Annotated in this window: 169 protein-coding genes, 1 tRNA gene and 2 pseudogenes; 76 read left to right on the forward strand and 96 right to left on the reverse strand. The window is 62.2% G+C overall.

Annotated elements, in window-relative coordinates:
• Positions 1-1,314 (reverse strand): ATP-dependent helicase (locus ACKAMS_RS17935; RefSeq protein ID WP_408989325.1); only part of this gene is annotated, 1,314 nt, incomplete at its 3' end.
• Positions 1,315-1,630: 316 nt separating this feature from the next.
• Here ACKAMS_RS17935 and ACKAMS_RS17940 point away from each other — a divergent pair.
• Positions 1,631-1,957 carry a chorismate mutase gene (locus ACKAMS_RS17940; protein WP_019744757.1) on the forward strand — a complete coding sequence of 109 codons (327 nt, stop codon included), beginning with the start codon at positions 1,631-1,633 and terminating at the stop codon, positions 1,955-1,957.
• 74 nt (positions 1,958-2,031) lie between these two features.
• Here the strand turns inward: ACKAMS_RS17940 and ACKAMS_RS17945 are convergent, their stop codons facing one another.
• Positions 2,032-3,486 carry an NAD-dependent succinate-semialdehyde dehydrogenase gene (locus ACKAMS_RS17945; RefSeq protein WP_408989326.1) on the reverse strand — a complete coding sequence of 485 codons (1,455 nt, stop codon included), beginning with the start codon at positions 3,484-3,486 and terminating at the stop codon, positions 2,032-2,034.
• Positions 3,487-3,578: 92 nt separating this feature from the next.
• Between ACKAMS_RS17945 and pgi the strand changes: the two genes are divergently transcribed.
• On the forward strand, positions 3,579-5,234 hold the full coding sequence (gene pgi, locus ACKAMS_RS17950; protein ID WP_408989327.1) for a glucose-6-phosphate isomerase: 1,656 nt from the start codon (positions 3,579-3,581) through the stop codon (positions 5,232-5,234).
• 1 nt (position 5,235) lies between these two features.
• Here the strand turns inward: pgi and ACKAMS_RS17955 are convergent, their stop codons facing one another.
• Entirely contained in the window at positions 5,236-6,048 is an 813-nt protein-coding gene (locus tag ACKAMS_RS17955) for an FAD:protein FMN transferase (protein WP_020970361.1), read from the reverse strand.
• A gap of 892 nt (positions 6,049-6,940) precedes the next feature.
• Here ACKAMS_RS17955 and ACKAMS_RS17960 point away from each other — a divergent pair.
• Positions 6,941-7,384 carry a helix-turn-helix domain-containing protein gene (locus ACKAMS_RS17960; protein ID WP_019744761.1) on the forward strand — a complete coding sequence of 148 codons (444 nt, stop codon included), beginning with the start codon at positions 6,941-6,943 and terminating at the stop codon, positions 7,382-7,384.
• A gap of 13 nt (positions 7,385-7,397) precedes the next feature.
• Here ACKAMS_RS17960 and ACKAMS_RS17965 read toward each other — a convergent pair whose 3' ends face one another.
• Genes ACKAMS_RS17965 through ACKAMS_RS17975 form a run of 3 tightly spaced genes read right to left on the reverse strand, consistent with a single transcriptional unit; the run spans position 7,398 to position 9,505 of the window.
• The gene (locus tag ACKAMS_RS17965; protein ID WP_019744762.1) at positions 7,398-8,216 is read right to left on the reverse strand and encodes an ABC transporter permease; all 819 of its coding nucleotides are present in this window, start codon (positions 8,214-8,216) and stop codon (positions 7,398-7,400) included.
• The gene (locus ACKAMS_RS17970; RefSeq protein WP_020908654.1) at positions 8,176-9,027 is read right to left on the reverse strand and encodes an ABC transporter ATP-binding protein; all 852 of its coding nucleotides are present in this window, start codon (positions 9,025-9,027) and stop codon (positions 8,176-8,178) included. The genes ACKAMS_RS17965 and ACKAMS_RS17970 overlap by 41 nt, the downstream gene beginning before the upstream one ends.
• Position 9,028: 1 nt before the next feature.
• Positions 9,029-9,505, reverse strand: a complete 477-nt coding sequence (locus tag ACKAMS_RS17975; RefSeq protein ID WP_408989328.1) for a MarR family winged helix-turn-helix transcriptional regulator — start codon at positions 9,503-9,505, stop codon at positions 9,029-9,031.
• 124 nt (positions 9,506-9,629) lie between these two features.
• Here ACKAMS_RS17975 and ACKAMS_RS17980 point away from each other — a divergent pair, with 124 nt between their 5' ends.
• On the forward strand, positions 9,630-10,133 hold the full coding sequence (locus tag ACKAMS_RS17980; protein ID WP_019744765.1) for a hypothetical protein: 504 nt from the start codon (positions 9,630-9,632) through the stop codon (positions 10,131-10,133).
• A 3-nt stretch (positions 10,134-10,136) separates the two neighbouring features.
• Here the strand turns inward: ACKAMS_RS17980 and ACKAMS_RS17985 are convergent, their stop codons facing one another.
• Positions 10,137-11,459: an NAD(P)/FAD-dependent oxidoreductase gene (locus ACKAMS_RS17985; protein WP_047888491.1), complete on the reverse strand. Its 1,323-nt coding sequence runs from the start codon at positions 11,457-11,459 to the stop codon at positions 10,137-10,139.
• On the reverse strand, positions 11,459-12,211 hold the full coding sequence (locus tag ACKAMS_RS17990) for an SDR family oxidoreductase (RefSeq protein WP_007727631.1): 753 nt from the start codon (positions 12,209-12,211) through the stop codon (positions 11,459-11,461). The genes ACKAMS_RS17985 and ACKAMS_RS17990 overlap by 1 nt, the downstream gene beginning before the upstream one ends.
• A gap of 82 nt (positions 12,212-12,293) precedes the next feature.
• Here ACKAMS_RS17990 and ACKAMS_RS17995 point away from each other — a divergent pair, with 82 nt between their 5' ends.
• Genes ACKAMS_RS17995 through ACKAMS_RS18005 form a run of 3 tightly spaced genes read left to right on the forward strand, consistent with a single transcriptional unit; the run spans position 12,294 to position 16,731 of the window.
• Positions 12,294-13,703, forward strand: a complete 1,410-nt coding sequence (locus tag ACKAMS_RS17995) for a dihydrolipoyl dehydrogenase family protein (RefSeq protein ID WP_408989329.1) — start codon at positions 12,294-12,296, stop codon at positions 13,701-13,703.
• Positions 13,704-13,732: 29 nt separating this feature from the next.
• The gene (locus ACKAMS_RS18000; RefSeq protein WP_021332290.1) at positions 13,733-15,262 is read left to right on the forward strand and encodes a carboxylesterase/lipase family protein; all 1,530 of its coding nucleotides are present in this window, start codon (positions 13,733-13,735) and stop codon (positions 15,260-15,262) included.
• Positions 15,259-16,731 (forward strand): carboxylesterase/lipase family protein, encoded by a 1,473-nt coding sequence (locus tag ACKAMS_RS18005; RefSeq protein ID WP_408989330.1) that lies wholly within the window; start codon positions 15,259-15,261, stop codon positions 16,729-16,731. The genes ACKAMS_RS18000 and ACKAMS_RS18005 overlap by 4 nt, the downstream gene beginning before the upstream one ends.
• Before the next feature lie 7 nt (positions 16,732-16,738).
• Here ACKAMS_RS18005 and ACKAMS_RS18010 read toward each other — a convergent pair whose 3' ends face one another.
• Positions 16,739-17,164 (reverse strand): hypothetical protein, encoded by a 426-nt coding sequence (locus ACKAMS_RS18010; RefSeq protein ID WP_003946354.1) that lies wholly within the window; start codon positions 17,162-17,164, stop codon positions 16,739-16,741.
• Entirely contained in the window at positions 17,161-17,751 is a 591-nt protein-coding gene (locus ACKAMS_RS18015) for a helix-turn-helix domain-containing protein (protein ID WP_020908662.1), read from the reverse strand. The genes ACKAMS_RS18010 and ACKAMS_RS18015 overlap by 4 nt, the downstream gene beginning before the upstream one ends.
• A gap of 164 nt (positions 17,752-17,915) precedes the next feature.
• On the opposite strand from ACKAMS_RS18015, the gene ACKAMS_RS18020 reads away from it, so the two are divergent.
• The 6 genes from ACKAMS_RS18020 to ACKAMS_RS18045 all read left to right on the forward strand — a co-directional run bounded on the left by ACKAMS_RS18020 (position 17,916) and on the right by ACKAMS_RS18045 (position 23,919).
• Positions 17,916-18,701 carry an aldolase gene (locus tag ACKAMS_RS18020; protein ID WP_408989331.1) on the forward strand — a complete coding sequence of 262 codons (786 nt, stop codon included), beginning with the start codon at positions 17,916-17,918 and terminating at the stop codon, positions 18,699-18,701.
• Positions 18,702-18,734: 33 nt separating this feature from the next.
• Entirely contained in the window at positions 18,735-19,637 is a 903-nt protein-coding gene (locus ACKAMS_RS18025; RefSeq protein ID WP_019744773.1) for a dihydrodipicolinate synthase family protein, read from the forward strand.
• 59 nt (positions 19,638-19,696) lie between these two features.
• Positions 19,697-20,557 carry an SDR family oxidoreductase gene (locus ACKAMS_RS18030; RefSeq protein WP_408989332.1) on the forward strand — a complete coding sequence of 287 codons (861 nt, stop codon included), beginning with the start codon at positions 19,697-19,699 and terminating at the stop codon, positions 20,555-20,557.
• Positions 20,557-22,350, forward strand: a complete 1,794-nt coding sequence (locus tag ACKAMS_RS18035) for a DEAD/DEAH box helicase family protein (RefSeq protein ID WP_408989333.1) — start codon at positions 20,557-20,559, stop codon at positions 22,348-22,350. The genes ACKAMS_RS18030 and ACKAMS_RS18035 overlap by 1 nt, the downstream gene beginning before the upstream one ends.
• Positions 22,351-22,605: 255 nt before the next feature.
• Positions 22,606-23,082, forward strand: a complete 477-nt coding sequence (locus ACKAMS_RS18040; RefSeq protein ID WP_019744776.1) for a nitroreductase/quinone reductase family protein — start codon at positions 22,606-22,608, stop codon at positions 23,080-23,082.
• Between the two features lie 57 nt (positions 23,083-23,139).
• Complete coding sequence (locus ACKAMS_RS18045; protein ID WP_020970370.1) at positions 23,140-23,919, forward strand: DUF427 domain-containing protein; 780 nt, start codon at positions 23,140-23,142, stop codon at positions 23,917-23,919.
• A 48-nt stretch (positions 23,920-23,967) separates the two neighbouring features.
• On the opposite strand, the gene ACKAMS_RS18050 is transcribed toward ACKAMS_RS18045, so the two are convergent.
• On the reverse strand, positions 23,968-25,200 hold the full coding sequence (locus tag ACKAMS_RS18050; protein ID WP_408989334.1) for an MFS transporter: 1,233 nt from the start codon (positions 25,198-25,200) through the stop codon (positions 23,968-23,970).
• A gap of 72 nt (positions 25,201-25,272) precedes the next feature.
• Between ACKAMS_RS18050 and ACKAMS_RS18055 the strand changes: the two genes are divergently transcribed.
• Positions 25,273-26,148: a LysR family transcriptional regulator gene (locus ACKAMS_RS18055; RefSeq protein WP_408989335.1), complete on the forward strand. Its 876-nt coding sequence runs from the start codon at positions 25,273-25,275 to the stop codon at positions 26,146-26,148.
• On the opposite strand, the gene ACKAMS_RS18060 is transcribed toward ACKAMS_RS18055, so the two are convergent.
• From ACKAMS_RS18060 to cobF, 4 genes are all read right to left on the reverse strand, one after another.
• On the reverse strand, positions 26,141-27,007 hold the full coding sequence (locus ACKAMS_RS18060) for an Fpg/Nei family DNA glycosylase (protein WP_408989336.1): 867 nt from the start codon (positions 27,005-27,007) through the stop codon (positions 26,141-26,143). The genes ACKAMS_RS18055 and ACKAMS_RS18060 overlap by 8 nt on opposite strands.
• Before the next feature lie 40 nt (positions 27,008-27,047).
• Positions 27,048-28,223, reverse strand: coding sequence for a diguanylate cyclase domain-containing protein (locus ACKAMS_RS18065; RefSeq protein ID WP_408989337.1), 1,176 nt, complete (start codon positions 28,221-28,223; stop codon positions 27,048-27,050).
• 43 nt (positions 28,224-28,266) lie between these two features.
• Complete coding sequence (locus tag ACKAMS_RS18070; RefSeq protein ID WP_256063349.1) at positions 28,267-29,433, reverse strand: GGDEF domain-containing protein; 1,167 nt, start codon at positions 29,431-29,433, stop codon at positions 28,267-28,269.
• Between the two features lie 75 nt (positions 29,434-29,508).
• Positions 29,509-30,249 (reverse strand): precorrin-6A synthase (deacetylating), encoded by a 741-nt coding sequence (cobF, locus tag ACKAMS_RS18075; RefSeq protein WP_021332282.1) that lies wholly within the window; start codon positions 30,247-30,249, stop codon positions 29,509-29,511.
• Between the two features lie 86 nt (positions 30,250-30,335).
• Here cobF and ACKAMS_RS18080 point away from each other — a divergent pair, with 86 nt between their 5' ends.
• The 5 genes from ACKAMS_RS18080 (at position 30,336) to ACKAMS_RS18100 (ending at position 34,481) form a co-directional block, all read left to right on the forward strand.
• Positions 30,336-31,136 carry a thymidylate synthase gene (locus ACKAMS_RS18080; RefSeq protein WP_003946427.1) on the forward strand — a complete coding sequence of 267 codons (801 nt, stop codon included), beginning with the start codon at positions 30,336-30,338 and terminating at the stop codon, positions 31,134-31,136.
• Positions 31,137-31,138: 2 nt separating this feature from the next.
• Positions 31,139-31,630, forward strand: coding sequence for a dihydrofolate reductase (locus ACKAMS_RS18085; protein ID WP_019744784.1), 492 nt, complete (start codon positions 31,139-31,141; stop codon positions 31,628-31,630).
• An 84-nt stretch (positions 31,631-31,714) separates the two neighbouring features.
• Positions 31,715-32,047, forward strand: a complete 333-nt coding sequence (locus ACKAMS_RS18090) for a cupin domain-containing protein (RefSeq protein ID WP_003946336.1) — start codon at positions 31,715-31,717, stop codon at positions 32,045-32,047.
• Between the two features lie 19 nt (positions 32,048-32,066).
• A complete protein-coding gene (locus ACKAMS_RS18095) occupies positions 32,067-32,762 on the forward strand; it encodes a hypothetical protein (protein ID WP_070795877.1) in 696 nt (231 codons plus the stop codon).
• A 27-nt stretch (positions 32,763-32,789) separates the two neighbouring features.
• Complete coding sequence (locus ACKAMS_RS18100) at positions 32,790-34,481, forward strand: GAF domain-containing protein (protein ID WP_060938204.1); 1,692 nt, start codon at positions 32,790-32,792, stop codon at positions 34,479-34,481.
• 2 nt (positions 34,482-34,483) lie between these two features.
• Here the strand turns inward: ACKAMS_RS18100 and ACKAMS_RS18105 are convergent, their stop codons facing one another.
• From ACKAMS_RS18105 to cycA, 7 genes are all read right to left on the reverse strand, one after another.
• Entirely contained in the window at positions 34,484-35,122 is a 639-nt protein-coding gene (locus tag ACKAMS_RS18105; RefSeq protein ID WP_019744786.1) for a response regulator transcription factor, read from the reverse strand.
• Between the two features lie 76 nt (positions 35,123-35,198).
• Positions 35,199-36,092 carry a universal stress protein gene (locus ACKAMS_RS18110; RefSeq protein ID WP_070795876.1) on the reverse strand — a complete coding sequence of 298 codons (894 nt, stop codon included), beginning with the start codon at positions 36,090-36,092 and terminating at the stop codon, positions 35,199-35,201.
• Between the two features lie 358 nt (positions 36,093-36,450).
• A complete protein-coding gene (locus ACKAMS_RS18115; protein WP_007727670.1) occupies positions 36,451-37,491 on the reverse strand; it encodes an LLM class F420-dependent oxidoreductase in 1,041 nt (346 codons plus the stop codon).
• 175 nt (positions 37,492-37,666) lie between these two features.
• Complete coding sequence (locus tag ACKAMS_RS18120; protein ID WP_019744789.1) at positions 37,667-38,560, reverse strand: universal stress protein; 894 nt, start codon at positions 38,558-38,560, stop codon at positions 37,667-37,669.
• A 141-nt stretch (positions 38,561-38,701) separates the two neighbouring features.
• The gene (locus ACKAMS_RS18125; protein ID WP_080909156.1) at positions 38,702-40,207 is read right to left on the reverse strand and encodes a glutamate-cysteine ligase family protein; all 1,506 of its coding nucleotides are present in this window, start codon (positions 40,205-40,207) and stop codon (positions 38,702-38,704) included.
• Positions 40,208-40,333: 126 nt separating this feature from the next.
• A complete protein-coding gene (locus tag ACKAMS_RS18130) occupies positions 40,334-41,104 on the reverse strand; it encodes a M23 family metallopeptidase (protein WP_408989338.1) in 771 nt (256 codons plus the stop codon).
• 122 nt (positions 41,105-41,226) lie between these two features.
• Positions 41,227-42,690 carry a D-serine/D-alanine/glycine transporter gene (gene cycA / locus ACKAMS_RS18135; RefSeq protein ID WP_019744791.1) on the reverse strand — a complete coding sequence of 488 codons (1,464 nt, stop codon included), beginning with the start codon at positions 42,688-42,690 and terminating at the stop codon, positions 41,227-41,229.
• 142 nt (positions 42,691-42,832) lie between these two features.
• Here cycA and ACKAMS_RS18140 point away from each other — a divergent pair, with 142 nt between their 5' ends.
• Positions 42,833-43,549, forward strand: a complete 717-nt coding sequence (locus ACKAMS_RS18140; protein ID WP_020908678.1) for an HAD family hydrolase — start codon at positions 42,833-42,835, stop codon at positions 43,547-43,549.
• Between the two features lie 7 nt (positions 43,550-43,556).
• Here ACKAMS_RS18140 and ACKAMS_RS18145 read toward each other — a convergent pair whose 3' ends face one another.
• From ACKAMS_RS18145 to eltD, 8 genes are all read right to left on the reverse strand, one after another.
• The gene (locus ACKAMS_RS18145) at positions 43,557-44,036 is read right to left on the reverse strand and encodes a ribose-5-phosphate isomerase (RefSeq protein ID WP_021345197.1); all 480 of its coding nucleotides are present in this window, start codon (positions 44,034-44,036) and stop codon (positions 43,557-43,559) included.
• Complete coding sequence (locus ACKAMS_RS18150; RefSeq protein WP_021345198.1) at positions 44,029-45,777, reverse strand: dihydroxyacetone kinase family protein; 1,749 nt, start codon at positions 45,775-45,777, stop codon at positions 44,029-44,031. Before ACKAMS_RS18150 ends, ACKAMS_RS18145 begins: the two co-directional genes overlap by 8 nt.
• A gap of 12 nt (positions 45,778-45,789) precedes the next feature.
• Positions 45,790-46,938, reverse strand: a complete 1,149-nt coding sequence (locus tag ACKAMS_RS18155; protein WP_021345199.1) for an ABC transporter ATP-binding protein — start codon at positions 46,936-46,938, stop codon at positions 45,790-45,792.
• Positions 46,935-48,110 carry an ABC transporter ATP-binding protein gene (locus ACKAMS_RS18160; protein WP_256063337.1) on the reverse strand — a complete coding sequence of 392 codons (1,176 nt, stop codon included), beginning with the start codon at positions 48,108-48,110 and terminating at the stop codon, positions 46,935-46,937. Before ACKAMS_RS18160 ends, ACKAMS_RS18155 begins: the two co-directional genes overlap by 4 nt.
• Positions 48,110-48,976, reverse strand: coding sequence for a carbohydrate ABC transporter permease (locus ACKAMS_RS18165; protein ID WP_021345201.1), 867 nt, complete (start codon positions 48,974-48,976; stop codon positions 48,110-48,112). Before ACKAMS_RS18165 ends, ACKAMS_RS18160 begins: the two co-directional genes overlap by 1 nt.
• Before the next feature lie 4 nt (positions 48,977-48,980).
• Entirely contained in the window at positions 48,981-49,853 is an 873-nt protein-coding gene (locus ACKAMS_RS18170) for a carbohydrate ABC transporter permease (RefSeq protein WP_021345202.1), read from the reverse strand.
• A gap of 130 nt (positions 49,854-49,983) precedes the next feature.
• The gene (locus ACKAMS_RS18175) at positions 49,984-51,363 is read right to left on the reverse strand and encodes an ABC transporter substrate-binding protein (protein ID WP_021345203.1); all 1,380 of its coding nucleotides are present in this window, start codon (positions 51,361-51,363) and stop codon (positions 49,984-49,986) included.
• 129 nt (positions 51,364-51,492) lie between these two features.
• A complete protein-coding gene (gene eltD / locus ACKAMS_RS18180; protein ID WP_037249529.1) occupies positions 51,493-52,566 on the reverse strand; it encodes an erythritol/L-threitol dehyrogenase in 1,074 nt (357 codons plus the stop codon).
• Positions 52,567-52,743: 177 nt separating this feature from the next.
• On the opposite strand from eltD, the gene ACKAMS_RS18185 reads away from it, so the two are divergent.
• A complete protein-coding gene (locus tag ACKAMS_RS18185) occupies positions 52,744-53,766 on the forward strand; it encodes a sugar-binding transcriptional regulator (protein WP_408989339.1) in 1,023 nt (340 codons plus the stop codon).
• Positions 53,767-53,783: 17 nt separating this feature from the next.
• A complete protein-coding gene (locus ACKAMS_RS18190; protein ID WP_408989340.1) occupies positions 53,784-54,554 on the forward strand; it encodes an SDR family NAD(P)-dependent oxidoreductase in 771 nt (256 codons plus the stop codon).
• Positions 54,555-54,576: 22 nt separating this feature from the next.
• Here the strand turns inward: ACKAMS_RS18190 and ACKAMS_RS18195 are convergent, their stop codons facing one another.
• The 4 genes from ACKAMS_RS18195 to ACKAMS_RS18210 form a co-directional block, all read right to left on the reverse strand.
• Positions 54,577-56,055, reverse strand: a complete 1,479-nt coding sequence (locus ACKAMS_RS18195) for an FGGY-family carbohydrate kinase (protein WP_031333752.1) — start codon at positions 56,053-56,055, stop codon at positions 54,577-54,579.
• 40 nt (positions 56,056-56,095) lie between these two features.
• Positions 56,096-57,493: a xylulokinase gene (xylB, locus tag ACKAMS_RS18200; RefSeq protein WP_070385532.1), complete on the reverse strand. Its 1,398-nt coding sequence runs from the start codon at positions 57,491-57,493 to the stop codon at positions 56,096-56,098.
• A gap of 24 nt (positions 57,494-57,517) precedes the next feature.
• Positions 57,518-57,835 carry a WhiB family transcriptional regulator gene (locus tag ACKAMS_RS18205; RefSeq protein WP_003946343.1) on the reverse strand — a complete coding sequence of 106 codons (318 nt, stop codon included), beginning with the start codon at positions 57,833-57,835 and terminating at the stop codon, positions 57,518-57,520.
• 69 nt (positions 57,836-57,904) lie between these two features.
• Positions 57,905-58,135 carry a DUF3263 domain-containing protein gene (locus ACKAMS_RS18210; RefSeq protein WP_020970382.1) on the reverse strand — a complete coding sequence of 77 codons (231 nt, stop codon included), beginning with the start codon at positions 58,133-58,135 and terminating at the stop codon, positions 57,905-57,907.
• A 194-nt stretch (positions 58,136-58,329) separates the two neighbouring features.
• Here ACKAMS_RS18210 and ACKAMS_RS18215 point away from each other — a divergent pair, with 194 nt between their 5' ends.
• Positions 58,330-59,517: an ROK family transcriptional regulator gene (locus ACKAMS_RS18215; RefSeq protein ID WP_021332277.1), complete on the forward strand. Its 1,188-nt coding sequence runs from the start codon at positions 58,330-58,332 to the stop codon at positions 59,515-59,517.
• A 266-nt stretch (positions 59,518-59,783) separates the two neighbouring features.
• Complete coding sequence (locus ACKAMS_RS18220) at positions 59,784-61,085, forward strand: MFS transporter (protein WP_400819462.1); 1,302 nt, start codon at positions 59,784-59,786, stop codon at positions 61,083-61,085.
• Positions 61,086-61,131: 46 nt separating this feature from the next.
• Here ACKAMS_RS18220 and ACKAMS_RS18225 read toward each other — a convergent pair whose 3' ends face one another.
• The 9 genes from ACKAMS_RS18225 to ACKAMS_RS18265 form a co-directional block, all read right to left on the reverse strand.
• Entirely contained in the window at positions 61,132-61,932 is an 801-nt protein-coding gene (locus ACKAMS_RS18225; protein ID WP_408989341.1) for a crotonase/enoyl-CoA hydratase family protein, read from the reverse strand.
• Positions 61,933-61,997: 65 nt separating this feature from the next.
• Positions 61,998-63,017, reverse strand: a complete 1,020-nt coding sequence (locus ACKAMS_RS18230) for an LLM class F420-dependent oxidoreductase (RefSeq protein WP_408989342.1) — start codon at positions 63,015-63,017, stop codon at positions 61,998-62,000.
• Positions 62,998-63,399, reverse strand: coding sequence for a nuclear transport factor 2 family protein (locus ACKAMS_RS18235; RefSeq protein ID WP_019744799.1), 402 nt, complete (start codon positions 63,397-63,399; stop codon positions 62,998-63,000). Before ACKAMS_RS18235 ends, ACKAMS_RS18230 begins: the two co-directional genes overlap by 20 nt.
• Positions 63,396-65,117, reverse strand: a complete 1,722-nt coding sequence (locus ACKAMS_RS18240) for a class I adenylate-forming enzyme family protein (RefSeq protein WP_024487191.1) — start codon at positions 65,115-65,117, stop codon at positions 63,396-63,398. Before ACKAMS_RS18240 ends, ACKAMS_RS18235 begins: the two co-directional genes overlap by 4 nt.
• Before the next feature lie 13 nt (positions 65,118-65,130).
• A complete protein-coding gene (locus ACKAMS_RS18245; RefSeq protein ID WP_020970386.1) occupies positions 65,131-66,414 on the reverse strand; it encodes an ABC transporter substrate-binding protein in 1,284 nt (427 codons plus the stop codon).
• 58 nt (positions 66,415-66,472) lie between these two features.
• Complete coding sequence (locus ACKAMS_RS18250; protein ID WP_020970387.1) at positions 66,473-67,561, reverse strand: branched-chain amino acid ABC transporter permease; 1,089 nt, start codon at positions 67,559-67,561, stop codon at positions 66,473-66,475.
• Complete coding sequence (locus tag ACKAMS_RS18255) at positions 67,558-68,454, reverse strand: branched-chain amino acid ABC transporter permease (RefSeq protein WP_019744803.1); 897 nt, start codon at positions 68,452-68,454, stop codon at positions 67,558-67,560. The genes ACKAMS_RS18250 and ACKAMS_RS18255 overlap by 4 nt, the downstream gene beginning before the upstream one ends.
• 3 nt (positions 68,455-68,457) lie before the next feature.
• Entirely contained in the window at positions 68,458-69,171 is a 714-nt protein-coding gene (locus tag ACKAMS_RS18260) for an ABC transporter ATP-binding protein (RefSeq protein ID WP_020970388.1), read from the reverse strand.
• Positions 69,168-69,971, reverse strand: a complete 804-nt coding sequence (locus tag ACKAMS_RS18265; protein WP_020970389.1) for an ABC transporter ATP-binding protein — start codon at positions 69,969-69,971, stop codon at positions 69,168-69,170. The genes ACKAMS_RS18260 and ACKAMS_RS18265 overlap by 4 nt, the downstream gene beginning before the upstream one ends.
• 114 nt (positions 69,972-70,085) lie before the next feature.
• Here ACKAMS_RS18265 and ACKAMS_RS18270 point away from each other — a divergent pair, with 114 nt between their 5' ends.
• The 4 genes from ACKAMS_RS18270 to ACKAMS_RS18285 are packed head-to-tail and all read left to right on the forward strand — an operon-like array spanning position 70,086 to position 74,117.
• Complete coding sequence (locus ACKAMS_RS18270) at positions 70,086-70,673, forward strand: nuclear transport factor 2 family protein (protein ID WP_019744806.1); 588 nt, start codon at positions 70,086-70,088, stop codon at positions 70,671-70,673.
• Complete coding sequence (locus tag ACKAMS_RS18275; protein ID WP_020970390.1) at positions 70,670-71,440, forward strand: SDR family oxidoreductase; 771 nt, start codon at positions 70,670-70,672, stop codon at positions 71,438-71,440. Before ACKAMS_RS18270 ends, ACKAMS_RS18275 begins: the two co-directional genes overlap by 4 nt.
• Positions 71,437-72,492: a hypothetical protein gene (locus ACKAMS_RS18280; protein ID WP_020970391.1), complete on the forward strand. Its 1,056-nt coding sequence runs from the start codon at positions 71,437-71,439 to the stop codon at positions 72,490-72,492. Before ACKAMS_RS18275 ends, ACKAMS_RS18280 begins: the two co-directional genes overlap by 4 nt.
• Positions 72,489-74,117: a long-chain-fatty-acid--CoA ligase gene (locus ACKAMS_RS18285; RefSeq protein WP_020970392.1), complete on the forward strand. Its 1,629-nt coding sequence runs from the start codon at positions 72,489-72,491 to the stop codon at positions 74,115-74,117. The genes ACKAMS_RS18280 and ACKAMS_RS18285 overlap by 4 nt, the downstream gene beginning before the upstream one ends.
• 74 nt (positions 74,118-74,191) lie before the next feature.
• On the opposite strand, the gene ACKAMS_RS18290 is transcribed toward ACKAMS_RS18285, so the two are convergent.
• The 3 genes from ACKAMS_RS18290 to ACKAMS_RS18300 are packed head-to-tail and all read right to left on the reverse strand — an operon-like array spanning position 74,192 to position 77,713.
• Positions 74,192-74,923, reverse strand: a complete 732-nt coding sequence (locus ACKAMS_RS18290; RefSeq protein ID WP_020970393.1) for a hypothetical protein — start codon at positions 74,921-74,923, stop codon at positions 74,192-74,194.
• Positions 74,920-76,437 (reverse strand): carotenoid oxygenase family protein, encoded by a 1,518-nt coding sequence (locus ACKAMS_RS18295; protein WP_019744811.1) that lies wholly within the window; start codon positions 76,435-76,437, stop codon positions 74,920-74,922. The genes ACKAMS_RS18290 and ACKAMS_RS18295 overlap by 4 nt, the downstream gene beginning before the upstream one ends.
• A gap of 43 nt (positions 76,438-76,480) precedes the next feature.
• Entirely contained in the window at positions 76,481-77,713 is a 1,233-nt protein-coding gene (locus ACKAMS_RS18300) for an acetyl-CoA acetyltransferase (RefSeq protein WP_020970394.1), read from the reverse strand.
• A gap of 123 nt (positions 77,714-77,836) precedes the next feature.
• Here ACKAMS_RS18300 and ACKAMS_RS18305 point away from each other — a divergent pair, with 123 nt between their 5' ends.
• The 5 genes from ACKAMS_RS18305 to ACKAMS_RS18325 all read left to right on the forward strand — a co-directional run bounded on the left by ACKAMS_RS18305 (position 77,837) and on the right by ACKAMS_RS18325 (position 82,750).
• Positions 77,837-79,048, forward strand: coding sequence for an acetyl-CoA C-acyltransferase (locus ACKAMS_RS18305; RefSeq protein WP_019744813.1), 1,212 nt, complete (start codon positions 77,837-77,839; stop codon positions 79,046-79,048).
• Positions 79,045-79,968 (forward strand): SDR family NAD(P)-dependent oxidoreductase, encoded by a 924-nt coding sequence (locus ACKAMS_RS18310; RefSeq protein ID WP_408989343.1) that lies wholly within the window; start codon positions 79,045-79,047, stop codon positions 79,966-79,968. Before ACKAMS_RS18305 ends, ACKAMS_RS18310 begins: the two co-directional genes overlap by 4 nt.
• Positions 79,965-80,789, forward strand: coding sequence for a DUF1295 domain-containing protein (locus ACKAMS_RS18315; protein WP_408989344.1), 825 nt, complete (start codon positions 79,965-79,967; stop codon positions 80,787-80,789). The genes ACKAMS_RS18310 and ACKAMS_RS18315 overlap by 4 nt, the downstream gene beginning before the upstream one ends.
• Entirely contained in the window at positions 80,786-81,652 is an 867-nt protein-coding gene (locus tag ACKAMS_RS18320; RefSeq protein ID WP_020908689.1) for an acyl-CoA thioesterase II, read from the forward strand. Before ACKAMS_RS18315 ends, ACKAMS_RS18320 begins: the two co-directional genes overlap by 4 nt.
• Positions 81,653-81,733: 81 nt before the next feature.
• Complete coding sequence (locus ACKAMS_RS18325; protein WP_080945706.1) at positions 81,734-82,750, forward strand: helix-turn-helix domain-containing protein; 1,017 nt, start codon at positions 81,734-81,736, stop codon at positions 82,748-82,750.
• Positions 82,751-82,759: 9 nt separating this feature from the next.
• Here the strand turns inward: ACKAMS_RS18325 and ACKAMS_RS18330 are convergent.
• Positions 82,760-84,138 (reverse strand): annotated as a pseudogene (locus ACKAMS_RS18330) (LLM class flavin-dependent oxidoreductase).
• A gap of 242 nt (positions 84,139-84,380) precedes the next feature.
• Between ACKAMS_RS18330 and ACKAMS_RS18335 the strand changes: the two are divergent.
• From ACKAMS_RS18335 to ACKAMS_RS18345, 3 genes are all read left to right on the forward strand, one after another.
• Positions 84,381-84,456: transfer RNA gene (locus ACKAMS_RS18335), tRNA-Arg, on the forward strand.
• 67 nt (positions 84,457-84,523) lie between these two features.
• Complete coding sequence (locus tag ACKAMS_RS18340; protein ID WP_197941839.1) at positions 84,524-85,405, forward strand: glycosyltransferase family 2 protein; 882 nt, start codon at positions 84,524-84,526, stop codon at positions 85,403-85,405.
• Between the two features lie 79 nt (positions 85,406-85,484).
• A complete protein-coding gene (locus ACKAMS_RS18345) occupies positions 85,485-86,447 on the forward strand; it encodes a formylglycine-generating enzyme family protein (RefSeq protein WP_069146427.1) in 963 nt (320 codons plus the stop codon).
• Position 86,448: 1 nt separating this feature from the next.
• Here the strand turns inward: ACKAMS_RS18345 and ACKAMS_RS18350 are convergent, their stop codons facing one another.
• Both ACKAMS_RS18350 and ACKAMS_RS18355 read right to left on the reverse strand, forming a co-directional pair.
• Positions 86,449-87,366: a TauD/TfdA family dioxygenase gene (locus ACKAMS_RS18350; protein ID WP_029255969.1), complete on the reverse strand. Its 918-nt coding sequence runs from the start codon at positions 87,364-87,366 to the stop codon at positions 86,449-86,451.
• Positions 87,367-87,401: 35 nt separating this feature from the next.
• The gene (locus ACKAMS_RS18355; protein ID WP_046379021.1) at positions 87,402-88,070 is read right to left on the reverse strand and encodes a TetR family transcriptional regulator; all 669 of its coding nucleotides are present in this window, start codon (positions 88,068-88,070) and stop codon (positions 87,402-87,404) included.
• A 205-nt stretch (positions 88,071-88,275) separates the two neighbouring features.
• Between ACKAMS_RS18355 and ACKAMS_RS18360 the strand changes: the two genes are divergently transcribed.
• Positions 88,276-90,612, forward strand: coding sequence for an arylsulfatase (locus tag ACKAMS_RS18360; protein ID WP_408989345.1), 2,337 nt, complete (start codon positions 88,276-88,278; stop codon positions 90,610-90,612).
• Positions 90,613-90,685: 73 nt separating this feature from the next.
• On the opposite strand, the gene ACKAMS_RS18365 is transcribed toward ACKAMS_RS18360, so the two are convergent.
• From ACKAMS_RS18365 to ACKAMS_RS18380, 4 genes are all read right to left on the reverse strand, one after another.
• A complete protein-coding gene (locus tag ACKAMS_RS18365; RefSeq protein WP_232253319.1) occupies positions 90,686-92,188 on the reverse strand; it encodes a DUF4153 domain-containing protein in 1,503 nt (500 codons plus the stop codon).
• A 108-nt stretch (positions 92,189-92,296) separates the two neighbouring features.
• Positions 92,297-93,292 (reverse strand): HAMP domain-containing sensor histidine kinase, encoded by a 996-nt coding sequence (locus ACKAMS_RS18370; RefSeq protein WP_020908707.1) that lies wholly within the window; start codon positions 93,290-93,292, stop codon positions 92,297-92,299.
• Positions 93,289-93,975: a response regulator transcription factor gene (locus ACKAMS_RS18375; protein WP_020908708.1), complete on the reverse strand. Its 687-nt coding sequence runs from the start codon at positions 93,973-93,975 to the stop codon at positions 93,289-93,291. The genes ACKAMS_RS18370 and ACKAMS_RS18375 overlap by 4 nt, the downstream gene beginning before the upstream one ends.
• Positions 93,976-94,040: 65 nt before the next feature.
• Positions 94,041-94,574 (reverse strand): NlpC/P60 family protein, encoded by a 534-nt coding sequence (locus tag ACKAMS_RS18380; RefSeq protein WP_029255974.1) that lies wholly within the window; start codon positions 94,572-94,574, stop codon positions 94,041-94,043.
• A 250-nt stretch (positions 94,575-94,824) separates the two neighbouring features.
• Here ACKAMS_RS18380 and ACKAMS_RS18385 point away from each other — a divergent pair, with 250 nt between their 5' ends.
• Complete coding sequence (locus tag ACKAMS_RS18385) at positions 94,825-95,949, forward strand: serine hydrolase domain-containing protein (RefSeq protein WP_408989346.1); 1,125 nt, start codon at positions 94,825-94,827, stop codon at positions 95,947-95,949.
• Between the two features lie 5 nt (positions 95,950-95,954).
• Here ACKAMS_RS18385 and ACKAMS_RS18390 read toward each other — a convergent pair whose 3' ends face one another.
• Positions 95,955-97,178 (reverse strand): erythromycin esterase family protein, encoded by a 1,224-nt coding sequence (locus tag ACKAMS_RS18390; protein ID WP_408989347.1) that lies wholly within the window; start codon positions 97,176-97,178, stop codon positions 95,955-95,957.
• A 107-nt stretch (positions 97,179-97,285) separates the two neighbouring features.
• On the opposite strand from ACKAMS_RS18390, the gene ACKAMS_RS18395 reads away from it, so the two are divergent.
• Positions 97,286-97,981 carry a TioE family transcriptional regulator gene (locus tag ACKAMS_RS18395; protein ID WP_021332253.1) on the forward strand — a complete coding sequence of 232 codons (696 nt, stop codon included), beginning with the start codon at positions 97,286-97,288 and terminating at the stop codon, positions 97,979-97,981.
• A gap of 21 nt (positions 97,982-98,002) precedes the next feature.
• Here the strand turns inward: ACKAMS_RS18395 and ACKAMS_RS18400 are convergent, their stop codons facing one another.
• Complete coding sequence (locus tag ACKAMS_RS18400) at positions 98,003-100,279, reverse strand: ATP-dependent DNA ligase (RefSeq protein ID WP_408989348.1); 2,277 nt, start codon at positions 100,277-100,279, stop codon at positions 98,003-98,005.
• Between the two features lie 131 nt (positions 100,280-100,410).
• Here ACKAMS_RS18400 and ACKAMS_RS18405 point away from each other — a divergent pair, with 131 nt between their 5' ends.
• On the forward strand, positions 100,411-100,683 hold the full coding sequence (locus ACKAMS_RS18405) for a WhiB family transcriptional regulator (protein WP_019744832.1): 273 nt from the start codon (positions 100,411-100,413) through the stop codon (positions 100,681-100,683).
• A gap of 65 nt (positions 100,684-100,748) precedes the next feature.
• Positions 100,749-101,654 (forward strand): transporter substrate-binding domain-containing protein, encoded by a 906-nt coding sequence (locus tag ACKAMS_RS18410; protein ID WP_408989349.1) that lies wholly within the window; start codon positions 100,749-100,751, stop codon positions 101,652-101,654.
• Between the two features lies 1 nt (position 101,655).
• On the opposite strand, the gene ACKAMS_RS18415 is transcribed toward ACKAMS_RS18410, so the two are convergent.
• The 12 genes from ACKAMS_RS18415 to ACKAMS_RS18470 all read right to left on the reverse strand — a co-directional run bounded on the left by ACKAMS_RS18415 (position 101,656) and on the right by ACKAMS_RS18470 (position 113,866).
• Positions 101,656-103,311, reverse strand: coding sequence for a substrate-binding domain-containing protein (locus ACKAMS_RS18415; RefSeq protein WP_408989350.1), 1,656 nt, complete (start codon positions 103,309-103,311; stop codon positions 101,656-101,658).
• 120 nt (positions 103,312-103,431) lie between these two features.
• A complete protein-coding gene (locus ACKAMS_RS18420) occupies positions 103,432-103,863 on the reverse strand; it encodes an SRPBCC family protein (RefSeq protein WP_003939735.1) in 432 nt (143 codons plus the stop codon).
• A 73-nt stretch (positions 103,864-103,936) separates the two neighbouring features.
• Complete coding sequence (locus tag ACKAMS_RS18425; protein ID WP_003939876.1) at positions 103,937-105,574, reverse strand: cation acetate symporter; 1,638 nt, start codon at positions 105,572-105,574, stop codon at positions 103,937-103,939.
• The gene (locus ACKAMS_RS18430) at positions 105,571-105,933 is read right to left on the reverse strand and encodes a DUF485 domain-containing protein (RefSeq protein ID WP_003939976.1); all 363 of its coding nucleotides are present in this window, start codon (positions 105,931-105,933) and stop codon (positions 105,571-105,573) included. The genes ACKAMS_RS18425 and ACKAMS_RS18430 overlap by 4 nt, the downstream gene beginning before the upstream one ends.
• 162 nt (positions 105,934-106,095) lie before the next feature.
• Positions 106,096-107,847, reverse strand: coding sequence for a cation acetate symporter (locus ACKAMS_RS18435; RefSeq protein ID WP_408989351.1), 1,752 nt, complete (start codon positions 107,845-107,847; stop codon positions 106,096-106,098).
• 10 nt (positions 107,848-107,857) lie between these two features.
• Complete coding sequence (locus ACKAMS_RS18440; RefSeq protein ID WP_003939880.1) at positions 107,858-108,229, reverse strand: membrane protein; 372 nt, start codon at positions 108,227-108,229, stop codon at positions 107,858-107,860.
• Complete coding sequence (locus ACKAMS_RS18445; protein WP_042952657.1) at positions 108,226-109,017, reverse strand: LytTR family DNA-binding domain-containing protein; 792 nt, start codon at positions 109,015-109,017, stop codon at positions 108,226-108,228. The genes ACKAMS_RS18440 and ACKAMS_RS18445 overlap by 4 nt, the downstream gene beginning before the upstream one ends.
• Positions 109,018-109,068: 51 nt before the next feature.
• The gene (locus tag ACKAMS_RS18450) at positions 109,069-110,286 is read right to left on the reverse strand and encodes a sensor histidine kinase (RefSeq protein WP_019744838.1); all 1,218 of its coding nucleotides are present in this window, start codon (positions 110,284-110,286) and stop codon (positions 109,069-109,071) included.
• Complete coding sequence (locus tag ACKAMS_RS18455) at positions 110,283-110,669, reverse strand: MmcQ/YjbR family DNA-binding protein (protein ID WP_020970430.1); 387 nt, start codon at positions 110,667-110,669, stop codon at positions 110,283-110,285. Before ACKAMS_RS18455 ends, ACKAMS_RS18450 begins: the two co-directional genes overlap by 4 nt.
• A 4-nt stretch (positions 110,670-110,673) precedes the next feature.
• Positions 110,674-111,891 carry a lipase family protein gene (locus tag ACKAMS_RS18460; RefSeq protein WP_050654687.1) on the reverse strand — a complete coding sequence of 406 codons (1,218 nt, stop codon included), beginning with the start codon at positions 111,889-111,891 and terminating at the stop codon, positions 110,674-110,676.
• A 15-nt stretch (positions 111,892-111,906) separates the two neighbouring features.
• Entirely contained in the window at positions 111,907-113,553 is a 1,647-nt protein-coding gene (locus tag ACKAMS_RS18465) for a Na+/H+ antiporter (protein ID WP_042451113.1), read from the reverse strand.
• Positions 113,554-113,674: 121 nt separating this feature from the next.
• The gene (locus tag ACKAMS_RS18470; protein ID WP_003940164.1) at positions 113,675-113,866 is read right to left on the reverse strand and encodes an antitoxin; all 192 of its coding nucleotides are present in this window, start codon (positions 113,864-113,866) and stop codon (positions 113,675-113,677) included.
• A gap of 180 nt (positions 113,867-114,046) precedes the next feature.
• On the opposite strand from ACKAMS_RS18470, the gene ACKAMS_RS18475 reads away from it, so the two are divergent.
• On the forward strand, positions 114,047-115,189 hold the full coding sequence (locus ACKAMS_RS18475; RefSeq protein ID WP_075834106.1) for a diguanylate cyclase: 1,143 nt from the start codon (positions 114,047-114,049) through the stop codon (positions 115,187-115,189).
• Between the two features lie 6 nt (positions 115,190-115,195).
• Here ACKAMS_RS18475 and ACKAMS_RS18480 read toward each other — a convergent pair whose 3' ends face one another.
• The 6 genes and pseudogenes from ACKAMS_RS18480 to ACKAMS_RS18505 all read right to left on the reverse strand — a co-directional run bounded on the left by ACKAMS_RS18480 (position 115,196) and on the right by ACKAMS_RS18505 (position 124,122).
• Positions 115,196-117,700, reverse strand: a complete 2,505-nt coding sequence (locus tag ACKAMS_RS18480) for an HAD-IC family P-type ATPase (RefSeq protein WP_408989352.1) — start codon at positions 117,698-117,700, stop codon at positions 115,196-115,198.
• A gap of 123 nt (positions 117,701-117,823) precedes the next feature.
• Positions 117,824-118,042, reverse strand: a pseudogene (locus tag ACKAMS_RS18485) (GNAT family N-acetyltransferase); the annotation flags it as partial.
• A 166-nt stretch (positions 118,043-118,208) separates the two neighbouring features.
• Complete coding sequence (locus ACKAMS_RS18490) at positions 118,209-121,064, reverse strand: hypothetical protein (RefSeq protein ID WP_408989353.1); 2,856 nt, start codon at positions 121,062-121,064, stop codon at positions 118,209-118,211.
• Positions 121,064-121,726 (reverse strand): hypothetical protein, encoded by a 663-nt coding sequence (locus ACKAMS_RS18495; RefSeq protein ID WP_125461333.1) that lies wholly within the window; start codon positions 121,724-121,726, stop codon positions 121,064-121,066. The genes ACKAMS_RS18490 and ACKAMS_RS18495 overlap by 1 nt, the downstream gene beginning before the upstream one ends.
• Before the next feature lie 486 nt (positions 121,727-122,212).
• Entirely contained in the window at positions 122,213-123,328 is a 1,116-nt protein-coding gene (locus ACKAMS_RS18500) for an MBL fold metallo-hydrolase (protein ID WP_019744844.1), read from the reverse strand.
• 62 nt (positions 123,329-123,390) lie between these two features.
• Entirely contained in the window at positions 123,391-124,122 is a 732-nt protein-coding gene (locus ACKAMS_RS18505; RefSeq protein ID WP_019744845.1) for an enoyl-CoA hydratase, read from the reverse strand.
• Between the two features lie 112 nt (positions 124,123-124,234).
• Between ACKAMS_RS18505 and ACKAMS_RS18510 the strand changes: the two genes are divergently transcribed.
• The gene (locus tag ACKAMS_RS18510) at positions 124,235-125,338 is read left to right on the forward strand and encodes an NAD(P)-binding domain-containing protein (protein ID WP_046379033.1); all 1,104 of its coding nucleotides are present in this window, start codon (positions 124,235-124,237) and stop codon (positions 125,336-125,338) included.
• A complete protein-coding gene (locus ACKAMS_RS18515) occupies positions 125,335-126,777 on the forward strand; it encodes a phospholipase D-like domain-containing protein (protein WP_060938182.1) in 1,443 nt (480 codons plus the stop codon). Before ACKAMS_RS18510 ends, ACKAMS_RS18515 begins: the two co-directional genes overlap by 4 nt.
• Positions 126,778-126,781: 4 nt before the next feature.
• Here the strand turns inward: ACKAMS_RS18515 and ACKAMS_RS18520 are convergent, their stop codons facing one another.
• A complete protein-coding gene (locus ACKAMS_RS18520; protein ID WP_232816879.1) occupies positions 126,782-127,318 on the reverse strand; it encodes a hypothetical protein in 537 nt (178 codons plus the stop codon).
• 350 nt (positions 127,319-127,668) lie between these two features.
• Between ACKAMS_RS18520 and ACKAMS_RS18525 the strand changes: the two genes are divergently transcribed.
• The 6 genes from ACKAMS_RS18525 to ACKAMS_RS18550 are packed head-to-tail and all read left to right on the forward strand — an operon-like array spanning position 127,669 to position 133,307.
• Complete coding sequence (locus tag ACKAMS_RS18525) at positions 127,669-130,515, forward strand: ATP-binding protein (RefSeq protein ID WP_408989354.1); 2,847 nt, start codon at positions 127,669-127,671, stop codon at positions 130,513-130,515.
• Positions 130,512-130,928, forward strand: coding sequence for a roadblock/LC7 domain-containing protein (locus ACKAMS_RS18530; protein ID WP_003940329.1), 417 nt, complete (start codon positions 130,512-130,514; stop codon positions 130,926-130,928). The genes ACKAMS_RS18525 and ACKAMS_RS18530 overlap by 4 nt, the downstream gene beginning before the upstream one ends.
• Positions 130,929-130,933: 5 nt before the next feature.
• Positions 130,934-131,308 (forward strand): DUF742 domain-containing protein, encoded by a 375-nt coding sequence (locus ACKAMS_RS18535; RefSeq protein WP_019744850.1) that lies wholly within the window; start codon positions 130,934-130,936, stop codon positions 131,306-131,308.
• Positions 131,289-131,876 (forward strand): ATP/GTP-binding protein, encoded by a 588-nt coding sequence (locus ACKAMS_RS18540; protein ID WP_003940118.1) that lies wholly within the window; start codon positions 131,289-131,291, stop codon positions 131,874-131,876. Before ACKAMS_RS18535 ends, ACKAMS_RS18540 begins: the two co-directional genes overlap by 20 nt.
• A gap of 40 nt (positions 131,877-131,916) precedes the next feature.
• The gene (locus tag ACKAMS_RS18545) at positions 131,917-132,711 is read left to right on the forward strand and encodes an MHYT domain-containing protein (protein ID WP_019744851.1); all 795 of its coding nucleotides are present in this window, start codon (positions 131,917-131,919) and stop codon (positions 132,709-132,711) included.
• A 53-nt stretch (positions 132,712-132,764) separates the two neighbouring features.
• Entirely contained in the window at positions 132,765-133,307 is a 543-nt protein-coding gene (locus ACKAMS_RS18550) for an AAA family ATPase (protein WP_047890019.1), read from the forward strand.
• 7 nt (positions 133,308-133,314) lie between these two features.
• Here ACKAMS_RS18550 and ACKAMS_RS18555 read toward each other — a convergent pair whose 3' ends face one another.
• Complete coding sequence (locus ACKAMS_RS18555) at positions 133,315-133,773, reverse strand: GNAT family N-acetyltransferase (RefSeq protein WP_047890018.1); 459 nt, start codon at positions 133,771-133,773, stop codon at positions 133,315-133,317.
• A gap of 56 nt (positions 133,774-133,829) precedes the next feature.
• On the reverse strand, positions 133,830-134,456 hold the full coding sequence (locus ACKAMS_RS18560; RefSeq protein WP_019744854.1) for a helix-turn-helix domain-containing protein: 627 nt from the start codon (positions 134,454-134,456) through the stop codon (positions 133,830-133,832).
• Between the two features lie 33 nt (positions 134,457-134,489).
• On the opposite strand from ACKAMS_RS18560, the gene ACKAMS_RS18565 reads away from it, so the two are divergent.
• Positions 134,490-135,518, forward strand: coding sequence for an NAD(P)/FAD-dependent oxidoreductase (locus tag ACKAMS_RS18565; RefSeq protein ID WP_069146491.1), 1,029 nt, complete (start codon positions 134,490-134,492; stop codon positions 135,516-135,518).
• A gap of 9 nt (positions 135,519-135,527) precedes the next feature.
• Here the strand turns inward: ACKAMS_RS18565 and ACKAMS_RS18570 are convergent, their stop codons facing one another.
• From ACKAMS_RS18570 to ctaD, 3 genes are read right to left on the reverse strand one after another with little or no spacing between them, the layout of a single operon-like run.
• Positions 135,528-135,947: a DUF5313 family protein gene (locus ACKAMS_RS18570; protein ID WP_044479364.1), complete on the reverse strand. Its 420-nt coding sequence runs from the start codon at positions 135,945-135,947 to the stop codon at positions 135,528-135,530.
• A 52-nt stretch (positions 135,948-135,999) separates the two neighbouring features.
• Entirely contained in the window at positions 136,000-136,473 is a 474-nt protein-coding gene (locus ACKAMS_RS18575) for a MarR family winged helix-turn-helix transcriptional regulator (RefSeq protein WP_019744857.1), read from the reverse strand.
• 45 nt (positions 136,474-136,518) lie between these two features.
• The gene (ctaD, locus tag ACKAMS_RS18580; RefSeq protein ID WP_408989355.1) at positions 136,519-138,273 is read right to left on the reverse strand and encodes a cytochrome c oxidase subunit I; all 1,755 of its coding nucleotides are present in this window, start codon (positions 138,271-138,273) and stop codon (positions 136,519-136,521) included.
• Between the two features lie 203 nt (positions 138,274-138,476).
• Here ctaD and ACKAMS_RS18585 point away from each other — a divergent pair, with 203 nt between their 5' ends.
• Entirely contained in the window at positions 138,477-139,628 is a 1,152-nt protein-coding gene (locus ACKAMS_RS18585) for an NADH:flavin oxidoreductase (protein WP_020908734.1), read from the forward strand.
• Positions 139,629-139,692: 64 nt separating this feature from the next.
• On the opposite strand, the gene ACKAMS_RS18590 is transcribed toward ACKAMS_RS18585, so the two are convergent.
• Positions 139,693-140,541, reverse strand: coding sequence for an aldo/keto reductase (locus ACKAMS_RS18590; protein ID WP_024487265.1), 849 nt, complete (start codon positions 140,539-140,541; stop codon positions 139,693-139,695).
• A 130-nt stretch (positions 140,542-140,671) separates the two neighbouring features.
• Between ACKAMS_RS18590 and ACKAMS_RS18595 the strand changes: the two genes are divergently transcribed.
• The 3 genes from ACKAMS_RS18595 (at position 140,672) to ACKAMS_RS18605 (ending at position 143,972) form a co-directional block, all read left to right on the forward strand.
• Positions 140,672-141,268, forward strand: coding sequence for a class I SAM-dependent methyltransferase (locus tag ACKAMS_RS18595; RefSeq protein ID WP_046379040.1), 597 nt, complete (start codon positions 140,672-140,674; stop codon positions 141,266-141,268).
• 89 nt (positions 141,269-141,357) lie between these two features.
• Positions 141,358-142,989: an ABC-F family ATP-binding cassette domain-containing protein gene (locus tag ACKAMS_RS18600; RefSeq protein ID WP_197941820.1), complete on the forward strand. Its 1,632-nt coding sequence runs from the start codon at positions 141,358-141,360 to the stop codon at positions 142,987-142,989.
• Between the two features lie 143 nt (positions 142,990-143,132).
• Positions 143,133-143,972, forward strand: coding sequence for an aldo/keto reductase (locus tag ACKAMS_RS18605; protein ID WP_020908738.1), 840 nt, complete (start codon positions 143,133-143,135; stop codon positions 143,970-143,972).
• 12 nt (positions 143,973-143,984) lie between these two features.
• Here ACKAMS_RS18605 and ACKAMS_RS18610 read toward each other — a convergent pair whose 3' ends face one another.
• The 3 genes from ACKAMS_RS18610 to ACKAMS_RS18620 all read right to left on the reverse strand — a co-directional run bounded on the left by ACKAMS_RS18610 (position 143,985) and on the right by ACKAMS_RS18620 (position 145,468).
• Positions 143,985-144,560: a TetR/AcrR family transcriptional regulator gene (locus ACKAMS_RS18610; protein ID WP_007733408.1), complete on the reverse strand. Its 576-nt coding sequence runs from the start codon at positions 144,558-144,560 to the stop codon at positions 143,985-143,987.
• Entirely contained in the window at positions 144,561-144,974 is a 414-nt protein-coding gene (locus tag ACKAMS_RS18615) for a VOC family protein (RefSeq protein ID WP_080909125.1), read from the reverse strand.
• A gap of 74 nt (positions 144,975-145,048) precedes the next feature.
• Positions 145,049-145,468, reverse strand: a complete 420-nt coding sequence (locus tag ACKAMS_RS18620) for a hypothetical protein (RefSeq protein WP_029255992.1) — start codon at positions 145,466-145,468, stop codon at positions 145,049-145,051.
• Positions 145,469-145,574: 106 nt separating this feature from the next.
• On the opposite strand from ACKAMS_RS18620, the gene ACKAMS_RS18625 reads away from it, so the two are divergent.
• The 6 genes from ACKAMS_RS18625 (at position 145,575) to ACKAMS_RS18650 (ending at position 151,184) form a co-directional block, all read left to right on the forward strand.
• Positions 145,575-145,898 carry a helix-turn-helix transcriptional regulator gene (locus ACKAMS_RS18625; protein ID WP_003940147.1) on the forward strand — a complete coding sequence of 108 codons (324 nt, stop codon included), beginning with the start codon at positions 145,575-145,577 and terminating at the stop codon, positions 145,896-145,898.
• A complete protein-coding gene (locus ACKAMS_RS18630; RefSeq protein ID WP_020970450.1) occupies positions 145,891-146,436 on the forward strand; it encodes a hypothetical protein in 546 nt (181 codons plus the stop codon). The genes ACKAMS_RS18625 and ACKAMS_RS18630 overlap by 8 nt, the downstream gene beginning before the upstream one ends.
• A 43-nt stretch (positions 146,437-146,479) precedes the next feature.
• Positions 146,480-147,376: an ABC transporter ATP-binding protein gene (locus tag ACKAMS_RS18635; protein ID WP_019744869.1), complete on the forward strand. Its 897-nt coding sequence runs from the start codon at positions 146,480-146,482 to the stop codon at positions 147,374-147,376.
• Positions 147,373-148,566, forward strand: a complete 1,194-nt coding sequence (locus ACKAMS_RS18640; protein ID WP_019744870.1) for an ABC transporter permease — start codon at positions 147,373-147,375, stop codon at positions 148,564-148,566. Before ACKAMS_RS18635 ends, ACKAMS_RS18640 begins: the two co-directional genes overlap by 4 nt.
• A gap of 93 nt (positions 148,567-148,659) precedes the next feature.
• Positions 148,660-150,147, forward strand: coding sequence for a carboxyl transferase domain-containing protein (locus ACKAMS_RS18645; RefSeq protein WP_408989356.1), 1,488 nt, complete (start codon positions 148,660-148,662; stop codon positions 150,145-150,147).
• Positions 150,144-151,184 carry a hypothetical protein gene (locus tag ACKAMS_RS18650; protein ID WP_408989357.1) on the forward strand — a complete coding sequence of 347 codons (1,041 nt, stop codon included), beginning with the start codon at positions 150,144-150,146 and terminating at the stop codon, positions 151,182-151,184. Before ACKAMS_RS18645 ends, ACKAMS_RS18650 begins: the two co-directional genes overlap by 4 nt.
• A 4-nt stretch (positions 151,185-151,188) precedes the next feature.
• On the opposite strand, the gene ACKAMS_RS18655 is transcribed toward ACKAMS_RS18650, so the two are convergent.
• The gene (locus tag ACKAMS_RS18655) at positions 151,189-152,460 is read right to left on the reverse strand and encodes an MFS transporter (RefSeq protein WP_408989358.1); all 1,272 of its coding nucleotides are present in this window, start codon (positions 152,458-152,460) and stop codon (positions 151,189-151,191) included.
• A gap of 177 nt (positions 152,461-152,637) precedes the next feature.
• Between ACKAMS_RS18655 and ACKAMS_RS18660 the strand changes: the two genes are divergently transcribed.
• The 3 genes from ACKAMS_RS18660 to ACKAMS_RS18670 all read left to right on the forward strand — a co-directional run bounded on the left by ACKAMS_RS18660 (position 152,638) and on the right by ACKAMS_RS18670 (position 156,304).
• On the forward strand, positions 152,638-154,554 hold the full coding sequence (locus ACKAMS_RS18660; protein ID WP_019744874.1) for a propionyl-CoA synthetase: 1,917 nt from the start codon (positions 152,638-152,640) through the stop codon (positions 154,552-154,554).
• A gap of 93 nt (positions 154,555-154,647) precedes the next feature.
• Positions 154,648-155,493 (forward strand): mycofactocin-coupled SDR family oxidoreductase, encoded by an 846-nt coding sequence (locus ACKAMS_RS18665; RefSeq protein ID WP_408989359.1) that lies wholly within the window; start codon positions 154,648-154,650, stop codon positions 155,491-155,493.
• A gap of 301 nt (positions 155,494-155,794) precedes the next feature.
• On the forward strand, positions 155,795-156,304 hold the full coding sequence (locus tag ACKAMS_RS18670; RefSeq protein WP_223304422.1) for a hypothetical protein: 510 nt from the start codon (positions 155,795-155,797) through the stop codon (positions 156,302-156,304).
• A gap of 7 nt (positions 156,305-156,311) precedes the next feature.
• Here the strand turns inward: ACKAMS_RS18670 and ACKAMS_RS18675 are convergent, their stop codons facing one another.
• Entirely contained in the window at positions 156,312-156,698 is a 387-nt protein-coding gene (locus ACKAMS_RS18675) for a DUF1304 domain-containing protein (RefSeq protein WP_029255997.1), read from the reverse strand.
• A gap of 87 nt (positions 156,699-156,785) precedes the next feature.
• On the opposite strand from ACKAMS_RS18675, the gene ACKAMS_RS18680 reads away from it, so the two are divergent.
• Together ACKAMS_RS18680 and ACKAMS_RS18685 are read left to right on the forward strand one after the other, a co-directional pair.
• Positions 156,786-157,367 carry a TetR/AcrR family transcriptional regulator gene (locus ACKAMS_RS18680; protein ID WP_408989360.1) on the forward strand — a complete coding sequence of 194 codons (582 nt, stop codon included), beginning with the start codon at positions 156,786-156,788 and terminating at the stop codon, positions 157,365-157,367.
• Between the two features lie 58 nt (positions 157,368-157,425).
• Positions 157,426-158,046: a GNAT family N-acetyltransferase gene (locus ACKAMS_RS18685; protein WP_408989361.1), complete on the forward strand. Its 621-nt coding sequence runs from the start codon at positions 157,426-157,428 to the stop codon at positions 158,044-158,046.
• On the opposite strand, the gene ACKAMS_RS18690 is transcribed toward ACKAMS_RS18685, so the two are convergent.
• Positions 158,004-158,594 carry a TetR/AcrR family transcriptional regulator gene (locus ACKAMS_RS18690; protein WP_020970457.1) on the reverse strand — a complete coding sequence of 197 codons (591 nt, stop codon included), beginning with the start codon at positions 158,592-158,594 and terminating at the stop codon, positions 158,004-158,006. The two genes, ACKAMS_RS18685 and ACKAMS_RS18690, sit on opposite strands and share 43 nt — an antisense overlap.
• A 112-nt stretch (positions 158,595-158,706) precedes the next feature.
• On the opposite strand from ACKAMS_RS18690, the gene ACKAMS_RS18695 reads away from it, so the two are divergent.
• The 3 genes from ACKAMS_RS18695 to ACKAMS_RS18705 all read left to right on the forward strand — a co-directional run bounded on the left by ACKAMS_RS18695 (position 158,707) and on the right by ACKAMS_RS18705 (position 161,051).
• Positions 158,707-159,945, forward strand: a complete 1,239-nt coding sequence (locus ACKAMS_RS18695) for an MFS transporter (RefSeq protein WP_046379047.1) — start codon at positions 158,707-158,709, stop codon at positions 159,943-159,945.
• Positions 159,946-160,079: 134 nt separating this feature from the next.
• Positions 160,080-160,526 (forward strand): hypothetical protein, encoded by a 447-nt coding sequence (locus ACKAMS_RS18700; protein WP_069146443.1) that lies wholly within the window; start codon positions 160,080-160,082, stop codon positions 160,524-160,526.
• A 156-nt stretch (positions 160,527-160,682) separates the two neighbouring features.
• On the forward strand, positions 160,683-161,051 hold the full coding sequence (locus tag ACKAMS_RS18705; RefSeq protein WP_020970460.1) for a VOC family protein: 369 nt from the start codon (positions 160,683-160,685) through the stop codon (positions 161,049-161,051).
• A 4-nt stretch (positions 161,052-161,055) separates the two neighbouring features.
• On the opposite strand, the gene ACKAMS_RS18710 is transcribed toward ACKAMS_RS18705, so the two are convergent.
• Both ACKAMS_RS18710 and ACKAMS_RS18715 read right to left on the reverse strand, forming a co-directional pair.
• On the reverse strand, positions 161,056-162,402 hold the full coding sequence (locus ACKAMS_RS18710; protein ID WP_031333757.1) for a deoxyribodipyrimidine photo-lyase: 1,347 nt from the start codon (positions 162,400-162,402) through the stop codon (positions 161,056-161,058).
• Positions 162,403-162,412: 10 nt separating this feature from the next.
• On the reverse strand, positions 162,413-163,000 hold the full coding sequence (locus ACKAMS_RS18715; protein WP_021345249.1) for a TetR/AcrR family transcriptional regulator: 588 nt from the start codon (positions 162,998-163,000) through the stop codon (positions 162,413-162,415).
• Between the two features lie 76 nt (positions 163,001-163,076).
• Between ACKAMS_RS18715 and ACKAMS_RS18720 the strand changes: the two genes are divergently transcribed.
• Positions 163,077-163,454, forward strand: coding sequence for a DUF952 domain-containing protein (locus ACKAMS_RS18720; protein WP_408989362.1), 378 nt, complete (start codon positions 163,077-163,079; stop codon positions 163,452-163,454).
• Here ACKAMS_RS18720 and ACKAMS_RS18725 read toward each other — a convergent pair.
• A complete protein-coding gene (locus ACKAMS_RS18725; protein WP_408989363.1) occupies positions 163,451-164,446 on the reverse strand; it encodes an ABC transporter permease in 996 nt (331 codons plus the stop codon). The two genes, ACKAMS_RS18720 and ACKAMS_RS18725, sit on opposite strands and share 4 nt — an antisense overlap.
• A gap of 89 nt (positions 164,447-164,535) precedes the next feature.
• On the opposite strand from ACKAMS_RS18725, the gene ACKAMS_RS18730 reads away from it, so the two are divergent.
• From ACKAMS_RS18730 to ACKAMS_RS18740, 3 genes are read left to right on the forward strand one after another with little or no spacing between them, the layout of a single operon-like run.
• Positions 164,536-165,111: a TetR/AcrR family transcriptional regulator gene (locus tag ACKAMS_RS18730; protein ID WP_029256004.1), complete on the forward strand. Its 576-nt coding sequence runs from the start codon at positions 164,536-164,538 to the stop codon at positions 165,109-165,111.
• A gap of 40 nt (positions 165,112-165,151) precedes the next feature.
• Positions 165,152-165,856 carry a response regulator transcription factor gene (locus ACKAMS_RS18735; protein WP_003939853.1) on the forward strand — a complete coding sequence of 235 codons (705 nt, stop codon included), beginning with the start codon at positions 165,152-165,154 and terminating at the stop codon, positions 165,854-165,856.
• Positions 165,853-167,196 (forward strand): sensor histidine kinase KdpD, encoded by a 1,344-nt coding sequence (locus ACKAMS_RS18740; protein WP_020908761.1) that lies wholly within the window; start codon positions 165,853-165,855, stop codon positions 167,194-167,196. Before ACKAMS_RS18735 ends, ACKAMS_RS18740 begins: the two co-directional genes overlap by 4 nt.
• A gap of 5 nt (positions 167,197-167,201) precedes the next feature.
• Here ACKAMS_RS18740 and ACKAMS_RS18745 read toward each other — a convergent pair whose 3' ends face one another.
• On the reverse strand, positions 167,202-169,478 hold the full coding sequence (locus ACKAMS_RS18745) for a SulP family inorganic anion transporter (RefSeq protein ID WP_408989364.1): 2,277 nt from the start codon (positions 169,476-169,478) through the stop codon (positions 167,202-167,204).
• Between the two features lie 318 nt (positions 169,479-169,796).
• Between ACKAMS_RS18745 and mgrA the strand changes: the two genes are divergently transcribed.
• Entirely contained in the window at positions 169,797-170,828 is a 1,032-nt protein-coding gene (gene mgrA / locus ACKAMS_RS18750) for an L-glyceraldehyde 3-phosphate reductase (protein WP_070796082.1), read from the forward strand.
• Between the two features lie 13 nt (positions 170,829-170,841).
• On the opposite strand, the gene ppk2 is transcribed toward mgrA, so the two are convergent.
• The gene (gene ppk2 / locus ACKAMS_RS18755; protein ID WP_020970466.1) at positions 170,842-171,807 is read right to left on the reverse strand and encodes a polyphosphate kinase 2; all 966 of its coding nucleotides are present in this window, start codon (positions 171,805-171,807) and stop codon (positions 170,842-170,844) included.
• Positions 171,808-172,018: 211 nt separating this feature from the next.
• Here ppk2 and ACKAMS_RS18760 point away from each other — a divergent pair, with 211 nt between their 5' ends.
• On the forward strand, positions 172,019-174,436 hold the full coding sequence (locus ACKAMS_RS18760) for a lysylphosphatidylglycerol synthase transmembrane domain-containing protein (protein WP_019744892.1): 2,418 nt from the start codon (positions 172,019-172,021) through the stop codon (positions 174,434-174,436).
• 9 nt (positions 174,437-174,445) lie between these two features.
• Here the strand turns inward: ACKAMS_RS18760 and ACKAMS_RS18765 are convergent, their stop codons facing one another.
• Together ACKAMS_RS18765 and ACKAMS_RS18770 are read right to left on the reverse strand one after the other, a co-directional pair.
• Positions 174,446-174,736, reverse strand: coding sequence for a hypothetical protein (locus ACKAMS_RS18765; protein WP_031333759.1), 291 nt, complete (start codon positions 174,734-174,736; stop codon positions 174,446-174,448).
• A 21-nt stretch (positions 174,737-174,757) separates the two neighbouring features.
• Positions 174,758-174,985, reverse strand: a complete 228-nt coding sequence (locus tag ACKAMS_RS18770; protein ID WP_408989365.1) for a flavin reductase — start codon at positions 174,983-174,985, stop codon at positions 174,758-174,760.
• A gap of 192 nt (positions 174,986-175,177) precedes the next feature.
• Between ACKAMS_RS18770 and ACKAMS_RS18775 the strand changes: the two genes are divergently transcribed.
• The gene (locus ACKAMS_RS18775; protein WP_080909115.1) at positions 175,178-176,389 is read left to right on the forward strand and encodes a low temperature requirement protein A; all 1,212 of its coding nucleotides are present in this window, start codon (positions 175,178-175,180) and stop codon (positions 176,387-176,389) included.
• Between the two features lie 10 nt (positions 176,390-176,399).
• Here ACKAMS_RS18775 and ACKAMS_RS18780 read toward each other — a convergent pair whose 3' ends face one another.
• The 3 genes from ACKAMS_RS18780 to ACKAMS_RS18790 all read right to left on the reverse strand — a co-directional run bounded on the left by ACKAMS_RS18780 (position 176,400) and on the right by ACKAMS_RS18790 (position 180,665).
• Complete coding sequence (locus tag ACKAMS_RS18780) at positions 176,400-177,638, reverse strand: GAF domain-containing protein (RefSeq protein ID WP_408989366.1); 1,239 nt, start codon at positions 177,636-177,638, stop codon at positions 176,400-176,402.
• A gap of 105 nt (positions 177,639-177,743) precedes the next feature.
• Positions 177,744-179,141 carry a dihydrolipoyl dehydrogenase gene (gene lpdA / locus ACKAMS_RS18785; protein WP_408989367.1) on the reverse strand — a complete coding sequence of 466 codons (1,398 nt, stop codon included), beginning with the start codon at positions 179,139-179,141 and terminating at the stop codon, positions 177,744-177,746.
• A 6-nt stretch (positions 179,142-179,147) separates the two neighbouring features.
• A complete protein-coding gene (locus ACKAMS_RS18790; protein WP_172932972.1) occupies positions 179,148-180,665 on the reverse strand; it encodes a 2-oxo acid dehydrogenase subunit E2 in 1,518 nt (505 codons plus the stop codon).
• Positions 180,666-180,747 lie beyond the last annotated feature (82 nt).

Here is a 180,747-nt window from a genome sequence, read left to right on the forward strand (position 1 = left end):
GAGGACGCGCAGATACGCGACGATGTCCCGAACTTCCTTGCGCTCGTAGAAGCGAACGCCGCCGACCACCTTGTACGGCACTCCGAGTCGAATGAAGATCTCCTCGAGCGCGCGTGAGGAGTTGTTGGTCCGGTAGAACACCGCGATGTCGGCGAACTTGGTCTCGCCCTGGTCCACCAGCCGATCGATCTCCGAGGCGACAAAAGATGCTTCGTCGTGCTCGTTGTCTGCAACGTAGCCGACGATCAGTTCACCTTCACCCGAATCAGTCCACAGACGCTTTTCACGTCGGCCGGTGTTCTTGGAGATCACGGAGTTGGCCGCAGACAGAATGTTCTGCGTCGAACGGTAGTTCTGTTCGAGAAGGATGGTCCGAGCGTCCGGGTAGTCGCGTTCGAACTCTTCGATGTTGCGGATAGTGGCTCCGCGGAATGCGTAGATCGACTGATCGGCGTCACCGACGACGCACAATTCGGCCGGGGCAACGGCATGGTCGGACTCTCCGGCACCGCCGACCAGTTCACGCACCAGCATGTACTGCGCGTGGTTGGTGTCCTGGTACTCGTCGACGAGCACGTGACGGAAGCGGCGGCGGTAGTACTCGGCGATCTGGGGAAACGCCTGGAGAAGCGCAACGGTCTCACCGATGAGATCGTCGAAGTCGAGTGCGTTCGCCGCACGCAACCGCTGTTGGTAATGGCCGTAGACCTTGGCGATCAGTCGCGGCAGTTCGGCCGGATCCTGATCGGCTGCGACAACCGCCTCTTCCGGTCCGACGAGTTCGTTCTTCAGGTTGGAGATGTGAGTGGCGAGAAGCCGCGCGGAGAATCGTTTGGTGTCGAGCTCGAGGTCCTTCGAGATCATCGTCAGCAGTCGACGCGAATCGTCGGAATCGTAGATCGAGAAATTCGAGTTCAAACCGGGCAGGAGCGCCGCCTGTGCTCGCAGGATGCGCACGCAACTGGAGTGGAACGTCGATACCCACATGGCGTTGGCACGCGGTCCGACAAGGGCTGCCACACGCTCGCGCATCTCGGCCGCAGCCTTGTTGGTGAACGTGATGGCCAGGATCTGACCGGGGGTGACACCCCGTTCGGCCAGCAGATAGGCGATGCGACGCGTCAGTACTGCCGTCTTGCCCGAGCCGGCGCCCGCGACGATCAGCAACGGCGAACCGGCATGGACCACGGCCTCGCGCTGTTGCGGGTTGAGACCCTCGAGGAGGGCGTCCGAACCCGCGCCATGTCCCCGCGCGCCGCCCCCGTCGTGCTGGGAATGTCCGTCGTGCTCACCGAGTGCTGGGTACGTGTTCATCGCCTGTCCACGCTACCGGCGTCCACCGACACGGTCGTCAGTGCGTCCACCTGCTGGTAGAGGCACTTGGATTACCTGTGTCGAGCATGGCAAACTGGACGCTATGTTCAGCATTTCCGTTCGCGACAACACGGCCGACCCCGTCGGCCCGCTGTGGCGTTACTTTACGTGCCCCGGACCTCGGTGCACGTGATCTGAACAGCTCACCCGCCCCTGGTCCGAATCGGATCCGGGGCATTTTCGTCAGTGTGCCTGGATCGGTAACGACCCGAGCCGAGACCACGATCCACGCAGTAGGAAGAGGAGACGAATAGCAATGAGCACCCAGGCTGCAGCCCCCAATGGAAATACTGTAAATACTGTAAACACTGCTCCGACAGACGTCGAGATCCCCCAGAGTGAGGCGGAGATCGACGAACTACGGAAAGAAATCGACCGTCTCGACGCCGAGATCCTCGCGGCCATCAAACGCCGCTCCGAGGTCTCCCAGATCATCGGCCGTACCCGGATGGCATCGGGTGGTCCGCGTCTGGTGCACAGCCGAGAGATGAAGGTCCTCGAACGGTTCAACGAGCTGGGCCAGGAAGGCCACACCCTCGCGATGCTGCTCCTGCGCCTGGGCCGCGGACGCCTGGGCCACTAGCGCACACCCAGATCACTTGCGAACGGCTACATCGGATGCCTCTGGCAGTCCCGATGTAGCCGTTCGTGTGTGTATCAGTTCTCGAGCGCGATGTACTTCGTGTTCAGGTATTCCTCGATCCCCTCGGTCCCGCCCTCGCGGCCGAATCCGGATTCCTTCACACCACCGAACGGCGCTGCCGCGTCCGAGATCACTCCGCGGTTGACGCCGATCATTCCTGATTCCAGTGCGTCGGAGACCCGAAGCGCACGGTCGAGATCCCTCGTGAAGATGTACGCAGCCAATCCGAACTCGGTGTCGTTGGCGGCCGCGATTCCCTCGGCTTCGGTGTCGAAGCCGGTGATTGCGGCGACGGGTCCGAACACCTCTTCCTTCAGTATCCGCGCGCTCGCCGGAACATCGGCCAACACGGTGGCCGGATAGAAGTACCCCTCACCACCTGGCGCTTCGCCGCCCAGTCGAACCTTCGCCCCGGCATCCACCGCATCTGCAACCAACTCTGCGACCGTGTCGAGCTGGTTCTGGTTGATCAGCGGGCCGAGCTTCGTCTCCGGGTCGGTACCCGGTCCCATCGTGAACGCCGCCATCTTCTCGGTCAGCTTGGTCGTGAACTCCTCACGCACGGCGTTGGCGACATGGAACCGGTTGGCGGCGGTGCAGGCTTCGCCTCCGTTGCGAAGCTTGGCCAGTACCGCACCCTCGACTGCCTTGTCGACGACCGCGTCGTCGAACACGACGAAGGGCGCGTTGCCACCCAATTCCATCGACGTGCGGAGCAATCGCTTCGCGGACTTCTCCACCAGCATCTTGCCGACGCCGGTGGACCCGGTGAAGGTGAGCTTGCGCAGTCGAGGGTCGTCGATGAGAGGGCCGGTCACTTCACCGGATTTCGATGTCGGCAACACCGAGAGGACTCCGTCGGGCAGCCCTGCTTCGGCCATGAGCTGAGCGAGCAGCAGCATCGTCAACGGGGTCTCCGAGGCGGGCTTGACGATGATCGTGCAGCCGGCGGCCAACGCCGGTCCGATCTTGCGGGTGCCCATCGCCAACGGAAAATTCCAGGGAGTGATGGCCAGACACGGTCCGACCGGCGCCTTCGTGACGAGGATCCGGCCGTTGCCCGCCGGCGCCGGCGTGTAGCGCCCGCCGATGCGAACGGCCTCCTCGCTGAACCACCGGAAGAACTCGGCGCCGTACTTGACCTCGGCACGGCTCTCGGCGAGTGCCTTGCCCATTTCGAGGGTCATCAGCAGCGCCACGTCCTCGGCGCGCTCGGTGATCTTCTCGAAGACGGCTCGCAGAATTTCACCACGCTCGCGCGCAGGTGTGCTCGCCCACTTCGACGAGACGGCCACGGCTTCGTCGAGAGCGCGCAGCGCATCCGCGGGGCTCGCATCGGCGACGTCGGTCAACGATTTTCCGGTCGCCGGATCCGCCACCGGGAAGGTCGCGTTGTTCTCCGCGGGCACGAACCGGCCGCCGACGAACAACTGGGTGGGAACTGATCGAATGAATTCGAATGTGTCCATGGGTTCCATGATGCTCGTCGGAGCCGCGTCCGTCTGCCCGCCAGCGAGACTCACGCGGAAGTTTCCAGCTTGTGCCACTAAAGTCGATGATCGTGAGCACTGACATCACCGGAACCTCAGCCTGGCAGAAACTGCGCGCTCATTACGCCGACATCGAAGGCGTTCACCTGCGAGAACTCTTCCAGGACGATCCAGCCCGCGGACGAGAGCTGACGATCGACGCCGGTGATCTTCACATCGACTACAGCAAGCATCGCGTCGGCCGCGAGACTCTCGCGCTACTCGTCGAGCTGGCCCGCGAGGCCGGCGTCGAGGCACGACGCGACGCGATGTTCGCGGGCGATCACATCAACAGCTCGGAAGACCGAGCCGTGCTGCACACAGCACTGCGTCTGCCGAAGGATTCTGCTCTGACCGTCGACGGTCAGGACGTCGTCGCGGACGTTCACGAAGTTCTGGACGCGATGGGCGCTTTCGCGGATCGGGTGCGCAGTGGCGAGTGGACCGGCGCCACCGGCAAGCGCATCCGCACCATCGTCAACATCGGCATCGGCGGTTCCGACCTCGGGCCCGTGATGGTCTATCGCGCGCTACGGCACTACGCGGACGCCGGGATCAGCGTTCGGTTCGTCTCCAACATCGACCCGGTCGACCTGGTCGGGCAGCTCGACGACCTCGATCCGGAGACGACGCTCTTCATCGTCGCGTCCAAGACGTTTTCCACCCTCGAGACGCTCACCAACGCGACGGCGGCAAAGCGTTGGCTGTTCGCCGGTCTGGGCAGCGAAGACGTCTCGGCCGTAGCCAAGCATTTCGTCGCAGTCTCCACCCATGGTGATCGCGTGGCGGAGTTCGGCATCGACACCGCGAACATGTTCGGATTCTGGGATTGGGTCGGCGGGCGCTACTCCGTCGACTCGGCGATCGGACTGTCGGTCATGTGCGCCGTCGGACCCGTTCGTTTTGCCGAATTCCTCGACGGTTTCCACCAGATCGACACGCACTTCCGAAACCAACCGCTCGAGCAGAACGCGCCGGTTCTCCTCGGGCTCATCGGGCTCTGGTACTCCAACTTCTTCGGCGCTCAGTCCCGCGCAGTGCTGCCCTACTCGAACGACCTGTTGCGCTTTCCCGCGTACCTGCAGCAGCTGACCATGGAGTCCAACGGCAAGTCGGTTCGCGCCGACGGCTCACCGGTGACCACGTCCACCGGTGAAATCTTCTGGGGCGAGCCGGGAACCAACGGCCAACACGCGTTCTATCAGCTCCTGCATCAGGGCACGTGGCTCGTGCCCGCCGATTTCATCGGCTTCGCGGAATCCACCGACGATCTGCCGACGGCGGACGGCACCGGATCCATGCACGATCTGCTCATGAGTAACTTCTTCGCTCAGACAAAGGTTCTCGCGTTCGGCAAGACTGCCGAAGAGATCGCTTCAGAGGGCACTGCACCGGAGTTGGTGCCGCACAAGGTGATGCCAGGCAACCGGCCTTCGAGCACCATCCTGGCCAAGGAATTGACGCCCTCGGTCGTCGGTCAGTTGATCGCACTCTACGAGCACCAGGTATTTGTCGAAGGTGCTGTGTGGGGTGTCAATCCGTTCGATCAATGGGGCGTCGAACTCGGCAAGACGCAGGCACTGGAACTGGGACCTGCACTCTCCTCCGAAGAGGCACCCGGCGACCTCGGCGACACGTCCACCGATGCACTCGTGCACTGGTACCGCAAGGAGCGCGGACGGGCCTGATTCACGCGGCAGCAGGGCCGAACCAACTCTCCGTCGCGTACACACGTCCGGATCGGTCGACGAGCCGAGCGCGAAGCTCTTGCTGTTCAACCCATTTGATGGCGCTGATACCCCGGATCAACGCTGCTTCGCTCGCTGCGTACGCCCACACCGCGTCGTCCGCTATCACCGAGACTTGCGCCCATTCCGTGGAGGGACGCTCCTGGTTCGGCTCCCAGGAGGGCAGCTCTACCGCCCGCGCCGTCGCCATCGCGGTTCCGTTGATCAGTTCGACTTCTTCGCTGCCCGGCACCGGAATCTGCCAGCCACCGGCCGGTGCATGGCCGGCCGTGGCGATCACGTCGCCGATCCGTACGGCAACACCACATTGCAGTTCGGCAGCCACGATCTGCGCGGCGCGATCGACGGTGTCTGCCTTGGCAACTCCGGTGATGTCGAACGACGCACCCCAGGGCGCGTACACCACGTCGCCGTCGAGCTGTACGTCCTCGAACGTCGGGGTCGGGTGGACCGGAGGGATGGACTCGTCCTCGGAGTAGTTGTCGGCAAGCGGATTGACTGCGCCGCCGGTCATACGAGCCGCCCACAGCGCCGACCGCAAGAGAGCAGACATACGCCGAGTCACTTTGACCGGAGTTCCCTGAGCGAGGTTGACGGCGTGAATCTCGGCGTCGCCCCGGCGAAGGTCGCACACCGCCTCGGTCTCGTCGATGGCAGCTGCGATCAACGCGTGCGCAGTGGGCAGCGCAGCGCCTTCGGTGACATCCACCTCCACGGCGGAATCCCACATCGCCCACTTCTCGACACTGACCATGTCAGTCCTGCCCTTCGAACACACCGCGTTGTAACCAGTATGCGCCGGTCAGCAAGCCCCGTGCCATAAGCCGCTTCCGAGGCCGAGGCACGCTTCCTGCAGGAGGAGCAGCGCACGGCAGGGGCTGATGGTAGATCTGTGCGACAGAATTGCCGCCCTCCCTGTGCAAGCCGCGTAGTCCTTCGAAGGGTCCTGACACGCACCCGATGTCGACGGACGTCGACTACTACCGGCGCAGCGGGCTATTCCGATCCGAAAGACGCAGAGGCGACGCTCGACATGTCGTGCCGGGACGCTGCGCCTCGAGCTCGGTCTGCCGCAAAACACGTCCGGGCGACGCTGATATCACCGCAGGAGATAGCGGCGACTGACGAGAAGCACTGTGTTCCAACGTCGATGACATACCAATCGGCCGCTTTCGACGCGCGCCACTTTCGACAGGTCGACACACCTGCCCGCTCACTCTCGACTGCCGAGAAAAATACGCGCCCATCACTACGCGCGAGCGTCGAGCAGAGCACCGAGAAAGAGTTCCGAACACGCGGCGCGCCAACCGCCGGAGAGAGTGACGTCCGGCGCCCGGCGGCAGCGCTCGCACGTTACAGACAGGGTCACAATGCATCGACGCAGCTACATAGGACCGGCCGAAAGAACCTGCAGCGCAACGGCGCAACCACCGACATTTTGCTTATACGCCACCCGCACGCCCGTTGGCAAAACGAACGGTCAGTACGCGGTGTAAATCACATACTTTACAAAGTCTTTGGAATCTCTCCGCGCCAAATATCCGCAGGTGAAAGGACTTTCGACCAGAGTCCAGAATAACCGTGTCGTCTACTATGTGAAAACTGCGAAGTAGCTGTGACGCTGGGTCACGCTCGAGGGAGGAATTGTGACCGATTCATTCAAGGACCGCTTGAACGCCTTGTACCCGGCCACAGCACCGAGACTCACCAACGCACAAGTTGTGGAAGCCCTTTCACAACGCGGATGCAAGATTTCGACACCGTACCTCTCTCAGCTCCGGAGCGGTGTGCGCACAAATCCGTCAGAGCAAGTCGTTTTGGCATTGGCCGATTACTTCGGCGTAGCGGCAGAGTACTTCTTCGGCCCGACGCCTCGCCAAGATCCCGAACTGATTCCCGAAGAAGACCGTTCGGTTGTCGAAGAGTTCCACGACAGCGAATTGCGTTCTCTGGCTATGAAAGCGGTCGATCTCTCCCCTGAATCGCAGGACTTACTCTCGTCGATTGCGGAGAAACTTCGCTCGTCCGAAGGACTCCCGGCCGTACCTCCGGATTGCAGCACGTACGCCCCACCGTTCACTCGTGACTGATCCAGTGCGAAGATCAGCGAGTCAAGCGGCCCAATAGTGCCGAGGCTGTGACGATTCCGAGCAGCGCTGCCCCGATCAGCACGCCGAAGTCGACGACATAGTTGGTCGGCATTCCGATGAGTAGACCGCGTAGTGCTGACACCTCGTAGCTCAGCGGGTTGATGCGGCTGAGCCACTGAACCCACGTCGGCATGAGTTCGACCGGGTACAGCGCGTTGGACGCAAAGAACAATGGCATGGTGATTGCCTGCCCGATGCCCATCAATCGATCTCGTTTGAGCACGATTCCCGCGATCGCGACCGACAAGCAGGCAAAGAACGCGGAACCCAGGACAACGACCAATACGACCCCGAGCAGTTTGAGCGGGTTCCACGTCATACTCACCCCCAACAGCGCCGCCACAATGACGACCACCATTGCCTGGGCGACTGCGCGGATCCCGGCGGCGAATGCCTTGCCTGTCACCAATGCAGCGCGCGGCGTCGGCGTGACCATCAATTTGGTGAGGACTCCCGCGTCACGCTCCCAGATGATCTGGATTCCGTAGAAGATCGCAACAAAAAGAGCGGACTGCGCAATGATGCCCGGCGCGAGAAAGTCAAGATACGGTACGTCACCAGTCGGGATCGCTCGGATATGACTGAACGTCTGGCCGAAGATCACCAACCAGAGGATCGGCTGGATTGCGCGCGTGACCAATTCAGATCGGTCGTGCCGCAACTTCTGAACTTCCACGAGGCAGAATGTGTAAATTCTCGAGAGCAATCGAGCGAAACCGTTGGTAGTGGGATCAGCCCAAGCGGCGCGCTGTGCGACGGGCACTGCGGACATCGCGGAGACCTCCTGACTTGTCGCCGGTGAGATCGTCGCCGGTGTAGTGACGGAACACGTCTTCGAGAGTGGCCTCCGGCCCCAGTTCGGCGGCCAACTCGCTCGGCTCGCCCACCGCCCGAAGTTCACCGTGATGCATCAACGCAACACGATCACACAGCTCCTCGGCTTCTTCCATGTAGTGCGTCGTCAGCAGCACAGTCATGCCGTACTGCTTCTGCATCTCCGCCACTCGCTGCCAGACGGATTCGCGGGCAATGGGATCCAGCCCCACCGTCGGTTCGTCGAGTACCAGCAGCGACGGTCGGTTCACCAGCGCCTGCGCAAGTTCGAGCCGTCGCACCATACCGCCGGAGAAACTCGACGCCAGGCGATCGCCTGAATCGAGCAGGTCCACCATCTCGAGCGCCTGGTCGACGCGCTCGCGTCGTTCGGACCGCGGAACGTCGTACAGTCGCGCGAACCAGGTCACGTTCTCGCGCGCGGTCAATGCGCTTTCGATCGAGAGCTGTTGTGGCACGTATCCGAGGTAGCGCCGAATGGTCATCGCCTCGGTACGAACTGAGCGACCGAGAATCCGAATGTCACCGTCTTGCAGAGGAAGTAACGTGTTGAGCAACCTGATCGTCGTAGTCTTTCCTGCGCCGTTGGGACCGAGCAGGCCGAAACACTCCCCCGCATTGATGACCAGACTCAGGTTGTCCACCGCGCGGTGGTCGCCGAACTTGTATGTAACCGAGTCGATCTCGACCGCGTGTGCGCCGGGGTCGGGTGAACCTGCCGCTCGGCTCTTCCACCACTGTGTCAGCATCTCACTGCCCCTCACCTTCTGATCCGGCTGCTGCCAGAGCGCTCGCCAATCGCGACAGGGCTGGTAGCGCAGCCTCGATCCTCGCCCTGTCTTCTCCGGTCAGACTCGACAATGCCTGACCGACAATCACACTCCGGCGATCACGCCACACTTCGACGCGGGCGCGCGCCTCGTCCGAGAGGACCAATCGCGCGACGCGTCGATCAGCCTCGTCGGCAACCCGTTCGATCACTCCATCGTCGACGAGCTGCCGAACCAGGGTGGACACCGTGTTTGCCGCGACACCCAATCGCCCGGCAGCCTCAGCCACCGACAGACCCGGGTTGCGCCGTAGCAGCCTGACGAGTTCGATTTGGGCGCCGGCGAGCGGTCGTTCCGCAAACGGTCGCCCCGATGCCTTCCTCGTACCCCGGCGCAATTGCCCGAGCGTCTCCAGGACATCATCCGAAAGCCTGTGATCTGCTCCGATTTCATCCACACCTCACAATAGCTCTGTAACAGAGCTATTGTCGAGGAATCCGGACGCCGGGCGTTTTCAGCTCGTCCGCAACGGGTATCCCCGATTGCTTGTCCCGAGCACTCCCGCCCAGAACGGAGACGTCATGCGCAGACAGTGGTTGTTCGCGACGGTTGCGAGTAGCGCCCTGATCCTCACCGGTTGCTCGCCCGACGCCCTCGATTCCGGGGACAGCGCAGACAACGTCACTGCCATTGCGACGTCGCTGTCGCCACCCGCCGCCGCTGATGCACCCCTGCTGAAGACCGCCGACTCCCCACTCGGGACGATCGCCGTCGACGGCGAAGGCATGACCGTCTACGTCTACAACCCGGACGAGGAGAACTCACAAGCCGGGTCGTGCGACGAAGCGTGCCTGCGTTACTGGCCGGCGGTCACCTCGGTCACGGATTCGCCGATCGTCGAAGGAATCGACGCCGTCATCGACACTGTCGACGGGCCTGAAGGATCTTTCCAGATCACCGTCAACGGCAAGCCCGTCTATCGGTACCTCGACGACAAGGTTCCCGGAGACATGCTCGGACAGAGCGTCGGCAGCCTGTGGTGGATGATCGACGCCGCCGGAAACCCCGTGTTCAAGACTGAGTAACCCTCAGTTGTACGGCTGCCGCGCGGTTTCGGGGTCGCCGTACGTGATTGCCCGTTCCCGACGCGTTTTCGACGCCAGGGTTGCGCCCCAGTTCAGCACCGTGCTGGCGCGATTGCGGAACCCCGCGAGGAACGCGATGTGGATGATTCCCCATGACACCCATCCGATGAACCCGGACAACTGGACCGGCCCTGCCTGAAGCAACGCGTGGCGTCGCGAAATGTAGGCCGCGGTTCCAAGATCGCGGTACTTGAACGGTTTTCGGCTGGGCACGCCGTTTTCCACCGTTGCAGCGATCCGGGCACCGACGTGCCGACCACCCTGCATCGCGACCTCGGCCACCCCGGCAAGTTTGTCCCGCGACATGAGGTCGCCCACCACGTAGACGTTCGGGTGGCCGGGAACGGTCAGATCGGCTTCCACCTCGATGCGGCCACCGCCGACCTGCTTCACACCCAGCGCCGTGGCCAGTGCCTCGGCGAACGGCACTGCTTCGACGCCCGCGGTCCATAGAATCGTGCGAGTCTCGTACTGCCGCTTCTCTTTTGTCTTCTTGTCCGTCGTCTCGATGCTGGTCTCGCACACGTCGGTGACGTGCACGCCGAGGTGAGTCTCGACGCCGATCCCGTCGAGAGTACGTTTGGCGGCGGCCGAGAGCTTGCGACTGAACGAAGGGAGCACCCGATCGTCGCCGTGGAAGAGCAGTACCCTTGCCTCGTCCGGGTCGATGGACCTGAACTCGTTTGTGAGCGCGTGCATTGCCAATTCGCGGATCTGTCCGGCTAATTCGACGCCGGTGGGTCCGCCGCCCGCCACGGCGAATGTCAGCCACGGTCGACGTTCTTCCGCTGTCGGGAGCGATTCGGCCATCTCGAACGCAGCAATGAGACTGCGTCTGATCGCCAAAGCGTCGTCGAGGGTTTTCATGCCGGGCGCCCATTTGATGAACTCGTCCTGACCGTGGTACGACTGGCGCATTCCAGCCGCCACGATCAGGTAGTCGTACGGCAATTCGAAGGTCGACCCGTCGAAGCGACTGGCAGTCAGTATCCCGGCGTCGGCGTCCACCGACTTGGCCTCGCCCAGAACGACGTTCGTGTTCTTGTTGTCCTCGAGCAGATGTCGCAGCGGACTTGCGATCTGCCCTTCGGAGAGCAGACCCGTGGCGCACTGGTAGAGCAGGGGCTGGAAGACGTGGCTGGTCCCTCGGTCGATCAGAACCACCTCGACGTCGGCCTTCTTGAGTCGTCTCGCTGCGTACAGTCCACCGAAGCCGCCACCGACGATCACTACTCGGGGCTTACCGTTCGAGATGTGGATGCTCATCAGACAAACCTCGCTGTCACGGAGTTGGGCAGGAATCGTAGGGCCGCATCTATCCCTTGCCACTTGAGGCCGGGTAGCGCCGCTCGGGTGGTTTCCTTCTCGATGGCGTCGACCATGGCACTGACGCCTTCGTCCAAACTGGCCATGAGCGCTGCGTCGTCGCCGGCGCCGGCGGACATGTCGGTCTTGATGAAGCCCGGCAGCAGGGTGGTGACGCGAATAGGTGTGCGCGCCAACTCGATACTGAGCGCCTCACCCAGAGCCGCTACCCCGGCCTTGCTTGCCGAATAGGCCGCTTTTGGCCCGGGTAGCCCCCGATCCGCGCTGATCGAGGACACGAGAACCAGGTGTCCGGAGTCCTGCGCGCGGAAGATCTCGAGCGCGGCTTCACACTGCGACAGCGCGCCGACAAAATTCGTCTGCGCTGTTGCAAGATTCGCGTGCGCTTTTCCGGTTCCGATCTTGGCGCCCTTGCCGAGCCCGGCGTTCACGATCACCCGGTCCAGGCCACCCAACTCGTCGCGCAGCTCACCGAAAACCCGGACGACGGAATCGTGTTCGGTCACATCGAGTTCGCGCACTGCGACGCTGATCGACGGGTACTGCGCCACCAGCTCCCCACGCAGCGTGTCGAGACGATCCGTCCGCCGAGCACACAACGCGAGGTCGCGACCGGCCGCGGCGAATCTCCTGGCCATCTCCTCACCCAGACCCGAACTGGCACCGGTGATCAAAATCTTCTGCCGCGTCATGGGTGCAACTGTAACCATCTTCGAGTTCTCGTACCCGGCGGTAACCGAGCGAACTCGGACCGATCCGACATACCGTGGAGCCATGACCGACGAATTCGATGTCATCGTGATCGGCGGTGGGCCCGCCGGCGAGAACGCCGCCGCGTACGCCATCGCCGGAAGTAATCGCACCGCCGCAATCGTGGAACACGAACTGGTCGGCGGTGAATGCTCGTATTGGGCCTGTATGCCCAGCAAGGCGCTACTGCGCCCGGGGCAGGTCCTCGAGGCGGCCGACGCTTTGCCCGGGATCCCGGCCGGACCGCTGGACGTCGAGGCCGTCCTGAAACGCCGCGACTCGTTCACCCACAACCACGACGATTCGTCCCAGGTCGACTGGGCCACCTCCGCGGGAATCACCGTGATCAAAGGCCACGGGGTGATCGACAGCGAGCGCGCTGTGACCGTCGACGGGACCCGTAAGCTCCGCGCCCGCCAAGCCGTTGTACTCGCCACGGGCACAACTGCCACTGTCCCGAAGACGCCGGGGTTGCGTGAAGCACTCCCGTGGACGTCGCGCGATGCGACCAATCTCCACGAGGTTCCGTCGCGGGTGGCGGTCATCGGCGGCGGAGTCGTCGCAACGGAGTGCGCAACGTGGTTGTCGTCGTTCGGCGCTCACGTGACACTGCTCGTGAGAGGCGATGCTCTGTTGAAATCGGCAGAACCGTTTGCCGGAACGATGGTTGCCGAAGCACTCGGCGCCCGCGGCGTCGACGTTCGACTGAGCACCGCCGTCAACTCGGTGTCGCGACCCGACGCCAAGGACACCGGTGAGGGCCACATCCACGGTGGACCCGTCAGCATCGAGACCTCTTCCGGTGTGATCGAGGTCGACGAGGTCATCGTCGCGGCGGGCCGCGGGCCGACATCTGCCGATCTCGGCTTGTCCGTCATCGGCCTCGAGGACGGCAAGTACGTCACCACTGACGATCACCTCTGTGCCCAAGGTGAGTGGCTCTACGCCGTCGGCGACATCAACGGTCGCTCTCCCCTCACCCACATGGGCAAGTATCAGGCGAGAGTCTGCGGAGACGTCATCGCCGCGCGGGCCGAGAGCCGCGGACTCAGGGGACCTCGGTACACGGCGTCGGCGGACAACGGACAGGTCCCCCAGGTGGTGTTCACCTCACCCGAAATCGCCTGGGTGGGACGCACCGAGAAGAAAGCTCGCGACGACGGCTACGACGTCGAAGTCGTGGAGATCGAACTGGCCGTCGCAGGATCCTCGCTGTTGCGCGACGACTACTCCGGGCGCGCGAAGTTGGTCATCGACAAGGCCACCGAGGTGATCCTCGGCGCTACTTTTGCCGGGCCCGAAGTATCCGAACTGGTGCACGCGGCGACAATCGCGGTCGTCGGCGCCGTCCCACTCGAAACTCTCTGGCATGCGGTGCCCTCGTATCCGACGGTCAGTGAGGTCTGGCTTCGATTGCTGGAGGCTCGCCGCTGACGCGATCCCGAAGTACGTATAGTCGCGACATGGCGTCCGACATACTTGTGACCACGGCCGACGGCACCCTACGCGGCCGCCGGGTGGGAAAACTTCGTGCCTGGCGCGGAATTCCCTACGCCCGGCCGCCGGTCGGAACACTGCGTCTGACGCGGCCACAGCCGGTCACACCATGGACCGGAGAACGAGACGCGACCAGGTTCGGCGACGCCTCGGTCCAGCACAAGAAGGGGCTGCTGCTTTCGCCCGGGAAGTACCAGCCGAGCAGCGAGGACTGTCTGACACTCAACGTGCTCGCTCCAGCGAACGCCGGTAACACCCCGCTTCCGGTCATGGTCTTCATCCACGGTGGGGCAAACACCATCGGGACCTCGGCTACCGGCTTGTACTCCGGTGTGTCCCTCGTCGAACGCGGCGACATCGTCTACGTCTCGATCAACTACCGCCTCGGTGCTCTGGGGTACCTCGATTTCACACCCTTCTCCACGGCCGAGCGGGCATTCGATTCCAACCTCGGACTGCGCGATCAGGTCGCGGCCCTGCAATGGGTGCAGCGCAATATCGCGGCCTTCGGTGGGGATCCTGAAAAAGTCACGATCTTCGGTGAATCCGCCGGAGCCACTGCCGTCACCACCTTGATGGCTACTCCGGCTGCCAAGGGACTGTTCGCTGGTGCGATCGCCGAGAGTTCGGCTCCGGATCTAGTCTCGAGCACGCAGCGATCGCACGCCTGGGGTGCGCGTTTCGTCGAGATCCTCAATTCCGGTCTACCGCCCGCGAAGGCTTTGACCTCGGCGACTGCCGTCGAATTGGGCCGAGCAGGCAGCAGACTCGGCGCCGAGGTACTGGCGAACACGCCTGGACTACATCCCTTCGGTCCAGTCGTCGACGGCGACTTCCTGCCGCGCTCCCCCTTGGACGCATTCAATGAAGGATCGGCACACCAGGTTCCGATGATCATCGGCACCAACAGACGGGAGGGAACGCTGTTCCCGAAGGTGCTCGACGCACTCCCGACCAACCCGTCGCGCATCGACACCATGTTCGCTCTCACCGATCCCGAGGCCGGAAAGCGCATCCTCGCAACCTATCCCGGCTATCCCGACGAGCAGTCCGCGATCGATGTCGGTGGAGACGTCACGTTCTGGCACCCTTCAGTGGAGTTGATGCAGGCTCACGCACAATCGGCGCCGACGTACGCCTACCGATTCGACTTCGCGCCGACGATGATGCGTTGGCTCGGCCTCGACGCCACTCACGGTTTCGAGATGTTCGCGGTCTTCGGTATCGGCGACACCCTTGTCGGGCGCGGCCTCACCCTTCCCGGCGGTCGGCGCGGACTGCGCGCAGTCACCGAATCTGTTCAGGGACACTGGCTTCACTTCGCCAAGCACGGCTCGCCGCGCGGGTCGTGGCCGCGTTACGACGCGCAGGAGCGTAGGACCATGATCTTCGACGAGATCGTCCGCGTCGAGAACGATCCCAGACGTGAACAACGCTTGGCCTGGTCGGGATACAGCGGTTACCGTAGCCACGGCACCGACATCTCCCTACCGTGACGAGCCCCCTCGAGATCACTCTCGATTCCGGGGTCGTACGCGGGCGCCTCGATCGAGGACTGCGCACCTGGCGAGCAATCCCCTACGCAGCGGCCCCGACCGGCCGCTGGAGATTTCGCGCACCACAGCCGGTCGAGGCTTGGAATGGTGTCCGCCCGGCGGAAGCATTCGGCTCTCCGTCTCCGCAGCGCAAGAGCAACTTCGACGAGAACTCACTCTTCGTCAATGTCGTGGCCCCGCAGGTACCGTCGGATTCGTTGCGACCGGTCATGGTCTTCATTCACGGCGGCGCGTACAACGGCGGGAATCCGTCGACGCCCATGTACCGCGGAACGAGCCTGGTCGAACGTGGCGACATCGTCTACGTCTCGATCCAATATCGTCTCGGCGCGTTGGGCTACCTCGATTTCAGTGAGTATTCCACTGCTGAACAATCATTCGACACGAACCTCGGATTGCGCGATCAGATCGCCGCGCTGACGTGGGTCCAGCGCAACATCGCCTCCTTCGGTGGCGACCCGAACGCCGTCACCGTCTTCGGTGAATCGTCCGGCGCCAACGCTGTCACCACTCTGATGGCAACGCCCGCGGCCCGAGGGTTGTTCGCTCGGGCCATTGCTCAAAGTCCGCCGGCTGCTTCGGCATACGGAAAGGATCGAGCGCAGCGATGGGCGCGCGAGTTCCTCGAGATCGCAGACGCACCGGAAACCGATCCTGCCTCGTGGCTGCGCTCCGCTTCGGTGAAGGAACTGGTCGACGCCGGCGAAGAACTTGCGCGACGCGGCGCGGACGAAGAACCCGGAACACGGGCATTCGCCCCTGTAGTGGGTGACGACATTCTTCCCGAACACCCGCTCGACGTGTTCGCCGCCGGACGGGCCCACCCCGTTCCGCTGCTCGTCGGTTCGAATCTCCATGAGGGGCGGATCTTTCCGCGCGTTCTCGACATCTTGCCTACCAACCCGGTTCGGATCGAGAAGATGTTCTCCCACACCACCCCTGAAGTGAAAGCACGTGCGCTCGCGGCGTATCCCACGTATCCGCATCGTTTCGCTGCCGCCGATCTCGGCGGCGACATCACCTTCTGGGAACCGGCAATACTGTGCGCACAGGGCCATTGCCAGGTAGCTCCTACCTACAGTTACCGCTACGATTTTGCGCCTCGCCTGCTCAGACTCATCGGCATGGGCGCTACCCATGCCACCGAATTGCTTGCGGTCTTCGGCCGTTCGGATGCACTCACCGCGGCCTTGACCGCGGTCGGTGGACGTCGCGGACTGGCCGCGGTGACCTCCACCGTGCAGCGCCACTGGATCCATTTCGCCCGACACGGAGTGCCGGACCAGGATTGGCCCGCCTACTCCGTCCCGGAGCGGCAAACGATGATCTTCGACGAGACGTCCAGAGTGGAGAACGACCCGATTGGTGAGCGTCGACGCGCCTGGATCGGCTACGAGCACCGACGCTGAAGCCCGGTCAGAAGAACTGGCCTTTCACGAAACCTGCGAGCAGGACCGCGAATCCGCCCACCTCACCGAGAATCAGCAGGAACATTCCGAGGTGCAGGGGCGGACCGGCGGACTCGAACTGATTGTCGGTGTCCTTCATCGCACCGTGAGCGATGTAGCTGAAAATCGCTGCGAGAAAGAAGAACACGACCACTGCGGCACTGGTCAGGTTGATCCACGTCGGCCACGCACTGAGTTCGACGAACACCGCGATCAGCAGCGTCGCAAACGAGTACATCAGGGCTGCGCGGTGGGCGATGTCGACATACGGATGGGCGAGGTGATTATCCGAGGTGGCCATCTGTCGGTACTTCCAGATTCCCAGGCACAGGGAGAGAAGGAAGATCAGACCGGCCGCGAGCAGCGTCAGTGTCGTGTCGATCCCCAGGGTCATCTGCTCACCCCGCAGTGCGCTTCCAGTGAGTCACCGCTGGGTGATCCAGTCGAAGGATTGTCGTAGACGACAACCAGCACCACCGCACGATCTGCCGACACCGATCGCATCCGGTGTGGCGTATTCGCGTCGAAATACAGGCTGTCGCCGGCGTCGAGGTGCATCGTCTGTCCGGGGATTTCGAATTCTACGGATCCGGAGTGCACGAACACGAACTCCTCTCCCGTGTGGTCCATGAACTTGGGACCCATCACCGACGCCGGATGAACCACGAACGGCTGCATGGCCTTTCCGACCATGGAGGGCGCGATCGGATCGTAGACGGAAGACTGCACGGAGGAAGCCGGGTCGATCACGCGGTCCTTGGCGCGCACGATCGTCATGGCATTGCCCTCCATACTGTCCGAGAACAGTTGTCCCACATCGGCATCGAGCACCCGTGCAATTTTGAGCGCCACCGCGATCGACGGGGTACTGATACCCCGCTCGACCTTCGAGAGATAGCTCTTCGTCAGACCGGTCTGCTCGGCCAGGCCCTCGAGCGTCAGACCGGCGCGACGCCGATGTGTTCGCAAAAACGCTGCCATTCGATTCCCCTCACAAGACTTTGTGTCATCACCCTACCAACACATTGACCTGCGACGATCAGCGACGCTCGTACTGAGGGTTGCACATTTCCGTCCTATATGACACTTTGTGTCCTATAGGTGACTGAATGTCATTGATTCCGGGCCCCAGAAAGGCACACCCCATGACCGACACGATGCATGCGAGCAAGCAAGAACTCATGGCCACCGCCGAGACGAAAATGCTCACCGAAGTAACCACAGGCAGTTGGACACTTCGACAGAAGATCGCACTGACCTGCCGCGCACTGTCGGACGCCGGCCACGATTCCGGTCTCGCCGGCCAGATCTCCGCCCGCGGTGAGCAGCCTGGCACGTTTGTCACCCAGCGACTCGGCCTCGGGTTCGACGAGATCACCGAGGACAACCTCCTGCTCGTCAACGAGGACCTCGAAGTCCTCGACGGGGAGGGCATGCCGAACCCCGCCAACAGGTTCCACAGTTGGATCTACCGCGCCCGACCCGACGTCAACTGCATCGTCCACACACACCCACTGCACGCGACGGCGTTGTCGATGCTCGAGATTCCCCTCGTCGTCTCCCAAATGGACATCGCGCCCCTCTACGACGACTGCGCATTTCTCGCCGACTGGCCCGGAGTTCCCGTGGGAAACGAAGAGGGCGAGATCATTTCGGCTGCGCTCGGCGACAAGCGGGCAATTCTGCTCGCCCACCACGGCCAACTCGTCGTCGGCAACACGGTCGAAGAAGCATGCTCCCTCGGGCATCTGATCGAGCGGGCCGCGCGGCTGCAGTTGCTGGCAATGGCTGCCGGCGACATCAAGCCGCTACCGCCTCGCCTGGCGAAGGAGGCTCACGATTGGACACTGACCCCTCGGCGCAGCGAGGCGAACTTCGCGTACTACGCCCGTCGGGCTCACCGCAATCATCCCGACGCACTGACCAACTGAATTTCGTTTCCCACCAACAGAACAGAGAACCCCATGAGCAGCACAATCAAGGGAATCGTCGCCTACCCCATCACCCCGTTCGACCGGGACACCGGAGCATTCGATCCCAAGCCGCTACACACGCTCCTCGACAGCATGATCAGCAGTGGTGTCGACGCGATAGCCCCACTCGGCAGCACCGGCGAGAGCGCCTATCTCGACGACGCCGAATGGGAGTCGGTCGCCCGGGAAACTGTCGACTACGTCGACCGACGAGTCCCCACCGTCGTCGGAGTGTCGGATCTGACGACGGCGGGAGCACTCCGCCGAGCATCGATCGCGGCAGACGCCGGTGCCGACGCAATGATGATCCTCCCCACGTCGTACTGGCATCTGGGTGAGCAGGAGATTCGTGAACACGTCAGTGCGGTCGCCGATTCCGTCGACATTCCCACGATGATCTACAACAATCCCGCGACCACAGGGATCGACATGTCGCCGGAGTTTCTCGTCGACCTCGTCTCCACCGTCGACGGCATCACGATGATCAAGGAATCCACCGGCGACATCACCCGCATGAACCGCATCAACGAACTGAGTGGTGGCACGATTCCCTTCTTCAACGGCAGCAATCCTCTTGCACTGCAATCTTTCTCTGCAGGCGCAAGCGGATGGTGCACGGCAGCACCGTGTCTGGCCCCCGAACAGGTGGTGCACTTCTGGCGTCTACTCGAATCCGGTGATCGGTCGGGTGCCGCCGCTGTGTTCGAACAGATCGAGCCACTACTGAAGGTCCTCGTCAGTCGCGGACTGCCGTCGACGGTCAAAGCCGGGTTGGAATTTCTCGGCGTCGACGCCGGCCTTCCCCGCCGGCCCCTGCTGCCCCTCGACGACAACACCAGGACAGCTTTGTCCGACGCTCTGTCGGTGGCTCGCGGTGTAATCGTCGCGTCGTGACCTGACGTGGGAGTGGGGTCCGGCAAGATGGGATGCACACCGACCGAAGGAGGGGCACCATGTCCGTAGATTCACGGTCTGCGAGGATCGCCGTCACCGGCGCTACCGGCCATATCGGCGGACTGGTGGCCCAGTCGTTGGCCGACGCCGGTGTCCCACAGCGGCTGATCGCGCGTTCGGTCAACCGATTGCCGCAGCTCCCCGGTGCCGATTCGGCCGAGACTACGTACGGGGATCAGGAGAGCGCTCTCGCGGCTCTGGCCGGAATCGACACCCTCTTCATGGTCTCGGCGGCCGAAAGCGCAGATCGTCTGGATCATCACCGCACCTTCATCGACGCCGCAGCGGAGGCCGGGGTCAGGCACATCGTCTACACGTCTTTCCTCGGTGCCGCTCCGGACGCGACGTTCACGCTCGCTCGCGATCACTGGGTCACCGAGGAACATATCCGCGCTTCCGGACTCGCATTCACCTTCCTGCGCGACAGCTTCTACCTCGATTTCCTACCCGCTCTCGCCGGTGAAGACGGTGTGATCCGCGGCCCCGCAGGTGACGGTCTTGTCGGCGCGGTAGCGCGGTCCGACATTGCTGCCGTCGCTGTGTCGGTTCTGCAGGATCTGGATTCTCATGTCGGACAGACGTACAACCTGACCGGACGCGAGGCACTGACGCTCTCCGAGGCCGCGAGCATCATCACCGAGGTCACCGGCAAGCGGACCACGTACGTCGAGGAAACGCTCGAGGAAGCCTACGAGTCGCGGGCGTCGTACAACGCACCCGATTGGGAGCTCGATGCTTGGGTGTCGACGTACACCGCAATCGCGCAGGGTGAATTGGCGATGATCACGAGCACCGTGGAGGACCTTGTCGGCCGGCCTGCGCTCACGCTGCGTGAATTCCTCACAGCAGAAACCGCCTGATGCCACCACGCAAAGCAACCACGGCACGCAAGGCTGCCGCAAAGAAAGCTGCACCGAGGAAGGCTGCTCCCAAGAAGAGTGCAACCAAAAAGACCGCCGCAAAGAAGACTGTCGCAAAGAAACGATCACGCGCTGTGATGCCCGACGTTCCGACAGCCGCTCCGGGCGAACGAGTCTGGCTTCTCGACGTACCCTTTCGGACGCCGGCGCCTGGTGCGCAGTTCGTCAAGAAATGGAAGAGCTACGCGTGGGTCGGCACGGAGTTGCCTGTAGAACTCGCTCCGTTCAAGGCACTCCCCTTCTCGTATCAGCAGTGGGTCGAGGACGACATCAATGACAGCACCGGCGAACGCCCGGTTGCTGCACCCAAAATTCCTCGGCCCGAGCAGGTTTCGGGGGCTGCGGCCGTCGTCGACGCTGCTCGGGCCGGCAAACGCGGATTTCTGTTGGCAGACAATGCCGGCCTGGGTAAGACGCTGATCGCAGTGATGTCGGCCAAGACGATTGCCGAGGAACGCGGCGAAACCAACATCCTCGTCCTCGTCGATCGACCCGCACAGATCACCATTCCGCATTGGCGCTATTCCATCGCATCGGTGGGCGACGGCGGATTCCGCTGGCTGATCATGTCGCCTGACCAATTGAAGAAGCTGATCGCGCGAAACGGCCGTCCCAAGTACACCTTCGGTGTGGTGATCGCGGACGAGGCCCAGCTGTACAGCAACGACACACAGCGCACAGCTGCCTTCGAGAAGGTTGCGCGCTTTTCCAATTCACACGAGCAAGCGCCGTTCGTCCTGTCCGTGACAGCAACACCGGGACATACGCCGGCAGATCAGCGTTACCTGGCGCCGCTTTTTGCGCAGCTGCATTCAGAACCTTCGGAGTACTGGTCCGACCTGGGTGCCAGGCTTGTCGAGTCCGGCCTTCCGCTGGACAAGTCCTACGGGAAGTGGACGTGGAGCGCAGAGGCGAAGGAATCAGCGACCCTGCAATCCCAGGCGCTCGAGACCGTGCGTGGATGGATGTCGAACAGCAAACCGCCCTTGATGATTCATCGACCGACTCCGTGGGGACCCGTTCCGCTCGACGGTATGCCGATCGACCTCACGCATGCCCAGCGCGCCGAGTACGAGACCGAGTGGGCCGAGTACGCCTACGAAATGGGATTGGCCCGCAAGAGCCGCAACATCGCGCGGGGCCGTGCGCTTGTTCTGCGCTATCGACAGAAGGCGGGCATGATCCGCGCCGAATCGACGGCCCAGTGGGCGCAGTCGCAGGTCAACGCAGGCAAACAGGTGTTGGTGGCCGTCGAATTCGTCTCCACGGCAGGCGATCCACTGGTCGAGATGATCGAAGACGCCGGGATCTCGGTGGCAAAACTGTTCGGCGCGGTGCCGGACAAGGAGGGTCAACGTCTGCGGTTTCAACGCGGGGATGCACCGGTCATCGTCTTCAATGTCACGACCTCGATCTCGCTCCACGCCAACGAAGCACTCCCCGACGGCACTCACGCGTCCTCGTTGCCACGGACGGGAATCTTTCATCAACCGCGATACTCAGGGATCGCGGCAGAACAGACATTCGGTCGGTCACACCGCGACTACCAGACGTGTCCATGGGTCATACCCTTCGGCGTGGGCACCAAGGAAGAGGACGTCGCCACGGTTATGTTGCGCAATCTCAATTCGGTTACAGGTCTGAAAGGTGGTGATCGATCCGGTCTGCGGTCGCTGTCCGAACTGCTCGGCGTCGAGTGGCTAGAGCCCGATGTCTTGACCACGGAGGCTTGACCTCGGAGTCTTGACCTCGGCGGCTTGACCACGGGGGCTTGACCACGGGGGCTTGACCTTCCAATGGCCGTCCAACGCGCGCACACGAACGGTTTCGGAGGTATGCCCCAATTCCACTCCACCAAAACCGAATTCGGCTGACCGCTTCATTCCTTTCGGGACCTTGGGACTCAGGTATCTGTGACCTGACGTGGCAGACTCTTGCGAGTCGAGGTGCACCAGCCTCGAAACAGTGCCGAGAAACCGAGGGGTCCTATGCGCAATATCTACCGGTCATTGATGCGCAATGTCGGCCATACACAATGGTTCTCGGATCTCGGCAAGGATCTGGTTCCGCTCGATCGAGCAGTGCAGAGAGTGTCGGGCGGCAAGCTCTCACTCGTCGGCGAGAACACCGTGACACAGCTACTGCTCACCACCACTGGCCGCAAGACCGGCCGTTCTCGCACCACACCACTCCTGTACGCACCCGACGGCGATGCGTTTGTCGTCGTCGGATCCAACTGGGGGCAGGATACGCATCCAGCGTGGACACTCAATTTGATGGCAAATCCCACCGCAATCGTGACAGTGAAGGGCGTCGAAATACCGGTCGGTGCGAGTCTGGCGGAGGGCGCCACGCGTAAGAAGTTGTGGAAGCTCGCGACCACCACGTGGCCACCGTACGAAACCTACGCCGATCGAGCATTCGGGCGCCAGATCCGCGTATTTCGACTCCAACCTGTCAAATAGCTGCTGCCGGGCGCAGGATGGGAAGGACCACCCTGCCGATCTCAGGAGCATTCGCGAATGTCCACAGCACTGACTCACGCAGAAGACACACAGATCACAGCTTCCAACGGGCGGATCGCACTGGAGCCGAACCCCCGCCGCATTCGAGCATTCTTCGCTGGTCACGCCGTCGCGGACACCACTCGTTCGGTGTACCTTTTCGAACGCGGCCGCCTGCCGATGTACTACATCCCTCGCGCGGACGTTCGCACCGAATTCCTCGTCCCGACGTCGACGACCACCCATTGCCCATGGAAAGGTGACGCCACCTATTGGACGATCGAGATCGGGGATCGCCGGGCCGAGGACGCCGTCTGGTCCTACCCTGAACAGTTCGACGGTTCCCTGGACCTGAGTGAGTACGTCGCGTTCTACTGGGATCGCATGGACGCCTGGTACGAGGAGGATCAACAGGTCTTTGTCCACGCCCGCGATCCATACGTACGTATCGACGCGCTCCCCTCGTCCCGACACGTCCAGGTTTTTGTCGGCGACGTACTGGTCGCCGAGACGACACGACCCAGACTGCTGTTCGAAACCGGACTGCCCACGCGGTACTACATTCCGAGAATCGACGTTCGCAGCGAGTACTTTGTGCCGACCCCGACCACCACGGCCTGCCCGTACAAGGGCACTGCGTCGTATCTGTCCTTCACCGGCACAACCGAACTCGCACCGATCGAGGATCTGGCGTGGTTCTATCCGTTCACTACCGCCGAAGCGTCCGGGATCGACAACCACGTGTCGTTCTATCCCGAACGCGTCGGCAAGATCCTGGTGGACGGTACCGAAATCTGACAGGCGCCGAAATCTGACAGGTGCGGGGATCCGAGAAGGTGCGGGTGCCTATCCCACCGAGACAAGGGATTCCGGGATTCGCAGTTCAGTCTTTTCCAGCCGGCGATCGTGCATCCACACCAACGCCGTTGCAACCGAGAAGACCAACCCGGCGATGCATACTCCGTTCCAGCCGTACGACTTCCACACCATCGACCCCACAGCCGAGCCCACGGCGGCACCCACGAAGTAGGTGGTCATGTACACCGAGTTCACACGCGAACGCGCTTCGGGGACAAGGGCGTAGATCACGTTCTGGTTGCTGACGTGCACTCCCTGCAGCGCGAGGTCGGCAAGAACGATGGCAACAAGAAACCACACTATATGCGTGGCACCGGAGGCAAAGGGAAGCCACGACACCAACAGAATCGCGATAGCTCCGCCCGTCGCCACCTGACCCAGCCCCCGATCGGCCAGTCTGCCCGCCACGGTCGCCATCAACGCTCCCGCCACGCCGAGTAGTCCGACCAGGCCGATTTGAGTATCGCTGTAGCCGAATTCGCCGGAGAGAAGAAAGGCCATTGTCGTGAAGACTGTGCTGACGGCAGCAAAAGCCAGCCCGCCCATGGCCGATCGAGTTCTCAGGCGCGGCAAGGTCGCAGCCAACTTCCCTACCGACGCGAGCGTCGCCCCGTAGCTTGCCTTCGGTCGATCGGCGGAATCGGAAGGCAGAGATCGCCACAGTGCCACGGCCATCACCACCATCAGACCCGCCGCAACCTTGTAGACCGTCGACCAACCTCCCAGTCCGGAGAGGACGCCGGCAACACTGCGCGCCAACAGGATTCCGATCAGCAGTCCGCTCATGATCGTCCCGACCACCCGGCCGGACCTCTCAGGTTCGGCCAGTGAGGCGGCAAACGGAATCAGCACCTGGGCAGCAACCGAAAAGACCCCTGCCACTGCGATTCCCACGGCAAGCGTGGCAAAGTTGGGCGCAAATCCGCTGACCGCTTGACCGGTAGCCGCCAGCAGCATGAGCCCTACCGTCAGCTTGCGTCGGTCGACCATGTCGCCTACCGGAACCAGAAGTATCAATCCGAGTGCATACGCGACCTGCGCGATGGTCACCGTCGCGGCCGCTGCAGAGGCCGAGACGTTCAAGTGGTCCGAGATGGAATCGAGGAGTGGCTGATTGAAGTAGTTACCGCCCGCGCACAGACCCGTCGCTGCAGCCATCAGCAGCACTATCGGTAGTCCGAGCCTCGGACGCGCGTCGCTTGAAATCATGTCGTCAAGCATGACCGGCAACACCGACGCGCGTCCAATAGATAGATATGCATGATCTATCTCCAGAAGCGATAGATTGGTGCAATGGAACTACGTCACATCCGCTACGCCCTGGCAGTCGCGGAAGACAGACACTTCAGCCGTGCTGCCGCGCGGTTGCACGTTTCACAGTCCGCGTTGAGTGCCCAGATCAGAGACCTCGAAAAGGAACTGGGAGTCGAATTGTTCAACCGCAACAGTCGAAACGTCGGCTTGACTGCTGCCGGGGAGGTTTTTGTCGCCCGCTCCCGTGAGGTGCTCGGCGCTGTGTCGAGACTGGTCAGTGATGTCTCGGCACGGAGCAACGAGCAAGTGCGGCTGACGGTCGGCACCATCACCTCGGCGGGGCGCGTCGACGTCGGCCGTGCGCTGGCAGATCTGACACGCCGCCACCCTGCAATCAACATCACCGCGCGACCGTACGGCAGTGAAGTAGTTATCGAAGGAGTCCGGTCCGGCGCCATCGACGTCGGCATCGTCGGATTGGCCGCAGGCCGCTTACCCAAGAGGTTTGCCGCCGCACCGTTGTGGAGTGAACCCACCGCAGCGTTTGTTGCTCCCGACCATCCCTTTGCCCAGGCCTCGTCGATCAGACTCGAAGACCTACGGGATCACACTCTCGTGGACTTCGCCTCCGGCAGCGAGGCCCGTGTCCAAACCGACCAAGCCTTCGCCGAATCACAGGTCCCACGCGGAAAAACGCTCGAAGCCAACTCGGTGGACCTGATCTGTTCACTGACCGCCAACGGCCTGGGTGTCGGTTTGCTCCCCCAGTCCATGAGCGCCCTACATCCCGAACTGGTCTGTATTCCGATCACCGATGCGCCGCATCGGATCGTCCACGCAATTACCGAACCCACCCATTCGTCGGCGCTGGCCCGCGAATTCGTCGAACTACTCGCGGCGCAGTTCGCTACTTGAGCAGTTTCGACATTCGCCTGTCCGCCAACGGCTTACCGCCTGTCTGGCACGTCGCACAGTATTGAAAAGAACGCTCCGCGAACGACACCTCGCGTACGACGTCACCGCACACCGGGCAGGGAAGTCCGGTGCGAGCATGTACTCGCATTCCCGAGCGTTTCTCACCTTTGAGTCGCGCCGCGTCCTGACCTTCCGAACGTTCGATCGCGTCGGCCAGCGTGGATCGCATCACGGCATACAGCGTTGAAATCTGCTCCGGCGTCAGCCTCGACGAGGTCGCGAAGGGCGATAGTTTCGCGGTGTGGAGGATCTCGTCCGAGTAGGCGTTCCCGATGCCGGCGATCAGCGACTGATCGACTATCGAGTTCTTGATCCGCGCCGACGTCCCGCCCAGAATCTCTGCGAACTCAGCTTCTGCCACAGCCATCGCGTCCGGCCCCAACCGGGCGATGCCCGGAACCTCCTGCGGATCGTTCACCACCCACACGGCGAGGCGTTTCTTGGTGCCGGCTTCGGTGAGATCGAATGCCGGCGTCAACCCTTCAGGTGTGAAGAAATGAACGCGCAGCGCCAACGGCCCCTTCCCCGGCTTCGGCGGTGTTGGCGACGGATTATCGAGCCACCGCATCCAACCGGCACGGGAGAGGTGCGTGACCAACCACAACCCGTCGCAATCCAGAGCCAGATGTTTCCCGAAGCGGGCGGCGCCCGTGACGTCACGCCCTTGCAAAGCCGTGATCGGCGGATCGAAGGTCTTGAGCACACTCAATGCAGCGATATCGACGCGTCCCACTACTGCGCCGACCGCGTGCTGACGAAGGAACCCTGCCAGCGCTTCCACCTCGGGTAGTTCAGGCATGGCATCAGACTAACTCCGACCACGGACACTCACCGTGTGCTCAGTCCGTTTCGGTCAGCAGAACCACCGAGTGTCCACCGCGCGCCTTCGCTGCGTACATCGCGCGATCTGCACGTCGCAGCAAAGTGGGATAGGCGATGAGTGCATCGTCCGGCGATTCGAAAGGACCTGCGACCTTCGCGATTCCGACGCTCAGGGCCACCTCGGAATGGTCGGGCGCAGTGACCGTTGATCGCTGAAGTTCTTGTTCGAGTCGATCGACCGAGCGTTGATCGCCCGAATCGACGATGATGAACTCGTCACCGCCGATCCGTGCGATCAAGGCCGCCGGGCCGGCGCATTCGACCAGTCTCGATCCGACCTTCTCGATCACAGCGTCCCCGACTGTGTGCCCGTACTCGTCGTTGATGGTCTTGAATCGATCGATGTCGACAGCGGCGACAACGACAAGCGCCGAATTGGCGTACGACCGCTCCAGTAACAGTCGCACCTCGTCGGCCAGTCCCCTCCTGTTGAGAAGTCCTGTCAGTGGGTCCAACTGCGAATTCAACGCATCGGTGCCGAGAATGGAGAAGATGAACTGACAGGCAAAGGGGATCACGTAGATCGCGGCGCCGACGAGAACTGTCAAAGCGACCAGAACCGGAACATCCGAATAGTTCTCGACAACGGAAATGCGCGTCACAATGCCGATGACTACGACGAATACCCACAGCATGTGCAGGCTCTGTATTCGAGCATTGTGGAAGAACGCGATGTATCCACCGATCACCGAGAACATCACGGCATGGGCCAGTGCCGCAAGTGGATTGGAATACAACAGCATTGCGGCCGCTATTCCCACTTCCGAATAGAGCACAAAGGCGTATGACCAGGAACGGGAGAGGTTGCGCCTCGTCGAGAGGGCGACGGCCATCATCACGGTTATGACGATGATGACTGCGTTCGCGGTGCGCGCGTGCGGAGTGTTCGGTCCCTGTGGACTGAAGCGAGTCAAGAACATGATCACCGTGACCAGCACCAACGAGCAGACGACAAGAAACCGCGAGGCGACGGTCAACCCTTTGTCCGCGAGATAGCGATTGAAGGTGTCGAATTGGTCCGGACGCCGATACCAATCGACAAGTTGAGAAGAGATCAGCCGGAATGCGGGACCGGAGAGCGGTCGTTGAGACGCGACGGCGTCCGAACGCTCCACACTCTCGGCAGATTCCATAAGGTCAGGGTAATCCAGTCAACTCCCCGCAATCAGACAATTCTCACTCTTTGCCATCCCACATCACAACCCGATCGCCGCCGGCGGCCTTCGCGCGGTACATCGAGGCGTCTGCTACTCGAAACAGTTCCGTCAACTCCTCGTCGGAAATGATCGAAGACCATTCGGCAGAGGTGATCGCGACTCCGACGCTGGTCGTCACCGCTGGATCACGATCGTCGATTCGCAGGTGCCTTCGCAGATTGTCCTCGAATGCGGGCGCTGCACCGACGTCGATCGTGTCCACCAAGACGAACTCGTCCCCACCGAATCTGGCGAAGAGCGCCTTCTCGCCGCCGCACCACCGCAGTCGATCAGCAATCTGACGAAGTACGAGATCGCCTTCCTCGTGCCCCCGCGAGTCGTTGACGCTCTTGAACGAATCGACATCGACGATCGCGACGACATACGACGACTTGCTCGACGCATGCCCCGTTGCCCCCATTTCGACAACAGCTCGCTGCAGCCCGCGCCGATTCAGAAGGCCGGTCAACGGATCCACATCCGAACTGTCCGCGTCGGAGCCGAGAAGTGAGAGGACGAACTGGCAGGCGAACGGGATGACCACGATCCCGGTGGCGATGATCAGACACAGTGCGGTGGCCAACGCAGGATCCGCGTAGACCGCGACCTTTCGTCCGACCACTGCCAGAACCACGATGGACAGGGCGATGTGAATCGCCTGGAGTCTCGCGTTGTGAAAATACGCGATGTAACCACCGATCAGTATCAAGAGCACGCACTGGATCAACCCGATGAAGGGGTCGCTGTTCAAGAACACACCGACGAATACGCCGACCTCGCAGTAGGCGACAAAAAAGTACGACCACCGACGCGTGATTTCGGGCAGAAGGCAGAAGAGCACGATCACCGCGACCGTGACTCCGATGATGACGGCGTTGACGACGCTGGTGACGTGGTTGTGCACGCCCGCGTCGCTGAAGCGCAGCAGAGTCATCGCAACGATGACCGTCGTCAGGGAACCGATGACCAGCAATCGGACGGCTAGCTCCAGGCCCTTCGTGGCGAGGTATCGATTGAAACTGTCGAACTGATCAGGACGCCGATACCACTGAACGAGAAGGTCGAAAGCCGACTTCACAGCTGATTTTTCACGGCCACGCGGAGCGGGCAGAATCGACTGCAGTCGGTCCTGCCCGAACGATGTCATGCGCAGATCATAGGTGCGCAGACCGTCGTTCGGGATCAAGAGCGCAGGATCGAGGCCGCAAATCCGCGGTCGGTGTCAGCGCCGAACGAGGTACGTGTCCATGATCCAACCGTGCTTCTCGCGCAGCTCCGCCCGGCGCGCGACGATCCGATCTTCGACGTCGCGCAGGTTGCCGGAAATCAACTCCTCGTCCGCGGTTCCGAGGTATGCCCCCCACCAGATTTCGGCATGGTCTTCGGCCACCTGAGTGAAGGTGCAATGCGCGTCGAGCATGACGACGGCGTTGTCCACGCCGTCGGGCAATCCCTCGGCCAGTTTGCGGCCGGTCGTGATGTGGATGGGTTCGCCGATTCGGTTGAGGACGATTCGGTGCTGTGCAGCCAACGACTGCACGCTGGTGATTCCCGGGATGACGGAGTAGTCGAACGTCACTCTCCCGCGAGCGAGCACGCGCTCGACGATCCGCAGAGTGCTGTCGTAGAGGGAGGGATCACCCCAGACGAGAATCGCTCCGACGCCAGGTTCGGCCGCGAATTCCGCTTCGAATTTCGCGGCCCGACGCTCGTGCCAGTCCTCGACAACCCCCTCGTAATCGGTCGGGGTTCGGTCCCGCGGCGGGTCCGTGATCTCGACCACCTTGTAGTCGAGGTGAACGTGCTCGTCGAGGATGCCGGTTCGCAAGTCGACCAGAGCCTGCTTCTCGTCACCCTTTCCGATGATGAAGAACGTATCGGCCCTGTTCATGGCCTTGATCGCCTGAACCGTCACCTGGTCGGGATCACCCGCACCGATACCGATCACCAAGAGTTCGCGCATGTGCCGAGGCTATATTGCCGTGCGCCTTTATTAACCGCGGGAGGTTAATAAAGGCGCACAGCGAGGCAGGCCCTAGACTGATTCCCGTGACTGTCTCCACTGCTTACGAAGACCTCCTCCGGCTCGTCATGGAGACGGGTACCGCCAAATCCGATCGAACCGGAACCGGCACCCGCAGCATCTTCGGTCACCAGATGCGTTTCGATCTTGCCGACGGCTTTCCGCTCGTCACCACCAAGAAGGTCCACCTCAAGTCGATCGTCAACGAGCTCCTGTGGTTCCTGCGCGGCGACTCCAATGTGGCGTGGCTGCACGAGCACGGCGTCTCCATCTGGGACGAGTGGGCCGACGAGAACGGCGAACTCGGCCCCGTCTACGGCGTCCAGTGGCGTAGCTGGCCCACCCCTTCGGGCGAGCACATCGACCAGATCACGCAGACCGTCGAGACCCTGCGCTCCAACCCCGATTCGCGGCGAATCATCGTCTCGGCGTGGAACGTCGCCGACATTCCGCAGATGGCTCTGGCTCCATGCCACGCGTTCTTCCAGTTCTACGTCGCCGACGGCAAGCTCTCCTGCCAGCTGTACCAGCGCAGCGCCGACATGTTCCTCGGCGTTCCGTTCAACATCGCCAGCTACGCGCTGCTCACCCACATGATGGCCCAGCAGGCCGGACTCGACGTCGGCGAGTTCGTCTGGACCGGCGGTGACTGCCACATCTACGACAACCACGTCGACCAGGTCACCGAGCAGCTCGGTCGCGAGCCCCTTCCGTTGCCGACCTTGAAGCTGAACAAACGCGACTCCATTTTCGACTACACCTTCGAGGACGTCGAGATCGTCGATTATCAGCACCACCCGGCGATCAAAGCGCCGGTAGCGGTCTGACGATGACCGATCGCACAGTCACCCTCATCTGGGCGCAGGCCCACGACGGCGTCATCGGCGTCGACAACACGATCCCGTGGCGCGTGTCCGAGGACATGGCTTACTTCAAACGCGTCACCATGGGACATCCGGTGATCATGGGACGGCGCACCTGGGACTCCATTCCGCTGAAGTTCCGGCCGTTCAGCGGGCGTCGGAACATCGTCGTCACGCGCGATCCGCAATGGCAAGCCGAAGGCGCCGAGGTAGTCCACAGGCTGGACGACGCCTTGGCGTTGCCGGACGGTGACGTATTTGTCGTCGGCGGCGGGCAAATTTATTCGGCTGCACTGCCATTCGCGACGCATCTCCTGGTGACCGAGGTCGACCTCGACATCGCCGGTGATGCCTTTGCTCCCGAGATCGGCCCCGAATGGAACCTGAAGTCCGACGAGCCCTGGCAGACCTCGGAGAAGAGCGGGCTGCGCTTCCGCTGGCTGGAATACACGCGCTGACCGACTTCCGCCGATAACGAGGCACCTCGCGAGTGAGTCGGTCATACTCCAAGAACGACATTCACCGCTTCCGAGAGGTCTTCGATGGACAAGAAGTCACTGACCGCTCTCGCTCGCCAACAGTTGAAACTGGCGGGCTCGGCGACCAGCGGTCGCAGTTCACAAACCGTCTACGGCGGCCACCAGCGCAGCCTGCGACAGACGGTGATCGCACTGAGCGCCGGCAAGAGTCTCGCCGAACACGACAGTCCGGGCGAAGCCACACTGTTGGTCCTGAGCGGGAAGCTGAATCTTGTGTGTGGGAGCGACCAGTGGAAAGGATCCACCGGTGATTTCCTCACCGTGCCGGCCGACCGCCACAGCGTCGAAGCGCTCGAAGACGTTGCATTTCTGCTCACCGTCGCGATGAAGGGTTGAAGTCGGTACCGTCTTCCGGGTGAGCGAAACCGTGATCGAAGTGTCCATCGTCGCAGCCCCGTCCGTTCTGTGGCCCGCCCTGCGCGACCCGTCGCTGATTCGTCGTTGGTTCGGCTGGGAGTACGACGGTCTCGACGACGAAATCACCCAGATCTACTCCACCGCTGAGGCCGATCCCGAAGCACTGACGCTGAAACTCGGAAACGGTGACCGCTTCTCACTTCTCGAACAAGACGGCAAGACGGTCGTCCGCATCGATCGGCCGGCCAAATCTGCCGACGACGACTGGTACGACGACATCACCGAGGGATGGACGACGTTCCTCCAGTTGCTCAGATTCGCAGTGGAGCACCACGGACTCGCTGAGCGAAGAACCATCTATCTCGACGGCCTGCTGCTCCCTGGCGAGAATGCGGCAACCGTCCTCGGGCTCACCGAAATCGGTTTGGAAGCGGGAAGTCGGTACGCGGCGACAATCGCTCCCGGCGACTATTTCGAAGGCGTCGTCGACTACGTCACCGATCACCAATTCGGGTTGACAGTCGAAGATCTCGGCCCTGGTCTACTCTCTGTCGCGACCCAGTCGGTAACTCCGCAGCGGCCAGACGGAGGCATGTCCATCCTGCTGACCACCTACGACCTGAGCGATGACGAGTTCGACGAAATCAAGCATCACTGGTCGTCGTGGTGGGAAGGTCGCCGTCAGGAGGGCTGACGTCCTGCAAGGCGATATGCTTCGACCATGGTCGAAGCATCGGGTCACAGTCCGGCACGCACGTTCGGCGAGTTGCTCGACCGCCTGGGCGATTCCAATGCAGACATACCGACACTCCACCGTCTGCTCGAGGCAGTCCTGGTGGTCGGTTCAGGTCTGGATCTCGACCTGACTCTCCAACGGATCATCACCTCTGCGACAACGGTTCTGGATTGCCGCTACGGCGCCCTGGGGGTTGCGGCGCCGGGGGGCGGGCTCTCGGAATTCGTGTACGAGGGAATCTCCGGGTCCCAACGCGCGACCATGGGACATTTCCCCGAAGGTCATGGCGTTCTGGGTGTTCTGATGAATCACCCGCAAACTTTGCGTGTGGCGCATCTCGGCGACCATCCCGAATCGGTGGGATTCCCCGCGAATCATCCACCGATGGAGAGTTTCCTCGGGGCGCCGATCATGATGCGAGGAAAGGTGTTCGGAAGCATCTACCTGACTGAGAAGCGAGGAAAAGCCGAGTTCACCCAAGAAGACGAGGTCATCCTCGAGGCCCTCGCCATCGCAGCCGGCATCGCTGTGGAAAACGCCCGGCTGTTCGAGCAGTCACGAACTCGTGAAAGATGGCTCACCGCAACATCTGCCATTCGCTCGCGGTTGCTGGCCGGTGACTCGCTCGAGGACGGCCTGCAACTTCTTGCCAGTCGCGTTCGGGACCTGACCGGCGTCGACGACGTGATCGTGGTGATCTGCGAGAACGGATACGCACAGGTTCACGCTGCGGCCAGCGCCCGAACAACATCACGTGGAGTCAGAATTCCAGCGACGACCTATCCGTTCGACGTGGTGCGGAGCACTCGAAAGCTACAGGTACTCACCGCTTTAGGTGCACTCACCGAACTGGTGCCGTCGGCCGGAAGTGCGGTCGTGGCACCGATGTGCGTCGCCTCGGGTGTAGTCGGCGCGGTCATAGTGGCGTCGAACTCGACCAACACGCACTGGGATCACGACGAACTGACCCGGATCGAGTCGATGGCCGAACTCGGCTCCGTTGCAATCGAGTTCGACGAGAAACAAAAGGCGCAACGCCTGTTGTCGGTTCTCGCGGACCGCGACCGCATCGCACGAGACCTGCACGACAACGTCATCCAGCGACTGTTCGCGAGCGGAATGAGCCTGCAGAGCACGCTTCCGGACGAGACCCTCCCGGAGTCGGCGCGCGCGATTGTCAAACGATCCCTCGAACAGCTCGACAAGACAGTCCGCGAGATTCGGACAACCATCTTCGATCTGCAGACTCCCACAGCCACCGATTCGTCGAGCCTGCGCCGACGCCTCCTCGATGTCATCGGCGACGCCACCGCACAGTCCGCCGTGACCCCCAGCGTCCAATTCTCCGGCGCCATCGACACTCTGGTGAATCCCGGGATCCACCAGCACGCCGAAGCTGTGCTGCGTGAGGGGCTGAGCAACGTCCTTCGGCATGCACACGCACACCACATCACCATCGCAGTCACCGCGGACGTCGAATTTGCGATCACGATCGAGGACGACGGCGTCGGACTCCCCTCCGACTTCCACAAGAGTGGACTTCACAATCTCGAGCGCCGTGCCGAACATTGCGGCGGTACGTGCACGATCGTCAACCACGATCCGAGCGGTGCACGCCTGCTCTGGCGAGTACCGCTCGGGCGCACCAACTCGAATCGACCGAAGTCCGGTCGGTAGACCTATCGACTGCCGCTGCGGATTTCGGTGGCCAGCACCGCAGCCTGAGTACGACGCTGCATGCCCAGCTTCGAGAGCAGACGCGTCACGTAGTTCTTGACGGTCTTCTCCGCGAGGAACAATCGCGCGCCGATCTCCCGGTTGGTGAGTCCCTCTCCGATGAGGTCGAAGACTGCTCGCTCCTGATCGGAAAGTTCGGCCAACGGATCAGCGGTGCGGTCGCTACGGATCCGCTGCATCAGCGCCTCCGTCGCCCGACTGTCGAGCAGTGAACCGCCGCGCCCGACTGTGCGGACCGCAGCAACCAGATCGGTTCCGAGAATCTGTTTGAGGACAAATCCCGAAGCGCCCGCCATGATCGCGTCGAGTAGTGCCTCGTCGTCCGCGTACGACGTGAGCATCAGGCAGCGCAGGTTGGGCAGCATCGAGCGCAGTTCGCGGCACAGTTCGACGCCGTTGCCGTCCGGCAGCCGTACGTCCAGAACCGCGACGTCGGCATTGCTCTGCGGTACCGCAGCCAATGCTTCTCCCACGGATGCGGCCTCACCCACCACCACGAAGTCTTCGACCCCGCCGAGTAGGTCGAACAATCCGCGTCTGACGATCTCGTGATCGTCGACCAGGAATATCCGCGTTGTCATCGAACCCCTCCAAAAGACATCTCACGTCGAACGGTACCGGAGACGGTGGACTCAAAAGTCATTGAATGCATTCTCTTCACTTGTTGACGTGCCGGACGATGAGAACCGGGCAATCCGCAGTATGGAGCAGTGCCCGACTGGTCGATCCGAGGAGCATTCCCGCGAATCCGCCGCGCCCACGGCTGCCGACGACGATCAATTGCGCCGTCTCCGCGTATTCGCTCAGCACTCGGACCGGACGGTCACGCGCGACGACTCTCTCGACGATGACGTCTGGGTAACGCTCGGTGAAACCAGCCAATTGCTCGGCAAGGACAACTTCCTCACCTGTCTGGATGCTGCTCCACAGTGGATCGTCGGGGGTGGCGCCCAGGGAGGGCTGCACGCTCACATCGCTCCACACGTTGACGGCGATCAACGTTGCACCCCGAGCGGATGCCTGTTCGAAAGCATGCTCGACTGCCTCGATGCTGCTTTCGGATCCATCGACACCGACGACGACAGGACCTTCGGTCGGCGGTCGACCATCAAGCGTCCGGCCCCGGACTACCGCCACCGGAGATTCGCCGTGCGAGACGACCGATACCGTCGCGGAACCGACGACCAATCCGGTGAATTCACCATGCCCGCGGGGCCCGAGCGCAATGACGTACGCGCCCTTGGACAATTCGATCAGGCGATCGGAGACGCTGCCGTCGAGTAGTTCGGTGACGATCTCGAGGTCGTCGTCGATGCTTTGCCGCGCGAGGATCTGCGCGCTGTCCAGACGAGCGGTGGCAGTGCGGCGAAGTTCGTCCTTGAAGCTCTCGGCGAGGTACGGCTCGGAGTAGTAGAAAGCGGGGATGTGCACCACCGTCGCGATATGCAGCGGACGACCGAGCGCCACCGCCGTTCGAGCGGCCCAGACGACAGCCGACGACGCCGATTCCGAGCCGTCCACTGCCACGACTACGGGTTTGGTTGCACTCATGTTCGTCCCTCCACGCTCGACCAGAGAATCTCTTCGCCCTCACACTATTGCCCAATGACGGCAAAAAGGATTCATCAGCCGACGCGAGTCCCGAATCGGACATTCCGAGTTCGGGTGGACTGCGGCAACGGCCCCGCCAACATCCCTTTCGGGCGTCAACGAGGCCACCGGTGCCGGATTCGCACGCAAATCCTGGCTACTCGATCCACGTTAGGCGAAGAACCCGACCGGTCAGAAGTGAAAAAAGTCCCATATGAAAGCGCCAAAAATCGGGTTTCGTGCGCAAGAGATCCCGAATCACCCGCTCTGCTGTGCGCCTTTATTAACCGCCGGCGGTAAATAAAGGCGCACGGCAGGGTCAGTCACAAATCTTGCGGAACTTCTCGATCAGCTGAACACGGCCGTTGCGATCGGCCGCCAACGGCGTGACGTTGAGCGTCGTGACGCCAGCTTCGGCGAAGGCTGCGACGCGTTCCTTGACGTAGCTCTCGGGACCGATCAACGACACGGCGCGAACCAGCTCGTCCGGGACCGCTGCTGCGGCCTCGTCCTTCTTGCCCGCGAGGTAGAGATCCTGAATCTTCTCGGCGGCCTCTTCGTAGCCGTATCGCACCGCGAGGTCGTTGTAGAAGTTCTTGCCCTTGGCGCCCATGCCGCCGATGTAGAGCGCAAGGCTCGGGCGTACCCAGTCGAGCATGTGGTCGACGTCGTCACCGATGGCCAGGGCCGGCGACGCGTACACCTGAAGCTCGCCGAGGCTCGGATCGCGCTTGGCCTTGCCCTTCGCAATCGGCTCGCCCCATACGCTTGCTGCCTTTTCCGGATGGAAGAAGATGGGTTCCCAGCCTTCGGCGATCTCAGCCGTCAGTTCGACGTTCTTGGGTCCGAGCGAAGCGATCAGGATCGGGATGCGCTCACGCACAGGATGATTGATCAGCTTGAGCGGCTTGCCCAGTCCGGTGCCCTTCTCGGCGGGGAGCGGAACCTGGTAGTACTTGCCCTGGTATTCGACCTTCTCGCGGCGCCACACCTGACGGCAGATCTCGACGACCTCACGCGTGCGTCCCAACGGAGCGTCGTACTTGACGCCGTGGAATCCCTCGATCACCTGCGGTCCGGAAGCACCCAGGCCCATAACGAAGCGACCGTTGGAGACGAAGTCCAGGCCCGCTGCCGTCATGGCGGTCAACGAGGGCGTACGGGTGTAGATCTGGAAGATTCCCGAAGCGAGTTCGATGGTCGACGTCTTGGCCGCCAGGTAACCGAGCTGGCTGACCGCGTCGAAGGAATACGCTTCCGGAACGAAGGCGATGTCCAGGCCCGCCTTCTCCAGGTCACCGACCTCTTCGACGGTTTCGGCGAACCCGCCGCTGTAGTTCAAACCCATACCGATACGCACGTTGTAACCCCAATCCAGACGATTGCCGCCGTGTGCGACGCGCACACAGCCTTGGTACTCCCATCGAACACCTAACTCACATCGAACACTACGGAACATGAGTCCGCATTCATGTGACTACCCCGTTCGTATTCGATGACCGAAACGAACGGGGTAGCGGGAGAACTTGGAGAGGTCAGGATTCTTCGGGGCGAACCACCATGACGGGGCACTTGGCCGAAGCGATCAGAGTATTGCTGGTCGAGCCGAGGAGCATGCCACGGAATCCACCACGGCCACGGCTGCCGACTACAACAAGCTGCGCTTTTGCCGACCAGTCGAGCAGCCGTCCTCGTGGGTTGTCGAGGTATACCTCGCGCCGGACCTTCACGTCCGGGTACTGCTCGGACCAACCGGCCAAGCTCTCGCTGAGTACTGCGTGCTCTTCCTCTTCAAGAGACTGCGGGGCAAGCGCAGCTGCCCTCGGGTCTTCGAATGCCGCGCTGCCGAGGTCACTCCACACGTGCAGCGCCACCAACTCGGCGCCGCGGAACGCTGCTTCCTCGAATGCCGCGCCCACTGCTTGCGCGCTGAGCGCACTGCCGTCGACGCCGACCACGACGGGTCCCTCCGAAGGCACTGCGCCGTCGCGGTCCCGCACGACGATGACCGGGCACTTGCCGTGACTGGCAACACCGACCGCTGTATTACCGAGAACTGCCGTCGCCGCCTTGCCCGAAGCGGACGCTCCGACAACGACCCGCCTGGCCTGCGCCGAACTCTCGATCAACCACTGAGTTGCGCTGCCGATGGCGATTTCGGTGTGAACTTCGAGTTTCGGATCGATCTCATGGGCGAATTGTTCCGCCTCTGCCAAGATCGCTTTTCCCGCCTCTTCGACCCATTCGTACACCCCACCCGCGTCGACGTACGGTCCGCCGAAACCGTAAGGCGCGAAGTCGAGAGCGTGGATGATGTCGAGTCGCAATTCGCGCTGGGCGGCGATTTTCGCGGCCTCGCGGAGCGCAGTGGACGCAGTGTCCGAACCCTCGACTCCGACAACAACACTGTTATGTTCGCGTGAACTCATGTGCCCACCTTCCTGAAGAAGTAACCGAGCCACTTTCACTCTAACCATCCCACTTGTCCGGCTTTTTTGGGGTCGCCCCCTCTTCATTTCGGGGACTTAGGTCCCCGAAACTGTTGACGGATAGGAGAATTAGCAGAGCAATCAGGACCAGGTGTGAACGGGATCTCCCGCCCGCATGTTCTCGACGTAACCGCGGAGCATTCCGGTGAGCGCAGTCGAGCGGTCCGCGCCCGAGGCCTCCGCGCGCGCCACGTGCTCTCGTTGCCAGGCGGCACCGGTCTGCCGATTCAGGCACCGCCCCTCGATAACGCCGAGATACCGATCGCGGGCCGCGGCGGACAATCCGAAGTCCGCCAAACCCTCGTCCGCCAACGGCAGCAGCCTTCGCAGGACCAACTCGTCGGCACCGACCCAACCGATCTCCGGCCAGTACAAAGTTGCGTCGAGTCCGTACTTGGCGCCGATGTGCAGGTTCTCTTCTGCCGCATGGAACGACATGTGCGACCACAGTGGCCGCTCCGCGTTCACCAGCGCCCGAACTGTGCCGTAATAGAAGGCCGCATTGGCCATGATGTCGACGACAGTCGGTCCGGCCGGCAGCACTCGATTCTCGATGCGCAAGTGCGGCTTGCCATCCGAGCAGTCGTACACCGGACGATTCCAGCGATAGACCGTGCCGTTGTGCATCTGAAGCTCGCTCAACTCCGGAACTCCGCCCGCCGCGAGCACTTCCAGTGGATCGGTGTCCGACACGTCAGGCAGCAGGGCCGGGAAGTACCGCGAGTTCTCTTCGAACAAGTCGAGCACCGAGTGGATCCACCGCTCACCGAACCACACCCGCGGCCGCACACCTTGGTTCTTCAGCTCGAAAGTTCTTGTGTCCGTGGCCTGCTCGAAGATCGGGATGCGCGATTCGTGCCAGAGCGCCTTGCCTGCCAGGAAAGGAGAATTGGCCGCCAACGCCACCTGTACGCCGGCCAGACACTGCGCGGCATTCCAATGCGCGGCAAACTCTTCCGGCGCAACGCGGAGATGCAACTGCATGGACGTACATGCCGCCTCCGGGACTACCGAATTGGTATCGGCCCGAAGAATTTCCACGTCGCTGCCAGGTAGCGCGACACCTTCGACGTCGAGTTCGATGTCCTCGCCTCGAGCGGTGAAAATTTGCTCGTTGAGCAATTCATAGCGCGGGTTCGCGGTGATCCACTCTCGATCGAGATGCTCGAGTTGCAGAGTCGGCAGCATCCCGATCATCACCATCTCGGCGTCGTGCGCATGGATTCGCGCGTCTGCGACGTCGAGGGAGGCGCGCAGTTTCTTTTCCAATTCGAAAGTTGCATCACCGGTGAGTGGGCCGGGTTCAACGTTCATCTCGACGTTGAACTGTCCGAGCTCGGTTTGGAAAACCGCAGCGTCGTCGATGGATTCGAGCACTTCACGGTTGGACATCGCAGGAGCCATGTCCCCGTTCACCAGGTTGAATTCGATCTCCATGCCCAGCAGCGGCGCCGGCTTGTCGACGGCGTCTCGGAAGTCACCACCGTCGAGCATCTGCTTCATGGCGTCGACGCAAGACCGCACTTTCTTGCGAAAGAGCCTACGGTCCGCCCGCGTGAATTCTCGCGCCGTGACTTCTGCACCCATCGCGCATTCCCCCTTCGACGATCAACGTCACTGAAGGCTATCCGGCCGGTGTCACCGACAAACGAGAACTGCGGTGGCACCAGGAAGAATTTCCCGACGCCACCGCAGTTCTCCGAAAGTTTCTCTTTACGAGTTGTCTACCCAGGTGACAGCCACGCCGCGAGCCTGCAGCCACGCTGCGGGATCGACCTTTGCGCCGTTCTCGGCAACCTCGAAGTGCAGGTGCGGGCCGGTGGACTGTCCACGGTTACCCACTGTGGCGATCTGCTGGCCAGCATTGACGCGCTGGCCGACGTTGACCTGGTAGTCGTTGACATGGCCGTACGTGGTGACCGTGCCGTCGTCGTGCTGCACGCGAACCCAGAGGCCGAAACCTGACGCCGGGCCGGCGTCGATGACCTGGCCGTCTGCTGCAGCCAGAATCGGCGTACCGATCGGAGCCGCGATGTCGAGGCCGCCGTGGTGTGCTCCCCAGCGCGAACCGAAGGTGGAGGTCAGCGTTCCGGACACCGGCTGCACGGTGCGAGCGGAGGTGCCGGGGTTGATCCCCGCGAGGAACTGCTGTGCCTGCGTGTTGAGATCGGCAGTAAAATCGGGAAGCTCGGGAATGTCGAGAGCGGGAAGTGCCGCCAATTCAGCCGGAACGACAACGCCCTCGGGGAGCAGACCCTGCGGGATTTCGATGCCGGCGATGGTCTGAGTTGCCGGCGCCGCAGCAGCGGTTCCTGCACCCATCTGGCCTGCACCGACGAGGAGTGCACCGGTAGCCGCAGCTACGACACCCGCCTTGACACCGGCACCAGGGCCAGCCGACGGGGTGCGGTGGCGGCCGCTTGCTGCCTCGGGATCGATCTCGAAGACAACATCGTCATTGCCCGTGCGGTGGTGGTTTCCCACAGTGTGTACTCCGTCAGTCGTCGGCGTGCAGCGTCCTTCTGATGAAGCCCGCTCCTCTGTCTGCCGAAGAATGTAACAGTTTGATCAAGGCGGCCGCCACCGTTACCCGATCTTGACCAAAACTATTTCTCGCCGTTCTGTCGGCTGGCGTCCAGTTCTGACTTGAATGCGTCGTATCGTGCCCGGTGAGCGGGTCGGCGACGAATGATCGCCCACGCGATACCCAGAACCACGAACCAGATCGGTGTGACGACAAGTGCCTGCAGGGTGTCGTCCTTGGTTGTCAGCGCCCAGAGGATGAAGACGAAGAACGCGAGCACGACCCAGCACATCACGATGCCGCCGGGCATCTTGAACTTCGACGCCTCGTGCAGGTGCGGACGACGCTTCCGGTACACCATGTAACTCGCCAGGATGATCGTCCACACGAACATGAACAGCAGCGCCGAGATGGTCGTGACGACGGTGAAGGCCTCGATCACGGAATCGCCCGAGAACAGCAGGATCAGCGACGCCAGCAAGAAGATGCAGGAGAACATCAGGGCGTTCGCGGGGACCTTGCGCGAGTTCAGCTTGCCGAGTGCCCGCGGTGCGTCGCCCTCCTGTGCAAGGCCGAACACCATGCGCGAGGTGGAGTAGATACCCGAGTTGGCCGAAGACGCAGCGGAGGTCAGCACGACGAAGTTGATGACAGATGCAGCGATGCCGAGGCCGGCGAGTGTGAACATGGCGACGAACGGACTCTTGTCTGCGCTGATTTCGCGCCACGGAGTCACCGCGATGATCACGGTCAGTGCAACGACGTAGAACAGCAGGACACGAATGGGGATGGAGTTGATGGCCTTCGGCAGGTTCTTCTCCGGGTCCTTCGCCTCGGCGGCGGTGGTGCCGACCAGTTCGATGCCCACGAAGGCGAACACGGCGATCTGGAAGCCGGCCACGAAGCCCATGAATCCGGTCGGGAACATGCCGCCGTCGTTCCAGAGGTTGTCGATACCCGAGGTGGCACCGTTCGGCGCCGTGAACCCGGAGACGACCATGACGATGCCGACGATGATCAGGCTGACGATGGCGACGATCTTGATCAGCGCGAACCAGAACTCGGTTTCACCGAAGGCGCGAACGGTCGGGAGATTGAGGAGCAGCAGCGCCGCGATCGTCAGCAAAGCAGGTATCCATGCCGCGAGACCTGGCCACCAGTATTTGAAGTATCCGGAAATCGCGATGACGTCCGCGATGCCGGTGACAATCCAGCAGAACCAGTAGGTCCAGCCGGTGAAGAATCCCGCCCAAGGGCCCAGCAGATCCGCGGCGAAGTCGGAGAACGACTTGTACGCCATGTTCGAGAGCAGCAACTCCCCCATCGCCCGCATGACGAAGAAGAGCATGAAGCCGATGATCATGTACACGAAGATCACGGAAGGCCCGGCAAGCGAGATCGTCTTGCCCGATCCCATGAACAGTCCGGTGCCGATGGCACCACCAATGGCGATCAGCTGGATATGCCGGTTGGACAGCTGACGTGAGAGGTGGGGGTCTTCGCCGGACGGCTTCGTCAGGTCTGGTGTATTCGCGTGGTCGGACACGGAGGATCCCCCTCGTCATACGGTTCATCCGGGGCATCGAAATCGTGCCCGTCGGGGGAACCTCGGAAAATGTGCTCTCTCAAAGTACGCGTGCACTGGCTCACATCAAGCATCGGAAAGCGGACGCCGATAACCTGTCGAGGTGAACACTGACAGCACGGCCCATCAAGACGGACATATCGCCGCGACGCTGTTCGATTTCTCCGGAACCCTCTTCCGTTTGGAGGAGAGCGACGATTGGACCGAGCACCTCGTCGATCATCAAGGCGATCCGCTCGACGTGCACGCTCAAGCCGAGTTGATGCGTCGGATGACCGCGCCGGTGGGCAGAACCGTCGAGATGGACGAAGCCGGGATCTACGCGTGGGAGAACCGCGACCGGGATCCGAAGTTGCATCGTCAGGCTTACCTCGACGTGTTGAGTAAGTCCGGGGTGCCCGATCCCGTTCGAGCCGAGGCTTTCTACGCGCTGCTGGTCGATCCGGACCAGTGGTCGCCGTACCCGGATACCGGTGAGGTCCTGAAGTCATTGTCGGAGAAGGGCGTACGCACTGCCGTCTTGAGCAACATCGCCTTCGACATCCGTCCGGCGTTCGTCGACCGCGGCTGGGACGTCTGGGTCGACGAGTTCGTCCTGTCGTTCGAGGTTGGTGCAGTCAAACCGGAACCCGCGATCTTCGAATACGCCCTGGCACAGCTGGATGTGGATGCGGCGCAGACCCTGATGATCGGTGACAGCGACGTCGCCGACGGCGCGGCCCGAGACGTCGGTTGCCAGTTCGCACTCGTCGATCCCCTGCCGACGACCGAACGCCCGCACGCGCTACTCGACGCAGTGCGGAAGTTCGGGCTTCTGTAGGGAGCGCTCAGCAGTCGCCCGACTTACCGACTGTCTCGTATTCGCCGATGGCAGCAACCTTCTCGGCAGAGGCGCTCTGAGCGTCGAAGTGGTAGCCCAACCACTCCTTCGCCAGCCGTCTGGCGAGTTCGAGGCCGACCACTCGCTGCCCGAAACACAAGACCTGTGCGTCGTTGCTGAGCACTGATCTCTCCACCGAGAAACTGTCGTGGGCAGTCACCGCCCGGATCCCCGGGACCTTGTTGGCGCTGATAGCGACGCCCAATCCTGTTCCACACACGAGGAGCGCCCGGTCGGCTTTGCCGTCGGCCACCAACCTCGCGGCAGTAACAGCAACGTGCGGATACGCAGTGTGCTCGTCGTTCCCGACGCCGACATCGGTCACGACCTCCACGCGGTCGTCGGCTTCGAGGTCGGCCTTGAGTGCCTGCTTGTACTCCAAGCCGGCATCGTCGCAACCGACGACGATACGAAGTCGCTCAGCCATGATCGTGCTCCTTGCGTTCAGAGTTCGTGTTCAAGAAATCAGCGACGGTACGGACACACATCGCCATGGATATCGCGCCGGCGTCCGGGGTCCCGACGCTCCGTTCTGCCAGCGGTCGTGCCCGACCCACCAGCGGGCGCAATTGCGCCGTGGCGTCGGCTGCGGTCTGGGCAACGTCGGCGGCTTCGTCCCACGCTTGCGCCGTGAGGACCCCGTTTCCGACTGCGGCACTCAAGGTTTCCACGAACGGCCACAGAGCATCGAGCATCGTTTTGTCGCCTAGTTTTGCTCCACCGAGCGCCACTATCGCGTCGTAGCCCGCCCGTACACCGTCAGCCAGATCATGGGCGCCTGGTTGTCCCTTGTCACCCAACCGGGTCCCCATCGCCGTAAGCGCGGCACCCCACAGCACGCCGGACGTCCCGCCCGCCTTTGCTGCCCAGGCTTCACCCGCTGCAGTCAAAACTCCTTGTGGACCGGCACCCTGCGCGGCTGCGGCCTGCGCTGCCAGCGTCGCGTATTCGGTTCCGCGAACCATCCCGCGCCCGTGGTCTCCATCACCTGCCACCGCATCGATGCGACCCAGTTCTTCTTCGTTGACCGCCATCACCCGAGCGAGAGCATCGATCACCGTAGCCACAGTTTCTCCGCACAGCCGTCCCCGGTCGTCGCCCGCAGCGCTCACACCGGACGTCTCTTGCACGGAAGTGGTAGTACGACGCTCCCCCGATCGTGTTGCCACACCGAATGTTCCGCGCCGAAATGCCGGAGTGTCCGCGGCTGCGGTCCAGAACGATTCGAGTTCCTCGTCCAGCCACATGAGCGTCAGTGAACAACCGGCCATGTCGAGGCTGGTCACCAACTCTCCGACCTCCGGCGAGACAACCGTGTATCCGGCCTCCCGCAACAGCTTCGCCGCGGTAGCCCAGACCACGAACAATTCCTCGTACTTGGTACGCCCGAGTCCGTTGAGGATCACTGCGACGCGGGTCCCGGAGCCGTCCGGCCGTTCGGCAAGCACACCGTCGACCAATAGCTTCGCCAGTTCTGCGGCACTTGGCATCTCGTGCGTGGACACACCCGGTTCTCCGTGAATGCCCAGCCCCAGATCCATCATTCCGGTTTCCACGGCGAACAGTGGGTGATCTGCGCCCGGCATGGTACATCCGTCGAAAGCAACACCGAGTGTTCGCGTGTTGTCGTTTGCCGCGCGTCCTACTCGCTGTACCTCGTCGAGGTCGTATCCTGCTTCCGCAGCCGCCGATGCGATCTTGAACACCGTGAAATCACCGGCGATTCCGCGCCGCTTCGTGATGTCCTCCGCGGATGCACTGGCAATATCGTCGGTGACCGGTAGATACCGAGCGTCGATTCCCTCGTGCGCCAAAGCTTGCACTGCGAGCGAGAAGTTCATCACGTCACCCGCGTAATTTCCGGTCGTCAGAAGCACGCCGGCACCGCTGTCTACAGCGCGAGCGACGGAGGTCGCCTCCGCTGCGGAGGGAGACGTGAAGATATTTCCCACTACTGCGCCGTCGGCGAACCCCGGCCCGACAACACCACAGAACGCGGGATAGTGGCCGGAACCGCCACCTACGACGACCGCAACCTTGCCCGGTCGAGTCTCCTGGGCACGTACAACACCGCCTGGCACACCGACAACATAGTCGGAGTTGGCGTCGAGGAAACCCTCGAGCATGTCTTCCGTAAATGTCGCGGGGTCGTTGAATAGCCGAGTCATGACAAAATACCTCTAACGCAGTCGATTTCCGGTTTCGGGGTCGAATAGATAGACACGTTCAGGAAGAGCAGTCGCCGCGCACTCGTCGCCTGCCGCAAACCTCTCGTGGGCCGGTGTCTGAACCATCAGCGTTGATCCCGAGCCCGTCGACTCGGTTCCCGCTGCATTCACCTGCACCAAACCGAACTCCATCAGGTGCTCGAAATGCTTCACGTGCACCGTGATCTGCCGATGCCCGGCAGGCCCCGACACCATAGTCATGTCTTGGGGGCGAACTCCGACCCGAACCGACTGCCCCTCAACGACATTGCGTGTCGAGACCGGTAAGGTACCAGCCGAGCCTATGGCAACAACCGCAGATCCGTTCTCGAGGCGCACAATTCCGTCGAACATGTTGATCTGCGGTTCGCCCACGAACTCCGCCACGAAGATGTTAGCTGGATCGTCGAACACCTCGTCAGGAGTGCCGTACTGCTGGATGATGCCACCGTCCATCACCGCAAGCCGGTCGGCCAAGCTCAGCGCTTCGACCTGGTCGTGAGTGACCACGATTGTGGTGTAGCCGAATTCGCGTTGCAGCATCTTCAGTTCACGCCGAACCCGTTGCCGCGCCGACGCGTCGAGGTGCGAGAGCGGTTCGTCGAGGAGCAGCACCGGCGGGTTGCGCACAAGCGCCCGAGCGAGTGCAACCCGCTGCTTCTGTCCGCTCGACAATCCGGCCGGCCGCAAGTCGAGTAGGTCCTCCATCTCCAGACGACGCGCAATGGTGGACACCAGTTCGTCTGCGCCCGCTACTTTTCGGGCTTTCAATCCGTACGAGAGGTTGTCGCGCACCGAGAGCGGCGGATACAAAGCGTAGCTCTCGAATCCAACCCCGACGCCTCGTTTCCCGGGTGCCAGCTGACTGATCTTCCGGTCACCGATCAAGATCTCCCCGCTCGAGACGGTCTCCAGTCCGGCAATCATCCGAAGGGTTGTCGTCTTGCCGCATCCCGAAGGACCCAGTAGCGCAACCAATTCACCGGGTTCGATGTGCAGGTCGATTCCCTTGACCGCATGGAATGTTGCCCGCCCACGCGAAGAGTAGGTCTTCTCCAGGTTGTCCAAGGTCAGTGATTGCGCAACCTTCGCGCCGCTACGACTATCGGCGGTAGTGGTCATCGCCCATCCTCCTGTGCTGCGTAGGTCGTTGCACTTTCGCCGGTCCTACCGGCGCCGACGATCGCGCTGCCGAGTCGTCGACTGTCTGTTCCTTCTGGTGCGCCCTCGAACAGGTGAATGTTCTGGCGAGCGACTTCCACAACGATCTCGGCACCTTCGACCGCGAGCGAACCACCCGACGACAGACCGATCATCGTGACCCCGCCGCCGAGATCTATCGAGAGTTCGACATTGCGGCCAAGCCGCTCTACCAGTTGAATCCGGCCGCGTACGGCCACCGCGGCGGAGTTTCCCGAGTAATCTGCGCGAATCTCGATGTCACACGGTCGGATACCGATGCGAGCGCCGACCGACGACGAAATCGAGATGTCGGCCGGAATCGCGACCTCCAGCTCGGTGCCCAGAACCCGGAGCACCGCGCCGTCGACTGCTGCGTCGAACACGTTGATCTCGGGTTGACCGAGCGAGCGTGCCACGAACGTGTCAGCGGGCGCATGCCAGATGTTGGCCGGGGTGTCGATCTGGACCAGCCGCCCTTCCCTCAGGATTGCGATTCGATCACCCAGCGCGAGCGCTTCCTGATAGTCGTGCGTCACGTACACCGTTGTGGTATTGGACATCTGGCCGAGCTGACGCAATTCTGCACGCATCGCAGCACGTAGTTTGGCGTCGAGGTGTGAGAGCGGCTCGTCGAGGAGGTACACGTCAGCCGGCCGCACCAGCACACGACCGAGTGCGACACGCTGCCGTTGTCCGTTGGACAACTCTCGCGGGAACCGCTCGAGCAAGTGGTTGATTCCCAGCGTTTTCGTGACCGCGTCGATACGGCGCTTCTGCTCGTCCTCCGAGTATTTTCCGGTTCGACCGGATTTGAGTGGTGACGCCAGATTCTCCGACACCGTCTTCTGCGGGTAGAGGGCGTAACTCTCGAAGGCCATGGCGACGTTACGGTGGTATGGCTCGACGAGAGTCATGTCCACTCCACCGATGTCGACGGTACCGTCGTCGACTTCGACGAGTCCGGCTATCGACTTGAGCGTCGTGGTCTTGCCTGCGCCGGAAGGTCCCAGAATGACCAGGAATTCACCGTCTGCCACGTCGAGGTCGATACCGTCGATGCCCACGGTCTTTCCGTAGTGCTTCGTCAATGCTTTGACAGTAAGTGCGACCATCAGGATTTCACCGCCCCAAACGACAGTCCGCGGACAAGGTATCGCTGAATCGTCAACGCCAGAATCAGCGGTGGTAGAGCAGCGATCACCGCCGCCGCAGCTGTCAGGTTGTAGTAGGCCTGTCCGCCGCCACCGAGGAACTTGGTCACCGCGACGGTGACGGTTCCTGCGTTACTGTCGGCCAGGATGAGAGGGAATACGTAGTTGTTCCACGCGAAGATGAACGAAAGCAAAGCTGCCGCAGCGATTCCGGGACGAACAAGTGGCAGTGCCACCATCACGAACGCGCGCTTACGGGTGTATCCGTCCAACAATGCTGCTTGCTCGAGGTCTTCGGGAAGGTCTTCGAAGTACGAGCGCAGGATCCAGACCACCAGAGGCATCGTCACCAGTTGAAGAACCCACACCATCCCGAGTTTGGTGTCGAACAACCCGATCTGGTTGTAGATGACGAACAGCGGGACGATCACCATCAGCTCCGGCGCAAAGCGGAAGGAAAGCATGTTGAACATCAAATCGTTGGATCCCTTGTACTTCCAACGCCCGGCAGCATACGCCGCCGGAATTCCGATAGCCAACGAAACAAGAACAGCGCCACCACAATTGATCAAGCTGGTCAGCAGGGCCGACTTGAAGTCGACACTCGTCAGATCCGTGCCCTTCTGACTCAGCACGGTTCCGAAGTTCTCGAACGTGGGACTGAACTTGAAGTATGTGGTGGTCTGCTCGGCCGGAGTCTTCAGCGCCAGCAGAAACATCCACAGGATGGGAAAGAGCGAGAAGACGAACCACACGACCAACACGATGTCCGCGGCTACGGCACCGACGGTGAATCTCTTCTGGCCTGGCATCAATTCACTGGCCATGACTTTACGACTCCGCTCCGGCAGCACGACGCTGCGCCTTGCCCAACACGCTCACCAGATAGCGCGCGGTGACGAACACGATGATCCACAGCAAGAACATGTAGGTGCTGCCGCGGGAATAGTCGAGATTGATGATCGAATCCTCGAATGCACCGATCTGGAGCGTTCGGGTGGACAGTCCTGGTCCACCCGCAGTCAGGACGTACACCGCGTCGAACACTTTGAGGTTGTCCATGAATCGGAAGATCACGGCGACCAGAATGTAGGGCCACAACATAGGCAGCATGAGCCTGCGGAACATGTAGAACCAACTGGCACCGTCCACCTCGGATGCTTCGAACGGCTCCTTCGGCAGCGAACGCATTCCGGCGAGAACAAGAATCGCCACGAAGGGAGTGAAGATCCACAGGTCCACCAGAATGACCGACCACAGTGCATTCTGACTGCTCAACCAGTCGAATGTGTTACCCAGTCCAAGAACGTGATTCAAAATTCCGAACTGCGGATTGAACATCAGTTTCCAGATCACACCGGCGATGACAGGTGCAATCATCAATGGAAGGATCAGCACCTTCTCGAAGATCTTCCCGATCAAGCTCGAACGGTTGAGCAGCAACGCGATGCCGACGCCGATCACGGTTTCGACCGCTGTGGCAACAATCGCGAAGACTCCAGTCACGCGCACGCTGGTCCAGAAGCTCGAGTCGCCCAGGACACTCGCGAAGTTCTTGAACCACACGAACTGTGGATCAGGATTCACCGCTGCGTAATTCAGGAACGAGTAGTACGCGCCGATCACGAACGGGTAGAGAATTCCGACAACGATCACCACAGCCGGAATCGAGAGGATGTAGGGTCGCAACTTGCGTCGCCACATCGGCACTTCGGGAGGTTCGACGTTGCGGGGCGATGCGTCTGCCGGTTTCGCGGAGGGTGCCTCCGACGGCGGACGGGTGGATTGGGTAGTCACTATTCCTTACTCCCTTGCTCCGGTGATCCGCCGCGGATCAGAGGTTTACCTTGGATGTGTTGGTCTTGGCGAGCGAGGAGAGCGTCGACTGCGCATCCTTGCCGCCGTAGATGTCCTGCAGCGCCACGGCCCAGTCCTCCGTGGTGTCGAAGAACTTCTTCTGAGGCGTGAACTGGATTTTGGAACTGCCGATCACCGTCTCGAATGTTTCGAGGTAGCCCGGCATACCATCGCCGACTTCCTGTTTGAAAGTCTCGTCGAACACGGACTTGCGTACAGGGTTCGCGAAGATACCCGATTTGACGGCGTCGTTGAGTGTTCCCTTGCTGGTGGCCCACTGCAGGAAAAGCCAGGCCGCATGCTTTTTCTCGGAACGCGCATTCATCGCCAGCGACCACGTCCACAAGTTGGTCGCATAGCTGCCGTCCGGCCCGGCCGGCCCCGGGTACCAAGCGAGGTTCCCGGCTTCCCGACTCGCTCCGGGCTTGTTCTTCGGGTACGTCGCACTGTCTGCGTCGTACACCATCATTGCCTTGCCGTCACCGAGATCACCTGTTGCCTGCGGATAGTCGTACGTTGTCCACGAAGTCGGTCCGGCAGCGTGCATCATGTCGATCCACTTCTGCGTGAAGGCCACCGCCTTGTCCGAATCCATGGTGGCGACCAGTTCGCCATCGCGGAGTTCGTAGTCCTTGGCACCCTCGCGGCTGAACTGCGTCATGAATCCGGGGTGAATCGTCGCCCAGGACTTCGACCCTCGCGTGGCGATTCCGTAGACGTTCTCACTTCGATCCGTGAGATCCGTTGCAAGTTCGATCAATCCGTCGAATGTGTCAGGGAGTGTAATTCCCTTGTCGTCGAAGACCCTCTTGTTGTAAGTGACGACATTGTTCTCGAAGCCCAACGGTAACGCCCACTGTCCCCCTGTTCCGAGAGGGGATCCCAGTTCGAAATCCCAACGGGTAGAAGTTCGCAGCCCCTCGTAAATATCTTCGAAGTCGTATTCGTCGCTCGTGGCGGACGTGTTCTCGAGCCACGGTTTCAGGTCCTCCAGCCAAGCCGGTGGACCGTACTGCCAGATGAAGTACGCACCGAGCATGAACACGTCGTGCTTACCGGTTCCGCCTGCGAGTTCGGTGTTGAGTTTGGTGAAGTAGTCCGCCTCCGGCACCAGATCCGCCTTGACCGTGATTCCGGTCAGCTCGGTGAAATCAGCAAGGAGTGGCTGCAACGCCTGCTGATACGGGTGCGGAGTCTGCAGGATGTTGATGCTCGTGCCTTCCAGCGCCCGCCAATTGAATCCGCCGGTCACCTCGGACGCGCCGTTAGTCGGCTTCTCACCACCGCCGACACCACAGGCGGAAAGTATGGGCACACTTGCAGCAGCCATTCCCGCGATACCGAACGCCCGCAGCATCTCTCGACGAGAGAGCTGCGGGCCACCGCTGAATGGGACGCGGGGTGTGAAACGACTCATGTGGATTCTCCGCTGAATGGATGAGTGGGATCTCGAACGACCTGCGGCACAGGTCGGTTGTGCGAACTGTCAGGGAATGAGTGAGACCTTCACGGACTCGGCACCACTGGCGACCAGATCGAGCCCCTTCTGGAAATCTTCCAGCGGAAGCTGATGCGTGCAGATCTTGTCCATCGGGAGCAGGCCGGACTCGATCATCCGGATTGCGGCAGGCCAGCAGTCGGGCCCCAGGTGCGCCCCGAGGACATCAAGTTCCTTGTCGTCGCTGATGATGCTCCAGTCGACGCTGACGTCGTCTTTGAACACCCCGTATTCGACGTAGGTGCCGAGCTTACGCAAGATGTTGAGGCCCTGGGGAACTGCGGACGGATGGCCTGTCCCTTCGAGATAGACATCGGCCCCGTACCCGTCGGTGAGATCCTTGACGATCTGCACGGCGTCCTCGTCGGCGATGTTGATGACGATGTCGGCTCCGCACAGTTTGGCGAGCTCGAGCTTTTCCGGTGCCATGTCGAGAGCGATCACGTGCGCGGGGCTTTTTGCTCGCGCCCCGGCGACCATCCCCAGCCCGATCGGCCCGCAGCCCGCAACCACAACAACGTCGTCGAAGGTAATGCCTGCTCGTTCGACTGCATGCAGTGAGCACGACAGCGGCTCGGCAAAGGCGGCATGCGCTGCCGGCAGATCCTTGGATACCTTGTGCACCAGAGCTTCCACTGGGTAGACCATGAATTCGGCCATCGCGCCGGGGGTGACGCGCTTGAATCCGTACAGGTTGTGCGGCTGGCACATGTGATATTGCCCGCGCTTGCAGTAGCGACACTCCCAACACGGAACGATCTGTTCGGAGACCACACGGTCACCCACCTGGATCCCCCAGCGCTTCGATCCTGCCGCATCGATCGAGACAACCTCACCGACAAATTCGTGCCCCGGAATGACCTCGGTCTCGGCCCAAGCCGGACGGTTTTCGTCGCCCCAGAATTTTGCTGCACCGTGGTAGCACTTCAAGTCGCTCGCACAGATTCCGACTGCTTCGACCCGAACCAGCGCTTCACCGGGGCCCGGTACAGGCTTCGGCACTTCTTCGAGTCGATAGTCGCGCGGACCGTGGCAGATGACCGCCTTCATCGTCTCGGACATCTTTGTCTCCTCTTGGGATCAGGTCTGGATGGGGCGCAATGCGCTGGTCCAGTAGCTGCACATGAACACAATTTCATGTGTCGGCGGTCACAGTATCGGATCCTTTTACATATGTCCAGCACAATTGTTCATCTGAACTAGGTGCGTGAGCATCTGTTCATGAGGTACCTTTCTGTCATGCCGATCAGCAGCTCAGACGCGATGCCACTACCCGCATCCACGCCTGCCGGCTCGGCATCTACCAGCACAAACAGCACATTCACGCGCGCGTTGCTCTACACCGCGGCCAAGCTCTACTACGACGAAGAAGCTACTCAGGCCGAAGTCGCAAAAGCCCTCGGCACCAGCCGTGCCACTGTCAGTCGCATGCTTTCCGAGGCGCGACGGCAGGGCATAGTCCGCATCCAGGTCGTACCGCCGCAAGAAGAAGCACACGGAAGCCTGGCCGAGCGGTTGCGCGTCAAACTCGGACTGCACCGCGTGTACCTGTCTGGACCTCTGCCCACTCCGGCGCAGCAGAAGGGCACGGTCGACGTCATGGGCTCGGTACTTGCCCCGGCGACAGCCGAGGCCCTCGCCGGGGCCGGCCTCATGCCAGGTGACGTACTGCTCGTGTCCTCCGGGCGCACGGTATACGAAGTCGCACAATATGATCTGACACCCATCCCAGGGGTCCTCGTCGCTCCCACTGTTGGTGGCAACGACCAACCGGAAGAGTGGTACCAGACCAACGAGATCACCCGCTTGATCTCGAACAAGATCGGCGGACGTCCGAATTATCTTTTTGCGCCGGCGCTTCCAGGACCCGATCTGTATCCGACCCTCACCAAGGATCCGGCCATACAGCGAGTTCTCGGCCTGTGGCCACAGGCTCGGGCTATCCTCATGGGCATCGGCGCTCCACCTCTACTGCGCGCCGACATTCCGCAGTTCGTCCCGATAACGTCGTCATCGCTTCGAGAAGCCGTGGGCGACATCTGCTCTCGATTCTACGATCGCGACGGCCACACCGTCGACTTCCCCGGTAGCGAACGCCTTATTGCGCTCGAACTGTCTGCACTGCAAGATATCCCGGTGGGCATCGCCGTGGCCGTCGGCGCCGAGAAAGTCGCTCCTATCATTGCCGGTGCGCGCAGCCGGTACTTCAATCAACTTGTCACCGACCCAACCACCGCACAACAGATACTTGCGGTCGAGTAACTTCGAAAGGCTTTGCCATGCCTACTGCGTCAGCTCGCCCGCTCGCCGGAAAACGCGCTCTTGTCACCGGAGCGTCGAAAGGCATCGGCGCGCAAATCGCACACGCCTTTGCCCAGGCCGGCGCGGACGTAATCGTCTCCGGTCGTAGCCGCTCCGAACTGACAACGCTGGCCGACCGACTCCGCGACAGTTTTGCCGTCCGCGCCGAGATTCTCGTTGCAGATCTCGCATTACCCGACGCACCGACACAGGTCGCACAGGAGTCTCTCGCGGTATTCGGTGGCCTGGATGTGCTGGTCAACAACGCTGGAATCTCGTATCCCGAATTTGTCACCGACATCACCGAACCCAACTTCGACGCGGTTCTGAACGTCAACCTCCGTGCGCCGGCCTTGCTAGCCGCGAAGATCGGCTCAGCCATGGCCGACGCGGGCGGCGGAGCCATCGTGACGGTTGCTTCGGCAGCAGCCTTGCGCGCGTTGCCCGAGCACTATTCGTACTGCATCGCAAAGGCCGGGTTGGTGATGGCCACCAAAGTGCTTGCCTTGGAATTAGGTAGCCGCGGCGTCCGGGCCAACTCGGTCTGCCCGACGGTTGTACTCACCGAGATGGGCCAGACGGTATGGGGTGAACACGACAAGGCTGCACCGATGTTGAACCGTATCCCGACTGGGCGCTTTGCCATGCCGGACGAGGTATCCGAAGCCGTCGTCTGGCTGGCGTCGGATGCCGCCGCCATGGTGAACGGAACCGACCTTCCCATCGATGGCGGCTACCTCGTAAGCTGAGCGGCCGAAGCCATCGGACCGTTCAGCCGAACTCGGCGAGGGCGTGGATCTGTTCTTTCGTCGACGGGTACAGCGTCAACCACGTTTGATACAAATCCTCGTACATCGCCTTGTTGGCTGCGTTCGGCACTACTTCGTGCGACAGAGTCGTCCAATCGGTATCCGGCGCAACAAGTCCGGTCCCGATCGCAGCCAACAGCGCATCGCCGTAGCTGGCGCCGATGGTCTGAGCCGGAACCAACTGCGTGTGTCCGGTGATGTCGCTGATCGCCTGTGTCCAGACCCGACTCTTGACCCCGCCTCCCACAGCGATCGTGCGGCGAACAGGTTCATCTGTGTCACCGAACATTTCGAGTATCTGACGGATTCCGAAGGCGATACCTTCATAGGCGGCCCGAAACAGATGCCCCCGGCCGTGGCGCAACGACAGTCCTGCGACGACGCCTCTGGCTTTGGGGTCGAACACGGGGGTACGTTCGCCGGCGAAGTACGGCAGGATCAGCAGCCCTTCGGCGCCGGCCGGCACGGCCTCGGCCTCGGCGAGCAACTGTTCGAATGGTGCATCACCGGTGAGCTTTTGAAGCCATCCGGTCAGGCTTCCGGCAGTGGAAGTGCCGGCCGCGAGTGCCAGAGTATTCTCCTGAACCCCTGCGGTTGTCCACAGTGCCGGATTGCTGTGAAACTTGTCGAGCACCTGTACCAGGAACATCGTCGACCCGTACATGAGCATGAGATCCCCGGGATGGCGGGCCCCCACACTGAACCCCTCGGAAAAGGCGTCGACAGTACCCGCGACAACGGGCGTCCCGGCAGGTAGTCCGGTCTGCTCGGCCGCATCAGCATGTACCAGTCCGACAACATCACTCGGCCATACCAAACGAGGCGATTCCAGATGCCCCAGAATGCGATCCAGCCAATCGGATTTCCAGCTGAAGTCTCGGACCGAATAAAGCGGATCACACTGACTGGCCGTGTGATGATCCTGAACGTACTCACCGGTCAGCTTTGCGGCGATGTACGAATTCGAGCCGTACCACCGCGTCGCCGCGGCAAAAGTTTCCGGTTCATGGATGCGTACCCACTCGATCTTCGGTCCGACGGCCTGACTCGACAGGAGTTTGCCACCACAATCGAGTATTGCCTCCTCGCTGAACAATTCGGTCAGCGAGGCCACTTCTGCCGAGGCTCGACTGTCGATTCCGTAGAGGATAGCCGGACGAACAGGACGAAGTTCACTGTCGCACAACACCAGTGCCGGACCGACGCCACTGACACATACGCCGGCCACCTTGGCAATCGTGGGAACCTGTGCCACAAGACGTTTCGAGATCTCACAGACCTCGGACCACCACATCTTCTCGGCGTCCACCTCGGCCCACCCAGGGCGGGGCATCGAGATCTGGTGATCGATCTGCTCGGTCGCCAGGACCACACCGTCAGGGGTCACCAGAACCCCTTTGCTGCTACCCGTCCCCATGTCTATACCTACCAACAAGTCCACGGAGTCACCCTAACCGAGCGAGCGGTGTCAGGCTCTGTGGTTACACACCTTCGGTGAGTTCGCGCAACGACGCGTAGCGCTCGCGCACGTGGGGAGCTGGTTCGGCGTCGAATCGTCGCTCTTCCGGTTTCGGCCACACCGGCGGCTGCGTGTCCCCGGACAGTGCCCATGCTGCTTGCCTGCATGCCCCTTCGGCGACGTACTCACCCGGAGCAGGGATTACGACCGGCACTCCGAGAATTGCCGGCGCAATCTCACAGAGAGCGCGAGACTTCGCTCCGCCTCCGACGAGGAGAACTCGCTTCACCTCGACGCCCTGACGAACCAGATCGTCGACGCCGTCAGCCAAGCCGCACAGGAGCCCTTCGACTGCGGCGCGCGCGAAATGCGCCGGCGTCGAGTTCTGCAGCCGGAAGCCGTGCATTGCTCCCGTGGCGTCGGGGCGGTTGGGCGTCCGCTCGCCCTCGAAGTACGGAATCATGACCAGTCCGTCGTTTCCGAGGGGCGCGGTCAACGCCAACCGGGACAGTTCGGCGTGATCGACACCGAGAATGGACGCCGTCGCATCAAGAATGCGCGCGCCGTTGAGAGTGCACACGAGCGGCAGGTGCAGACCGGTTGCGTCCGCGAATCCTGCCACGTTTCCACTGGGATCGTGCGTGGGGGTGGCCGATACAGCCGACACGACGCCGGATGTTCCGATCGAGATGATCACGTCACCGGGGACTGCTCCCAAACCCAGTGCGGCTGCGGCATTGTCACCCGTACCCGGTCCGATGATTCCCCCGGGGTCAGTGCTTCCGATCTTGTCGTTCGGCGATGCAACTCGGGGAACATGGGGGGTGCGATCGCGAAATGCCAACGCCAGCAAGTCGGTACGGTATTCGCGCGTCGAGGCAGCGTAATAGCCGGTTCCACTTGCGTCGCCCGCGTCTGTGGCGAGCTCCTCGATTGAACCGGACCCGCCCAATTTCCAGGACAGCCAGTCATGCGGAAGACACACCGCGGCAGTGCGATCGGCGTTGCCTGGCTCGTGATCTGCGAGCCATCGAAGCTTGCTTGCCGTGACCGCGGCGACCGGAACTACGCCAACCGCGTCGGCCCACGCCTTCGATCCGCCGAGTTCTTCGACCAGATCCATCGCAGCCTTCGCCGAACGAGTGTCGTTCCACAGCAGCGCCGGCCTGACGACCTCGCCGCCGCTGTCCAGACACACCATGCCGTGCTGTTGAGCTCCGACGGATACCGCTGCGACGTCGCCGAGCCCACCCGCCGCGGCGATTGCATTGTCCATCGCCTCGAGCCAGCATGTCGGATCTATCTCGGTACCGACGGGATGGGCCGCCCGCCCTTCTCGTACCAGTTCTCCCGAATCGGCATCACGGACAATGACTTTGCACGACTGGGTAGACGAATCGATACCGGCTACGAGGGTCACACTGGCGTCCTTTCCGAAGGACCGTCAGCTCGCGTTGGCGACCGCGGGCATCCGGTTGCTGCGCTTACGCAGCGATCGCACATATTCTGCGCGCTCGGTCTCCGTCATTCCACCCCAGATGCCGTAAGGCTCGTGGACGGAGAGTGCGTGTTCGCGGCACTGCTGGAGTACAGGGCACGTCGCGCAGACCTTCTTGGCGTTGCGTTCACGGTTCTCGCGAGCGTGTCCACGCTCGCCGTCCGGGTGGAAGTAGACCGCGGAATCGTGCCCACGGCACGCTCCCTGCAGCTGCCAGTCCCACACTTCGGCGGTCGGGTACGGCATCGGAAGGTGCTTGTGCATGATGGCGACCTCAATTCCTTACTCGGGTGAAACGGATTCGGGTGACTCGGGGCTGACGCCGGGTCGGACTTATCGACGCCTGGCCGATTGGCCGAGTCGATGTGCACAGACCGTTGCGAGTTCGCCGGTGACCGGCGGAGTCAGCGCTACGACGCCGTCGTCGAGAATTGCCTGCAGCCTGCGGAAATACTCGTCCGGGGCGAGGCCGAAGGTTACAAAGATCTCTTCGTCAGGTCCACCGTCGAACTGCTGCCACTTACGTGCGAACTCGACGATCTCTTGTGTATCGGTGCGGCTCATCAGGTTCTCCCCTGTTTGTGCGCCCTGCTTCACAGAAACTGCGACTCGTCTCCTCGGACGCCCGTGGCAGTGAGTCAAGACACAGACTATGCCTACTTCTGCTTTTTCACAAGACCTACTTACGTCTTTTTGTGGACAAAGTATGCCAACTTTCGCACGCTGAAGTTACCGACGAGGAATGCTTGAATAGGACAATGACCCGACCGTCCACGACTCCGGCTACCGCGGGAGAGGTATTCACGCTGATACGCAGCGGTTCCGCGACCACGCGCAGCGAGATCGGGAAGCTCACCGGCCTGTCCAGGACGGCGGTATCGGCCAGGGTTGCAGCACTTCAATCGCTTGGTTTGATCGCCGATGACGACGAGGGCCCGTCGACGGGCGGCCGGCCGCCGTCCACTCTCACCTTCGCGAACTCGTCCGGCGTGGTTCTCGTCGTGGCAATCGGTCGATCGCGGGCACAACTTGCCGTCACCGACCTGGCGGGCACGATCCTCGCCGCAGAAGACATCGACAAGTCGGTCGGGGTCGGCCCCGACGAACTGATGCCCGAAATTGCCGAGCATCTTTCGTCACTACTGGCCCAGGTCCAACGCGCGTCTACCGAGGTCATCGGAATCGGACTGAGCATTCCCGGAACGGTCGACGTCGCCGCGGGAGCGAGCCTCGACTCTCCGATGATGGCGGGATGGGACGGCGTCGCTCTTGCCCCCTATCTGGCATCGGTGACCACGGCGCCACTGTTCGCCGACAACGATGCCAACGTGATGGCCCTGGCCGAATTGAGCGAACGACGCGAGAGCGCGCCCAACCTCCTGATGATCAAGGCGTCAACCGGCCTCGGCGCAGGAATCGTCATGGGCGGAATCCTCCAACGCGGTTCACTCGGAGCGTCCGGCGAGATCGGGCATACCAAAACCGCTGCAGCGCGGGGCATGAAGTGTCGCTGCGGCGATGTCGGCTGCGTCGAAACCGTCGCCAGCGGTTGGGCTCTCGTGCACGCCCTCCGAGATCAGGGCCGAAGCGTCGGGCACGTGCGTGACGTTGTCCGCCTCGCCCTGGACGGCGACAGCGAAGCCCGCCGGCTCATCAGAAGCAGCGGCCGACTGATCGGCGACGTCATTTCCGGCGCGGTAAACCTCCTCAATCCCGAGGTCCTGATCATCGGCGGCGACATGGCCGAGGCAGACGAGCTCTTCCTCGCCGGACTCCGGGAGTCCGTCTACGGCAACGCAACGGCGCTTGCCACCCGAAAGCTTCAGATCGCTTCGGTCAGCCACGGCGCACAATCCGGGATCCTCGGTTGTGCGGTTCTCGTCCTCGACCATCTGCTCAGCGCCAGGGAAATCGATCTGCGGATCGCCGCGTCGCTCCACACCTGAGCAACTGATTTCTCGCATGCTCTGAACCAGATAATCAGACCTTTCCGGCACCCCTTGTGTTGACGCTCACACTTCTGCATAATTCATTACCTACCGATCATTCGGTTGCCAATATCGACAATGAGATCGCGCAGGAACGCTCCGAGTCAGCCACAAGCATGCACCGAGCACACCGGCAACGTCGCAGATCGAACAGCGTTTCTCCCCTGTTCCGACTTCGCAGTTCACCGCGCCGGTGAACCACGTGACTGGCAGAAAGTAGCTCGATGACCACAACCAGAACTGGCACCAAGCCCGCCGCGAAGGAGTACGACCGCGCCGCGATGGCGTCGATGGTCGGCACCACCGTCGAGTGGTACGACTTCTTCATCTACGCCCAAGCCGCAGCCCTGATCTTTGCCGACCTGTTCTTCAAGCCGATGGGCTCGGCAGGCCAGATCGTCTCCTACGTCACGGTCGGCATCAGCTTTGTCTTCCGTCCTCTCGGCGCCATCGTGGCCGGCTATCTCGGCGACAGACTCGGCCGTAAACGTGTCCTGGTCGCGACGTTGGCGATGATGGGGGCCGCGACGGTTCTCATCGGCGTGCTGCCGACGTATGCCTCGATCGGCATCTGGGCGCCGATCCTGTTGATCCTTCTCCGAATCGTGCAGGGATTCTCGACGGGTGGCGAATGGGGTGGGGCTGCTCTTCTTGCCGTCGAACACGCACCCACCAAGCGTCGAGGGTTCTTCGGAGCGTTCGTCCAGATGGGCGTACCGCTCGGAATGTTGCTCGCCACCGGCGTTTTGGCACTGTGCACGTTCACCCTCACGGACGAACAGTTCACCACCTGGGGATGGCGAGTGCCGTTCCTGCTCAGCGTCGTGTTGATCGGCGTCGGCTTCTACATTCGAAGCAAGGTCAGCGAGTCACCCGTGTTCGCCGAACTCAAGGAACGCCGCACCGAGAGCAACACGCCTATCCGAACTCTGTTCAAGAAACACCCGAAGCAGGTCGTACTCGCGGCCTTCTCCTTCATCGGCACAAACGGCAACGGCTACATGGTGATCGGCGGATTCATCGTCGCGTACGCAACCAAGACCTACGGCCTGGGTAAGACCGAACTACTGATTGCCACGCTCGCAAGTGCAGTCACGTGGGGCGTTTTCACCATGATCGGCGCTTACTGGTCGGATCGGCGCGGCCGAACCACGGTGATGAACGTCGGCAACCTCGCAATGATCCTCTTCGCGGTGCCGTTCTTCCTCCTCATCGACACCGGCAATCTCGGCTGGATCTACGTGGCGATGATCCTGTTCTCGGTCGGACTCGGACTGTCGTACGGACCTCAACCGGCATTGTTCGCCGAACTGTTCCCAGCTTCGATCCGCTACAGCGGCGCGTCGATCTCCTACGCCGTCGGCACCATTTTCGGCGGCGCCTTTGCTCCCACCGTCGCCCAATGGCTCCTCGGCAAGACCGGTGGCACTCTTGCCATCTCGATCTATCTCGCCCTGTTGGCCGCAGTGTCGTTTGTCGCGACGATGCTCATCAAGGACCGATCTGGCCGCGACCTGATGGTGTGATCGACCTCGATGTGGACGCCCCGCGGCGTCGCGACGCCGGAGTTTGTCAGCCGAACTTTCGAATGGCGAACTCCGGCAACTTCTTCGCGGCATTGGCGGTGCGTACGATCTTGTGGTTCTTGCCTCTCATCAGCGCCAATTGGATCCGCGATTCGATCCAGAACGCACCGCGTGGCGATCGGTTCCAGGTCTTGTGCAGCAACGTCTTCGTCGCTGCGACGGCGTCCGGCGAGCGAGTCATGATCTGCGACAACAGTTCCTGTGCCGGTTTGATCGGATTGTCACTGACTCCGCTCACGAACCCCCACTCGAGAGCCTGATTTCCATCGAACAGTTCAGCAGTCATGGCGAGGCGTTTCACGACGTCCATTGCCGCGAGTTCGCGCATCGTGACCGTTCCGGTCATGTCGGGGATCAATCCCCACTTCGCCTCCATCACCGAGAACGTGCAATCAGGGGTGGTGAATCGAAAGTCTGCGGCGAGCGCCAATTGCAGTCCCCCGCCGAAGCAGTGGCCGTGAACGACCGCGATGACCGGCACGGGCAATTCGCGCCACACCCAGCACGCGCGTTGAAAGAGGTTGGTCTTCTGCCCGGGGAATTTCGCAAACGCCTTGGCCATCCGTCTCGGCTGCTTGCCGGCAGAAGCGAAGTCCAATCCGGCCGAGAATGCGTCGCCCGCGCCTTGCAGAACCACCCCCCGGATCGAACGATCGGTTCTGATCGTTCGGGCCGCGTCCACCAGCGCGTCGAGCATGTCCAGATCGAGACCGTTGAGTTTCTCCGGCCGGTTCAACGTCACGTACGCCACCGACTGCACTACCTCGACACGAACACGATCACTCACGGCAACCCCTCCGATTCGACATATCCCCGACGAACTTACCTGAGAGTAAGTTCGTCGGGGATTCGTCATACCATCTCGGCAAGAAGTTCCATCGTCACTTGCCCGGCCGGATCCGAATCAGTGGATGAAGGCACAGCCACGACGGTCTCCACACCGACCGCTCGATACGCCTCGAGTTGCTCGCGCGCATCGGCCGCGGTTCCCACGATTCCCACCGTCGCGACCATCGCGTCCGAGACCTGACTCAAGATCTCTCGAGGCGCGGCCCCGGCTCGCGCTGCCTCGATCACGGATGCAAACCCTGCTCGCACGAACATGTCCGAGTACCCGGGGGCAGCGAGATACGGCACAAGCCCACGTCTGAGCTGATCGATCGACATCTGAGTTGGGCCTTCGGTTGCCACGGCCGCCGGCGCCCAAACCGACACCTGGGGCATCGGCGTTTCCATTTCAGCCGCGATTTCCTTGCACCGTGCGATCAGGCGCCCCGCTTGCTCCGGGCTGACCAGATTGAGCACCAGTTCGTCGCCCAACTCCACCGCGGCGCGAAGGGCCTTGTCTCCGAAAGCTGCAACGATCAGCCGCCCACCCGGCGGCTGAAGTCGCAGTCGATATCCGCTGGTCCGCATCACCGTTCCGGCGACTTCGCCCCGCTCGCCGTCCATCAGCGCTCGCACAGCGCAGGCTGACTCCGCGAGTGCACGTGCGGCCCCCGATCTGCTTCGCCCATGCCATTTTTCGACCACGACAGTGCTGGACGTGCCCAACGCTATCGACACGTGACGCCCGGTCAGGTCGGCAACCGACGCCGCCCCGATCGCGATCATCGCCGGATCACGAACCGTCACCGCGAGCGGACCGACCACCAACTCGGAGTGCTCGAAGCCGGCGCCGACTGACGTCGCCAGAGCAAAGGCGTCGTACGTCGCCATCTCCCCCACCCACACTCGGCCGAACCCCAGTTTGTCGGCGAGGCGTGCAGTAGTGGTCACCTCCCGCGGCGGACGGTCCTGCCACAAGCCCAGGGAGATATCGATCGTCGGCAGTCGGCTATTCGAAATCCCGCTATTCGAAATCGGAGACAAGACCCATTCCCTTCAAGAGTGTCGGACGGTCGTAGTATTCGAGCCACTCTGTGACCAGCCCGTCTGCCATGCTGAGGATTCCGACAACAGGAACGACGCCGTGGGTCCCGTCGAAGTGGAAATCGTCCACTCGCTGTACAAAAACCCTGCCGTCGATCACGCCGAGCGACTCGATCTTCAGGGTGATCCGTTCACACTTGCTTGCCAGCAATGCAATTCGGCCCGCTACAGCCTCCTTGCCGACAAGAGGTTCCTGCATCACGCTGTGGAGCACACCGTCTTCGGCGAACAGGTCGACGACGCGTGCCCAGTCCATGACGTCCCACGCCTGGAACATCTCACGCGCCAACGCAAGCTTGTCACTGTCGTTCATCACACTCATGCCACACTCTTCTGTCGAAGCTCACGCTTGAGGATCTTTCCGGTCGAATTGCGCGGCAGTTCTTTCCGAATCTCCAGCCGCTCGGGAAGTTTGTACGACGCGATGCGCTTGTCTTTCAGGAACGCAACCAGAGCATCGAGTTCGAGTTCCGTCTCGGGTCGAAGTGTCACCACTGCTGCGACGCGCTCACCGAGCACTTCGTCGGGGTCGCCGATGACGGCCACGTCCGCGACGGCCGGATGCTCGGCGATCAACCCCTCCAATTCGGCCGGAGCGATGTTCATTCCACCGCGGATCACCAGGTCCTTGCCGCGATCCAGGTAGCGGAGGAATTGTCCGTGATCACCGGCAATCTCGAAGATATCTCCGGTGCACAGGAATCCGCGCTCGTCGAACGGTGACGGTCGATCGCCGAGATAGCCGGCAAAGACCGTCGGTCCGCTGATTCGCAACTCACCCGGGTGCCCGACTTCGGTGATGTCCTCGCCGGTGACCACGTCGACCAGGCGAACGTCCATCCAGTCCGAGATCCTGGTGCTCCAGCGAAAGTTCTCGACACCGAAACGAGGGAAGTACCGTGCGCGGTCGTCCGGATCCGGCATGTCCGCAGGCGAGGAGAGCAGACTGATGCCTTCGTTGGATCCGAAGAAGTTGATGACTCCGATTCCATATCGCTCCTGCCATCCCCGCACCATCGGAGGTTGCAGTGGCACAGAACCCGAACCGATCCGCGTCAAGCTCGACAGATCGACCGCCGCGAGCATCGACTCGTCGGCAAGCAGCATCCACAACAGAGCAGGCGGCGCTACCGTGTATGTCACTCGCTCGGCCTCGATCTGCCCGAGGAACACTCGAAGGTCGAACGGGTGGTGCTGTACCAGTACACATCCCGTGCGGAGCCAGGGCAGGAACATTCCGTTGATTCCGGCCATGTTGACCATCGGGAACGGGTTAAGCAGGACGTCGTCGACGACGATGTCGGGAGCATCGATCGTGGCCCAGCAGATGGCCAGCCACTCGTAGTGCGAACGTGGGACCCCCTTCGGCTCGCTTTCGGTTCCGGAGGTCCAACAGATCGTCATCGCGTCGTTGGGGTCGTTCGGATCTTCGGTGTTTCGTCTGTCCAGAGCACTTCGCTGCGATTCGGTGGCTGCCCGAGGACTCAGCCCCACGACGCCGGTAGGAAGCTCAGCCGGAAGCTCTGATTCGGGAGCGTAGACGAATACCGATCTCAGAGAGGCAATTCGGGATCTGATTGCAGCGATCTCCGTAACCGGGAATCTGTCCCCGAAGCTGGGCACGGTGACAAATGCTGCAAACGCCGCCTGGTTGGCCATTCCTTCCACTTCACGTTCGCGGTACTGCATGGGCAAGGGTGAGACCACGATCCCCAGCGACCACGCTGCAAGGTAGACCTCGACCAGTTCGACGGTGTTAGGCATCTGAACGCCCAGAACGTCTCCCCGGCCCAAGCCTGCCTCGGTGAAGCGCGCAGCGAGCGAGATGACTTCGCTCTCCAGTTGGTTCCAACTGAGGCGTCTTGGATCTCCGCCGGACAACTCGCTGCGGTTCGCCGGATCAACTACGGCAAGCTCGTCCCCTCGGGCCCGCACCTGCGCCCGGAACACGTGATCGATCGTCTCGTCGGACCACCACCCTTTCGAGGTGTATTCGTCCACCTTGACGCGAGGATGCAATCCCCTGTGTGTCTTGTTCATTCGCGCACTCGATTCAGTTCTCGTAACGGCCGGAAATGTCGATCACGTCGCCCTGCTTCTCGAACGCCTGAGTAGCGGCATTCCACTCGAACGGCTGAAAGGCCAGGATTCCCAACGCATGGTCCGCGGTCATCGTGAACTTGATTCCGTCGATGAACATCGGCGGGTGGTAGTCCTGCGTTCGCGCGGCACTCATGATGGTGGCACGTGAGAGTCCGTCGGATGACTGAGAGGCCCGAGTGAAGTTGTCCACCAACAGGTCACCGATGGCCCAGCCGTTCACGGTGTAGCTGTTGGTCGGGGAATCTGCACCGTGAGCCGCTGCACCGGCGAGATAGTCGCGCACCGCCGCGTCGTCCTTGTAGAGAGCGTTGTTGGGATCTTTGAGCCACACCATCACCTGCTGCCCGTCGGCAGCATCACCGGCGGGTGCATACAGGGTCGCACCGTCGACGCAGTTCGACGGCTGAATCACGGTGTCGGGCTTCCATCCGACACGTCCGATCGCCTGAGTGATCGCGAGGCAGTCGGTAGTGACACCGGCGACCACCAAAACCTCGGCGCCGCTGGCCTTGAGAGTCGAAGCCGCCGTCTTGGGGTCGGTCAGCGCCTCCTCCGCCGCGATCTCGAAGTTGGTTCCTTCGATCGCGGACTTGAAGCCGTTGGCGATTCCCTGTCCGGACTCGGTCTGGTTCGTGGCCAGTGCGACCTTGGCGCCGTTCGGATACTTCTTCTTCAAGCTCTCGACCACTACCTCCATCTCGACGCCCGGATCCGGTAGATACTCCGTGGTCCACGGGAAGTCTTCGATGACCCGGAACTCGGGCATGCCTGCCTGCGCGAAGAGCAACGGCACGCAGGCAGTGGTCTGATCGTCCGCGATGGCGTTCAACTGCCCGGCCCCGAAGGTGCCCAGAACGTCGACCTTGTCCTTCTGAATGAACTCTCCGACGTTGGCTTTGGCGCGCTCCGGGGAGAATGCATCGTCCTTGACCACGACGTCGAGCTTGACGCCGCCGACGCCGCCGGCCGAGTTCTCCACCTCGAACCGTGCTCGCATTCCTTCGATCACGTTGCCGACGGCATCGGCGAGCGGGCCTGACGTCGGCCCACTCCATCCCACCGTGAGTTTGTCGGTGATCGGCGCTGCGGCACCGCTGGGATCACTGCAGTCGTCGACCGATACTGCGCCGGCCGATGTCGACGTGTTGCTCTCTGCGTCGGAGCTACCTCCGCAGGCCGAAAGGAGTAGTGCCGCAGCGGCGATGACTGCGGGAATCGTGGTCTGCCTTTTCATATCGTCCAGTTCCTTGCTGTGAGTTGAGGGAAACGAGAGTGGGCGAGGGAGACGGCGCTCAGGTGCGAGGTTCACCCTCGCGATACTTGGGATGATCTGCGGGAACCACGAGGACGAACCGTCGGAGCACGCTGTTGATCCGTCCGACGATTCCGTCCGGCATCAAGAACACGATCGCGATCAGCACCGCGCCGAACACCACTCCCGACACGGGGCCGTCGGTGACGCTTCCGGTGTAGTACGGCAAGAACACCACTGCCGTTGCCCCAACGATCGGGCCGAATTGGGTTGCGATTCCGCCCAACACCAGTCCGGTGATGAACTCGATCGACTTCATCAGCGAGAAGGATTCGGGTGAGAGCGCGCCGATGTACATCGTGAACAGTGAACCTGCCAGGCCCGTGATCGCGCCGGAAAGCCCGAAAGCGAGAATCTTGACCCGCGCGACGTTGATGCCATTTGCGCTCGCCGCGATCTCGTTGTCACGCACCGCGACCATGGCCAGACCGAATCGACTCTTGACGAGATTGCGAATCAGGAGCATGACGATCGCCAGAGTCACCACCGACACCCAAAAGATCCAGAGGTAGGTGTCGGCTCGGGTCAGACCCGTCCATTTCGGCGGAACGAGCAGATTTGCGCGAACCACCATTCCGGCGGCACCACCGGTCAGATCCCCGGTCTTGCGGATCACCTCGGGAAATGCAACAGCGACGGCGAGTGTCACGAGAGCCAGATACAGCCCCTTGATCCGCAACGAGGGAAGACCGACGAGAAGCCCTAGTACAAAACACAATACGACCGCCATCGGGATCGTGGTCAACGGCGAGTATCCGCGATCGACGATCAGAACGCCGGTCGTGTACGCGCCCAGGCCGAAGAAGGCAGAATGGCCGATCGACAGAAGTCCGGTGTATCCGCTGACGATATTGAGTCCCGCAATGGCAATCGCGATGATGAAGACGCTCGTGAACTGGCCCACGCGAAACGGCGCGCTCTGTGACGCGAGAAGCAACGCACACACGGCAGCCACCAGCAGAACCAACTGGAGTATCCGGTACGACGTCGATCCGGCGACCACTACCCGCGGTCGCCTGACTGCCTTTTCGGCGACGGCGGGTTCATTTCTCTCGGCAAGCGTCGTCATACCCGCTCCAGTTTCTTGGTACCGAACAGTCCATTGGGTCTGACGAAAAGGATCACCACGATGATCAACAGGGCGGATGTCTGCTGCAGCGAACCGCCGATGACCGAAATGTAGCCGCTGAGCATCGATTCCAGGACACCGATCGTCAACCCGCCGACCACGGCGCCGACGAGACTGTCCAGACCGCCGAACAGCGCTGCGGCGGATGCTGCGATGAAGATCGGGAACATGGTCGTGAGACCGAGTTGTTGCGGCGAGAGCGGAGTGACCAGGACACCGGCCAGGGCACCGATGGCAGCTGCTACTCCCCAACCGATTGCGAGTATCCGGCTGGTCGGAACTCCGGCGAGAGTGGCAGATTCGGCATTGTCCGCGACGGCACGCATGTGCAGACCGACTCTCGTCTTGCGAAAGAGCAAGGACATCAACACAAGTAGGACAACGAGCGCCACCAGTACGCCCAGTGCGTCGCCGTACACGCGCGCACCGCCCACCGAGATGTAGTCGGTGGGACCGTTGGGGAACGGGCTCGGCATTATCTTGGTATCGCTCCCCCACAGCATTCCGGCCAACGAGTTGAGCCCGGTGAACAATCCCAGTGCCACGATCAGCACTGCCATGTCGCTTCGACGCTGAACCGGCCGAATGAGCAGACGCTCCATCAATGCTCCGAGTAGGAACCCCAAAGCCAGGGCCGCTCCGATCGCCGACCAGATCGGCCAGGACATCGTCGTCAGCCACCAGGCGACAAAGGTTGTGAACAGGGCCAACTCGCCCTGAGCGAAGTTGATCGTGCCGGTGGCGCGAAACACCACCACTAGTGCCAGCGCGAGAATTGCGTAGATCGACCCGTTGGTCAATCCGGAAATGAGTCGTTCGAGAAAGAGTGTCACCGTTTACTCCTGGTACCCGAGGTAAGCGCTGCGCACGACGTCGTCGGAACGAAATTCCTCGGGCGTTCCGGCAGCGACGATGGTGCCTACGTCGAGCAGGAAGACCTTCGACGCGAGTTTCATCGCGAGATCGGCGTTCTGTTCCACGATCAGCAGTGCAGTTCCGTCGCTGCGGTTGATCGCACCGAGCGTGTCGAACAATTCGGCAATGACGATGGGCGCCAGCCCCAGGCTCGGTTCGTCGCACAAAAGAAGGGTGGGACGGCTCATCAATGCCCGTGCGACCGCGAGCATCTGCTGTTCACCGCCTGACAGCGAACCGGCCAACTGTGTGGACCTCCTCGCGAGCACGGGGAATGTCTCACACCACCGCTCGATGTCGGCTTCGATCTCCGCCTTGTCCTTACGAAGGGCAGCGCCGACGAGCAGGTTGTCACGCACCGACAGTTGACCGAGAGTTCCGCGGCCCTGTGGGACAAGGCTGACGCCGGCGGCCACGGCGCGTTCAGGTTTGGATCCCAACGGCGAACCGTTGAAGGTGATCGTTCCCTGATGCGGGATCAATCCGGCAAGCGCGCGCATCATGGTGGTCTTGCCTGCACCGTTCGCGCCGAGAACGACAGCGACCCCGCCGGGTTCCACGTCGAGCGAAATCCCGTGCAGTACATTGCCTCGCCCGTAACCGGCATGCAGATCGTCGACGCTCAGCAGGGTCATGCCGCACGCCCCAGATATGCGTTGATCACGGCGTCGTCCTGCTGGATCTCCGCCGGGGTTCCCTGGGCAATTTTGTGGCCGAAGTTCAGGGCGACAACGTGATCGGAGATCCCGAGCACCAATCCCATGTGGTGTTCGACCAGAAGCGCGCCGAAGCCGAAGTCGTCGCGGAGCGAGACGATCAGTTCTCCCAGTTCTTTGACTTCACTGTGCGTGAGCCCGCCGGCAGGTTCGTCCAGCAGAAGCAGCGAGGGCTCGGACATCAATGCCCGTGCCAGTTCGACACGCTTGAGAGTTCCGAACGGTAGACCGGACGCGGGTGCATTCGCGACGTCGACGAGTTCGAGACGTTCGAGCAGGTACCAGGCCTTCTCTCGAAGTTCTCGGACTCGGGCACGCGCCGGAGGCAGGCCGAGAAGCCCACTCGCGAGCCCGAAGCGACCTCGCGACGATCCACCGACCATGGTGTTGTCGAAGACACTCATGCCGCCGAACAGCGCGAGATTCTGAAAAGTTCGAGCGATTCCTGCAGATGCCAACGCATAGGGACGCAATCCCAACAGGTCGGTTCCTTGCCAGGTGATGACACCGCGACTCGGTTCGTAAATCCTTGTGATGCAGTTGAACAGCGTGGTCTTACCAGCGCCGTTCGGCCCGATGAGTCCGCAGATCTGTCCCGCGCGGACGTCGAAGCCGACGGCGTCGAGAGCCGTGACTCCGCCGAATTCGATCGACACATCGGAAAGCGTGAGTACGACCGGTGCATTCCCAGGTTGTGCGGGTGGTGTGTTTCCAAGCATTGGTTTCACCTCCTCGTGACACTTCAATTAACAGTGTGATAGAGATTACTACAGTAAACAGAGGCACTCCGTCAACGTGCGGCCCCCGATCCGGAGCCGAGAAGGGACATCATCGTGAGGTCCAACAACATTCACGCAGTCGACAGCGGCGGGGGCCCAGACGTCAGGGACTACAGCCCGGTCGACGCTCTCGTCGCCAAGCAGGAAATCTACGAGGTTCTGGCTCGTTTCCTCCGAGCCGCAGACCGCGGCGACGTCGAGGACGCCAGGCGGTGTTATCTGCCCGGCGCAACCGAAGACCACGGGGGTGTCTTCACCGGCACCGCCGACGACTACATCGACCACATCGCCGGGGCCATCACCCACCCACGATCGCTGACCACCCACGCAATGACCAACGTCTTGGTCGAACTCGACGGGGATACAGCACACGTCGAGTCCTACGTGCTTGCCTTCGCACGAATCAAGACCTCGGACGGCATAGCCGACACACTCACCGCGGCGCGCCTGATCGACCGCTTCGGTTTCGAGGACGGCAGGTGGGGAATCCGCCACCGCGCACTGCGGTGGGACTGGAACCACGACATGGCCACAGCCGAAGGCTGGATCTTCGGGATGCTCGCGCCTGAAACGTCATTGAAGAAGAGCAAGAAATTCCCCGACGACCTCATCTACACCCGACAGACACAGGAGAACTCATGACAACCTTTCGCGGAACTCCGGTCGAGGGTGCGACCGTCCTCGTCACCGGCGCCAATCGAGGCCTCGGGTTGGCCTTCGTCCAACAGGCGAAGTTGATGGGCGCAGCCAAAATCTATGCGGGGGTGAGAAATCCCGACGAGGTGCCGGCCGAACTCCGAGCCACCGGTGCGCACATCGTCGAACTCGACGTCACCGATCCAGGACTCGTCGACACTGCCGCCGGGGCGTGCGGTGACACCACGGTCGTCGTCAACAACGCCGGGCTGTTCACCGGGAATCGGCTGATCGAGGCCGACGACCGAGAGGCCGCTCGAGCCGAGATGGAGGTCAACTACTTCGGACCGCTGACGATGATCCGAGCCTTCGCGCCGGTCCTCGCCGCCCGCGGCGGAGGATCGATAGTCAACGTCTTGTCAGTCGCCGCAATCGCACCAACCGCCTTCATGGGCGGCTATTCACCGGCCAAGGCGGCTGCTCTGTCGCTCGGTGGCATCGCCCGTGCCGAACTCGAACCGCACGGCATCACCGTCACCTCGTTGATCGTCGGCAGTGTCGACACCCGCATGGCTTCACACGTGCAGGGCCACAAGGAAAATCCCCTCGACATCGCCGCGACCGGACTCGCCGCCATGCAACGCGGCGAGTGGACGTGCGACACCGATTTCATGGCAATCGACGCCCGTGCGCGTCTGGCTCGAGACCCGATTCGGTACGAACGCGGACTGGGCAAGCTCCTCTTCGCCGGCGAACTGACCACTCGATCATGAGCGATCCGATTCGTGTTGCCCAGTGGGCGACCGGCGCCATCGGCAAGACCGCGCTCCGCGGAATCATCGATCGTCCCGACCTCGAGTTGGTCGGCCTGTACGTCTACAGCGATGCCAAGGCCGGGCGCGATGCCGGCGACATAGCCAGACGCGCGCCGACGGGCGTGATCGCCACACGCGACGTGGACGAGATCATCCGCTCGCGCCCCCAGGTTCTCATCCACAGTCCGCGTTTGCAGATTCCGTACGAACGCCACGACGACGATTTGTGCCGTCTGCTGCGCGCCGGGATCAACGTGATCACGACGGCCGGGCAGCACTTCCCCCGCGCACACGGCACCGAGCGCGAGCGCATGTTCGCCCAAGCATGTAAGGAAGGCGATTCGACGCTCTTCGGCGTCGGAGTGAGCCCGGGCGTCATCGGTGAGCGATTGGCGTTGGCTCTGACGGGAACATCGATCGAACTGGACCGCATCACGATCGACGAGGTGCTCGACGCTCGCGGCATGCCTGACCCCGACTTCGCATTCACCGTCATGGGAATGGGCTCGCCCCCGGAGGAACTGGACGGAACCGGGCCGTTGCCCTCGCTGTACGCGTCGCTGTATCTGGAGACCATCGCGTTCATGTGCGAACGTCTGGGGATCACCTACGACGAGGTCGTATCCGATCACAGGGTCGTTGCGGCGCGAACGGATCTCGACGTGGCCGCCGGACGCATCGCCGCCGGAACCGTCGGAACCACCGAATGGCGCTGGCACGCAATGGTCGATAGAAAGCAGTTCCTCACTCTGGCCATCATCTGGACCATGGAACCCGATCGTGAGGAATACGCGGGGCGCGATCAGTGGGAAGTCCACCTGTACGGCAAACCCGAGATCGTGATGACCGTCAATCTCGTCGAACCACAAGATCCGAACAGCCGGACAACCGCCGGTCAGTTCATCACTGCGGGCCCGGCACTACGCGCCGTCGAGCATGTACTCGCTGCTCCCACAGGCATTTTCGAACCCCCTGTCTTTGCCCCCTTCAGATTGGAGCATTCAGCATGACCACTCAGCCGACGGCCGTAGGTTCGACTGCCACCCGTGAACCCGCCACCCGCGAACCTTCTGTGAACGCGCTCCTACCCGATGGTCGCCCCGTGCAGAATCTCGAAGACTTGCTGCGCAGCCGGGCGATTGCCAGTCCGGAGAGCACCGCCGTCATCTCCGATGACGGCCGTACCAGTTTCCGCGAGCTGGACATCGAAGCAAATCGTGTCGCGAATGCACTTCTACGCGATGGTGTTCGAACAGGTGACCGGGTGGCGTACATCGGCGCCAATGCACCGTCTTTCCTCTCCGTCCTGTACGGATCTTCGAAGATGGGCTCGATTCTGACGGCCGTCAACAATCGGCTGGCACCGGGCGAGGTCGACTACATCCTGAGCAACAGCGAGCCGACCGTCGTCGTACTCGGAGCAGGCGATGAGGGCCTCTCCGACGTCGCCGCGGCGGTCGGTAGCGTCCGGACCGTCGTCACGGTGGACGGTTCCGCAAACTCGGTCTCGTGGAACGACTGGCTCTCCGGTGCAGGGGACGACGACCCAGGAGTGTCACGCCTTCCCGACGATACCGCGCTGATCTTCTACTCGTCGGGAACCACCGGCCACCCCAAGGGAATCGAACTCACCGGCGCGAACCTCGGCCGCGCCCTCGCGACCATGTATCACCTGCTCGATCTCGACACCGATTCCGTGGCCATGTGCCCGGTCCCGTTCTTCCATGTGGCGGGGCTGGGTCTCGCTCTCGTCACGACGCTCGGCGGTGGCGCTCTACTTCTCAAGACCATCGCCGGTCCGCTGGAGCTGGTGGCGCTGATGCAGGAGTACCGGGTGACTCATGCGGTCGCTGTTCCCGCGGTGATCAGCGTCCTCACCTCCCTTCCTGCTGTACGCGAGGCGGATTGGAGTGCCCTGCAGTTCCTGGTCTACGGAGCGGCGCCCATGCCGCTACCCCTGTTACAGGACGCCACCAAGGTTTTCGGATGCAGTTTCCTGCAGGCCTACGGACTCACCGAGTCGACTGGCGGCGTCACCATGCTGACCCCCGAAGATCATCGGGCGACCGACGAGTCGACCGCGCATCGGTTGAAGTCCGTCGGGCAACCGATGTTCGGCGTACCCATCCGCATCGTCGATCCCGTGACGCTCGAAGACGTCCCGGTCGGTACTCGCGGCGAGGTGGTCATCGGCGGCGCTCACGTCATGAGGCGCTACTGGCGCAACGAGGCAGCCACTGCGGCCACCATGTTGGACGGCGACTGGCTCCGAACAGGAGACGGCGGATCGTTCGACGAGGACGGGTATCTCTACCTCCACGACCGCCTCAAGGACATGATCGTCTCCGGCGGTGAGAACGTCTATCCCGCCGAGGTGGAGAGCGTTCTCTCCGGCCACCCCGGCATCCGGGAGGTCGCGGTAGTCGGCGTTCACTCCGATCGGTGGGGTGAGACTCCCATTGCGGTGGTCGTTCGTTCCGGCGATTCGGCTGTCACCGAAGCGGAGATCATCGAGTGGTCACGCGAGCGACTGGCGCACTTCAAGTGCCCCAGTGCAGTTCAGTTCATCGAGGAACTGCCACGCAACGCGAGTGGGAAGCTTCTCAAGACTCGTCTGCGACAGGACTTCGCTTGAGTCCATGACAAGAATTCGGGGCCGGTCGCGTTGAGCGATCGGCCCCGATTTCTGTCGTTCGATGTGAAGCTCGCTCAGCCTGGGTGAATCCGGAATTCGACGCCGCCGACGATCAGGCCGGGCTCGACGGTGTTCGCTCCGATCGACGCCGCCAGATCGACCGCACTGAGCATCGACCGCTCGCCCGGAACGAACGACACGGCGCGCGACCCCAGCGCAATCGAGAGTGATCGCGCCGAATCCAGTTTCTTGCCGAACACTTCGGCCCACAGCGCCGCCGTCTTGGCCGGATCGGGAGAGGACACGTCGACGCCGAGAATGTCGTCGACCCGTGGATCGAGGGAAACCTCCTTCTCCGTCTGGTCCCAGAACCACTCGTCGGCGTCGGGAATCTCGTCGAGTTCTACGAGCAGTCCGAGATCACCGGGATGAAGTTGGACGATCCGGTGACCGTAGGCCTCCAGATCGGCCACCGTCCGAACATCGGCCGCAGCTGCACGTTCCAGATAGGGCTCGATGTTCGAAACCTGGATCGAGAGTGCATAGCCGCCCTCCCCTCCGCCCTTGCGGATCCATCTCGCCAGCGAGACCGTCTCGTCGAGCGGTGCGACGATCTCGAGAAATGCCTGCGGCCCGACGGCCAAGGTCTCGTCGGCCAAACCGATGTCTTCGAGCAGTGGATCTGCGAATCCTGGTGCCAGATTCAACGCTTCACGTAATTGTTGACCGGTCTTGTCCAGGTCTCGTGCACCGATCACCACCTGCCGCAGGATCTCCCACGTGCCCGCGTCGTGCGTGTCCGTCACAGTCCGACCGCTTCGGCTGCGGTGTCGGCACTCTGCCAGCGTCGGAGCTCGGCACCCGGCGCCCACGTCGAGTGGGTGCCACTCGAAATCCGTTCGGGAAGGCGAAGTTTGCACAATGGTCCGTCTCCGACGCGGGCAGCGTCGAAGATCAGGCAGAAGGACGCGTCCTCGTTCATGTCGGTGGTCAACGTGATGAGATAGCCGTCGTCTTCGGCGGTACCACCCACGCGTGGTGCCATCGAGGTCTCGCTTCCATACACGCCGTCACCGAAGGAGAATCGTTCCTCGTTCCCCGTCAGCAGGTCGTGTTTGACCAAGCCGTCGAACAGGAACCACGACGGCTTACCAGAAGCCGCATAGGCGTATCGGTACTTCTCACCCGCGAAATTGCCGTTCATCATGCCGAATTCGGTGATCGAGTCACTGAGTTGCTCTTCACGCGTGGCTCCGGTGACCAGGTTCAAACGCCAGCGGTGAAGCCGGGTCTGCATGCGATCGAGAGCGAGGAAACGGAAGGCGCGCTCCCACTGATTGCCCATACCGTTGTCCGACGGCTCCGGATCACCCTGGTAGAAACCGTCCAGAACAATCTCGTCCCCCTCTTCGTAGGCGTTCACGAAGTGCAGGACGTAGGTCGGATCGGCCTCGAACCACTTGATGTCAGCGGTGTTTCCGCGGCGTGGGATGACTCCGAGACGGAGCGGGATATCGGGATGGAAATTCGCGACGTGCGCGCCCTTCTCCAGTAGAACCGGATCCCAGAACAAGGGGCAGTCGTTGAGGATCGCGTAGTTCTCCGTGAAGGCCATGTCGTGTGGCAACCGCGGACCGGGAAGCGGGACGTCGACGTAGTGGACCAACTCGTTGGCCGAGTCCACGACGCCGTAGTGCATGTACGGCGCTTCCTTGCTGTAGTTGAAGAACAGCATTTCTCCGGTCTTGTCGTCCACCTTCGGATGCGCGGACACACCCCATTCGAAGGGGAACTTGCCGTTCCAGCTTTCCTTTCCGAGTGTCTCCGCCGACATCGGATCGAGACGATACAGATCTCCGCACTGGTAGAAGCTGGTGAGAGCAGTCCCCCGGTGAACGACGACGTCGGTGCTGGACGCGTCCTTCATCCGGGTGCGCGCACCCTTGCCGCCCTCGGGGCGACTGAGTTTGGGAGACTCGGCGAGTCCGGCCCACAAGGCTCCGCCGGCATCCTGCTCGGCCGCCAACCCGTCAGTCCGTACGAATCGATTGCGGTAGAACGACTCTCCGTCACGAAAGCCCACGATGTGAATCATTCCGTCGCCGTCGAAGGGATGATAAGCCTTCATCGAGGGATGGAGCGGATTCTCGGTGTTGCGCAGGTAGACACCGTCGAGGTCTTTCGGAACCTCACCGAATACGACTTCGAGGTTGTCCGCTTTGAACTCGGTGGTCTGGGGTTGCCACGGGCCGGTGCGATACGGGTGATCGTCATCGGCGGGAAGGGTGGACAACAACTTGCCTACGATTTCGACGTCCATGGAATTCTCTTTTCGACTGATGGGGAAAGGCTGGGCTGCACTTTCAGGAAACTGCGTCGACGACAAAACTGACGGTGGTGGCCGTACTTCCACCGAAGTTGAGCGTCGCAAAGCGGCTCGCACCCTCGACTTGGAAACCGCCGGCCTTTCCCGTCACCTGATGGGCCGCATCGAGAAGCATTCGAACACCACTGGCACCCACCGGATGACCACCGCCGATCAGACCGCCGCTGGGGTTGATCGGTAGCTTGCCGCCCATGGCGATGTCACCACTCTCGATGGCTTTCCACGACTCGCCGGGCGCGGTCAGACCGATGTGGTCGATCGCGAGATACTCACTCGCCGTGAAACAATCATGTGTTTCGATCCCGTCTATCCCGGCCAGGTCGACTCCGGCCCGGGAGAAGGCACCCATCACCGCATCCCGAACGTGTGGCATCACGTAGGGATTATCGGCGTCGCGGGCCAGCTTCTGCTCGAGACCTAAACCAACAGTCCGGTGACCCCAGCCCGCGATCTGGGCCAGCGGAGTCGCCGCAGCACCCGGGTGCTCACGGAGGTACTTGTCCGTCACCAGCACAACCCCGGCGCCACCGTCGGTCACCTGGCTGCAATCGAATCGTCGAACACCACCTTCCACAACAGGATTGGTGGCGTCGTCGCCGCCTGCATTCCCGAGCAGATCGGGTACCGCCCAACCGCGTGTCTGTGCATTGGGGTTGTTCTTCGCGTTCGCGAAATTGATCTGCGAGATCGCGCGAAGGTGAGATTCGTCGATCCCGTAGCGCCGCCCGTACTCCTTCGAAACACGATCGAACATGTACGGCCACATGAATTTTGCTTCCTGACCTTCGTGTCCGACCCAGGCTGCAGCGCCCAGATGTCCGGCCGCGTCATCACCCGGAACCGTCTTCTCCAGTTCGATACCCATCACCAGAGCCGCGTCGTAGTTGCCGGCGCGCAGGTCTGCCATCGCCGCAAGTACAGCGATACTGCCCGATGCGCACGCCGCCTCGTGCCGGGACGAGGGCACACCCCATAGATCTGGATGCACGGTGGCGGGCATCGCACCCAGCTGACCTTGGCCGGCAAACAATTGACCGAAGGCATTACCGACGTGGATCACCTCGATGTCGGTGGCAGGAACCTTCGCCGCGGCCAGGGTGTGGTTCGCCACCTCTTCGGCAAGGTTCGCGAAATCGAGTCCCTCGCGGGTGAAGTTCCGTGCGAAGTCGGATTGATACCCGCCGAGAATCCAAATGTTCGAAACAGTCATGACCTCTCCCCTTGCCGATCCGGCATCGGTGACGTCACCGAGATGCCCGTGCATCGGCGGTTGTAATTTCATCGCAACCGTACTACAACTAGCAGAGTAACTCTACTAATTGAAGGGTTGAAAATGACTGATGCTTTTGTCCTCGACTACGTGCGCACACCGCGCGGCCGAGCATCGACGCGAGGTGCCCTCCACGAACACAGCCCAGTCGATCTTGTCGTCCACCTGGCCAAGGCTTTGCAGGGTCGAACGAACCTCGCCGCAGAGCAGATCGACGACGTCGTTCTCGGTTGCGCATCGCAGGTGGACGAGCAGGGCGCGAACATCGCGAGAACTGCCGCACTCCTTGCCGGTTGGGGCGATTCCGTTCCCGGCGCGACCCTCAATCGTTTCTGCGCATCGGGCGTCGACGCAGTCGGCCAGAGCGCAGCCCGCATTCGCAGCGACGACGTGTCCCTCGTCGTGGCCGGTGGCGTCGAAAGCGTCTCCCGCACTCCGATGTTCAGTGATCGCGGACCGCTGTGGACCGACCCGGCAACCATCGCGCAGATCGGCTCCATCCATATGGGTGTTGCCGCCGACTTGAATGCCACGATCGAGGGGTACTCCCGCGACGAGTTGGATGCGTACGGCGTCGAAACCCAGCACAAGGCTGCCGAGGCCTGGCGCAACGGCGCATTCGAGCGGTCCGTTGTGCCAGTTCCCGGCAGAAATGGTGAAGCCGGAATCGCGCACGACGAACTGGTCAGGGCAGAGACGACGGCAGAGGGACTCGCAGCGCTGCCTCCGGCCTTCGAAGGGCTCGGCGCCGCCGGTCAGGATGCACTCGCGCTCGCCGCCTACCCTGAGGTCGGCAAGATCGAACACCTGCACACCGTCGGATCCTCTCCCGCCATGGCCGACGGCGCAGCACTACTACTCCTCGGATCCGAGAAAGCCGCGGCCAGAGCCGGCCTGACCCCTCGCGCACGGATCATCGGATCCGCCTCGACTTCGGTGAATCCGGTTCTCATGCTCACTGCGGGCCAGAGCGCCGTGGAGGCAGTCATCGCTCGAGCCGGGCTTCGTCCACAGGACATCGACGTGTTCGAGTTCGCAGAGGCCTTCTCCGCGCTCTGCCTACGGTTCCGCCGCGATCTTGACGCCGGGCCGGACCGCATGAACCCCAACGGAGGCACGATGGCGATGGGCCATGCATTCGGCGCCACCGGAGCAATTCTCGTCGGCGCGTGCGTCGACGAACTGGTACGGAGCGACGGACGCTACGGTGTGGCCGCGGTCAGCGGCGCCGCCGGTGTCGGAGTCGCGGTGCTCGTCGAACGGATCGCCTCGTGACCGCCAGTTCACTCTCGGGCCGCGTTGCCGTCGTCACGGGAGGGGGTAAGGGCCTCGGCCGTGCCGTCGCACTGCATCTCGCGAGCCGAGGGGTCACGGTGATCGTCAACAACCGAAATCGCACACTCGACGCGAGCGGCCGGGGCCCTGCAGATCAGGTCGTCGACGAAATCCTCGAAGCCGGTGGCCACGCCGTCGCCAACCACGACGACGTCACCGACCCCGAGGTCGGCCGAAAGTTGGTGGACGAGGCTCTCACTCGGTTCGGACGACTCGACTTCTGCATCACCAGTGCCGCGGTCAGCGGTCCACAGATGCTCCATCGCACCACCGCCGAGAACCTCAGCACCGTCATCACGACAAACGTCGTCGGGACCGCGCTGGTTGCCGCCGAAGCCTCCCGAGTCATGCGCGAAGCCGGATTCGGCCGCATCGTGATGATTGCCTCGACCGCAGGACTGCACGGCGAACCCACCGTGTCCGCCTACGCCGCCAGTAAGGGTGCCGTCATCGCCCTGGGCCGCACCGCGGCCGGCGAAGGCGCGAGTCGCAATGTGTTCACCAATGTCGTACTGCCCTATGCCACTACGCAGATGACCGAGTCCGGAATGGACCCACGATTCATCGACATCATGGGTGCCGACCTGGTAGCCCCGGTGGTCACTGCCCTCGTCGATCCCGAGTCCACGACCAACGGGCAGGTGATCGTCACGGCAGGTAACGGAGTGCGTTCGGCCGACGCCGTCGAGGGCTCGACCGAATTCTTGCCCACCACCACAGAACTCGATGCCAAAGCGCTCGACGCACTGCTCGTGACCAGCCGGCTCGGCACTCCTCACACCTATCCGAGCGCACAGGAAGCCTTCGCGGACTTCGCTTCCGAACTGCTCGACCACCACAATCAGAAAGCGCGCGCATGACCGACATCCCATTGGGCGACCTTGCACTGAACTTCGGCGTGAGCGCACTCGCCGTACTCGTCTTCATCGCAGTCGTGATGGCCGTAGCCATCCGGATGAACAATCACTCGATCATCGACATCTGTTGGGGGCCTGGCTTCGCCGTCGTCGCCGTCGTCTCGTACCTGACGTCCATCGGATCGGACGGCAACGATCTGCGTCGCCTCGTGGTGCTGGCACTGACCGTGGTGTGGGGAATGCGACTCGGCCTCTACATCGGTTTCCGAAACCGTGGGCACGGGCAGGACAAGCGCTACACTGCCCTGCTCAAACATCAACAGGGACCGCTGGTTCCGTTCCTGATTCGCAAAATCTACGGCCTCCAGGGCGTTCTCATTCTCGTGGTGTCGCTGCCGGTCCAGTTCGCGATGTACGAGTTTGGCGCCCTCGGAGTCCTCGGCGCGATCGGCATCGCAGTCTGGACCGTCGGCTTCGTCTTCGAATCGGTTGGTGACTACCAACTTTCCCGCTTCAAGGCAGATCCGGCCAATTCAGGAATGGTGATGGATCGTGGACTCTGGGCCTGGACCCGGCATCCCAACTACTTCGGTGACGCATGTGTCTGGGTCGGACTGTTCATCCTCGCACTTGGTGATCCATTGGCGCTGATCACGATCGTCTCGCCGATCGTCATGATCAAACTGCTGGTGAGCTACAGCGGTAAGGCCTTGCTCGAACGAGGCATGCGCAAGAGCAAAGGCCAGGCCTACGAAGACTACGTCGCCCGGACCAGTGGCTTCTTTCCCCGTCCGCCCCGTCCGGCACGAAACCACGCGTCGTGAGCGCCCCCACGAGTGGTCTCGCCGACGTCTTCGATCTGGAATCGACCGGCCCGGACCGGTGGCAGGGGTCGAACGACGGTGTTCGTCTACCTCAATTGTTCGGCGGCCAACTGGTAGCCCAGTCGATTCTCGCAGCCGGGCACACGGTTACCGACGGCAAAGCGATCAGTTCCGTCCACACGCACTTCCTTCGCCCGGGGTCGACGAATCGCGCAACCGAGTTCTCGGTAGATCGCCTTCGGGATGGAAAACGCCTGTCCACCAGAGGCGTCGACGTCCACCAGGACGGACGACTCGTCTGCCGTTCGACGGTCTCTGCTTCCTCGATCGACGAGGGCATCACTCACAGTCGCGCCGTACCCGCCGCACTCCCGCCCGCTGAGTGCGTGACGTTGCAGGAGTTGGCCGAGGCAGACGGCGGGTTGGGCGAGGTGTGGGAGGAGTTCTCCGCCATCGAGATTCGTGTGTCCCCCCTCGATTCGCAGTCCCCCACGACGCATTCGGCGGCGCCTCCACGCAACATCTGGATGCGTTCGGCTCAGCGACTGAGCGACGATCCGCTGATTCACGTCGCTGCTCTCGCCTATGCCAGTGATCTGATGCTGATGGCAACCGCGCTGACTCCGCACGGCTACGACATCGGGCAGGAGCACTCGCTCGATACGGATTGGACGGGCGTGTCCCTCGATCACACGATGTGGTTTCAGCGTCCCGTGCGAGCGGACGAGTGGCTCCTCTTCGAGCATTCGACACCCACTGCTCATGCCGGCAGAGCAGTCGTGAATGCCGCGGTCTTCGATCAGTCCGGACTCCAGATCTGCCAGATCACCCAGGAAGCGTTACTCATTGCCCGTATCGAGTGATTCCCGACTCTTTCTGCAGACCACTCGGTACGGTCTCGCGGTGCCGCAGGGTTCGCGGCCTATGATTTCGGGGTGGTACGAGTGAATGCAACCGGATCTTCGGCGTCGGCCGGATCTCCGACACCCACGCCGTCGGTGGGCGTCACCGAGTTGCCTGCGGGCGGACCCAACGCACTGGCGGTCACGCTCGGGCTACTGGGAGACGAGTGGAACCTCTGGATTCTGCGGTTCGCCCTTTTGGGGTCGCGTCGATACAACGACTGGCTGGCTCTCGGGGGAATCTCCAACTCGGTGCTGTCCTCACGGTTGGCAGTCCTGACGGCCGGCGGAATGCTCGAGCGCCGGGAGTACCAGCAGAACCCGCCGAGGCACGAATACTCGGTCACTCGCAAAGGCCAGTCGATCTGGCCGGTCCTCATCACCATGTGGTCGTGGGAGAAGCAGTGGGCACCGAATGAAACCGCGCCACTACCGCCACTACGGCACAGCACCTGCGGAAACGACTTCACTCCGATCCTGCGTTGCAAGGAGTGCGGCGAGGACGTCGACGTGCGATCCCTGGACTCCCAAATGGGGCCGAGTGGGGACTTCTCACGCAGTGTGCCCGAAGCAACGTCGAGGCGCCGCTCCACCAAGTCCGAACGCCGACCGGAAATCCTGGCTCACACGATGGAACTCGTCGGCAATCGCTGGTCGGCAGCGATCATCGGGGCAGCTTTCCGAGGTGCCCGTCGTTACGGAGAGTTCGCCGAGATCACCGGTGCGCCGCCGGCAATCGTCGCCGATCGGTTGAAGCACCTCACCGAGATCGGTGTGATGGAAACGCGGCCGCTTCCGGATCGCCCACAGTGGTCGGAGTATCGACTCACCGACAAGGGAACCGCGTACTTCCCCGTCGTGATGTGCATGATCTCGTGGGGTCAGCGCTGGTTCAGATCCGCGGACGGTCCGGACATCGTTCTCCATCACAAGGCGTGTGGAAAGCGGTTCGAAGCAAGGCTGGGTTGTAGTGCGTGTGGTGAGGAACTGAGGTCTTCGGACATCGAGGCGATCGACCTCACCACCTCGGTGCACGTGCCGGGGCCCGGCTGGTCCTGAGATCCCCACTCAGCCGGCAGTGCGGATCCGGTCGAAGCTCCGGCCTCGGTGTTCGAGCGGCAGTCTGTCCCCTCGCCCGAACAATTTGTTGCGCAGCGTCCCCGCTTCGTAGTCGCTCTGGTAGGCGCCCCTCCTCGTCAGCTCCGGAATCACATGCTCACAATGTCTTCGAAGGTTCCAGGAGTCACCGCGTACGCGAGATTGAAGCCGTCGACGTCGGTCTCGGCGACCCACTCCTGCAACTCGTCGGCGACCTCCTCGCCGGAACCGACGACGATCGGGCCCAGCCCGCCGATACCCGCCCACTCCGCGATGTCTCCCACCGTCCACTCGCCGCCCTTCTCGTCCGCCTGACGAAACGATGCGACCGCGGATTGAATGGCGTTGCTCTCGACGTTCCCGATCGGCTCGTCCGCTCGGTATCCGGAGAGATCAATTCCCATCCACCCCGAGGTGAAAACGAGTGCGCCTTCACTACTCGCGTAGCTGCGGTAGTCCTCGAGCTTCGCCTGGGCCAACTCGGGGGTTCGGTCGGTGATGATCGTCAACAGTGTGTAGATGCGGGCCGAGTACGGATCGCGCCCGACCTTCGTCAGTTCGTTTCGGATTCGGGCAACGGTGTCTTTGAGAATCGCCTTTGTCGGTGCACCCACAAAGATCGCCTCGGCATTCTCGGCGGCGAACCGAACCCCGCGTGGCGACGCGCCGGCCTGGAAGATGACCGGCGTCCGCTGCGGAGAAGGTTCGGAGATGTGGATGCCCGGAACCGTGAAGTGCTTGCCTTCGTGCTCGATCGGATGAACCTTGGAGGGGTCCGTGTAGACCCCGGTGGTTCTGTCACGCACCACCGCGTCGTCTTCCCACGACGTTTCCCACAACTTGTAGAGGACTTCGAGGTACTCGTCCGCGTGGTCGTAGCGATCGTCGTGCTGGAGTTGGTCGTCCTCGCCCATGTTCCGTGCGGCCGACGGGAGGTATCCGGTGACCACGTTCCACCCGATTCGCCCGTTCGTCAGGTGGTCGAGGGTGCTCAAGCGCCGAGCGAACGGGTACGGATGCTCGAAAGCTGTACCTGCGGTGATACCGAAGCCCAAGTGCTCGGTCACGGCAGCCATCGCCGACGCCAGCAGTAGCGGGTCCGAGACCGGTACCTGCGCGCCCTGCCGCAGCGCTGCGTCGTGATTGCCGCCGTACACGTCGTATGTTCCCAACACATCGGCCAGGAACAGCCCGTCGAATCGTCCACGTTCGAGGAGCTTCGCCAATTCCGTCCAGTACCTCAGATCCGTGTACCTGGACGACTGGTCCTCCGGGTGACGCCACAGACCTGGCGATTGGTGGGCGACGCAGTTCATGGCAAAGGCGTTGAAGCGGATTCTGCGGGTCATTCCCGCACCATGCCGTGCCTGCACCGCAGTGACCACCATTGCGATCAGTGCGATCGGTTCGGCTCCTGCTTGCACCCGGCGATACCGTCGACTTCGCGACCTCGTCGGCGGGCCGCTACACTGACTAGCGCAGCTGTGACGCCCGAGGCTTCGTGCCGACAGGTCGATCGGATGCAACAGCAGTATCGGGAAGCGAAAACCCCGGCAGCACAGGGTTTTCAGCACTTGTCGGTACGCTCCCCGCCCTCGTAGCTCAGGGGATAGAGCATTCCTCTCCTAAAGGAAGGGTCGCAGGTTCGAATCCTGCCGAGGGCACCACACCGGTTTTCGGCCTTACGGCGCGCTCCGATTGCAAGAATTCGGACAGTCCACTAGGTTTCGGAAAGTGTCGCCCCAACTCGTTTCAGTAGTTATCCCGACCTACAACGCAATCGACACTCTCGATGCGCAGTTGCAAGCATTGGCTGCGCAAGATTATCCGAACCCGTTCGAGGTCATCGTCAGCGACAACGGTTCGACGGACCACCTCGAGGAATTTGTGGCATCACATCCATTGACAGATCATCTCGATCTCAAATGGGTATCCGCGGCGAGTGTGCAGGGCGCATCGCATGCAAGAAATGTGGGCGTCGACAACGCGCGTGGCGATTTCATCGCCTTCTGTGACGCTGACGACACGGTCCATCGCGATTGGCTGACGGGTCTGACCGAAATAGCTGCTCGATACGATCTCGTGGGTACCGCTGTCGAGACGGACTCGCTCAACGATGAAAAGACCCGAGAAGCAGCTGGGATCGCATCCGCGTCCAGCCAAGGCCAGTCGATGTTTCTACCCTACGTCAGCGGCGCCAGCATGGGGTGCAGCAAGTCTGCCTACTTGTCCGTCGGTGGGATGGACGAATCACTCTCCGCCAGTGAGGACCTCGAATTCTCCTGGAGGATGCAACAGGCGGGCCTGAGCCTCGGCTACGTCCAGAAGCCCCTCGTGTCGTATCGACTTCGGTCCGGCGTCAAGAGCGCATTCCGTCAAGCATTCAAACTCGGCGCCGGCTCCGCACGCGTGTGCTCGATGTATCGCGCCGCGGGTTGCCCCCGGATACGGATCAGGGACAGCCTTGGACCGCTTCTGGTTCTGTCTGTCGCGAATCCCGTCTTCCTCAAGCCGCTGTCACGGAATTCTGGCCAGTATTGGGCTCGCCAGGTCGGTGCACATCTAGGACTGATCTACGGAGGGCTGCGGCACGGGGCCTTTCGGCGCTCCGTGTAAATGTCCTTCGTGTAATTGTTGAGGGCACTCGGTGGGACTCTCCCCTCATCGGCGTGACCAACGTGCCATTCTTGAATTCATGACGACGCCCCACTCCACGGCAACTCCCCCGAAGAACATGTCTTTGATCCCGGGTGGGACGTACTGGATGGGCTCCGAAGACTTCTATCCGGAAGAACGCCCAGTTCACCAGGTCACCGTCGACGGATTCTGGATGGACACGACGGCGGTGACAGTCGCCGAGTTCCGACGCTTCGTGAAGGCAACCGGCCACGTCACCACTGCTGAAATCGCCCCGGATGCCGCCGACTATCCCGACGCCGATCCAGCCCTCCTCGTCCCGGGATCGTTGGTCTTCAATTCGCCACCCGGCCCGGTTTCACTCGACGACTACACCCGGTGGTGGTCGTTCACTCCCGGCGCCGATTGGCGCCATCCCGAGGGCTCCGACAGCAACATCGGGGGACGTGAACGGCACCCCGTCACCCACGTGTCGTACTTCGACGCCCAGGCCTACGCCGCGTGGGCCGGCAAGGAACTCCCGACCGAGGCCGAGTGGGAGTTTGCCGCCCGCGGCGGACTCGATCGCCAGGCCTACGTGTGGGGCGATCACGACTCTCCGGGCGGGCGGCCCGGTGGCAACGTGTGGCAGGGCCAGTTCCCCTGGGAGAACCTCCTCGAGGACGGGTACGAGCGCACCGCTCCGGTCGGAAAGTTCCGGCCAAACGGCTACGGACTGCTCGACATGGCCGGGAACGTGTGGGAATGGACGGCCGATCACTACACGTCCGACCACGCCCACAGTTCCAAGAACGTCGCGCCGGCCTCGTCGTGCTGCATTCCTCGCAATCCCCGCGCGGAGTTCGCCACCGAGGCCTTGGCCGGCGAACCCTACGCACGACGGGTGATCAAGGGCGGCTCACATCTGTGTGCACCGAACTACTGCTTGCGATATCGCCCTGCCGCGCGGCAGGGCGAATCCGAGGAGTCCTCGACCTGCCACGTCGGCTTCCGGTGCATCATCCGCATTCCGCAGGAGTAGATCAGAAGGGCCGGTCCCCCAGGATGGCCACCCGCTCCATGACGCGGCGATGAGGGAAGTAGTCGCTCGCAGCGTAGTGCTGGGTGGCCCGGTTGTCCCAGAAGGCAATGGAATTCGGCGCCCACTTGAAGCGGCACTGAAAGTCCGGGACCTTGACCTGCGCGAACAGCAGGTTGAGCAGATCGTTGCCTTCGACAGGATCCATATCCGGAATGTGGGTGGTGAAGAGGCTGTTGACGAACAGCGTCTTCCGCCCGGTCTCCGGATGCTTACGCACCATCGGATGCAGAACCGGCGGGTACTGCTCCTTCATCTGCTCCAACTTCTCCGGGCTCATGCCGCGTCCGAAGGACGGCACAAAATCGTGGATGGCGTCCTTGCCGTCGATCAAGTCCTTGATCTCGTCGGGGAGGCAGTCGAAGGCGTTACCCATATCGGCCCAGAGCGTGTCACCACCGGCAGGCGGTACGTCGATCGCCCGAAGTACTGAACCGAGCGGCGGCGTCTTCGTCCAGGTGACGTCGACGTGCCAGATGTTCTCCGTTCCTGGACTGTCCTCTCCGCGTTCGAATCTGACGACTGCCGGGACCTCTCCCTGCGGGAGAAGTGGATGAACCTCGAGTTCACCCCAATGGGCCGCGAAGTCACGATGATTCAAGCTCGAAATCGGCTGGTCCCGAAAGAACACGACCTTCCATTCGAGGAGGGCCCGGCGCACGTCCTCGATCTGCTCCTCCGACGGATCACGCAAGTCGATATCGCTGATCTCGGCACCGATGAACGGTGTGACGGGTGTCAGAGTGAACCGCTCGTACGGCCTCGATTCAACGCCTTCCGGATTGCGCCTCATTCCGCGTGGTCCGAATTCGATTGTGTGATTGCCGATTTGGACTGTTCGTGATGATGTAAGGGTAGCCATCGAATGACTCCGTCCTGTCGTGTCGTGTCGCGGGGTCACACGTCAGTCGACGCGTGCAGCCGCTTTGCTCGTGTGCGTTTGTGTGTGCTTTGGGGCGCGGTCAGCGCTCCTACCGCGAGATCGACCAGATGATCCACCGTCGTATCGAAATCTGCCTGCACAACGGGGTTTTCGTCTTCGCGGCGCTGCTCGAAGATGGCCAGAGCAGAGACGCTCATGTTGAACGTCAGATCGATCCGTTCAACCGCGACGCGGCGGGGCAGATGCGGCAATGCCCGCGTCAACCTGCCGACAACCTCGTTGATTCCTTCACTGACCTCGCGAAACTCAGCACTCTGTGTATCCACTGACGGTGAAATTCTCGCGATGAACCGCGCATAGTTGGACCCGTCGACCGTCGCCATGAAATCGGCCAGCGGGTACAGGAAGGCTTCGACCAAAGCACGGACCAAGTCGGTCCGCCCACTGGCGTCGACGTCGTCGAGATACGTCAGTCGCGCTGCATTGATCTGATCCATCCGATGCCGGAATACGGCCAGTACCAGACCGTCTCGCCCACCGAAGTGATACTGAACTGCAGAGTTGTTGCGCTGTCCGGCCGCAGTCGCCACGTCCCGCATGGACACTTCGTGAATACCGTGCTCGGCGAACATCCGCTCGGCGACGGCGATCATGGCGTTCTTGGCATCCAACGAGGCGGGCATATACCGACCATATAAGTCACTGTCTTAATTCCGCAAGGCCCACCCCCTGTGCGCGGTTAGGGACTGCAGGGACTCCTTAACCACTCACAGGGGTGATTGTCCCAGTCAGCGAGACCTACGCCGCCAACTGAATTCCGATCGATACTCTCCAAATTAAGACGACTGCTTAATCGACCCGGTTTTGCACACGCCAAGGAGCCTGCTGGTGAATCGCCATTCCATCCCGATCATTCCCGAGACGCCGAACGTCGCGGCCGCCGTGTACTACCCCGATCAGAATCCCCCGTACACCCGCCCGGAACCGCTTCGCCCGCCGGCCGGGGCCCCGAACGTGCTGCTGATCATGATCGACGACGTCGGATTCGGCGCACCCTCCGCGTTCGGTGGCCCGTGCCGCACCCCCACCGCCGAGCGTTTGGCCGAAACCGGCGTGAAATACAGCCGATTCCACACCACGGCTCTGTGCTCGCCGACGCGTGCCGCCACACTGACCGGGCGCAACCACCACAGTGTCGGTATGGGTGTCATCTCCGAAATGGCCAACGCGGCACCGGGATACAACGGGACCCGTCCCGCCTCTGCCGCCACGGTCGCACGCGTCCTGCAGGGAAACGGCTATGCGACGGGCGCTTTCGGCAAGATGCACCAGACCCCGACGTGGGAGACCACCGCTGCCGGGCCGTTCGATCGGTGGCCGGTCCGTGAGGGTTTCGACAAGTTCTACGGTTTTCTCGGTGCCGAGTCCGATCAGTTCACCCCGGTTCTCTACGAGGACTTCACGATGGTCGACTTACCCAAGACGCCACAGGAGGGTTACCACCTGTCCGAAGATCTCGTCGACCACGCGATCGAATGGGTCGAGGGCGTCAACACGATGGACCCGGACAAGCCGTGGTTCTGCTACCTCCCCTTCGGCGCGTGCCACGCTCCACTCCAGGTCCCGGACCGCTACCTGGACAAGTACGTCGGCGAATTCGATCACGGGTGGGATCGCCAACGTGAGATCACCCTCCAAAAGCAGAAGGAACTGGGCGTCGTCGCTCCTGACACCGAGTTGGCCCCCTGGGCTCCGGGGCTCCCGCACTGGGACGAACTCGACGACGACCAGAAGAAGGTCTCGGCCCGTTTGATGGAGTTGTACGCGGCATTTCTCGAGCACACCGACGACGAGGTAGGCAGGCTCGTCGACCGGTTGCAGGAAATGGGTGTACTCGACAACACTCTGGTGCTCTACATGCTGGGTGACAACGGCGCCTCCGCCGAGGGCGGCATGGAGGGCTCGTTCAATTACCTCGCCGGCCTCAACGGTTACAAGAGTGCGACATCCGACGTACTGGCGCGCTACGACGAATTGGGGACCGAAACCAGCTACCCGCACTATCCGGCGTCGTGGGCTCTGGCTCTCGACACCCCGTACCAGTGGGCCAAGCAGGTTGCGTCGCACTACGGCGGTACCCGAAACGGTCTGATCGCCCACTGGCCCAAGGGGATCGACAAGCCAGGCATCAGGGAGCAATGGCATCACTGCGTCGACATCACGCCGACAATCCTGGAAGCTGCCGGCATTCCGGCACCGACCAGCGTCGACGGGGTCACCCAGAAACCGATGGAAGGCGTGGCGATGAACTACACCTTCGCCGAGCCCGACGCCGAAGAGCGCCACACCACACAGTATTTCGAGATCTTCGGCAACCGCGGAATCTACGATCACGGTTGGACCGCAGTCACGGCCCACCGCGCACCCTGGCTGATGGCCACTCACGGCCTCGAGCTCACACCGATGAGCGAAGACCGCTGGGAGCTCTACGACACCTCGGTCGACTGGTCGCAGGCCCGCGATCTCGCGGACGAGCATCCCGAGATCCTGGCCCGGCTCAAGGAAAAGTTCCTCGTCGAGGCGGCCAAATATCAGGTGTTGCCGCTGGACGACAGAACGGTCGGTCGCCACGCCACCGCGGAATCACGACCCCCGCATCCGATGATGGGCCGCAAGACCCTCACGCTGTACCCACACATGAACGGTCTGGTCGAGAAAGCCGCGCCGACGTTCTTCAACCGCTCGTACACGCTGACCGCAAGTCTGGGTAGCGTCGCCGACGGCATGCTGGTCAGCCTCGGTGGCCGGTTCGGCGGATTCGCTTTGTACATACTCGATTCCGTCCCCGTCTACTGCTACAACTTCAGCGGCGGCGGTCGGACCTTCGTGCGTGGGCGCAACCCGCTGGCACCCGATGCACGCGAGGTGTCCGTCCACTTCGAGTACGACGGCGGCGGAATCGGCAAGGGTGGAACCGCAACCCTGAGCGTCGACGACGAGGTGGTCTCCGAGGGCCGGATCGAGAAGACCACTCGGGCGATCTTCAGCATGAACGAACAGCTCGACGTCGGCATCAACCGGGGAAGCCCGGTCGCGGAAGAGTTCGCGGACACGGGCACGTTCCGCTACGGCGGCAAACTCAACAGCGTGACGGTCGACTTACGCTCCACCCGCGACGTGGTGTCCGCGGAGGAACGGGAGAAAATCTCACTCGCCGTGCACTGATCGAACAGGCGACGCTCGCCGATTGTGCAGCCGCGCGCGATACCTGCCGTGCGCCTGCACAATCGCCCTGCGTCTATCCGACCGTGTACATCTGCAGGCACGGCCCGACCGGGCGAGCTTCCAGGATGTCGCGCGCCTTCTCACGCGCTGCGTTGAACTCCCAGGGCGCAGTGGTACCCGGCACTCCGAATCGATATCTGCTCAAGGCACATGAACGCTGCGGTTCCGGTAGACGATCCAAGGCAGGTACCGCGTCGACAGAGAGCCCGTGCAAGTAGGAAACGTCAATGCTCTTGCCGCCCTCGAACCGCTCCACGTTCTTTTGCGCGATGTACGCATCGGGGTTGAACACCGCGAAGGCAAGCAGCGCGACGGCCGAAGTGGCGAGAACAGCTGTGGGCAGCCACTTCCCGGACATCCGAATACCTGCGACGAGCAACAACACGAACACGAAGCCAAGAAGCAACTCTGTCGCGAAGACGCTGACCCGGAGCACCGTGAAACCGTACTGATTCTCGTACAACCACATCCGGTGCACAGCGGACGCCACGATCACCAGGCTGAAGACACACAGTGCACCCAGCAGTCCGCGGGCAAGACGCCTCGATCCAGCGTCGCGGCGGTCGATGTACCGCACGGCGACGGCGATGACGAGCAGCGTCAGCACGGTAACCGCCATGAGCTGCCAGAAACCCTCACGCGCGTAGTCCGCGTAGGTCAGTCCGTCGGTCACCTGTACGTGCTCGTCTCCCCCGAACAGCGTCTTCGTCTGTACTGCAACAAAACCGAGGAACAGCACGTTGAGCACTCCGAGCGGGACCGCCCACTCCCACATCGGCAACGGCGTCGCCGGCGCAGGTGCAAACGCGTCCACCGTCGGCGTTCTGCGACGCAGGTACACCGCAACCAGCGTGCCGAACGCCATCACGACGCCGGCAAAGATCCGTGCTCCCGGGTTCGACACCGAGATGGCAGGAGCGAAGCCGCCGAAGATCTTCGCGAACTCCGGATCCGCACTCACGAACAAAGATCCGAAAATCAGCAGGAGAAGAATCGACACTGCGCTCACGACGACAACTCGCGCCGCCGGCACCCGCGGAGCGGAGCGGGTAGCGAGTTTTCGACGACGAACGAAGTTGACCGTACGGTGGGGTGCCCGCCAGGGAGCGAACGTTCCCAGAAGTATTCCGGTCCACGTCCGCCCGCCGATCAGAGTCCACGTGAACAGAACCCACGCAGCTACGACGCAGAGGAACACCAACCACTCCGCACCGCGAACGGCGGCAACGCCCAGAAGTGCGAGCATCCCCATCGCGGCGGCCCACTGCGTCGTAGACATCCGCGGCGGCGTCAGAATCCCGAACACGATCACCACGCCGACACCGACGATCACGTACGCGATACTCACGAACCCTGGATCGAGGATCAGGGCCGCCAGCGCCCCAACGCCGCTCGCGCCGACGAGCATCGAGCGGGTGGCCATCGACGTGCGATCGGGACGCCAGAACCGGCTGGGTCGCTTGGGTTTTGCAACAGGTATCGGCGCTTTCGGCGGAATGATTATTGGAGCGCTCATGTGATCTCCCATGTTTCGGGTTCAAATTTCGGGTTCGGAACTACAGGCGAATGTCTGATGAAGGCATGCGCCATCGCGAGATCTCTCGATCTCGTTGGAAACTTTGATTCAGCTCTGCGGCAGCACTACTCGAATGCAGCAGCCAGACGGGGCATCGACGACGGCGATCCTGCCGTCATGTAATTCGACCGCCCACTTCGCGATCGCGAGGCCGAGCCCGGTACCCCCGTCGGTCGATCCGCCGCGGATGAAGCGGTCGAACACTCGCTCACGGGCTTGTGGCTCGATGCCGGGGCCGTCGTCGTGGACATCGAGCACCAACTCCCCTGCACTGCCGGTACGCACTCGGATGACAACTTTCGTGTCGACGTTCCCGTGCTGAACCGCGTTGTCCACCAGGTTGGTCACCACCTGATGGAGGCGATCCGGATCGGCTACCACGGACAATTTCGGAGGCTTGACGTCTATCTCGATGTCGCCCGCACTCACACTCGACAGCTCACGTAGGAACGGCTCGACCTCGAAACGGCGGCGCTTCAACGGCATGGCGCCACCCTCGAGTTTCGAGAGGTCGAGAAGGTCGGCCACCAGCGCTCCCAGTCGTTCCGTCTGCCGCAACGCCGATTTCATCATCGCCGGATCCGGTTCTTCGACACCGTCGACGACGTTTTCGAGCATGGCTTGCAAAGCGGTGATGGGCGTCCGTAATTCGTGGGAGACGTTGCCGATCAACTCGCGGCGGTACCGGTCGTCGGCCCCGAGGTCCTCGGCCATCCGATTGAACGCATGGGCGAGTTCGCCTACTTCGTCGCGGGAAGTCGCTCGTACCCGCCGCGAATAATCGCCGCGCGCCATCGCCTTCGCCGCGGCTGTCATCTCGCGAAGCGGTGACGTCATTCCGTGTGCGAGCACTTGTGTAACTCCGAGAGCGACAACCAACGCTGTCAGGAGAGCAAAACGAAATGGTTGTTGCGACGTCAGCCAGAAACCGCCCGCGGCGAACAACAACGCTGCGACAACCAGGAGGCCGACCTTCACTTTGAACGATCGCATCGGGTCCAGCGGCCGCGGCCACCGTGCAAAGAGTCGGTCGACGCCGCTCATCGCGGCACGTCCCAGGCGTACCCGACGCCGTGAACGGTCCGGATCACGGAAGGTCCGAGCTTGCGTCGTAGAGCCTTGACGTGGCTGTCGACGGTCCGACTACCCGCTCCCTCACCCCAGCCCCAGATCTCCTCGAGCAGCGACTCCCGCGGGATCGCCGCTCGCGGCCGCTCCGCCAGGTAGGCGATGAGATCGAATTCGGTGCGAGTCAGGTGGACTTCCTGCGTATCACGACGCACTCGACGTTCGGTCAGGTCGATCACGACGTCGCCGAACTCGAGCAAGTCGGCCACCGGGCGAGCAGCGTGCTCCGCACGATCAGCGCGCCGAAGCAATGCCTGAACACGGGCGACGAGGACACGCATGCTGAACGGCTTGCTCAGATAATCGTCGGCCCCGACGCCGAGACCGATCAGCATGTCGGTTTCATCGGCACGAGCGGTCAACATCAGCACGGGCACCGGGCGCACGGCCTGGATGCGGCGGCAGACTTCGAGGCCGTCGAATCCCGGCATCATCACGTCGAGCACCACTAGGTCGGCGTCCATCTGCTCGCAACGGGTCACAGCACTGGGACCGTCGAATGCCAACTCGACGTCGTAGCCCTCGGCACGCAGCCTCGCTGCGATGGACTCGCAGATACTGACCTCGTCGTCGACCACGAGCACTCTTCGCTGACTCATGGAACTGACTGTATTCGGCCCTCGTGGATGAACCTGGGAGGACTTGTGAAGGTTCTGTGCAGGTTCTAGAACCTGCGGATGTTGTTGATCGGCAGATCCGCCAGCGGCGTCAGTCCGGTCGGAACACCAACTCCGTAGGCGTTGAACACCATTCCGAATCCGGCGTAGATGCCGACGTGCGTCGCACCGGGGTAGAAGGTGATGACATCGCCGGGCGCGAGGGCCCACCGAGGAACCGGCTGTCCGACGTTGGCCTGCTGTTGGCTGGTCCTTGGCAGATTCACTCCCGCCTGCCGAAACGCCCATTGCACCAGCCCGGAGCAGTCCCACGAGTTCGGCCCGACACCACCCCACTGGTAGGGCTTTCCGGTCTGAGTGCTCGCTGCTGCCAGCGCGATCAGGCCTGCCGGACTCGGAATGGGGAGGGCGGCTGATCCGCTGCTGATGCTTCCTGCGCTTCCCAGGCTGCCGGAGCTCCCGCTACTGCCGCCGCTACCGAGGCTCCCCGGATCGGCCGAGGCGGGGGCAGCGGAGAGCAACAGGACGCTTCCGGTCAGCAGAGCAGCGACCGTTCCCGTGCGGAGTGTCGACTTCTTCATGCATCCGTCCTTCGTGGGAGTCGTTTCGGCGCGCGGCAGCGCACCTCGATAGCCGTGAACTGGTAAGACACGTGAAAACAAACACTTCGTTCGGATATTAACGGCGTAGACGTGGTGTTCGGACAGGAATCATTGATCCCATTTGTCGGTTTTCGACAAACAGGCCTTACGTCCCGGCCTGGCAAAGATCAGGGAATGATCGGGGATTTCCTGGATCCGTCGGAGCCTGCGGATCCCTAGATTCGAAATCATGCGCTCATACCTCCTCGTCGCCGCGGTCATCATCGGAGCCACCACGGCGCTGATCGGTTGCTCGACGCTCCAGCGCGCAGTGGAGATTCAATCGGATCTCGACGGACTCACCAGGTCGGGTGTCGTCGGGTCGATCGCAACACTCGACGACGGAACCACGACGGCTGTCATGACCAGCGGCGTACCCAATCGGACCAACGGCGATTCGATCGGCAAGAATGATCGGGTCCGGATCGGAAGTGTGACAAAGACATTCACCGCTTCGCTCGTCCTGCAGTTGGTGGCCGAAGGCAAGGTCGACCTCGACGCACCGATCGAGCAGTACCTCCCGGGCCTACTGCACGGCAGTGACGTGGACGGCAGTGGCACAGATGGCAGTGGCACAGATGGCAGCGCAATCACCGTGCGGCAACTGCTGCAACATCGCAGCGGCCTACCCGAGTTCGCCGGAGAACCCGGCGCCGACGAATGGATTGCCGCAAACGAGGACCGAACGCTGACGCCGTCCGCCGCGGTCGCCATCGCCCTCGGCAAACCGGCGCAATTCGTCCCCGGAACGTCGTTCGTCTACACCAACACCAACTACATCGTTCTCGGAATGCTCGTCGAATCGGTGACCGGCCGCAGCTACGCCGACGAACTTCAGTCTCGGATACTCGACCCGCTGGACCTGGAAGACACGTACCTCCCGGCGGCCGGTGAGCGCGACATCAGGGGCGATCACCTGACGGGCTATCAGGATCTCGACGGTGGCCTGACCGATGTTTCCCGCACGGAACCGTCGATCCCCTGGTCTGCCGGAGCGATGGTCTCGACGGGCACAGACCTGAACGCCTTCTGGCGTGCGCTACTCGACGGGCAGGTGGTGCCGGCCGAGCAGCTTGCCGAGATGACCACCCCTCAGGTCGGCGCCACCGAAGCCGAGGGGCTCGGGTACGGGATGGGCGTCGGCGCCACCGAACTTCCCTGCGGCGTCACCTATACCGGCCACAGTGGCGGGATCTACGGGTACTACACGCTGTCCGGTGCAACGCCGGATCGTGCGTTCACCGTGACGCTGACGTCGACGCCGAAGGACCAGCCGGACACCATCGCGATACTCTCGCACGCGCTCTGCCCCTGACGCTGTTACCAGTACTGATGACGCTGCCCGTCGGTATCCGCGACGAAGATGACCGCGTCGGCGCCGTCCAACTCCGAAGGTTTCAGCGGCAGATGCCCTGGCAGGATCGCTTCTCCCGCGGTGATCGACGGGCCGAGCGCGGCTCGCAGGGCCGGAGTCGAGAACAGGGCACGCCGACCGGTCGCATCGGCCAACGCTCCCTGCAGAGTGCCCGGATCACTGTCGGGGTTGGCGTCGGTTGCCAAAAATACGTAACGCTCCCCGAGGACAAGTCCGACAAGTGAGCCGGCGCTCCCCCAACTGACCACGTTGCCGTTGACCGGCATGTCGGACGGCATTCGCAAGAGATGGGCATTGTGTGCGAACAGCAGGCTCGGCCCGCGTCGCTGCTCCTGGGCGATGACCGCCAGCAGGTTCTCGGCCATCATCTCGGCACGCAGACTGAGCAGTGTTCCAATGCGATCAGGAGCGGAACTCGCCATCGCGGAGTGATACCGCAAGAGCCCCAGAGCGGTGCGTGAATGTGCAAGGGCCAGGTCGTACCCGGCAGAGTCGGCGGGTCGCAGCACTGGTGCGGCGCGCCGAAGGACGCTGCCGAGGTCGTCCGCAATGATGCGCAGGGCGCGAGCATGATCGGAGTTGCCGACGGACGCAGCCGGATCGAACATCGCCGCCGGGTTGGTCCAGTCGGCGTCCTGCCCCAGGAAGAGGTCGGCGTCGTCGAGAGATTGTGGCCGCAACGCGGCGGGCAGGAAGTCATCTGCCGCAGACAGTGCGCGGCGCGGGCTCGGTGCACCGGAGTACTCCACCGGAGCGTCGAAGCCGTAGAAGCGAACTCGGTCAGCCGGAGCGCGACCGTCGTTGTACTCGCGTAGCCATTCGACGAGTTCGCGGTTACCCGGTACCGCACCGAATCCGTGGCTGAAGCCTGTGGCGAGCACCTTCTCGATGTCCGCCTCTCCCCCGTTCACGTAGCCGTCGACAAGCAATGCCGCAAAGGCATCTGTTTCGAGCACGATCGACCGATATCCTCGTTCGACCAGTTGGCCGAGAAGTTCGTTGCGCAGCAACGGAAAAGCCTTGATCCCATGAGTCGGCTCGCCGAGAGCGAGCAGAGCCGGCACCTCGGTTCGTGCTGCGAGCACTTCGTCGACGGCACGACCAAGACTTGCCGCGTCTTCGAGTTGGCGGCCGAACTCACTCAGCGCTGGGGCAGTGGACATGATCATCCCTTTCGAAGGTGGACTGCCTTCGACAGTATCGTTGAAGATTCGAGTGAAACTTTTACAACAATTACCTGGGGTATACCGTGAAAAGCCTCAATCGGAGGTGATCAGTGCGGCCCATCGACCTTGCCCGTGAACACGGGTTGTCCGCACAGGCGATCCGCAATTACGACGACGCCGGCGTACTTCCTCCGACCGATCGCAGCAACGCCGGCTACCGGCGATACACCCCAGTGCACGCGCAGGCCCTGCGAACTTTCCTCGCATTGCGCGGCGGTCACGGCCACCAGCGGGCCACGGAAATCATGCGTGCGACCAACCAGGGCGACACCGAGTCCGCCTACCGCCTGATCGACAGTGCACACGTGACACTGCTCGCCGAGCGAGGAACACGCACCGAGGTAGCCGCAACGCTGGGGACTCTGTCCACCATGGCACCGGCACTGGTCCACGGTCCAGCGCTGACGGTGGGTGAGCTCGCGCGCCGTCTCGGCGTTCACCCGGCGACACTGCGCACGTGGGAAGAGCACGGCATCCTGCACCCCGAGCGCGAACGAGCAACGGGTTATCGCGAATACGGTCCGGAGTGTGTGCGCGACGCCGAGATCGCGCGGCAGCTGCGGCGCGGCGGCTACCGACTGTCGCAAGTCGCCCAGTTTCTCGATTCGCTGCGCGAGGCCGGCGGAGCGGACTCATTGGCAGCGTTCCTCGAATCCTGGCAAGACCGGCTGACCACACGCAGTCGCAACCTTCTCGCCGGCGCGGCTCAGCTCGATGCCTATCTCACGATGCTGGATCAGACCTAGCCGGGCAATCGTCGACGCAACCTATTCTCGCCCTGTGACATCGCCCGGCTTCTTGTCCTCCCGCAGACCCCGCCAACTCGGGTGGCGAAGGCGTCCGGTCGCCGTCCAATCCATGAACCGCGCCTCACCGACGAGTTCAGGCCTCACCCACACCGCACCCTTGCGGTCATCTGCTGGAAGTTCCTCCTCGAACGGACTTTCCTTCTGACGCAACGGTTCCAACACCGCAAGCAGTGACTCCAAATCACGATCGCTGAAGCCGGTACCGACGCGCCCCACGTAGGTCAATCCGTCCTCACCCGGAATTCCCATGAGCAGCGCCCCGATCCCCTGCGCTCGATTGCCCTGCCCGGTGCGCCACCCACCGATCACCACCTCTTGGGTGCGCCAGTTCTTCACCTTGATCCAACTCGACCCCCGCCGCCCTGGAAGGTAGACCGATGCACGACGTTTGGCGACAATCCCTTCCCACCCGGCATCGGCACTCACCTCCAAGGCGTTCTCCGCCGTGCCCTCGATCTGCGGTGGTACCTCGAGCTCACCGACCTTGCCCGCCAACGCATTCAACACGGTGCGGCGATCCGAATAGGACTTCCGCAGCAAAGACACTCCGTCGAGGTACAGAAGATCGAAGGCCAGGAACACCGGTTCCCCACCTCGCTGGAGGAGGCCGAAATCTGTAACTCCCGCGTCGTTGTACGCCACCACCTCACCGTCGAGAACCACGTCATGACCGTCCAGCACCTCGGCCAACCCGGCAAGGGCTGGATAGTCCCGGGTCTTGTCGTTACCCGCGCGACTGCGAAGCGACATTGTGCCCGAATGAGATTCGAGAATCACTCGAATCCCGTCCCACTTTCCTTCGAAGGCCCACTCCTGCGGGTCGAGACCTTCGAGCGTTCCAGCGGTGGCAAGCATCGGCTCGAGATTCTTGGGAAACTCCGTTCCGAAACTCGCGTTCTGATCCTTCATCAGATGCATCAACCACTGATCACCCTTTGTCCGGATCAGCGCGAAGCGTCCCTGCACCCGCTCCCCACTCAAGCGCACGATCACCTCGTCTTCACGCCACTTCTCGGTCTCGTATGTCCCGGAATCCCAGATCGTCATCGAACCGCCGCCGTACTCCCCCTTCGGAATCGTGCCCGAGAACGTGGCGTATTCGAGCGGATGATCTTCGGTGTGCACGGCCAACCGATTTTCTCCGGCACTGGTCGGCACACCCTTCGGGACTGCCCAGGACACGAGCACACCATCCCGCTCGAGGCGAACGTCGTAATGCAATCGTCTGGCGTGATGTTCTTGAATCACAAAGGTATTGCCCGCTGTCTCTATGGTCACCGCAGCAGGGATCGGCTCCGGTGTCCGGTCGGCCGACCTCTTGTTGCGATAGTGCGTCAACGTATCGGCTACAGCCGCCGAGACCGGCGGATCCAGATCGCCCAGCAGATCACCGTCGGATTCGACGCGCTCCAGAACCTCGTCGAACAGCAGGTGGCGCAGTTTCGGATCGTCGAGTTCGTCCCAACTGCGCGGCGCGGCAACATAGGGTTGATCGCGACCGCGCATCGAATACGGCGCAATGGTGGTCTTGGCTGCGTTGTTCTGACTCCAGTCAACGAAGATCTTGCCTGCCCGGACATTTCGCGCCATCGTCGCGGTGACGAGATCCGGGTGAAGCTTCTCGAGCCCGGTGGCGATCTGCTTGGCGACAGTCGACGCACCACTGCCGTCCAAGGCTCGATCCAGTGGAACGTAGAGGTGGATTCCCTTGCTACCACTGGTTACCGGATAGGCCGTCCACCCCAGAGTTGCGACCAGATCTCGAATCGACCTCGCCACCTCGGCGCACTCGGTCAATCCGACACCTTCGCCCGGGTCGAGATCGAATACCAGTCGTGTCGCCGGACCACGCTCGGAACCGTCGAATCGCCATTGGGGAACGTGTAATTCGAGTGCCGCCTGTTGCCCCAGCCACGCCAGGGATGCAACGGAATCGAAAATCGGGTAAGTGACGACGCGATCAGAATGTTGCAGCGAAGCACGCGTAAGCCACTGCGGGGCAGACGAGGCTAGGTTCTTCTCGAAGAAGGACTGACCGTCCACACCATTGGGCCAACGCTTACGAGTGCCCGGTCTACCGACGACATGTGGAAGCATGACTGCGGCGATACGGGTGTAGTAGTCGATGACTTCGGCCTTCGTGGTGCCGCTCTCGGGGTAGAGGATCTTGCCCAGATTGGTCACGGACACGGTTGTGCCGTCGAGAGTGATCTGACCCCGATCCGTCGTTGCCATTTCCTCATTGTGCTGGATAGCGCTGTGTCTGGATAGCGCTGCGTCTGGCAGTAGAAATCTGATGGATCGGAAACCTGCCGCTGTGCCAGGCCACGGGCAAGACTGGATTCTCGATGGGAGAGGAGACCACGATGACAGTTCGCAGTTCCGTGGAGCCGTTGGTGGACAACAACTGGCGGATGTTCGCCACCTGTAAAACAGTGGACCCGGCGGTGTTCTATTCGCCGGGTGAAGAGCGCGGACGCAATCGGGCTGCACGGGAGAGTTCCGCGAAGCAGGTGTGCTTCCGCTGCCCGGTCATTCGGGACTGCCTGACCTTTGCACTCGAGACCGCTGAACCGCACGGAGTCTGGGGTGGGACGACACCGTCGGAGCGCCTTGCGCTGCGACGCTCAGCTGCGTGAACTCCGCTCACACGAGACCCCCGTCACGTCCAGACCGGACAAACAGGCAAGATGACCTAGTGCCTATGACACGACGCGCAGTTGCCGGGACCGCGATCTTCGCTTCCTCGATCTTGTTGGGCTCGTGTTCGTCGCAGCCGGAGGCGCCTGCGGCAGCAGATACCACCACCACGGTTCCCGAGGCGTTCACCAAACTTCCCTCGACGACCGCAGTGGACAAGTGCGGACTCCAGAGCGGGACCACCCTCGAAGACGGTGTTCTGACCATCGCCACTGACTCACCGGCGTACGCGCCGTGGTTCGTCGACAACGATCCGTCGAACGGCAAAGGCCTCGAGGGTGCGGTGGCCCGGGCGGTCGTCGACAAGCTCGGGTACAACACCGACCAGGTTCGCTTCACTACTGTCGCCTTCAACGACGCATTGAAACCAGGCCCCAAGGATTTCGACTTCGACGTCAATCAGTTCACGATTTCCGGGGATCGCCGCGCGAACGTCGACTTCAGCTCGCCGTATTACGCAGTGGCGCAGTCGGTGATCGCCTCACGCGGAAGCAAGGCCGCCGGTGCAAAGAATCTTGCGGATCTGGCCGGCTACCGTTTGGGCGCTCAGACCGGTTCCACCAGCCTCGCGGCGATCACCGACACGATTGTTCCGACCACTGCGCCACGCGAGTTCGCGACCACGGACGACGCGAAAGCTGCGCTGGCCGCGGGCGAGATCGACGCATTGGTCGTCGACATCCCGACCGGATTCCACATCACCGAGAACGAACTGCCCGGGTCGGTCATCGTGGGTCAGTTTCCGCGGCCCAACGCTGTCACCGAATTCTTCGGTTTGGTGCTCGAGAAGAACAGTCCGCTGACCGAGTGCGTCTCCGCGGCAGTCGATGCGCTCTACGCCGACGGAACCCTCGAGAAGCTCGCAACCGAATGGATCACCGACAGCGCCGACGCACCCGTTCTCGAGTAGTTCAGCCGGCGCGCCCACTGATCGCGCCGACGAAGACCTTCGGGATGTCTGCCGGTGTCGGAGCGAAGTGACTGTTACCGCCGGTGAGAGTCGAAATCTGCTCGAGCACATCGGTATCGGCATCATCGGTGACACCGATGGTGATGATCGGTACCGGCCGCGTCGGGTCCTGCTCGCGAGTCAGGGTGTCGAGAAGTTCCTGCAGGGCGATACCCGACGGATCGTCGTTGGCACCGTCGGTAAGCAGAATCACCGAATTGATCGAGGCCGGATCGTAGGACTGTTGCATGGACCGATACGCGGCGAGAACGCTGTCGTACAAACCTGTTCCGCCGCCGACGATCGAAGAGAGGTTGTCGATCCGAGACAGCAGTTTGCTCCGATGATCCGTGTCACCTTCAGTTGCATCCATACGGGCGACAGGTTCGAGTTCGCGGTAGTCCGTCCCGTCACCGAGGTCTACGGAGAACGCCCAGAGACCCAATTGTGCGTTGGCAGGAAACATTCGGATCGCGATGTCACCGGCCTGCGCCGTCGCGGCCATTCGAGTGACCCCGTCCTGCATGTAGTCCATAGACCCCGAGACGTCGACAACTGCCAGCGCGCGGGAAGGCCTGGACAGAATCTCGTATCGCGCAAGCGCTTTGGTGACCACGGACGGATCGGACGGCACCAGCGAGCCAACCTTTCCCACTCCACCGGCTACCGGTGGAGCCTGATCCGCGCCGCGGAACCCGAGGCCGGCAAGTACGGAACGCCCGGTGTCCGATGCCAGCGCTGCCGCCAGCAGTTTGCCGGCGTCGTCCGCCGCCGACGAGTCTGCACCCACACTTGCCATCGGGTAGTCCATGAAGACCGAACCGGACGACGGTACCGACGCGGTGAGTCGACTGTCCGCATGTGCGGCGAGATAAGCCTCGAAGGTCTGCTCGGTAGTCACCGCGGTTCCGCCGGACGCGTCCACGGTTTGGATGCGCCCGGTCGAACCGGTTTCCTTCAGATTTCCGTACTGCGCTTGCGCCACCGGGACCAGGGCTGCCGAGATGGATGTGAGGTCCCCGCCCCGCGACTGGGTCTCGGCAAAGGCCGCCACGATCGGCGCGCTGGAGACGGCACTGGTCAGGGGATCGCCGATGTGCAGCGATGGAGCGCCGAGGACATCCGTCCATGCGCCGGGTGCCTCGGCACCCGGCGCCGAGACGGCGACAACCGGGGTGGAGGCGACCGAGTTGCTGATCCGGCGAATCTCCTGCCCGCTCGCCGAAACCTTGTCCAGCCATTCGCTCGAATCAGGGATCCACAGTGCGGGCGCCGTACCGTCGGCGATCGCCGCGACGGTGAGCACGGGATCTTGCGGCGTCACGCTGAGCGAGCTGCATCCGAGATCCGCGGCGGGGATGGCAGCGGCGACAGCTTCGAGTCCCGAGGCGATCGACGGATCGGCCGCCACGGTCACGGTTTCCGGGTTGTCACAGTTGGTTGCCGTCGCAGCTGCAGCGGCGCCCGCACCGAGTTCTCCCTTGTCGCTGACGCTTTTGAACGTCACGGCAAATGCTGCGGTTCCACCGACTGCAACTACCGCCAAGAGTCCGATCAGAACCTGCACGGATCGAGGCATGGACGCAGGTGGTGCGCCGTACCCATGACGAGACGACATTGATCGAATCCTTTCCGGCGGGACCCGAATCAATAACCAACTGATGCCCGGTTTATCCCGCCGAAAAGAATCCTAACTCATGTTAGCGGTGAAGTAGCTCCATGTGGAAATCTCTACAAACTAGGTGTAGATCTGGACAAACTGGGCTAGTGACTTCTCCACATCGCCTTTGAGCGCCCGCGCCACACTCGAACCGATCGGGCCGAACAACGGCGCGCCGCCCAACTCGACTGTCAGCGCGAGTTCCGATCCGTCACCCTTTGCCTTCACGTCGAGTTCGAGACCGAGCTTGACCCCGCCCTTGCCGTCTCCCTTGAGCGAGATCGCCTTCGGGACGTCGTACTTCTTGATGGTCCACCGAACGCGGTTGCGCAGGCCTTTCACGGTCACGACCGAGCTGATCTCGGTGCCGACACCCAATTGCTCGGGAAGTTCACTGCGCCATCCGTCGTGAACCACGAGCCAGTTTTCGTAGCCGCTGAGATCGGAGGCCTTGTCCCACACTTCTTGAGGAGGAAGCGGAACGTCGATTTTCACTGTGAGCTTTGCCATGGCAGAACAATAAGCCCCGTGCGCCTTTTCCGTAACCAGAGGTACCAGAAAGACGCACGGGGCTTTGCCCCTCTTAGTGGCTGACAGCCTTTTCGACGCCGACGCCGGTGAGGGAGCGAACTTCCATCTCCGCCTGCTTTGCCGGATCTTCGATCTTGTTGCGTCCGATGTACGTACCGACGATGCCGAGGACGAATGCCAGCGGAATCGAGACGATGCCGGGGTTCGAGAGCGGGAACCAGGCGAAGTCGGAGTTCGGGAACATCGACGACGGCTTGCCCGACACTGCCGGGGAGAACACGATCAGCGTCAAGCAGCTGACCAAACCGCCGTAGATGCTGAAGAGCGCACCGGTGGTGTTGAACTTCTTCCAGAACAGCGAGTACAGCAAGGTGGGCAGGTTCGCCGAGGCCGCCACTGCAAAGGCGAGGGCCACCAGGAAGGCGATGTTCTGCCCCATCGCCATGATGCCGAGAACGATGGAGACGAGTCCGATGACCACGACGGTGATTCGAGAAACTCGAACCTGCTGCTCCTCGGTTGCGTTGCCGCGCTTGATGACACTGGCGTAGATGTCGTGAGCGAACGACGCCGAAGCAGTGATCGCGAGACCGGCAACGACGGCGAGGATGGTCGCGAACGCCACCGCGGAGATGATGCCGAGGAAGATGGTGCCACCGAGCTCGAAGGCGAGCAACGGAGCGGCCGCGTTCTCTTTACCGGGTGCTGCCAAGATCTTGTCCGGTCCGACCATGCTGGCCGCGCCGTAGCCGAGAACCAATGTGAAGAGGTAGAAGGCACCGATCAGCGCGATCGCCCAGGTCACCGAGCGGCGAGCTTCCTTGGCAGTGGGCACCGTGTAGAAGCGCATCAGCACGTGCGGCAGGCCCGCAGTGCCGAGCACCAAAGCGATTCCGAGAGAGATGAAGTCGAGCTTCGTCATTCCGGAAAGACCGTACTTGGCACCGGGTCCGAGGATGTCTCGTCCCTGCACACCCTTGGTGGTGGAACTGTTGACCATGTCCTGCGCATTGGCGAGCAACTGAGAGAAGTTGCCGCGCACTGCCCACAGAACGAGTACGAACATGATTCCGGCTCCGGCAACCAGCAGAACTGCCTTGACCATCTGTACGTAGGTGGTGCCCTTCATGCCGCCGACCAAGACGTACACGATCATCAGCACACCCACGATCGCGACGACGATCGACTGTCCCACCTTGCCGTCGATGTTGAGCAGCAGGGCGACAAGTCCGCCGGCGCCGGCCATCTGGGCAAGAAGGTAGAAGAGGGAAACGGCCAGGGTGGACAGGGCTGCCGCCATGCGCACCGGACGCTGCTTGAGCCTGAAGCTCAGGACGTCGGCCATCGTGAATCTGCCGGTGTTCCTGAGCAATTCGGCGACCAGGAGCAATGCAACCAACCAGGCGACAAGGAATCCGATGGAGTACAGGAATCCGTCGTAGCCGTACACGGCGATCGCACCTGCGATACCGAGGAACGATGCCGCCGAGAGATAGTCGCCGGCGATGGCGAACCCGTTCTGCGGGCCGGTGAACTGCCCACCGCCGGTGTAGAAGTCGGATGCCTTCTTGGTGGTCCGGCTGGCGCGGATGACCAGCGTCATGGTCACGACGACAAACGCGAGGAAGATCGCGATGTTGAAGGCGGGGTTTCCTACGTCCGTTCCGGACGCGGCGAGTGTGGTGATCACTGTGCGGGACCTTCCAGTTCTTCACGGATGGCGGCGGAGCGGGGATCGAGCTCACGACCGGCGAACTTCACGTACCACGCGGTGATGGCGAAGGTCGTGACGAACTGCCCGAGGCCGAGGATGATGCCGAGATTGATGTTGCCGAGGACCTTGGTGGCCATGAAGTCGTGGGCATAGGTAGCCAGGACGACGTACACCGCATACCAGAGCAGGAAGAATGCAGTGATGGGGAAAACGAACTTGCGCAGACGCGTTCGGAGTTCCTGGAATTCGGGACTCGCTTGCATGTCTATGAATGCCTGGGCATCCGGGGTACGTCGCTCTTGCGGCGACCCCTCACTGATTTCTGCTGTGGACACTGCCGGCTCCTCGCCTCGCGTGTGAAGTGAACTACGCACAGACGTTAGTGAGATCGGAGTCACATGAAGATGCTGTGGCGCCAGTCACACGGTGAGCAGTCGCGCGCTGCGCCGAACGGTCAGGCAGGCGCGACCAACGGCAGAGGGTTCGGGCGGTGAAAGTCAGGGTTGGCGGAGATCGTCTTCGCGATCGGAGCCCATTCCGAGCCGTTCCGGGGCGTGCATCCGCGTGAAGATTCGCGCAATATCTGCCGGTATCTGCTTCGACGACACCTTGCTCACGACGATCATCGTGAGGAACGCCAGCGGCACGCTCACCGCGGCCGGGAACGCGAAAATGGCTGCCGGCCAGCCACCGAGGACGTCCTCCGACAAACCACCCAGGACGGCGACAGTGGCGGCAGTGCCCGCAACACATCCACCGACCACCATCCCCGCCCCCGCGCCGACGGCAGTCAGACCGCGCCACCAGATACCCAACACGAGCAGTGGGCAGAGCGTCGACGCGGCGACCGCGAACACCAACCCGACGGTTCTCGAGAGGTCGACCGACACCACCGCCAGCGACAGCACGAGCGGAACGAGCCCGGCCAGGAGCGCTGCAATACGGAAGTCTCGAACTCGTCCGCGGAGAACATCGGTACTGACGACGCCCGCGATGCTGACGAGCAATCCGGACGACGTCGACAAGAAGGCGGCAATGGCACCTGACGCGACGAGGGCTGCCAGCAGTTGTCCGCCCCACCCCGAGAACACCGAACCCGGCAGCAGCAACACCGCGGCGTCGGAGGTGCCCGTGATCAGAAGTTGCGGAACGTACAGGCGAGCGAAGACGCCGAGGAGGGTCGGAAACAGGTAGAACACGCTGACCAGACCGACAACTGCAAGCGAGGTCAGACGAGCGGCCCGGCCGTCGGGGTTGGTGTAGAACCGGACGAGAACGTGAGGCAGGCCGAGCGTTCCGAGGAAGGTCGCGAGCATCAGCGAGTACACCTGATACATCGGGTGCGGCCCACCGAAACCCCAACCCGGGGTGATCCAATCCGAGTTCTGCGCGGGCGCTCCGGCGACGACGGGAACCGCGGCTCCCGCGTCGAGAACCATGGACATGCCTTCACCGAGGGTGTGCTGCCCCGGGCCCAGTGTCACGGTTCCTTCGACCACTCGCCCGTCGACTGTGCCGCCGCTGACCGTCACCGGCTCCGATACCTGGACGACGACGTCGGTGGTGATGTCGACGGTCGTCGCAGTGGTGACCGTCGGCGGCATCGACGCGCCGACGTCGTGATGATCGCCGAAGAAGTAGAAGGTCAGTGCCACAGCGGGAATCGCGACGGCAGTCAGTTTCAGCCAGTACTGGAAGGCCTGAACGAAGGTGATCGATCGCATCCCGCCGCCGACGACGTTGGCGATGACGATGACCCCGACCGCGACCCCGCCGATCCAGCTGGGAACCCCGAGCAGAATGTTGAGCGTCAGTCCCGCGCCTTGGAACTGTGGAATCAGATACAGGATGCACACCATCGCGACGACGAGCATTGCGAGCTTGCGCAATCGCGGTGAGCCGAGACGGAATTCGGCGAAATCGGGGACGGTATATGCACCGGAACGCCGAAGCGGTGCTGCGACGAACAGCAGCAGGGCGAGGTATCCGGCGGTGAATCCGATGGGATACCAGAGGGCGTCGGCGCCGTATTTCGCGACCAGCCCGGCCACGCCGAGAAACGAAGCAGCGGAGAGGTACTCACCGGAGATGGCCGTCGCATTCCACCGCGCGCTGACGGTTCTGGACGCGACGAGAAAGTCCGAGGTGGTACGAGCGAGCCGAACGCCGTAGATTCCGATAGCCACGGTTGCCACGGCCGCCGCAACGATGCCGAGCACCGTCAGCACCGGGATAGGTTGTCCTCCCACAGCGCCGCGCTCAGTCGTCCACGATGTCGTTGAAGTCCTGCTCGTTTCGCTCCGCACGACGCACGAACACCCAGCCTGTGGTCAACAGCAAGGGATACACGGCGCCGCCCATCACGAGCCACGGCAACCGGATGCCCAGGACTGCGACCTCCGACAGTGTCGGGAAGAGATGCGTCAGAAGCGGTACTGCACACAGGAGCCCGGCTGCGACGACGGCAAGGCGAATCGCCAGCCCCAACTGCGCGCGAACGAGACCGCGGATCATGGCGTCGCCGACTTCGGTCTGTTCCTGCACCTCCACCCGCGTACGGACGATCCGTGCGCCACTACGTTGCGCCAACACAACGCGCTCACGCTGCGGAGGATCGGACTGCGACGTCACCGTGACAACCAGCTCTGCTTGGGCGCACGAACCAGTCGATCCTTGAGTTCACGGGTGTGTCTGCGGCTGACCGGAAGCTCGACGGGAGGCTTGTCTCCGTGTGGGCGCAGACAGACCACCAATCCGCTGCCTACTGTGCGGATGCCGGTGACCAGCGCCAGAGACACCAGGTAGGAGCGGTGCACGCGCAGAAAGCCCGCGTCGGCCCAGCGTGATTCGAGTGTCGAGATCGGGATGCGCACCAGGTGCGACTTCCCAGCGGTGTGCAAACGTGCGTAGTCCCCGTCGGCTTCCACCCACTCCACCGAGGAACGTTGAACGAGCGTCGTGACGCCACCCAGTTCCACCGGGATCACCTCGTCGGCGGACGCAGCTTCGGGCTTGTTCTCGCTCTTGGTGCGCCCGGCCAACCCCACGATCCGTTGAACGGCCTGAGCGAGACGCTCCTCGCGGAGCGGTTTGAGTAGGTAGTCGACGGCACCGAGGTCGAAGGCATCAACCGCTCGATCGTCATGCGCTGTCACGAACACCACGGGTGGTGGCGTCGCGAAATTGGAGAGGATGCCTGCCAGTTCGAGACCGTCGAGTCCGGGCATGTTGATGTCGAGAAATACTGCATCGATGCTTCCACCGCGCAGTATCCGCAACGCAGTCGTCGCATCCGATGCCGTGTGAACGTGCGCCACCGAGTCCTCGGCGCGCAGCAAGAAGGCCAGCTCGTCGAGGGCTGGTTTCTCGTCGTCGACGGCAAGGACGGTCAGCTGGGCATCAGTGTCAGTCTCGTTCACAACAGGTCCATGTTCCCACGACGGTTTCAGCCTGATCATCGAAGGCGAGAATCAGACGTGAATACCCTGCTTGAACTTGGGAACACGCATGCTGACCTTCGTACCGGCACCCGGCGCTGTCTCCACCACGAGTCCGTAGTCGTTGCCGAACGCGGCACGAAGTCTGTCGTCGACGTTGGCCAAACCGACGTGAGCAGCTTCGCGTGCGCTGGGTCGTCCCGATCCCGACTCGATGGCGTCAAGTGAGCCGGAACGCAGTAGTTCAGGGTCCATCCCCACACCGTCGTCCTCGACGCTGATGATGCAGTCAGGTCCCTCGTCCGCGGCCACGATGCTCACGGTCCCGCCCTCCGGCTTACTCGAAATGCCGTGACGAACCGCGTTCTCGACCAGCGGCTGGAGAGCCAGGAAGGGAAGAACCACGTTGAGCACTTCGGGTGCTATCTGAAGGCGGACGTTCAGCGCCTCCCCGAATCGCGCGCGTTCGAGGGTCAGGTAACGATCGATGTTGCGTAGCTCGTCGGCAAGCAGGGTGAACTCACCCGCAGATCGGAACGAGTAGCGGGTGAAGTCCGCGAACTCGAGGATCAGTTCTCTGGCCCGGGCTGGGTCGGTTCGAACGAACGACGCGACCGTGTTGAGCGCGTTGTAGATGAAATGGGGACTGATCTGCGCGCGGAGGGCACGCACTTCGGCGCGATCCAACAGGGCTCTGGACGCGTCGAGGTCGGCGAGTTCGATCTGGCTGCAGGCGTATCGAGCCACCTCGGTGACCGCTCCGAGCATTCCAGGCCACGGGTCTTCGCTGGTGACGATTCCCAGCACGCCGACCACGCCGATGTCCTCGATCAGCAGGGGCTGAGCGATCAGCGCTCGCACATGGTGATCGCTCGGTCCGCGCACCAGGTCCGAGTGGGTGACGAGCACCCGGCGTTCGCCTTCGATCGCGCGAATGGCGGCGTCGTGGAATTGATCGGACAACGCTTCGTGACGGCCGTCCCACGCCAGCAGATTTCCCGACGCGTCTGCGAGGCCCAGACCGGAACCGCCGGTCAGCTCGCGTAGGTGAGGCGCCGCCTCGGCGGCCGAATTCTTGTCGAGTCCACGCCGAAGTGGCCGCGCGGCAAGTGAAGCCGTATGGAGCGCGGCATGGACGGCACGCTCGGTCGGGGTGGTCACCTCACGTCTGGTGCGCATCCACACCGCTGTCAGTGCCCCGGCCACTGCGAGAATCAGCACGCTGAGAAGCGCGACCACGGCCGGACTCAACGCGAATCCTCGTCCAGTTTCCGGATCAGTGTTTTCGGAGCCACCGTGCGGTACGCATCTTCGACGACGTCGGCTACGTCGTTCCAGAATTTCTCGTCCTCGGTCTCGTCGGCACTCGGAACGTCGAGGTACACACCGATCCATCCCCGGCCACCCACGTACGGGGGGACGAAGAACCTCGTCGGATCGCGACTGACCCAATCTGCCTGCGCCCCAGGTGGGGCCGCGGCCCAGATCGCGAGGCGATCGTCGTGGTGGTGATCTGCCATGGTGACGAACTGCGGCGCTTTGCGCACGAACCACGACGATTCACCGTGGCTGACCCGCTCGGTCGCCTCCGGCAATGCCAGTGCAAGAGCGCGGATTCGTGCCGAGGCCGTCATCGATTCACGACCCGCAGGTGTTCGGTGCCGGAACACCTGCAAATCGATCCTTCACCCACGCGACAGCTCCCGGCACAGCGGCGCCGTCCGCATGACCTTCACCCGGTCGCGCCTGGAATTCGATGACGTCACCGTCGGCGCAGGCGCGTTCGACTGCCGCCTCGGTCCATTCCGGACGGATCAGGTTGTCGTTGGTACCGACGACTACGTACATCGGACCGCTCGCGCGTTGACGGGGAAGAGCAACGTCGCTGAGCCACGCGTGAATTCGGTCCGCATCCTCGGCGGTGGCCGGCCGCGTGTCGGCGGGCGTCACCTTTCCGACCAGACCCAACTTCTCCGTCGCCCGAGCGGTCAGGCACGAGGTGAGCAGGTCGTAGTTCTGCTCGAATGCGCCGCGCACGTAGTCGGTTCGTTCGAGGTCCGGATGGGTGAGGGACAGCCCTTCGAGTACATAGGGCAGCAGCAGTTGCTGAGGCAGTGACAGATTCACCTCGGAATCACTCGAGATGATCGGCGAAATGTCCGCTGCCGGGGACAGGTTTGCTGCACCGACGAATTCGAGTCCGTCGCCGTAGGTGTCGGCTTCCTCGGCTGCTGCCCAGGATGCCTGCCCGCCTTGGGACAGCCCCAGAGTTGCCCAACGAGTCGAGGTGTCCGGAACGACGTTGCGCGCCGCTCGAACCGCGTCGATGACGTTGAACGCCGCGGTGTCCGGTTGCAGGTAAGGATGCGGGTCCGGAGTGCCGAGGCCCTCGAAGTCGGAGACAGCGACCACGTATCCCGAGTCGAGGAACGGCGCGACCAGGCCGATCGTGCCGAACAGGGTCGGCGAGGCCGACGGCGCGCAGTCGTCCGAAATACCCGTCGTGCCATGGCCGATGGAGACGATCGGCCAACCGCCCTCCGGCGGAGTTCCAGGCGGCGTGAACACCGTTCCCGACACCTGAGTCTCTCGGCCGTCGATACCGGAGGTGGAGCCGTACAGGATTTTCACCGCGCTTGCTCCGGACGCCGCCACTTCGGCTGTGCTGGTGAAGGGTTCACTGTCGAACACGACGCCACGTTGCGCACTGCTCTCGACCGACGGGGTTGTCGTGGTCGAGGTGTCGGTGACGGAGACATCCGGCGAGGCATCCGATCCGCAGCCGACGCTCACGAGAAGTGCGCTCGCCACCACGACTCCCCAGACTGCGCGAACCCTCGAACTCCGAACAGTCATACGCAGTGTTCCCCTCTATTTGCCCGCACCGCTACCTGCTCGGCGACGCCTGACACGTTCCTCTGCTGCGGCCTCTTCGATGTCGAGTCCTTCCAATACGGTACGCAATACCTCGTCGTCGAGATCTCCGTCGTCACGTGCGGCGATCAGCGCAACTCGTTGCGAGCGCAGTGACTGATGCCGGAACTTGTCGAACAGAGCTCCCGCATTCCACAAGGCGGCCTCGCGATCGGCGTCCTCGTCGACCTCCTGGAGTTGAAGCCTCGCCTGCATCGAGCGTCGTACGCGTTCGACGATCGCCTGCAGTTCCTTCCCGTCGATCCCCGGCGGAGGGTGCGCGGCCGCGTCTGCCAACGCCTTCTCTCCCGCCTTGCGAGAAATGTTGCGGGCCAACTCCATCTGTTCCTGCGTGCGCAACTGCTCGTAAGGATCCGCGACGTCGAGGCGACGGATCATGAACGGCAAGGTAGATCCCTGGATGAGCAATGTCCCGACCGCGACGATGAACGCGATCGCCTGGATGACGCCGCGTCCGGGGAACGGCTCGCCGGACGAGAGTGCAAACGGGATACCGCCGGCCGCAGCAAGAGTGACGACGCCGCGCATTCCCGCCCACGAGACCACCAGATTCTGTTTCCACGTCAGTTGATTCTCGCGATCACGGCGCAGGGTTACACCGAATCGCACACGCGAGTAGCTCAGGAACAGCCACACCGGCCGAATCACGATGACAACGGCCAGGACTGCGAGACCGTACGCGAACACGTGAAGCACCGGAAGTCCGTCGGCGACAACATCGTCGATCACGAAGCTCAGCTGGAGCCCCATGTACGCGAAGACGAACATCTCGAGAAGAGTGTCCAGGCTCGACCACACCGAGCGCTCCTGCAATCGCGTCATGATCGACGCGTCCGTCGAATAGTGCCCGATCACCAGACCAGCGACCACAACGGCCAGAACACCGGACGCGTGTAGTTCTTCGGCGGCCAGGTAGGCAGCGAACGGAAGCACCAACCCCAAGCCGGTTTCCAGTGGAGAGTCGTACATGCGGGCACGAACGAACTTGACGACAAACGCGAGCACCAAGCCGACGACAACGCCGCCGATCACTTCGTACGCGAAGAACAACAGGGGCGAATCGGTGGCAATTCGCGTTCCGGTCACTGCTGCGACGGCGACGGTGAAGAGCGTGAGCGCGGTGGCGTCGTTGACGAGCCCCTCGCCCGTCAGGATGGCGATCACCCGTTTCGGGAGCCCGAGCTTCTGACCGACCGCCACCGCGCTGACGGCGTCGGTCGGCGCGATCACGGCCCCGAGCACCAGGGCGGCGCCGATCGTGAACTCGGGCACCATCCATTCGGAGAAGAAGGCAACCACGAACGCCGTCACCAACACCATTCCGACGCCGAGGCGCAAGATCGGGGCCAAGTTGCGTTTGAAGGTCGCCACCGAGAATTTCAGAGCGGCCGAGTAGAGAAGCGGCGGCAGGACCACACCGAGAATGACGTGGGGATCGAGTTCCGGCCGCGGCATACCGGGTATGAAGGATGCGACCGAACCTACCGTCACCAAAACCAGCGGAGCCTGCAGGTTTCGTCGATTGGACAGCCCGGTGACTGCGATGGCGGCAATGACGACCAGCAGAATCCAGGTGAAGTTCACGCGTTCATTCTGCCCGCCGACCCTGGGAGTTCACCTAGCGGACGCACAGAAGCCCGCAACCTTTTCGGTGACGGGCCCCTGAGCAACGGTGCTACCGAAAAACGGTATGCCGAATCCGGTATTACTGCTTTTCGGGAACAGCCTTCTTGGCGGCCTCAGCTGCCTTGTCGATCTGATCGCCGTACTTGTTGCCGGTCTTGTCGTCGGCGATGTCGGCGACCTTGTCGATAGCGTCGTGAACCTTGTCGGAGTTCTCCGCTGCGAGCTCCTGGCCCTTTTCGACCAATCCCTTGACGTTGTCCAAGAAACCCATGTCCGTGTCCTCTCCCGGTGCTGACGCACATCCTTCGGCGGAATCGTTCCTCCGCGCCCTTCGATTCTCACAGGTCGACGGCCTCTGCGCCAGAAAGCAGGTCCGTGCGTTCGAGCCGTGCGCAACTCGAGGTAGCGTTAACCCGCCAATAGCTGATTGACCACCCATCGACATCGACAGGTGCCCGGTTTGAATGCAGGACTGCGCGGGACGGGGAGCGACCCCTACCCCACGCGTGAACTGCTGTCCCGGTGGTGGTCGGATCGCACCGATTACACCTGGCTCCCCCGATTCCTCGACACTCGCGGGCTGACCGTTCCCGGACGCAAATTAGTCGCGGTGTGGTGTTTTCTCTTCGCGCTGATCGCGGCGACCATGCAGTTGAGCCGCTTCGGTTCCGACACCGCCCTGGCGCGGTCGATCTTTGCCCTCGGAACTATCAGTGGCGCCTATGCGGGCTACCGCTGGGCGCGTAACGAATCGTGGCCAACTTGGCGACAATCCGTGGCCTTTGTCGTCTGGGCCGACCTGTGGCTCGCCGTCACTCTCTTCTTCGCCGTACGCACCGCTTTCGTCGGAACCATCGGCTGCATCTTGTTCATCATGATCGGCTTCTATGCGGCGATAGTTCACAGCCCTCGCGTTGCCATCAGCCACATCGGTTGGGCTCTTGCTGTCTGCACGACGCTCGCTGCCATGGCGATGTCCGAGCCGGTCAACGACGCCTGGGTGGTCGTGAATCTCTATCTGATGGTTGCCGGTGTGGTTTTCTCCACCGCATGGATTCTGCAGATCGTCTGGCTGCGCCTGACCGACGACGCACGCAACGCCCACCGGGACTACCTCACCGCGACACTCAATCGCCGCGGACTCCAGGACGAGGCACAGCATCTGCTGCGCAGTGATCGAACGCAGGCTCTGATCGCACTACTCATCGACGTCGACTCGTTCAAAAACCTCAACGACACGCACGGGCACGTCGCGGGCGACGACGCGTTGACCGCTGTCGCCGACCGCCTCATCGCTGCCGCCGGCCCCGATGCGGTGGTGGCTCGAATCGGTGGAGACGAGTTCGTCGTCCTGCGCGGAGTCGATCGAGGAGACATCGAGCAGGTCGCCACCGAGATACATTCGGCGGTCTCGTCCGACTCCGATCCCTATCCTGTGTCCGCCAGTACCGGCGTCAGCGTCTATCTGAGTCCCGAGACGGACTTACCGGATCGAGCTGTCAACGAACTGATCGAGCACGCAGACAATGCGATGTACCGAGCCAAGAAGCGCGGCGGCGATCGCATTGCCTGGGTGCAGATGTTCAGGCGCTGAAACTACTCACTCACTGTGGGCATGGTGATGCTCGCCGGGCAGGTCGTCGGGTGTCGCGAACATCTTTCGTTTCTCCCCGTGCAGGCGTGCGCTGATCCACCACGAGAGTTCCACGAGTACAACGCCGATCGCGCCGAGGGTGATCGCGAGCGTCGTCGCAGCGACGTTGCTCGGATCCAGTTTGAAGAACTCACGGGTGAACGGCAGCGCGAACAGGATGAGGTATCCGGCCACCGACCCGCCGATCAGAACGAGCTTCCACCAGACGTACGGCCGAGCCACGACGGCCAGAACCCACACGGCGATCATGATCAACGTGATGAGCGCACTGGTTCCGGCCTGGATCTTCTGGGTTTCCGTCTGGTCCGGGCCTTGGTAAGCCAATACGTAGGAGATGAACGTGGTGATGCCGATGATCAGGCCCGACGGCAACGCCAGACGCATCACGCGCGAGACGAAACCGGTTCGCGCGCGCTCGTTGTTGGGTGCCAGAGACAAGATGAAGGCCGGGATACCGATCGTGAACCACGCTGCAATCGTGACGTGGCGGGGCAGGAACGGGTACGGCAGCGGTTCGAAGTCGAAGACCTGGGACAGGACGCCGGTGATGCCGATCAGGAACGCAAGCACCACCGAGTAGACGGTCTTGGTCAGGAACAGATTCGACACACGCTCGATGTTGCCGATCACTCGGCGGCCTTCCGCGACGACGTACGGGAGCGTCGCGAACTTGTTGTCCAGCAGCACGATCTGGGCCACGGCTCGGGTCGCCGGACTGCCCGAACCCATCGAGACTCCGATGTCGGCGTCCTTGAGGGCGAGCACGTCGTTGACGCCGTCACCGGTCATCGCGACGGTATGTCCGCGAGACTGCAAGGCAGCGACCATTTCCCGCTTCTGATCCGGTCGTACTCGACCGAACGTCGTTGCTCCGTCGAGAGTGTCCGCCAGCTTTTCCTGATCGCTGGGAAGATCCCGCGCGTCGATGGGACGGTCACCACCCTCGAGCCCGAGGGAACCGGCAACGGCACCGACGGAAACCGCGTTGTCGCCGGAAATGACCTTGACCGCGACCTTCTGGCTGGCGAAGTACTCCAACGTCTCCTGGGCGTCCGGGCGCACTTTCTGCTCGAGCACGACCAGAGCTTCGGGGGTGACGGTGCCCGGTGCGTCGGCGTCGTCGACGGGGAGGTCGCTGCTGCCGAGCATGAGGACACGAAGTCCGCTCGATCCCACTTCCTCGGCCTTGCGGGCCATTTCCGAGTCGGGATCGAGCAGCACGTCCGGGGCACCGAGTACCCAGTTGCCGTTACTACCGTACGACTGGCCGCTCCACTTCTTCGCCGAGGAGAACGGCGCCACCGCTGTCGCTTCGCCCCACCCGGAGTCGTCGGAGAGAGACTCGCGAATCGCCAGGACACTCGCGTTGGGGCGAGGGTCGGACGCGGCCATCGCGCTCAACGCGGACTTGACCGCAGTCTCCCCCGATCCACCCGGTGCGACGTCGACCTCGGACAGCCGCATACCGTTCTCGGTCAGCGTTCCGGTCTTGTCCGCGCACACCACGTCGACACGAGCCAGACCCTCGATCGCCGGCAACTCCTGAACGAGGCACTGGCGCTTGCCCAACCGGATCACACCGACCGCAAATGCAATGGACGTCATGAGCACAAGGCCTTCGGGAACCATCGGAACCAGAGCTGCCACCATGCCGTTGAGTGCCGGTCGGATCGGCAGGCCGATCGTGAAGAGCTGATTGAAGATGATCAGCGCACCCGCCGGAATCATCAGGTAGGTGATGAACTTCAGGATCTTGTCGATGCCGCTGCGCAGTTCGGAATGCACGAGGGTGAACTTGCTCGCCTCTTCGGCCAGCTTGGCCGCGTATGCATCGCCGCCGACCTTGGTGGCGCGGTATGCACCGCTGCCCGCGGCAACAAAACTGCCCGACAACACTTGCTGGCCACTCGCCTTGTGAACCGGATCGGCTTCACCGGTGAGCAGCGATTCGTCGACCTCGAGTGCAGCCGAACTGACCACCTCACCGTCGACGACTATCTGGTCACCGGATCCGAGTTCGATAATATCGTCGAGCACAACATCTTTGGGCGCCATCGCCACGGCGACGCCGTCACGCCTGACCATGGGCTTGGCCTGACTCACGATGGCCAGAGCGTCCAGCGTGCGCTTGGCGCGGATCTCCTGGATGATGCCGATACCGCTGTTCGCGATGATCAGCAGTCCGAACATGCCGTCGATGATCGAACCCGTCGCGAGCACGATCACCAACAACACGGTCAGGATCGCGTTGATGCGAGTGAAGACGTTGCCGCGAATGATGTCCTTGACCGAGCGAGACGCCCGATCCGGCACGTCGTTGGTTTGCCCCGACGCGATCCGGGCCGCAACCTGATCGGCGGTCAAACCGCGGGCGACGTCGACGTCATCCGGCAATCGCTCAGGGGCAACCGCCACTGCTGTCTCTTCTGAACTGGTGTGCTCGTGAGCCATGGTCAAAGATTACGCACCCGGAGCAACTAATCAGGGGCAGACGCGTGTGGCAACGGCTGCTACCCGAAGATCACATACCCAATGTTGCGGCCGCGAAGCCCAACGATTTGGGAAATGTGCGACTTAAGCGTCGGGCTCGACCAGTCGCCTTTCGAATCGTCTCCCAGTGTCCTCGTATCGCAGACGTTGGTAGAAGCGGTAAGAGATGTGGCGGTCGGATCCCGAAGACAAACGACTCGCGCGGGTCCCCGCGCGAGTCGCCCAATCCTCGAAACCAGCAACCAGATTGTCTGCCGCGCCCAAGCCGCGAGTCTGTGGATGCACTACGAGCGAGATCAGTTGCGCAACCCGCTGGTCCTATTCGAACGCCCAGACAAGGTGACCGCCAGCGAAACCGACGTTTACGTCCGAATCGTCCAACGCGCACAATCCTTGGTAGTCGGATAGTGCATTACCTCGTTTCGATCCTGTCCCGCATCTGCGCGGTTGTCTATCCGGCATGATCCGGTCACTCGTTCGCGTCACTGTTGCTGAGTCCTAAGTCAAGGATTTCACGAACGTCCGAAGCCAATGAGAGATGTCCCTTCTCCCCCAACGCGTTCATATATGAGTAAGCATCATGTTTCAAGCCGTCGTCACCTGACGCGATCGCCCGTGCGATAACGGCCGGGACCGCATTCAACGTCAAGTCATAGGCAACCAAGTCAGCTTCATCTCGCCCCTCTAACAGGAGTTTAAGAACTTCAAATGCCTGGCGAGGATCAATGCCAGAGGACGCTGCAAGCTCCTTACCGATGGTGTAACGCTCGGTGTTTAGATGTGGGTTCAGCGCTGCTGCCTCCTTCAGACGCGGAAGCCACCACTCCGTAGCGAATTTGTTGCTTTTCACAAACCACTGGAAGCCGCTGAGTTCATCTTGGTCCTCCGAATGATTCCGGACGTGCTCGACACGTGTATCCCACAGATCCGCAAACCGATCACGAATCTGATCGTCAACCGTTTCTGCGTGCATAAAGGCCCAGGCAATCTGACCGAAGGCATCACCACGGACCTTCGCTGGTACCACAGAGAGAAACTCACTGGCAACGGGATCATCCGTGCTCAAATGCCCGTGAATGATGGAACTTATGACCCACTCACCGATTCGCTGGAGCGGATCGGACTGGGTTTGCCAACCGACAACAAGCGGGTCTTCAGACCGAATCGCTCCGATCATCGCTGGACCCAACAACTCAAACAGCGTCGAGTGGTAGTGATGCACTGCCATCGCAGTCGTAAGTGCGATCTGCTGTTCGACTGAAAGCCCGGTATCTGAGCCGAATAAGTCCGCGATTCTCGGCGTCAACCACTCTCTGTCAACCGAGAGCAAACGTCCCAAGCCCTCTCCAATTACCGCCCGTGACGCGCCACGTAAGTCCACGCGCACTAGTTCGGTTTCTAGGGCAGATCGTGCGGCGTCATACCACTCAGTATCTTTGCCATGCGTCATCAGGTAGATAAGGCCGCGAATCCTGATCGGCCATTGCCAGTTAAGCGAGATCGTAAGTGGGTCCATCCCGCTATCTACTCCGGACCGAATGTACTCGTCCCACGCCATCTCGTCGGCCGCCGATGAAATCAGCAATTCGGCAAATTTGGCCATCACTTTGTCAGGTACCGTCAACGAGGCCCGGCCCTTGACTACTTCTTCCAGAAGACCAACTGCCGCTTGCTTGGCCCACCGAAAGTCGTCGTCATCATCACCTCGAGCACCCTCCCGAGGGAATGACGACTCAATATCGTGTTCCAGGACGCCCGCTATCAATTCGATGACCTGGGCCCAGTCCGGTTGTAAATCCGCTTTGAGTGCCGCCTCCCAGCCCCTCAGGACCGCTCTTAGATAGACCGGACGCAGCCGTTCAACAAGATTGCCGGCACCCGCAACCGCCTTTGGATTTGTTGCAGTGAGTGCGGTTAACGCGCGCCCCTGCCCCTCGTGGGAAGGGGCTGGCCCCCACCCGTCCCCTTTGTCGTGCCAGCTCTCAAGGTGGGACACCAACTCTGAGGGGGTCATCGCTGCCATCTCATCCTGATCAATCGGACTATTAGGCCCGGTCCAGGTAGTAATCCGCATGGTAGGTTCTCGCGGTGCTTCGATGACTCCAAAGTTTGAATCCAGTTCGGATAGTTTGGTCTGCAATTGCGCCGGTAGCGCTCCGACGCCGATCGCCGACAGCCACTGATGCTTCCAACGGTCCTCGTACTCCCGAATCCGTTCATCGATCACCGCGTCGTCAGCGCCGTCCTTGCCTATCCACTCTCGGAGGTGATCGTCGTCGTCCCGGGGGCCGATTTCGATAAATTGAGTAAGCGGTTCAAGGGATTCCGGCGACACATCAGCCACAGCGCGCGCGAGCTCTGCGTAATCAATCCGGCACGAGTCATCACTCGATTTCTCGTCAAATAGGAGTTCACGTCCTGCCGCTAAGAGATTTCCTTGCAAATGTTCAATGTTGCCGACCTGCCGGATTGCTTCGCTCAGCGAAAACAGTGCAATTTTTCGGGCAAGAATCATGTTGCTATTTAGTAGCACCAGTTTCGCGCCCGACGCATCGATCGACATCGCCTTGATCGCCAAATCTCGAACGGCGTCGATCAACACCTGTTCAACGCCGTCGTGGATACCTCCGCGGCTGCGCAGGGACTCCCTGGAGATGTACGTTACGTCCCTGCCCTTTCTTAGGTGACCAATGCGACGCTCGTATGCGATCAGCCAAGGCAAGACGAGCTCGAGCCCGTCATCTTCGAGAACCTCGACCAACTCCGGTAGTCCTTGCTCGTACCAATAGTCCTCAATGACAAAGCTCACCTCACGGCGGCCTCTCACCTTAGAAGGCTTGAATATCAGAGCGGCGAACCATTTGCCAACTGCATACTGCTCGCCCTGAATCAAATTCACAGCGAAAGCGATTAGGTCTCTCGGGTCAGTTCTCCAACCAAATCCACTAGGTTGCCATTTCCTGATCAGCGGTTCAAGACGCGCCGCCTGATACGCTGGAAGAGATGCACCAATTGAGAAAACACCTCGCTTAACCCAAGCGTTCTTGGTCGCACCAAAAGTCAGCAATACCTTGACAACCGCTTCGGGTTCCTCCGGCGCTACCCGCATAAGATAGCCGATTTCTGGCCAATATACGTCCCGAATAAGACCGTCTTCGGCCTGCTCGGGCTCAGGAGGATTCTTGAAGGCACCTTCCTTCGCCAAGGGTTCGACCCACTCCGTATTTCTGAGTTTTTCGAAGAATGCACGCCTCAATTGGAGGGTCGGAATCTTCCGCAAAACTTCTTTGACTTGTTCATCCGTCGGAATCTGAAACGCCTCCATCACATGTCTCCCTCGACTGGTGCGTTAATTTGGGTGAGTAGTTCCTCTAACGAGCGCAAATTTTCGAAAAATACCGTCGTACGAACCTCGATAATATCTTCAACAATCTTCATGACGGCGAGAATCCGTGCGTCGTCTGGGAGTTTCCTTTCACTCTCATGATTCCGGTCGATGTGCGTCCAGCCTAAGAAGAACTGATAGGCCTCTAGCCACTGATTCACAGCGGGGTGCTTATCCTTCATTATTCCAGTCACAAGAGCCGATGCGTTGCTCCTGTTTCGACCCTCTTCTTGAACTACCGCAGTAATGAGTCGATCAAAAGCTTGAGCCACTGCTTTTGGCACAGGCACTATGTCCTGGTCCGCACCCAGGTCGACGTCAGGGTGATCGGCAAGTAACCTCGGGAGACCTTTCGTTAAAGAGGACGACGACGGGTTCGGCCGCGGAATGGAAGTCTCAGCCAGTATCACGGGGAGACCGTTCATCAACTCACGCATACAATGGCAAACAACCGAAATCCGGGCAGGTTCGCAATCTAATTCAACCTCTGAGCAAAGCGCCCCTAACGCCATCCGATAGACACCTGCGAGCCTGGGGTTGCGGTCTCGTAGAATTTCAATAATTCGATTTTGGCGCACGTCGAAATCTTGGTCACTGGCCATAACTTTCCTCCATCGACAGCGCCCAAGCACCCCTCACCTGCGCGATGAGCATGTGCGCGTACCTGAAATCAGAATAACGAGCGACTCCTCATTACGGTTAATTGAACAGATCAGCCAGCGAGGTTGATTCTCCACACATGGGAGCGTACCAGCGCGGACTTCTTACAGTGCCCGAGCTTCAATCATACTGGCGACCGCGAATGGGAAACCGACGGCCAGTTCCATCTGTGCCACGAAGCGAATCCAACAGACAAAACGAGAACTCTTGGGCTAAGCCAGCCGAAAGGGGGGACTCGACCCGAACAATGGACGTTTGCTGTGCTTAGAGGCAAGTATCGCAAGTTTGAATCTGCTTTCGGAAGCGTCCACTGCCGATATCGCACGAAACCTCCAGCTAAACCGACTGCTTTCATACCTGACTGGCGGGGAGGTACCGGTGACCTCAAAGACCCCGGCCTTCCCTATCTGTCTCTCGGCCTGCCTCGCTCATCCCAGCGGTATCCACCACTTCGACGGAGGTGTGGGTGACAACGCGTCGATCCTGCCGCCCGGCATCGGAACCGACACGGTCGTGCCTGCCTCTGCGGCCGACTCGTTGAGGCGAATGATCGGCTCCGACCACGAATGAAACGCGAGGTTGAACGTCGCCCAGTGAATCGGGACGAATACACCGCGCGAACCGTCGCCCTTGTTGAGGTCGATGTGCGTCTGCACTGCCTCTTCCGGATTCATGTGAATGTCCGGCCACCGAACGTCGTACGCGCCCACGGGGAGAAGCGTCAGATCGAAAGGCCCATAGGTTTCACCCAACTGTTCGAAACGTGATGTGTATCCGCTGTCTCCGCCGAAGAACACCCGGTGTTTCGGACCGGCGAATACCCACGACGCCCACTGCGTCGTGTTCCGGACGAGGCCACGACCGGAGAAGTGACGAGCCTCGGTGCACGTGAGGACCAGGTCGTCGATTTTTGTCGACTCGTCCCAGTCCAATTCCACGATCCGGTTCTCGGGCACCTTCCAGTGCCGCAGGTGAGCCCCGATACCGATCGGAACGACAAACGGAGCGGTCTGGGTGCGAGTCAGAATCTTGACCGTCGCCATGTCGAGGTGGTCGTAATGATCATGCGAGATGACTATCGCATCTACCGTCGGTAGATCAGCCAAGGCCACGGGAGTGGGATGCATACGTGCGGGACCTACTGTGGCCGAGGGTGATACGCGTTCGCTCCACACCGGATCGGCGAGAACGCGGTAGCCGTCGACCTCGACGAGAACACTCGAATGGCCGTACCACGTCACGGCCGCGTCACCCGCTACCGACGGCGCCAGCGGAGTGGCCAACGGAATCGGCTGACGCGGCCGACCCGTCGACCCCCGTGTAGCCATCGACTTGAACATCCCGGCATCGGTGCCCGGAACCAGAGTGCTGCTGGGCTCCGAGTTGTGGAACTGGCGATCCCGGTATCGCGGGGACATCGCCGCGTACGGTTGCACTGTGTTTCGCGACGCCCCGATCTGCGTCGGGATTCCCCATGCGGCTCGCGCCACCCACCCTGTCGCCGCGGCAACAGCCGCAACTCCGAGAACCGTCGTCTTCTTCATTCAGACGAGCGTAGCCACTATCTGTCCCGCGTGCCTGGTGCCTGTTTTCCCTGCAACGAGCTTTACTTTCCCTTGAATACGGGAGGGCGGTTCTCGATGCGGGCGGCGCGGGCTTCCTGGACGTCCTCGCTGAGCCAGGCGGCGTGGAGGGCGTCGAGTTGCTCGGGAGACTGTTCCTCCATGGTGCCGTCGTCGTTGAGAACCATCTTCATGTGCCGCAACGACAGCGGTGCGAGATTGGCGATGCGGTGCGCCCATTCCTGAGCGTCGTCGAGGGTTCCCAGCTTGTTGGCGAGACCGCGAGTGAAGGCTTCCTCGGCGCCGATCTGTTCGATGCCGAGCAGAATGGTACGCGCCGGACCGCCGCCGACCAGCGACGCGAGCCGACGCATGGTCCACTTGTCCACCGAGACTCCGAGAGTGGCCGCGGGGATTCCGAAGCGAGCGGTCGGTGCCACGACGCGCAGATCCGACGCGATGGCCAACTGGGTACCGGCGCCGATGGCCGGACCGTTGACAGCGGCAATGACGGGGATGGGCGCCGTGTCGATCGACCGGAGCATTTCGAACAAGCGGTCGGTGAAGCCCTCCATGTAGACGTCGCCGGACAGGTCCGCGCCTGCACAGAACGCCGATCCCTCACCGGTGATGACGACAACGTGCGCATGCTCGGCGACTGCCGCGTTCATCGCGTCCCGTATTGCGATGCAGAGTTCGGCGCTGAGCGCATTACGACGCTCGTGACGCTGCAACTCGATGGTCACGACGTTGCCGTCACGGGAGAACCCGATCATGTCCGCTCACTTTCGTTTCTGGAAGGCTCGACACACGGGAGTTCCGAGGCGCCGCTACCGTCCGCATACTTCTCTGCAGCTAAGTTCTGTACATCAGGAGGTTAGATTACCGATGAGTACAGACGACCTTGCCGCACAGCAACCACACCCGGTTGACGTGGTGGTGATCGGTGCGGGACAGGCCGGACTCTCCGCCGCGTACTACCTGCGCAAGTTCGGAATCGAACCCGAATCGGGGTTCGTGGTGCTCGATCATGCGTCCGGTCCGGGCGGAGCGTGGCAGTTCCGATGGCCGAGCCTGACACTGAGCACCGTCAACGGTGTGCACGACCTCCCGGGAATGTCCTTCGCGGAAACCACCGGTACAGACGCCGAACAAGTGCCTGCATCGGTGGCGGTCCCCCATTACTTCGAACTGTACGAAAAGCAATTCGAACTTCCCGTCCACCGCCCGGTACACACACGGGTGGTGTGTCCGAGGGAAGAGCGACTGCGAATCGAAACCGACCAGGGAGTGTTCGCGGCGCGAGGCTTGATCAACGCGACGGGAACCTGGGAGCGCCCCTTCATCCCCCACTATCGCGGGGCCGAGTCCTTCCGTGGCCGACAACTCCATACGAAGGACTATCGAACCGCTGCGGAGTTCGAAGGCAAACATGTTGTGGTGGTCGGCGGCGGTATCTCGGCCGTCCAACTGCTCGACGAGATCTCACGCGTCACGACCACTACCTGGGTGACGCGGCGCGAACCCGAGTTCCGCGACGAGCCGTTCACGCCGGACATCGGCCGCGCTGCGGTTGCCATGGTCGAAGATCGTGTACGACGCGGCCTGCCACCGGGATCCGTTGTCTCGGTGACCGGCCTCCCCGTGACGCCTGCCATCCAGGCAGCGCGAGAGCGCGGTGTGATGAATCGTCTGCCGATGTTCTCCGAAATCCTTCCGAACGGCGTGAAGTGGGCCGACGGTACCGTCGTCGACGCCGATGTCATCTTGTGGTGCACCGGTTTTCGTAGCTCACTCGATCACCTGGCGCCGTTGCACCTGCGCGGACCGGGTGGCGGAATCCCGATGACCGGGCGCCTCGCCACGCAGGTCGAAGCCGACCCTCGCGTACACCTGGTGGGATACGGACCGTCGTCGTCGACGATCGGAGCCAACCGCGCCGGCCAAGCGGCGGCGCGCGAACTGACCGCGTACCTGGGAATCGGCGAATGAACAGAATACTGATTCCGGGCGAAACCTGCTGGCGCATCGAACCGGCCGACAATCTTGCCTGCATCGTCGACGCCGCTGACTACTTTCATCATGCGAAGTCCGCAATGCTGCAAGCCGAGAAGCGAATCATGTTGATCGGCTGGGACTTCGACACGCGCATCAAACTCGAACCAGGCAAGCAGACGCTCGACGGCCCCAACCGATTGGGAATGTTCCTCCGCTGGCTGGTCCGCGAGAAACCCGACCTCGAAATCCTCGTACTCAAATGGAACATCGGCGCGTTCACCGCAATTGGGCGCGGCATGACTCCCGTCTTCGTGTCCAACTGGCTGACCGACGAGCGCCTTCGGTTCGAGATCGACGGTGCCCACCCGGTTGGTGCGGCGCACCATCAGAAAATCATCGTCATCGACGACGCTCTGGCATTCTGCGGCGGCATCGACATGACGGTGGACCGCTGGGACACCTCGGATCACGTCGACCGCAACGACTACCGGATCACACCGAGCGGAAGACGTTACGGCCCTTGGCATGACGCAACCACGGCGGTCGACGGCAATGCTGCCGCGGCCATCGGCGAATTAGCGCGGGCACGCTGGAAATCCGCAACCGGAGAGGACCTCCCACCGGTCCAGAGCACTGCGACGCCGTGGCCGGTCAATTTGGCTCCTACCTTGCGCGTCGTCGACGTGGCCATCGCCAGAACGCTGCCGGAACTCGGCGAACGCACAGAGGTACGCGAGATCGAGGCGCTCTATCTCGCGGCCATCGCCGGGGCAGAACACACGCTGTACATCGAAAGCCAGTACCTCGCCTCACGCACGCTGGCCGAGGCGATTGCCGCGCGTCTACGTGAGGCCGACGGGCCGGAGATCGTTCTGGTCATTCCGCGCAATGCCGATGGATGGCTCGAACAAAAGGCGATGGACGGGGCACGCCACGACCTGCTGCATTTGCTGTGGTCGGCCGATATCCACGACCGGTTCGGTGCGTTCTATCCCGTGACCTCTTCCGGCGCACCAATTTACGTGCATGCCAAGGTCCTCGTGATGGACGATCGCCTCCTGCGAATCGGGTCGTCGAACCTCAACAACCGTTCGATGGGCTTCGACACCGAGTGCGACATCGCCGTCGAATCCGACGACGACGCAGATGTCGAGTTGCGCGCCTCGATCATCGGATTGAGGCGCCGGCTACTCAGCGAGCACCTCGACGTCACCGAGGAAGAAGTCGACGACGCGTTGGGTGAGCAGTCACTGTTGTCGACGGTTCGCGCTCTCTCGACCTCCGACGCTCGCAGTCTGCGCGAATTCGACCGGAATACAGTCGACGGCGAAGACCACGTGCTCGCTGAAAATGCACTGATGGATCCCGAGCGCACGCCGCCCAGACTGAGCGATCGAATCGAAGGATTGCGCCGCCTGCTCGGCAAACGCTGAGACTCTAGAACACGCGCACGCAGTGCCCGGCTGCCAGCGCGAGTTCGACGAGTGTTGCACCGTGAACACTCGGGACGAGCGCGATGAGAAACGTATCGCTGTCGCTGTCGAGCCAGGCAAGTGAAACGCCCGTCTCGGTGATGTTGTCGCCGACTCGAGCGAGAAGCGATTCGAGTCCGGCAGCTCGATCGAAGGTCATGGCAAGACTCTGCGCCCACTCCCACGATCCTGTCGGCGCCGAAGCGAGCGCTCTCAGCTGACCGAGAACCTCGGCAGCGTCCTCGTTCCAGTCCACCCAGACCAGGAGTTTTCGGTCGTGCAACGCGTCGACGAGAGCAAACCACCCCAATTCCGGGTGCGGCTTCTCGAGCGTCTGTGAGTACAGCTCGTTCTGTACTTCGACATACCGTTCCGGATAGTCGATCGCGAGAGTGACACGGTCGATGACGACAGTGCTGTCAGGGGCGAGCAGTTCGGCGATCGCGCGCAACGCGTCGCGAGCAGGTCCACCCACTATGGCTCCAAGGTTCGATTCGGTCATCGGTGCGGTTTCCACAGTCTGACATGCGAGTGCGACTCGTTCGGACGTGTCTTCGATGTCAGGTCCTGAGTCAGATCCCTCCGGAGATTCCCGCGCGCCGCATATCAACGAGTCGACGAGTTACCGAATCGAACAACCCGGCTATCCCATTCGCCGCACTTGTCCGTTTACCCTTTCACCTGGCCTTACAATCCGGATATAGTCATCGGCGATCCATGAAGCCAACTGGGATGTAGCGAGCCAGCGAACAGTCTGTTACCGTTCAGCTAACTACCCCTTCTGGTCAAACCGGATCGAAGGGGTTCGGGCAATGACCCACGGGGGGTTGACGTGAAGGGGCCATGTTCCGCATGAAACACGATTCACACACGACAACCTCTTGGTGGTCGATCGGCGAATGGCGCCTGGGATGGAAGGTCATCGCCGTTCTCGCATTGCCGATGATCGTCGCCGTCGTCCTCGGCGCACTTCGAGTTCAGACAGAACTCGAAGAAGCCGCACAGCTGAGTTCCTCGTCCGAGCGTGCCCTCGCAGTGCCCGCGGCGATCAACCTCGAATCCGCACTGTACGAACTCGCCGAAGCCGCATCGGCACGCACTGACACCGGCCCGGCAACACAAGCAGCTTCGGACGCAATGGACCAACTGGTAGACGCCGCGCGCGCGTTCCAGTCCGACGGCGACCTCAACGACCAAGTGACTTCGGCGCTCGCCGAGAGCCGTTCCATCACCGAGGAGATCGCCGCCGGCGCGGTGGCTCCCGCACGCTTGGTTTCGCGGGTCGGCGAAGTCTCGCGCGCACTCTCGAGCACCTTCACCAGCGTCGTCGAGCATTCTCAACGCCCTGTCCTGCGCGAACAAGGTGGTCGACTCTCCGCACTCTGGGAAGCGCGACGAGCGCTGGCCGAACAACGAATCCTCTTCGGCTCCGGTGATCCGGACCAGCAAGCTCGTACGTCGATGGTCAGTACTGCCGGTGCCGAACTGGTCGCTCTGAACAACATTCTGGCCATCGACGGGAGTAACGACACCGTCCAGACCCTCAGCAACTCTGCTCAGAACCGGATCAACGCCCTCGGATCAACTCCGTCGACCTCTCCTCTGGGGAGCCGCGTCGGCGCCGATCTGAAATCCGGAAACGACCAGTACAACAGCCTGACCGACACCACCGTCACCGAGTTCGGCGACACCGTCACCGCCGAATCCAATGCAGCACGAACCGCAGCACTCCGTGACACTGCAATCGTGCTCGGCGCGGTCCTGCTGGCACTGGCCATCGCCCTCGTCATCAGCCGATCGCTCATCGATCCGATCCGCCGGTTGCGATTTGCCGCATTGCAGGCCGCACGACGCGGACTCCCCGACGCGATCGAACGAATTCGCGCAGGTGCCAGTACCGACGAACTCGACTTCGCCCGTGTCCCGATCCGCACCCACGAGGAAATCGGCGAGCTTGCGCGTGCGGTGGACGACATGCACGGTCAGGCCATCACGCTTGCCGGCGAGCAGGCCACCCTGCGGCGCCAGGTCAACGACATGTTCGAAACGCTGTCGAGGCGCAATAAGTCCCTCGTCGACCAGCAACTCGGTTTGATCGAACAGTTGGAGCAGGACGAAGACGACCCGCGTCGCCTCGAGAATCTGTTCCGGCTCGACCACATCGCCGCGAGAATGCGTCGAAACGGCGACAACTTGCTGGTTCTCGCCGGAACCGATGTACGCCGCGCCAGGACCGCCCCCGTCGCTCTCGGCGATACCCTTCGCGCCGCGGTATCAGGAGTCGAGGAGTATCGACGCGTCGAACTCGGGCAGATCCCGCCCGGAGTCGTCACCGGTCATGCTGCCCCGGACGTCGTTCACCTCATCGCTGAGCTGCTCGACAATTCTCTGCGGTACTCCCCACCGGAGACCACCGTCTCCATCAACGCTGCCCGCACTATCGACGGCTCCATGATCGTCGAGATCGCAGATCTCGGTATCGGCATGTCGCCTGCCGATATCCTCGATGCCAACGAGCGCCTCGCCGCCGGCGGCGAGATGAGCGCGGATACGGCGCGTCGCATGGGTTTGTTCGTCGTGAGCCGAATCAGCCGTCGCTACAACATCTCTGTGCGCCTGCGCCCGACGGCAACGTCATCGACGCACAGCGGCATCACCGCAACGGTGCTCCTACCGACGTCGATACTCGATTCGTCTCGGGGACCCGAGATCCGCACGCCGCGAACCGGACCCGTTCCCACGCTCGATCGGACTCCCCCTCCCACACCGCCTGCACCGTCATGGTCACAGCCCGTCCCGACCGAATCCGCACCCCCGCGGCCTGCGACCAGAAGTTTCGCTGATCTCCCGCGTCGAACGCCCGGTAACAGTACCGATCGGACCGAGACGTTCGCCCCGATCACACCGCAATCCACTCCTACGGCAACAGCGCCTTCGGGATTGCCACGTCGCACTCCGGGCACAAGTGGAGTACCGGCAGTCAGCACTTCAACTCCGACCACTGCTGCACCCGCCACCTCGGTGTCGTCCTTCGCTCCTCTGCCCGATCCCGAGGGCACAAGCACATCGACGTCCCTTCCCGTTCGTACTCCGTCGCCGGAATTCGCCTCGCCGGCACAGGGTCCCGAGATCCCGGTGGGTCCACAACCGTCGACAACCCCGCCGCCGCGGCACCGGCTCTCAGCCCCGACGCCGACAAATACTGCGGCATTCTTCTCCTCACGCACCCGTGACGGGCTCTCTGCTCGCGCATCGGCGAGGGCTGACGGCGCGGGCGACGGCAACTCGAACGGCGTACCCTCTGCTCCGACCACGATGCCGATTTTCGCCCGGATGGTGTCGGAGTGGCTCGTGGATCCGACGGCGGAGACTTCAGCGGCTTCCACCGGCAGTTCGTGGACCACCGACGCGGATCAAGGCTGGCTGGCCGCTCGGACCTCGTTCGAGATGCCGGTCACCAAGATCGCCGATTCCGGTCTGCCCATTCGAGATCGCGGAGCCCGCCTGGTTCCTGGTGCCGTCGGCGGTGGCGGTACGACACAGCGCCATGCATCCAATCCGGCGGACGTCCAACGTGGTTGGAGCAGTTACCAATCCGGAGTACAACGAGGGCGTCGGCGCGCCGCCGACCATCAGCCCGATGGCGGACAGTCTTTCGAATCGTCCACGATGTTGCACAACGATGAAGGAGAACAGTGAACACTGTCGGAGCCCAAGAGACTCCCCGCGCACTCGACTGGCTGGTTTCGGCTTTTGCCCGAGACGTGCCGGGTGTGAGTCACGCGATCATCGTCTCAGCCGACGGGTTGTTGACCGCCTCGAGCACACACCTTCCGCTCGATCGGGCGGATCAATTGGCCGCTGTCACTTCCGGACTCGCCAGCCTGTCCGCGGGGGCGTCACGCCTCTTCGACGGTGGGGCCGTCATGCAGTCCGTCGTCGAGATGGAGAACGGCTACCTGCTTCTCATGGGCGTCGGTAGCGGCGCTTACCTTGCCGCCCTCGCTGTCGCCGGATGCGACATCGGCCAGATCGGTTACGAAATGGCGACTCTCGTCGATCGCGTCGGGACCACGATGGACATTGCCCCGCGAACGTCGCAGGGTATTTGAGTTCGATGCCTCACCATCAATCCGAGTACGACGACGCCGAACCCAGCTTGGTCCGGCCGTACGCGCTCACCGAAGGTCGGACCCTGCCGTCCATCGACCTCCCGCTCGAAGCGATCATCGCGACGATCGAGGACGTGGTCTCGAACAATCTTGCACCGCAGGATATTCGTGCATCGATCGTCGCACTCTGCGAGCAGCGGATCTCGATTGCCGAGATCGCTGCCCACCTCGGTGTTCCGATCGGAGTCGTGCGGGTACTGGTTGCCGACCTCGTAGTAGCCGGATCACTGGAAATACATGCCACTCTGCGAAGCGACGCATCTCGAGTCGAGCGACGCGAACTGATCGAAAGGACCCTCAGTGGACTTCGGGCACTCTGACTCATCGTCTCGCGTGAAATCGACAAAAATCGTGATCGCCGGGGGTTTCGGTGTTGGCAAGACAACGCTTGTGGGGACCGTCTCCGAAATCGTCCCCCTTCGCACGGAGGCAATGGTCACCGACGCCAGCGACGGTATCGACAATCTCGGTTCCACTCCCGACAAGAGCACCACGACGGTCGCGATGGACTTCGGGCGCATCACTCTCGCCGACGACCTGGTCCTCTATCTGTTCGGAACCCCGGGACAGCGCCGCTTCTGGTTCATGTGGGACGACTTGATCACCGGTGCGATCGGTGCGGTCATTCTGGTCGACACGCGCCGTCTGGAAGACAGCTTCGCTGCAGTCGACTTCTTCGAGGCGCGAGGGCTCCCGTTCATTGTGGCGGTCAACCGTTTCGACGGCGCACCAATTCATTCGGCGAGCGATCTCCGGCAGGCATTGGCGCTACCCAACCGCGTTCCCATGATCGAGATCGACGCCCGAAACCGCGAATCGGCCAAACGCGCGCTGATCGCCGTCACCGAGTACTCCCTCGAACGACTTGCAGCTGAAGCAGTCGTCTAGATGAATCACCAGATGCGAATCGTCGCCGAAAGGAACTGGCATGTCGGATGAAATGCACCATTTCTCGATGGGAATCTGGCTGCTCGGGCTCGCCTACGTCGTGTCCGTGGTCGGGTCGGTAGTCGGCCTGGCGTGCACCAGGCATTCAGCGTCGGCGACGACAACCGCCACACGCATGCGATGGCTAGCCATGGCTGCCCTGTCGATCGGTGGTGTCGCCATCTGGCTGATGCATTTCATCGCCATGCTCGGCTTCGCAGTCCCCGGCAGTCCCATTCGATACAACCTCGGATGGACCGTGATCTCCGCGATCATCTCAGTAGGTGCTGTTTTTGTCGGTCTGCTGATCATCGGGACCGAATTCCGCTGGACGCGGCTTCTGATCGGCGGCGTGGTGACCGGTCTCGCCGTGAACATCATGCATTACACCGGCATGCGCGCCTTGCGCTTTCAGGGTGAGATCCACTACGACCTGCTCTTCGTTGCATTGTCGGTTCTCATCGCAGTCGTCGCCGGAACCGCTGCACTGTGGTTCACCATGGTGCTCGAGTCCACGATTCTGCGTTTTGTCGCCGGAATCATCATGGGCATCGCCGTCGTCGGTATGCACTACACCGGAATGGCCGCAGTCGAGGTTGTTCACGACGCGGCAGCCCCGGCGCCGCAGGGACTCGAAGTGTTCTCATTCCTCTTCCCTGTCTTCGTTCTCGGCCTGCTGGCGTTGGCAGTTCCGATTGTCGCCGTGCTGACAGCGCCCAACCGTGCGACGGCACGGATGGAATCCGCCGCCGACGACCTGGCGTTCGAAGCACGAGAGTTCGCGACCTCGAACTGAGAGGAGTACGGGGCGAGTCGATGTGAATCGACGACGCCCCGTACATTGCGGGGATGGTGGATGCCGGACACAACCCCCCGCCGTCGGCCGACGCGGCACTGGTCGTGATCGGTGGTTTGCCGGCCACCGGCAAATCGACGATCGCGCGGGCGCTTGCTCAGCATCACAAGATCCCCTACGTGCGGATCGATACCATCGAACAGTCGCTGATCCGCAGCGGTATCGCTGATGTATCCGGGACCGCCGGATACATCACCGGGTACGCGCTCGCCGCCGAACAATTGCGACTGGGACTCTCGGTCGTGGTCGAATGCGTCAACCCAGTCGAGGCGACACGAAACGCCTGGTCCGCTACCGCACAACATAATTCGGCGCGCTTGCTCAGTGTCGAAGTCATCTGTTCGGATCCCGACGAGCATCGCAGACGCGCAGAACGGCGAGTCGTCGACATCCCGGATCTTGTACTACCTACGTGGCAGGAAATCCTGGATCGAGACTACGAGCCGTGGACCACGGAACGGCTCGTGCTCGACACCGCAATCATGAACTCCGAGAGCGCAGTACGACGAATAACTGCCAGAATGTTCACCGAATGAGAGCTGCTCACAGGGTGAGAACGAAGAATGCACTGTTCGGATCTTCGCGGTAGTTTCCGAACGGTGGAGACGGGACGAACCCGAATCTCGCATACAGTCGGCGTGCCGGATCGAAGAAGTCCTGTGTGCCGGTCTCCAATTCGAGTTGCCGGTAACCTCGTTGTCTCGACTCGTCCACGACGTGTTGAAGAAGTCGCGTACCCACGCCACGCCCTCGAGCTACCGATGAGGTTCGCATCGACTTGATCTCGCCACCGGTCGACGACAGTTCCTTGAGTGCAACACAACCGAGTAGATCGTCACCTTCGCTCCACAGCGTCCACATGGTCACGGAACTATCCGTCAGCCCTGTGATGTCCAGCGCGTGAACGCTGTCCGCGGGCGAGGTCGCATGCATGTCGGCGAGATGTTCGGTCAGTAGAGCACGGACCACATCCCGACTCAGGTCGTCAATTTCGATTCGCACGGATCCTCACTGTCCTCTTCGCTTCCGGCAGCATCGAATGAAAGTATGACTGGCCATCACTTCGGCGAAGGCTTGGCCCGTACGTGGATGCGTTCTCCTTGGGGGCCGAACAGACTCAGTACCTCGACCGGGCCGCCGCCGTCACTACCGAACCAATGCGGGTTTCGGGTGTCGAATTCAGCAGCTTCACCCGTACCCATCACGATGTCGTGATCGGCCAACACCAACCGCAACCTCCCCGACAAGACGTACAGCCATTCGTAGCCGTCGTGCACTTGCGGGTCGGGGTCCGTCTGGCTTGCCGGGATGGTCATCTTGAATGCCTGCAGCCCACCGGGTTGCCGAGTCAGCGGCAATACCGTTCGCCCACTGACGCTTCGAGGCGCACTCTGGATACGTGGATCGGCGACCTGTGGTGCCGCAACCAGTTGGTCCAACGGCACTTGGTGGGCAAGCGCGATCGGAAGCAGCAACTCCAGACTGGGTCGACGCTCCCCCGCTTCGAGCCTCGACAGGGTGCTCTTCGAAATACCGGTGGACTCGGACAGCGCTGTGAGCGTGACGTTCCTCTGTGTACGAATGCGTTTGAGGCGCGCGCCGATCTGCGAGATGGCGGCATCGATGTGCGGACCGTTGACATTCATGGTGCCGAGTCTGACGACGATTCCCAGAAATGGCAACATTAGTTGCTGACGAACCTCCTCCGCGAGCAATCTGTGCTCATGCGAACACACACTGAAACAGAGATCCTCGACGCCGTGATCGTCGGCGGTGGCGCCGCCGGACTCAGTGCAGCCCTGGTGTTGGGTCGTGCTCGGCGCTCGGTCGCCGTCATCGATTCCGGCAAACCGCGCAACACACCGGCAGCACACATGCACGGCTTCCTCTCGCGAGACGGCATGGCGCCAGGTGAGTTGCTCGCCGTCGGGCGCAGCGAATTACAGACGTACGGAGTCGAATTCAAACGCGACGACGTAGTCGACATCTCCTGGCGCGGTATCGAACCCGGCTTTGTCGTCGAACTGTCGGGAGGCACGACGCTCGAAACTCGCACTGTGCTGGTTGCAACCGGCCTACGGGATTCACTCCCGGAAATACCAGGAATCCAGGAGCTTTGGGGGCAAAGCGTGCTCCATTGCCCGTACTGCCATGCGTACGAGATCAGCGACCAACCGATCGGCGTTCTCGGCGGCGACGCTCGCGAGATGTCACTTCACCAGGCGTTTCTACTCCGACAGTGGTCGTCGGATGTGACGTTCTTCCCCGACAAGATCTCGCTCACCCCCGACGAACGCGCGCGACTGGCTGCCCGAGGAGTGACGGTTGCCGACGGATCGGTATCTGGATTGGTCTGCGAGAAAAGCAAACTGAAAGCCGTCGAACTCGACAACGGCCAACTGGTTGCGCGCTCAGCACTGTTCGTTGCGCCGCGTTTCGTTCCGAACGACGCACATCTGACGCGACTCGGCTGCAAAGCCAGCCCCACGGGATTCGTGGCTGTCGATCATTCCGGCGCCACCAGTGTTCCCGGTATCTGGGGCGCCGGCAACGTCGTCGACCCTCGCGCACAGGTAATCAATGCTGCGGCTGCAGGTTCAACCGCGGCGATCGCAATCAACGGATACCTGGTAGAGCAGGACGTCGAATCGGCTCTTCGCTCGACCGACCCTGAAGGTGGTTTCTCGGCGGCCATGGAGCAGGGCGTCTGCGAGATGAACGGCGGCAGCGCCCTTCACGGCATCTGACCGAAGCGTCTAGGTCGCGGGGCCGCCGTGCAACTTCTCGTAGGCGGCCTTCTCGGCGTCGTGGCGCGAGACCTTCTTCGGGTTCTCGAGGTCGGAAGGCAAACCGTGACGCTCGAGGCGACGCGACCTGTTCTGAGCCATGTAGGAGACCGAATAGAACAGCGCCAGAAGCACTCCGAGCAGCACCATCGACGCCCGCAGGGCCCACGGCCCGGGGAAGAGCATGAAGGCCGCGAAGACGGGAATGAACGGCACCATGCTGCGGATCAGGTGACGTGGCACAGCCCAGTCACCGATCAGGTCGTTTCGCACCCAGTCCTGCATCGAATCGGGCAACTTGCGCCCCACTGAATAACCCAACCACTGAAGGGGATTCGGGCTCGTGCGTTGCTTTTTGGAAGTCACGGAAGTCACCTGTTCGGTACGCATCGGTCTTGACGCAGTCGTCACGTTTCTTTCAGATGTGGTCATCACATTTCTCTCATTGGTCCAAAGCGCCGGCGCGGAGCGCGGCCTCGTTGACCCGCGTCAGAACGTTGTGGAGTTCTTCGAGTTCGGCGAGGCTGACGCCGAGCTTCGCGACAACCGCCGGCGGGATCTTCTCCGCCTCGTCACGCAGTGCCACACCGGCTTCGGTGAGGTCGACGTCGAGTTGACGTTCGTCGGCGCGGCTACGGGTTCGCGTGATCAACCCGGACGCCTCGAGTCGCTTGAGGAGCGGCGAGAGTGTCGGCGAATCGAGCTGCAATGCCTGCCCGATTTCCTTGACCGCCATCGGCGACTTCCCCCACAGGGCAAGCATCACCAGATACTGGGGATGTGTGAGGCCCATCGGCTCGAGCAGTGGCCGGTAGACGGACAGGACTGCCCGGTTCGCGACCGCAAGTGCAAAACACACCTGCCGGTCGAGAGCCAGCGGATCGTCCATCTGCGTCTGCGGAGCCTTCGTCGTCATGACTCCGATGTTACCAGATTGATTAGTGCAGTAACTATTATCGCACTAATCAATCTGGCGATGATCGTCACTCTTCTCCAACGTCGACGTGGGTTGCCCGGTGAGGCCCACGTGGGCTTCCGCCCTCATTCGCTCCACCATGTGCGGATAGTGCATCTCGAACGCCGGACGCTCGCTACGGATGCGCGGCAACTCGGTGAAGTTGTGACGCGGCGGTGGGCAGGTGGTCGCCCATTCCAGCGAGTTTCCGTAACCCCACGGATCGTCGACGGTGACCACCTCGCCGTAGCGGTAACTCTTGAAAACGTTCCAGATGAACGGCAGTGTCGACGCGCCGAGCACGAAGGCGAAGATCGTGGACACCGAGTTCAGCACCGTGAACCCGTCCGAGGGCAGGTAGTCGGCGTAACGACGGGGCATACCTTCGCCACCGAGCCAGTGCTGGACGAGGAAAGTGCCGTGGAAACCGACGAACGTGGTCCAGAAGTGCCACTTGCCGAGGCGCTCGTCCATCATGCGACCGGTCATCTTCGGGAACCAGAAGTAGATACCGGCGTACGTGGCGAACACGACCGTACCGAAGACCACGTAATGGAAGTGGGCGACAACAAAATACGTGTCGGTGACGTGGAAGTCGATCGGCGGACTCGCGAGAATAACGCCCGACAGACCACCGAAGAGGAAGGTGATCAGGAAGCCGATCGAGAACAGCATCGGTGATTCGAAGGTCAACTGCCCCTTCCACATCGTTCCGATCCAGTTGAAGATCTTCACACCTGTCGGCACGGCGATCAGGAACGTCATGAACGAGAAGTAGGGCAGGAGAACAGCACCCGTCGCATACATGTGGTGAGCCCACACCGCGATGGACAGAGCTGAGATCGCCAGTGTCGCGTAAACCAAACCGGTGTATCCGAAGATCGGCTTACGGCTGAAGACCGGGAAGATCTCCGAGACGATGCCGAAGAACGGCAGCGCGATGATGTACACCTCGGGGTGCCCGAAGAACCAGAACAGGTGCTGCCACAACAGAACTCCACCTGACGCTGGGTCGAAGATGTGTCCACCGAGATGGCGGTCGACGAACAGGCCCATGAATGCGGCGGTCAGCAGCGGGAACGCCATCAAGATCAGGATGCTGGTGATGAAGATATTCCAGGTGAAGATCGACATCCGGAACATCGTCATGCCTGGTGCGCGCAAACAGATCACCGTGGTGATCATGTTGACCGCACCGAGAATAGTGCCGAGACCGCCCACTGTCAGTCCGAAGACCCACAGGTCGGCTCCGACGCCGGGGCTGTGCACCGCACCCGACAGTGGGGTGTACGCAGTCCAACCGAAGTCGGCAGCGCCGCCCGGCGTGAGGAATCCGCCGAGTACGATCAAACCACCAAAAGTGAAGAGCCAGAAGCCGAATGCGTTCAAGCGCGGGAAGGCCACGTCCGGGGCACCGATTTGCAGCGGAAGTATGTAGTTCGCGAAGCCGAAAACGACGGGCGTCGCGTACAGCAGCAACATGATCGTGCCGTGCATGGTGAACAACTGATTGAACTGCTCGTTCGAGAGGAACTGCATCCCGGGGACAGCCAGTTCCGCACGCATGAACAGGGCCATCAGGCCGCCGATCAAGAAGAACCCGAAAGCCGTGATCATGTACATGATCCCGATCTTCTTGTGATCGGTGGTCTTGATCATGTCGAACATCCACGACCCCTTGGGATCACGACGCTTCGGGTACGGCCGCTCCGGAATCGGCTCCAGCTCTCCGGTCCGCTCGTCCGGCACCGTTGTTGTCATGCTCGCGCGTCCTCTTTCGTGCTCGATACCGCCCTCAAGAACTTTCCGCACGACCATATCGCATGTTAATAGTTAATGCACAAACTAAGTGTGGTCGACGTGGACATCAATCGAAAACCGAACGTACGCAACCTTTTGCAGATTTCGCTGAGATAAAGTCAGGCGACGGAATAGGTCAAGGGTCCGCCGCGTTGAACAAATCCGTGACTCTTCCCGACACATCGACAGCACCCGAGGCCCCCGCGTTGCGCGGCCTCTTCGAGCCTTTCGAGGTCAAATCACTCTCGTTGCGCAACCGTTTTGCGATGGCCCCGATGACTCGCGCCTTCTCTCCTGACGGGATCCCCGGCGCCGACGTGGCCGAGTACTACCGTCGTCGCGCAGCGGGCGGGGTCGGCCTGATCATCACGGAAGGCACCTATATCCCGGACCCGGCAGCCGGCCCGCACACCCGCGTACCGCGCATCTACGGTGATTCGAGCCTGGGCGGCTGGAAGTCGGTAGTCGACGCCGTGCACGCCGAGGGTGGATCGATCATTCCTCAGCTGTGGCACCTCGGAGTCGAGCGCGGCGAAAACTCGCGTCTGAACCCCGAGGTCGAGACCGTCAGCCCCTCCGGCCTGGCGCTGGACGGCACCCGTCTGGGACGAGAATTCACCACCTCGGATCTCGACACCTTGAAGCAGTCGTGGGTCGACGCCGCACTCAACGCGAAGAACACCGGTTTCGACGGGCTCGAGTTGCACGGAGCGCACGGCTACCTGCTCGACGAATTCCTGTGGGCCGGAACCAATGTCCGCACCGATGAATACGGCGGATCACTGGAAGCCCGCACCCGCTTCCCGGCCGAGGTCGTCGCCGCAATCCGAGAGGCTGTCGGAAACGAGTTCGCGATCGTCTACCGATTCTCACAGTGGAAGTCCGGCCACTACGACGCTCGTATCGCCCAGAGCCCGGCTGAACTCGGCCGCATCCTCACTCCCCTGGTCGACGCCGGCGTCGACGTTCTGCATCCGTCGACGAGGCGCCACTGGGAACCGGCGTTCGCTGAACTCGACGGTGAAGACGGCAAGCTCGGCCTCGCCGGCTGGACGAAGAAGCTGACCGGGTTGCCGACCATCACCGTCGGCTCGGTCGGACTCGACTCCGTGTTCACGACGGCATTCACCGGCGACGCCGCATCGGCTGTCACGGGGCTGGAGCGTCTCGAAGCTCAGTACGATAGAGGTGAATTCGACATGGTTGCCATCGGACGCGCGCTGCTCGCCGATCCCGAGTGGGTCGAGAAGCTCCGCACCGGACGCGCGGACGAGCACATCGCATTCACTGCAGAACATCGCACGCACCTGAACTGACCTCGCACGACAGAACGGCACTCCCGCGATTGCGGGAGTGCCGTTCGTGGGTCTACCGGAAGTTCTAGCTGCCGAGCGTGACCGGGTCGGGGCCGATGCGGCCGGCCGGGTCGTCGAGAGCACCGATCGCGTTGATTTGTTCCGGCGTCAGTTCGAATCCGAAGACATCGAAGTTTGCGGCGATACGTTCGGGGGTCACCGACTTCGGAATCACCACGTTTCCGATCTGCAGGTGCCAGCGAATGATCACCTGAGCCGCGGTGACGCCATGAGCGTCGGCGATAGCGGTGATGACGGGGTCACCGAGAACAGTTCCCTGGCCGAGCGGGCTCCACGCTTCCGTCGCGATTCCCTTGCCGGTGTGGAAAGCGCGCAGTTCGGCTTGGTTGAACTTGGGGTGAAGCTCGATCTGGTTGAGGACCGGCACCTCACCGGTTTCACCGATGACACGCTCGAGGTTCTCGATGGTGAAGTTGGAGACGCCGATGGATCGAACCCGTCCGTCCGCCTTTAGCTTCTGGAATGCCTTGAAGGTCTCGACGTACAGGTCCTTGGACGGAACCGGCCAGTGGATCAGGTACAGATCGAGGTAGTCGAGACCCAACTTGTCGAGGCTGGCGTCGAAGGCGGCAAGCGTCGAGTCGTAGCCCTGATCGTCGTTCCACAGTTTTGTCGTGATGTACAGGTCTTCGCGGGCGATGCCGGATTCGGCGATCGCGCGGCCGACGCCCACCTCGTTGCCGTAGATCTTGGCGGTGTCGATACTGCGGTAACCGGCCTTCAGAGCGGTGGAGACGGCTTCCTGCGTCTCGTCGTCCGGAACCTGGAACACACCGAATCCCAGTGCGGGGATCGTCTTACCGTCGTTCAGAACAATGGTCGGTACAGAGGTCACATCGTTGGTCTCGGTCATATGTGGATCCAACGCACGGGCGCCAGGAGGCATTCCCCACCGAACCTCCTCTTCGGCCCCTTGTCGCACCCGAAATGCCGGTCTACCTTGGAATACAAGTAATCGAATCGCCTCGAGAAAAGAGAGAGCGATGAATCTCGGATATCGTCTCGCCTACAAGGTCGGCGTCACTCCATGGGAGCACACCGGTCACGGCTTCGACGCTCAACTGTCCGGCCTTCTGGATGCGATTCCCCTCCCGGAAGGTGGCCGTGCACTCGATATCGGTTGCGGCACCGGACGCCATTCCATCGAGCTGGCGCAACGCGGGTGGCACGTCACCGGCGTCGACGCCGAACAGGAACCGCTGGACAAAGCGCGCATTCACGCGCGTGAAGCACACGTCGACGTCCGGTTCCTCCACGAGGACGCGGCAGACCTGCACATTGCTGTCGACGGCGGGCACATGCTGGTGCTCGACATCGGCTGCTTTCACGGGCTCACCGATCATCAACGACGCGACTACGGGAGGTCGGTCAACGCGATCACCGCACCCGGGGCGTCCATGGTGATGTTCGCATTCGGGCCAGGTCACCGTTGGCCGATGCCACATGGCGTCTCCGAGGAGGACGTCATGCGAGCATTCGACGGTTGGTCGATGGCCTCGAGTACGGCCGCCGACGTGAGTGAATCGCCACTTCCGGTCCGTGCGGCACATCCGTGCTGGTACCACCTGGTCCGTGACTGACTGCTGTGCGCCTTTATTAACCGCCCGCGGTTAATAAAGGCGCACAGCACCGATTAACACAGGCGCACAGCTCCGGGGATACTTCTCAGGTGACTGCAACACTGCGCATCAGCGGCCTCTCTGCCTCCCGGGGAGAACGCACTCTGTTCTCCGACCTCGATCTCACCATCGCGCCCGGCGACGTCATCGGCCTCGTCGGCGCGAACGGCGCCGGCAAGTCGACGCTTCTCACTGCACTGGCGGGAATCGGAACTGCCGACGTCGAAGGTTCGATCATCCTCAGCCCGCCAGACGCTGCGGTGGGCTATCTCGCGCAGGAACCCGACCGCATCGAAGGCGAGACCGTCCTCGAGTTCCTCGGCCGACGCACCGGCGTCGCGCACGCCGAGGCGGTCATGAACGCCGCGGCCGAAACCCTGGCTGAAGCGGAGGAGGATCTGTACTCTCCGGCTCTCGAACGCTGGCTGGCTCTCGGCGGCGCCGATCTGTTCGAGCGCGCTGAGAAGGTGGTCGAAGAACTCGGGCTCGGAGTTCCGCTCGATGCTCACATGACGGCGTTGTCCGGCGGTCAAGCCGCACGCGCCGGGCTCGCGTCGCTGTTGCTCTCGCGCTACGACATTCTCCTGTTGGACGAACCCACCAACGATCTCGACCTGCGGGGTCTCGAGCAGTTGGAGCGATTTGTCGCCGAGACCCGAGCGGCGCTGGTTGTCGTGAGCCACGATCGCGAGTTCCTCTCGCGCACCGTCACGGGGATCGTGGAACTCGATCTGGCACAACAGGACATCGCCGTCTACGACGGCGGCTACGAGTCGTACCTCGCCGAACGCGAGATCGCCCGCCAGCACGCACGCGAGGCGTTCGAGGAATACGCAGGCACTCGCTCCGATCTCGAAGATCGCGCACAGATGCAGCGCAACTGGATGGAACACGGCGTCCGCAATGCGCGTCGTAAGGCCAAGGACAACGACAAGATCGGACGCGGATTGCGGACCGAGTCGACGGAGAAGCAAGCCGCGAAGGCACGCCAGACTCAACGTCGCATCGAGCGACTCGAAGTGGTCGAGGAACCGCGCAAGGAGTGGGAACTTCGCATGGAGATCGCGGCGGCTCCGCGGTCCGGATCCGTTGTCGCAACCACGAATGGTGCCAAGGTAACTCGCGGTCAGTTCACGTTCGGTCCGGTCACGACACAGATCGACTGGGGCGATCGAATCCTCGTCACGGGCGCGAACGGAGCCGGCAAGACCACCCTCCTGAACGTTTTGCTCGGCAAACTCGTCCCAGACGAGGGCATCGCGTCCTTGGGTTCCGGTGTCGCGATCGGTGAGATCGATCAGGCGCGTGGATTGTTCGAAGGTGATCAACCAGTCGTCGAGGCCTTCGGCGCTCAGGTTCCGGACTGGCCCGATGCCGATGTCCGTACTCTGCTCGCCAAGTTCGGCCTGCGCGGACACCACGTACTCAGATCTGCCGCTTCCCTGTCCCCCGGCGAAAGAACAAGGGCTGCACTTGCTTTGCTCCAAGCTCGCGGCGTGAACCTACTGGTACTGGACGAGCCGACGAACCATCTCGACCTTCCGGCGATCGAACAGCTCGAGCAGGCGATGGAATCCTTCGAGGGAACCCTCCTCCTGGTCACTCACGATCGACGCATGCTGCAGTCCACCCGAAGCACGCGCCGGTGGCGAATGGAGAACGGACAGCTCTTCGAGGAGTAGCCAACCGACTCTGCTTGCGCAGACAACCCGCGTGTGCAACTATTTATCAGGCGCACGCAATAGTTGCATGCGCGGCACAGGTGGGCACGGGCGACACGATCGCCCGTCGAACCGCCACACCCAGTCTTGAAGGGCGCTCTTCAATGTTGTCGATCCCCGACCGCACACTGACTCACGGAACCACCGGCGAACCGATCACCATCCCGCAACTCGGGTACGGCGTTTTCCAGGTACCGGACGCACAGACCGAAGAGGTCACTGCCACCGCTCTCGAGATCGGCTACCGCCACATCGACACGGCCGCGATCTACGGAAACGAAGCCGGTGTCGGCCGCGCCATCGCTAGTTCGGGTGTTCCGAGGTCAGAGCTTTTTGTCACCACCAAGTTGTGGAATGACGATCAGGGCCACGACCGAGCGCTCGCCGCGTTCGACACGAGCCTCGACAAGCTCGGCCTCGACTTCGTCGACCTGTATCTGATCCACTGGCCGGCACCGGCAAAGGGCCTGTTCGTGGAGACGTGGGCGGCTTTCGAGGAGATCCTCGCCTCCGGCCGTGCCCGTGCGATCGGCGTGTCCAACTTCCTGCCCGAGCACCTCGAACTGCTGGCCGAGCACAGCTCGATCACCCCGGCCGTCAACCAGATCGAATTGCACCCCAGACTGCAACAGCACGCGTCACGGGAATACGCGCGAAGTCGCGGCATCGAAATCGAGGCATGGAGCCCACTGGGACAGGGAACTATCCTCGACGACCCGACCATCGGGAAAATCGCTGCAGCACACGGAAAGAGCCCAGCGCAGATCATTCTGCGCTGGCATCTCGAACAGGGACACACCGTTTTGTCGAAGTCGGTGACACCTGCCCGCATGCGCGACAACGCCGCAATCTTCGACTTCGCACTCGATACCGACGAGTCAGCTGCCATCGCAGCGCTGAACACCGACAGCCGTGTCGGACCCGATCCAGTCGAATTGAACTGAATCGAAACGGCTTCAGGAATTTTCGTGGGGAGTCAACGTCAGCAGCACGGAATCGACGGACTGCTCGGCCAGGAGCGCGTCCAACGGTAAGTGACGGAACAACGCTCGGTAATAGATCGGCGACGCCAGGGCATCCAGGACGAAGTCCAGGTCGAAGTCGCTCCGAATGTCGCCGCGTAGCCGCGCCGATTCCAGCACTGCCGCAGTGGAATCGCGTCGTGGCTGAAAGAATGCCGACTGGAAATCCCGCGCCAATTCCGGGTCCGCCGCCAGATCCGCAACCAACGCGGGCAGGATCCGCCCAACTACCGTTTCGCTCAGCCCCACAACCAATGTCGTGATGCCGGCGACCAGGTCTGCCCTGAGATCGCCGGTGTCCGGCGTTGGATCAGTACCGATGTGCGCCACGACGACGTCGACCACCAGATGCCGCTTCGACGGCCATCTCCGGTAGATGGCGGGTCGGTGCACGCCGGCTCTCGTCGCCACCGAACCGATTGACAGCTCCGCATAACCGTTCTCCCCCAACAACTCCAGGGTTGCCGCCAGTACGGCGTCGTCGATCCGCTCGTCGCGGGCGCGCACCATCTACAGCACCGGTCGCGGCATGAGCACCAGACGCCAGCCGTCGGGATCTTCGAAAGTCATCCCCGCATTCTCCTCCCAGTACGGATTCTCGGCGCCAACGGGTTCGTGCCCTGCTTCACCCAACCGCTGAACTACCTCGTACATCGCCGACTCGCCGGCGAAGTAGAGCACCAACAGGTTGTCCTGCGTCGGCGCCGGGCACGGGCTTCCGTCTTCGTGGGTCGTGAATTCGAGGTGGTAGTTCGAATCCGGCAGCCCCAGCATGATTCCGTCGTACCCGGCATGACCGGAGAACCGGTAGAGCTCGGGCAATCCCAGACAGTCGCGATAGAACGCAATCACGTCGTCGAGCCTGTCGGTGGGTCGCGCTATACGCACTTGCACTACTGCGAGTTCGTTCGGCCAAGTTGCCATTCTTAAACAGTACAGTACGTACCGTAATGTTTCGAGAAGATGGCCGCCAGCCTCCCGACGGCAGCTCGCTGCAACTACAAGCGATCATTCTCCGGAAACGCCGCTTTGGGCATGAACTTCGGCCTGGCGAACAGCACAGAGAGATTGGTGGGCTGCGACTCCACCGGGCGATCGGACCGATACAGCAAGGCCTGCTGCGGGGTACTCACCCATTCGCTGGCGAAAATCTCACCGATACGGCCCACCGGCACGTGCGATCCATCCTCGAGTCGAACGGTGACGTCTGCCCCGGCATCCGACTGGCCGTACACGACCCACCACGATTCACCCTCAACGTCCCCTGGAGTGTGCTGACCGATACCGATGACGGCACCTTTTTCCATCGCATCGCGCCAGACCACTTCACGCCCTTGCGGTCCCACGCTGTAGCTACCGTCCTCGCGCACCTGCACGACGAGGCAGGACTTCTCGAGCACCAACTTTTCGACCACCATGCGACGCCCCTTCTGTTGCCCGAACCCTATCCGCCGACACCACCCAGAAACGGCATCTTCGCGGTTCATGTTGACAAACTGTTGGGTTTTTACAACACTTTGATGCATGAGCCCAGTCCGACGGGGAGACGCGCTCCCCATCTTCAATCGCATCGGAGTGCTTCGCGCCGAGCGGAAGATGAGTCGGGCCCAACTTGCACAACTCGTCGACGTCAACCCGCAGACGGTGGGGGCGCTCGAACGCGGCGATCACTACCCCAGCCTGGATCTCGCGTTCAGGATCTGCTGGGTGTTCGACCTTCCGGTCGAAGCGGTGTTCTCCCGGACGGAGTTCGGGCCGCTGTCGACGGAGGTCTACCGGAATGCACCGTCGACAGAGGTCTACCGATCTGACCGCACTACCGAGGGGAGTGAAAAGCCCAGTGCCTGAATCAAATCTGATCGACCGCTACCAGGCCCACCGCACTCGGCGGTTCCTGCAGAACGAGGAGACGTTCCGACATTGGCTCCCGAATTGGCGAACCCGTCGACGTCGGCGGATGCTCGTCATCGCCCTCGGAGTCCTGTTCGCCACGATGGTTGCCATCGGCATAGCGTGCCTGTTCAACCCACTGTTCGCGGTGGCATGGCCGGTCCTCACCCTGTTGTTCCTACCGACGTGGTCTTCACTTCAAATCGTGTCGGGCAGGCAAGGGGATGCGCCGCGGCATGCTCTGGACGAATGGGAGATCCAGCAACGCAACGACGCCCGTTCCGTCGGGTTGAGCGTGACTCAATCGTTGGTCTTTATTGTCGCCATTTTCCTCATTTTCACCTCGTCGGTGCAGTGGAATGTAGAGAGACTGCCTTACTCGGGAGGTTTATTGGCACTGACTGCAATGCTGATCGGCGCGTGCACGCCCGCGATGATTCTCTCGTGGACCAATCCAGACCCGGATCCGATTGATTCCGAAGAGTTCGACCTCTGACCCGTATTACCGAAGCGCACCACTCGACCGATGGGAAGGACCCATGTCAGCCACCCTCACGATCGACGGCATCTCGAAACGCTACGGCGACGTCGTTGCACTCGACAACCTCAGTTTCGAAGTGCGACCAGGCGAGATCTTCGGATTCGTCGGCAGCAACGGCGCCGGCAAGACGACCACGATGCGCATTGCGCTGGGTGTGCTCGGAGCAGATTCGGGGGAAGTTCGCCTCGGCGGCAAACCCGTCGACCTCGACGTGCGTCGCACTATCGGATACATGCCGGAGGAACGCGGCCTCTACCCCAAGATGAAGGTGGGCGCGCAACTTTCCTATCTGGCCGAGCTACATGGACTCTCGAAAGCCGATGCGCATGCGGCGACAGAGCGCTGGACCGAACGTCTGGGTATCGCCGAACGCGTCAAGGACACCGTCGACTCCCTGTCCCTCGGTAATCAGCAACGTGTGCAGCTCGCGGCCGCGCTGGTTCACGATCCAGCGGTACTCGTTCTGGACGAACCGTTTTCGGGCCTTGACCCCGTAGCGGTCGATGTCATGAGTGACGTGTTGGTCGAGAAGGCTCGCACCGGTGTTCCCGTAATCTTCTCCAGCCATCAGCTGGATCTGGTGGAGCGCTTGTGCGATCGCGTGGGCATCATCAGCCGCGGCAGCATGCGAGAGATCGGAACCGTCGACGAACTACGAGGCAAGGGCGACGGCCGAATCGAAGTCTTCGCCCCTGACGCGCCGGTCGGCTGGGCACACCACCTGATCGGTGTCACCACACTGAGCCACCTCGACGGTCGAACGCTCCTGAGCGTCGACGGAACCGCCGACGATCAGCAGATCCTGCATGCAGCGTTGAAAACCGGACCGGTGCACGAGTTCACGCTACGACGTCCGTCACTGACCGATCTGTTCCGAGAGGTAGTAGCCGCATGAGCAACCAGTTGAGCGGAGGTCGAGCCATCGGGTTGGTCGCCCGACGCGAATTCATGACGCAGATCTCGAAGAAGAGTTTTGTGATCAGCAACGTCATCATTCTGGTCGCGATCGTCGGCGGCATCATCGCCTTCTCACTCTTCTCCGGCGGTGACGAGGACAAGTCGAAGATCGGCTTGGTCGGCAACCAATCACTCAGTGCCACGATGGTGTCCATCGGCGACACCCTCGGAAATCCGGTGACGGTGACGGAGGTTTCCGACGACGGAACCGCGCGTAACCAGGTCAAGGACGGCGACCTCGACGTGGCCGTGATCGCTGGATCGGGCGGCGGCGTCACTGTCGTGACCAAGAAGGAAGTGCCCACGAATCTGCGCGCCGTCATCGAGAGTTCCGTTGCACAACAGGCACAATCGAATGCGCTCTCCGCCGCGGGGATCGATCCGGCTCAGCTCGCCGAAGCCACGTCCACCGCAGTGGTCACCATCGATGCCATCGATCCCCCGGATCCCGAACAGGGCCAACGCATAGCGATGTCGATCGCTGCTGTGGTGCTCCTGTACATGCAGATCCTGCTGTTCGGAACGTACGTGGCGATGGGCGTCGTCGAGGAGAAGTCCAGTCGCGTGGTCGAGCTGCTGCTCTCCACTCTTCGTCCGCTTCAGTTGTTGTGGGGCAAGGTTCTCGGAATCGGTGCTGTCGGCCTGATGCAGATGGCTGCCTATGCCGTCGCGGGCGTCGCCACCGGACTGGCGACGGGCGTCCTGACCGTGACGGGCACCGCGATCGGCGTTCTGTTCGGCACTCTCGGGTGGTTCATTCTCGGCTTCCTCTTCTTCGCCGTGCTGTACGCCGCCGCCGGGTCCATGGTCTCGCGGCAGGAGGACGTCAACGCCACCGCGATGCCTCTCGCGCTGCTCGTCATGGCGATGGTCAGCGTGGCTTTCGTTTCGGTGAGCAATCCAGAAGGAACCCTGAGCAACGTGTTGAGTTGGATTCCGCCGTTCTCGGCAATCCTCATGCCCCTGCGCATTTCCGCCGGTGTTGCTTCTCCGTTCCAGATCGTGGGAACCATTCTGCTGATGCTGGTCGTGACTGCTGCGCTGTCGATGATCGCGGCAAAGATCTACCAGCGCTCCATCCTTCGTATCGGCAAGGTCGTTTCATGGAAAGAGGCGTTCGGACGCTGATTCTCCGGCGCACAACTGGCGCCACGCGATCCCGACGGCACCCCGTCCAGGTAGGTTCATCCTGGACGGGGTGCTGCTTACTTGGAGGACGTTGTGCGAATCTCGGCCGAAGAACTACTCACTGCGGTACTCGATTCCGAGAGCTTCGTCTCTTGGGACTCCCCGCCCGTCGACGTCGGACCTGGCCCGAAATACGCAGAAGACCTGGCGAAGGCCCGCGAGAAGAGCGGAGTTGACGAGTCCGTCGTCACCGGTGTCGGTACGGTTCGGGGCCGTCGAGTCGCGGTAATTGCCTGTGAATTCAGCTTTCTCGCCGGTTCCATCGGAGTCGCCGCGGCCGAGCGGATCGTGACCGCCGTCGAACGTGCTACGGCAGAACAACTCCCGCTGCTCGCCTCGCCCACCTCTGGCGGAACGCGGATGCAGGAGGGCACCGTCGCCTTCGTTCAGATGGTGAAGATCGCTGCGGCAGTGGCTGTTCACAAAGCGGCACACCTGCCCTACCTGGTATACCTGCGCAATCCCACCACCGGCGGGGTCTTTGCCTCGTGGGGATCCCTCGGCCACATCACCGTCGCGGAACCCGGTGCTCTGGTGGGATTCCTCGGACCCCGTGTCTACGAATCGCTGTACGGCGAAAAGTTTCCCGACGGTATCCAGACGTCCGAAAACTTGTATCGCAACGGCGTTATCGACGGCGTCGTACCCGTCGACCGCCTCCGTCTGCTGGTCAATCGAGCGTTGTGCGTGCTCACCGATCCCCCTGCCCAGGCGGCCACGGACCCGATTCCCTCACCCGAGATTCCCGATGTTCCCGCCTGGCAGTCGGTGATGCTCTCGCGCCGGGCCGATCGACCCGGCATCCGGCAGTTGCTCCGCCATGCCGCAACTGAACAGGTACCGCTCAGCGGCACCGGGCAGGGTGAAACCGACAAGACGATCTTGCTCTCGCTCGCCCGCTTCCGAGGCTTTCCGTGCATCCTGCTCGGCCAGGACCGCAGTGGCCAATCCGCGCTCACCACGATGGGGCCGGCCGCGCTCAGGGAAGCGCGACGGGGCATGAAACTTGCCGAAGAACTACAACTCCCGCTTGTCCTCGTGATCGACACTTTGGGCGCGTCGCTGTCCAAAGAAGCTGAAGAACGTGGACTGGCCCCTGAGATCGCCCGTTGCATCGCCGACCTCGTGACGCTGAAGACCCCGACAGTGTCGGTGTTGCTCGGTCAGGGAACAGGCGGCGGGGCGCTCGCGCTGCTGCCCGCCGATCGGGTACTCGCGGCACAGAACGGGTGGCTCGCTCCCCTGCCGCCGGAAGGCGCAAGCGCGATCGTACATCGCGACATCAGTCACGCACCGGAGATGGCGGCAGCGCAGGGCATTCGTTCGTTGGATCTGCTTCGAGACGGCGTAATCGACGCGATCATTCCCGAAACGCCTGACGCGGCCGACGAACCCGTGGAATTCTCCAAGAGGGTAGGGGCTGCGATAGCGCACGAACTCTTCGTGCTTGCCGAAGAGTCGGACACCGATCGCCAGTCCTCCCGTATCGCGCGCTATCGAAACCTGGGAGTTCCGCAATGACGACGAAGGACCGGAACGCGCTGACGCTGCCGCACAGTTACGACCGCGCGGCACTCGCTCGTTTCGAATTGTTCCTGTTCGCGGGCATCGCCACCGTGTTGATCACCCGCGCTTATCTGGCGGCAACGGGCTATCCCCAGATCGGGGGCGGCGCCCTCCACATCGCACACGTTCTCTGGGGCGGATTGCTGATGGCCGTCGCCATCGTCGCGACCGCCATCACCGAAGGCTCTCGCACGCGTGACCTGGCCACGCTCGTCGGCGGAATCGGATTCGGTCTCTTCATCGACGAGGTCGGAAAATTCGTCACCGCCGACGTTGATTACTTCTACCAGCCTGCCATCGCGATCATGTACGTCGTCTTCGTTCTCTTCTATCTTGCCGCGCGCGAGGTGGTGATTCGGCGCGGAATGAATGATCGTCATCGGCTCGCCATCGGGGCGCGAGCGCTCTCGGACCTCGCTCTCGGTCAGCTCGACGAGATCCAGTACAACCACGCCCTCCGCGTACTCGACGGCGTCGAAGACCGCAGCCTCACCGACCTCGTCGATTCGATCAAGGCCGGCCTGCATTCACAGGCTCCGCCGACCGGCGGTATCGAATCGAAGATCACTCGTGGCCGCAACGCGTTCTTCCACCGTGCTGAGGAACTGCTCCGGCACCGTGTCGTCCGCCGACTGGTACTGACCCTGTTCGTACTGCAGGCTCTTCTGGCGATTGTCCAGGTGATCTACGCGTTGGTGTCCGAGAACGTCGTCGAGGCCGACGACGTCTCCGACCTGGTGGTCCAGATCTCCACCGTCGCAACCGGAGTTCTTGTGGTCCTGGGAGTGTGGTTCCTCTTCCGCGGTCCGTACCTGCGAGCCCTGAGACTCCTGCGTGCATCCCTCATCGTGAGTCTCCTGGTGACGCAGGTCTATCTGTTCACGCAGGACCAGTTCGGCGCGCTTTTCGGTTTCGCAGTGTCACTGTTCATGCTCGCGACACTTCGCATCGCGATTCGAAGCGAAGAGGCCGCCGCGGCTCTACCTCAGTAATTCTCTACCGCAGCGAGATCGCCGGCCGACTCGGTAGATCGCGGATTCCGCGGAGCGGGCTGAAGAGCAGGACCAATCCGCACGGCGCGATCAGGCAGGCCATGATCCACATCGTCCCGCGCGGTCCCACCGCGTCGCCGAGGTAGCCTGCCGTCAGCGCACCGAGCGGAATGCTGCTGTGCAGCAGGAACATACTCGTTGCCACTACTCGTCCGAGGCGGTCCGGCGGACAGTAACTTTGACGGAAACTGCCGAGCACCACGTTGCACGACACGACACCCGCAACCATCACCATGCCGCCGATGCAGAACCAGAACAGGCCGGCACCGTACGTCGTCAGAGGCGCCAACAGGATGAACGGTCCCGTCACCAACTGACAGATGAGAACGCTTCGGGCAGTGCCGAATCTGCGGCCGAGCGGGCGCGCGATCATCGATCCGACAATTCCGCCCACCCCGGCAATCGCCAAGAGAAGCCCGAGTCCGAACTCCCCCACACCAACCGTCTTTTCCAAGAACACGATCTGAATCGTGGTGTACCCGGTGAGACCGAAATTGAGCAGAGTGCCGTAGACGACGATCGACCGCAGATACGGATCACCGGCAACGAATCGCAGTCCGAGCGCAATCTGCCGTCGCAACGGTTCTCGCTGATTCTGTCCGCGATGGACGGTCTCCTGCACACGAATCAGCCAGATGCATACGAAGCAGAAGGCGAACGTGAACGCGTCGACAACCAGACCGGCCGCGAGCCCGACAGTTGCAACCACCAGCCCACCGACGCTTGGGCCGATCACCCGAGTTGCGGCCTCGGCGCCCTGAATCTTCGAGTTCCCTTCGACAAGATCCGCTTCGGCGAGCACCGTGGGGAGATACGAGTGATAGACCGCCTGGAAGAAGACCGTGGCTGTACCGGTGAGCAGCGCGACCAGGAGCAGGTGGCCGTATGTCATCGCCTCCAGGAAGCCGGCGATCGCGAGGCTCGCGAAGAGCAGCGCGCACGCAGCGTTCGCGATCATCATGATCGGACGCCGTGGCAGCCGGTCGATCCAGGCACCGGCAGGTAGTCCGACGATCAACCACGGCAACCACACTGCCGATGCCAGCACACCGATCTGGAAGCTACTCGCGTCCAGTTCGCGAAGCGCGACCAGCGGCAGTACGACGGTCGTGACACCGTTTCCGATACCGCTGACTGCGTCGCCGGTCCACAGCAGTCGGAAGTCACGCAGAGCGAGGACTCCCCAGAAGCCTGCGCGTTGCGCTGCACCTGTCACATCGATCCCCCTTTCCGTCCCTGGCTTATCCCACCCCTACGCGCCACTGGCCGACGGGACAGGCCCGCCCGGCGCAAAGGGACGGTACCCGCACCGCTACTGAGGCGCACCACACTGACGGTGACCTAAGGTGTTCCAGGTCACCGGTAAGCGAAGTTCACGAGAGGACACACGTCGATGAGCTCTTCCGAGCAGGCGTCCCACACCACGTATGCCGACGCATATCGCGAGAGCATGGATCAGCCGGAGAAGTTCTGGCTCGACGCTGCGCGTGCCGTCGACTGGGATGTCGCCCCCACGAAGGCTCTCGACGATTCTGCCGCGCCGATCTATCGCTGGTTCCCGGATGCTTCGCTCAACACCAGCTTCAATGCCCTCGATCGGCACGTCCGCGACGGCCGCGGCGATCAGACCGCGTTGATCTTCGACTCCGCGATGGTCCCAGCCAAGACGACCTACACCTACGCCGAATTGCTCGAGCAGGTCTCACTCTTCGCCGGCGTCTTGAAAGATCAGGGTGTGGTGGCGGGCGACCGCGTGATCATCTACATGCCGATGATCCCCGAGGCCGCGATCGCGATGCTCGCGTGTGCACGTATCGGCGCGGTGCATTCGGTGGTGTTCGGCGGCTTTGCGGCCAAGGAACTCGCAACCCGTATCGACGACGCTGGTCCAGTGGTGCTCGTGACGGCGTCCGGCGGCCTCGAACCCGGACGAACAATCGAGTACCTGCCGATGGTCGAGAAGGCTCTGCAACTGTCCGCCACGCCCGCGCACACCGTGATCGTGAAGAATCGCGAGCAGATTCCCGGCGCAGCTGCCGACTACAAGTCAAGTGCCGCAGCCTGGTTCGACTGGGACGAGCTGATCGCCGATGCAACTCCTGCCGACCCGGTGTCGGTCGCCGCGACGGATCCGCTCTACATCCTCTACACCTCGGGAACGACCGGTAAGCCCAAGGGCGTCGTCCGGGACAACGGTGGCCATGCCGTTGCCCTGACGTGGACGATGAAGAATCTCTACGACATCAGCCCCGGCCAGGTCTGGTGGACCGCCTCAGACGTCGGTTGGGTGGTCGGCCACTCCTACATCGTCTACGGGCCACTGCTCGCCGGAGCTACGACGGTCATGTACGAAGGCAAGCCCGTCGGGACCCCCGATGCAGGTGCATTCTGGCGCATCATTTCCGAATACAAAGTGTCGGCACTCTTCACCGCTCCGACAGCGATCCGCGCGGTCCGCAAGGCCGACCCGGATGCAAAAGAGCTTGCCAAGTACGACATCTCGTCGCTCGACACACTGTTCGCGGCCGGCGAGCGCTTGGATCCCGACACCTACGAGTGGGCTACTCGGATTCTCGATCGCCCGGTGGTCGATCACTGGTGGCAGACCGAAACCGGTTGGGCCATCTGCGCGAACCTGCGCGGCCTCGAACCGATGGAGATCAAAGCAGGCTCACCCACCGTCGCCTGCCCCGGATACCGCGTCGAAATCGTCGACGGCAAGGGCGAACTCGTGGGTCCGGGCACCGAGGGCAACATCGTGATCGGCCTGCCGCTTCCTCCCGGAACACTCGCCGGACTGTGGCGTGACGAGGACCGGTACGTGAAGTCCTACCTGTCGACTTTCGAAGGCTATTACCTCACCGGCGACTCCGGATACATCGACGAGGACAACTACGTCTTCGTGCTCGGACGAAGTGACGACGTGATCAACGTTGCCGGACATCGCCTTTCGACCGGAAGCATGGAGGCCGTCGTCGCCGGCCACCCGGCTGTCGCCGAATGCGCGGTCATCGGCATTCACGACGAACTCAAGGGGCAACGCCCCAGCGGCTACGTCGTGCTCAAGTCCGGCGTCGACATCGATCCCGAAACACTCCGACAGGAACTGGTCGCCCGGGTGCGAGACCAGATCGGTGCCGTCGCCACGTTCCGGGACGTCACCGTCGTCGCTGCACTACCGAAGACTCGTTCCGGCAAGATCCTCCGCAAGACCATGCGGCAGATTGCCGACAACGAGGAGTACACGGTCCCGTCGACCATCGAGGACGCGAGCGTACTGGACGAGTTGTCCAAACTCCTTCGCGGATAAGGATTCAGAGAATTCCCCTGCCTGGCTCGCATCGAACGTAGCAGTATGAACACGTTCCAGTTTTCAACGATTCAGACGGGCAGGGGAAGTTCGATGGGCAATTTGGACGGTCAGGTCGCATTCATCACCGGAGCGGCGCGCGGTCAAGGGCGCGCACATGCCGTCAAGCTCGCGTCCGAGGGCGCGGACATCATTGCGGTGGATCTGTGCGCGCCGGTCGCAACAGCGGGGTACGACATGGCCACCGAAGCCGACCTCGCCCAGACCGTCGCCCTGGTCGAAGCTCAGGGCCGGCGCATCGTCGCGTCCGTCGCGGACACTCGCGACCTCGATGCCCTGAAATCAGCGGTCGACGCCGGAGTCGAGAAGCTCGGCCGACTGGACATCGTGATCGCCAACGCGGGAATCGCGGCGTCGGCGAAATTGTCCTGGGACCTGAGCGCCGAAGAGTTCCGCGAGCTGATGGACATCAACGTCACCGGCGTTTGGTTGACGACCAAGGTGTCGATTCCGCACATCATGAACGGCAATCGAGGTGGATCCATCGTGTTGATCAGCTCGATGGCCGGGCTTCGAGGCGTGCCGGGTATCGCACACTATTCCGCGTCGAAGCACGCCGTTCGGGGGCTGGCGAAGTCTCTGGCCAACGAACTCGGCTGGGCGGACATTCGGGTCAACTCTGTACACCCGGGCAATGTGCAAACGACGATGATCGACAACGAACCGATGGTTCGTGCGTTCCGTCCAGACTTGGAGAATCCTGTCCTCGCCGATACCGCTCCGATCATGTCGAAGCTGAATCTGCTGCCCCACCCGTGGGTCGACCCCGAAGTGATTGCGGATGCGGTGTTCTATCTGGTGGGGCCGGCCGGGCGCGGGATCACCGGCATTGCGTTGCCGATCGATCTCGGCACCTCGGAAAAATTCGCCGGCGGCTGAAGGCCCGAACTGATGCAGAATTGCCTCTGCCGGATGGGTCTCGAGCACCATCCGGCAGAGGCAATTCCGGCTTGATCAAGCCTTCGTAGCAACAGAACAAGTAGTCGACAACCTCATAGGCGCTCCTCGTCTGGCGTGGGAAAAACCGTTGTGGGATGCGCAACAAACCCAAGACCCAGCGTAGAAGCATTTGGCCGCAAACGCGCGTCATTCGGCACTATTTTTTTGGATTCGGGCATACTGGACAACGCTCCCACCACGTATTATGGACCCGAGTTCACACTTACAGGGGGTAGGCACAGTGACGGTCAAATACGCCGTAATGGACCCGATTCACGGAAAAGTCGAGATCTCGTTCGATGTCGACACGGGGGTCGTCGACGTCCGAAACGGCAACTCACACGCTCTGTTGACGCGTCGAGTCGATGCCCCGCGCCGCGAAGGCACACCCATCGGAACGCGCGCCGCCGCCGACTTGTTCTTCACTGTCGGTGGCGACGAAGTCGAACTCACTGTCGGCAAAGGGTTTCTGTCCCGTCGCTCGTACTCTGTCTCGGCACTCGTCGACGGCGTGAGTTTGAACTTCGCCCCAGTCGACGACGCGAACAGTGCATTCACCCGCGACGGATTGCGGATCGGGCACTTCTCCAAGAACGAGGAATCCGATCCCAGACAGACCGACGCAGTCTGGTCGAGCACGCCGAGCACCGACGAACTTGTCATCGGATACGCCCTGGCCGAAGCCTTCGATTGTGGAGCACTCAACGGGGCTTTTGCGTTGATCGAATCACTGGTGCTCGGCGGCGGATAGAGACCACTCAGAGCAGGTGGATTACCAGCAGAACAACGGCAATAGCTGGGAAAAGCACCTGCACGACGGCTGCGCGGGCTTTGTCGGGAGACGAGAGAATCAGCACCAGTCCCGCGGCAACCATCGATCCTGTGCCCGCCAGGACGAGGGCAATTCCGACCGACGCGGAGCCGGTCGCCGCAATCACGATGCCGACCGCTGACACGATCGCCAGGAAAAGGTTGTAAAAGCCCTGGTTGAAGGCGAGCGGCTGCGTGGTGATCGCCTCTTCCTCGGACTTCACGCCGAACGTGGCGCGGGTCTTCGGGGCCGTCCAGAGAATCGATTCGAGGACAAAAATGTATACGTGCACTGCTGCGGCCAGTCCCGCGAAGATGTAGCCGGCGACGTTCATCGGTGAGCTCCTGTTGCTTCGAGTGAATTCTGTATCGTTCGGTCCAATATATACTGGACCGAACGATACAGAAAGAGCGAGGCTTTGATGGGCAGATCACAAGAATTCGACACAACAGCCGTGGTCGCTGCCGCGTTGGACGTTTTCTGGGCACGCGGATACGAAGGCGCCTCACTCGGCGACCTCGAATCCGCGACGGGGCTGAGTCGGTCAAGTCTCTACAACTCGTTCACCAACAAGCGCGGATTGTTCGACGCCGCCGTGCAGATGTACCTCGAACATGTCATCCGGCCACGTCTGCGAGGCCTCACGACAAATCCCGGGACAGACGCCGTCGACGACTACCTTTACTCGCTTGAGCACGCGATCGGCACCATGACCGCCGACTCGCCTCGGCGCGGTTGCCTACTTCTCAATACGGCTGCCGGACTCGGCGCGCACGACGATGCGGTGGCAGCCGTGATCCGCGCCTATCGGCAAGAACTTGCCGTTGCAATTCGCAGCGGGCTACAAGCCACATTTCCGACCGAGACAGACGCCACGCTCTCAGACCGCACTCGAATCCTTCTCTCCTGCACAGTAAGTGCACTGGTCCTCGCGCGAGTTGACACCGAAGAGGCGATCGCAACTCTGGAATCTGCGCGCCGCCTGAACGAAGAGTGGCAGTGATAGCGACATGAGTTCACATCGTTGCCCGCAGCCGGACCGGTAGGCGATGATGCTTCACATGCCCAAGTTGACCACGCCCGCGATCGCCACTGGCTATCTCGAGGGGATGGACCAACCCTCGATCCGCATCGGGACTTCCGCGATTCTCCGACCGTGGACCCACGACGACGCACCGGCCGTCATGGAAGCCTTTCGCGATCCGTCGATTCAGCGTTGGCACATCCGCCGCGCCGACTCGATCGACGAAGCACGGGGTTGGCTCACCCAGTGGAGAGACGGGTGGGCAAGCGAATCCGAATGCCATTGGGCGATTACCACTCCCGAGACGAATGAACTCCTAGGCCGAATCGCAGCCAAGGGGGTGAATTTGTGGGACGGCACTGCCGAGCTCGCGTATTGGATGACCCCAGCGGCGCGAGGCCGTGGACTCTGCACCCAGGCCGTAACTGCACTGTCCGAGTGGGCATTCCGCGAAGTAGGGTTTCATCGATTGGAACTCGAGCACTCGATCCACAACCCACGATCGTGCCGAGTTGCCACCAAAGCAGGGTTCAGCGAAGAAGGTGTTCGACGAGGCTCCGCCAGGCACGCCGACGGCTGGCACGACATGCATGTCCACGCCCGACTACGTAGCGATCAGCCTTCGGCACCGACCCGCGCCGCGAGCGCAAGTGTCTGATCCACCAATTCCGCAACTCGCTGCGGCGCGACCGGTTCGAGGTCGAACAGAATTCGGTAGATGATCGGTGCCACCACGTGGTCCACTACCGAATCACCATCCACGTCAGCAGCTTCCGGCCAACGAGCTAGTATCACGTCGATCTGTGTCCGACAGAAAAAGGCGCACTTGAACTTCTTCGTGCCGTCCGGTGCGTGCGTCTGGTCGTCGCTCATCAGCACATCTCGCAGCGATGCGCGACCGACGGGTGCAGACATCTCCTCCAGATAGTCCTGCGCCCAGATCGTCAGATCCCCTCGGAGCGAACCCGTTTCACGCGGGTCGGCGTCCGGTCGCAATCTCTCGATCGAGACATCGGCAAAGACTTCGTTGATGTCGCCCCACCGCCGATAGATGGTCGACGGGGTCACACCCGCATCGGTTGCGATCATCGGCACCGTGATCTCTGCCCGATCACGCTGTTCCAACAACTTGCGCGCCGACGCATGCACTGCCTGTTGGATGCGCGCACTGCGGCCACCGGGGCGCGGACCTGCGGACGGACTCATAAATCAATACTAACGCAAAGATGTTGCATTAGGCTACGGCCAGGCGTAGCGTCCCAAACGCAAAGTATTTGCGTTTGAAGTCTTCACCACCCGCACGGGAAGCGCTACGACAATGACAACGACCATTTCACCACCGACCGAGAGCACTTCACGCCCACGCTTGGGGCGAGGCGTCGCTTTCACACTCATCGCCGTCATCATCGCTACGTTCCTGGGCGCCTCCGCGACCCCGACACCGTTGTACGAGCACTATCAACAGTTGTGGGGATTCTCCTCGCTCGCGTCGACGCTCGTGTTCGGCATCTACGCTCTCGCATTGCTCGCCACGCTCTTGACCGCCGGATCCCTGTCCGATCACATCGGCAGGCGCCCGGTCCTGCTCGGAGCGCTCGCCTTGGAGGCGGTCTCGCTCGCCCTGTTCGCCTCCGCCGATGGTTTGACCATTCTGCTGATTGCCCGGGTCGTGCAGGGTGTTGCCACCGGCGCTGCAATCAGCGCTTTGGGTTCGGCGTTGATCGACCTCGAACGCACTCCGGGACGCGGATCGATTATCAACAGCGTTGCTCCGACAGTGGGGCTTGCCGTCGGAGCCGTGGGTTCGAGTCTCATCAGCGAGCACCTGCCCAGGCCAACCAGCACTGTCTACCTGGTCCTTCTCGTACTCGTCGTCCTCGAGATCCTCGGGGTTTGGGCCGCTCCCGAGACTTCGGGCGGACGCCCCGGAGCCTGGCAGTCGCTACGCCCCACCCTTGCTGTTCCTCGCGAGGCCCGAACCATGATTGCGCTCACCGCACCGTGCCTGATCGCGGTCTGGGCGCTGGGCGGTTTCTACCTCTCGCTCGGACCGGCGCTGGCGCGCAACGCACTTGACGTTCACAGCTCGCTCATCGGTGCCATCATGGTCGCAACACTGACGGGATTCGGAGCCGCAGCGGTGCTCACCTTCCGCAAACTCGGCGGCCGAACCGTGATGCTGATCGGAACCACCGCCTTGGTGCTCGGGGTGGCAGTCACACTCATCGGTGCTGAAACATCCTCTGCAGTATTGATTCTGGTTGGTACGGCTGTTGCCGGGATCGGCTTCGGAGCAGGATTCCAGGGAACCATCCTCACTGTCATGCCGCTGGCCGAGAACCACGAACGCGCGGGGTTGTTGTCCACCGTCTACGTCATCGCATATCTGGCCAACAGCCTTCCGGCATTGCTGGCCGGCTACCTGGTCGGCAAGGTGGGGTTGGTGGATACGACGCGTGGCTACGGAGCACTCGTCATGGTTCTCGCGGCCGCCGCACTGATCGGACTGCTGGTCACCGGCGAGCGAAAGGTCGAAGCTGTCTCCGTGTCGGAGTAGGTGTCCCCCGATCGGTGGACACACCGTTCCTCCTGCACAGGGTCCGGGGAGTGGACATACGACATCGATCCGCTCCGACATAGTTGTCTTCGAGAGAGCCAACCGAACGCTCACCCGGACAAAGGACACCGACGATGACGAACCCACGCTACGTAGTTGCCGCAATCACAGCTCTGGCCGCCGGCGCCCTCACTTTGGGATTGAGCGGAATCGCCAGTGCCGGAACTCTTCCCACGACCGGCAACACCATCACGATGACGATCAGCAACGACACCGAACAGACAATTCATCTCGAAGGCGCCGACAACCCCTACGGACAGTGGATGCAGAGCCCACGCCAGTCGCTCGCGCCCCACGAGACCGAAATCGTCACGGCATACAACCAGGACCCGCGCGGCCTGACGGTCGACGTCGCCTATTCCACTCCCGGCGGCGGACAAGCCGTCTTCATGGCCAACGACTATCCGCAGTTCGACACCGACGGAACTCGCACCACCGACCCTGATCACTACTTCATCTCGAGCTACATCGACGGCTACTACCCGAACCTGAGCGTCGGGTACCACCTCAGTGCGGTGTGACTGCAGCAGTCGTCATAAGTAATCCATCTGCCTCTCAGACGCACTCGTTCTTGGACATTCGTCCGGCGCGCGGGAAGTGTTGAACACGGCCCCGCACGACCAGGCACACGCCCCGCTGCCGGTGGCCCGAACATCAACGGGAGAGGGAAAACCACAGTGCGACTACCCAACCAGTTTCTGATCTACGTCAGCGATGCCGCCTCCGCAGCAGCGTTCTACGGCGAATTGTTCGACGCGAAGCCTGAGGTCCTCAGCCCTCGGTACATGACCTTCGACCTCGGCGGCGGCGTGGTCCTTGCACTGTGGAGCGGCAAGTCCCGCGACCTCGATCCCGCGACTCCGCGCAATTTCGAAGTCGGCATATTGGTCGACGGCGGGAGCAATGAAATTCGGGCGATCTACGACGAGTGGGTGGCCAAGGGTGTCGAGGTCGTCGAAGAGCCAAACGAAGATGTCTTCGGTCTGACATTCGTCATTTCAGATCTGGACGGAAACCGCCTCCGCGTAGCGCCCGCAGATCACTGAGCACTCAGCCCTTGATCTCGCCGTACCGGCGCAAGGCTTCCTCACGCTCATGCGCGTGATCGACGATCGGGTCCGGGTAGTCGACCGGGCGCATCGCCTTCAACGAGTGGACGGCCTTCCCGGGAACATCGCGGAGTTCTGGAACCCACCGACGGACGTATGTGCCGTCGGGATCGAACTTCTCTCCCTGCGTGATGGGGTTGAAGACGCGGAAGAAGGGCGAAGCATCTGTGCCCGACCCTGCAGTCCACTGCCACCCGTGCTGATTGGAGGCCAAGTCACCGTCCACCAGATGCGACATGAAGAACCGTGCGCCACGCCACCACGGAATGTGTAGGTCCTTCACCAGAAAAGAGGCGACGATCATTCGCACCCGATTGTGCATCCAGTTCTCGGCCGCGAGTTGCCGCATGCCGGCATCCACGATCGGGAAGCCGGTCTTGCCCTCACACCAGGCCGTGAAGGCGGCGTCTGCGTCTACTCCACCGTCGTGACGTAAACGGTCGAACTTGTCGTCGTAGTTTTTCCGCGCGCTGTCGGGGCGTTGAAACAGGATGTCTGCGTAGAAGTCTCGCCACGCCAACTGGCGACGGTAAGCCTGAGCGCCGTCGCCCAGTCGCTTGGAGAGATCTGCCAACATCGTTCGCGGATGGATCGTGCCGTACTTGAGCGGAATCGACATCCGGCTCGTGGTGTCGAGGTCAGGCCGATTTCGTTCGTCGTCGTACCGGTCAAGATCGTTCTCACAGTATTCTTTCCACTGTTCGAGGGCGCCGACCTCACCGACGAAATCGCTGACGGAGGCGGATGGCGCGGGGATACTCACCCGGCGCGGGCCACCCTCCTTGTCGCTCGGATCGAACCAACGGACCGTCTGCGCATCGGTCGACGCGGGGCCCCGCCAACCGTGTTCCATCCACTGACGGAAGTACGGCGTGAACACCTTGTACGGATCACCGTCCGCCTTGGTGACGCGTCCGGGCGCCACGGCATACGGAGATCCGGTGGCGATCAACTCCACCTGCTCCGCCACGGCCGCGTCGCGCCGTCGGCCGTAGGGTCCGTAGTCGGCACTGATGTGAACTTCTTCGGCGCCAACGGATTCCGCTACACGGGGCACCACGTCCGCCGGATCACCTCGAACAACCATCAGTTTTCCGTCGAGTTGATGATCGAGCGCCGTCAAGTTGGCGAACAGTTGATCCTGACGGGGTGAGCCTGCCGGTCCGAGCAGGTTCTCGTCGAGAACGAACAAACCCAACGTCTGCCCGCCGGCATCCGACGCTGCACTCAGGGTGGGAAGGTCACCTACCCTCAGATCACGTCGAAACCAGACCACAGAGTTACTCACCCAGTCGAGCCTACCGATCAGATCCCAGAACGCACCCCACCGCACGAGCTGCAAGTTGCGCAGCTCGTTCTGTTGTCGGTTCGGAAGCGAGCCCGAGCAGTCGCTGCCGGTGCTCCTCCCCGAGCAGCAACGTGTACAACTGATCCGCGCACAGCGCAGCCTTCTGGCCGTGCTGATCGATCAATATCTTCTCCAGAAAGGCAATCGACTTGGCCGGGCCGGATTCGTAGAACGCGGCGGCCAGTTCCGGGAACTGCACGGCCTCGCCGATCATCATGCGGTGCAGCGCAATCGAGTTGTCGCTGTGCAGGGCGACGACGATGTCCACTGCAGCGGCGAGCAGGTCCGACTGGTCGCCACCGGCGTTCTCGACATACGCGTGCTGACGCGAAACAGCAGCAGCAAAGACCGCGGATTTGTCGCCGAAATAGCTGTACACGGTGCGCTTGGCGACGCCGGCCGCCGTGGCAATGGCGTCGATGGTCGTTCGAGCGAACCCGACTTCTCGAAACGAGTCGACCGCAACGTCGAGAATCTCGTTGCGTCGATCAGCTCGCTCCGCGTCGCTGGTTCTCCCACGTCTGCGCGGTTGCTCCATCAAGTCCCCTACTACCGTGCCACTCAATTAATGCTACGTTGACGTTTCATTATTTCGAACACTACAGGAGCACTGCATGACCGGACAACGACTCGTCCACGTCGCCATCGCCGACGACTGGGAAGCGTGCAAGCGTTTCGGTGAGTACGAGGTCTCGACGCGCGGAATCAGTTACGACGAGGCGGGATTCATTCGCGCAACCACCCCGAACGCGCTCGCTTCGGTGCTCGATCTGGTGTTCGGCGACCTCACGTTGCCACTGATCGTCGCCGTCATCGACCAGGACGCTCTGACCTCCGCAGGCATCGACGTCGAATGGGAGGCGGGAAAGCCCCGAATCCTCCGACCTCTACCGATGGACGAGGACACCGTGCTCGTCCAACTGGTCGTGGAACGCGTTGACGGGGCCTGGCCGATTCCCGACCTGACCCCGTACGCAAGCCCCGCCGGCTAGACCAGCGCAGCCTCGGGTTCGACCACGGGGGTCGACGCCTTCTTCCGGCCGGCGGCGACGCACAGCGCGATCCCGACGGCAATCCAGCACACCAGCACCAGAAGTGGCGTGGCGGCGCCATGGCCGTCGAAGAACGCCATCGAACGGACGGATGCTCCTGCGGCGCCAGGTGGGAGCAGCTGCCCCAATGCACCCCAGCCTGCGGGCAACCACGCGGCAGTTGTCGCCATCCCCGAGAGTGGGTTTCCGATGAACATCATCGTGACGGCACCCAACGCGAATCCCTTCATCCCGAGCAGGGATTCGAGTCCCAGAATGGGCAGCGAGATGGCCGACATGCCCATGGTGAGTGCGAGCGCGGTGAGCAGGTAGTTTCCGTCAAGACTGTTGGTGCCGAACTGCAGAATGGCAGTCAGTGCAAAACCCGCGACAACCGCGACGCCGGCAGCGCCCAACACTCGCTTGACAATGCTCCGCGGAAACAGTTGCACGAGAACAACAGCAGGCATGATTCCGCCGAACACCAAGGGCAAGGCCAATGCCGTGAGCCCAGCACCGGTCGGGTCGTCCGCAGTCAGCGGCACAACGTCTTCGACGGGCACCTTTGCCCCCGAGGCCTCCGAGAGGCCGTTGGCCACCCCGGTCAGGGTCTGGGCGATCGGGGTTCCGCCTGCAGTCGCGATCAACACGTGAGGACCGTTGGCATCAACGGCGATTCCGCCGACCAGGTCGCGATTCCGAATCGCGTCACGCAGGGCGTCGGCGTCAGCGAATTCTCGAGTATCGAAGGCGCCTTGCTTACTCGCCTCGAGCGAGGTGCGGATCTGTTCGGTTGCCGGAGCTGGACCGGTGATGCCCAACTTCAGTTCGTGCGGGCCACTGTTGACCGAGGGCAGTACGAAGGCAAGCAGCATCAGCCCGATCACGGCGGACAAGCCCAACACCACAGCCACCAACTTCTTGCGGTCCCGTGCTTCAACTTCGGCGTTCATAACTACCTTCCCTAAGTGGAAGTTTTTCCTCCACTATTTGTGGAAGATATTCCTCCGGTTATGATGAACTGTCAATACCGGAGGTGAATGTGCGAGCCGATGCACGTGAACGCAGAAACGCAATAGTCGACGCCGCACGAGCGGTGTTCACCGAGCGCGGGCACGACGCGCCCCTCGACGCAGTCGCAGAACTCGCGAAAGTGGGCATCGCCACGCTGTATCGGAACTTTCCGACGCGCGAGGACCTCGTGACCGCCGTCGCCGTCGCAACACTGACCGATGTCCGCGAGGCTGCCGACATCGCACTCACGGCAATGTCCACCGATCCCACAAACGCGTGGCACACGCTGGTGGACCGCCTCGTGGAACTGCGCCTGGGTGCGCTCATTCCCGCACTGGTGGAACGCAGTTTCACCGAGCTGGCGCCCGAAGTTCTGGCGGTGCGTGAGGTGACGAAAACGAAGATGACCGCGACGATCGGCGCCGCTCAGAGCGCCGGACTGGTTCGCGCCGATCTGCAACCGCTCGAATTCGTCATGGCTCTGGCCAAACTGACGCGCCCGCAAATCGAATTGTCCGACGAGGCCATGCCGAACCTGGTCCCGCGGTTGGTCGCGGTGTTCATGGCCGGTCTGCGTCCGGACGGTACCGACTTGCCGGTCTGATCGGCGAAACCCGACGTACCAGGCAAGGCACAATGGGGCTGTGACCGAGATACCGAAAATCCTCGTAGTCGACGACGACGCAGACGTCCTGACCTCACTCGAACGCGGATTGCGGCTCTCGGGATTCACCGTACTGACGGCAGTGGACGGCGCCGACGCGCTCCGAGTGATCTCCGACAAGCGACCGGACGCGGTAGTCCTCGACATCAACATGCCGGTGCTCGACGGCACCGGTGTGGTGACGGCGCTTCGTGCCGCCGGCAACGAAATCCCGATCTGCGTGCTCAGCGCACGCAATTCGGTCGACGATCGCATCGCCGGGCTCGAATCCGGCGCAGACGACTACATGGTCAAACCGTTTGTCCTCGCCGAACTGGTTGCCCGGATCCGCGCAATGCTCCGTCGCAGCAACACTCCGGCCGGTGATCACTCCGAGGGAACGAACACCCTGCGGGTCGGCAACCTCGACATCGACCTCTCCGGCCGGCGGGTTCGCGTCGACGGCAAGGAAGTACCGCTCACCAAACGCGAATTCGAGCTACTCGAAGTGCTCGCTCACAATTCCGGCATCGTGCTTACTCGCGAACGTCTCCTCGAACTCGTATGGGGCTACGACTTCGTCGCCGACACCAACGTCGTGGACGTCTTCATCGGCTACCTGCGTCGAAAGTTCGAATCCGGCGGTTCACCTCGTCTGCTGCATACCGTTCGCGGCGTCGGGTTCGTGCTTCGGGAGAACCCGTGAAGCGTCGCCGCTTCTCACTACGAACTCGCGTTGCCGCGGCCGCGGCACTGGGGGCGACGTTCATCGTCATCGCACTCGGCGTGGTCGTTGCACTGGCTATCGCACGAAACAATTTGGCGCAGTTGGACCGTCGCTTGGAGACGGCATCGACGGTCATCGTGGCCAATGCGGCAACAGCGGGACCTTTTCTCGGCGCATTCGGAGACGGCGGAGCGTTCTCCGTGACCATCCGCTCCGACACCGACGGAACCGTCAAATCCAGTACCCCGACGCGACTGCCCGAATTACCGGTCGGCTCGGCGACCGTCGACGTGGACGGTACGAAGTACCGGGCTTACACCGCCGAGGCCGACGGAATCAATGCCCTGGTCTCGCTGGCGGTTCCCTATGCCGAGGCGCGGGACATCACGGTCGACCAACAGCGTCAGGTTGCGTTCTTCGGCGTCGGAGCCGTAGCGGCCGCAGCCGCGTTGGGATGGTTGTTCGGTGGCCCGGCGGTGCGCCCACTCGTGGAATTGACCCGCCGGATCGCCAGGCGAGATCCCGATCTCGCCACCGAGGTTTCCGGCATCCGTGAAGCGGACGAGCTTGCCGCAGCAGCAGAATCGATGCTCAGCGACGTCGCCCGGGCACAGGCCGCGACCAACTCGGCCCTTGCTGCCGCTCGGGACTTTGCTTCCGCCTCGGCTCACGAACTCCGAACTCCGTTGACGGCGATGCGAACCGACATCGAAGTGTTGTCCATTCACGATCTCGACCACGAGCAGCGACGTGAGATCCTCACAGATCTGGCCCGCGCACAGGGCCGCGTCGAATCGACTCTCCGCGACCTGGAGCGACTGGCGAAGGGCGAGTTGTCGACGGCTGAGGACTTCAAGGACACCGATTTGACCGAGGTATGCGACATCGCGGCCGACGATGCACGACGCCACCACCCGAGCGTCGATGTCAGTGTCGTCACGGTGGATTCCCCACTCCCCTATTGCATCCGGGCCCTTCCCGGCGGAATCCGGTTGATCCTCGACAACGCGATCACCAATGCAGTCCGCCACGGCGGCGCGAGCACGGTGCGCATCACCCTCGCACGCCCGGTCGATTCACCGGACACCGTCACGATCACGATCGACGACAACGGTTGCGGAATACCGGCCGAGGAACGCTCGAGCGTCTTCGAACGCTTCACTCGGGGATCGACGGCAGGCAAGACGGGTTCCGGTTTGGGCCTGGCACTGGTGGCGCAGCAGGCGGCCCTGCACGGCGGACGTACGACATTTCACGACAGTCCGCTCGGCGGGGCTCGCCTGCTGGTCGAACTCAGGGATCAGCCCGGACCCGAATAGCCCCTTCAGGTCTCGATCAACTCGCCGATCCCTGACGCTGTCACTTCGATGACCCGAGCCGAGCCGATGTCGAAGAACAGTCCGGCGATACGCAGGCGACCATCCACACGGGCCTGACCGACCAGAGGATGGCGTTCGAGAGTCTGCAATTGGACTGCAACATTGACCATTCCGAGCTGATCGACCTCCGAGAAACCCGCCTCGGCCGCAGCACGCGCCACCGGATGGCCACTCGTATATGCCTGCAAGCTCGTCTCCGCATGCCTCAACCACTCACCGACAACTCCCGCTTCCGACGAACTGTTCGTCAGGAGTGCCTGCATCGCGCCGCAACCCGAGTGTCCGCACACGATCACCGAACTGACACCCAACTCGTCGATCCCGAAGGCCAGTGCCGCTTCCACCGACGTATCGCGGCCGCCGGCAGGAACCAAGTTTCCGACGTTGCGCACAGTGAACAGGTCACCTGGGCCACTGCTCGTGATGATGTTCGGCACCACTCGCGAATCTGCGCAGGTGAGGAAAAGAGAGTCGGGATTCTGGCCGTCGCGCAACTGATCCATGTGCGGCCGTATCGCTTCGGCGCGATGGCGATGATAGTTGGACACCCCGTCGAGAATGGGTCGCAAGGCTGGCGGGCTGCTCAGATTCCTTCCCGAAGCCTGTGGTTGCCAACTACCCCACGGAGCGAGCAATCCGCGCAGGTCGGTGACTGCGGCGCCGCGCTTCGGCGGACCGGTGGTCGCGCTCTCCATACTCACCGAGCCGACTTCGTCGATGATCACCGAACCACCTGCCAACTCGTACTGCCTCGCCCACTCTTCGATGACGTCGAAGACGGCATGGTCGAGGAAGTCGACGGACAACTCGACGGTGACGTCCGACCGCGGCGGGATGCCGGCGAGTACCGAGGTGAGCTTGGGCAGCACCAGGAAGGTGCACGACCCTTCGACCAGCACTCGCCACTTCCCGGAATCCTTGTCACCCAACTCTTCTGCCGTGACCGACGCGCGGATGACACGCCACACCAGGAGGGCGATCGCCAACGCCAATCCGATCAGCACGCCCTCGAGCAGGTTCAAGAACACGACACCGACCACTGTGATGCCGTACACCCACAGGTCACCGGTCCGTCGCGCCAACCGAATGTGCGCCAGCTTGACCAGTTGAATACCGATGACGATCAACAGTCCGGCAAGCGCAGACTTCGGAATCTGCTGCACCAACCCGGCCAGCGCGGCCGAGAACAGCAGGATCCACAGGCCGTGCATGATCGACGACGCACGGGATTTCGCCCCGGCTTCGACATTGGTGGCGCTGCGTACGATCACACCCGTGACGGGCAGGCCGCCGATCGCCCCGGACACCATGTTCGCAGTACCTTGGCCGAGCATCTCGCGATCGAAGTTCGAGCGCGGGCCCGAGTGCATCTTGTCCACAGCCACGGCCGAGAGCAGACTCTCGACGCTGGCGATCAGTGCGATGGTCAGGATGCCGGTTGCGACGCCGAGCCACTGGCCGTCCGGCAGAGCGGGAAGTCCGATCGAGTCCAACAAAGATCCGTCGAGAGCAATACGTTCGACGTCGATCGGCAGCAGGAGCGAAGCGAGAGTTGCCAATACGATGCCGACCAATGCCGCAGGCACCTTCCGGACGCCCGCGGGGAGATAGCGCCACCCGAGAAGAGTGACGATGACAACGAGTCCGATCATCAAGTCCTCGACGTGCAGGGCACCGATCTGTGCGGGCAACTGCCGTAGATTGTCCAGCGCCGAACTGGCCGAGCTTCCGCCTAGCAACACGTGAACCTGTTGTAGCGCAATGGTGATGCCGATACCGGCGAGCATCGCATGCACCACCACCGGCGCAATAGCCAGTGCCGCACGGGCAATTCGGCTGAGCCCGAACACGATCTGCAAAATTCCGGCGCCGACGGTGATAAGGCAGGTGACTTTCCACCCGAACTTGCCGATCAGTTCGGCGACCACCACGGTCAGACCGGCTGCGGGACCACTGACTTGCAGCGGTGAACCTCCCACCGCTCCGGCCACTACTCCGCCGACGATGGCGGCGATCAGACCTGCCATGATCGGTGCCCCGGAGGCGATAGCAATTCCCAAGGACAGGGGAAGCGCCACCAGGAAGACGACCAGCGACGCCGGCACGTCGTATCTGATCAGTTGCTCGAGATAACGCCGGCTTCCACCACCCGGCGGAGACGAATCCCCCACGACGGCTTCGTCTGCGGATGATTGTGCGTGCACTACGGACTGCGTCGACATAGATCTCCTCGCCGGACCCCGGATCCGGCTGCTGGGCAACATGTTCGAAGCGAATCGGCGATCGGTATCGCCGATCGACTGTGACCATGGTAACCGCGATTCCTTACCGTTCCCTTAGATGCGAACCCAGACGTGGTCGACGTCACCGCCGCCCGGCACTGTGACTCGAACCTGAACGTCGGTCCAGAAGAGCGATCGAATTGCTTTAACCCGCAAGCATTTTCGTACGGGCCGCCCGAGTGTTCAGCACACCTGAATGCCGTCGGCGATAATGGTCGGGAGTAAATGCTCAACCACAACGATGTGAAGGCAGGCACCATGTCCGATCAGTACGTCGCCGCGCAGGACCGCTACGAAGCCATGCCCTACCGCCGAACCGGTCGGAGCGGTCTCAAACTCCCGGCGATCTCGCTCGGGCTCTGGCACAACTTCGGCGACGACGTACCGATCGAGAACCAGCGCGCAGTCCTGCGGCGGGCATTCGATCTAGGAATCACGCACTTCGATCTGGCCAACAACTACGGGCCGCCGTACGGAAGCGCCGAGACGAACTTCGGCAGGATCCTGCGTGAGGATTTCTCTTCGTACCGCGAGGAATTGGTCATCTCGTCGAAGGCCGGGTGGGACATGTGGCCCGGTCCTTACGGGTTCGGCGGTTCCCGCAAGTACTTGCTGTCATCCCTCGACCAGTCGCTCGGCCGACTCGGAGTCGATTACGTCGACATCTTCTACAGCCATCGCCCCGACGCCGAGACTCCGATCGACGAGACCGCAGGCGCGCTGATCAGTGCCGTCCAGCAGGGCAAGGCGCTGTACGCGGGTATCAGTTCGTATTCGCCGGAGCGCACCCGTGAAATCGCCGCACTGCTCGCCGCTGCGGGGGTCCCCTTGTTGATCCACCAGCCGAGCTATTCGATGCTGAATCGGTGGATCGAACAGGACCTGCTTTCGGCTGTCGACGATCTCGGAGTGGGCGTCATCGCGTTCTCGCCGCTCGCGCAAGGCATGCTCACCGACCGGTATCTGAACGGCGTCCCCGAGAATTCTCGCGCCGCCCAAGGTAAGTCACTCGATCCGTCGTGGTTGACCGACGACGCTCTCACCCACATCCGCGCGCTCAACGACATCGCGGCAGACCGCGGCCAGTCGCTGGCTCAGCTGGCACTGAGCTGGGCACTCCGCGATTCGCGGGTCACCTCGGTATTGATCGGTGCATCCAGCGTCGCCCAACTCGAAGCCAACGTCGGCGCGCTCGACAATCTCGAATTCAGCGCAGCCGAACTGGCCTCCATAGATCAGCACGCAAAGGACAGCGGCATCAATCTGTGGGCAGAGGCCAGTTCGATCTGAGCGATCATCTGCGCTAGAGCTGAGGCAACTCCACGTTCACGTGCTCGCCCTCTTCGAATACGGCCGAAGCAGGCCCGACGATCAAGGGATCCGGAGTACCGACTGCCCGGTGATCCTTGTTGGGATAGTCGAAGCTGGCGAGCACGTGACGCATCGCTTCGAGGCGGGCGCGCTTCTTGTCGTTGCTCTTGATCACCGTCCAGGGCGCATCCCCGGTATCGGTGTAGAAGAACATCGCTTCCTTGGCCTGCGTGTAGTCGTCCCACTTGTCGAGCGAAGCCAGATCAGTCGGTGAGAGCTTCCACTGACGCACCGGGTCTGTTCGACGGGCTGCGAATCGCGCCAACTGCTCTTCCCGGCTGACCGAGAACCACAGCTTGTGCAGATGGATCCCGGAGTTGACGAGCATCCGCTCGAAGTCCGGGGTCTCTCTCATGAACTCGAGGTACTGAGTCGGCGTGCAGTAACCCATCACTCGTTCGACACCGGCGCGGTTGTACCAGGACCGGTCCATCATCACGATCTCGCCGCCGCTGGGTAGGTGTGCGACATACCGCTGGAAGTACCACTGCGTTCGCTCGATGTCTGTGGGCTTCTCGAGCGCGACGACCCGGGCACCACGAGGATTGAGATGCTCGGTGAACCTCTTGATCGACCCGCCCTTACCGGCAGCATCGCGACCTTCGAAGATAATGAGCACTTTCTGCCCGGTTTCCTTGACCCACAGCTGCAGCTTGAGCAACTCGATCTGCAGACGCCGCTTCTTCCGCTCGTACTCGCGGCGCGACATTTTCTTCTCGTACGGATAGCCCTGCTTCCAGGCATCCGCGAACTCTGAGGGCTCGAGTCCGCCGAGCTTGTGCTTGAGACTCGAGAGCTCGTCGATCTCGGCCGCATAGTCCTCGGTGACGGAAATTCTGGTCGACGGGGTCGGCAGGTCAGGAACCCGACCGTCCACACCGCTGGAGTCGGGGCTCATGAATACGCACTCCCTGTCGTCGAAATGAACGAACGTCCGGAAAGTGAATTTTACGCGCCGAAGCCCTCCGCCGCGGGGCCGAAGCGAATGTTGCTTGGCATCGAGGAGGTAACGACAGGTCCGGCTTCCCAGGCGCCGAACCCCCACGCGGTACCTTGATCGAGGTAACTGAGACGGTCGGTAACCCCCGAGAGAAGAGAGTTCTGGCGAGATGCGAGTAGACGGACGGGAGATCCCGGTAACGGGAAGCCTCCTGCCACCACTGCACCGCCGTACGAGCGACATCATGCGGGTCGCGATCGCTGCCGTGCTGCTCGGCGGCGTCATCGCGGGTTCTCTGATCACCCGAAGTCAGTGGGACGCCCTCGAAACGTCGGTGTCCAACATCGTCGGAGTGCTGTCGCCGAGCCTGTCCGACACTGTGTACCTCCTCTACGGCATCGCAATCCTGGCGCTACCGTTTGCCATTCTGATCGGGCTCATCGTGGGGCGCCGATGGAAGTTGCTGGCCGGATACGCCGCTGCCGGCCTGTGCGCCGGACTCGCGCTGTCGTTCACCGGCACAGGACTCGCCGCACCCAAGTGGCACCTCGACGTCCCCGACCGACTCGACGCCACGTTCCTGTCCCAATTTCTCGACGATCCGCGGTGGATTGCGATGCTCGCGGCGGTGCTCACCGTCTCGGGTCCGTGGCTACCGAAAAAGTGGCGACGAGCCTGGTGGACGCTGCTTCTGCTGTTTGCGCCCATTCACCTGATCGTCAGCTCGATCGTTCCCGCCCGATCGATGCTGGGTCTCGCCGTCGGCTATCTGATCGGCGCGGTGATCGTTCTTGCCGTCGGCACACCTGCCCTCGAAGTGCCGTTGGACTCTGCAGTACGCGTGCTCGCGCGGCGTGGTTACCGCGTCACCGCTTTCCGCGTCGTGAGTCCCTCGGGAATCGGCCCGCTGGTCATGTCCGCCGACATCGACAAGGCTCCGGACGACGAACCGTTCGACGAACTCATTGTCGAGTTGTACGGACAGAACCAGCGAAGCAGCGGAGCAATTCGACAGACGTTCCGCTGGATCTCGTTCCGGAACCGTGAAACTCCTCCCCCTTACGGATCGCTTCGGCGCGCCGTCGAACATCGCGCACTGATGGGTATCGCGTTCGCCGACATCGGTCTGGCCAGTTCCAAAGCCGTCGCCATCTCGGTGCTCGATCGCGGATGGGAGATGTACGCCCGCCCGAGCCCCCGCGGTATCCCACTTGCCGTCGCCGTCGAAAACCAGGCGGACGAGGAAGAATCCTCCAAACTGATCGACGCGTTGTGGCAAACACTGCACACCATTCACGTACATCAGATGGCGCACGGTGACCTGCGCGCTTCCGAGATTCGCGTCGAGGGCGGAACGATCCTCTTCGGCGGCTACGCGTACTCCGAATTCGGCGCCACCGAAGTTCAGATGCAGTCCGACAACGCCCAACTTCTTTTTGCCACCGCATCACTGTTCGGCGTCGACGCAGCGGTGGACGCCGCGATTCGTGCGCAAGGCGCAGACACGATTCTCGCTGCCTCCGGCCGATTGACCACCTCGGCGTTGCCCAACCGAATTCGGCGGACCGCCGAGGATTCCGCAAAATTGATGACCGAGATCCGAGACGAGGTCGGCGCGAAGAACGGGATCGAAAAGGTCGCTCCCGCACAGGTCACCCGGTTCAGTCGCAATCAACTGATCCAGCTCGTTCTGCTCATCGGATTGGTCTACGTCGCCTATCCGTTCATCAGCCAGGTACCCGCATTCATCACGGAGTTGAAGACAGCCAACTGGTGGTGGGCACTGCTCGGCCTCGGCGTCTCCGCACTGACGTACGTCGGCGCGGCAGCGGCCCTGTGGGCCTGTGCGTCGTCGATGGTCAGTTACCGCAACCTCCTGATCATGCAGGTGGCCAACACCTTTGCCGCGACGACTACTCCGGCCGGAGTCGGCGGGCTCGCCCTGAGTGTGCGGTTCCTGCAGAAGGGCGGGCTCGGTACCGTCCGTGCAACGGCCGCAGTCGCGCTTCAACAGACGGTTCAGGTGGTCACCCACGTCGGCTTGCTGATCTTCTTCTCGATCGTCGCCGGACGCGATACAAACCTCTCGCACTTCATCCCGGGATCCACTGTTCTGTATCTGGCGGGTGGCGTCGCGCTCGGAGTTCTCGGTGCATTCATGTTCATTCCGAAACTTCGTGGGTGGCTGCGCGACGATCTGCGTCCTCAGATCACCGAGGTGTTGGGTGAACTGAGCCAACTTGCACGAAACCCGACCCGATTCCTCATCATCGTGGGCGGCAGCGCTGCAACAACTCTCGGTGCCGCCCTGGCTCTGTGGGCAAGCGTCGAGGCATTCGGCGGCGGAACCACGTTCATCACCGTCACCATCGTGACGATGATCGGTGGAACCCTTGCCTCGGCAGCTCCGACACCGGGTGGCGTCGGAGCCGTCGAGGCCGCCCTCATCGGTGGCCTGTCCGCGTTCGGATTGCCGGCAAGCATCGCTGTGCCGTCGGTTCTGCTCTACCGAGTCCTGACCTGCTGGCTCCCGGTGTTCTGCGGCTGGCCGACGCTGCGATGGCTGCAGAAGAACGACATGGTCTGAGCGTTCCCGCTACTGCCGGCGAACGATGTGCGCCTGCAACGCTTCACCGTCGTCGTCGACCCAGCCCTTGCTCTGGGCGTAGTCGACCATCGCCGCCACTCCGTCGACGTCCGTGGCGCTCTCGCGAACGCGGGCTACCGAGATGAATGCACTACCGCCGCTGACGTATCCGTAATTCCGAAGGCGCAAGAGCTCGTCCAGTTCGGAATCGGCGATGTCGCCGGTCACCTCGACGTGAAAGGCCTTCAGGTTGTCCACTTCGCGGACGCTGACGCGGCCGTTGTCCACCAGTACATACATGGCTTTCCTTTCCTGGATCACTCACGACGATGAGTGCGCACCGAATACACGCCGGCGATAGGTCAATGGATTCGCCTCGCAGTGCCAGGCGTCGTCCACCGATCCTGTCACGATCTTGTGATCACCACCGTCCACGACGGCGTCCACGGTGCACACGATCCAGATGGGAGCGTCCGGCAGTCTCGGTGAGCACACGTGCGCCATGGCTTCTCGAAAACACAACGCCCTGTTGCCCTGTGGATCGTTCACGACGTCAGCCCTTGTCTGCCAACTCTTGTGCGTACTTCTTTGTCATGTGGTCGACGGCGTCGAGTTGCGCCTTCGCATGCCCCTCCCTGACGGCGCGCGCGTGAGCGCGGACAGCATAAGCACAACTTCGAAAAAACGGACAACTTCGCTGCCTACCAGCACTGTTGATGCCGATAACCGATACTGAGCTTTATGTCGGAACTCGGAAATGAACCAGACTCGAAGCAGAAGGCGGTGCTCGAGCGACACGCGTCATGGATCGAATTGTTCTTCGACCTGGTCGTAGTTGCCGGTATCGGTCAGCTGGCTCACCTGCTCCACGGTTCGCCGTCGTGGTCGGATGTCGCGCTCTACGCCTTGCTCTATCTCGCGTTCTGGACCGCGTGGGCGACGTTCACGATGTACGGCAACGTTGCCGGTGACCGTGTCCGAATCCCGAGCATGCTGATCGCCATGTTCGGACTGGCCGTCATGATGGCGGCCGTGGCCGGCATCCACGACAACCATGCGCTGGCCTTCGCTGTCGCCTACGTGGCCGTACGCCTGCTGGCGAGTCGGGTGTGGCACAACGGCCAGATAGTAGTGGACTGGCCGATCGCCCAGATGTCTCTCGGTGTGATCCCGTGGATCGTCTCGTTCTGGTTCGAGGGCGAAACTCGGTTCTGGCTCTGGACCGCCGGTGTGACCATCGATCTGCTGATCATGTTCGTCGTCTCCGGCAGCGCGATCATGGAAGACGCGCAGGAAAAGCTCGACCGAATCATCAAGGTTCGCGGGTTCAAGGACGACCGGATGCCCGAACTCGAAGCCCTGCACTCCGATCGGGCTCATCTTGCCGAGCGACTGGGCCTGTACGTCATCATCGTGCTGGGTGAGGGTGTGATCCTCGTGATCTCTGCAGCCTCGAAGCTCACCTGGGACTCCACGGTGGTCAGCCTCGCCGTCGGATCGTTTGTCCTGCTCTCGGGCATGTGGGCACTCTCGCTTCTCTACGGCCACGCCGGTGTTCCGCACCTGCAGCCCGAGAAGTTTCCCGCTCGCATCGACATGGCACTGCACTGTTTCACCACCGGCGCTATCGCGGTTCTGGTCGCGGGCCTCGGAGCTGCCACCGAACACGGCGCGGAACACACACCCGCGAACCTGCGGTGGTTGTTGTGCGGAAGCATCGCAGTCTATTTCGGAATCAGCACCGTGGCGGGGCTGTTTGCGCGATCGGACCGACGGTGGCTGCTCGGCTGGGCGCTCCCCTGCACCGCCATCCCCATCGTCATGGGCATTGTCGGCACGCACATGAGCGCCACGTGGATCATCTGGGTGCTGGTGGCCACCGTGACCTGGCAGAACGGCTACGAGTATGCGCAGGTGCGGCGTTCGCGCCGCTCTGCTGTGCGCCTTTATTAACCCCCCGCGGTTAATAAAGGCGCACAGCAGGGACGATTTTTACCCGCACCGCCGGGTCGAAGCGATAGGGCTGAGCCAGCACGATTCCAGCCAATCGCTTACGCAACCTCGACATCTCGGCCCGGACGGTCACCGTCTTACGCGGATCGCCGAACAACTCTGAGGCGAGCTGCGAGGCCGTGAGGCCCTCGGGCGCCTGTGTCAGAGCCAGGAGGATCTGCGAATGGCGCGGGCTGAGGTCGATACTCCAACTTCCCAAGTCCGAGGAGTACCGCAGTTCCATCGCATTCGAATCCCGCAGGTCCAATTCGACTTCGGCACAAGCATTTCCAGACGCCGGGTTCGCCTGAGGGCGGATGAGCCAGCCGCCCGGAAGTGGCTCGCACATACACAATCCGAGTGACGGGAGCCAATGCTCGCCGCTGCTCATCGCTTTCGGTAGTGCAATTCGGTAGATCGGCGCCATCGAGTCCACCGCAGCAACCCAGCCACTACGGTCCACAACCATTGTCGGCTGACTCGCGCGAGCCAGCGTCGACGCCGAGATCATCCGAAGCCGATCCAATCCGATTCGATGCTTCTCCCGCAGTGCGGATTCCGCCAGTCTGGCCACGCTGTCCACCAAAGCGAGAGTCGACGGGTGGACAGTGCCTGCGGCGCCGGCGACGTTGACGACGGCGAGCGCCCGGCGACTACGCGGATCCCGAACCGTCGCCCCGGAGCAAGTCCACGGATGCTGCGAGCGCGAGTAGTGCTCGGCCGAGAACACCTGCACTGCCGAACCTGATGCCAACGAAGTACCGATCCCGTTGGTACCGACAGCTTCCTCGGTCCACGACGCACCCTCGATCATCCCGAGGCGTTCGGCCCGATCCAGCATTCGACCGGGCCCGTGGCGCCAGAGGATGCGACCCTGTCGGTCCGCCACCACTATCAAATTCGCGTCGTCCGGGCCGACGAGCGGTGCCAGACCGCGTACCGCCTCGTCGAAGATCTCCGTCATTCCGGCCGCACCCCGACTCTCTTCGATCTCCGAGGCACGAGTGGTCTTCGTGATCGAACACCGCTCCGGATCGAGACCGAGGGCGCGCAGACGCGACCACGAATCGGCGATCACGGAGCGCGGGCGCGCGGGCGGTTTGCGCCCGGACATCGTTGCTTCGTACACGGATTCGAGAACACGTGCGTACTGCGCCGGGTCTTCACCACTACCCAGGGCCGGTTCGAGTCGATTCGTTGCGCCGATCACACTCCAGTCCTATGTGATGGGGTCATCGAAAGCGAGCGTTGCACCCGGTTGCAGAGTTGTCCGCGTGCGTGAACGTAGGACGGCGTTCACGCACGCGGACTGTGCTCATGCGTTGAGGGGTCTCCCCAGCGCTGAGAGCACAGACTCGTGCATTGCCTCCGAGAGCGTCGGATGAGCAAACACGACCTCGGCGAGATCATCGCCGGTGGCTTCGAGGGATCGGGCGATACCGAAACCCTGGATCTGCTCGGTCACATCCGGACCGACCATGTGCGCGCCGAGCAGTTCCCCGGTATCGGCGTCGAAGATCGTCTTGACGAAGCCTTCGGCCTCGCCGATCGCCAATGCCTTGCCGTTCGCCTGCAGGTCGAAGTGTCCGACCCGCAACTTGCGACCAGTACCGGCGCACTGCTTCTCCGTCAGACCCAGACTCGCCACCTGCGGGCGGGCATACGTGCATCCCGGAACGTAGTCGCGATCGAGCGGATGAACATCGGGCACGCCTGCCAGCTTTTCGACGCACAGGACAGCTTCGTGACTTGCCTTGTGCGCCAGACATGGAGCGCCCGCCACGTCACCGATTGCGTAGATCCCGAAGGCACTGGTACGGCACCACTGGTCGGTGACGATCGCACCACGCTCGATCTCGACGCCCAGAGCCTCCAACCCCAGATCCTCGACGTTGCCGGTGATCCCGGCAGCCACCAACACCCGGTCCACGGTCACCGCCTGGACACCGTCGCTCGTCTGCACGTTCACTTCGACGGCGTCGGCGCCGACGGTCACCGCCGACACCGAGGCTCCGGTGTGAATCGTGATGCCACGCTTCTCGAACTGCTTGCGAACGAACGCCGAAATCTCTTCGTCCTCGACCGGCATGATGTGTGGTGCCATCTCGACGATGGTCACCTCGGTGCCGAGATCGCGGTACAGGCTGGCGAATTCGACTCCGATCGCGCCGGACCCGATCACGAGCAGCGACTTCGGTAGTTCCTTCGGGACGAGTGCGTCGAAGTAGGTCCACACCCGATCACCGTCGGGGGCAACCCCGGGAATCGAACGCGGCCGGGCGCCGGTTGCAATGATCACGTGGTCGGCTCGATACGTCTGACCTTCCACGGACACGACGCCCTTGCCCACCAACTTCGCGGTGCCTGAGATGACGTCTACGCCGTTCTTCTTCATCAGGTAGGCAACACCGCCGGACAATTTCTCCGAAACCCCTCGGCTGAACGACACCAACTTCGAGATGTCGAACTGGACAGACGCCGAACTGAATCCGTATTTGTCGAGTTCACTCAAGGTATGCGCGACGTCCGCGCCGTGAAGCATCGCTTTGGTGGGGATACAACCCCAGTTGAGGCAGATCCCGCCGAGGCGATCACGTTCTACCAGCGCAACGTTCAACCCCAACTGGGCGGCCCGGATCGCCGCCACGTAACCACCGGGGCCACCACCGATGACAAGAACGTCGTGCTTCTTCGACGTATTGCTTTCCACCACAGCCCCTTACACCAACATCAGCGCGGGAGAAGCGACAAAGCGCTGGAGCTCCCGAAGGAAGGTCGCGCCCAAGGCTCCGTCGATCACCCGGTGATCGCACGAGAGGGTCACGGTCATCACGGTCCGGACGGAAACACTGTCGCCGACCACCACGGCCCGCTTCTCCCCCGCACCTACGGCCAGGATCGCTCCCTGGGGCGGGTTGATGATCGCGTCGAATGCCTTGATCCCGAACATGCCGAGGTTGGACACCGTGAACGTTCCGCCTTGGAATTCTTCGGGACGGAGTTTGCCGGTCTTCGCCTTGGTGGCCAACGAGAGCACCTCACCGGAGATGTCCGCCAACGACTTGGTGTTCGCGCCACGCACGATGGGCGTGATCAGCCCGGTCGGAAGTGCAACTGCCACCGAGACATCCGCCGACGCGAATCGAAGAACCGATTCGTTCGCGGCATCGAATTGGACGTTCACGTCCGGCACCTTCATCAGCGCAGCCGCGCAGGCCTTCACGATGAAGTCGTTGACCGACAGCTTGACCGCCGGGACAGTCGAATTGATCTCCTTGCGCAGAGCGAGGAGCGCATCGAGCTCGAGATCCGCCGTGAGCCGGAAATGGGGAGCCTGCTGCTTGGACGCCTGCAACCTGCCGGCGATTGCCGATCGCATGGGCGTGAACGGAATTGTGTCGTACTCGGGTTCGACGGCAATGGTTCCCGTCTGAGCCGCCGCTTCTGGCAGGAGCTGCGCGGAACGAGCGGCGTCGTGCACGTCGGCGACGCAGACGCGTCCCCGCGAGCCTGTCGGACGACAATCGTGCAGGTTTACGCCCAGCGATCGGGCAGTTCTGCGTGCGACCGGGGTGGCAGGCACGGCACTGTCGTCGGCGGTTGATCGCAGCGGGAGGCCGGATCTCGTGGCCGGCGCTACTGTCGCAACAGTGCCACCGGCGTCACGAATCGCGTCGTCGATGTCTCGGACACTGATCCGCCCGAGTGGGCCGGTACCCACTACGGCGGCGAGATCGATTCCGAGCGCTTCGGCACGTCGGAGTGCTCGAGGACTCGCAAACACGTCGCTCTGCGTCGTGCCCTGCAGAACACTCGGTACGACGGTGGAACCGGTTGGTGCAGGTTTCGCTGCAACAACCACCTTCGCAGCGGGTGTAGCCGTAGGTGTCGCGGGAGCCTCCGGTTCGGCAACTGGTGAGGGTGCCGGCTCTTCCGCCGGCGCGGTTGCGCCGCGAGCGGCGAGGAACTGCTCGATCTCCGCATCCGTCGTGGACGCATCGGCGGACACACCGATCACGGCACCGACGGGCAGAGTCTGCCCCGGTATGCCGACGATCTTGCGGAGAACACCGTCGAACGGCGCCTCCAGTTCGTTGGTGATCTTGCTGGTCTCGATCTCACAGATCAACTGGCCCTTGGTGAACGAGTCACCTTCCTCGATGAGCCACGCGTTGACCAACCCCTCCTCCATGGAGAGCCCCCATTTGGGGATGTCGATAGCTTTGATGTCAGCCATGATCAGGCTCTCACCAGCTTGCGAACCGACTCTTCGATGCGCGCAACGTCAGGCAGCCAGGCAGTTTCGAGGGTCGGTGAGA

The sequence above is a fragment of the Rhodococcus sp. 5A-K4 genome (assembly GCF_046097995.1).
In the GTDB taxonomy this organism is placed as follows: Bacteria; Actinomycetota; Actinomycetes; order Mycobacteriales; family Mycobacteriaceae; genus Rhodococcus_F; species Rhodococcus_F erythropolis.

Coding starts and splice junctions, on each gene's coding strand:
- ACKAMS_RS17940 (WP_019744757.1), top strand. CDS start 1,631: ATGAGCACCCAGGCTGCAGCCCCCAATGGAAATACTGTAAATACTGTA.
- ACKAMS_RS17945 (WP_408989326.1), bottom strand. CDS start 3,486: ATGGACACATTCGAATTCATTCGATCAGTTCCCACCCAGTTGTTCGTC.
- ACKAMS_RS17955 (WP_020970361.1), bottom strand. CDS start 6,048: ATGGTCAGTGTCGAGAAGTGGGCGATGTGGGATTCCGCCGTGGAGGTG.
- ACKAMS_RS17965 (WP_019744762.1), bottom strand. CDS start 8,216: ATGTCCGCAGTGCCCGTCGCACAGCGCGCCGCTTGGGCTGATCCCACT.
- ACKAMS_RS17970 (WP_020908654.1), bottom strand. CDS start 9,027: ATGCTGACACAGTGGTGGAAGAGCCGAGCGGCAGGTTCACCCGACCCC.
- ACKAMS_RS17980 (WP_019744765.1), top strand. CDS start 9,630: ATGCGCAGACAGTGGTTGTTCGCGACGGTTGCGAGTAGCGCCCTGATC.
- ACKAMS_RS17985 (WP_047888491.1), bottom strand. CDS start 11,459: ATGAGCATCCACATCTCGAACGGTAAGCCCCGAGTAGTGATCGTCGGT.
- ACKAMS_RS17990 (WP_007727631.1), bottom strand. CDS start 12,211: ATGACGCGGCAGAAGATTTTGATCACCGGTGCCAGTTCGGGTCTGGGT.
- ACKAMS_RS17995 (WP_408989329.1), top strand. CDS start 12,294: ATGACCGACGAATTCGATGTCATCGTGATCGGCGGTGGGCCCGCCGGC.
- ACKAMS_RS18000 (WP_021332290.1), top strand. CDS start 13,733: ATGGCGTCCGACATACTTGTGACCACGGCCGACGGCACCCTACGCGGC.
- ACKAMS_RS18010 (WP_003946354.1), bottom strand. CDS start 17,164: ATGACCCTGGGGATCGACACGACACTGACGCTGCTCGCGGCCGGTCTG.
- ACKAMS_RS18015 (WP_020908662.1), bottom strand. CDS start 17,751: ATGGCAGCGTTTTTGCGAACACATCGGCGTCGCGCCGGTCTGACGCTC.
- ACKAMS_RS18020 (WP_408989331.1), top strand. CDS start 17,916: ATGACCGACACGATGCATGCGAGCAAGCAAGAACTCATGGCCACCGCC.
- ACKAMS_RS18025 (WP_019744773.1), top strand. CDS start 18,735: ATGAGCAGCACAATCAAGGGAATCGTCGCCTACCCCATCACCCCGTTC.
- ACKAMS_RS18030 (WP_408989332.1), top strand. CDS start 19,697: ATGTCCGTAGATTCACGGTCTGCGAGGATCGCCGTCACCGGCGCTACC.
- ACKAMS_RS18035 (WP_408989333.1), top strand. CDS start 20,557: ATGCCACCACGCAAAGCAACCACGGCACGCAAGGCTGCCGCAAAGAAA.
- ACKAMS_RS18040 (WP_019744776.1), top strand. CDS start 22,606: ATGCGCAATATCTACCGGTCATTGATGCGCAATGTCGGCCATACACAA.
- ACKAMS_RS18045 (WP_020970370.1), top strand. CDS start 23,140: ATGTCCACAGCACTGACTCACGCAGAAGACACACAGATCACAGCTTCC.
- ACKAMS_RS18050 (WP_408989334.1), bottom strand. CDS start 25,200: ATGCTTGACGACATGATTTCAAGCGACGCGCGTCCGAGGCTCGGACTA.
- ACKAMS_RS18055 (WP_408989335.1), top strand. CDS start 25,273: ATGGAACTACGTCACATCCGCTACGCCCTGGCAGTCGCGGAAGACAGA.
- ACKAMS_RS18060 (WP_408989336.1), bottom strand. CDS start 27,007: ATGCCTGAACTACCCGAGGTGGAAGCGCTGGCAGGGTTCCTTCGTCAG.
- ACKAMS_RS18065 (WP_408989337.1), bottom strand. CDS start 28,223: ATGGAATCTGCCGAGAGTGTGGAGCGTTCGGACGCCGTCGCGTCTCAA.
- ACKAMS_RS18070 (WP_256063349.1), bottom strand. CDS start 29,433: ATGACATCGTTCGGGCAGGACCGACTGCAGTCGATTCTGCCCGCTCCG.
- cobF (WP_021332282.1), bottom strand. CDS start 30,249: ATGCGCGAACTCTTGGTGATCGGTATCGGTGCGGGTGATCCCGACCAG.
- ACKAMS_RS18085 (WP_019744784.1), top strand. CDS start 31,139: ATGACCGATCGCACAGTCACCCTCATCTGGGCGCAGGCCCACGACGGC.
- ACKAMS_RS18090 (WP_003946336.1), top strand. CDS start 31,715: ATGGACAAGAAGTCACTGACCGCTCTCGCTCGCCAACAGTTGAAACTG.
- ACKAMS_RS18100 (WP_060938204.1), top strand. CDS start 32,790: ATGGTCGAAGCATCGGGTCACAGTCCGGCACGCACGTTCGGCGAGTTG.
- ACKAMS_RS18105 (WP_019744786.1), bottom strand. CDS start 35,122: ATGACAACGCGGATATTCCTGGTCGACGATCACGAGATCGTCAGACGC.
- ACKAMS_RS18110 (WP_070795876.1), bottom strand. CDS start 36,092: ATGAGTGCAACCAAACCCGTAGTCGTGGCAGTGGACGGCTCGGAATCG.
- ACKAMS_RS18120 (WP_019744789.1), bottom strand. CDS start 38,560: ATGAGTTCACGCGAACATAACAGTGTTGTTGTCGGAGTCGAGGGTTCG.
- ACKAMS_RS18125 (WP_080909156.1), bottom strand. CDS start 40,207: ATGGGTGCAGAAGTCACGGCGCGAGAATTCACGCGGGCGGACCGTAGG.
- ACKAMS_RS18145 (WP_021345197.1), bottom strand. CDS start 44,036: ATGGCTGAGCGACTTCGTATCGTCGTCGGTTGCGACGATGCCGGCTTG.
- ACKAMS_RS18150 (WP_021345198.1), bottom strand. CDS start 45,777: ATGACTCGGCTATTCAACGACCCCGCGACATTTACGGAAGACATGCTC.
- ACKAMS_RS18155 (WP_021345199.1), bottom strand. CDS start 46,938: ATGACCACTACCGCCGATAGTCGTAGCGGCGCGAAGGTTGCGCAATCA.
- ACKAMS_RS18160 (WP_256063337.1), bottom strand. CDS start 48,110: ATGGTCGCACTTACTGTCAAAGCATTGACGAAGCACTACGGAAAGACC.
- ACKAMS_RS18165 (WP_021345201.1), bottom strand. CDS start 48,976: ATGGCCAGTGAATTGATGCCAGGCCAGAAGAGATTCACCGTCGGTGCC.
- ACKAMS_RS18170 (WP_021345202.1), bottom strand. CDS start 49,853: ATGTGGCGACGCAAGTTGCGACCCTACATCCTCTCGATTCCGGCTGTG.
- ACKAMS_RS18175 (WP_021345203.1), bottom strand. CDS start 51,363: ATGCTGCGGGCGTTCGGTATCGCGGGAATGGCTGCTGCAAGTGTGCCC.
- eltD (WP_037249529.1), bottom strand. CDS start 52,566: ATGTCCGAGACGATGAAGGCGGTCATCTGCCACGGTCCGCGCGACTAT.
- ACKAMS_RS18185 (WP_408989339.1), top strand. CDS start 52,744: ATGCCGATCAGCAGCTCAGACGCGATGCCACTACCCGCATCCACGCCT.
- ACKAMS_RS18190 (WP_408989340.1), top strand. CDS start 53,784: ATGCCTACTGCGTCAGCTCGCCCGCTCGCCGGAAAACGCGCTCTTGTC.
- ACKAMS_RS18205 (WP_003946343.1), bottom strand. CDS start 57,835: ATGCACAAGCACCTTCCGATGCCGTACCCGACCGCCGAAGTGTGGGAC.
- ACKAMS_RS18210 (WP_020970382.1), bottom strand. CDS start 58,135: ATGAGCCGCACCGATACACAAGAGATCGTCGAGTTCGCACGTAAGTGG.
- ACKAMS_RS18215 (WP_021332277.1), top strand. CDS start 58,330: ATGACCCGACCGTCCACGACTCCGGCTACCGCGGGAGAGGTATTCACG.
- ACKAMS_RS18220 (WP_400819462.1), top strand. CDS start 59,784: ATGACCACAACCAGAACTGGCACCAAGCCCGCCGCGAAGGAGTACGAC.
- ACKAMS_RS18235 (WP_019744799.1), bottom strand. CDS start 63,399: ATGAGTGTGATGAACGACAGTGACAAGCTTGCGTTGGCGCGTGAGATG.
- ACKAMS_RS18240 (WP_024487191.1), bottom strand. CDS start 65,117: ATGAACAAGACACACAGGGGATTGCATCCTCGCGTCAAGGTGGACGAA.
- ACKAMS_RS18245 (WP_020970386.1), bottom strand. CDS start 66,414: ATGAAAAGGCAGACCACGATTCCCGCAGTCATCGCCGCTGCGGCACTA.
- ACKAMS_RS18250 (WP_020970387.1), bottom strand. CDS start 67,561: ATGACGACGCTTGCCGAGAGAAATGAACCCGCCGTCGCCGAAAAGGCA.
- ACKAMS_RS18260 (WP_020970388.1), bottom strand. CDS start 69,171: ATGACCCTGCTGAGCGTCGACGATCTGCATGCCGGTTACGGGCGAGGC.
- ACKAMS_RS18265 (WP_020970389.1), bottom strand. CDS start 69,971: ATGCTTGGAAACACACCACCCGCACAACCTGGGAATGCACCGGTCGTA.
- ACKAMS_RS18275 (WP_020970390.1), top strand. CDS start 70,670: ATGACAACCTTTCGCGGAACTCCGGTCGAGGGTGCGACCGTCCTCGTC.
- ACKAMS_RS18280 (WP_020970391.1), top strand. CDS start 71,437: ATGAGCGATCCGATTCGTGTTGCCCAGTGGGCGACCGGCGCCATCGGC.
- ACKAMS_RS18285 (WP_020970392.1), top strand. CDS start 72,489: ATGACCACTCAGCCGACGGCCGTAGGTTCGACTGCCACCCGTGAACCC.
- ACKAMS_RS18295 (WP_019744811.1), bottom strand. CDS start 76,437: ATGGACGTCGAAATCGTAGGCAAGTTGTTGTCCACCCTTCCCGCCGAT.
- ACKAMS_RS18300 (WP_020970394.1), bottom strand. CDS start 77,713: ATGACTGTTTCGAACATTTGGATTCTCGGCGGGTATCAATCCGACTTC.
- ACKAMS_RS18305 (WP_019744813.1), top strand. CDS start 77,837: ATGACTGATGCTTTTGTCCTCGACTACGTGCGCACACCGCGCGGCCGA.
- ACKAMS_RS18315 (WP_408989344.1), top strand. CDS start 79,965: ATGACCGACATCCCATTGGGCGACCTTGCACTGAACTTCGGCGTGAGC.
- ACKAMS_RS18345 (WP_069146427.1), top strand. CDS start 85,485: ATGACGACGCCCCACTCCACGGCAACTCCCCCGAAGAACATGTCTTTG.
- ACKAMS_RS18350 (WP_029255969.1), bottom strand. CDS start 87,366: ATGGCTACCCTTACATCATCACGAACAGTCCAAATCGGCAATCACACA.
- ACKAMS_RS18355 (WP_046379021.1), bottom strand. CDS start 88,070: ATGCCCGCCTCGTTGGATGCCAAGAACGCCATGATCGCCGTCGCCGAG.
- ACKAMS_RS18365 (WP_232253319.1), bottom strand. CDS start 92,188: ATGAGCGCTCCAATAATCATTCCGCCGAAAGCGCCGATACCTGTTGCA.
- ACKAMS_RS18370 (WP_020908707.1), bottom strand. CDS start 93,292: ATGAGCGGCGTCGACCGACTCTTTGCACGGTGGCCGCGGCCGCTGGAC.
- ACKAMS_RS18375 (WP_020908708.1), bottom strand. CDS start 93,975: ATGAGTCAGCGAAGAGTGCTCGTGGTCGACGACGAGGTCAGTATCTGC.
- ACKAMS_RS18380 (WP_029255974.1), bottom strand. CDS start 94,574: ATGAAGAAGTCGACACTCCGCACGGGAACGGTCGCTGCTCTGCTGACC.
- ACKAMS_RS18385 (WP_408989346.1), top strand. CDS start 94,825: ATGCGCTCATACCTCCTCGTCGCCGCGGTCATCATCGGAGCCACCACG.
- ACKAMS_RS18390 (WP_408989347.1), bottom strand. CDS start 97,178: ATGATCATGTCCACTGCCCCAGCGCTGAGTGAGTTCGGCCGCCAACTC.
- ACKAMS_RS18400 (WP_408989348.1), bottom strand. CDS start 100,279: ATGGCAACGACGGATCGGGGTCAGATCACTCTCGACGGCACAACCGTG.
- ACKAMS_RS18405 (WP_019744832.1), top strand. CDS start 100,411: ATGACAGTTCGCAGTTCCGTGGAGCCGTTGGTGGACAACAACTGGCGG.
- ACKAMS_RS18410 (WP_408989349.1), top strand. CDS start 100,749: ATGACACGACGCGCAGTTGCCGGGACCGCGATCTTCGCTTCCTCGATC.
- ACKAMS_RS18415 (WP_408989350.1), bottom strand. CDS start 103,311: ATGTCGTCTCGTCATGGGTACGGCGCACCACCTGCGTCCATGCCTCGA.
- ACKAMS_RS18420 (WP_003939735.1), bottom strand. CDS start 103,863: ATGGCAAAGCTCACAGTGAAAATCGACGTTCCGCTTCCTCCTCAAGAA.
- ACKAMS_RS18455 (WP_020970430.1), bottom strand. CDS start 110,669: ATGACGGCCTCGGCACGAATCCGCGCTCTTGCACTGGCATTGCCGGAG.
- ACKAMS_RS18460 (WP_050654687.1), bottom strand. CDS start 111,891: ATGACTGTTCGGAGTTCGAGGGTTCGCGCAGTCTGGGGAGTCGTGGTG.
- ACKAMS_RS18470 (WP_003940164.1), bottom strand. CDS start 113,866: ATGGGTTTCTTGGACAACGTCAAGGGATTGGTCGAAAAGGGCCAGGAG.
- ACKAMS_RS18480 (WP_408989352.1), bottom strand. CDS start 117,700: ATGGCTCACGAGCACACCAGTTCAGAAGAGACAGCAGTGGCGGTTGCC.
- ACKAMS_RS18490 (WP_408989353.1), bottom strand. CDS start 121,064: ATGGAGGCGTTTCAGATTCCGACGGATGAACAAGTCAAAGAAGTTTTG.
- ACKAMS_RS18495 (WP_125461333.1), bottom strand. CDS start 121,726: ATGGCCAGTGACCAAGATTTCGACGTGCGCCAAAATCGAATTATTGAA.
- ACKAMS_RS18500 (WP_019744844.1), bottom strand. CDS start 123,328: ATGAAGAAGACGACGGTTCTCGGAGTTGCGGCTGTTGCCGCGGCGACA.
- ACKAMS_RS18505 (WP_019744845.1), bottom strand. CDS start 124,122: ATGATCGGGTTCTCCCGTGACGGCAACGTCGTGACCATCGAGTTGCAG.
- ACKAMS_RS18510 (WP_046379033.1), top strand. CDS start 124,235: ATGAGTACAGACGACCTTGCCGCACAGCAACCACACCCGGTTGACGTG.
- ACKAMS_RS18515 (WP_060938182.1), top strand. CDS start 125,335: ATGAACAGAATACTGATTCCGGGCGAAACCTGCTGGCGCATCGAACCG.
- ACKAMS_RS18520 (WP_232816879.1), bottom strand. CDS start 127,318: ATGACCGAATCGAACCTTGGAGCCATAGTGGGTGGACCTGCTCGCGAC.
- ACKAMS_RS18525 (WP_408989354.1), top strand. CDS start 127,669: ATGAAACACGATTCACACACGACAACCTCTTGGTGGTCGATCGGCGAA.
- ACKAMS_RS18535 (WP_019744850.1), top strand. CDS start 130,934: ATGCCTCACCATCAATCCGAGTACGACGACGCCGAACCCAGCTTGGTC.
- ACKAMS_RS18545 (WP_019744851.1), top strand. CDS start 131,917: ATGTCGGATGAAATGCACCATTTCTCGATGGGAATCTGGCTGCTCGGG.
- ACKAMS_RS18550 (WP_047890019.1), top strand. CDS start 132,765: ATGGTGGATGCCGGACACAACCCCCCGCCGTCGGCCGACGCGGCACTG.
- ACKAMS_RS18560 (WP_019744854.1), bottom strand. CDS start 134,456: ATGTTGCCATTTCTGGGAATCGTCGTCAGACTCGGCACCATGAATGTC.
- ACKAMS_RS18570 (WP_044479364.1), bottom strand. CDS start 135,947: ATGCGTACCGAACAGGTGACTTCCGTGACTTCCAAAAAGCAACGCACG.
- ACKAMS_RS18575 (WP_019744857.1), bottom strand. CDS start 136,473: ATGACGACGAAGGCTCCGCAGACGCAGATGGACGATCCGCTGGCTCTC.
- ctaD (WP_408989355.1), bottom strand. CDS start 138,273: ATGACAACAACGGTGCCGGACGAGCGGACCGGAGAGCTGGAGCCGATT.
- ACKAMS_RS18590 (WP_024487265.1), bottom strand. CDS start 140,541: ATGACCGAGACCAACGATGTGACCTCTGTACCGACCATTGTTCTGAAC.
- ACKAMS_RS18595 (WP_046379040.1), top strand. CDS start 140,672: ATGAATCTCGGATATCGTCTCGCCTACAAGGTCGGCGTCACTCCATGG.
- ACKAMS_RS18605 (WP_020908738.1), top strand. CDS start 143,133: ATGTTGTCGATCCCCGACCGCACACTGACTCACGGAACCACCGGCGAA.
- ACKAMS_RS18610 (WP_007733408.1), bottom strand. CDS start 144,560: ATGGTGCGCGCCCGCGACGAGCGGATCGACGACGCCGTACTGGCGGCA.
- ACKAMS_RS18615 (WP_080909125.1), bottom strand. CDS start 144,974: ATGGCAACTTGGCCGAACGAACTCGCAGTAGTGCAAGTGCGTATAGCG.
- ACKAMS_RS18620 (WP_029255992.1), bottom strand. CDS start 145,468: ATGGTGGTCGAAAAGTTGGTGCTCGAGAAGTCCTGCCTCGTCGTGCAG.
- ACKAMS_RS18625 (WP_003940147.1), top strand. CDS start 145,575: ATGAGCCCAGTCCGACGGGGAGACGCGCTCCCCATCTTCAATCGCATC.
- ACKAMS_RS18635 (WP_019744869.1), top strand. CDS start 146,480: ATGTCAGCCACCCTCACGATCGACGGCATCTCGAAACGCTACGGCGAC.
- ACKAMS_RS18640 (WP_019744870.1), top strand. CDS start 147,373: ATGAGCAACCAGTTGAGCGGAGGTCGAGCCATCGGGTTGGTCGCCCGA.
- ACKAMS_RS18650 (WP_408989357.1), top strand. CDS start 150,144: ATGACGACGAAGGACCGGAACGCGCTGACGCTGCCGCACAGTTACGAC.
- ACKAMS_RS18660 (WP_019744874.1), top strand. CDS start 152,638: ATGAGCTCTTCCGAGCAGGCGTCCCACACCACGTATGCCGACGCATAT.
- ACKAMS_RS18665 (WP_408989359.1), top strand. CDS start 154,648: ATGGGCAATTTGGACGGTCAGGTCGCATTCATCACCGGAGCGGCGCGC.
- ACKAMS_RS18675 (WP_029255997.1), bottom strand. CDS start 156,698: ATGAACGTCGCCGGCTACATCTTCGCGGGACTGGCCGCAGCAGTGCAC.
- ACKAMS_RS18680 (WP_408989360.1), top strand. CDS start 156,786: ATGGGCAGATCACAAGAATTCGACACAACAGCCGTGGTCGCTGCCGCG.
- ACKAMS_RS18685 (WP_408989361.1), top strand. CDS start 157,426: ATGCCCAAGTTGACCACGCCCGCGATCGCCACTGGCTATCTCGAGGGG.
- ACKAMS_RS18690 (WP_020970457.1), bottom strand. CDS start 158,594: ATGAGTCCGTCCGCAGGTCCGCGCCCCGGTGGCCGCAGTGCGCGCATC.
- ACKAMS_RS18695 (WP_046379047.1), top strand. CDS start 158,707: ATGACAACGACCATTTCACCACCGACCGAGAGCACTTCACGCCCACGC.
- ACKAMS_RS18700 (WP_069146443.1), top strand. CDS start 160,080: ATGACGAACCCACGCTACGTAGTTGCCGCAATCACAGCTCTGGCCGCC.
- ACKAMS_RS18715 (WP_021345249.1), bottom strand. CDS start 163,000: ATGGAGCAACCGCGCAGACGTGGGAGAACCAGCGACGCGGAGCGAGCT.
- ACKAMS_RS18720 (WP_408989362.1), top strand. CDS start 163,077: ATGACCGGACAACGACTCGTCCACGTCGCCATCGCCGACGACTGGGAA.
- ACKAMS_RS18725 (WP_408989363.1), bottom strand. CDS start 164,446: ATGAACGCCGAAGTTGAAGCACGGGACCGCAAGAAGTTGGTGGCTGTG.
- ACKAMS_RS18745 (WP_408989364.1), bottom strand. CDS start 169,478: ATGTCGACGCAGTCCGTAGTGCACGCACAATCATCCGCAGACGAAGCC.
- mgrA (WP_070796082.1), top strand. CDS start 169,797: ATGTCCGATCAGTACGTCGCCGCGCAGGACCGCTACGAAGCCATGCCC.
- ppk2 (WP_020970466.1), bottom strand. CDS start 171,807: ATGAGCCCCGACTCCAGCGGTGTGGACGGTCGGGTTCCTGACCTGCCG.
- ACKAMS_RS18760 (WP_019744892.1), top strand. CDS start 172,019: ATGCGAGTAGACGGACGGGAGATCCCGGTAACGGGAAGCCTCCTGCCA.
- ACKAMS_RS18765 (WP_031333759.1), bottom strand. CDS start 174,736: ATGTATGTACTGGTGGACAACGGCCGCGTCAGCGTCCGCGAAGTGGAC.
- ACKAMS_RS18775 (WP_080909115.1), top strand. CDS start 175,178: ATGTCGGAACTCGGAAATGAACCAGACTCGAAGCAGAAGGCGGTGCTC.
- ACKAMS_RS18790 (WP_172932972.1), bottom strand. CDS start 180,665: ATGGCTGACATCAAAGCTATCGACATCCCCAAATGGGGGCTCTCCATG.